202 protein-coding genes, 4 pseudogenes and 2 riboswitches (2 of these 208 only partly in view) are annotated in these 230,686 nt (G+C 33.1%); of the genes and pseudogenes, 60 read left to right on the forward strand and 146 right to left on the reverse strand.

The genetic code is table 11. The annotated features are described in order from the left end of the window. The 5 genes in view from BK821_RS01670 to pgsB are tightly spaced (at most 14 nt apart) and all read right to left on the reverse strand, a layout consistent with a single transcriptional unit that may run on beyond the window. Nucleotides 1-1,142 carry the 5' portion of a gamma-glutamyltransferase gene (locus BK821_RS01670; RefSeq protein WP_046835936.1) on the reverse strand. Its footprint begins 451 nt before the window's first position, so the window shows 1,142 of its 1,593 coding nt (coding positions 1-1,142); it begins with the start codon at nt 1,140-1,142; its stop codon lies beyond the left edge, outside the window. 2 nt (nt 1,143-1,144) lie between these two features. After that, a complete protein-coding gene (locus BK821_RS13405) occupies nt 1,145-1,303 on the reverse strand; it encodes a hypothetical protein (RefSeq protein WP_167693335.1) in 159 nt (52 codons plus the stop codon). Continuing rightward, nucleotides 1,293-2,363, reverse strand: coding sequence for a CapA family protein (locus BK821_RS01675; protein WP_071331041.1), 1,071 nt, complete (start codon nt 2,361-2,363; stop codon nt 1,293-1,295). The genes BK821_RS13405 and BK821_RS01675 overlap by 11 nt, the downstream gene beginning before the upstream one ends. Nucleotides 2,364-2,377: 14 nt before the next feature. After that, nucleotides 2,378-2,830 carry a poly-gamma-glutamate biosynthesis protein PgsC gene (gene pgsC / locus BK821_RS13540; RefSeq protein ID WP_046835938.1) on the reverse strand — a complete coding sequence of 151 codons (453 nt, stop codon included), beginning with the start codon at nt 2,828-2,830 and terminating at the stop codon, nt 2,378-2,380. Between the two features lies 1 nt (nt 2,831). Further along, entirely contained in the window at nt 2,832-3,989 is a 1,158-nt protein-coding gene (gene pgsB, locus BK821_RS01680) for a poly-gamma-glutamate synthase PgsB (RefSeq protein ID WP_046835939.1), read from the reverse strand. Nucleotides 3,990-4,430: 441 nt separating this feature from the next. Here pgsB and BK821_RS01685 point away from each other — a divergent pair, with 441 nt between their 5' ends. After that, complete coding sequence (locus tag BK821_RS01685; protein WP_046835940.1) at nt 4,431-4,745, forward strand: hypothetical protein; 315 nt, start codon at nt 4,431-4,433, stop codon at nt 4,743-4,745. A 228-nt stretch (nt 4,746-4,973) separates the two neighbouring features. On the opposite strand, the gene BK821_RS01690 is transcribed toward BK821_RS01685, so the two are convergent. The 13 genes and pseudogenes from BK821_RS01690 to nhaC form a co-directional block, all read right to left on the reverse strand. Beyond that, on the reverse strand, nt 4,974-5,951 hold the full coding sequence (locus BK821_RS01690) for an alpha/beta hydrolase fold domain-containing protein (RefSeq protein ID WP_071331042.1): 978 nt from the start codon (nt 5,949-5,951) through the stop codon (nt 4,974-4,976). Between the two features lie 87 nt (nt 5,952-6,038). Further along, on the reverse strand, nt 6,039-6,557 hold the full coding sequence (locus tag BK821_RS01695; RefSeq protein WP_071331043.1) for a GNAT family N-acetyltransferase: 519 nt from the start codon (nt 6,555-6,557) through the stop codon (nt 6,039-6,041). 250 nt (nt 6,558-6,807) lie between these two features. Then, nucleotides 6,808-7,142 (reverse strand): annotated as a pseudogene (locus BK821_RS01700) (thioredoxin family protein). Nucleotides 7,143-7,365: 223 nt separating this feature from the next. Then, on the reverse strand, nt 7,366-8,349 hold the full coding sequence (locus tag BK821_RS01705) for a D-cysteine desulfhydrase family protein (protein ID WP_046835944.1): 984 nt from the start codon (nt 8,347-8,349) through the stop codon (nt 7,366-7,368). Between the two features lie 14 nt (nt 8,350-8,363). After that, nucleotides 8,364-8,885: a VOC family protein gene (locus BK821_RS01710; RefSeq protein ID WP_046835945.1), complete on the reverse strand. Its 522-nt coding sequence runs from the start codon at nt 8,883-8,885 to the stop codon at nt 8,364-8,366. A gap of 69 nt (nt 8,886-8,954) precedes the next feature. Beyond that, nucleotides 8,955-9,503, reverse strand: a complete 549-nt coding sequence (locus BK821_RS01715; RefSeq protein ID WP_046835946.1) for a GNAT family N-acetyltransferase — start codon at nt 9,501-9,503, stop codon at nt 8,955-8,957. A gap of 310 nt (nt 9,504-9,813) precedes the next feature. After that, nucleotides 9,814-11,868 (reverse strand): glucose-specific PTS transporter subunit IIBC, encoded by a 2,055-nt coding sequence (gene ptsG, locus BK821_RS01720; protein WP_046835947.1) that lies wholly within the window; start codon nt 11,866-11,868, stop codon nt 9,814-9,816. A 237-nt stretch (nt 11,869-12,105) separates the two neighbouring features. Continuing rightward, a complete protein-coding gene (locus BK821_RS01725) occupies nt 12,106-13,500 on the reverse strand; it encodes a YfcC family protein (protein WP_046835948.1) in 1,395 nt (464 codons plus the stop codon). Nucleotides 13,501-13,733: 233 nt separating this feature from the next. Next, complete coding sequence (locus BK821_RS01730) at nt 13,734-15,476, reverse strand: pyruvate oxidase (RefSeq protein ID WP_046835949.1); 1,743 nt, start codon at nt 15,474-15,476, stop codon at nt 13,734-13,736. 79 nt (nt 15,477-15,555) lie between these two features. Continuing rightward, entirely contained in the window at nt 15,556-16,242 is a 687-nt protein-coding gene (locus BK821_RS01735; protein WP_046835950.1) for an LrgB family protein, read from the reverse strand. Continuing rightward, nucleotides 16,243-16,629 (reverse strand): CidA/LrgA family protein, encoded by a 387-nt coding sequence (locus BK821_RS01740; protein WP_071331044.1) that lies wholly within the window; start codon nt 16,627-16,629, stop codon nt 16,243-16,245. 259 nt (nt 16,630-16,888) lie between these two features. Next, complete coding sequence (gene cidR, locus BK821_RS01745) at nt 16,889-17,764, reverse strand: cidABC operon transcriptional activator CidR (protein WP_046835952.1); 876 nt, start codon at nt 17,762-17,764, stop codon at nt 16,889-16,891. 169 nt (nt 17,765-17,933) lie between these two features. Next, the gene (gene nhaC / locus BK821_RS01750; RefSeq protein WP_141768353.1) at nt 17,934-19,397 is read right to left on the reverse strand and encodes a Na+/H+ antiporter NhaC; all 1,464 of its coding nucleotides are present in this window, start codon (nt 19,395-19,397) and stop codon (nt 17,934-17,936) included. Nucleotides 19,398-19,682: 285 nt separating this feature from the next. On the opposite strand from nhaC, the gene BK821_RS01755 reads away from it, so the two are divergent. Beyond that, complete coding sequence (locus BK821_RS01755; RefSeq protein WP_071331045.1) at nt 19,683-20,114, forward strand: CHAP domain-containing protein; 432 nt, start codon at nt 19,683-19,685, stop codon at nt 20,112-20,114. An 85-nt stretch (nt 20,115-20,199) separates the two neighbouring features. Here BK821_RS01755 and BK821_RS01760 read toward each other — a convergent pair whose 3' ends face one another. The 3 genes from BK821_RS01760 to BK821_RS01770 form a co-directional block, all read right to left on the reverse strand. Continuing rightward, a complete protein-coding gene (locus BK821_RS01760) occupies nt 20,200-21,177 on the reverse strand; it encodes an SMP-30/gluconolactonase/LRE family protein (protein ID WP_071331046.1) in 978 nt (325 codons plus the stop codon). 245 nt (nt 21,178-21,422) lie between these two features. After that, a complete protein-coding gene (locus BK821_RS01765) occupies nt 21,423-22,703 on the reverse strand; it encodes a hydroxymethylglutaryl-CoA reductase, degradative (RefSeq protein WP_071331047.1) in 1,281 nt (426 codons plus the stop codon). Beyond that, nucleotides 22,703-23,857 (reverse strand): thiolase family protein, encoded by a 1,155-nt coding sequence (locus BK821_RS01770; protein ID WP_046835956.1) that lies wholly within the window; start codon nt 23,855-23,857, stop codon nt 22,703-22,705. The genes BK821_RS01765 and BK821_RS01770 overlap by 1 nt, the downstream gene beginning before the upstream one ends. A gap of 103 nt (nt 23,858-23,960) precedes the next feature. On the opposite strand from BK821_RS01770, the gene BK821_RS01775 reads away from it, so the two are divergent. Then, on the forward strand, nt 23,961-25,130 hold the full coding sequence (locus BK821_RS01775) for a hydroxymethylglutaryl-CoA synthase (RefSeq protein ID WP_046835957.1): 1,170 nt from the start codon (nt 23,961-23,963) through the stop codon (nt 25,128-25,130). A gap of 206 nt (nt 25,131-25,336) precedes the next feature. Here the strand turns inward: BK821_RS01775 and BK821_RS01780 are convergent, their stop codons facing one another. From BK821_RS01780 to BK821_RS01815, 8 genes and pseudogenes are all read right to left on the reverse strand, one after another. Further along, entirely contained in the window at nt 25,337-25,870 is a 534-nt protein-coding gene (locus tag BK821_RS01780) for a methylated-DNA--[protein]-cysteine S-methyltransferase (RefSeq protein ID WP_071331048.1), read from the reverse strand. Between the two features lie 183 nt (nt 25,871-26,053). Next, on the reverse strand, nt 26,054-27,439 hold the full coding sequence (locus BK821_RS01785) for an MFS transporter (RefSeq protein WP_046835959.1): 1,386 nt from the start codon (nt 27,437-27,439) through the stop codon (nt 26,054-26,056). A gap of 247 nt (nt 27,440-27,686) precedes the next feature. Continuing rightward, a complete protein-coding gene (locus BK821_RS01790; RefSeq protein ID WP_071331049.1) occupies nt 27,687-28,379 on the reverse strand; it encodes an alpha/beta hydrolase in 693 nt (230 codons plus the stop codon). A 43-nt stretch (nt 28,380-28,422) separates the two neighbouring features. Next, nucleotides 28,423-28,887, reverse strand: a complete 465-nt coding sequence (locus BK821_RS01795) for a hypothetical protein (RefSeq protein ID WP_046835961.1) — start codon at nt 28,885-28,887, stop codon at nt 28,423-28,425. 165 nt (nt 28,888-29,052) lie between these two features. Then, nucleotides 29,053-29,511 (reverse strand): annotated as a pseudogene (locus BK821_RS13415) (M20/M25/M40 family metallo-hydrolase); the annotation flags it as partial. Continuing rightward, nucleotides 29,507-30,460 (reverse strand): annotated as a pseudogene (locus BK821_RS13420) (MFS transporter); the annotation flags it as partial. The pseudogenes BK821_RS13415 and BK821_RS13420, both read right to left, overlap by 5 nt. A 310-nt stretch (nt 30,461-30,770) precedes the next feature. Next, a complete protein-coding gene (gene aryK / locus BK821_RS01810; RefSeq protein ID WP_071331051.1) occupies nt 30,771-33,056 on the reverse strand; it encodes a transcriptional regulator AryK in 2,286 nt (761 codons plus the stop codon). 136 nt (nt 33,057-33,192) lie between these two features. Next, nucleotides 33,193-35,379, reverse strand: coding sequence for an MMPL family transporter (locus BK821_RS01815; RefSeq protein WP_071331052.1), 2,187 nt, complete (start codon nt 35,377-35,379; stop codon nt 33,193-33,195). A 148-nt stretch (nt 35,380-35,527) separates the two neighbouring features. Between BK821_RS01815 and BK821_RS01820 the strand changes: the two genes are divergently transcribed. Beyond that, nucleotides 35,528-36,082 (forward strand): TetR/AcrR family transcriptional regulator, encoded by a 555-nt coding sequence (locus BK821_RS01820; RefSeq protein ID WP_071331053.1) that lies wholly within the window; start codon nt 35,528-35,530, stop codon nt 36,080-36,082. Nucleotides 36,083-36,170: 88 nt separating this feature from the next. Here BK821_RS01820 and pruA read toward each other — a convergent pair whose 3' ends face one another. Beyond that, complete coding sequence (pruA, locus tag BK821_RS01825; protein WP_071331054.1) at nt 36,171-37,715, reverse strand: L-glutamate gamma-semialdehyde dehydrogenase; 1,545 nt, start codon at nt 37,713-37,715, stop codon at nt 36,171-36,173. Nucleotides 37,716-38,042: 327 nt separating this feature from the next. Here pruA and BK821_RS01830 point away from each other — a divergent pair, with 327 nt between their 5' ends. Next, nucleotides 38,043-39,113, forward strand: a complete 1,071-nt coding sequence (locus tag BK821_RS01830) for an acyltransferase family protein (protein ID WP_046835968.1) — start codon at nt 38,043-38,045, stop codon at nt 39,111-39,113. 57 nt (nt 39,114-39,170) lie between these two features. Here BK821_RS01830 and BK821_RS01835 read toward each other — a convergent pair whose 3' ends face one another. Further along, on the reverse strand, nt 39,171-39,812 hold the full coding sequence (locus tag BK821_RS01835; RefSeq protein ID WP_071331055.1) for a DUF4064 domain-containing protein: 642 nt from the start codon (nt 39,810-39,812) through the stop codon (nt 39,171-39,173). Nucleotides 39,813-40,084: 272 nt separating this feature from the next. On the opposite strand from BK821_RS01835, the gene BK821_RS01840 reads away from it, so the two are divergent. Next, entirely contained in the window at nt 40,085-40,870 is a 786-nt protein-coding gene (locus BK821_RS01840) for a putative hydro-lyase (RefSeq protein WP_071331056.1), read from the forward strand. A gap of 45 nt (nt 40,871-40,915) precedes the next feature. Here the strand turns inward: BK821_RS01840 and BK821_RS01845 are convergent, their stop codons facing one another. From BK821_RS01845 to BK821_RS01855, 3 genes are all read right to left on the reverse strand, one after another. Further along, on the reverse strand, nt 40,916-41,932 hold the full coding sequence (locus BK821_RS01845; RefSeq protein ID WP_071331057.1) for a PTS sugar transporter subunit IIC: 1,017 nt from the start codon (nt 41,930-41,932) through the stop codon (nt 40,916-40,918). 392 nt (nt 41,933-42,324) lie between these two features. Next, entirely contained in the window at nt 42,325-42,888 is a 564-nt protein-coding gene (locus BK821_RS01850) for a sugar O-acetyltransferase (protein ID WP_071331058.1), read from the reverse strand. An 86-nt stretch (nt 42,889-42,974) separates the two neighbouring features. After that, nucleotides 42,975-44,171, reverse strand: coding sequence for a DUF819 family protein (locus BK821_RS01855; protein ID WP_071331059.1), 1,197 nt, complete (start codon nt 44,169-44,171; stop codon nt 42,975-42,977). 156 nt (nt 44,172-44,327) lie between these two features. Between BK821_RS01855 and BK821_RS01860 the strand changes: the two genes are divergently transcribed. Beyond that, nucleotides 44,328-45,749, forward strand: coding sequence for an SLC13 family permease (locus tag BK821_RS01860; protein WP_046836397.1), 1,422 nt, complete (start codon nt 44,328-44,330; stop codon nt 45,747-45,749). 135 nt (nt 45,750-45,884) lie between these two features. Further along, on the forward strand, nt 45,885-46,091 hold the full coding sequence (locus tag BK821_RS01865) for a hypothetical protein (protein WP_046836398.1): 207 nt from the start codon (nt 45,885-45,887) through the stop codon (nt 46,089-46,091). 106 nt (nt 46,092-46,197) lie between these two features. Here BK821_RS01865 and BK821_RS01870 read toward each other — a convergent pair whose 3' ends face one another. The 3 genes from BK821_RS01870 to BK821_RS01880 form a co-directional block, all read right to left on the reverse strand. Further along, nucleotides 46,198-47,067, reverse strand: a complete 870-nt coding sequence (locus tag BK821_RS01870; protein WP_046836399.1) for an SDR family oxidoreductase — start codon at nt 47,065-47,067, stop codon at nt 46,198-46,200. 214 nt (nt 47,068-47,281) lie between these two features. Then, on the reverse strand, nt 47,282-49,171 hold the full coding sequence (locus BK821_RS01875; protein WP_046836400.1) for an ABC transporter permease: 1,890 nt from the start codon (nt 49,169-49,171) through the stop codon (nt 47,282-47,284). Further along, complete coding sequence (locus BK821_RS01880) at nt 49,161-49,922, reverse strand: ABC transporter ATP-binding protein (RefSeq protein ID WP_046836401.1); 762 nt, start codon at nt 49,920-49,922, stop codon at nt 49,161-49,163. Before BK821_RS01880 ends, BK821_RS01875 begins: the two co-directional genes overlap by 11 nt. 234 nt (nt 49,923-50,156) lie before the next feature. Here BK821_RS01880 and BK821_RS01885 point away from each other — a divergent pair, with 234 nt between their 5' ends. The 3 genes from BK821_RS01885 to copZ all read left to right on the forward strand — a co-directional run bounded on the left by BK821_RS01885 (nt 50,157) and on the right by copZ (nt 54,415). Continuing rightward, on the forward strand, nt 50,157-51,608 hold the full coding sequence (locus BK821_RS01885) for a SulP family inorganic anion transporter (protein ID WP_046836402.1): 1,452 nt from the start codon (nt 50,157-50,159) through the stop codon (nt 51,606-51,608). A gap of 166 nt (nt 51,609-51,774) precedes the next feature. Beyond that, the gene (locus BK821_RS01890) at nt 51,775-54,159 is read left to right on the forward strand and encodes a heavy metal translocating P-type ATPase (RefSeq protein WP_046836403.1); all 2,385 of its coding nucleotides are present in this window, start codon (nt 51,775-51,777) and stop codon (nt 54,157-54,159) included. A gap of 49 nt (nt 54,160-54,208) precedes the next feature. Beyond that, the gene (gene copZ, locus BK821_RS01895) at nt 54,209-54,415 is read left to right on the forward strand and encodes a copper chaperone CopZ (protein WP_071331060.1); all 207 of its coding nucleotides are present in this window, start codon (nt 54,209-54,211) and stop codon (nt 54,413-54,415) included. 120 nt (nt 54,416-54,535) lie between these two features. Here the strand turns inward: copZ and BK821_RS01900 are convergent, their stop codons facing one another. From BK821_RS01900 to BK821_RS01920, 5 genes are all read right to left on the reverse strand, one after another. Then, nucleotides 54,536-55,534, reverse strand: a complete 999-nt coding sequence (locus BK821_RS01900; RefSeq protein ID WP_046836405.1) for a D-lactate dehydrogenase — start codon at nt 55,532-55,534, stop codon at nt 54,536-54,538. A 21-nt stretch (nt 55,535-55,555) separates the two neighbouring features. Continuing rightward, on the reverse strand, nt 55,556-56,713 hold the full coding sequence (locus tag BK821_RS01905; protein ID WP_071331061.1) for an aminotransferase class I/II-fold pyridoxal phosphate-dependent enzyme: 1,158 nt from the start codon (nt 56,711-56,713) through the stop codon (nt 55,556-55,558). A 66-nt stretch (nt 56,714-56,779) separates the two neighbouring features. Continuing rightward, nucleotides 56,780-56,888: riboswitch (SAM riboswitch) on the reverse strand. 137 nt (nt 56,889-57,025) lie between these two features. Beyond that, on the reverse strand, nt 57,026-57,775 hold the full coding sequence (locus tag BK821_RS01910) for an aggregation-promoting factor C-terminal-like domain-containing protein (protein ID WP_046836407.1): 750 nt from the start codon (nt 57,773-57,775) through the stop codon (nt 57,026-57,028). A 523-nt stretch (nt 57,776-58,298) separates the two neighbouring features. Beyond that, the gene (locus BK821_RS01915) at nt 58,299-59,342 is read right to left on the reverse strand and encodes a PTS sugar transporter subunit IIC (RefSeq protein ID WP_046836408.1); all 1,044 of its coding nucleotides are present in this window, start codon (nt 59,340-59,342) and stop codon (nt 58,299-58,301) included. 209 nt (nt 59,343-59,551) lie between these two features. Then, nucleotides 59,552-59,980, reverse strand: a complete 429-nt coding sequence (locus tag BK821_RS01920; protein WP_046836409.1) for a 6-pyruvoyl trahydropterin synthase family protein — start codon at nt 59,978-59,980, stop codon at nt 59,552-59,554. Between the two features lie 139 nt (nt 59,981-60,119). Here BK821_RS01920 and BK821_RS01925 point away from each other — a divergent pair, with 139 nt between their 5' ends. Beyond that, the gene (locus BK821_RS01925; protein WP_046836410.1) at nt 60,120-60,473 is read left to right on the forward strand and encodes a DUF488 domain-containing protein; all 354 of its coding nucleotides are present in this window, start codon (nt 60,120-60,122) and stop codon (nt 60,471-60,473) included. A gap of 131 nt (nt 60,474-60,604) precedes the next feature. Here BK821_RS01925 and BK821_RS01930 read toward each other — a convergent pair whose 3' ends face one another. The 3 genes from BK821_RS01930 to BK821_RS01940 form a co-directional block, all read right to left on the reverse strand. After that, nucleotides 60,605-61,183 (reverse strand): M23 family metallopeptidase, encoded by a 579-nt coding sequence (locus tag BK821_RS01930; RefSeq protein ID WP_082104702.1) that lies wholly within the window; start codon nt 61,181-61,183, stop codon nt 60,605-60,607. A gap of 214 nt (nt 61,184-61,397) precedes the next feature. Next, a complete protein-coding gene (locus BK821_RS01935; RefSeq protein ID WP_071331062.1) occupies nt 61,398-62,336 on the reverse strand; it encodes a nucleoside hydrolase in 939 nt (312 codons plus the stop codon). Between the two features lie 41 nt (nt 62,337-62,377). After that, complete coding sequence (locus BK821_RS01940; RefSeq protein WP_046836413.1) at nt 62,378-63,733, reverse strand: amino acid permease; 1,356 nt, start codon at nt 63,731-63,733, stop codon at nt 62,378-62,380. A gap of 202 nt (nt 63,734-63,935) precedes the next feature. On the opposite strand from BK821_RS01940, the gene BK821_RS01945 reads away from it, so the two are divergent. Both BK821_RS01945 and BK821_RS01950 read left to right on the forward strand, forming a co-directional pair. Continuing rightward, a complete protein-coding gene (locus tag BK821_RS01945; protein WP_071331063.1) occupies nt 63,936-64,895 on the forward strand; it encodes a DMT family transporter in 960 nt (319 codons plus the stop codon). 183 nt (nt 64,896-65,078) lie between these two features. Beyond that, complete coding sequence (locus BK821_RS01950; RefSeq protein WP_046836415.1) at nt 65,079-65,642, forward strand: TetR/AcrR family transcriptional regulator; 564 nt, start codon at nt 65,079-65,081, stop codon at nt 65,640-65,642. A gap of 77 nt (nt 65,643-65,719) precedes the next feature. Here the strand turns inward: BK821_RS01950 and BK821_RS01955 are convergent, their stop codons facing one another. Then, complete coding sequence (locus tag BK821_RS01955) at nt 65,720-66,520, reverse strand: trypsin-like serine peptidase (RefSeq protein ID WP_071331064.1); 801 nt, start codon at nt 66,518-66,520, stop codon at nt 65,720-65,722. 313 nt (nt 66,521-66,833) lie between these two features. Between BK821_RS01955 and BK821_RS01960 the strand changes: the two genes are divergently transcribed. Both BK821_RS01960 and BK821_RS01965 read left to right on the forward strand, forming a co-directional pair. Beyond that, nucleotides 66,834-67,775, forward strand: coding sequence for an LLM class oxidoreductase (locus BK821_RS01960; RefSeq protein ID WP_071331065.1), 942 nt, complete (start codon nt 66,834-66,836; stop codon nt 67,773-67,775). A gap of 14 nt (nt 67,776-67,789) precedes the next feature. Beyond that, on the forward strand, nt 67,790-68,023 hold the full coding sequence (locus tag BK821_RS01965; RefSeq protein ID WP_046836418.1) for a DUF896 domain-containing protein: 234 nt from the start codon (nt 67,790-67,792) through the stop codon (nt 68,021-68,023). A gap of 199 nt (nt 68,024-68,222) precedes the next feature. On the opposite strand, the gene BK821_RS01970 is transcribed toward BK821_RS01965, so the two are convergent. Both BK821_RS01970 and BK821_RS01975 read right to left on the reverse strand, forming a co-directional pair. After that, nucleotides 68,223-68,531, reverse strand: coding sequence for an ArsR/SmtB family transcription factor (locus tag BK821_RS01970; protein WP_046836458.1), 309 nt, complete (start codon nt 68,529-68,531; stop codon nt 68,223-68,225). A 394-nt stretch (nt 68,532-68,925) separates the two neighbouring features. Further along, entirely contained in the window at nt 68,926-69,939 is a 1,014-nt protein-coding gene (locus tag BK821_RS01975) for a zinc-dependent alcohol dehydrogenase family protein (RefSeq protein ID WP_071331066.1), read from the reverse strand. A 411-nt stretch (nt 69,940-70,350) separates the two neighbouring features. On the opposite strand from BK821_RS01975, the gene BK821_RS13425 reads away from it, so the two are divergent. Beyond that, entirely contained in the window at nt 70,351-70,506 is a 156-nt protein-coding gene (locus tag BK821_RS13425) for a hypothetical protein (RefSeq protein ID WP_158258890.1), read from the forward strand. A 153-nt stretch (nt 70,507-70,659) separates the two neighbouring features. Here BK821_RS13425 and BK821_RS01980 read toward each other — a convergent pair whose 3' ends face one another. From BK821_RS01980 to BK821_RS01995, 4 genes are all read right to left on the reverse strand, one after another. Continuing rightward, nucleotides 70,660-70,986, reverse strand: a complete 327-nt coding sequence (locus BK821_RS01980) for a thioredoxin family protein (protein ID WP_071331067.1) — start codon at nt 70,984-70,986, stop codon at nt 70,660-70,662. Between the two features lie 230 nt (nt 70,987-71,216). Continuing rightward, a complete protein-coding gene (locus tag BK821_RS01985; RefSeq protein WP_046836421.1) occupies nt 71,217-71,870 on the reverse strand; it encodes an HXXEE domain-containing protein in 654 nt (217 codons plus the stop codon). 59 nt (nt 71,871-71,929) lie between these two features. Beyond that, on the reverse strand, nt 71,930-73,144 hold the full coding sequence (locus BK821_RS01990) for an MFS transporter (protein WP_103356911.1): 1,215 nt from the start codon (nt 73,142-73,144) through the stop codon (nt 71,930-71,932). Between the two features lie 401 nt (nt 73,145-73,545). Beyond that, a complete protein-coding gene (locus BK821_RS01995) occupies nt 73,546-74,409 on the reverse strand; it encodes a fructosamine kinase family protein (RefSeq protein WP_071331068.1) in 864 nt (287 codons plus the stop codon). A 274-nt stretch (nt 74,410-74,683) separates the two neighbouring features. On the opposite strand from BK821_RS01995, the gene BK821_RS02000 reads away from it, so the two are divergent. Beyond that, complete coding sequence (locus BK821_RS02000) at nt 74,684-75,751, forward strand: quinone-dependent dihydroorotate dehydrogenase (RefSeq protein ID WP_046836423.1); 1,068 nt, start codon at nt 74,684-74,686, stop codon at nt 75,749-75,751. An 84-nt stretch (nt 75,752-75,835) separates the two neighbouring features. Next, nucleotides 75,836-76,258 (forward strand): universal stress protein, encoded by a 423-nt coding sequence (locus BK821_RS02005; RefSeq protein WP_046836424.1) that lies wholly within the window; start codon nt 75,836-75,838, stop codon nt 76,256-76,258. Nucleotides 76,259-76,373: 115 nt separating this feature from the next. Here the strand turns inward: BK821_RS02005 and BK821_RS02010 are convergent, their stop codons facing one another. Together BK821_RS02010 and BK821_RS02015 are read right to left on the reverse strand one after the other, a co-directional pair. Continuing rightward, nucleotides 76,374-77,177, reverse strand: a complete 804-nt coding sequence (locus BK821_RS02010) for a Cof-type HAD-IIB family hydrolase (protein ID WP_071331069.1) — start codon at nt 77,175-77,177, stop codon at nt 76,374-76,376. 59 nt (nt 77,178-77,236) lie between these two features. Then, nucleotides 77,237-77,617: a VOC family protein gene (locus BK821_RS02015; RefSeq protein ID WP_046836426.1), complete on the reverse strand. Its 381-nt coding sequence runs from the start codon at nt 77,615-77,617 to the stop codon at nt 77,237-77,239. A 389-nt stretch (nt 77,618-78,006) separates the two neighbouring features. On the opposite strand from BK821_RS02015, the gene BK821_RS02020 reads away from it, so the two are divergent. Next, the gene (locus tag BK821_RS02020; RefSeq protein ID WP_046836427.1) at nt 78,007-78,834 is read left to right on the forward strand and encodes an N-acyl homoserine lactonase family protein; all 828 of its coding nucleotides are present in this window, start codon (nt 78,007-78,009) and stop codon (nt 78,832-78,834) included. A 258-nt stretch (nt 78,835-79,092) separates the two neighbouring features. On the opposite strand, the gene BK821_RS02025 is transcribed toward BK821_RS02020, so the two are convergent. The 7 genes from BK821_RS02025 to yut form a co-directional block, all read right to left on the reverse strand. Next, nucleotides 79,093-79,506 (reverse strand): transcriptional regulator, SarA/Rot family, encoded by a 414-nt coding sequence (locus BK821_RS02025; protein WP_046836428.1) that lies wholly within the window; start codon nt 79,504-79,506, stop codon nt 79,093-79,095. Nucleotides 79,507-79,706: 200 nt separating this feature from the next. Then, the gene (locus BK821_RS02030; protein WP_071331070.1) at nt 79,707-80,396 is read right to left on the reverse strand and encodes an ATP-binding cassette domain-containing protein; all 690 of its coding nucleotides are present in this window, start codon (nt 80,394-80,396) and stop codon (nt 79,707-79,709) included. Next, nucleotides 80,389-81,168, reverse strand: a complete 780-nt coding sequence (locus BK821_RS02035) for an ATP-binding cassette domain-containing protein (protein WP_046836430.1) — start codon at nt 81,166-81,168, stop codon at nt 80,389-80,391. Before BK821_RS02035 ends, BK821_RS02030 begins: the two co-directional genes overlap by 8 nt. Continuing rightward, a complete protein-coding gene (gene nikC, locus BK821_RS02040; RefSeq protein WP_046836431.1) occupies nt 81,161-81,982 on the reverse strand; it encodes a nickel transporter permease in 822 nt (273 codons plus the stop codon). The genes BK821_RS02035 and nikC overlap by 8 nt, the downstream gene beginning before the upstream one ends. Further along, nucleotides 81,979-82,956, reverse strand: a complete 978-nt coding sequence (gene nikB, locus BK821_RS02045) for a nickel ABC transporter permease (RefSeq protein ID WP_177165120.1) — start codon at nt 82,954-82,956, stop codon at nt 81,979-81,981. Before nikB ends, nikC begins: the two co-directional genes overlap by 4 nt. Then, complete coding sequence (nikA, locus tag BK821_RS02050; RefSeq protein ID WP_071331071.1) at nt 82,956-84,434, reverse strand: nickel ABC transporter substrate-binding protein; 1,479 nt, start codon at nt 84,432-84,434, stop codon at nt 82,956-82,958. The genes nikB and nikA overlap by 1 nt, the downstream gene beginning before the upstream one ends. Before the next feature lie 92 nt (nt 84,435-84,526). Further along, a complete protein-coding gene (gene yut / locus BK821_RS02055; RefSeq protein ID WP_071331072.1) occupies nt 84,527-85,432 on the reverse strand; it encodes an urea transporter in 906 nt (301 codons plus the stop codon). Nucleotides 85,433-85,649: 217 nt separating this feature from the next. Here yut and BK821_RS02060 point away from each other — a divergent pair, with 217 nt between their 5' ends. The 7 genes from BK821_RS02060 to BK821_RS02090 are packed head-to-tail and all read left to right on the forward strand — an operon-like array spanning nt 85,650 to nt 90,706. After that, nucleotides 85,650-85,952: an urease subunit gamma gene (locus BK821_RS02060; protein WP_046836435.1), complete on the forward strand. Its 303-nt coding sequence runs from the start codon at nt 85,650-85,652 to the stop codon at nt 85,950-85,952. A 15-nt stretch (nt 85,953-85,967) separates the two neighbouring features. Next, nucleotides 85,968-86,387, forward strand: a complete 420-nt coding sequence (locus tag BK821_RS02065; RefSeq protein WP_046836436.1) for an urease subunit beta — start codon at nt 85,968-85,970, stop codon at nt 86,385-86,387. Next, complete coding sequence (gene ureC, locus BK821_RS02070; RefSeq protein WP_071331073.1) at nt 86,377-88,092, forward strand: urease subunit alpha; 1,716 nt, start codon at nt 86,377-86,379, stop codon at nt 88,090-88,092. The genes BK821_RS02065 and ureC overlap by 11 nt, the downstream gene beginning before the upstream one ends. Before the next feature lie 10 nt (nt 88,093-88,102). Further along, entirely contained in the window at nt 88,103-88,555 is a 453-nt protein-coding gene (gene ureE, locus BK821_RS02075) for an urease accessory protein UreE (protein ID WP_046836438.1), read from the forward strand. Then, nucleotides 88,548-89,237, forward strand: a complete 690-nt coding sequence (locus BK821_RS02080; RefSeq protein WP_046836439.1) for an urease accessory protein UreF — start codon at nt 88,548-88,550, stop codon at nt 89,235-89,237. Before ureE ends, BK821_RS02080 begins: the two co-directional genes overlap by 8 nt. 12 nt (nt 89,238-89,249) lie before the next feature. After that, on the forward strand, nt 89,250-89,864 hold the full coding sequence (gene ureG / locus BK821_RS02085) for an urease accessory protein UreG (RefSeq protein WP_046836440.1): 615 nt from the start codon (nt 89,250-89,252) through the stop codon (nt 89,862-89,864). Beyond that, nucleotides 89,864-90,706, forward strand: coding sequence for an urease accessory protein UreD (locus BK821_RS02090; RefSeq protein ID WP_046836441.1), 843 nt, complete (start codon nt 89,864-89,866; stop codon nt 90,704-90,706). Before ureG ends, BK821_RS02090 begins: the two co-directional genes overlap by 1 nt. A gap of 102 nt (nt 90,707-90,808) precedes the next feature. Here the strand turns inward: BK821_RS02090 and BK821_RS02095 are convergent, their stop codons facing one another. Further along, entirely contained in the window at nt 90,809-91,015 is a 207-nt protein-coding gene (locus tag BK821_RS02095; protein ID WP_046836442.1) for a hypothetical protein, read from the reverse strand. A 241-nt stretch (nt 91,016-91,256) separates the two neighbouring features. Between BK821_RS02095 and BK821_RS02100 the strand changes: the two genes are divergently transcribed. After that, the gene (locus BK821_RS02100; RefSeq protein ID WP_046836443.1) at nt 91,257-91,739 is read left to right on the forward strand and encodes a thioesterase family protein; all 483 of its coding nucleotides are present in this window, start codon (nt 91,257-91,259) and stop codon (nt 91,737-91,739) included. Between the two features lie 93 nt (nt 91,740-91,832). On the opposite strand, the gene BK821_RS02105 is transcribed toward BK821_RS02100, so the two are convergent. The 4 genes from BK821_RS02105 to BK821_RS02120 form a co-directional block, all read right to left on the reverse strand. After that, nucleotides 91,833-92,963: an ABC transporter permease gene (locus tag BK821_RS02105; protein ID WP_071331074.1), complete on the reverse strand. Its 1,131-nt coding sequence runs from the start codon at nt 92,961-92,963 to the stop codon at nt 91,833-91,835. A 2-nt stretch (nt 92,964-92,965) separates the two neighbouring features. Then, a complete protein-coding gene (locus BK821_RS02110) occupies nt 92,966-93,670 on the reverse strand; it encodes an ABC transporter ATP-binding protein (protein ID WP_046836445.1) in 705 nt (234 codons plus the stop codon). A 261-nt stretch (nt 93,671-93,931) separates the two neighbouring features. Beyond that, complete coding sequence (locus BK821_RS02115; RefSeq protein ID WP_071331075.1) at nt 93,932-95,080, reverse strand: bifunctional cystathionine gamma-lyase/homocysteine desulfhydrase; 1,149 nt, start codon at nt 95,078-95,080, stop codon at nt 93,932-93,934. Beyond that, nucleotides 95,080-95,979, reverse strand: coding sequence for a PLP-dependent cysteine synthase family protein (locus BK821_RS02120; protein WP_071331076.1), 900 nt, complete (start codon nt 95,977-95,979; stop codon nt 95,080-95,082). The genes BK821_RS02115 and BK821_RS02120 overlap by 1 nt, the downstream gene beginning before the upstream one ends. A 218-nt stretch (nt 95,980-96,197) precedes the next feature. Between BK821_RS02120 and BK821_RS02125 the strand changes: the two genes are divergently transcribed. Further along, the gene (locus BK821_RS02125; RefSeq protein WP_046836447.1) at nt 96,198-97,490 is read left to right on the forward strand and encodes a homocysteine synthase; all 1,293 of its coding nucleotides are present in this window, start codon (nt 96,198-96,200) and stop codon (nt 97,488-97,490) included. Nucleotides 97,491-97,593: 103 nt separating this feature from the next. On the opposite strand, the gene BK821_RS02130 is transcribed toward BK821_RS02125, so the two are convergent. Then, complete coding sequence (locus tag BK821_RS02130; protein WP_071331077.1) at nt 97,594-98,502, reverse strand: CobW family GTP-binding protein; 909 nt, start codon at nt 98,500-98,502, stop codon at nt 97,594-97,596. Between the two features lie 277 nt (nt 98,503-98,779). Here BK821_RS02130 and BK821_RS02135 point away from each other — a divergent pair, with 277 nt between their 5' ends. After that, nucleotides 98,780-99,973 (forward strand): GTP-binding protein, encoded by a 1,194-nt coding sequence (locus tag BK821_RS02135; RefSeq protein WP_071331078.1) that lies wholly within the window; start codon nt 98,780-98,782, stop codon nt 99,971-99,973. 259 nt (nt 99,974-100,232) lie between these two features. Here the strand turns inward: BK821_RS02135 and BK821_RS02140 are convergent, their stop codons facing one another. The 4 genes from BK821_RS02140 to BK821_RS02155 all read right to left on the reverse strand — a co-directional run bounded on the left by BK821_RS02140 (nt 100,233) and on the right by BK821_RS02155 (nt 104,180). Then, on the reverse strand, nt 100,233-101,126 hold the full coding sequence (locus tag BK821_RS02140; RefSeq protein WP_071331079.1) for an ROK family protein: 894 nt from the start codon (nt 101,124-101,126) through the stop codon (nt 100,233-100,235). Nucleotides 101,127-101,215: 89 nt separating this feature from the next. Next, nucleotides 101,216-102,151 (reverse strand): mannose-6-phosphate isomerase, class I, encoded by a 936-nt coding sequence (gene manA / locus BK821_RS02145; protein WP_071331080.1) that lies wholly within the window; start codon nt 102,149-102,151, stop codon nt 101,216-101,218. Between the two features lie 183 nt (nt 102,152-102,334). Next, entirely contained in the window at nt 102,335-103,276 is a 942-nt protein-coding gene (locus tag BK821_RS02150) for a lactate/malate family dehydrogenase (RefSeq protein WP_071331081.1), read from the reverse strand. 85 nt (nt 103,277-103,361) lie between these two features. Beyond that, nucleotides 103,362-104,180, reverse strand: coding sequence for a MetQ/NlpA family ABC transporter substrate-binding protein (locus BK821_RS02155; protein ID WP_046836453.1), 819 nt, complete (start codon nt 104,178-104,180; stop codon nt 103,362-103,364). Nucleotides 104,181-104,255: 75 nt separating this feature from the next. Continuing rightward, a riboswitch (SAM riboswitch) is annotated at nt 104,256-104,362 on the reverse strand. A 248-nt stretch (nt 104,363-104,610) separates the two neighbouring features. Here BK821_RS02155 and panE point away from each other — a divergent pair. Then, nucleotides 104,611-105,528: a 2-dehydropantoate 2-reductase gene (panE, locus tag BK821_RS02160; RefSeq protein WP_071331082.1), complete on the forward strand. Its 918-nt coding sequence runs from the start codon at nt 104,611-104,613 to the stop codon at nt 105,526-105,528. Between the two features lie 206 nt (nt 105,529-105,734). Here panE and BK821_RS02165 read toward each other — a convergent pair whose 3' ends face one another. From BK821_RS02165 to BK821_RS02230, 14 genes are all read right to left on the reverse strand, one after another. After that, complete coding sequence (locus BK821_RS02165; RefSeq protein WP_046836455.1) at nt 105,735-107,093, reverse strand: PTS ascorbate transporter subunit IIC; 1,359 nt, start codon at nt 107,091-107,093, stop codon at nt 105,735-105,737. Between the two features lie 23 nt (nt 107,094-107,116). After that, complete coding sequence (locus tag BK821_RS02170) at nt 107,117-107,401, reverse strand: PTS sugar transporter subunit IIB (protein ID WP_046836456.1); 285 nt, start codon at nt 107,399-107,401, stop codon at nt 107,117-107,119. Nucleotides 107,402-107,406: 5 nt separating this feature from the next. Next, complete coding sequence (locus BK821_RS02175) at nt 107,407-107,847, reverse strand: PTS sugar transporter subunit IIA (protein WP_071331083.1); 441 nt, start codon at nt 107,845-107,847, stop codon at nt 107,407-107,409. Nucleotides 107,848-107,860: 13 nt separating this feature from the next. Continuing rightward, nucleotides 107,861-109,804: a BglG family transcription antiterminator gene (locus BK821_RS02180; protein WP_063410250.1), complete on the reverse strand. Its 1,944-nt coding sequence runs from the start codon at nt 109,802-109,804 to the stop codon at nt 107,861-107,863. 170 nt (nt 109,805-109,974) lie between these two features. Continuing rightward, entirely contained in the window at nt 109,975-110,877 is a 903-nt protein-coding gene (coaA, locus tag BK821_RS02185) for a type I pantothenate kinase (RefSeq protein ID WP_046837547.1), read from the reverse strand. 186 nt (nt 110,878-111,063) lie between these two features. Beyond that, nucleotides 111,064-111,795: an amino acid ABC transporter ATP-binding protein gene (locus tag BK821_RS02190; RefSeq protein WP_046837546.1), complete on the reverse strand. Its 732-nt coding sequence runs from the start codon at nt 111,793-111,795 to the stop codon at nt 111,064-111,066. After that, nucleotides 111,792-112,511: an amino acid ABC transporter permease gene (locus BK821_RS02195; protein ID WP_046837545.1), complete on the reverse strand. Its 720-nt coding sequence runs from the start codon at nt 112,509-112,511 to the stop codon at nt 111,792-111,794. Before BK821_RS02195 ends, BK821_RS02190 begins: the two co-directional genes overlap by 4 nt. Continuing rightward, on the reverse strand, nt 112,495-113,295 hold the full coding sequence (locus BK821_RS02200) for an amino acid ABC transporter substrate-binding protein (protein WP_071331084.1): 801 nt from the start codon (nt 113,293-113,295) through the stop codon (nt 112,495-112,497). Before BK821_RS02200 ends, BK821_RS02195 begins: the two co-directional genes overlap by 17 nt. Nucleotides 113,296-113,519: 224 nt before the next feature. Beyond that, nucleotides 113,520-114,413 (reverse strand): DNA/RNA non-specific endonuclease, encoded by an 894-nt coding sequence (locus tag BK821_RS02205; RefSeq protein ID WP_071331085.1) that lies wholly within the window; start codon nt 114,411-114,413, stop codon nt 113,520-113,522. 250 nt (nt 114,414-114,663) lie between these two features. Further along, nucleotides 114,664-115,644, reverse strand: a complete 981-nt coding sequence (gene bioB, locus BK821_RS02210) for a biotin synthase BioB (protein WP_046837542.1) — start codon at nt 115,642-115,644, stop codon at nt 114,664-114,666. Nucleotides 115,645-115,859: 215 nt separating this feature from the next. Continuing rightward, on the reverse strand, nt 115,860-116,591 hold the full coding sequence (gene nagB, locus BK821_RS02215) for a glucosamine-6-phosphate deaminase (RefSeq protein ID WP_071331086.1): 732 nt from the start codon (nt 116,589-116,591) through the stop codon (nt 115,860-115,862). 64 nt (nt 116,592-116,655) lie between these two features. Beyond that, the gene (locus BK821_RS02220) at nt 116,656-118,194 is read right to left on the reverse strand and encodes a PTS transporter subunit EIIC (RefSeq protein ID WP_046837540.1); all 1,539 of its coding nucleotides are present in this window, start codon (nt 118,192-118,194) and stop codon (nt 116,656-116,658) included. A 238-nt stretch (nt 118,195-118,432) separates the two neighbouring features. Continuing rightward, nucleotides 118,433-119,464 carry an ornithine carbamoyltransferase gene (gene argF / locus BK821_RS02225; protein ID WP_082104721.1) on the reverse strand — a complete coding sequence of 344 codons (1,032 nt, stop codon included), beginning with the start codon at nt 119,462-119,464 and terminating at the stop codon, nt 118,433-118,435. Nucleotides 119,465-120,085: 621 nt separating this feature from the next. Then, entirely contained in the window at nt 120,086-121,339 is a 1,254-nt protein-coding gene (locus tag BK821_RS02230) for an MFS transporter (protein WP_046837538.1), read from the reverse strand. 365 nt (nt 121,340-121,704) lie between these two features. On the opposite strand from BK821_RS02230, the gene BK821_RS02235 reads away from it, so the two are divergent. Next, on the forward strand, nt 121,705-122,364 hold the full coding sequence (locus BK821_RS02235) for a hypothetical protein (RefSeq protein WP_046837537.1): 660 nt from the start codon (nt 121,705-121,707) through the stop codon (nt 122,362-122,364). Nucleotides 122,365-122,396: 32 nt separating this feature from the next. Here BK821_RS02235 and ssuE read toward each other — a convergent pair whose 3' ends face one another. Further along, complete coding sequence (gene ssuE / locus BK821_RS02240) at nt 122,397-122,936, reverse strand: NADPH-dependent FMN reductase (protein WP_046837536.1); 540 nt, start codon at nt 122,934-122,936, stop codon at nt 122,397-122,399. A 332-nt stretch (nt 122,937-123,268) separates the two neighbouring features. Between ssuE and BK821_RS02245 the strand changes: the two genes are divergently transcribed. Continuing rightward, entirely contained in the window at nt 123,269-124,507 is a 1,239-nt protein-coding gene (locus tag BK821_RS02245) for an ArgE/DapE family deacylase (protein WP_046837535.1), read from the forward strand. Nucleotides 124,508-124,635: 128 nt separating this feature from the next. Here BK821_RS02245 and argB read toward each other — a convergent pair whose 3' ends face one another. From argB to BK821_RS02275, 6 genes are all read right to left on the reverse strand, one after another. Further along, nucleotides 124,636-125,397, reverse strand: coding sequence for an acetylglutamate kinase (gene argB, locus BK821_RS02250; RefSeq protein ID WP_046837534.1), 762 nt, complete (start codon nt 125,395-125,397; stop codon nt 124,636-124,638). Between the two features lie 12 nt (nt 125,398-125,409). After that, nucleotides 125,410-126,648, reverse strand: coding sequence for a bifunctional glutamate N-acetyltransferase/amino-acid acetyltransferase ArgJ (gene argJ / locus BK821_RS02255; protein WP_071331087.1), 1,239 nt, complete (start codon nt 126,646-126,648; stop codon nt 125,410-125,412). A gap of 18 nt (nt 126,649-126,666) precedes the next feature. Then, nucleotides 126,667-127,698, reverse strand: a complete 1,032-nt coding sequence (argC, locus tag BK821_RS02260; protein WP_071331088.1) for an N-acetyl-gamma-glutamyl-phosphate reductase — start codon at nt 127,696-127,698, stop codon at nt 126,667-126,669. A 40-nt stretch (nt 127,699-127,738) separates the two neighbouring features. After that, nucleotides 127,739-128,932: an ornithine--oxo-acid transaminase gene (gene rocD, locus BK821_RS02265; RefSeq protein ID WP_071331089.1), complete on the reverse strand. Its 1,194-nt coding sequence runs from the start codon at nt 128,930-128,932 to the stop codon at nt 127,739-127,741. Nucleotides 128,933-129,275: 343 nt separating this feature from the next. Next, on the reverse strand, nt 129,276-130,907 hold the full coding sequence (locus BK821_RS02270; RefSeq protein WP_071331090.1) for an APC family permease: 1,632 nt from the start codon (nt 130,905-130,907) through the stop codon (nt 129,276-129,278). A 583-nt stretch (nt 130,908-131,490) separates the two neighbouring features. After that, nucleotides 131,491-132,888 (reverse strand): MFS transporter, encoded by a 1,398-nt coding sequence (locus BK821_RS02275; protein ID WP_071331091.1) that lies wholly within the window; start codon nt 132,886-132,888, stop codon nt 131,491-131,493. Nucleotides 132,889-133,104: 216 nt separating this feature from the next. Here BK821_RS02275 and BK821_RS02280 point away from each other — a divergent pair, with 216 nt between their 5' ends. Then, nucleotides 133,105-134,046: a nucleoside hydrolase gene (locus tag BK821_RS02280; RefSeq protein ID WP_046837528.1), complete on the forward strand. Its 942-nt coding sequence runs from the start codon at nt 133,105-133,107 to the stop codon at nt 134,044-134,046. Nucleotides 134,047-134,173: 127 nt separating this feature from the next. Here the strand turns inward: BK821_RS02280 and BK821_RS02285 are convergent, their stop codons facing one another. Together BK821_RS02285 and BK821_RS02290 are read right to left on the reverse strand one after the other, a co-directional pair. Next, nucleotides 134,174-134,800, reverse strand: a complete 627-nt coding sequence (locus BK821_RS02285; RefSeq protein ID WP_046837527.1) for a nitroreductase family protein — start codon at nt 134,798-134,800, stop codon at nt 134,174-134,176. A 383-nt stretch (nt 134,801-135,183) separates the two neighbouring features. After that, nucleotides 135,184-135,639, reverse strand: coding sequence for a GNAT family N-acetyltransferase (locus tag BK821_RS02290; RefSeq protein WP_046837526.1), 456 nt, complete (start codon nt 135,637-135,639; stop codon nt 135,184-135,186). A 581-nt stretch (nt 135,640-136,220) separates the two neighbouring features. Between BK821_RS02290 and BK821_RS13160 the strand changes: the two genes are divergently transcribed. From BK821_RS13160 to BK821_RS02310, 4 genes are all read left to right on the forward strand, one after another. Further along, nucleotides 136,221-138,380, forward strand: coding sequence for a bifunctional glycosyltransferase/CDP-glycerol:glycerophosphate glycerophosphotransferase (locus BK821_RS13160; protein ID WP_083390146.1), 2,160 nt, complete (start codon nt 136,221-136,223; stop codon nt 138,378-138,380). 153 nt (nt 138,381-138,533) lie between these two features. Then, nucleotides 138,534-139,292 carry an SDR family oxidoreductase gene (locus BK821_RS02300; protein ID WP_046837524.1) on the forward strand — a complete coding sequence of 253 codons (759 nt, stop codon included), beginning with the start codon at nt 138,534-138,536 and terminating at the stop codon, nt 139,290-139,292. A gap of 14 nt (nt 139,293-139,306) precedes the next feature. Next, nucleotides 139,307-139,636 carry a hypothetical protein gene (locus BK821_RS02305; protein ID WP_046837523.1) on the forward strand — a complete coding sequence of 110 codons (330 nt, stop codon included), beginning with the start codon at nt 139,307-139,309 and terminating at the stop codon, nt 139,634-139,636. Between the two features lie 70 nt (nt 139,637-139,706). Next, entirely contained in the window at nt 139,707-140,054 is a 348-nt protein-coding gene (locus tag BK821_RS02310) for a MerR family transcriptional regulator (protein ID WP_046837522.1), read from the forward strand. Between the two features lie 68 nt (nt 140,055-140,122). Here BK821_RS02310 and betA read toward each other — a convergent pair whose 3' ends face one another. Both betA and betB read right to left on the reverse strand, forming a co-directional pair. Further along, nucleotides 140,123-141,805, reverse strand: coding sequence for a choline dehydrogenase (gene betA, locus BK821_RS02315; protein WP_046837521.1), 1,683 nt, complete (start codon nt 141,803-141,805; stop codon nt 140,123-140,125). Nucleotides 141,806-141,874: 69 nt separating this feature from the next. Beyond that, a complete protein-coding gene (gene betB, locus BK821_RS02320; protein WP_046837520.1) occupies nt 141,875-143,368 on the reverse strand; it encodes a betaine-aldehyde dehydrogenase in 1,494 nt (497 codons plus the stop codon). 188 nt (nt 143,369-143,556) lie between these two features. On the opposite strand from betB, the gene cudC reads away from it, so the two are divergent. Beyond that, complete coding sequence (cudC, locus tag BK821_RS02325) at nt 143,557-144,111, forward strand: choline uptake/conversion transcriptional regulator CudC (RefSeq protein WP_046837519.1); 555 nt, start codon at nt 143,557-143,559, stop codon at nt 144,109-144,111. Nucleotides 144,112-144,218: 107 nt separating this feature from the next. Here the strand turns inward: cudC and BK821_RS02330 are convergent, their stop codons facing one another. After that, complete coding sequence (locus tag BK821_RS02330; protein ID WP_071331092.1) at nt 144,219-145,841, reverse strand: BCCT family transporter; 1,623 nt, start codon at nt 145,839-145,841, stop codon at nt 144,219-144,221. Between the two features lie 563 nt (nt 145,842-146,404). Between BK821_RS02330 and BK821_RS02335 the strand changes: the two genes are divergently transcribed. Both BK821_RS02335 and BK821_RS02340 read left to right on the forward strand, forming a co-directional pair. After that, nucleotides 146,405-147,130, forward strand: coding sequence for a class I SAM-dependent methyltransferase (locus BK821_RS02335; protein ID WP_071331093.1), 726 nt, complete (start codon nt 146,405-146,407; stop codon nt 147,128-147,130). Nucleotides 147,131-147,263: 133 nt separating this feature from the next. Beyond that, entirely contained in the window at nt 147,264-148,157 is an 894-nt protein-coding gene (locus BK821_RS02340; RefSeq protein WP_071331094.1) for a fructose bisphosphate aldolase, read from the forward strand. 212 nt (nt 148,158-148,369) lie between these two features. On the opposite strand, the gene BK821_RS02345 is transcribed toward BK821_RS02340, so the two are convergent. The 7 genes from BK821_RS02345 to BK821_RS02375 all read right to left on the reverse strand — a co-directional run bounded on the left by BK821_RS02345 (nt 148,370) and on the right by BK821_RS02375 (nt 158,026). Next, a complete protein-coding gene (locus BK821_RS02345; protein WP_071331095.1) occupies nt 148,370-148,978 on the reverse strand; it encodes a flavin reductase family protein in 609 nt (202 codons plus the stop codon). A gap of 197 nt (nt 148,979-149,175) precedes the next feature. Next, nucleotides 149,176-150,567 carry an APC family permease gene (locus BK821_RS02350; protein WP_071331096.1) on the reverse strand — a complete coding sequence of 464 codons (1,392 nt, stop codon included), beginning with the start codon at nt 150,565-150,567 and terminating at the stop codon, nt 149,176-149,178. Nucleotides 150,568-150,725: 158 nt separating this feature from the next. Beyond that, on the reverse strand, nt 150,726-152,105 hold the full coding sequence (locus BK821_RS02355; protein WP_046837514.1) for an NAD-dependent succinate-semialdehyde dehydrogenase: 1,380 nt from the start codon (nt 152,103-152,105) through the stop codon (nt 150,726-150,728). 87 nt (nt 152,106-152,192) lie between these two features. Next, nucleotides 152,193-153,509, reverse strand: a complete 1,317-nt coding sequence (gabT, locus tag BK821_RS02360) for a 4-aminobutyrate--2-oxoglutarate transaminase (RefSeq protein ID WP_046837513.1) — start codon at nt 153,507-153,509, stop codon at nt 152,193-152,195. A 108-nt stretch (nt 153,510-153,617) separates the two neighbouring features. Next, nucleotides 153,618-155,003 carry a MocR-like transcriptional regulator GabR gene (gabR, locus tag BK821_RS02365; protein ID WP_071331097.1) on the reverse strand — a complete coding sequence of 462 codons (1,386 nt, stop codon included), beginning with the start codon at nt 155,001-155,003 and terminating at the stop codon, nt 153,618-153,620. Nucleotides 155,004-155,178: 175 nt separating this feature from the next. Beyond that, a complete protein-coding gene (gene cls, locus BK821_RS02370) occupies nt 155,179-156,663 on the reverse strand; it encodes a cardiolipin synthase (protein ID WP_071331098.1) in 1,485 nt (494 codons plus the stop codon). A 178-nt stretch (nt 156,664-156,841) separates the two neighbouring features. Further along, nucleotides 156,842-158,026 carry a CynX/NimT family MFS transporter gene (locus BK821_RS02375; RefSeq protein ID WP_071331099.1) on the reverse strand — a complete coding sequence of 395 codons (1,185 nt, stop codon included), beginning with the start codon at nt 158,024-158,026 and terminating at the stop codon, nt 156,842-156,844. Between the two features lie 87 nt (nt 158,027-158,113). Between BK821_RS02375 and BK821_RS02380 the strand changes: the two genes are divergently transcribed. Next, complete coding sequence (locus BK821_RS02380) at nt 158,114-158,659, forward strand: helix-turn-helix domain-containing protein (RefSeq protein ID WP_046837509.1); 546 nt, start codon at nt 158,114-158,116, stop codon at nt 158,657-158,659. Nucleotides 158,660-158,873: 214 nt separating this feature from the next. On the opposite strand, the gene BK821_RS02385 is transcribed toward BK821_RS02380, so the two are convergent. Genes BK821_RS02385 through BK821_RS02400 form a run of 4 tightly spaced genes read right to left on the reverse strand, consistent with a single transcriptional unit; the run spans nt 158,874 to nt 161,614 of the window. Further along, entirely contained in the window at nt 158,874-159,329 is a 456-nt protein-coding gene (locus BK821_RS02385; RefSeq protein ID WP_046837508.1) for a pyridoxamine 5'-phosphate oxidase family protein, read from the reverse strand. A gap of 14 nt (nt 159,330-159,343) precedes the next feature. After that, entirely contained in the window at nt 159,344-159,571 is a 228-nt protein-coding gene (locus tag BK821_RS02390; RefSeq protein ID WP_046837507.1) for a non-oxidative hydroxyarylic acid decarboxylases subunit D, read from the reverse strand. A 1-nt stretch (nt 159,572) separates the two neighbouring features. After that, nucleotides 159,573-161,003, reverse strand: a complete 1,431-nt coding sequence (locus BK821_RS02395) for a non-oxidative hydroxyarylic acid decarboxylases subunit C (RefSeq protein WP_046837506.1) — start codon at nt 161,001-161,003, stop codon at nt 159,573-159,575. 26 nt (nt 161,004-161,029) lie between these two features. Next, nucleotides 161,030-161,614 (reverse strand): non-oxidative hydroxyarylic acid decarboxylases subunit B, encoded by a 585-nt coding sequence (locus tag BK821_RS02400; protein ID WP_046837505.1) that lies wholly within the window; start codon nt 161,612-161,614, stop codon nt 161,030-161,032. A gap of 110 nt (nt 161,615-161,724) precedes the next feature. On the opposite strand from BK821_RS02400, the gene BK821_RS02405 reads away from it, so the two are divergent. Then, a complete protein-coding gene (locus BK821_RS02405) occupies nt 161,725-162,618 on the forward strand; it encodes a LysR family transcriptional regulator (RefSeq protein WP_046837504.1) in 894 nt (297 codons plus the stop codon). A gap of 146 nt (nt 162,619-162,764) precedes the next feature. Here the strand turns inward: BK821_RS02405 and BK821_RS02410 are convergent, their stop codons facing one another. The 3 genes from BK821_RS02410 to ppdK form a co-directional block, all read right to left on the reverse strand. After that, nucleotides 162,765-163,181 (reverse strand): VOC family protein, encoded by a 417-nt coding sequence (locus BK821_RS02410; RefSeq protein ID WP_046837503.1) that lies wholly within the window; start codon nt 163,179-163,181, stop codon nt 162,765-162,767. Between the two features lie 170 nt (nt 163,182-163,351). Continuing rightward, the gene (locus BK821_RS02415; protein ID WP_071331100.1) at nt 163,352-164,167 is read right to left on the reverse strand and encodes a pyruvate, water dikinase regulatory protein; all 816 of its coding nucleotides are present in this window, start codon (nt 164,165-164,167) and stop codon (nt 163,352-163,354) included. After that, a complete protein-coding gene (gene ppdK, locus BK821_RS02420; RefSeq protein WP_071331101.1) occupies nt 164,160-166,793 on the reverse strand; it encodes a pyruvate, phosphate dikinase in 2,634 nt (877 codons plus the stop codon). The genes BK821_RS02415 and ppdK overlap by 8 nt, the downstream gene beginning before the upstream one ends. Nucleotides 166,794-167,984: 1,191 nt before the next feature. On the opposite strand from ppdK, the gene BK821_RS02425 reads away from it, so the two are divergent. Then, on the forward strand, nt 167,985-169,385 hold the full coding sequence (locus BK821_RS02425) for an amino acid permease (protein ID WP_071331102.1): 1,401 nt from the start codon (nt 167,985-167,987) through the stop codon (nt 169,383-169,385). Between the two features lie 162 nt (nt 169,386-169,547). Here BK821_RS02425 and BK821_RS02430 read toward each other — a convergent pair whose 3' ends face one another. Then, entirely contained in the window at nt 169,548-170,627 is a 1,080-nt protein-coding gene (locus BK821_RS02430) for a CdaR family transcriptional regulator (protein ID WP_071331103.1), read from the reverse strand. Nucleotides 170,628-170,761: 134 nt separating this feature from the next. Here BK821_RS02430 and BK821_RS02435 point away from each other — a divergent pair, with 134 nt between their 5' ends. Genes BK821_RS02435 through larC form a run of 6 tightly spaced genes read left to right on the forward strand, consistent with a single transcriptional unit; the run spans nt 170,762 to nt 177,166 of the window. Further along, a complete protein-coding gene (locus BK821_RS02435) occupies nt 170,762-171,892 on the forward strand; it encodes a glycerate kinase (RefSeq protein WP_071331104.1) in 1,131 nt (376 codons plus the stop codon). A 25-nt stretch (nt 171,893-171,917) separates the two neighbouring features. Further along, nucleotides 171,918-173,063: a 2-keto-3-deoxygluconate permease gene (locus BK821_RS02440; RefSeq protein ID WP_071331105.1), complete on the forward strand. Its 1,146-nt coding sequence runs from the start codon at nt 171,918-171,920 to the stop codon at nt 173,061-173,063. Between the two features lie 24 nt (nt 173,064-173,087). Next, entirely contained in the window at nt 173,088-174,350 is a 1,263-nt protein-coding gene (gene larA, locus BK821_RS02445; RefSeq protein ID WP_046837496.1) for a nickel-dependent lactate racemase, read from the forward strand. A 17-nt stretch (nt 174,351-174,367) separates the two neighbouring features. After that, on the forward strand, nt 174,368-175,198 hold the full coding sequence (gene larE / locus BK821_RS02450) for an ATP-dependent sacrificial sulfur transferase LarE (protein WP_071331106.1): 831 nt from the start codon (nt 174,368-174,370) through the stop codon (nt 175,196-175,198). A 16-nt stretch (nt 175,199-175,214) separates the two neighbouring features. Then, nucleotides 175,215-175,973 (forward strand): nickel pincer cofactor biosynthesis protein LarB, encoded by a 759-nt coding sequence (gene larB / locus BK821_RS02455; protein ID WP_046837494.1) that lies wholly within the window; start codon nt 175,215-175,217, stop codon nt 175,971-175,973. 17 nt (nt 175,974-175,990) lie between these two features. Beyond that, nucleotides 175,991-177,166 carry a nickel pincer cofactor biosynthesis protein LarC gene (larC, locus tag BK821_RS02460; protein WP_071331107.1) on the forward strand — a complete coding sequence of 392 codons (1,176 nt, stop codon included), beginning with the start codon at nt 175,991-175,993 and terminating at the stop codon, nt 177,164-177,166. Between the two features lie 340 nt (nt 177,167-177,506). On the opposite strand, the gene BK821_RS02465 is transcribed toward larC, so the two are convergent. From BK821_RS02465 to BK821_RS02545, 17 genes are all read right to left on the reverse strand, one after another. Continuing rightward, the gene (locus BK821_RS02465; RefSeq protein ID WP_071331108.1) at nt 177,507-178,496 is read right to left on the reverse strand and encodes a Gfo/Idh/MocA family protein; all 990 of its coding nucleotides are present in this window, start codon (nt 178,494-178,496) and stop codon (nt 177,507-177,509) included. A 226-nt stretch (nt 178,497-178,722) separates the two neighbouring features. Further along, nucleotides 178,723-180,114: a D-xylose transporter XylE gene (xylE, locus tag BK821_RS02470; protein ID WP_071331109.1), complete on the reverse strand. Its 1,392-nt coding sequence runs from the start codon at nt 180,112-180,114 to the stop codon at nt 178,723-178,725. 19 nt (nt 180,115-180,133) lie between these two features. Beyond that, on the reverse strand, nt 180,134-181,627 hold the full coding sequence (gene xylB, locus BK821_RS02475) for a xylulokinase (protein ID WP_046837491.1): 1,494 nt from the start codon (nt 181,625-181,627) through the stop codon (nt 180,134-180,136). Between the two features lie 2 nt (nt 181,628-181,629). After that, entirely contained in the window at nt 181,630-182,952 is a 1,323-nt protein-coding gene (xylA, locus tag BK821_RS02480) for a xylose isomerase (protein WP_046837490.1), read from the reverse strand. Between the two features lie 153 nt (nt 182,953-183,105). Next, entirely contained in the window at nt 183,106-184,254 is a 1,149-nt protein-coding gene (locus tag BK821_RS02485; RefSeq protein WP_073505399.1) for an ROK family transcriptional regulator, read from the reverse strand. 130 nt (nt 184,255-184,384) lie between these two features. Next, complete coding sequence (locus BK821_RS02490; RefSeq protein ID WP_046837489.1) at nt 184,385-185,785, reverse strand: sugar porter family MFS transporter; 1,401 nt, start codon at nt 185,783-185,785, stop codon at nt 184,385-184,387. Between the two features lie 42 nt (nt 185,786-185,827). Further along, nucleotides 185,828-187,249, reverse strand: a complete 1,422-nt coding sequence (gene araA / locus BK821_RS02495) for an L-arabinose isomerase (RefSeq protein ID WP_046837488.1) — start codon at nt 187,247-187,249, stop codon at nt 185,828-185,830. Nucleotides 187,250-187,261: 12 nt separating this feature from the next. After that, the gene (locus BK821_RS02500) at nt 187,262-187,957 is read right to left on the reverse strand and encodes an L-ribulose-5-phosphate 4-epimerase (protein ID WP_046837487.1); all 696 of its coding nucleotides are present in this window, start codon (nt 187,955-187,957) and stop codon (nt 187,262-187,264) included. 1 nt (nt 187,958) lies between these two features. Beyond that, a complete protein-coding gene (locus BK821_RS02505) occupies nt 187,959-189,557 on the reverse strand; it encodes a xylulokinase (protein WP_071331110.1) in 1,599 nt (532 codons plus the stop codon). Between the two features lie 135 nt (nt 189,558-189,692). Next, the gene (locus BK821_RS02510; protein ID WP_046837485.1) at nt 189,693-190,766 is read right to left on the reverse strand and encodes a GntR family transcriptional regulator; all 1,074 of its coding nucleotides are present in this window, start codon (nt 190,764-190,766) and stop codon (nt 189,693-189,695) included. A gap of 369 nt (nt 190,767-191,135) precedes the next feature. Next, nucleotides 191,136-192,779, reverse strand: a complete 1,644-nt coding sequence (locus tag BK821_RS02515; protein ID WP_071331111.1) for an alpha-keto acid decarboxylase family protein — start codon at nt 192,777-192,779, stop codon at nt 191,136-191,138. A gap of 91 nt (nt 192,780-192,870) precedes the next feature. Next, nucleotides 192,871-193,806 carry a ketopantoate reductase family protein gene (locus BK821_RS02520; protein WP_046837483.1) on the reverse strand — a complete coding sequence of 312 codons (936 nt, stop codon included), beginning with the start codon at nt 193,804-193,806 and terminating at the stop codon, nt 192,871-192,873. A gap of 119 nt (nt 193,807-193,925) precedes the next feature. Next, entirely contained in the window at nt 193,926-194,378 is a 453-nt protein-coding gene (locus BK821_RS02525) for a MarR family winged helix-turn-helix transcriptional regulator (protein ID WP_046837482.1), read from the reverse strand. 209 nt (nt 194,379-194,587) lie between these two features. Further along, nucleotides 194,588-195,532, reverse strand: a complete 945-nt coding sequence (locus BK821_RS02530) for a mechanosensitive ion channel (protein WP_046837481.1) — start codon at nt 195,530-195,532, stop codon at nt 194,588-194,590. 182 nt (nt 195,533-195,714) lie between these two features. Beyond that, nucleotides 195,715-196,143, reverse strand: coding sequence for an NAD(+)--rifampin ADP-ribosyltransferase (gene arr, locus BK821_RS02535; protein WP_071331112.1), 429 nt, complete (start codon nt 196,141-196,143; stop codon nt 195,715-195,717). A gap of 241 nt (nt 196,144-196,384) precedes the next feature. Beyond that, nucleotides 196,385-197,131: a glycerophosphoryl diester phosphodiesterase gene (locus BK821_RS02540; RefSeq protein WP_046837479.1), complete on the reverse strand. Its 747-nt coding sequence runs from the start codon at nt 197,129-197,131 to the stop codon at nt 196,385-196,387. 95 nt (nt 197,132-197,226) lie between these two features. Continuing rightward, on the reverse strand, nt 197,227-198,135 hold the full coding sequence (locus BK821_RS02545) for a LysR family transcriptional regulator (RefSeq protein ID WP_046837478.1): 909 nt from the start codon (nt 198,133-198,135) through the stop codon (nt 197,227-197,229). Nucleotides 198,136-198,247: 112 nt separating this feature from the next. Here BK821_RS02545 and BK821_RS02550 point away from each other — a divergent pair, with 112 nt between their 5' ends. Further along, nucleotides 198,248-199,438, forward strand: coding sequence for an MFS transporter (locus tag BK821_RS02550; protein WP_046837477.1), 1,191 nt, complete (start codon nt 198,248-198,250; stop codon nt 199,436-199,438). An 83-nt stretch (nt 199,439-199,521) separates the two neighbouring features. On the opposite strand, the gene BK821_RS02555 is transcribed toward BK821_RS02550, so the two are convergent. Beyond that, on the reverse strand, nt 199,522-200,688 hold the full coding sequence (locus BK821_RS02555; protein ID WP_071331113.1) for a YbfB/YjiJ family MFS transporter: 1,167 nt from the start codon (nt 200,686-200,688) through the stop codon (nt 199,522-199,524). Between the two features lie 193 nt (nt 200,689-200,881). Here BK821_RS02555 and BK821_RS02560 point away from each other — a divergent pair, with 193 nt between their 5' ends. Both BK821_RS02560 and BK821_RS02565 read left to right on the forward strand, forming a co-directional pair. Next, nucleotides 200,882-201,685, forward strand: coding sequence for a DUF3100 domain-containing protein (locus BK821_RS02560; protein WP_071331114.1), 804 nt, complete (start codon nt 200,882-200,884; stop codon nt 201,683-201,685). Nucleotides 201,686-201,690: 5 nt separating this feature from the next. Continuing rightward, nucleotides 201,691-202,143: a hypothetical protein gene (locus BK821_RS02565; protein ID WP_119596864.1), complete on the forward strand. Its 453-nt coding sequence runs from the start codon at nt 201,691-201,693 to the stop codon at nt 202,141-202,143. Between the two features lie 111 nt (nt 202,144-202,254). Here BK821_RS02565 and BK821_RS02570 read toward each other — a convergent pair whose 3' ends face one another. The 6 genes from BK821_RS02570 to panB all read right to left on the reverse strand — a co-directional run bounded on the left by BK821_RS02570 (nt 202,255) and on the right by panB (nt 211,657). Then, the gene (locus tag BK821_RS02570) at nt 202,255-205,668 is read right to left on the reverse strand and encodes an Ig-like domain-containing protein (protein WP_071331115.1); all 3,414 of its coding nucleotides are present in this window, start codon (nt 205,666-205,668) and stop codon (nt 202,255-202,257) included. Nucleotides 205,669-206,027: 359 nt separating this feature from the next. Next, a complete protein-coding gene (exaC, locus tag BK821_RS02575) occupies nt 206,028-207,548 on the reverse strand; it encodes an acetaldehyde dehydrogenase ExaC (protein ID WP_046838034.1) in 1,521 nt (506 codons plus the stop codon). 139 nt (nt 207,549-207,687) lie between these two features. After that, nucleotides 207,688-208,044, reverse strand: coding sequence for a hypothetical protein (locus BK821_RS02580; RefSeq protein WP_046838035.1), 357 nt, complete (start codon nt 208,042-208,044; stop codon nt 207,688-207,690). Nucleotides 208,045-208,240: 196 nt separating this feature from the next. After that, nucleotides 208,241-209,749 (reverse strand): malate dehydrogenase (quinone), encoded by a 1,509-nt coding sequence (gene mqo, locus BK821_RS02585; protein WP_256201618.1) that lies wholly within the window; start codon nt 209,747-209,749, stop codon nt 208,241-208,243. A 244-nt stretch (nt 209,750-209,993) separates the two neighbouring features. Beyond that, on the reverse strand, nt 209,994-210,842 hold the full coding sequence (gene panC, locus BK821_RS02590; protein ID WP_046838037.1) for a pantoate--beta-alanine ligase: 849 nt from the start codon (nt 210,840-210,842) through the stop codon (nt 209,994-209,996). Beyond that, nucleotides 210,839-211,657 carry a 3-methyl-2-oxobutanoate hydroxymethyltransferase gene (panB, locus tag BK821_RS02595; protein WP_071331116.1) on the reverse strand — a complete coding sequence of 273 codons (819 nt, stop codon included), beginning with the start codon at nt 211,655-211,657 and terminating at the stop codon, nt 210,839-210,841. Before panB ends, panC begins: the two co-directional genes overlap by 4 nt. 80 nt (nt 211,658-211,737) lie before the next feature. Between panB and BK821_RS02600 the strand changes: the two genes are divergently transcribed. From BK821_RS02600 to BK821_RS02610, 3 genes are all read left to right on the forward strand, one after another. After that, nucleotides 211,738-212,598, forward strand: coding sequence for an oxidoreductase (locus BK821_RS02600; RefSeq protein WP_071331117.1), 861 nt, complete (start codon nt 211,738-211,740; stop codon nt 212,596-212,598). Between the two features lie 253 nt (nt 212,599-212,851). Then, nucleotides 212,852-213,268, forward strand: coding sequence for a DUF2871 domain-containing protein (locus BK821_RS02605; RefSeq protein ID WP_046838040.1), 417 nt, complete (start codon nt 212,852-212,854; stop codon nt 213,266-213,268). A gap of 244 nt (nt 213,269-213,512) precedes the next feature. After that, nucleotides 213,513-215,081 (forward strand): alanine/glycine:cation symporter family protein, encoded by a 1,569-nt coding sequence (locus tag BK821_RS02610; protein WP_071331118.1) that lies wholly within the window; start codon nt 213,513-213,515, stop codon nt 215,079-215,081. 501 nt (nt 215,082-215,582) lie between these two features. Here BK821_RS02610 and BK821_RS02615 read toward each other — a convergent pair. After that, nucleotides 215,583-216,131, reverse strand: coding sequence for a helix-turn-helix domain-containing protein (locus tag BK821_RS02615; RefSeq protein ID WP_046838042.1), 549 nt, complete (start codon nt 216,129-216,131; stop codon nt 215,583-215,585). 130 nt (nt 216,132-216,261) lie between these two features. On the opposite strand from BK821_RS02615, the gene BK821_RS02620 reads away from it, so the two are divergent. The 3 genes from BK821_RS02620 (at nt 216,262) to BK821_RS02630 (ending at nt 218,900) form a co-directional block, all read left to right on the forward strand. Then, the gene (locus BK821_RS02620; RefSeq protein ID WP_046838043.1) at nt 216,262-216,837 is read left to right on the forward strand and encodes a LysE family transporter; all 576 of its coding nucleotides are present in this window, start codon (nt 216,262-216,264) and stop codon (nt 216,835-216,837) included. Nucleotides 216,838-217,098: 261 nt separating this feature from the next. Continuing rightward, complete coding sequence (locus tag BK821_RS02625) at nt 217,099-217,521, forward strand: MarR family winged helix-turn-helix transcriptional regulator (RefSeq protein ID WP_046838053.1); 423 nt, start codon at nt 217,099-217,101, stop codon at nt 217,519-217,521. Nucleotides 217,522-217,544: 23 nt separating this feature from the next. Next, the gene (locus tag BK821_RS02630) at nt 217,545-218,900 is read left to right on the forward strand and encodes a dihydrolipoyl dehydrogenase family protein (RefSeq protein ID WP_046838044.1); all 1,356 of its coding nucleotides are present in this window, start codon (nt 217,545-217,547) and stop codon (nt 218,898-218,900) included. Nucleotides 218,901-218,968: 68 nt separating this feature from the next. Here BK821_RS02630 and BK821_RS02635 read toward each other — a convergent pair whose 3' ends face one another. Then, nucleotides 218,969-220,396, reverse strand: a complete 1,428-nt coding sequence (locus BK821_RS02635) for an aldehyde dehydrogenase family protein (RefSeq protein ID WP_046838045.1) — start codon at nt 220,394-220,396, stop codon at nt 218,969-218,971. Nucleotides 220,397-220,681: 285 nt separating this feature from the next. On the opposite strand from BK821_RS02635, the gene BK821_RS02640 reads away from it, so the two are divergent. Continuing rightward, entirely contained in the window at nt 220,682-221,071 is a 390-nt protein-coding gene (locus BK821_RS02640; protein ID WP_071331119.1) for a tautomerase family protein, read from the forward strand. 67 nt (nt 221,072-221,138) lie between these two features. On the opposite strand, the gene gtfB is transcribed toward BK821_RS02640, so the two are convergent. The 8 genes and pseudogenes from gtfB to BK821_RS02680 all read right to left on the reverse strand — a co-directional run. Further along, nucleotides 221,139-222,470, reverse strand: a complete 1,332-nt coding sequence (gtfB, locus tag BK821_RS02645; protein ID WP_071331120.1) for an accessory Sec system glycosylation chaperone GtfB — start codon at nt 222,468-222,470, stop codon at nt 221,139-221,141. Continuing rightward, nucleotides 222,463-223,971, reverse strand: a complete 1,509-nt coding sequence (gtfA, locus tag BK821_RS02650) for an accessory Sec system glycosyltransferase GtfA (protein WP_071331121.1) — start codon at nt 223,969-223,971, stop codon at nt 222,463-222,465. Before gtfA ends, gtfB begins: the two co-directional genes overlap by 8 nt. Before the next feature lie 18 nt (nt 223,972-223,989). Continuing rightward, nucleotides 223,990-224,349 carry a preprotein translocase subunit SecA gene (locus BK821_RS02655; RefSeq protein WP_103356889.1) on the reverse strand — a complete coding sequence of 120 codons (360 nt, stop codon included), beginning with the start codon at nt 224,347-224,349 and terminating at the stop codon, nt 223,990-223,992. Between the two features lie 171 nt (nt 224,350-224,520). Next, a complete protein-coding gene (locus BK821_RS02660) occupies nt 224,521-224,871 on the reverse strand; it encodes a transporter substrate-binding domain-containing protein (RefSeq protein ID WP_071331122.1) in 351 nt (116 codons plus the stop codon). Between the two features lie 714 nt (nt 224,872-225,585). Beyond that, nucleotides 225,586-227,598 carry a gamma-glutamyltransferase gene (gene ggt, locus BK821_RS02665; RefSeq protein ID WP_071331123.1) on the reverse strand — a complete coding sequence of 671 codons (2,013 nt, stop codon included), beginning with the start codon at nt 227,596-227,598 and terminating at the stop codon, nt 225,586-225,588. A gap of 62 nt (nt 227,599-227,660) precedes the next feature. Then, nucleotides 227,661-229,448 (reverse strand): ABC transporter substrate-binding protein, encoded by a 1,788-nt coding sequence (locus BK821_RS02670; RefSeq protein WP_071331124.1) that lies wholly within the window; start codon nt 229,446-229,448, stop codon nt 227,661-227,663. A 17-nt stretch (nt 229,449-229,465) separates the two neighbouring features. Continuing rightward, on the reverse strand, nt 229,466-230,629 hold the full coding sequence (locus BK821_RS02675; RefSeq protein WP_071331125.1) for an ABC transporter permease: 1,164 nt from the start codon (nt 230,627-230,629) through the stop codon (nt 229,466-229,468). 4 nt (nt 230,630-230,633) lie between these two features. Then, nucleotides 230,634-230,686 (reverse strand): annotated as a pseudogene (locus tag BK821_RS02680) (ABC transporter permease); its annotated part runs 943 nt beyond the window's last position; the annotation flags it as partial.

A 230,686-nucleotide genomic window follows, 5' to 3' on the forward strand; every position in this document is an offset into this window, starting at 1 on the left:
AAGAAGCTAGATAACGTATTTGTAGTGCTTGTTAACTTACCGTCTTTATCAATAACAACGAAATGTGTCGTACTCGTATTATCAACATTTGTCGTATTAAAATTACTATTAAAGTTAATTTCATTCAACTTGCCTAATAAATAGTCTTGCGATAAGTATTCATCATAATCTTCATCCTGACCATTTACGATATCTCTATTTCTGTACATCAGTGCTCTTGATTTCAATATGCCAGTTATGTAATCTAAGCGATTATCTGGGGCAGCTTGATTATCAGTTGCTTCATCAATTTTTAATCCTTGTAGCATTAATGTGCCACCTAATGGATTAGACGCAGAATATACTTTATTATTTAAGTAATCTGTACTCACAGGTTCTTTTTTCTCTGATTTATAACTCTTAAAATCTTTTTCTGTCAATTTATCATCAAGTTGTTTAGAAATACTCTTACCAACTTTGTCATAAAAATAATCAGGACCTTTATCTCTAATCCCTCTTAATGTTTCAGCTAATTCTGGTTGTTTTATAACATCTCCCTCTCTTTTGGTTTGTTTACCATCAAAGAAAGGAGAATCTCTATCAACATCAGAACCATAAAGCTTCAAACTACGTTCTAATTCAGAATCGACTTCAAATCCATCTTCAGCAAGAGGGATAACGTAATTCATAATTTTCTTTTCATCCATCTTTCCTGCTTCTTTATGGGCATCATGCAGACCACGCACAAATCCTGGGGTACCTGTTTGATCTTTATTTTTAAAATTAAAAGAAGATATATCTTTATATTGCCATTGCTTCGGCGCAACATTAGGTTGACCGTCGTAAGATAACATGGCACCACCACCACCTAAACCAGATGAGTGTGGTTCTGTTATAGCAAGCGCATAGGACACACCCATGGAGGCATCAACTGCATTACCACCGTCTTTCAATATTTTTTCGCCCACACGTGTTGCTATGGGGTTATTTGAAGCAACACCGTAATTTTTGTCTGATGTATCTTGATCATGATCAGCAATTTTATTCTCATATAAATCATCTTTATCATAGTTATCTTTTTTGGTTGCCATAAAAAACAGGATAGAAATGATTATAGTTAGGAGTAATATTACGATGAGCGTTTTTCGATTATAAATACTCATAACTAAGCTCCTTTAGACAAATATTGATGATGAGATGATTTAAGTTCATTTAGCTCATATGGATCAAGTCCTTCATTCGCTTTAGCGAATATAATTAATAGAAAAATGACTAATACTACTGCAATGACTGTAATACTTACCCAATGTTCTTTAATGTTCATATATGTACCCTCCATTCTCTTTTTTAAGCTTCACGCTTTTACTTTGAATATTATTTAGCATTTTAATTTCTTCTACTTTATTAGGGCGTGCTTCAGTAATTTTTCCTGCTTGTGATTTAATTGGTGTAACCATAAATTGCGATTGCTTTCCATTCCAATTTTGTTGCACTGCCAATCCTTGTTTATTCTTAGATAGAAATCCTTCTGATGTAACATTACCCAAACTATAAAAGATGCTTGTTCCTTTATATTTCTCTATTTTTTGAACTACTGTGTTATGTCCAATAATTACATCAGCACCAGCATCTGAAAGTGCATGTGCATATTGTCTTTGCCTCGTTGTAACTGCTCGTTCATCGGTAATACCCCAGTCTACGTTGACGACGACATAATCATTATTTTCTTTAAGTTTTTTTATTAAAGGAATAAAAATATTGGGTTCTAAACTTACTGAGGTTGTATTTTTTATTGGATCTGTATAATCGGATTCAACATCAGTAAATGAAACATTAGCGATTTTTTTCCCTTTAACAGTTTGTTGCACTGTTTTACTATTTATCGGGTTAGAACCATTTCCAGTTAAATAATTATAGCCCGCTTGTGCTTCCACAGCTTTGCTAAAATCTCTAGCTGTTATATTATCTGTAACTTGGTTAACAATATTCAAACTTTTAACGTTTAATTCCTTTAAAAACATTACATTCTCTAAGTTATTGTTAATATTCGTTTTTTTATCATTTGAAAAATCGGAAAGTTTTAAACTTGCTGTTGAATAATCACTTCCTTTTAAAATATCTTTAATAGCACCAAATGATTCATTGATATTATTTTTTCGGATATGGTTATTTAACTCCACATTGCCTAAATAAGTCATCCTTATGTCACCTTGACTTTTACTCATAGCTTTAACGGGGACTATCTTTTCTGAGTTCATAGCAAATACTATAAGTACAATAGCTATTATTAGAATGATACTGGTGTATATGGAGTTGCGCTTTTTATGGCGTTTCGTCCATTTTAATACACGCTCATCTATAGAAAATCGTTTAGAATTCTTCATATTTATGCTCCTTACTAATTGATAAAGCTATATAAGAATAAGATGACGTAAGTGATACATGTTAGCAGCATACATGTAGATAAAGTGATAATGACACCTTGTTTTTGTATCGTATTAGCTATGATTCCTGGAATAACAACACCTATACCAGACATTTCAACCATTTCAAACGGGGTTATAGGATAGAGCAAATCGAATACAAATTTTAATACCATACCCGTTAGTATCATTGCTGCAAATTTCCTGCGCCCGTATAAAATTACGAAACGACTGATGCCATGATTTACTATAAAATATGTAATACAACTAATAATTAGCACGGATAATAACATTATTGGTTGGTCAAATATAAGTGCTAAATATCCTGGTACAACTAAACCTGCTGGGCTGATACCAAATTTTTCGGCAAAGATTAAACTGAGCACAATGCCTACAAATAATGAAAAATATAACTCTGAACCTATCATATTATTTGATCCCTTCTATATATTGCGCTATTTGTTTACCTGGACCGTGTATATTACCTACACAGAAAATCAGGGCATTTTCAGATTCCTTGTACAACGCATCTTCAACTTGTTTCATATCTTTACCTTCAAAGTTTAGATATTTTTTGTGTTTCTGACCCTTCATTGCGTCAGTGACCATTTGGGTACTTTTACCAGTACAAATTAAAGTGTCAAATTCAACTTCTGTTATAAAGTTCTCAACAAATTGTCTCGTTCGATCCACTCTGTCATCACGACAATTTAATACGATAACAACTTTTCGATATGGATAGTTGTAACTTTCCACTTTATTTAATATCGCTTTTGTTGACTGAGGTTCATTCGCTGCAAATGCATTTACATAAACGTTTGTAGTTTGATTTGCATTAAAGTATTTAACTTCAACGGCACCTACATCTGGTGGCGCATTGAGCATGCCTCTTAAAGCAGTATCTCGATCAATACCTAATGCTTCTGCTACACCCATAGCAATTGCTACGTTATCTGGGAACACAATGTAACCAAACTTTCTTAAATAAGATTCAGGCACCTCTTCTTTATCTACTACTATAAGTTTTGTTTTACGTCTTTTAGCTACTTTGGCAAAAAAGTCTGTGTAATCATCTTTCATAACTACAAGATGTCCTTTATAAGGAATTGTAGCTGTAAAGGCTTCTGCAACTTCTTTCAATGTAGGACCTAAGACATCCATATGATCTTCCATTACGTTAACAATAACGCCAATGTTTGCTTTAACTAAATCTCTTTGGAAGGTAATTTGATAATCTGGATTAACTGCCATACATTCGTTCACAAGCGCATTACCCTTTTGCTTCACAACCTTGCGAATAATGTCACGTTGTTCTCCGATATTAGCACCTTGTGGTTTCCTATAAACTGGATATTCTCTAGGTGTAAACCAATACAGTAAACGTGCATCAGTACCTGTTGTTTTACCTATTACTCGGTATTTATCTTCACGCAAAATACTATAAATTAATCTCGTTATAGTAGATTTACCTCTAATACCATTAATATTGATGCGTATTGGGATTTTTTCTAATCTGTTAGAATGCCTTTGTTTCTCAACAATGCCCAACCAAAGAATTAACCCTACACATATTATGATCAGTAGCAAATTTTGTCCCTCTTTTCATCAGCGTAGTTAAAGTTTTATGAAATTTTAAGATAGGTCAATCATATGGGGTCATACAATACGTAAAGCTTATGTATTGTTCTCATACTGCTTAATCATTTCCTACCATTCATTACAGATATGCTATCATGCTGTTATTGATTTAGTTTTAACTGTTTAAAGGGGTTGTTAATAATTTGTAAATAAAGATTTACATTTAGTGTAATATTAAACTTAAGACTTTTGAAAACACTTATATGACGGCGTTTTATGGAAATTAAAAAATATCTTTATTTTAATAAAAAAATAAAAATAATAGTTACTACTCTAGCAATAAATTGTAATAAACAAATATGCAAAATTTACTACATCTTTACATGATATTAAAATTTAAATGTTAAGTTATATGTGAAAGTACTAATAGAGCTATTTAGGAGGCAGTTTATGAGTAGACCTGTAAAACTAACCGTTTCAATTTACCTTGTCATTGTATCCGTATTAACTTGTAGCTATTTAATCTTGATTTTAATCGGTAGCATGCAAGGAAATGACATGAAAAATTCGGTTTTAGATACTGATAATTCTAAACGTGTTGAAAACGTGGATCATATCAATAACACTTCTAAACAAACTACAACAGAAACGAATAGCGTGCCTAATGATTCACAATCAAGTTTGATAAAACAAATATCATCTTTTAACTCAATTCAATCTCATACAAGAGCTTTAGATAATCCATCTTCTGAAAACCTTGTATGATTTTTTATTTTTAAGTATCTATAATTACTTTTACATCTAAGTTCTATTCACCTTAATCTTGCTAATGATTTTTATTGTAAACAACGGCTATCTCATTTCAAAAATAAAAGCAACAATAACAAAATAAGCACATCTCAACAAAGGTAGTTGAAATGTGCTTATTTTTTATTTATATACACTTTATAATAGTGTAACCATTTAGAAAACGATATGACTCATCCTATATTATTAGTCTACTTTAATAATCTGCTTTAATTTCAATAGTACTTGTTGACGTTCTGGAATCGGAAACACTTGATAAATGTGAAATAAATTATATCCTGGCAAAAATTCATGCACAATATTTTGTTTATTAAGCAAATCAGATAATTTCACTGCATCTGGATATAATGTTTCTTTTGTGCCTACAGAAATGGTTATATGCCCTAAATCTGTTAAATCACCATTGATGGGTGATATTTTCCAATTATCTAATGGTAGATCTCCTGCCCATAATTTCAAGAAATATTTACTTCCTTCAATACCTAGCATAGGATCAATACGCTCATATTCTTGTGCTTCTGGATTACTAAAAGTTGCATCTAATACGGGGGATAATAGGACAATATGTTGCGGTTGGCTTAATCCTTTGTATTTTAATAACTGTGCAAAGGACAAAGCAATTTGTCCACCTGCTGAATCTCCCATAATGGTTAATTGCTTCCCAGGTTGTATCGTTTCACTTAACTCATCATATATTTCTACTAGCAAATCAAATGTATCTTGATATGTAGCATGAGGTACTTTGGGATAAATAGGCATGATGACTTTAGCACCAAAATGATTCGCCAGCATATCAATATATGCAAAATGGTGGTCTAATGGATTTTGAAACCATGCACCTCCATGTAAATACAAAATAACAGCTTGTTGATTTTGAGATTTATCATTCACAACATATGTAGTTACATTTTGATAAAAAGTCTTTTCTACATTATTTTGAAATTGATACTGTGTTCCTTGATATAAACCTTTTGTATCTTGTTCAACTTCATTTAATGCACGTTGTGCACCTTCTACAGTTAAAAATGCACGTTTCACTCTATTCACTCTTAGCATCATTTCACATAAAAAACTTTTGTAACTACGTTTTTCTTTTATCTTGATGTATAAATATGATGTTGTTAGTAACGCACTTGTTAATGCTATCATTTTCTTTACAACCATAATCTACCTCCTCATGTTATATTCATTTTATATGAGATAGAATAATGATTTCAGCAAAAAACACTTATCTCTAACAATAAACGTAAATTACCATAAATTATCAGATTTTGTTATATTCATTTCATTTAACATCATTGCCATATATAATTCATCATAGAAATGCTCATTCATATAAATAGACTCACGTTTAATACCTTCAATTTTAAATCCTAACTTTTCATAGAATTTTATAGCTGGTGTATTGTAAGTAATCACCGTTAACTCTAAACGTCTTAACCCCTTACGTTGCGCCCATTTAATCGTTTCTTCAAACATTTTAGTCGCCAATCCTTGCTGTTGAAGTTCTTCCACTAATCCTATGCTAATGTAACCAATGTGTTTCAATTTATATAAAGTACTCATATGTACAGACAAATAACCCATGATTTTATTATCTTCTGTTTTGACACTTATATAAAACTGATATCTAAGATGCTCAACTAATTTATCTTTATTGAATGTGCGTTCTTCTGGAAGATAGAGCATATACTGTGCTTCTTGATCTATCTGCTTCATACAGTCATAAAGTGCTTCCGCTTCATTAGGACATATTCTTTCTACGCGCATGATCATCACCTTCATCCAATTGATTAATACCATCATACATTATTATATATAAATAAGATACTTATTATTCAATTTTGCACACTTTTATTTCTAACTACATAAATTGGGTGCGTAAATATCATGTTTATAGCGCAAATTAAAAACGTCTTCTCAAGTTTTCACTCTCAAAGACGTTTATCGTATTATCTCCATATCAATTTCATTTCAAATAAGATTTATTTATCTTTCACATTTATAACTTATGTCTCATTCATGAATAGTCACCATTATAAGTCAACAACTCCAATTGATGCTCAAATTGTTGCATATAAATAAAACGACCTTGTCTATGCATTTCTTTTCCTTTTAAATAGATCAAGTCTACTGGCGCCGTATATATATAGATAACTCACTTGCAATTGCTTCTAAATGACTCTGGTTAATCACACCTAATGCCACTTGCGGGAAATCGTTCACAAGACCTTCGATTTGTGGTAATACTGCCCGACATACACTACACCTATCTCTCATCACATGTATTACAGCAAGATCATGACTTACTATAAAATCATGAAAATCTTCAATCGTAACCAAATCTTGTTTCATTGGTGAACACCACCCTTACTGCGTAAATTGTATTCTATTATGAAACATTGTTCCGTGAAGAATCAAAGGATTCACGCTCAATATCAAACAATATAACGTCAAATACACCTATTATTAACTATACTGTAATGGAGTAATGCTATATAAAACTGACTATTTAATATAAAATAAGCATACATGTAAATCGGTAATATCGCGAATATATTCAATTCTTACTTAGTTATTATACTGCATCTGAAATATCAGGTAATAGTTGTTTTATACGCTCTCTCATTTCTTGAGTATAACCATAAATTCCACCTGTATGAATAAATAAGATTGCTTGTTGGTCATCATAGTTCCCTTGTTTTATTTCTTGAACTAATCCACTAAACGCTTTGCCGGTATATATAGGATCCAAAATAATCCCTTCCGTTTTAGCAATATTAATATAGAATTGTAGTTCTTCATCTGTCGCTTGACCATATCCAAGTCCTACATAGTTATCATTGATATGTAATGTATTAAAAGATAGTATATTTTGATCTAACTGTTTCACAATCTCTTTTACTTTTTGTTCAAAGTCCTCTGTGCTTTGATCTACAGCATACCCTATAATCTTAGTTGCCAAGTTGTTACTTGCATTACCGTACCAAAGTCCTGCATATGTGCCACCAGAACCTACAGCTAAATTAATAGAATCGAATTTAATGCCTAATTCAGCTTCTTGCTCAATAATTTCTTCATAAGCATTAACATAGCCATGCGTGCCAATCCAATCTGATGCGCCTACTGGAATAAGAAATGGTGTCTTTCCTTCTTGCTCAAGCTTGCTATATAATATATTCATCGCTTCTTCTCTAGATTCACTCGGTTTAATGATATGGATATGAGCACCTAACATCGCCTCTAAAAATAAATTACCTTCATATTCCGTATTTGTTCCTCTCAATACAAGATGACATTCTATATTAAATTGCGCGCAAAGTGCAGCGGTTGCTCGTGCATGATTCGAAGTGATTGCCCCAGTAGTAATCACAGTGTCATAACCATGATCTAAGACATATTGTATTGTATACTCTAATTTCCGTACTTTATTTCCAGATATTTCTGTCCCAGTGAAATCATCCCTTTTGATATATATATCTTTACCAAGCGTTTGGCTTAAATGCTCTAACTTATGTATAGGTGTGTTTAAATTGGCAATATTTAATTTACGTTGTAACATCTTTAATTGCTCCTTTATTTTTCAGGTATGAATACTTCAGCTTCACTATCTTCTGGATAATAATAGCCATTCGGTATGGTTTGTAATTCTATCAAACTTCCCCATGGTGCACGTACATATACAGTTTTATTGTCTTTAGTATCTTCATATTTTGTATTTGCATGCGGTTCAGAAATAGGGACACCTCCTGCTAATTTTATACGTTTAAACGCATAATCAAAATTATCTACATAAAATGACAAATGTGTGTAGCCTATATCTTGTAATGATTCTGGATTTCTTTGGTTCGCTTCTTTAAATTCAAACAACTCTATATTAGGCCCATGGTTAAATACCAACATACGCTTTTTTATAATTTTCGCTCCTTTTTCTATTCCTAATACCTGTTCTACAAATCTACCTTCACGTGGAGGATTAGCTGTTGTTTGACTATCATACGCAATTCTCCCACCTAAAGCTTCTTTAAAAAATAAAGTTGCTGCTTCAATATTGGGAACAGTTAAACCAATATGGTTAATTCCTCTAGTCGTGTTCATGAGTTACCACCCTTCTCATATGTTCACTAAATATATGCTTTTTTAATCCTATATAACTTGTGGATGATGTTAAAAATAATCTTTTCTCAATAATATATATCGATTCATATCACGATAGGTCTCGCCATCAAACACGTCCTCAAAATCAGTAGATACAAACGTGAAACCAACTTTTTCTGCAACTTTCTTACTCGCTTTGTTCCTTAAGTCTGCCATAATAATAAGTTTATTTAAGCCCATTACTTCAAAGGAGAAATCACAAATATATTTCACACATGTCGTGATAATAGATTTTCCTGTATATCCTTTGGCAATCCAATAGCCAATCTCAGCTTTTTTATTTTTATTGTCAATTTTATGTAAGTCCACTGTCCCTATTAATTTATCATTATGATAGATTAGAAATAATCTCCCTTTATTCTCAACTTGTTGTTGCATCATCATCTTCAAATATGCACTTTCATCCGCAATTGTCATATCTTCTTTCAAAAAGTCTAAAAACTGTGCTAAATGTGAAAAGTTTTCTTTAATCGTATGGTACAATTCTTCAGCCATATATAACTCTGGTTGTACGAGTTTAACTTGAGGCATAACTTCTATTGATAAATGATATTTCATCGTTTCACCTTCATTTTCTATTCGTCATTGTTAGTCATTATAACCCATCCTATTTATTTTTTCAGAATTTTTCAACAGTTAACCAACAAGATAAGTATATATTTACAAAATAAATTTTCGTTTTTGTTAATTAATACTTCGTTTTTATAAATAAAAGGTATGCATATTCAAGCATTCATAGTTTTATTTTGTTTTCGTTTTTAATCAAAAAAAGTGCACTCTCATATAAATGAAAGTGCACTTTTATTTTTGAATATTGTTATTTATACCTATAAATTCATGACGCTATTGGATATGCTGATTTAAGAATCTACTTAATTGTCATCAACAGTTGTTGTGGTTCTATCATATCTTTACTTTCAATTTTAAGTGTACGATTTTCAATATTTGTAATCACTATAGGTGTTATAATACTTGGCGCATGTGCTTGTACATAGTCTAAGTCAACCTTCATTAATAGTTGTCCTTTTTTAATCGTGTCCCCTGTAGCAACCATACGCTCAAAACCTTTACCTTCTAGCTTAACCGTATCAATTCCAATATGAATTAGTAATTCAAGACCATCTTTAGATTCTAATCCAATTGCATGCTTCGTTGGAAAAATTGTTTTCACTGTACCATCAAATGGTGCAACAATTTCACCATCTTCAGGTATCAGCGCAACGCCATCACCCATCATTTTTTGAGCAAAAACTTCATCAGGTACTTCAGAGAGTGGGACCAACTTGCCTCTACCTGGAGAGCATACTTCTATTTCTGATTGTGATACTACGCCATTGTTGTCTTCAGACTCAGATAATTTCACTACTTTACTATCATCTTCTTCTGTTAATGTTGTCTCACTTGGTCTTGTAATTTCACCATTTATGATCCTCGCCATGTCATGCTTGATTTGATCAGATTTAGGGCCGAAAATTGCTTGCATATTATTTCCAACTTCAAGTACTCCCGAAGCACCGAGCTGTTTCAAAACATCAACTTTCACTTTTGCTTTATCATTAACTTCAACTCTTAATCGTGTTATACAAGCATCAAGGTGTTTAATATTTTCTTTACCACCCATTGCGTGTAATACTTCAAACGGCAATTCGTTCTTTGCGACAGAACTATTTTGCATTTCTTCATCTTCTCTACCAGGCGTTTTGTAATTTAATTTTTTAATTACAAATCTAAAAACAAAGTAATAAATGACAGCATAGACCAGTCCAACTGGTATAACTAGCCACCACGCTGTTCTATTAGGCATGATATTGAGTAATAAGAAATCAATAAATCCACCTGAGAACGTATAGCCTAAATGCACATTGAGTAAATACATAACTAAGAAACCTAAACCGTCTAATACTGCGTGAATAAAGAATAATAATGGAGCAACAAATAAGAATGAGAACTCTAAAGGTTCTGTAATACCTGTAAGGAATGATGTTAAAGCACCGGATAACATCAACCCGCCTACGACTTTTCTATTTGCCTTCTTAGCTGAATGATAAATCGCTAAAGCTGCAGCTGGAAGACCAAACATCATAACTGGGAATTCTCCACCCATAAACTTACCAGCAGTTAATGGTACATTATCACGAATTTGTTCAATAAAGATACGTTGATCACCATGGATGATTTGACCCGCAGCATTTTTAAAGCTACCAAATTCAAACCAAAATGGCGCATGGAAAATATGATGTAATCCAAATGGAATTAATAAACGTTTAATAAATCCAAATAAGAATACTGCTATTCCAGTATTTGAATCGAGTAACCCTTCACTAAATGTATTAAGCCCATCTTGAATGACTGGCCATACCCACGCCATTGGAAAAGCAAGTATAAATGAGCATGTAGCCATCATAATTGGCACAAATCGTTTACCCGCAAAAAAGCCTAAATAACTTGGTAAGGTAATATTATAAAATTTATTATAACACCATGCAGCAAGTGCACCGACGATAATACCACCGAACACACCTGTTTGTAGTGTGGGAATCCCTAAGACATTGGCATAACCACTTGCTGCATCATCAACATTGTCAGGCGTAATTTCTAAAAATGCGCCCATTGTTTTATTCATAACAATAAATCCTACAAATGCAGCAATAGCAGCAACACCATCTCCACTGGCTAACCCTATAGCAACACCTAATGCAAAGATGATTGGTAAATTATCAAAGATAATTCCCCCCGCACCTTCCATCATTTTAGCTACATTTTGAAATCCCTCTACTTTTATAAACGGTAAATAAGATTGCAACGCTTCCCCTTGAAACGCTGTGCCTAAAGCTAGTAACAATCCAGCAGCTGGCAAAATAGCGACTGGTAACATCAATGCTTTACCAATACGTTGAAGCTGTCCAAAAAGTTTTTTAAACATTTAAAAACATCCCTTCTTTAATTTATATCATCAAACTGCATACAAAAAAGGCATGAGCAAACAGACTATTCCCAATAGTCATTATGTTTGCTCATGCCTGCTTTACCAGTAACACGCAATATGATGATTTGTTTTTTTATATTATATACTATTATTTAAAAATAAACAACAACTTATATCGTTCAACACAGTGAAGTATTACTCAAAATATTAGATTTATCTATTGATATGATATCACTAATATCCAACCACTAATGCAATAGACATGGCAATACTACAAATCAATACCCATACTATAATTAATTTCCACGCAAATTTTAACCATTGTGTGTAAGTAATTTTCCCCACTGCCAGTGCCCCCATGAGTATCGCCGACGTGGGAAATAAAATATTACTAATTGCATCACCATATTGAAAGGCCAATACTGTAAGTTGTCGATTAATATTTAATAAGTCTGAAATAGGTACCATTAAAGGCATTGTTGTTAATGCTTGTCCTGAACCAGATGGTATAAAGAAATTCAATAAAAATTGTAAGACAAACATCGACAAGATAACGATAGATGACGGCACATCACCTAACAAAGTTGACATACCATGTACGATTGTATCAATAACCTTGCCATTTTCTAGTATCACAATAATCCCTTTAGCAAATCCAACGATCATCGCACCGAAGAGTATATCTTTCATGCCTTCAATCATTGCATCAAATGTGCCATTTAAACCTAGTCCACCTATTAAACCTGCTAACAATCCAGCCAACAGGAAGTTTGCACTCATTTCATTAAAAGACCATCCATATCTAAATATGCCAAACACGTTTAAAATAATAGCTGCAATGATGAGCGCTAAACCTGTAGCCTGACTTTTCGTAAAACGTGGCATGTCCATCTTCGTTTCTTTCTTTTCTTCGACTTGTTCTAGTTCGTATACTAAACTCTTTGTCATGTCACCTTTAACTTTGTGTGCATAAATCATTACTGTAATAATAGCTGCAGTTAAAATAAACAGATAAATGATTGTTCTTAAACCCCATCCTGAAAACATCGGCAACTCTGCTACAGACTGTGCAACACCAACTGTAAAAGGATTGAGCATACCACCTATAAAACCACTAGCTGCACCTAAAATAATCATTGCAGCACCTGTAAGTGCATCGTAGCCTAATGTCCGTGCAATAATAATACCAATAGGCACAAATATAATGGTTTCTTCTGCTAAGCCAATAGAAAATCCTAATATAGAAAAAATAACCATAGTCAATGGAATCATGAGAAACTTAAATGAACCCAACACTTGCATAGCTTTGTTAACACCATTTTCAAAAGCGCCTGTCTTATGTACAATTCCAAAAGCACCACCAACCAAAAAGATATAAAAGACTATCTCACCACCACTAATTAAGCCTTCAGGTATGGCCCTAAATATGTCGAAAAAGGACACACCTTGTTGTTGAACTTCTTGATATGAACCTGAAACTACAAGTGTTTGTCCTCCTTTTTCCTCACGCGCATACTCCCCTGCTGGAATTATATATGTCAGTAAACTTGCAAATATAATTATAAGTAACAATAATGCATAAGTATGTGGTGTCTTCAAATGAATATTTTTGAACATTGATTTAAACATTAGCAATCTTCCTTTCTTGATAACAGACAACATATTTCCACAATAGCGTTTGATTTATATATAACCTATTTCTATATAAATATGCTTTGATTGCCTGTTCAATAAGGTGCATGCAACGATGACGTGAACAGCTATTTACTATGATTAACGTACTTAAGTTAGATATTCCATAATAAAAAAGCTATCAAACCCTTTATGGTTTGATAGCTTTGTTCATTTCACTTCATCTCATCTTAGAAGAAACGTTTAACCGCTGTTGACATTGGTGGAATCTCATCAAAGTCTAATTTTTTATCTTCAGTAATGGATCTATATGCCCATTTACCGTAGTTAATTGCTTCATCTTTTACAATTTTACCTGGAAGCGGAGCCGCAGTTGGATCAACGTACACATTCACTATTGTTGGTTTATCTTGTGACATAGCTTCTTCTACTACATCATCGATTCTATTAGGATCTTTCAACGTATATCCTATACCACCACAACTTTCAGCAAATTTTGCTAAATCGATATCAGTGAAATCAATGGCATACTCTAATTCACCAGCTGCTTGCTGTTCATATTTAATGAATGATAATTGTTGATTATTTAATACAAATATCGTCATCGGTAAATCATATTGTACAGCTGTCGCAAAATCTTGCATGACCATTTCAAAAGCACCATCTCCAGCAATACCTACGACTTGACGATTTGGATACGCACGTTTTGCAGCGATTGCACCTGGTAAAGCACAACCCATCGTACCTAACCAACTTGATATAATAAATTTGTTGTTCACTGTTAAGTCTAAATAACGTGTTGACCAAACTGTTGATGTCCCTACATCGATAGAAAAGATTGCGTCATCAGTTCTGACTTGATTGATACTATCCATAAGACGTTCTGGACGAATTGGTGAACTTTCGTCAGCTTTATCTTTAGCCATCCATGAATCCCAAGTTGCTTTTCTTTCTAATGTTTTATTCAAGAACTCTCTATTAGATACATGTTTTACAGAGTCTGTTAATTGTTGTAATGCAATTTTACTATCTCCAATAATACCTACATTGACATCGAAACGATGTCCAATGTTTTCTGGGTTTGTATCTATCTGGATTGCTTTAATATTTTTTTTAGGTAAATAATCAACGTATGGATAATTTGTACCTACCATAATTAATAAGTCCGCATCTTGAATTGTTTGATAAGATGTTTTTGTACCGATTTTACCTAAATTACCAATATTATATGGATGTGCATCAGGTAAAATACCTTTAGCCGGCAACGTGATAATTGAAGGAATCTTAGCTGCTTCTATAAATTCACGTACTTCATCTTTAGCTTTTTTGGCACCTGTGCCAATTAAAATAACCGGACGTTTACTTTTATCTATAAGTTTTGTCGCTTTTTTAATACTACGTGGTTTTGGCGCAATTCGAGCTGGAGGCGCAGTATCAACTTTCGTATTTGTTGTATCTTTCACTTTGTTTGTCAATAAGTTGTTAGGCAATATTAAAACTGCTACGCCTTTTTTCTCATAAGCTGTGCGAATCGCTTCATTTACAATACCAAAGATATCTTTATCATTTTCTGAAATTTGGCGATTATAAACCGCAACATCTTCAACCATTTTACTAATATCAGTTTCTTGGAATGCTTTTGTTCCTAATGCTGTACTATCAGTTTGACCAGCTAATATTAACTGTGGCACATTGTCCATTTTTGCATCATACATACCGTTTAATAAATGAACGATACCAGGGCCGCCGATACTCAAAGCTACACCAATTTTCCCAGTTAATTTTGTGTAGCTTGCTGCTGCTAAACTTGCTACTTCTTCATGACGCACATGAACAAATTCAATATTATTTCTTTCTGTTCTCAAACTATCCACGACTGCATCTATAGAATCTCCTGGAATACCATATAAATGATCTATGTCCCAAACTTTTAACGCTCTTACTAATGCATGATTTGCTTTAATTTTTGCCATTATATAAATAGCTCCTTTCAAATTCCCTGTGTTTAAATATATATTTTATTATTAAAAATAATCTTTAACACTGCTACATTTAATATAAAAAGAGGATGAGTATTGGTAGTAGTATTGAACTGAGTACCGCCGTTAAAATCATACCAATTGAACTAAAAGCACCTGATTCTAAATCTATTTCTAGTGCCCGCGCTGTGCCAAACGCGTGTGATGCATTACCATAAGTTAAACCTCTAGCAATCGAAGTCTTAAATCTGCCCAATTTTAACAGGTAAGAACCGACAATACTGCCAATTAAGCCTGTTGCCACGATAAACATAACTGTAATCGTATCTACACCACCAAGCTGATGGGATACTTCAATCCCTACCGCTGCGGTCATAGATCTTGGTAACATTGTTGCAATGACTTCTTTTGAATAACCGAAAGCCTTCAATATGGTATATACGAAGATGAAATTTAACATTACTGCCGCAAATACACTACTAAAAATAATAGCGGAGTGTTCTAATATTTTATGTCGATTTTGATATAAAGGGAATGCTAAACATACAACTGTACAATTTAATAAATAATTAATCCATTTACCACCTATCATATACCCGTTATAATCTACATTAAATAATAGTAATACAACAACAATACCGATAGATGATATTAAGGCTGGATTTAAAAATGGGCTATTATACTTTTTCTGTAATTTCTTTGCTCCTATAAACATGATAAGTGTTAAACCAATCATTAATGCTGCTTGTAAAATCATCATCTAATTTTGTCCATTCCCGTATCGTCGGCCTTTAACCATTTTTTCAGCGATAAATCCTGAAACAAGCGCAACACAGCAAGTTCCTAGAGCAATCATTACGAAGAACAGTATAAAGTTCAAGTTAATTTCAGAAACTACGTCCATGACACCAACAACTGATGGCACAAAGAAAAATACCATAAATGTTAAAAAGAAATTAGAACCTTCACTTACCCATTTAGAAGGAATTATTTTAAATTGAAGTAGCAGGAAAAATAAAATTAATCCAACAATACTTCCTGCGATTGGAATATGCAAAACACTTTGCAAAATATTCCCCACGTATGTGACACCCATTATAATTATTATTTGCAATAAAACTCTAACTACTTTCAGTGATATTTGCAATACTCATCATCCTTTATATTTCAGTACTCTTCGACTGTTTTATTGATTACATACTTCAGTATAAAGCACTAATAATCATAATAAAAATATTGATTTTCAATAGGACACATTACTTTTATCTATGAAAGCGATTTATGTCATTATAATTTATTATGATTACTCAATTAGTGCGTACTAAAAGTCACACGATATACAGTCACCAGTAATAAAAAGAAAGACAACAATCTTAGTATAGCGATTGTTGTCTTTCCTCTTATTATTATAATCTTTTTTTCATAAAATCAATCCACTGCCGCGTTGCATGGCTTAAATATTTATCTTTCTTCCAAATCACGCCAAGTTCCCAACGCATGGCCGGATCATCAAGTTGAATATTTTTAAAACTACTATCTAGCATATTCACAATATTTTCTGGCAATATACTAACCCCAAGGTGGGCATTCAACAGATTTTCTATAAAATTCCACTGAGAAATTTTTGAAATAGTGTTTGGTATAAAGCCAGCATTTTTAGCCGCTTCTATGATTTTATCATTTAAATAAAAATCTTCATTAAATAAAATAAAGTCCTCATCTTTAAGCATACTCATATCTATTTTTTTATATTCAGCTAAACGATGTTCTCTATTTAAGACCAACTTCAAATCTTCTTGATATAAAGGAATAGAGTGGAAAATAGCTTTATCAACAGGTAGTGTAGTGATGCCTATATCTATTTCATCGTTGATTAATTGCGTTTCTATCATTTTCCCACCATTCTCCACTAAATTATAGGTTACATTTGGATATTTTTGATGAAATTCTCCTAGTATATGAATGAATTTATTCATATTCATAACCGCTGATAAACCAATACTAATGTGCCCAGTTTCTAGCCCTAACAAACTGTTTATTTCTTTTGGTAAATCATTATAAAGCGTGAGTATCTCTTTGCATTTTTGAAAGAATACTTTTCCCGCATCGGTCAGTACAAGTTGTCGTTTACTACGATCGAAAAGTGTCATGTTTAACTCTTTTTCTAAATCTTTTATTGCTTTACTAATTGTGGGTTGCGCAATATATAAAGATTTGGAAGCATTTGTCATACCATTTTGGTTTACAACTTCAACAAAGTACTTCATTTGTTTAATATCCATGCACTTTCTCCTTTACTTAAAATATAATTAATATATTACAGTATACGGTTAATATATAATTTTTCAATATGCAATGATTATAAAAAGTGAAGAGAGAACTGTTTTCTCTCTTCATTCTTAACTATACTTGTGTAGTAAAATTCCTGACCTATTCACACTAACACTTATATTATGCCAAAGTCGTTTCTTTAGCTTGTTTCTTGTCATTCTCTTCTATTTCCTCATCGGTAAGTTTTATAATTTTAAAACCTATATATCCAAATATAATAGAAATTATCGGTACTGTATAATTTAATATTGCGTAGGGTGCATATTCAAATACAGACACGCCAAGCGTAGATGCTATAAATACACCACATGTGTTCCAAGGTACAAATACAGATGTTAATGTACCACCGTCTTCTAATGCTCTTGATAAATTCTTAGCATGGAGCTTTTTTTCTTTAAAGGTACTTGCATACATTCTAGAAGGAACGATAATGGATATGTATTGCTCTGAGCAAGTGAAGTTTGTACCAATACAAGATACTATAACAGAAGCAATTAAACTGCCCGTAGACTTGGCAAACTTCAAAATAACTGATATCAATGCTGAAAGCATACCAGAATATTCTAATACACCACCAAAGGTCATTGCTACAAGTGTTAGTGAAATCGTATAGAACATAGATTCTAGACCACCTCGGTTGAATAATTCATCTACGAGTTTATTTCCAGAATCGATGCTATATCCAGTTTGTAAAGCAGTCATCGCTTCAATCAGCGAACCGCCCTGTATAAATATTTGAGCAAAAAAACCTAGTATAATCCCTACACAAATGGCGGGAACTGCTGGTATTTTAACAACCACTAAAGCAATAACAACTAATGGTATCAGCATTAACCATGGCGTAATTACAAAATCATCTTGCATTGTTTTTAAAATTGTATCTATGTTTTTCGTATCAAAATGACTTGCACCAAAACGCTGACCTATAAAGAAAAAGAACACTAGCGTAATAACCAATGCAGGAACCGTCGTATAAAACATATGTTTGATATGCTCAAACAAATCTACACCTGATAAACCTGACGCTAAGTTAGTAGTATCAGATAACGGACTCATCTTATCACCAAAGTACGATCCACATATAACTGCGCCTGCAACCATTCCTGGTGAGATGCCCATACTTATTCCAATTCCCATAGACGCTACACCTACTGTCGCCATCGTAGACCAACTACTGCCTATCGCTAAAGCTACTATGCCACACAATAATACGACTACCATTAAAAAATAGTTTGGATCAATTAATTGTAAACCATAATAAATCATTGTAGCGACAACACCGCTACCGATCCATGATCCAATAATTAAACCTACTAGAATTATGATTACTATGGCAGGTAAAGCATGACGGATACCCTTATACATCATTTCTTCTACTTCGCTAAATGCATAACCATGTAACATCGTAACCATGATTGCTATAGCAGTACCTATCATTAACGGGATATGTGGTTCCTTTTCTAATACTGCAACTGTAAATAACATCGCCACTATCATTACTGACAAAGTAATTAATGCTGATGTTAAGCCAAGATTTCTTTTTACATTCTTTTTACTACCTGTTTTATAATTTTTTCTTTTCAAGATAATGAGCACCCCCTAAGTTATTTACATCATACCTAAAAATGTATGCGCTTTCAATATCGGTTTTTTATCACGCCTATGTTCCTGAAAACTACAATGATGCATATAAAGAAAGTGGTTAGTATATTTGCTCACATAAATTTTTTTAAAATTACCTGTAATGAATTACAAAAATACTACTTATATTTCATTAGTATTAAAATTAGTTGTATTAATTATGTCCAATATTGTATTGAACGTAATTTCAAATTATACTTATATTATTAAAAATGTCTGGAGAAAAGTATGAATTTTAAAAGTCAAATTGGTCGTATCTTCATCGCTACTACGCTTTTATTTACTGGTTCTATCTCGTACCAATCGCTAAACGAGAATAATATTACCAAAGCAGCAGTAAATTACTATGCAAAATATAACTGTACATGGTATGTATTTAAAAAAAGAGCTTCAGTTGGGAAGCCGGTACCAAATGGTTGGGGCAATGCTAAATATTGGTATAGCAATGCTAAAAAAAGTGGTTACCATGTAGGACGAAAGCCTGCCAAAAAAGCTATTATGCAATCAACTGCTGGTACATATGGTCACGTCGCATATGTCAGTTATGTTTATAAAAACGGGAGTATTAAAGTCTCTGAATATAATTACAATCATCCATATGCCTTTGGTACTCGTATACTAAGTAAATCTGCCGCTTCAAATTACCATTATATCTATTGATTATCGTATTTTATTAAACAAAGAGGTTGAGACACGCTTATTCAAGCTATTTATGTCTCACCCTCTTTTTCTAATGCTTAATCAGCTAAACCTGAAATTGATAACTTTTATGCCCTTTAGCAAAGCCTTTCACTGTAAATAACCAAGATCCGCCGCCCATTTCTATATCATTTGCACATATAATAAGTTGATCCGTCCCTGGAATAAATGCAGGGTGGGTTGATCGCAACATATGGCCACTTTCACGCCCAGGAATCAGAATTTGTCCTATTGGATAGCCTTTCTTATTAAATACTAATACTCTTCCTTGGCCATACATGGCCACATATAAATTATCATCACTATCGATACAACAAGAATCTGGACCTTCATGACCTGTAAAATGATATGGAACAGAAGCGCCAAACGGAGCAATCGTCACGCCATCTTCTAATAAGTCAATTCGATGTAATCGATTCGCATTGGTTTCTGTAACCCATAATGTTTTTTCATCAGTACTTAAAGCCACACCATTTGCAACAGCAAGGTTTTGGATGATAGGCGTAATCGTTTGAAAATCTGGAGATACATAGTACACGCCACCTTTAGGATTTGTAGAATAACCTCTAAAGTCAGTAAAATAAAAACCACCTTTACTGTCGAATACTAAATCATCAATACAATAGGCTGTATCTATATCAGATATAATATCCTCTTGCTTTTCCCCATTTGAATCTACCGCAAAAATTCCCCCTGTGTGGTTAAAATCACCTAAATAACAAACAAACAGCCTACCATCTTTATGAATCTTTACTGCGGCTGGATTTTGCTTATTAGATTGAAACAATTTAGTTACCTTTTTCTCTGGTAATGCAACATGAAAAACCGTGCCCCCAAACACTTCGCATAGCTTTAAATGTCCTTCTCTATCAAAGCATAATCCTTCAAGTTGTAAACCTTCATCAGAAATCTTTAACCACTGTTCTGCCATCACTGTTTGGAGATGTGCCTCATGTGATAATATAGGCACAATATTATTTGTATTTTCTTTATATACTAATGCTGGTATCGTGTTATTTTCCATCAATCCTAACCTCCACATATTTAATACACTCATTATATGACACTGGTTTCTCCATTAAAAATAATAGCTTTATTTCCCAGAAAATAAATGAGTTATCATTTCAAAAAAATCTGTATTTTTTACTAACAATTACAAAGAGACCAATCAGATAACACTGATTGGTCTCTAATTAATATATATGTTTTACATAGTCAAAACTAATGTCGTTTTGGCATCACCATAAATAATAAAAACTATTATATCGCTTATTTATTGCTTCTTAACATTTCTAATATTTGTTGTGCTACCGCCGTATTTGCTCTTGGTTGTTGCTTTAGCATATCCGCTACTTGAACGATTTCTTCGCCTTCAGCACCTACCACTATGGCTAATGATTTATACTGTAAACTCATATGTCCTTTTTGAATACCTTCCGATACAAGTGCACGACAAGCTGCAAAATTCTGGGCAAGTCCTACCGCAGCTACAACATGTCCAAGTTCTTGTGCTGATGACACGTTCATTAAATCTAATGAAGCTTTAGCAATCGGTAAGACCTTCGTGCCTCCACCCACCGTAGCTAAAGTCATAGGCACTTCAATGGTTCCAACCAGTGTTTGACGTGTTTGATCATAATGCCATGTAGCTAGTCCACGATATTGACCATCTTTACTTGCATATGCGTGCGCACTAGCTTCTGCGCCACGTGTATCATTCCCAGTGGCTAACACAACTGCATGTATACCATTCATGACACCTTTGTTATGTGTAGCTGCACGATGAATATCAACTTGGGCTAATACAGATGCGCGTTCCATTCGTTTAGCAACTGTCTCTCCATCGTGTCCCCCTTTAGATAATGCCGCAACTGCTACTTCACCTTGAACTTTTACTACAGACGCTGTTGCATGATTAGATAAAATACTCATCAGTATATCGATACCTTCTAATTCATTTTTTAAATAAGACGTAATACCTTCTAATATTGTATTAAGCATATTTGCGCCCATAGCATCTTTAGTATCTACAAAAACTTTTAATGATAACATCCCTTCATTTGGGAATTTATCAATTTCTATACGACGATATCCACCGCCTCTTTCAATAATTGAGGGATAAACTTCATCAGCAATTTTTTTTATTTTAGGTTCAAGATTGTTTATTGTTATCTCTAAAGCTTCAGTATCCTCTACAGCATCGAATACAATTTGACCAATCATTAAACGTTCACTTGTGACTATTTTAAAGCCTCCTGTTTGATTGACAAGCTTTGCGCCATAACTTGCTGCAGCTACAACTGATGGCTCTTCTACCATCATTGGTACCACATATGCTTTTTCATCAACAATCATCTCCGGCACTAATCCAACCGGTAGCGTGCCCTGTCCTATTACATTTTCAATCAAACTATTCGCAACTTCTTCAGAAATCAAAGGATTATTAAGTAATATTTCTTTATTTTCCTTACTCAGCCATCCTTTTTGTTCTAATTGTTGTAATTTTTCAAAACGTGATAAATGACGAAATGACTTATCTAATACTTCCATCATTTATCACCCTTTTCAACATATAGCGCGATACCTAAACCGCCACCTATACAAGCAGTAGCAATACCTGTTTGTTTATCTTCTTGCGATAATGCATGAATTAATGTAGAAACTATTCGTGTGCCACTAGCGCCAATTGGATGACCCAATGCAATAGCACCACCATATATATTTAACTTTTCATCTGGAATGGCTAAATTATTTTTAACTGGAATGCTTTGTGAAGCAAAGGCTTCAGTCATTTCAACAACATCTATATCTGTCATTGTTTTATTAGTTTTATCTAACAACTGTGTAACTGCTTGGTATGGGGCATAACCCATATATTCAGGGTCACAACCAATTTCAGCGTGATCACCTAAATATGCTAAAATTTCATAGCCTTCTTGTTTGGCATACGTAGCATCCATCAAAATAACTGTTGAAGCTCCATCATTAATACTAGACGCGTTCCCACCTGTAACAGTGCCATCTTCTTTAAAAATTGTTTTCAATGTTGCTAACTTATCTACACTACTTGTACCACGAATACCTTCATCTGTTGTCATCAATTCTCCATTTACATCTTCTAGGGGAACAATTTCGTCATTAAACTTACCTGCTTCAGTAGCTTCGTGTGCTTTAAGGTGTGAGTCGTTCGCAAATTGGTCTTGTTGTTCACGTGTCACATTATATGTCTCTGCTATTGTTTCTGCAGTAATCCCCATTGGTACATTTAAAAAAGCATCTGTTAATCCATCGTGCATGAAACTTTGAACAGGTGACGCATCTTCATTTAGAATTAATTTGGGTGCATTTGTCATGCTTTCAACGCCACCAACTGCAACCACCTTAGCTTCCCCTAATTGAATCAACTGTTTACCAAGAATAATAGATTTCAATCCAGAACCACATACTTCATTGATTGTCATTGCAGGTGCTGTATTTGGTATACCAGCATTAATACCTATTTGACGTGCAGGATTTTGTCCGCTTCCACTTTGTAGTACATTCCCATAAATGACTTGGTCTACTACTTGTGGATCAAGATGGATTGCTTTCATAGCTGCTTCTAAAGTCTTTGTACCAAGTTCTACTGCAGAATAATTACTTAATTTCCCTTTATATCTTCCTATCGGTGTGCGCTTAGCACTTACTATCGCTATATTATTCATTATGCATTCTCCTTTATCACTCTTTTAAATTATTGTATTTTATAAGCTCGTTTTGGTATGATACAATTGCTTATTTATAAACAGAAAGGTGTCGATACGCTTTATGACAGTTGGTATTGATCAAATTAATTTTTATGTTCCAAGATTTTATGTAGATATGGCTAAACTTGCGGAAGCACGCCAAGTTGATCCAAATAAATTTTTACTCGGGATTGGGCAAACAGAAATGTCTGTAAGTCCAATGAGTCAAGACATCGTATCAATGGGTGCTAATGCGGCCAAAGAAATTGTTACTGATGAAGATAAGAAACAAATCACTATGGTTATCGTAGCAACAGAATCAGCAATAGATTCTGCTAAAGCTTCAGCAGTCCAAATACATAACTTGCTAGGTATTCAACCCTTCGCTCGTTGTATTGAAATGAAAGAAGCATGTTATGCTGCTACACCTGCAATTCAGTTAGCTAAAGATTATTTAGCTCAACGCCCAGATGAAAAAGTATTAGTTATCGCTAGTGATACTGCACGTTATGGCATAAACTCTGGTGGCGAACCTACACAAGGCGCAGGCGCTGTTGCTATGATAATATCACAAAACCCACGTATACTTGAACTAAATGATGATGCTGTTGCTTTCACTGAAGATGTTTATGATTTCTGGCGTCCTAGTGGTCAACCTTATCCTTTAGTAGATGGTGCCTTATCAAAAGATGCTTATATTCACTCATTCCAAGAAAGTTGGCAGGAATATGCTCGACGTCATAACAAATCATTAAATGATTTTGCGTCATTATGCTTCCATGTACCATTTACTAAAATGGGTAAAAAAGCACTTGATTCAATTTTAACAAATGATGTAGATGAACAAACAAAAGAACGTTTAACAACTGGATATGACGCTGCTACGTACTATAACCGTTATGTGGGTAATATCTATACAGGTTCGCTTTATTTAAGTTTAATTTCTTTATTAGAAACACATAAACTTTCAGCTGGTGATAACATTGGATTATTTAGTTATGGTTCTGGTTCTGTCGGTGAATTCTTTAGCGGTAAACTTGTTGAAGGTTACCAAGAAGCACTTGATATTCAAGGCCATAAAGATTTACTAAATAATCGTACTGAAATTTCAGTTGAAGCATATGAATCATTCTTCAATCGTTTTGATGCATTAGAATTCGATCACGAAACTGAGTTAGATAATGAACAAAATACAATCTTCTATCTTGAAAGTATTAATGATCATATCCGTAATTATAATACCTTAAATTAATTCTTAAATCACTTAATCGTATCTCGTTTAATTGCAAGTTTTTAAATTTTATTGTTATTTAATTATACTATTCTATTAAATATATAACCCCTAGTAATATGCACATCTTTCAAAGTGCTTTACTAGGGGTATTTTTATATTTAAATCATATATTGCGATATTATTTTTAAATCATATTTATGAACAGTTAAAATACTAGTATTTCCTTAAGGTTTGGTGCTATGTTTCGGTTTATAATAAGCATTCATATCCATTTGTTCTAATTTAAGAAGTTCAATTTTAGTATCAATACCACCGCCATAACCTGTTAAATTACCATCTTTTCCGACAACTCTATGACAAGGAATCATTATTGATATTGGATTATTTCCTACTGCCCCGCCAACTGCTTGCGCTGACATTGTTTTTTTCCCTCTTATTTGTGCCATTTGCTTGGCAATTTCACCATAAGTAATCGTTTCGCCATAAGGTATATCTAACAGAATCTCCCAAACTTGTTTACGAAATTCTGTACCTTCAGCTTTTAAAGGAAAATCAATAACTGGATTATTTCCTAAGAAATAATCATCTAACCAGGCTACTGCTTTATTAAAAATGATTAAATCTGCCTCAAACAATTTTTCATTAAACTTTAATTCAAAATCTTCATGATTAGGTAACCACAATCCTGTAATATTTTTACCATCGGATGTCATAGCAAGTTGACCTATTGGAGATTCATAGTATTTCTTATAATGCATCATAACTCCCCCTTTTATATCGATATTCATTATTTTTATCATAATTCTTTCCCACTTTTAAGTAAAGCCACAGAACGATACAAAGGTCTAAATTACGATACACAACATATAATAGAATCTCTCATAGTATTGCAACATGATAAAAACCCTTGCAAACTTCTCACACGCAAGGGCACACTGTTTTTAACTATTTATTTTTCGGGTCGGAAGCACAAATACACTTGTACATATTGCACCGATAATAAGACATGCACCAACTACAAAGCTAATCCCTGCAGCAGTATTTAAATGGTATCCATTTTGAATCATACCTGTATAGATTGAAGTCATAATAGCAATACCAAATGCACCACCTAATGTAGATCCCATTTTAAAAATGCCCGACGCGACACCAACTTTCTCAGAGGGCGTCGTGGATACTGCTGTACTTAGTGCAGGAGTGGCAAATAATCCTGTACCTCCTCCAAAGAAAATTGCAGCAATCAACGCTACAATTATATATACTGAATCATTCAAGAACGTAAAACTGAATAATAAAACTCCCAAAGCTGTAAATATTGGTCCAATTATCATGGCGCGTTTGGCTCCAAATCTTTTTATACTCTTTTCACCAAGTCGTATAATAAGCAATAAAGCAATTAAATAAGGTAACGTCAGTAACCCAGCTTGAAAAGAACTAAGCTTTAATCCACCTTGTAAATATATATTAAATAACGCAATAACGCCTACGCCAGTATTCAATAAAAAATTGGCACATACCGCCCCAATATAAGGTTTGTTCTTAAAAAGTTTCAAATCAATAAATGGTAACGCCTTATCACGCTCGACCTTAAAGAATAAATATATACAAATTAAAAAGACCACTAATAAAGTAACTATTGGAACACTTAACCATCCAATTTTATATCCTTGAGTAATGACAAAACTAATACTTGCAATCATCATTACAAATATGATTAGCCCCATATAATCAAAATCACTTCGCTTAGCCTTAACTTGTTTAGCCTCAGGTAATTTTTTCAACAATAACAATGCAACAATCGTTACAAGTATAGAAAGGATAAATATGGCTTGCCAAGATATAAATGTTGCCATAGCACCAGCAAAGAATGAAGCTAATCCTGTACCTCCAAATGCGCCGATAGACCAAAAACTCAAAGCGCTTTGTCTTTTATCTCCTTCGAAAAATGTGTTCACAATTGAAATCGTAGCTGGCATAATAATAGCAGCAGAAAGCCCCTGAAGCACCCTTCCTAACAAAAGTAATACTACATTGCCTGAAATAATAAGCATAAGTGAACCAATCATACTTAAGACTAGAGCAATACGCGTCATTCTAACTTTACCAAATTTATCCGAAAGATTGCCCGCTACGACCATAAATACACCTGTAACAAACGATGTTAAACTCACAGAAATATTTACTATATCGGGCGTAGTACCATATGTAGATTGTACTTTAGGACCAATATTTAAAAACGTTTGTGCAAATAACCAATAAGTCAAAATTGCTAACACAATTCCCAACAACAGTTTACTACCAGAAAATTGATTATCATCTTTTGTCATATAAGCATCCCCTATATTATTCCAAAATATAAGTAGCATTTAATACAGAAAGACCATTTCAGTCTGTTGAATCAATTAATTAAATCATACATATAAATAAAACATAAATAACATTAAACACATAATTGATCCTTATATTCATGCTACTTGTATTAAGTATTATCACGCTTTGGACATAGGTGATACGAATCCCTTGATATTTTTTAGAATTTTCAGATAATATTTTCTGCTAGCTCCTTTTTATATACTAAAATAACTTTTGAACCGCACGCTTAAAATGTTTTTTAAATATAGGTTTTCGGTGTAGTCCTTTTCTATTAATTATAAATTGGAACGTAGTTTTTTCTGAATATAACAATTCATCTAATATATCGACACCATGTTCTGTATCTGTGAACATATTTCGGGTTAGCTCGGTACTATGTGTCCCTTCAAGCGCCCCTACATACCAATATATATGCTTTTCTGTATCAATACTTTCTTGTTTTCTCATAAAATTTATAAAATTGGGGTACCAAACTGAAGGTGAAATTAATATATAAGTACCAAATACATTTGTTTTTTTAAATATTGTATATAGCGAAACTAATCCACCAAACGAAGCTCCAGCGATTGCAATATCAGAATGATGTTGTGATATGTTGAAACATTTTTTTAAATACGGTAATAATTCATCAGTCATCCAAGTCACATAGCTCTCGGCTTCTCCCTCGTACTTTATATTATGAACTACCGCTTCCCAAGGCGTGTATTCTCTTATTCTTTCGTTTGGTACAATCCCAACAAATATGACCTCTTTTTCAATATCTTTAAATAAGAAATCTCCATCTTGAACTACAATGAGTGGATAGGACTTTGAATTTTGCTTAAAATAACTTTTGGGCAATTTTACTCTGATATCATGATCTTGATATCGAAAGTTAAGCGTTCTAATACGCATAGCATTCACCTCTTTTTCACTTCAAACTAAAAACCAATCGGTATTACATAAAATTATATAACTCGATTTCATTTTCTTTGGCATATTCTAAAGCTAAAATTTCTAAAATGTTAATCATTGCTGGATTTTCTTTAATTTTAATATATTGAAATTTCAAATTTTGTTCTTCAGCATTAATATTTTTCAATTCTGATTCATCAAGATTGTGTTGTTCAACATAAACTTTTCTAAATCTGGCAGTCCCCGCATCCGAACGTAAATTAAATTGCGACAGTTTACTTTCCAAATCTTTTTGAGTTAGTTTGTATCCTGTCATAAATCCCCCAGCTTGCCCAACAAATATTGGTTTTTTATTTTTGAAAATTACAAATATTCCCTTTTGTTCTTGAACTTGACTTCTGCTTGCTTTATCAAATGTTAAAGCACTTGATTTATCATACTTAAAAAGTTTTTTTAAAGGTTTCTTATACTCTTCTAAGAGTCCCGTTAATTGCTTATCTCCATTCATAATTCATCATCCTTTTTCAATTTTTGAATTATATAGTATATACACTATATGGCACGATAATAAACTATAAACTTCAAATTTCAATTACATCATACTTTATTTTATAACAAATAAAGGTTTCGACCATCTGATTGAGGTCAAAACCTTTAACTTTAATTATGCTCACTATTTCAAATAATTTAAAACACTAATCCCTACTGCCTCAGCTGCAACGCGTAGTGATTTTTCACTAATATTAAATTTTGGATGATGATGAGGATGGATGTCACCATTCTCTGGTGCAGCTCCAGCATATATAAATGAGCTTGGTATCGCTTTGGCATAATAGGCAAAGTCTTCAGATGGTGGTTGAGCTTCACACATTTCAACACTTTGAAGGGCATCTGTATTCGCATTTTTTAGTGACTCAACTACAAATTGAGTGAATTGTGGATCATTATACAATGCCGGATAATCATCTTGATAATCTAACTCGCAAGTCACACCAAACATGGCTTCTAATCCTTTTGATAGACGTTGCACCTCTTTTTTAATTGTATGCTTCGTTTCATCTGTCAGAGCACGTACGTCTCCTTCTATTTCAATGCTATCTTTAATAATATTAAATTGTCCTTTACCATAGTAATACAGTGACCAAATATGTAATAGATAATAATCCAGTTTGAAATGCATTAAATCCTAAGCCTTGTTGCACAAATGTATTAGCTACTAAAAGTGCACCAGCAACACCATTTAATAGAAAATTAGACAGCGTTGCCCCCGTATATGCTTTATTACTAAATAATTTAAAGTCTATCAAAGGGTTTTTTATACTATTTTCAATTTTAATAAAGATAACTGTTGAAATAATGAATACTACGATTAATCCTAAAATTAGTGGTGACATTAGACCAAATGCTGCACTTTTTGTAATGATGACATTAATACTTAACATCATCACAACAAATAATATTAAACCTATAAAATCAAAGCTTGCTTTTATATTACTTTGTGATTTAGTCTCGGGTGTTCCCTTTATCAACATCATTGCTACAAGTGCAACGATTATAGATAATATAAAAATCCAACGCCAACCAATAAAGGTTGAAACCATACCCCCAAATAATGATGCTAATCCTGAACCACCCCACGAACCAATGGACCAATAACTTAAAGCACGTTGCCGCTCTTTGCCTTCATAATAAGTCTTCATAATTGCTAAAGTAGAGGGCATTATAGCTGCTGCAGACAATCCTTGTATAACTCTTCCTAATATTAATAAAACAGGTAAATTCGTGATTATAATTAATAATGAACCAATAATACTTAACCATAATCCTATATACGTAATTTTGACGCGCCCTACTTTATCTGCCAAACTTCCGGCGCCTACTACAAACATCTCTGAGAATAACGCTGTTATACTTACAGCAATACTCACTGTACCAATATCACTACTAAATGATTGTTGTAACGTTGGAACGACATTTAATAATGATTGCGCAAATAACCAAAATGTAACTACGCCTAGTACAATACCTAAAATAAGCTTGTTATCACCTTGATATTTCTGTACATTTCTCACTTGAGTCATTCACTCGTCCTCCTAAATAATTTTGAAAATGACATATTGAAAGTTCAAAAACGTATGATTAACAGCCCATGATTTTTATTAACTTTAATAAAATAGAGTTTTTGATACCTTTCTAGAAGTGATTTTAACGTGCAGTCTTTTTTTTAGATATATAATGTTTGCTGTTTTAGTAGTTTATTTGTAGCTATTTATTTTCATTTAATACTTATGACAAATTTAGATATATTATTTTTGTCTTATTGTCATATTAAAAAATAGACTAATTGAAAAATAGCAGCTCCGTGTATTTTTCGATTAGTCTTTAAGATTATTATGATTTAATATATCTTCTGAATTCTATCATTTGAATTGCATTAGTCAGCAATTTCAAATGATAAGTCAATACGCCTTTAACTTCTACCTCACTAATGTCTAGTTTAGGATAGGATATTCTATTTACATAATCTACAGTCTCCTCATCCATACCGTATTGCGTATTATATTGTTGCCATACCTTATATAAAGCACCATGATTTTTATCTAAGGTTAAGTGTTTCACTTTGTATGTACCTTGTTTGGCGTGTGTAATATTAATTTGGTACTCTTTATGATTTAAGCTTCCTGTATAATCATTAAGTGTGAAATGAGGATTATAGTGTTCTGCATCCCATACAACTATTTGAAAATGATGATAATCACCTAATACCATACAATTATCATTCATATATAAAATACATCTAAATAATTTTTTGAAAAACATACTTGTAAAAAATGCTGGTCTTTTACCATCAAATTGGTGATATAAGTCTATACCACTTAATTGCGTCGAAGTGTTTTTATGATTAAATCTCTGATGTATTTCATAGTTTAACCAATAACCGACTGTATCTATACGATTATTTATTTCAATAAGTTGTTCAAAAATGATGCCTGCTCTGAAATATTCACCATTGGTTAAATTTGTATCACCTGTTAATGTATTCCAGTTTAGCAATATACAAGGTATATCTTGTGTATCAACCTCTAATAACTTCATCATTTTATTTACTTGCAATGTAATATGATTCTTAGCAATATCATATTGTTTACTTTCTAAAGAGTTAAAATTAATCATATCATTTTGATTTGCACAAAATGCGACACGATCTATGTGATATACGTTTGAATTTAAAATAGCTTTCGCTTTTGAAGATTCCATTGGATCATCTATATTAACATTTAATACGATGGTTACCTTTTCAAAATAGTGTTTAAATAATGTACACATTTTTTGAAATAGATGGGAATCCGCAACTTTCATATAAATAATAATGTGTAACACATTATTATTTATTACTGTATTATGCATATGCTCTAACAAATATGATAATTCTTTATAATAGTTATTAAATTGCTTGTTGCTTTTCGGTGGTTCAATTTCTATTCCCAAACCAATTTGATGTGCCAATAAAAAGTTTAAGCATTCATCTATTTTCATGTATGGATGAGTATTAGGTATCAATTCATCACTTTCAACCCTGTCATTGATAATCTTCCCAACTCTGATCGGATCTTTAATTAAAATATGATTCAATCCTAAACATGCTTTCACTTCTAGTAATTGTGTCCTAAACCTTTGGACAAGCAACGCTTCTAAATCACCTATTTGTATCACATGATTATAATGCTTTAAATATTTATTGTCGTTTCTTAATGAGACATCCCATACTTTTTGTGCTTCTGGAGACTGTACTATTTTTTTAATATTTTGATTTACAAACATTGATAAGTAATACAAATAATGTTGATATGTCGTTTCTTTTTTTCCATTTTCTAACAGTTCAATCTTTTTCAACTTTCGATATTTTTCCCTAAATACCGTAGGAGTCATGTGCATATCTTCTTTAAAATATTTGATTAACATATTTGAATTCGTAAAACCATTTTTAAAAGCAATTTGCGTTATGGTGTCATTGGTATGAATTAAATCTCTTTTACAGTGCTCTATCCTCACTTGATTAACATAATGATTAATGCCAACACCCATATGACGAGTGAAGTATCTGGATAAATACGCATTGCTCAGACCAACCATTTTAGCTATTTCACTTAACGTAATTGATTCTGTATAGTGATTATCTATATAGTCACAAATCGATTCTAACCTATGATCTTTTGTACTATTATCCACACCTTCATTTTGTCTTGTAGGTAAGTATTTCACAATTATAAATAGTAAGTCTATTAACTGTTGTTCAATATACAATCTGTAAAATCGTCCTTTTCTAATATAAACAACACCCATCATTGCTAAAGAATTAATGATTTGCTGATATATGACATCTTGTAATATATGCTTCTTCAAAATAAATTTTTTATCAGTAAAGTCATTTATGTACTGTTTCAAATAATCCCTAGATAAGTGCAGAGACATATAAAGTGTGTCTTTATTCTCAATCATACGAAACTGTTCTCTGTGATTAATTATAAAAACGTCTCCTTTTTGATACACTTTAATACTCTTATGCCCCCATACTTTCAGGGTGCTGTTTAATACAAGTACAATACGAAGACCTTCATTCATCCTTGTGTCATTTCCAAACTGTTCATTAAATTCTATCTCATAAAATTTTTTCATAGTCCACCTCTTTTCAATTTCTAATTTAAATTCAAACGCATTATTATTCCATATTTTTTTGATTTTGTTGATTTTTAGACAAAAAAAGTCTGCCAAAATAATTTGGCAGACTGCTAACATTTAATTGAACTTTTTCTTATTTTTTCTTATTTGTGTTTTGAGATTTTGACATCATATCTTTTTGTAAAGCATGCCCTTCAATATCAATATGTGGCACAATTTTACTTAACCAAGCTGGCATATACCATGACGCTTTCCCAAATAATTTAGTAAGCGATGGTATTAGCAATAAGCGCACGACAAATGCATCAAATAATACACCAAAACCTAATGCGATACCCATTGATTTAATCATAACATCTTCTTGGAAAACGAATGCAATAAACACACTGAACATAATCAATGCAGCTGCAACAACTACAGGACCACTTTCTTTAATACCTACTTTAATAGAGTAGTCATTATCACGTGTTTTACTATATTCTTCATGAATACGAGACATTAAGAATACTTCGTAATCCATAGCAAGACCAAATAATAAACCGATTGTAATTACTGGTAAGAATGCAAGCAATGGACCAGTTGTATCAATACCAAACAATCCAGACATAAATCCTTCTTGCATGATTAATGTTGTAAAACCAAGTGTGGCTGCAAGTGATAGCACAAATCCGAGTACAGCTTTTAACGGAATAATGATAGAACGGAATACTACCATTAATAGAATAAATGCTAAAGCAACAATTACACCAGCAAATAATGGAATAGCTTCATTTAGTTTTTGAGACATATCTATATTAATTACGCTCTGACCTGATACTTCTGTTTTGAAGTCATAATCATCTTGAGCTTTATTATTGTAGTCTCTCAAATCATGAACGAGATTTTCAGTAGATTTAGCATTTGGTCCGTGTTCAGGAATAACCACCACTAATGCATAATCTTTATCCTTACTAAGTTGTGGAGGGGTAACCATATCTACATGTTCTTTATTGTTAATATCTTTACTCATATCTTGTAAATCTTTTTGTAATTCTTGAGGATTATCCTTTTTATCTTTTACATTTACAAGCATTGCGATTTGACCATTGTAACCTTCGCCAAATTTATCAGAAATAATATCATATGCTTTTTTCTGAGTAGAATCTGCTGTTTTCATACCGTCATCCGGTATACCTAAACGCATATCTTTAACTGGAATAGCAACTAGAACTAAGATGATTAAACCGATGAGCACAGCTGCTAACGGCTTACCTACTACAAATTTAGACCAAGCTGTATCAACATCACCTTTGAATTCTGATTTCGTACGTTTGGGCTTAATTTGTTTATGGAAAATACTAATCAATGAAGGTAGTAAAGTGAGTGCACTAATAACTGCTACAAGCACGCTGATTGCAGAAGCAAATCCCATGACTGCTAAGAAATCTATACCTACAAGGGAAAGACCACAAACAGCAATAATGACCGTGACACCAGCAAATATAACTGCGCTACCTGCTGTACCTACAGCTAAACCTACTGCTTTAACATGATCCGGTTCGGTCTTCACAATTTTTCTATATCTAAATAATATAAATAGTGCATAATCTATACCTACTGCCAATCCAATCATCACAGACAGGGTTAGTGTCACATTTGGAATATCAAATATATACGTCAGTAATGAAATAATACCTACGCCAGTGCCTAAACCAAGTAATGCACTTATAATTGGCATACCCGCGGCAATTACTGATCCGAATGTAAGTAAAAGTACGACAAACGCTACAATAATACCTATGAGTTCAGATGAACCACCTATCTCTGTAGATTCCATGCCTGTTCCCATCAATTCAACTTGTACATTGTGATCTTTTTCTAATTGTTTAACTGTGTCTTTAACATTATCTTTAGATTTATCTGTTAAAGAAGTCGCTGATACGTCATAGTTTACATCAGCAAATGCTGTAGTTTTATCTTTACTAATTTGCTTATTATCATAAGGATCTGAAACGTCTTTAATATCTTTATCATCATCTTTGATATCTTTTAACGTATCTTTAATATCCTTCATCATATCTTGTTTAACGATGCCATTATCAGCATCACTTTTCATTACTATTCTAATTTGGGCCTTTTCACTATCTTGACCAAATTCATCTTCGATTTTTTTATTAGTATCTAGTGATTCTAAACCATTCATTTTAATATCATTATCGAATTTAGGTGCGTTCATCGTTAACGGTGTAATGATTGCTGCCAATAATACAACCCAAACAATAATACTCCACCATTTATGTTTTGCAACAAGCGATCCCAATTTATATAAAAACTTTGCCAAACTATTGCCTCCTTATTTAATCAACGTTATAGTTTAAATGTAATGTGTAGATTATCTATAATATCATAATAAACATGCTCCCCCTAATATATAAAGAATTAATTATACTAAAATGTATATTTAAACTACAAATAAGGAGAAATGTAGAATGAATGAAAATGATTTACGCGTCATTAAAACAAAACGTGCACTTTCTCAAAGTTTTTATAAGCTACTCGAAAATAAACTCTTTTCAACAATAACAGTCAATCAAATTTGTGATGATGCCTTGATCCATCGAACAACTTTTTATAAACACTTCTATGATAAATATGATTTATTGATTTATCTTATTACTGATTTAACAAAAGACTTCTTCTCTAGTAATTTCAAAGAACGTATTAACAATCCTTTTACTACTATAGAAAATACAATGAATAATCTCGATGAATTGAAACGTATTGCAGATAAGCAAAAAGAAGACCAAGCATTCGAACGTACCATTGCTAATCATTTTATACGTATTTTACAAACAGATATCAAAGAAAATGAACATAGAATTACAATAGACTCAAGTGTGCCAACGGAACTTATACTTTATGTGTATGGTGCAAGCCTTTTTGGCTTTATGGAATGGATCAGAGACCATTGTATAAAGCTTCCGGCAAAGGACATTGATGAACTATTTCATAAAATGATTAATATTCATGTCAAAGACGAATAAATAATTTTTCTAATTAATCTCGAAAAACTAAAAAGAGACGAGTGAAAATATATTATCTTCACTCGTCTCTTATTATTCTATATAAAGATTAGAACATTTCTGAAACTACTTTTTGCTCTAAGAAGTTTAATAAGTAGTCTGGACTACCTGTTTTAGCATCCGTACCTGACATTTTAAAACCACCGAATGGGTGATAACCAACAACTGCCGCAGTACAACCACGATTAAGATATAAATTACCTACATCGTATTCTTCTACAGCTTGAATCCAATTTTCACGATTATTAGTAATAACAGCACCTGTTAAACCATAATCTGTATCGTTAGCAATGTCTAATAATTCTTCGAAATCCTTACCTTTGACAAATCCAACAACTGGTCCGAAAATTTCTTCTTGCATGATTCGGTCACTTGATTTAAGGCCTGAAATAATCGTAGGTTCTATAAAGTAACCTGTTGAATCATCGGCACCGCCACCTTGCTCTAAGTTGCCTTCTTTACTACCAATTTCGATATAATTTTTGATTTTATCGAATTGCTTTTGATTAATAACTGGTCCCATATTCGTATTACTCTCAGTATTACCTAAAGTGAGCTCCTTAGTTAGTTTAACTGATTTTTCTAGCACTTCATCGTACACATCTTGGTGTACAATCGCACGTGAACATGCAGAACATTTTTGCCCTGAAAATCCAAATGCTGAAGTAACAATAGCTTCTGCTGCTAAGTCAGTATCAATTTCTTTATCGACGATGATTGCATCTTTACCGCCCATTTCAGCTATTACACGTTTCAAGAATTGTTGTCCTTCTTGAACTTTTGCAGATCTTTCAAAAATGCGTGTACCAGTTGCACGTGAACCTGTGAAAGTTACAAAATGCGTGTGAACACTATCTACAAGGTAGTCACCAATTTCTTTGGGATCACCAGGTACAAAGTTAACAACACCTTTTGGTAAGCCAGCTTCTTCTAAGATTTCCATTAATACATAAGCAGTTAACGGGGTATCTTCAGCTGGTTTTAATAACACTGTATTTCCTGCAACAACTGGTGCTAAAGTTGTACCAGCCATTATTGCGAATGGGAAATTCCATGGTGGAATAGTTACACCAGTACCAATTGGTTTATAGAAGTATTTATTATGTTCGCCTTCTCTATCTAAAACTGGTTTACCATCTGCTAATTCCATCATTGATCTTGCATAGTATTCTATAAAATCAATACCTTCAGCAGCATCGCCTACAGCTTCATTCCATGGTTTACCCGCTTCATATACCATGATTGCTGAGATTTCTTCTTTACGACGTCTAATAATTGCTGAAACTCTTAATAAGAATTCCGCACGATCTTTATGAGACCATTTCTTCCATGATTTATAAGCTTCATCAGCAGCTTTAAATGCATCATCCACATCTTTTTGAGTTGCTTTTGAAACTTCTGCAATAACTTCAGTAGTATTAGCAGGATTGATAGACTGATAAGTGTCTTGTGTGAATTTTTCTTCTCCATTAATAACTAAAGGAATTTTTCTATTCAATTCACCTTTAACTTTTTTTAATACCTCGTTGAATGATTCGACATTTTGACTATTTGAAAAGTCTATGCCTGGTTCGTTGTGATAATTAACTACCATTTTTCTACCCCCATGTAAGTTTGTAAATAGAAAACTGAAATGGATACAATCCATTCTTTTTTCATTGTATATGTATAGCACAATAAATGCAATCGCTTTCAGTTAATTTTCTGAAAACAGATATTTTTCTGTCTAATTAGCAATATAAATTAATTGCTGATATTATATAAAAATATATTCATATGTATTATACCCATTTTTCATTATAATAATTTAATTATTTGTAACCTTATTTTTACATTTAATTTAACTTTTATATGTTAAATTGAAAGTTAACTATAAATATCATTTCTATAATTTATATATAGATGAAAGGAAAAGTTATTCATGAAGACCTACACATCTGTTATATTTTGGATGCGTACAATCGCTTGTTTAAGTATTGTACTTATTCACTCAATAACGACAACCTTTTCTAAAATGGATTATGTTGGCCATGGGACAATAATTCGAATCATTCAGTTATTACTAATGTTCAGTACCCCACTATTTGTATTTATTTCGGAATTTTTACTAGCTAAAAGTTACCATGTTAAAACCAAGCCCGGTTTTTTTAAAAACAAATTGCTTTATTTAGGTATTCCCTATATATTGATTAACTTGGGGATATCATTCTTTTATTTTAAACCTAAAAACTTTAATGAGTTTGTTCAATATGTTGGGGATACAATGTTTCATGGTGGTGCAATCACTTATTTTATTGTTATTATTTTCCAATTTTACATATTACACTTTTTCTTTGCTAAATATATTGTTAAATGGAAACCCGTGCCAGTTATTGTTGGCTCAATCTTATTCACCACTTTGTACTGGGCTTTTAGGGAGTTTGTACCCCAATCACATCATCCAATATTAGGGCTTTTTTGGGAAAGAGAAGGCTGGATGCTTTGCTTTGGATGGATTAGCTATTTCTTACTTGGATTTTATACTGGGGTTTACTATGAGACATTTATGCGCAATATCCAAAAATATACTTGGTACATTATATTAGGTACTTTAGTGTCTATGGCGATACTAATTTGTAACTTTGTATTTGGTATTAGTACATGGGTCGAATCAAAACGCTTCGACATTCCATTTTATGTAACAATGGTTATTTTACTATTTTTCTTATTCTCTTCATATGTAAAATATGTACCGAAATTTATTCTTTTTATTAGTAACTATTCATTCTGTATCTATTTAATACACTACTTCTTTGTTCATAACTTAGGTTTACTAAGAGCCGACAGTTCACTTAGAAATATTGCTTTCAATTTTATTATCACCATAACGATATCGATTTGCTTAGCCTATTTATTTAATTTATTTAAATTCGGTAAGTTCATTGTTGGTGGTATTGGGCATGTAAAGTATGAAACAGTATATGAAAGCTATAAAAACGGTAAAATGGATTAGCCTATAAATAAACCAGCCGATAAGTTGCTTAAGCTTATCGGCTGGTTTATTTTTTTATTATTTATGATGACGATCTTGTCTACGATAATGTCTATGTTCATCGGATTCGACCTTGTCTGCAATATCATTACCTTGCGCATTTTGTTCGTTGTTTTTATGAGGTTGCTCATTAATATCATTGCTAGCGTTAGAGTCATCTTTATTTTCTGTAACATCAGTCTCCTTTTGATGTGAAGACGCTGGATACATTCTATCATCGTCATTAATGTTATAGTGTCCATTTTCATATATAGGCTGTTGTGGCTTTCTTACCAATAACATAATACCTGCGATTAACCATAACAATGCTGTGATTAAGTTAAACGTAAATACTGTTACGATAGCTATCAAGATCAATACTACTCCAACTACTTTAGGCAATCTATTAATAAGCAATGCACATATTAATGCTATAATCGTACACACAATCACTGCACCTAAAGCCATAAGGAATAAGCTACTAGCAATGTCAATGTAGCGTGATGGATCAACTTGAGTTACATTTTGATTGAATTCCCCGCTATTATTAATAGCTTGTATCAATGAATCTTTTGCACTTTCATCATTTAAAAATGGAACAATCAGCGCCATTACAAATATTAATAAAAACTGTAAGAGAATCCCAACCCATGTTAATATTTTTTCAATAGTCCTTTTCATAATAATTCCCCCTGTGCGTATACTACTCAATTTATTTATACTATACCCCTCCAACATGAGATCAACGCAAATGATAGGAGTACATAAGCCTATGTAACGTTAATATACCAATCTGACATAAAAGCTAATATATATTATGCCCATATGGAATGATGTATAGAGCGAACATCTAATTTTATCACGTTTTTTTCTTTATCCAAATGCTTATTCCCTTATAAAAGTTCTTTTTTTGCTAAAATAGATTTAAGAATTAAACTCAAGGGGATGATGATATGAACTTGCAAGATCAACAACCACATACACTTAGAAAAATGATAAGTGATGGACAACTTACTGACCATACTAGTGGCATGGCTAAAGGTTTTATACAAGCAAATATTGTGATATTACCCTCTAAGTATGCTTATGACTTTTTAAAGTTTTGTTTTAAAAATCCAAAGACTTGCCCACTTTTAGATGTTTCAGAAACAGGCGAAACATCTTTTCCTATATATGGCAAAGAAGCAAATATATGTACTGAGGTAGCCGCTTATCGTATATATCGTAACGGAGAACTCATTGAAACTACGTCCAATATTTCACATTTATTCACCAAAGATATGGTTAGCTTTTTAATTGGCTGTAGTTTTACTTTTGAACATGCATTATTAGCAGCGGGCATTCCAATACGTCACCTAGAAGAAAAACACAATGTCCCTATGTATATGACAAATATACCCGCAAATACAAGCGGTCAATTCAAAGGTAATATCACTGTGAGTATGCGTCCGATGACAATGCAACAAGCAATTAAAGCAACTGAAATCACCACACATTTTAATAATGTTCACGGAGCGCCCTTACACATTGGAAATCCTGAAGAAATTGGTATAAACAATATCACACAACCTGATTTTGGAGAACCTGTGACAATTAAAGACAATGAGGTTCCCGTTTTTTGGGGATGCGGCGTTACCCCACAATCCGTAGCTTTAGATGCGAAACCTGAACTCATGATAACCCATGCGCCAGGTCATATGTTTATAACCGATATACATGAAAGTCAGTTGAGTAATTAATAAAAAAAGACTTTGGCATATATAAAACTGCCAAAGTCTTTTTTATTATCGTGCTTCTATATCTTCTTTAGATACGATTGGATAATTTTTAAATAATTTCGAACAAATATAACCTACAATGAGTCCTATGATACCTACGATAGCACCATAAATAAATATCTCTAATGGATTGTTAAAGCCAAACATAACTAAAAATCCTGCTAATGGTGTCGCCGTTCCAGTAGCATCATTGACCATACCTGATGATGCAATAACTGCTCCTGCTAAAGCTCCACCAATAAAATTTGCTGTGTAAATCGGCACTGGATTAGCAGATACAACATCTGCTTGTGATAACGGTTCAATACACACTGCAATTCTAGATTTACGATCGCCTAGTTTCAATTTATTAAACATTGTGCCATTAATAAATGAGGAAGAAAATGAAACCATTGCCGCTATAGCCATTGGCATGCCTGTAAGACCTAATAAGGCAGTTAATGCCATAGAACTTAAAGGTGCTGTCCCGACAACTGTAATCACTCCACCAAGTATAAGCCCCATAATAATTGGACTTACTTCTGTTGAACTTTGAATTATATCACCTATCTTCAACAATGAATTATTAACTATAGGCGTAACACCTGTTGCAACTAATCTTGCTAAAGGTGCAATAATAATAATTCCTACAATTAAGTCAATACCATCTGGTACTTTACGCTCAGCATATTTCATTAAAAAACCAATAGCATAACCTGCTACGAAACCAGGAATTAAATCTAAACCACCACATGAAGCGGCAATAGCTAATGCATAAACAGGAGAAACACCTATCGCAAGTGCCACTAATCCTGCAGCAGCAACCCCGCCAAGACTTCCAGCAGCATCTCCTAAATCACCTAAGAATTTAATACCTAATAAATCTCCACCTACATATTTATGAAATGCTTCTACTAAAAAAGTTGCAATAGCTGCATTTGCTAAAGCGCCCATTGCACGCATACCTTGAGGTGCTCTATATGTAAAAAGGGTAAATAAAGCTAATACAACAACTAAAAACAACGTTCCTATCAATATATCCATTTTCGATATTCCTCTTTCCTATTCTTAAAGTCATTATGATTCACATAAGGATTATGTAATTTTTTACTATAAGTCAAATATTCAATATCTACCCTTACATTAGAAATAATCACACTAGTCATACTACTTATAACTTATTACCCCTATCTAACTGCTCACATTTTTTTATTTTATCATATTTCTTAATTATATTCCGAACAATTTTATTATTTTCAATTTAAGCTCCGCGGAATATTTTCCTAAATTATTTTAATTATAATTTCAATATTACACAATTTATTCATAAAACAAGTATCATATTATACCATTAGTAATGAATGTGCTGTTTAAAACAACAAAAAAGCATCCACGTATATCAAAGACAACGAGAATGCTTTTCTTAATGCTCAATTTCATTCATTATTAATATTTTTTACTACTTGTGCTGGTATCCCCATAGCTAAAGTATTTTCTGGAATATCTTTAGTAACGACACTACCTGCACTTATAACAGAACCATCACCAATGGTCACTCCAGGTAAAATAATTACATTCGCACCTAACCAAACATGATTTCCTATATGAATGGGTAACGCCTGTTCTAATCCTTTATCTCTTTCTTTATAAGGAAGCGGATGGTTCGCAGTATAAAGACCACAATTCGGTCCGAAAAACACGTGGTCTCCAATTGTAATTTTAGCACCATCCATAAAATAACAATCATGGTTAATAAACACACGCTCTCCTATGTCAATGTTATAACCATAATCAACTTGAAATGGGCTCAATAATTCTAAGTGCTTTGGTTCATAGCGAAACAATTCTTTTTGAATCGCCAGCCTCCTATTTTTATTACTTAATTTGGTTTGATTCAGTTCTAAACACAAATCCTTTGCTCTTATTCTTTCGCTTGCTAAAACTTCATCGAAGTTAGCATCATACCACTCTCCAGCTAACATTTTTTCTTTTTCATTCATAATAATCCCTCCTATAAAATTATGTACTATAGCATGACATTTCATATATTACTCTCATACGATTAAATAAATTAGCAAAGTTCATCCTATACTATATAGGTTAGTATTTGATACATAAATGTGCCAGCATAATTCCCAATAACATATCCTAATGTACCAATAATTAGTATAGGACCTACTAAACCTGACCATCCTTTGCCAATCGCCAAAGCTGCTGCAGTCGTAGGACCACCTGCCGTTGCATTACTTGCTAATAGTATTTCTTCAATTTTAAAATTAAATAATTTTCCCACTACAAGACTCAATCCCAAATTAAATATAAGTATAATAATGACAAAAATAAATAATAACGGCGCAGTCGTAATAATTGTCACAAATGACGCTGGTGTTCCTATAACTACAAAAAATATATAAATAAGAAACGTCCCAATTTCTGTTGCACCCGCTAATTTTTCAAAAAAGTCACCCCATATCGCTACAACAATTAAAGTCAGTGTGGTGAGCAGCAAGTATGAATCTCCAAAAAAAGAAACAATCAACGTTAATATTAAATTACTTTTAGGGACCCATTGTTGAATCAATTCAGCAGCCTTAAAACTAATTGCCACGAGTGCAATTGCACTCGCTACTGAAAATGCAATATCTAGTAATTGTATTTTTTTAGGCTGCCAATAAGACTGCCGAGACTCTCGTGAAACATCTTTCTTATAATCTGTTAAAAAATAATTTTTAATCCAAGGTAATGAAGGCATGGCAATTAATAACATAAAATACAGTGCCATTACACTATTATCAGCAACGACAGCAGAAGAAATCATATCACTCGGCGTTTCAAATTTAGAGCTTAATGCAGCAAAATTCACACCGCCTCCTATGTAACTTCCCGTCATCATAGCTCCTATCTTCGAAAGAAAAGGTATCCACTGATGTAGCGTTAAAAAAGCAACGGTCGTGCCAATCATTGTTCCTATAGAAGCGATTAAGAAAATAATTAATAACCGCCTACTCTCCCTCCAAATCTTCATTATATTAGAACTAAACAATAATAACGGAATAGATAATGGTACAATATAATCCCACACTGTATCATACACTGGAGAGCTTGTAGGAATAACTTTAAAGTTCGATAATAACATCGCACCTACAAGCGCTATGATTGCTCCAGAAATTGTACTTGCCCATTGATAACGTTGTTCTAAAAACAAACTCATCGTTGCCCATACGATAATTATTGCCCATAACATCCATGTATCATCTTTAGCTATAAATGCACCTATAACCATATAAATCTCTCCTCTATTTAAAATTTCCAACTATAATAACTTAATTTTAACAGTATCCGGCTTTAATTTTTATAATTTTCAGAAAATAAATTGTCTTCGTGTTGTGAAATTGCTATTCTTAAAATAATAAACTTATAAACACAGGGGGATTTACATATGAAGAAAAAGATTGGTTTGATTCTTGGACCTTTGTTTTTTATCATCATTTATTTTATACCTGGTATTACAGGTCTTGATGATGCGCCAAGAGCAGTACTTGCTGTTACAGTGTTTGTTGCCACATGGTGGATTACAGAAGCTATTCCAATTCCTGCCACCTCACTTATACCACTTGTTTTATTACCATTAACTGGAGGGACGGATGAAAAAGTTGCATCAAGTGCCTATGCAGATCCTATCGTCTTTATGTATATGGGAGGATTTATCATAGCTTTAGCAATTGAAAAATGGTCCTTACATAAACGTATCGCTATGACAATTATTTCCATGATGGGTTCTAACAGTAACCGCATTATTCTAGGTACAATGATTGCAACATCGTTTATTTCTATGTGGATTTCCAATGCAGCAACTGCGCTTATGATGCTACCAATTGCATTAGCTTTAATTCAAGAAATCAAAGAAGCACAATTTTTAAAACCTGAATCCGCACATAAATTTGGTAAAGCATTACTATTAACCGTCGCCTACTCAGCATCAATTGGTGGATTAGCTACACTGATTGGTTCTGTACCAAACGCTGTTTTCGCAGCTATTGCCGCTTCTAGCTTAGATCGAAAAGTTTCATTTTTACAATGGATGATATTTGCGTTACCAGTGACAATTATTCTATTAGTTGTTCTCTATTTTATGATGACAAAGTGGTTATTTAAAATTGAAGATGCTGATAAAATATCTTCTGACTTTGCCAAAAAAGCTTTACATGATTTGGGGCCAATGAGCAACGAAGAAAAGCTAACTGGTATGGTCTTTCTGTTCGTCAGTCTTTTATGGATTGGTGGTAATTTATTACCAGAAGCTTTACATTTATCTGATACAGTCATTGCTATACTCGGCGCTGTATTATTATTTCTTATACCTGCTAAATCTAAAAAAGGTGGATTACTCATTTGGGATGATATGAGTAAATTGCCATGGGGAATTCTTCTGTTGTTTGGTGGCGGTCTATCATTAGCAGCCGCATTTGAAGATTCTGGTCTTACAAAATGGTTTGGTGGCATGTTAGGTGTTGTGAAACCATTACCTATGATTTTAATCGTAATCGTTTTAACGACGGCAATTTTATTCTTAACAGAAGTCATGTCGAATACTGCTGTATCCAATATGTTAATGCCAATCAGTATTGGTTTTGCAGCTGCGATTAGTAGAGATCCGTTTATTATTATGGGGATTGTCGCATTATCATCAACTTGTGCATTTATGTTACCTATTTCTACACCTCCTAACGCTGCTGTGTTCAGTTCAGACGAATTAGAAATGAAAGACATGGTAAGAGCTGGGTTTATCTTAAATATATTCGCAATTATAATCATCTCTCTCTTTGCATATTTCTGGTTGCCTATAGCCTTTGGTATATAATATTATTAAAGTTGTATACTAAAATATCGCCTTATACTACTAAGGTATGATGAGGCTTCTATACTATGGACGCATGTCATATCGTACAAAATAGTTTAATATTATAGTATAAACTTACAAAAGGAGCCATTTAATATGAAGACACTCTTTAAAGGCGCTATTGCTATAGTACTTATTCTAGGTGTTGTCAAAACTTTCCAAGAACATGATGTAGCGACGGAAGCGACAACGTATTATAATCAAATCAAAAGTGGTGAAATACTACAAAATGTAGAAAACCTAAATTTTGATTCACTTAAAAATATGAATTTTGATAATCTTAAACCTTCAGATTTCTTTTAATTATTAACTAATATGACTTACTTCGTATATTCTAATTACTTGATTCCATAAGAAAAGCAGTATAATACACACAAATTAAGTGTATTATACTGCTTTATTTTTTGTATTAAGAAGTAATATAATCTCCGCCATTTACATGAATAACCTGTCCGGTAATATAAGAACTATCAGCATACGAAGCTAAAAATACATACGAAGGTGCTAATTCTGCTGGTTGTCCTCGACGTTGCATTGGTGTATCGCTGCCTTGATTTTCAACTTTATCTGCTGAAAATGTAGCTGGAATTAAAGGGGTATATATCGGGCCAGGTGCCACAGCATTCACACGTACACCTTTTTCAACCAAAGATGATGCTAAAGAACGTGTAAAAGCAACAATCGCACCTTTAGTTGCGGAATAATCTATCAAATGCGCAGATCCTCTATATGCTGTGACACTTGTTGTGTTAACAATTGCATCTCCTTCTTTCAAATGAGGCATGGCAGCTTGTGACAAGAACATCATACCAAAAATATTGGTTTCAAATGTTTCTTTTACTTGCTCTGGTGTTACCTCTTCAAAATGATCTCTTGGAAATTGTACACCACCATTGTTAACCAATATATTCAGTCCGCCAAAATCATCGATGACGTGGTTAATCAAATCTTGAGATGACGTTACATCTTTTAAATCATGCGCATATGCCTTTGCTTGTACCCCAATTTCCTTCAAACGAGTCACAACTGTCTGTGCATCATCGTGCTCATTGTAATAACCAATCGCGACATTAGCGCCTTCTTTCGCATAAAGTATAGCTACGGCTCGCCCAATTCCTGAATCGCCACCTGTTATTAAAGCTACTTTCCCTTTTAATTTACCACCACTTTTATAATTTTCCATTTCAGACAGTGGTTGTGGATTCATATCTTTTTCGATACCTGGCTGTTGATCTTGCGTGTAACCTTGGATTTGTTTATGAAATTCAGTTAGATTCATATAATTACCTCCATTTTACGTCTTTGTATTGCAAGATACCACTTTTCTCCTAAAGCAAACATGTAACATTTTTCTTAAATTGTAATCAATTTATAATGATTACATGACGCTATTACGAAATATCACTGTATATAATAAGTGTCCAATCAGATTTCGAAATCTGATTGGACACTATACGAAATATAAAATTTTCACTCTGAACTTTTAGCTCATTTTAAATAGAATGTTTTACAATACGACTCGAATGTATGAATGACATAATTGCAAATATAAAGTAAATCACTGAATAAATCACCATGACAATATAAACTGGAAGCATATTTGTAGCACCCATCAATACCATAAAGGCTTTCGCTGCAAAATAAGCATGTAATAGTGAGATAATAAGTGGTAAACCAAAATTAAACAAAATCTTCAAAGCTAATCCTTTCAACATATCCTGATGTGTATACCCTATTTTACGTAGAATTCGGAAATTAGGCATCTCATCTTCTGTTTCGTCCATCTGTTTAATATAAATAATACACCCAGCTGCAACTAAGAAAGCTAAACCTAAAAATGAAGTTACAAATAATAAGATACCCATGCTATCATTAAAATCTTGACGCACTACTTTTTGGGACTGAATATTGGGATCGACTGATTTTGCTAGTTTATTTACTTTGGACCAATCTGCCGAGTTCATTAAATTGTATCCATATTGTTTGTGTATTTCTGTACTATATTTTTTAAGTTGATCATATTTATCAGCACTAACTAATAACACAGGTGCGCTGTAACTCACTTCGTTTTTAAAGTCGACTTCTTTATTCACATCTATAACTTTAAACGATTCTTTTGTTTCACCTTTAATTTCTATATCTTTATTTAAATTATATTTGAGTAAACTAGACGAAGTAGCGAAATTCACCATTTTCGCATGGTTCCCAACAATATCTTTATCATTAAAATATTTATTGCTAGTAATAAATATTCTATCTGTAGCATTATAATTCATTGATTTTTTAAAGAAATCATCTTTCAAAACTTTAACTTCTGATAATTCTTTATATACAGGCGTGTAACGAATATGCGCTTGTTCTAATTTATCTTCAAATTGTTCAGCTTGTTTTGCTTTTATAAAATTAAAATCTTGTGGTGATGATTGATTAACAGTATCATCAATCATCGATCGACTAACAGCTCCAAAACACAAGACTGTAACTGTAACAGCAGAAATGATAGCAATAATTGTTAAAGATAGCGCATTCTTTTTCATTTTATGCATGATTGAAGAAGTGAAGACTACATCAGTAACACTCACATTACCATGTTTAGAACGTTTTAATGTTTTAAATATCAGCGACACCGAACTTCTAAAAAATAAATATGCGCCTATAACTGTTAAAGCTAAGATAATAAACGGGACAAACATAACAATACGAGCGAATTCACCAAACATTTCTGTCGACATATAATAACCAAAGCCAATCATAATAATGCCTAAAACACCTAAAATCACTTCTATAATTGTAATTTTAGGTTTGGTCGCTTCACTTTTCGAATTATCATTTATCATATCTAAGATACTACGTTTTCGTAAAAACAAATATCCTTGTATGAGTATGAGTATAAATGAAACCATTAACAAAATGAATGTTTGTAAGATTGCTGGAAACTGAAATGACAGCGATACACTTGTATTTATATCTAGCACTTTGAGCACAATCATCAAAAGGATTTTCGACCCAAATACGCCTATCACCATACCAATAATTCCTGTAATAAAGAACATGATGAACTGTTCTATAAATAACATTCGTATGATATTTTTTCTAGTTAGTCCAATCAATTGGTACAACGCAAATTCACGTGTACGACGTTTTATAAATAAATGACTCGCATACAATAGAAAAACCACAATAATAAAGAACAGAAAATTAGCTCCTATTTCTGAACCTTTTTGGATAACTTTCATTGAATTTTCGTTGTTAATACTATTTGTATATTTTAATGTAACGAAACTAAAAAATAATACAATACTGACAATTAACGAAAAAATGAACATCGCATAATGTCGTATATTTTTAGTGAAATTCTTTAATACAATTTGATTAAAGTTCATTCGTTACACCACCTAAGGCTGTTTGCATATGAATGATATTTTTATAAAATACTTGATTAGAATCATCGCCTTGGTATATTTCTGAATGGATATTGCCATCTTTCAACATGATAACCCGATTGGAATAACTTGCTGCTACAGGATCATGTGTCACCATAACAATCGTTGCATTCATATTTTTATTCATATCTTCAAGCCTATTTAATAAATCTTGTGCACTCTTAGAGTCTAAAGCACCTGTAGGTTCGTCAGCAAAAATAATTGCTGGTTTATGTACAGATGCGCGGGCAGCAGCTGTACGTTGTTGTTGACCACCTGAAATTTCATTTGGATATTTATCACCTAGATCTTTAATTCCTAGTGCTTCTGTTACTTCATTATAGTTTTCTTCTTTCACTTTTTTAGACATCTTTTGTATCGACAATGGTAGCATAATATTTTCTTTTACCGTCAGTGTATGAAGCACGCTATAATTTTGAAAAATAAAGCCTACTTCCTTTTTTCGAAAATCTGCTAAAGCTTTATTACTCATTTTATTTATCTTGTGCCCATTAATTTCCACTGTACCACTAGTAATATAATCAATTGAACTTAACACATTCAATAATGTCGTCTTGCCTGATCCTGAAGGCCCCATAATCGTAACAAATTCGCCTTGTTCAATAGAAAAATCAATACCTTTTAGCACTTCTTGTTGTCGGTGTCTATTGCCATACTTTTTAGTTAGTCCTTCAACTTTTAATATAGACATATTTTCACTCCTTCGTTTGTTTTTATATGTATTTATCATAGCTTAATTTTGGGTTAGATTCGTTCGTTACAACTAACAAAAACAAAGATTCAAATGACAAAGTTGTCACATGCATCATTCATAAAAGTTCATTTTAGGATATTTTATCATCAAAATATTTATTGTATTATTTCAATCACTACTTTTTTCATATGATATAATAGCCTAGTTCAAATTAAAAAAGGAGTATTAGATATGTTAAATAAAATAAAAAAAGAATGGTTCACTGCGCCAGGTACCAATATATTAGCTGGTATTGTAGTCGCACTCGCATTGATTCCTGAGGCCCTTTCTTTCTCAATTATTGCTGGCGTAGACCCTATGGTAGGTTTATATTCTTCATTTATTATTGCCGTAGTCATTTCATTTGTCGGTGGTAGGCCCGCTATGATTTCTGCAGCGACAGGTTCTGTCGCGCTCGTCATCGTACCGTTAGTGAAAGATCATGGTGTTCAATATTTACTTGCCGCCACCATATTAATGGGAATTATCCAAATTATATTTGGTATATTAAAAGTAGGACGATTAATGAAATTCATTCCAAACTCTGTCATGATTGGTTTTGTAAATGCCTTAGCAATTCTAATATTTATGACACAGCTTAAGCATATCTTTGGTATTTCTATCCCTACATATCTTTTCGTTATCTTTACCCTACTTATTGTTTATTTATTACCACGTGTATTCAATAGAATACCTGCACCTCTTGTTGCTATTGTGTTATTGACGACAATTGCAATCGTCAGTGGTGCTAATGTTAAGACAGTTGGTGATTTAGGTGAAATTAAACGTTCATTACCACACTTCTTTGTACCTGATGTGCCATTCAATTTTGAAACATTACAAATTATTTTCCCCTATGCATTATCTATGGCAATTGTAGGACTTGTAGAAAGTTTACTTACAGCTCGTATCGTAGATCAAGCAACAGATACTTATAGTAATAAGAACCAAGAATCACGTGGTCAAGGTATAGCCAATATGATCACCGGTTTCTTCGGCGCCATGGGTGGTTGCGCGATGATTGGTCAGTCTGTAATAAACGTCCGTTCTGGTGCAACTACACGTTTATCTACGTTTACAGCAGGCATATTTTTAATTATTTTAATTATGGTTTTTGGAGAGTGGGTTGTACAAATACCTATGCCAATTCTTGCAGGCATCATGATTATGGTTTCTGTTGGAACATTTGATTGGCGCTCATTTAAATTTATAAAGAAGGCCCCACGTACGGATGCTTTTGTAATGATTTTAACCGTTGCTATCGTATTAATTTCTAATAACCTTGCTTTAGGCGTTATCGTCGGTGTCATCGTTAGCGCGCTATGCTTTGCTACAAAGATTTCTAACGTTGTGGTCCAATATAAAGAAATAGATGGAGCTATCCATTATCAAATCAAAGGACAAATTTTCTTTGTCTCTATAGATGCTTTGATGAACCAATTAGACTTGGAATTAAGAAATCAAATCATCTATTTAGATTTTAGCAATGCACATTTATGGGACGATTCCGCAGTCAATGCGATTGATACTTTAATTGAAAATTATAACAAAAAGAATAATACCATTTATGTACAACATTTAAACAAAGACAGTAGAAAGATTGTTTCTGAACTAAGCAAAGTAAATCAACAACATCTACTTTAAAATAACGACTGAGATTAAGCTATGCAAAATTTTTAAAAAATTTGCGTAGCTTAATCTCTTTTTTTAAACATGTCAATTGACTTTTATACCCTTAGGGGGTATATTAAGCATTAAGATAACACATAACCATAAAATTAATGCAATTTAATATAAAGGAGGTATATATATGGAAGATAGAAAAAAAACAACCTTAGATATTACAGGAATGACATGCGCTGCTTGTGCGAATCGCGTCGAAAAGAATTTAAACAAAATGAGTGATGTTAACGCAAATGTTAATGTTACAACTGAAAAAGCGACTATTGAATATAATCCGCATACTTTAAGCACATCAGATATCACTAAAAACATTGAAAAAACAGGATACGGCGTGCATATGGAAAAAACCGAACTAGATGTGATAGGTATGACATGTGCAGCATGTTCAAATAGAATAGAAAAGGTGCTCAATCGAACGGATGGGGTTACTTCAGCTAATGTCAACTTAACAACTGAAAATGCTGTGGTATTCTATAATCCTAATGAAGTATCTGTAGAAGATTTAATTCAAAAAGTTCAAAAAATTGGTTATGATGCACAACCGAAACGTGAAGCAACAGAAAAAGATTCTCGTAAAAAACAGGAATTAAGCCATAAACGTATTAAACTTATTATTTCAGCTATATTAACTGCGCCTTTATTATTAACAATGCTTGTGCACCTTTTCGGTCTGCCCATACCACATATTTTCATGAACCCTTGGTTTCAAATCACACTTGCTACACCAGTACAATTTATAATTGGTTGGCAATTCTATGTTGGTGCTTATAAAAACTTACGCAATGGTTCTGCAAATATGGATGTACTTGTCGCTTTAGGAACAAGTGCTGCATATTTCTATAGTATTTATGAGATGATAAAATGGCTTACCTTCCAAAATTATGCACCGCATTTATATTTTGAAACAAGTGCTGTATTAATTACTCTGATTCTATTCGGGAAATATTTAGAAACACGTGCTAAGACACAAACAACTAATGCTTTAAGTGAATTACTCAACCTTCAAGCGAAAGAAGCACGTGTATTGCGAAGTAATGAAGAACAAATGATTCCTTTGAATGAAGTCGTCAAAGGTGACATTCTAATCATTAAACCTGGTGAGAAAGTCCCTGTAGATGGGAAAGTCATCAAAGGTAATACTTCAATTGACGAGTCTATGTTAACGGGGGAATCTATCCCTATTGAAAAATCAACAAATGATACAGTCATTGGTTCAACAATGAACAAGAATGGTTCAATTTCTATTGAAGCTACTAAAGTTGGTAAAGATACTGCACTTGCTTCTATCATTAAAGTCGTAGAAGACGCCCAAGGTTCAAAAGCCCCAATCCAACGTTTAGCAGATATTATTTCTAGTTATTTCGTTCCTATCGTAGTTGGTATATCACTAATTACTTTCATTGTATGGATTACACTGATTCAATACGGTGAATTTGAACCCGCACTTGTAGCTTCTATTGCAGTACTTGTCATTGCCTGTCCTTGTGCACTAGGCTTAGCAACGCCTACTTCAATCATGGTAGGAACAGGAAAAGCTGCTGAAAATGGTATTTTATTTAAAGGTGGCGAACATATCGAACGCACACACAACATTGATACCATTGTCCTAGACAAGACTGGTACTATCACAAATGGTAAACCAATCGTCACTGATTTCGAAGGTGATACCGAAACATTGCAATTGTTAGCTAGTGCAGAAAAAGGATCTGAACACCCACTTGCAGAAGCAATTGTTCAATATGCACATACTAACCAGATCACATTATTAGATGTCGATTACTTTGAAGCTATACCTGGTCACGGTATATCAGCTACATTTGACGGTAAATCACTGTATGTTGGTACCCGTAAATTTATGCTTGAGCAATCTATATCTATTGATAAAATGGAGTCACAAATGACTAAATATGAAGAAGCAGGTAAAACTGCAATGCTTATTGCTATAGATGATGAATTAAGAGGGATCATCGCTGTTGCTGACACTGTTAAAGATTCAGCTAATAAAGCAATTCAACAACTTCATAACTTAGGTATAAACGTCGCAATGTTGACTGGAGATAACGAACGTACTGCACAAGCCATCGCAAAACAAGTAAATATTGATACTGTTATTGCCCAAGTATTACCAGAAGAAAAAGCTTCAAAGATTAATGAATTACAGAACACTGGTGAAACTGTCGCTATGGTTGGTGATGGTGTAAATGATGCACCTGCACTCGTTCAAGCTGATATTGGTATTGCAATAGGTACAGGTGCTGAAGTAGCAATTGAAGCAGCTGATGTAACTATTCTAGGTGGCGATTTATTATTATTACCCAAAGCAATTTTTGCTAGTAAATCTACAATACGTAACATTCGTCAAAATTTATTTTGGGCACTCGCTTATAATATAGCTGGTATTCCTATCGCTGCAATTGGATTACTAGCACCATGGGTTGCCGGCGCTGCAATGGCTTTAAGTTCAGTGAGTGTTGTCACTAACGCATTGCGCTTAAAACGCATGAAGTTATAGTTAAAATAATATTAGCTATGCGTCAATTGAATTTAAGGAGGTGATTAATATGAAAACAGAAACAATTAATGTTGAAGGTATGAGTTGTGATCACTGTAAACAAGCCGTGGAATCTGCCCTAACAAATTTAGATGGCGTATCAACTGCTACGGTCAATCTTTCAGAAGGGCATGTTGATGTCGATTACGATGACAATAAAGTAACATTTTCTCATATGAAAGATGCAATCGAGGATCAAGGGTACGACGTAAAATAGCTTTACTCAATGTAAAGTAAAATGGTGATTACATATCGACGATGTAATCACCATTTTTTATTTATAACTACTTTTCATAAGTTAATTATACGTACACTTCACGTTGGTACTTTAGCTATTCTAATTCACACGTAGTTGCGTATCCCCTGTTTGCAATACTTCTATCGTTGCATCCAATGCATCAACGATTAAGTTTTCCACAGCCGCATCTGTATAAAATGCGATATGTGGTGATACAATAACATCTCGACGCGTGATTAAATGTTTTAACAACTCATCTTCAAATGTGCCCTCGCGTTGATCACTTGGAAACAAACCTTTTTCACCTTCATAGGTATCAAGTGCAGCGCCTTTAATTGTCCCATTATCAAGCGCATTTAATAATGCTTTCGTATCAACAATCGTACCCCGGGCACAGTTAATAAATACTGCACCTTTTTTAAATTGATTAAATAACGCTTCATTGAATAAGTAGTCATTTTCTTTACTTGCCGGGATATGTACTGTAACAATATCAGCATCTTTAATAGCCTCACTAATACTTGATTCATATGTTAAAAATGATTTTAACGATTCATTTTGAAAAATATCATAAGCAACGACTTTCGTTTCGAAGCCTTTAGCGAAAATTTTAGCAACAATACTCCCAATACGACCTGTACCAATAACAGCTACTTTTAAATCTTTAATAGAACGTGATAATATTTCAGGTTGCCATCTAAAATCAAACTCTGCTGTTTTTTGTTGAATATCATTATAATTACGAATTAAGTTCAACGCTTGAGATACCGTATATTCAGCTATAGAATGTGGTGAATAGGACGGCACATTAGAGATGATTAAATCATATTTCTTAGCTAACTCAAAATCATAGCAATCAAACCCTGCGCTTCGTTGGGCAATCTGCTTAATACCAAATTCATGTAATTTTTTATACACTTCTTCATCTAATGGAATTTGTTGAGACAAAGATACACCATCAAAACCTTTAACACGATGAACTGTATCTATAGTAAGCAAATCTGTGTCTAAATCAACTTCTACCGCCCGCTGTGTAGACCACGCTTCAATATAGGGTATATCCTCTGGTCTCACTCCAAACAGTTTAATCGTTGTCATAATCATTTCACTCCTAATGTTTTATTGGTATAGATATCTTAATGACTGGATTCTTTTCGCTGCTTCTACTAGCTCTGAATCACTAAGTGCTAATGAAATTCGTACATAATTTTTCCCATGTTCACCAAATGGGATGCCTGGGGCCACTAGAATAGACTGTTCTTGTAATAAATACGTTACAAATGCTTCTCCATCGTATCCTTTAGGTGTTTGTAACCATAAGAATATGCCACCTCTCATTGGTTCAAAAGGAATATGAGCTTCTATTAATTTCTTCTCAAATTCATCTCTTCTTCGTTTAAAAGTTTCATTTTGAGCTTCTAAAAATGAATCATAATGATTTAACGCATATGTGGCAGCATCTTGAAGTGCACCAAACATCCCAGCTTGTGTATGTGTTTGAAATTTTTTCAAGGCTTGTATCATTTCTTTATTTCCAACCGCAAACCCTACTCTAAAACCAGACATATTATATCCCTTAGATAAAGAAAATACCTCAACAGCTAAATCTTTAGCACCTTCAGATTGGAGTATGCTTGGATTTTTGTTATCAAAACCAAAAGCACTATACGCAAAGTCATGTACAATTTTAGTTTTTGTGTTTTTAAATTGAGCTACAGCTTCATCAAATACAGATTGTGTAGCAACTGAACCAGTTGGGTTATTAGGATAAGTCAAATAAACTAGACGTGTCTTTGATAAAACCTCTTTATCTACTTTATTCCATTCTGGTAAGTAGTAAGGTGCTTTGAGTACCAGAGCATGTGGCTTAGCATCAGCCAATAATACACCAGCTAAATAATCTGTATAACCTGGATCAGGGAGCAAAACATATTCCCCAGGATTAACAATACATTGTGGTAAATTTACTAAGCCGTTTTTTGTGCCATACAATATACAAACTTCGTCTTCCTTATCTAACTCAACTTGATACTGTCGTTTATAAAAGTCGACAATCGCTTGTTTAAAGCTATCTTTACCATGAAATGCTCCATATTTTTGATTCTCTGGAATCCGTATCGATTCACTAAAGCAGTCAATAATACCTTGGGGTGTCTCACCGTCTGGGATGCCCACTGCCATATTAATGAGTGTTTTACTACCATGTTCTACCTTACGTCCCATTGTTTTCCCAAAATAACTATCAGGAATTTGAGATAATTTATCAGAAATCACCATTTTATGTCCTCCTATAAAAATAAAAAAGCTATATACCTTTTAAAGTGGCATATAGCTTTCACATGTCACCTATCTTTCAAGTCATATTACTTGTTGGACGAAGCACAGTACTCGACATGCAAGTCTGTTGCTGAAGTATCAATGGGCCAAATCCCTCAACTTCTCTGGATAAGTTTGTCATTATTAAATTAATTATAATTTTATCAGAATATTCATACTTGTCAATCATCTATTAATAAAAAAAGAGAGTGACTCATAAGAGTCACTCTCTGATATATAGGACTAAATGTTTATCATTTAGTTACTTAAATCTTACCACCAGTTGTTTTGAGCACGGAAAGCAAGTGCTGCGTCAACTGAACCATAACGCTCTTTAGCGTAGTTAAGCATACCTTTAGTTTGAGTAGCTACTGAACCAGTTCCCCATGATTCTTTAGTTTGTCCTAAACCTTGGTAACCTAATTCGTTAACAGCATTTGGATTACCGCTTGATTCAGGCATTACAATTGTATTCCACATAGCTTCTGTACCACCAGCAGCTAAGAATTGAGATTTAACTGATCCACCAGTTGAAGCAGCTGTAGTTTTTGCAGCTTCATAAGTTTTAGTTGCAGTACTTGTTTGAGCTGTTTGAACGTTAGATTTTGATGAAGCTTTAGGTGCTTCAACTGCTTCTACGTTTGTTGTTTTTGTAGTTGCTTGTGAACGAACTTCACTAGCAGCTGTTTCATTAGTATTTGATGAAGCTTGTGAACTTACATCTTGTGAAGCTGTGCTTTGAGAAGTTGTACTTTGAGCACCTGCTACATCATATTTCCATGACCATGAACTACCGTCTGAAGTGAAAGTATATTCGTAACCATTTAATACGAAGTCATAGTTGTACGCACCAGCGTGTAATGGTTTTTCGTTTAATTGAGCAGCTCCACTTTGAGCTAATTCAGCTAAATGACCTTGGTCAATGTTTGATTCTGAAGCGTGTGCTTCATTGTGATCTGTTGATGCATAACCTGTTACACCTAATGCTACTGCTAATGATGATGCTAAAATTGTCTTCTTCATAATAAAAAAATCCTCCATTTAAATCTTTTGTAAGTAAAATTATATTTTTAGTTAAATTATTTATCGTATCTGCTAGTTAACATATCTACCAAAATTGTTTAATTTTTTTATGCGCTATTTTTTCGCCACAAATAATATACCATAAATTTCGCCGATTTATATTACACTTGTATAACAAAACTTTACAAAAGTAATTTCTCTTTGTAATATTGGAAACCTTTTCGTTTTGTTTTATAACGCTTAAATTCTCTTCTTTCAATCTATTTTTATTTATAAACCCTTTCATATAAGTGTTTAATTACATTTTTAAAAACAATAAATTATTTTCTGAATTATTACAGAAACCGTTTTTGTTACATAATTGTAAAATAAAAATTCGACAGAAAAATTATATTTTAGTGCAATGCTTGTAATTATATTATTAAGAAAATATAAAAAGACTACTGTTACGTAGCCTTTTTGAGTAATTTTACTTTTTTTGTGGTGAAGCATAAAACTTTATTTCCTTAACAAAATTTACGTTTTAAACTAAGAATTTGAATATTTCTCTATCATATAATTTTAATACTTTCATATAGAATGTGTTCACCAAATAACCACTAACAAATGGAACTACAAAGAACGCAATAAATACGAGCAGTAAACTTAATAATGGTGAATGATCCATAAATCTAAATCCACTTATCGGACCAACAAGTCCTATAATGCCAAAGCCTGCTGATTCTTTTGTTCCTCCAATGCCTATCAGCGCCCCTACAAAACCCGTAATTAGTGCAGTAGTAAATATAGGTAATAAGATAATGGGATGCCTCACCATGTTGGGAATCATCATCTTAACCCCGCCTAAGAAAATTGTTATTGGCACGCCAGATCTATTTATCTTAACTGTACCTGCAACAAGTACACCTTCACATGCAACGATACCAAGAGACGCAGAGCCTGCAGCAAGCCCACTAATTCCTATAGCCAATGCCGTTGCCACCGTAGATATCGGACTAATAATAATAAAACTGAACACCAATGCAATGAGCATCGACATTAATATAGGTTGTAATTCAGTAAATGAATTGACAAGATTTCCTATGCCTGTCGTAATTAATTTTATGTATGGAAGTATAAGAACACCTATAAGGCTGGCTAACACGCCAACTATCGTAGGTAAAATAATTAAAGTCAAACTACCAAATCGTTCTCCTATCACTAATATAAAGAATACTGCAATTGCAGCTGTAATCATTGTGTTAATTAAATCTCCAACTCCTACAAGCATCCATATACCATCTTTAAATTGTGCTGCACCGCTACCAACAAACGCAGAACTAGCAACGACTGCTGTCGCTAAAGGTGTAAGTTTAAAACGCATCGCAATCAATGCGCCAACTAAAAGGGGCACAGTAAATTGAATACTTTCTACTATTTGTAGTAATGTTTGGAATATAGCATATTTCGGGGCAAATAATTTAAACAGCTCTCCTAAAATCGCATTAGGAATAAGACCTGCAACAATTGCTATTGCTACACCGGATAATACATTATTGATAAATTGTTTCGGGCTCATCTTAATCATAGAAGTTCCTCCTAAGCTGTAGTAAAATATACTATATCATATTTTCTTAATTTTCAGAATATTTATTTTGTAACTTTTTCTTTTGCACATCGACTCGTCATAACATACTAAAACACATCTTTCCAAACTTCCTCAAGAAAGTAAACTACTTTCTTAACTTTAGAAAAATGTGCTTTAGTCAGTTGCTTCAATATTTATTTTTAATACGCTTAGTTATCCATGAGTTTTCCAGTAAGTACGAGACCTTGTGTGTCATTTTCAAAAAATTCTAGTTTTTGCAACTTATTGTTTTGAGGTAAAAATTTTTCAAATTGTTCCCATATCCAAAAAGCAATATTTTCAGCAGTTGTATTCATTTCTGGCAATGTCTCATTAACTAATTGATGTTCTAAGTAGGGCGCAATGTGTGCCTTATAGAGCTTGTCAACTTCATTAAAATCCATAGCCAAGCCATAACGATCTATTTCAGATAAAATCTCTACATTAAATTTATATTGTTGATTTTCCAAGTCTTTGTGCAATTTTTCTGTAAAATAAATTCTATTGTCACATTTAAATTCATAAAAAGTCTTTATTAATACTGCATTATTTCTATATTTAAATGTTTTAGGCGGTAAAATATCATCAAATTGAGTCATCATAGTTCACTCCTTTTCCTTTTATAAACCTATACCCTTTTCTCTTTCTTCTATATAAAACTACAGGAACTTGATGTTTTTAAATATGAATGCGTGGCAAAATGATATATAAATAGTTATATATGAGAGGTTGTGACATATGACTATCTATATCCAAAGAATATATGATGATACACAAATTGAAGGTATACGTATACTGGTTGACCGCGTGTGGCCAAGAGGTATATCGAAAGATAAGGCCAATTTAGATTATTGGTTAAAAGATATTGCCCCTACGTCACATCTAAGAAAATGGTTTAATCACGATCCCCAATTATACGCTGCATTTACAGAAAAATATAAAAAAGAATTACGTGAAAATGAACAACAACGCCAAGCTTTCGACGAATTAAAATCTATCATAAAACAGTCTAATCAAGATATCGTTTTATTATTTGGCTCTAAGGATAAAGATCATAATCAAGCTGTTGTTTTGCAAAATTCATTTTACTAAAATCCTATATTTTTAATCCCAAGTGAAATAACAGATAAGCACCGATCCTATTTCATCATCAATGATATTAACGCACGAATAAAGCCTTAGCATATAATCCAAGGCTTTATTCGTGCGTTAACTATTGTAAGCTAATGATCAAATAAACTTTCTTCTCCTTCAGGCAAACTTTCCACAAAGGATTTAGGGTTTACTGCATAATCATTTCCTATGCCATCTTTCATACGTTGAAAGTGCAAATGTGAGCCTGTTGTTTGTTCTCCTGTATTACCTGAAAGTGCAATCACCTCTCCAGCTTTAACCTCATCTCCCACATTCACTTTAAAATCATTCAAGTGCATATACCATTGGTGATAGCGGCCATTTGATTCTGCGATTTGTACTACTTTTCCTCCTAATTCATTATTAAATGTTCTTGTAACTTTGCCATCTGAAGCTGCCTTTACTGGTGTGTCTTCTGGTAAATCATAATCAATGCCGAAGTGTTTGCCATCAAAATCACTATATTTATATTCACCAAATGTTTCTGTTTCTCTACTACGATCAAAAAAATCACTATAAGATGAGGAATGATTACTACGATCATCTCTTCGTTGCTCAGTTAAATTTTTATTTATACTCTCTTGTATGGATTCTAAATTCGTTATTAATAGCACAATAGGTACAATAATAATAACTAAAAGAATAAATGTTCTAAGTATATTTGCCACTATTTGAGTCACCTTCATATTTTTTGCTTATTATAATATTAGTATAATTTTTATATTATAACTTTGCTAATCATATAACTCAAAAACTGCTCATACTTTAGTTGTATAAAACTCAAAATAAAGGCAAGCCACTATTAATTCATTACAAATAATATGGCTTGCCTTTATTTTTATATCTCTCAATTATATTTCATCATTATAAGAATCTTTCCTCTTATGAGTTATAGCTTTTTAACATACTTTCCATCAAGCTCCAAACACGCTCTACATCAACCGCTATTGCAAAGCAGGCATTTTTTTCACCTTGCGTAATATTATTCAAATCTACAACCATTGTTCCATATGTTAATGCACTCTGGTGCTCTATATCAATATGAGTATGTTGCATTGTAAATAACGTTGGGTCTAATAAATAAAGTATGGTACATGCATCATGAATAGGGCCACCGTCCATATCAAAGTGTGTTTTATATGTAGATTTAAAGAATTCTAATAATTCTACAACAAACCGAGCAATTTGATTGTCTATACATTTAAAACGGTCAATAATTTGAGTTGTCGCAAGCACTTGATGTGTGACATCCAAACCAAAAACGTTTATATGGATGCCGCTATCAAATACACGTTTAGCCGCTTCGGCATCTACCCATATATTAAATTCAGCAGTAGGTGTCCAATTTCCGAACGTACCACCACCCATAATAGTAATTGACTCAATATATTGCGTGATACTAGGATCTTTGATTAATGCTGTCGCTATGTTCGTTAATGGGCCAGTTGCGACAATCGTTACCGGTTCTATACTATTTTTGAGCTGTTCAATAATTACATCGACAGCATGACTTTGAGTAGGTTTAAGCGATGGTACTTCTGGTAATTTCGGTCCATCCAAGCCAGTATCACCATGAATTTCAGAAGCAAAGGAAGCTGATTTAATCAGCGGACGTGTCGCGCCAATAGAAACATCAATATCAGGTCTCCCCATAACCTCTAACACATTTAATGCATTTTTAGTATTTTTTTCAACTGCTTGATTACCAGCAACAGTTGTCACAGCTAAAATATCTAATGTACTTAACTTTGCCCCAGCTAGTATGAGTGCAATTGCATCATCATGACCAGGATCACAATCCATTATAATTTTTTTACGCATATTCATCACTCCTATCTATAGTTCTATATTATTTTATCTTATTATAGTGCCGCATGTTTCTTATACTGACGATACATGAGAGCAAGTACAATCAACCATAATGGCGCAAAAATCACACCAATACGTGTCTCAGGATTTACGAGTAATACCCCAAAAATAAAGATAAAGAATATTATGATACAAACAGCCATATGCTTTCCACCTGGCATCTTATATTTACTTCGTTTATGTAAATCAGGTCGTTGTTTTGTGTATCTATAATAAGCTATTGTAATAAGCGTCCAGATAAAAATATTCAATACTGTCGATACTGTACTAATATATACAAACACTGTAGTTGCATTAGGTATGAAATAATTAAGCAATACGGCAAACATTAAAAATGAACATGTTACGAGTATCGCTGTAAGTGGTATACCTCTACGATTTGTAACTTGAAACTTAGGTGGTGCTTGTTGCCTATCTGCCAAACCAAACAACGTTCTACTATTTGCAAAAATACCACTATTACATGCAGATGCTGCAGCAGTTAGTACAACAAAGTTAATAATTCCTGCTGCAAAAGGTATACCAACTAATGCAAATAATTTAACAAATGGGCTACTTTCGGGATCTAACTCATTCCACGGAATAATAGAAATAATGACAGCAATTGCACCGATATAAAATATTAAAATTCTAAATGGTACATTGTTAATTGCCTTAGGAATAGTCTTTTCCGGATTTTTTGTTTCACCGGCTGTAATACCTATCATTTCAATCCCTAAGAATGAAAATATTGCCATTTGGAAAGACATAAAGAATCCCGATAGTCCATTGGGGAAAATTCCCCCATGACTATAAATATTAGAAACACTTGCTTCTCCATACGGCGTTTGGTAAGCCATGACAATCATCACAACACCTACAGCAATTAATGCCAGTATTGTCGCAACTTTAATAATCGCAAACCAAAATTCTAGCTCACCAAATAATCTAGTACTTAATAAATTGAAACACATCAATAACAATACACATGCTAATGCAGATAGCCAATTAGGTATTTGTGGCCACCAAAACGAAACATATTTCGCAACAGCCGTTACTTCAGCCATTCCAGATATAATCCAAGTTAGCCAATAAGTCCAACCAGTAATAAAACCTGCTAAAGATCCTACATATTCATGTGTAATATCTGCAAATGAATTAAATTTCGTATTAGATAGCAACATTTCTCCCATTGCTCTCATAAACATAAACAATACAAATCCAACTATAATATAAGTTAACAATATCGATGGACCCGCTAAATGTATTGATTGCCCAGCGCCTAGAAATAGTCCTGTACCGATTGCACCCCCAATTGCGATCAATTGGATGTGTCTATTGCTGAGTTCTCTCTTTAATTGCTCTCCCATATATTCTACCCCTTAGATGTAAAGTGCGCACATTATAATAAGTCTTTTTGTAACAAAGTGTGCAACATTATTTAATATTACTTGAAATTACAAAGTCCCCCATCGTTTGTAATATGTATATTTATATATAGTGTACCCTTGATAATATTTAAAAAACTGATAAATTAAAACTATTAATATTTTTTAAGTGAGGTGTAATTCAATGAGAGCAATTTTAATAGGCATTTTGGGGGCTATGTTTTTTTCTGTTACGTTTATTTTGAATCATGCTATGTCCGATGATGGTGGAAGTTGGATGTTTAGTTCATCACTTCGATTTATCTTTATGTTCCCTTTTCTTTTCATTTTTGTATGGTTTCAACAGCGTCATCATATTATTTTATTACATATTAGAAAAAATTTTATGTTGTGGCTCTTATGGAGCACTTTAGGTTTTGTATGCTTCTATGTGCCCATTACATTTGTTTCCAGCTTTAGCCCTGGTTGGCTTATTGCCGCTACTTGGCAACTGACAATTATTTGTGGATTATTACTAGCGCCGTTATTCTATGAATATGTCCAATATGAGCAACAAACCGTTAAAATAAGAGAACGTATTTCGTGGCGTTCAGTCGGGACTTCTACTCTCATGATTATTGGTGTTGTCCTCGTTCAGATTCCACAAATTTCTAATATTGAACTTCACACTTTCATTATCTCTATTGTGCCCTTGATTATTGCTGCTTTTTGTTATCCATTAGGCAACCGTAAGATGATGGTCTTAGTAGATAATAAACTTACTACTATTGAGCGTATGTATGGTATGACACTGGTTACACTGCCAATATGGTTTATCATTTTTGGCGTAGGCGTAGCTAAAAATGGCTTACCTTCCTCTAATCAAGTATTACAAACCTTTTCAGTTGCCATTTTTTCTGGAATCATAGCAACTGCACTCTTTTTCTATGCTACAAACTTAGTCAAACACAACCAAGGTAAGCTTGCTGCGGTCGAAGCAACACAGGCAACAGAAATTATATTCACACTTATTGGTGAAATGATTTTCCTCGGTCTACCGTTACCTGATGCTGTGAGTTTAATTGGTATCTCCTTAATTACACTAGGCATATTTATATATTGCTATCTAAATAGTTTGATTCAAGAAAATAAAGCTGAGCTTTAAAGTTGGAGTCAAATTGTTTCATAAAATAGAGTTCTATTTTATAAAACAATCACACGCATCACTTAAATTTATAATCTAACAAGTACTTTCTTCCAATCAACCACGTTGACATTCACTAAAGAAAACAAGATAATTTGTATAAATTCTATAAATGATGGCTTGTTTGAAGGAGGTATGAAAGTAATGACGACAACACATGTTGATCCGCGAATTACAAGAACTAAAAAATTATTAATGGACGCTTTTCGCGAAATTGCTAAAGAGAAAAAAATCCATACAATTACTGTGAAAGATATTACAGATCGCGCTACTGTCAATCGTGCAACCTTTTACGCTCATTTTTATGATAAATACGATATTATGGACTATACATTATCGCAAACTATTCTTAAAAACTTAAATGATACTTTAGACATTGTATCTGAGCTTAACGCACAAACGCTATGTACTATCTTCATTAAAATCACTCGCTATATTAATGAAACCCATAATGAATGTCAGTTAAATAGCGACGCCTATGGTGAAGTAGTAGAAAAAAGAATAAAAGAAGAATTAGAAGATATCTTCCTAACATTACTCGTACAAGAACATCCAAATGAAGACAGAGAAGCACTTGCTACTAGCGCAAGATTTTTATCGTGGGGACTATATGGTATCGCCAAGCATTGGTTCCATACGAGTGACTTGCCTGCACGCGTTTATATTGATAAAGCATTACCCTTATTAACGACTCAAATATTAAAATAGTATTTAAAAACCCCCTAAAGTACTGTTAATACTTCAGGGGATTTTTATATGTTGTTTATCATTAATTTCGTTATGCTCTATTCTTTATTATTATTAATAAAGTCTAACACATCACCTGTAATTGCAACGGCATTATTACTTTCACCCTCTATACCGCCATGATGTAATCCAATGACTTGATTATTTTCATCAAATACTGGCGAACCAGAGTTACCACCATATGTACTTGCATCATAAGTGAGTTCTGTTCCTTGGTTATCTATGATTTTCCCTGCACTTTCCCACATTGTTGCTAATGGTTTATCACCAGGGTAACCCGTAATCGTTACTGCATCATCTTTCGAAACAGTAGATGCGTCTTTAAGTGTCGCTGGCTGTACTACATCACCTACAGACTGTCCTTCACTATTTTCTTTAAAATGTACAAGCACTAAATCTGCTGAACCAGGATACGGTTGAACATCTTTTTCTGCAAACGTACCATAAGGAAAATCATCTTTTTCTTTAGCAGCTGGTGCAAATGTCATATTACCGTCTGAAAGATTGGCAACATGTTTATTGGTTAGCACCGTATTTTTATCAATCACTACACCTGTTGCAATATTTTGTCCGAGATTAATAAATCCTACGGACTGGTAATGACCTGTTTCTGTATTTTCAATTTGATGTCTATCCTCGTTTGGTAATATAACCTTTTGAGAGACGTTAGATGGTTGATTCGTTTTACTATCATCTTGTTGTACTTCTGTAGATTGCGCTGGCTGCTTGCTTACTTCATTATTTTCTACATCTGCGTTGGCAAAGTGACTACCTGATGCAAGTGTTAATAATAAAGCTAGAGATAATGTAACACTGCTAATCAATTTTCTTAAAAACATAAATAACCTCCAATTAAAAATAATTTGACTCTTTAAACTTATAGAATTTTCCGACAATAATCAAATGATAATAATATTTATCATTATAAATCCACTTATTACAAAAGTATTTAAACACTAATATATAAAATTAATATCAAAGTATTTCTATCTATTTTACTTTAAACAACATAAATGACTATATGTTGTTTATGCAATATATAGCTAAGCATGTCGTTTGCGTTGTATGACAACTCAGTATACAATACATCTATACAACACATGTTAGTTAGTTAATGCGTGTTGTTTAATATTAATGTTAGGAGGGATAGACGTGACAACAATTCAAAAACACAATGGTTTCAAACGGACTTTTCAATATGGTCATTTAACCTTAGGGTTAATGCTCCCTTTTGATAATTCTGAACATGTCGCATTGTCGTTTGAAGATCAAAGTGATTTAGCACAATATGCTGAAGAACTTGGATTTACGAGCCTTTTTGTGCGGGATAACCCACTATATAGTCCACATTTAGGTAATGTAACGACAAACTACGATCCGTTTGTATTTTTAACTTATTTAAGCGCTAAAACTTCAAAAATCGCTCTCGGAACATCTAGTATTGTTGCTACATTACGTCATCCAATTCACATAGCCAAAGCTGCTGCTTCTCTTGACTTAATTTCAAACGAGCGATTTTTGTTAGGAATAGCAACTGGAGATCGACCATTTGAATTTCCAGCATTTAAAGTTAAAACAAACCAATTAAAGCAGTCATTTCAAAGTACCATAACTGCTTTAAATGACTTATGGCAAGACCATTCTCCCCAAATCTCAAATGACTTATTTGAATTGCATGAGGATTCAGGTTTACAAGTGCTACCTAAACATAAACATGTGCCTATGTTTGCGACTGGTTATTCAAAACAAGACATATCCTGGTTAAAAAAACATGTTGATGGATGGATGTTCTACCCACAACCATTTCAACAGCAAAAGGCACTTTTACAAGATTGGCATAATAATGATTCATTCAAACCATTTATGCATCCCCTAGTCATTGACTTATCAAGTCATCCAAATGAACTGGTAAAACCAATTAAAGGTGGATATCGTTTAGGCAGAAATACCTTATTAAAAATACTACAATCCTATGAACGCATAGGAACTAACCATATTATGTTGCAATTTATTACAACAGAAAGATCATATCAAGATTTATTAACAGAGGTAGGAAATTATATTATTCCGCATTTTCCACCTCATCAATTATAGGAGGAAACCATATTATGACATTATTAGATAGAATTAATACACTTGCAAATAAAGAAAAAATTCAACCGTTGAGCACTGAAGAAAAACAAGAACAACAAGCATTAAGACAAGAATATTTAAAAATGATTCGTGGACAGGTAATTAACACTTTCTCAACATTAAAAGTTGTAGATCCATTAGGTGAAGATGTAACACCAGACAAAGTGTATCAATTGCGTGAAGATATGGGTACACTAGAACTCAATTAAAATATTGGTGTTACTGTAATTTAAGAATATATAATAAAAGGTAGACCCCAAATAGGGGTCTACCTTTTGTTATAAGCCTACATTAAGCGTTCTTTTTAAAATACTAATAATATTTCTTAGATTGATCAAATACCATATACTCTGATTGTCAAAATAAGACTAAATCTCTTTCTAACAGTTTAAGTATCAATCTCCTATATTATATCTCATGTCCTACTATCTCTTTTGCTTGTTGGAATGCTTCTTCATTTCTTTTATAGTAAGTATACTTACCAAATCGTCGTGATGTTAATAATCCAGCACGTAATAATATAGATAAATGCTGAGATGCTGTTGATTGTGTAACCCCAAGCTTTTCATGAAATTGGGTTACACAGACCCCTACTTCTTGAAAATCGCTAACTTCTGCTGGTTGTGGCGTAAAATGCTTTTCAGGTTCTTTCAACCATTGCAATATTTGTAATCTTGTCTCATTACCCAAAGCTTTAAAAATGTCTACTGGCTCCACTTTATTCATTAATATCCTCCATCTTTAAGATGCTATATTTAATTTTTACGATAACCTTCTCAAAATATTATCTATAAAAATATTCATACATTAAACATACTTTATCCTATTCTATAATATTAATAAAAACAATATAGCTCAATATAAGATTTATTCCTTTATTTAGCATTATACATAAATATATCTGAAAGAAGTGCGTTATTGCTTCTATAAAAAATATCCTTATTTCCCTAACAATCAAAAAAAACTATATATCTTGTTAAAACACACATACTATTTATATGATGATTTTCTTCATTAATAAAATAAAAATGAGGCTATTGCCTCATTTTTTACTTGTGAGACAATAGCCTATCATAAAATGTTTATTTATTTTATAAAATTCGCTTTTTTATTACTCTGAAACCTTAATAACTATTTTTCCAAAGGCGCCACGACCTAAATGTTCATATGCTTCTATTGCTTGATTAAATGAGTACACTGTATCTATGATAGGGTGTATGTTTAATTCATTAAAGGCTTTATTCATATCTGCAAATGCTCTACTATGCCCTACATATATACCTTGAATATGTGCTTGTTTTGCTAATAAATCAAATAAGTTCACTTCTGCAAACATACTTTTTAGAAATCCAACAACGTATATATGACCTTGTAAAGCAACAGCTTTGATTGAACGATTAATACTTTCTCCACCTACGACTTCAATAATGTGTTGTGCACCTTCACCATCTGTTAATTTCAATACTTCTTCTTCCCAATTAGGCGTGTCTACATAATTGATAATTTCACTTGCACCTAATTCTTTTGCTTTTTCTCCTTTGCTATTGCTACTTGTTGTGACAATAACCCTAGCACCTAAAGCTGAAGCAATTTGGATTGCATAAACTGATACACCGCCTGTCCCTAGTACAAGCACAGTATCTCCAGCTTTGATGTTTCCATACTCTACTAAAGAAAACCACACAGTCAATGCTGCGATAGGTAATGTGGATGCTTCTTCATCAGATAAGTTTGAAGGTGCCATGACAGCTGCATATTCTTCTAATATCATATATTCAGCTAACCCACCATCATTTGGCCCACCAATTGCTGTTGGTGCATAATCTTGACTTGGTGCACCATCAATCCATTTAGTGTATAAATGAGATACCACTCGATCACCTTTTTTAAATTTAGTTACTTCGTTGCCAACTTTCACAATTTCTCCTACCGCATCAGAAACTGGAATAAATGGTTTGTTCATTAAATCTGGTAAATAATCGCCATCAATAATTGACTTATCTCTGAAATTCAAAGATACTGATTTTACTTTTACCAATATTTGTCTAGGACCTGGTTCTGGTGTCTCAGTTTCTACTAATTTTAAATTTTCTAATCCGATACCTTCTTTTCTCCATGCTTTCATAATACATTCACTCCTTCTTTTTGTTTACATTTAAACATTAAACGAAATAACGATATATAATTTTATATGGTGTTTATTCTGTAAAAGCTTTAGTCCTTTTCATAAATCAATTCATAAATTACGAAACACAGCTAATTACATTTAAACCACAAATCATTAAATCATTTTTGTTATATACGCATGATACATCGTCATTTAACGATTTGTCAATTTGAATGTTTTATATCTTTCAAAATTTCGTATTTTTATCAATGGTAATCAAATAGTAGATTAAAATAAGTTTTAATTCTTCTCTTAAATTTACTCTATACTACCCAAAAAATATTACGATAATATTTTTTTATAATTTTAAAATTTTTTTGTTTTTTTAAGATTATTACGGGTATATGCATAATGTTAGCGGATTACGCTATGCGCACAGTCTTATCTTCAATAAATGTGGTTACAGCATTTTTGAATGTACTGATACTGCGTATTTACTACTTTAAGGAGGTAATACATATGACTGATACAGCTATGCCACTATTATTAAAAATCTTAGAACTGCTTGAAAAAGGATTTTTATAATTAAATCTTTATTTCATAAATAAATTCTAAAGCATTGTCTTGACCTTTAATTAACTTTTGGCAAAGTTAATTAAAGGTCTAATTTATTTTGAGATTTATTTAACTCTAATTAAAAAAAACCCAATCTTAGTTTATTAAGATCGGGGTGAGACGCTATAATGAGTCTTCAATTTCAGTTAATTGTTTAATACGATACTCTAAATCTTCAAAGTCTATGATTCTCGCCTGTCTATGCATTTCTTTATTCTTATAATATAAAATGACCACTGGGGATGTAAATAGTGATAATTGACCAGCTGCTTCTGGTATTTCATTAATCATAATGTTTACACTGTCTACATTATAAGTTTCAGCTAATGCATTTACTTTAGGAAAATCAGCATGGCAAACGCTACAATTTTCAGACATTACATATAATATAAGTCTATCTTTTGTGTTTATTTCATTCAATAAATCATTATAACTCATTACTTTTTTCAATCTCATACAACTCCTTTTAACACATTTTTATAGTATTAATTCCCAAAAATTTCAAATCAATTATAAATATTCACTTCAATCATCAATTCATTTTGTAATATTATCTACTGAAAGTAAAATATATTGCACCACTTTTAATTTACATATTTCTATCAAAAAAAACCTGGCAACCATTTAAAGTGATTGCCAGGTTTTTATACTTATGGTTCATAGCATTCAAATCATAAGTATTACTTTTTCAGACTACAAAATTTTTCAACTTTATCATATTGTTTTATTTGCCAATTTGAAAAGGGATATTTAGAATTTCTATTTTTTAAACTCTGCATAGGTATATTGATTGTTAAATAAACAACTATAAAATAAACTACAATAGCTATAACCCATGTGAAAATACTAATTAAACCATGTTGATAAATATAAAATATATAATAGATGCTAATTGGTGCAAAAAGAATAACACTAGTAACTAAGCCAGGATTATACCAAGTGCCCATAGCCTTGTTTATTGAGTATCCATGCCCTACAAGTTGCATTAAGTTAAAGATCATTGTAGCCAAACCTAACCAAATAAGTTGAGGAAAGATTAGAGCTAAAATATAAAAAATATATACGCTTAAATTAATAATGCATGTCGATAAAGCATTTGCTGGAAACCGCGAAAAATCACTTTCTTCTTTAAAACTTGCTTTATTAATAGCAATAGGTCCGCCACCAGGTAAAATATATTCCTCAAATTGATGTATCGCCAACGCGATTAGACTATACATTAATATCACTTGGAGATCATTAAGTTGTTGGTGCCCCCATAGAATCATATAAATTAAAAGTATTACGAACACGACAATAGTAAGATATTGCCATTTATTACTCAAAAATTTCATCTAAATACCTCCAAGTTATTTATCCATTTTATTGAAAACTACCTTCTTAATTAAAGGTATCAATCTGTGTGTCTGTATGTTTTTGAATTAAATAAAATAAACACCCATACCACTAGACTGACTGAGGCAGATATTGCTAATACTGAGAAAATAGAGATATTCATTGTATTTAGTCCTGAAATAAGCACATATGATATTGGATCGAATCCAGTCATCGCTAAAAATATCAAACTCATCACACGACCTGTCACTTTTTCATCAGAGAATTCTTGTGCCATTGTGATAAATGGAATATACACAATCGTATACGTTAGACCTATTAAGAATAGTAAGAGCACTTGCCATATTACTGCATTTACCTGTGTGAATACTAGGAACAGTACAAGCATAAATAATAAAGTGAAGAGTGTTATCTTCCCGCGTCCCTTTTTAAAAGTAATAACGCTTAACAGTGCTGTTCCAGTCAACATCCCCACGCCTAAACTTGATTGAAGATAAGTTAAATTAATCGGCGTTCCTCCAGATGCTTCTACTAATATAGGAATACCTACACTTAATGCACCTAGTCCAAAAAAGTTAGCAGTTATCAGTATAATAATACCCGTTATTAAAAAACGTGAAGATTTTACATATCTAAATCCTTCAATAATATCTCTAACCGGCGTGTTATTAGAATGCTCAACCGCACTTGTTTCTTTAATTAATGGAGGGAATACAAAAATTGCTGACAAGAATACGAAAATCAAAGCCAAATAAAAACTCGTTGCTATAGAGTAATGTTCCATGACGATTCCAGCGATAATTGGACCAAAAATAAATGATATTTGTGTACCGCCCTGAAACAATGAATTCGCTCTTTGGAGTTGGAACTGCTCGACTACTTTAGGTATCAGTGATGTACTCGCAGGCCCAAAGAAAGCATCTAGCATGCCAAAAAATGCAGCTAAAATCATCAAGGGTACAAGTGATAATTGATCATTAATAATTAAAAAGTAAAGAATGACTAATACTAAAGCTTCCGCAATATTTGAATAATACATTATTGTCGTTTTCTTAAATTTATCAGCTACCATGCCACTAAATGTCATCATTATCAACCTTGGAACTGTTGCAGCCACCAAAATGTACCCTAATGCCATAGAAGACTTTAATTCTTTTACGGCATACCATGTAATTGTCGTTAAAATTGTACTAAATCCAATCATCGCAAAAATACCTGCCAACAACATCAGCATGAACGTACGATTGAATATAAGTTTGTTAGATGTTTTCAATTTTTATCCTCCTATATGCTATTTAGACACCCCTTTATTTTGCGTCTAAAGTGTTTCATTTAATTATGTATAATTTTACGTTAGATTCTAAATATATAACCATTTCAACTTAATTTAGAGAAATTGATGAAATTATATTCATCACCTATGCCTAGATTGTATTTACGCTATCTTTACATGACACTCCATATTTCCTATATTCAACCTTTAAAGAGCCTATTTATTACACTATTATTAAATTTATTTAATTAACATGTTACAAGTATAACAAATATATTTTTAAAATTAAGAAAATTCTAATTAAATATGAAAATTTCTTTAATATAACTTCAACTATTTTTACTTCTATACTTACACATAAAAATAGTAGCCTAACAAGCTACTATTCTTCATAAATATATTTAATATGCTTCTGTTAAAATTTTTTCCATTGAACGATTAACGCTATGGTCGTACATGCTTCCAAATTTTAGTAAGTGCACCATTAATAAATACAATCTATAAAATTCTATACGCGTTTCCGCCCCATGCGCTAAAGGATAATGCTGATTATATTCATCATAAAATGCTTGTGTAAATCCTCCAAAAACAGTAGTTATTCCAATATCAAACTCTCTATCCCCATATAACGGAGCCGGATCAAATAATGCTGGCGTTCCATCTTCTAAAAACATAAAATTACCAGCCCATAAATCACCATGTAAAAGCGAAGCTTTACTATTATGCTGTTCTAATTTATCTACAATAACAGCTCTCACCTGGTTATACCGTCTAACATCTTCATCTGTCCAAAGTCCTTGGTAGTATAATTCATCTTTTAGATGATCTAAACGACGTTCTACAAATAAAGTAACCCACTCGTTTGTCCAACTATTATCAAATGAAATGTTTCCACCTTCATACGGTAAATCAAATCCAAACTTTTGATCTTGTTGTTGCTGACTATGCATCTTTGCCACAAGTTGCCCAAGTTCACGCTGGCTTCCTGTCGCTCCTTCTTGTAAAAATGTTAATAATAAATACGCATCACCATGAATTTCTCCACTGTCAATGACTCGAGGCGCGTTGATATGATATGCTTCAAATAAATCTAGTCCTGCTATTTCTGCTTTAAAAAATGATTTGTCTCTGTTCCGTTGCACAAGTAAAAAATAAGTATCTTCTGATGTTTTTACTTGAAAGGCCTCATTTACATCACCGCCACCAACTGGAGATATGGATTTAATATTGTCCAATGGAAGTTGTTCCTGCCATTGTTGCTTCATTTTTTATGCCTCCATTAACTTATGTCATTAAATTTATCACCTTATTGTTATTACCTTTTTATTACCATGTTAATCAACAATGTATGCTTCCATTTAATTAATGTGACACTTCTATAAATTATATAAGTTTACTCTAGGCATACATTGTGTAAAATGCTAGTCTATTAAAGACATCCATTTCACAAACTTGTGACAGTTCATTGTGTAATGTGATTTATATACATATTTTCGAAAGTAATAAATACTAAAATTTGATAAATGGAGCGGTAATATCATGTATAAACTTATTAAACCTATTTTATTTCAATTTGATCCTGAAAAAGCACACGGTATGACTATCGATGCATTAAAATTTGTTCAAAGACACTCAAAGTTATTACCTGTAGTTCGTCAGCTATTCCATTATGAAAATCCAATATTAAAACAAAATATTAAAGGGGTTTCTTTCCCCAATCCAATAGCACTTGCAGCAGGCTTTGACAAATCTTGTGAAGTGCCAAAAGCTTTAGAAAACGCTGGGTTCGGCGCACTTGAATTAGGCGGCATCACACCTAAGCCCCAACCAGGAAACCCTAAACCACGTATGTATAGATTGGTCGAAGATGATGCTATAATTAACCGTATGGGCTTTAATAATATCGGCATGAATAAAGCATTGAGCAATTTGCGTAAATATAGTTATAAGATTCCAGTTGGGTTAAATATAGGTGTTAATAAACTTACGCCTTACGAAGAACGTTACCAAGATTATATTAGAGTCATTGATACTTTTAAAAATGATGTCACGTTTTTCACTGTAAATATTAGCTCGCCTAATACTGAAAATCTGCAAAGTTTCCATGATAAAGATGAATTTTCTCAACTTTGTTCAGCTATTCAATCTTATAAAATAAAGCATGATATATCTGTTCCTATTTTTATTAAATTAACTTCTGACTTGGACTTACCTGGATTGGGACGCATGCTAGATCCTATTGTAGAGACATTTGATGGGATTATCTTAGCAAACACAACGCAACAACGTGATAATTTACATTCAACTAATCGTTCAGAAGCTGGTGGATTAAGTGGCAGACCTTTATTTGAACGCAATTTAGAAATGATTAACTATACTTATAAAAAAACAAACGGGCAATTTTTAATCATTGGTACTGGTGGTATATTCGATACTGATGATGTGATAATGATGTTACGTCACGGTGCCTCACTTGTTCAAATTTACAGTTCTTTGGTATTTGAAGGGCCCGGATTAACTAAAAAACTAAACAAATCGCTCACACAATATCTTGAGTCCCATGGTTATAATCATGTAAGTGAAATTATTGGCTTAGATGTAAAATAGTTTATAATGTTATTAAAGAATAAGTAGCGGTATATTATTACTTTGATTTTAAAAGGGTATTTATATCATAAAGGAGGCACTATTATGTATAAAAATATATTATTGGCCTATGACTTTAACAATACGTTCAACAACGTACCTGAGCAATTACTAAAATTGACAGAACACGCAGATGATGCAGAAATTACTATATTCAATGTAATTCCGGAAGGTGAACTGCAAACTTCTGTACGTTATGATGATAAACACTTTGAAGAAATCGCACAGGAAAAGAGCGAAAAACTTAAACCTTTTGTAAAACAATTAGAAGATAAGGGTTTAAATGTTACAGTTAAATTTGCTACTGGTTATATTAAGCAGATGATTTTAGAAGAAATCGAAGAAAACAATTATGAAATGATTGTGATGAGTAATAAACGTTCAAAACCTGAACTCAAAAATGTACTAGGAAATGTCACTCATAAAATTGCAAACAACGCTAATATTCCCGTTCTAATCATCAAATAGTCTATAAATACAAAAACTCAAAATCTTTCAATCTTGGTCGCTAACGACTTTTATTGAAATAGCTTTTGAGTTTTTTTATAAATACTTTTTAGTTAGCCTACATCCCGCTACTGGTTTACGGTTTCAAGTAAGTCTCAATAACTTGTAAAACACCTGATTCATCATTAGAAGGTGCCCTGTATTTTGCAACTTTCGCAAGTTCTGAACTACAATGCTCCATTGCATAACTATGTTCAGTCAACGCTAACATCTCTAAATCATTATTTGCATCACCAAACGCCAGCAGTTCATTATTTTTCAGCCCCCACTGTGTTAGAAGCGTTTGGATTGCTACCCCTTTATTCACTTCAGGCAAAATTAAATCAACACTGTCATTTCCACTTGTAACAGCTCTCACTTCACCTGCAAAAGTTTCTTCTAAACTTGCGATAACTTTTTTTACTTTAAATTCATCCTTAATTCTAAGTGCTATTTTAACAAAGTAATCATTTTCAACTTGCTTTAAATCTGCAACTTTTTCAATATCGTAATAATAATGTTTTATAAACTCAATAAATTCTTCACTACTATCTTGGCTAATATATGCAGATTTAATACCACTTAAAACGATATCCTTTACTTTATAATCGTGAATAATTGTGTGCAGTAAATCTAAAATAAGTTCACTATCAAAATAATGTGATGCTATAATTTCATCATTAAAATAAGTAACTGCGCCATTTTCTGCAACATACGTAATTGCTTCTTCTTTTCCAGAAAATATTGATCGCAACTGTGCATATTGATTACCACTTGCCACGATAAATTTTAAATTTTTAGCCATAAGTTCATTAAATATCTTTTCAAAATGTGCCTCATCAAATGTGTGATCAGATCTTAAAAACGTACCATCTTTATCTACTGCAATTGCTTTAATCATACATACACGCCTTTCAAATTTTATTTTATAATATAAAATACCATAAGACCGCTGTTGGCTTACATCGCAATGACGTTAAATAAGTGACCATCTATATCACTAAATAAACCACCATAATAGCCTTCATGTCTGGTACCACTTTGCAAAACCTCACCAGCCGCTTCTTTTACTAATTTTAATAATTCGTCAACTTCTTGTTCTGATGATACGGATATAGAAACAAGTGATTCATGCGCACCTATTTCTGACAGTTGCACTACTTTTTCAAACTGGCTATATTCAATTAACATAATAATTTTATTATCTTTTGTTTCAATCCCTATCATTTTATCTATTACGCTTTCTTGTTGCTTAATACCAAAGCCAATTGATTCGAAAAATTTTTCACTTGCTTTAAGATTTTTTACAGGTAAATTGAGCCATGCTGATTGTATATCCATTTCACCACTCCTCTACTTTTCATCAAATTTATATACTTCAATTACAGTAAAACATAAAATTACACATAAGTAATGTTTCTACCATTTATTTGACACATTATCTCTATTAAGTTAAAGTGTTCAACATCTTATTTACTTACCTAAAGTATCTTTGACTGACTTAAGTTAAAACAGACAGTAATCAATGCAACAACTTATATCATGTCACGTCGTAGTTCCTGTATGATGCATCAATTGCTGTAATCTTAACTAAAAAATGAAATAGTATCATTTTAAAATTAACTTAAATGAAGCATTGAACGTGCTTTATTAGACATAAAAACACATATCATTATAGCTCTCGTGTTCACTGCATTCATTGTGGTTCCATTAAGGAGGTAATTAAATTAATGTCTAGTTCAATTCAAGTCCATGTTCTACATACTGGCTCAGTTATTGTAGATGAAGCTTTACCGTTCAACTACAAATCTAATCCACCTTTTGCTTGGACAGGTCTATTTAGATCCAAAAAGAAACAAATGCGTTTACCTGTATCTATTTATCTTATTGAACACCCTAAAGGACTTGTCTTAATTGATACAGGTTGGCACGCAATTAATCGGACAAAGCCATTTAAAAATCTATCTTTAGCCTATCCAATTTACAAAGCTGATCTACCTGAAGGTGAAGCTGTCCATGAACATATTGAGCAACTTGGCTACCAAGTTTCAGATTTAGATTATGTTGTCTTAAGCCATCTACATTGTGATCATGCAGATGGTCTAAGACATGTTTCAACTGCAAATCACATTTTAGTTAGCCAAGAAGAGCTAGATGCGGCTAATCATAATACAATCGGGTATGAACCTCATCAATGGGAGAATATCAATATTGATACCTTTGCATTCACTCATAACGGTATAGGACCCACAGGTAAGTCATTTGACTTATTCGATGATGGTACGATTGAGTTTGTACATACACCAGGTCATAGCATAGGCCAATGCGCGGCACGTATCAAAGCACATAAAGACGATGATGCTTTTTTACTGTTAGCTTCAGATGCAGCATATGCTTCAAAATCATGGAATTATGGTATTTTGCCAGGTCTCGTTAACAATAAGGAAGAAACTATCAACTCTTTAAATTGGATCAAATCTCAAGCGACACATCCTCAATGTATTCAAGTCCTTGCTAACCATGACCCCGATATTAAACCTCAAATATTTAATTTATAAAGTAATGTTCGTTCTGATCTAGATCAGAATGAACATTACTTTTATTTTGATGAGCATATATCATTTCCCCGGTTATATTAATCTACTCCTTATTCATGTTTCAGTTTAGATTAATATAAATCGAAAATCGTAATGTGTGGTTACAATCACATAAAAAAACTGTCGACAAAGTTATAAAACTTTATCGACAGCAACAACCTAAACAAGATTCAACTCTCACTATTCATATTTATTGCGGTAATATAATATTTCATAATATTACTTCACTTCCTCATTGGCTATAAGTGCTCTTACTGCGTTAAGATTCACTTTATTAATTAACTGATTATAAGTTTCTAATGCTAAGTCAATAACTCGTTTTCCTTCATCTGTTAAATAAATATACATTGCACGTTGGTCTGCAGTACATTCTTGTCTAACAACTAATGGTTTCTCTACTTTTTCTATCCTCACAATAAGTCGTGACATTGCACTTTGACTTAAATCTATTATTTTAATTAGATCATTAATTTTATATTTTTTACCTTTTGCTTTAAAAATTTCATAAAGTACATAAAATTCTTTCAAACTTAAATTATATTTTTCTTTCAACGTTTTTTCTATCATCATATCGATATAATGGACGTATTTGGTCACTTCTATCCAATTATCAATTTTTTGTTGTCTTTCCATCGCTTCTCCCTCCAATCACTACTGAAGTTCAGTGTGTTCAAACGACTTTTTACTTTCCCAAATCATAACATGTGCTACCCGTAATTACCTTATTTATTGTTTATATTTAAGTTACACCCTCGGGCACATCTTTATTATTATATTTAAATTTCAATGTTATTTAACCTTATAGTTAACAATTCAAATAAACAGCTATTTCATTAGTATATCGAAAGTAACTGCTTTGTATAATGATGACGTTGTTCATCAAATAATGCTTCTCGTTTAAAATCATCTACAACTGCGGCATCATTCATTACGATAATCCGCTCTACAAATTGATTAAGAAAAGCGATATCATGAGAAATTACAATCATCCCTTTATTTGTTTTAGTATGATAGTCTTTCAATAATTCTATCATTCTCTGCTCTGCAATCACATCTAAACTTGCTGTAATTTCATCACAAATAAGCACATCGGGTTGCAACATGAGCGTGCGTATCATATTGAACCTTTGTAATTGACCTCCGCTTAATTCATCTGGATATCGCTCTAACAACTTAACCTCCAAATGCATATGCTGCATTAATGATTTCGCTCTATCTCTAACGACTGCCAACTTCCCATATTGATAATATTGCATAGGTTCTTCTAGTGATTTTTGAATAGTATATTTAGGGTTAAAACTATCATATGCATGTTGAAAAATAGGTAATAACTGCAAGCCATTTGTATAAATTTTACCATGTTTGGGGTGAAGTAATCCCAACATCATACGTACTAATGTTGTCTTTCCTGAACCACTTTCACCTACAATACCAATAATTTCATTTGAATCTATTGTTAGATTTATATCTCTTAAAATAGTTGTGTGTTTATAATTAAAGTGTATTTCTTTCAATTCAATCATATGCACCCTCGTTTCTCAACTGACTTCGGGCGTTAAATAATTTCAAACTATATGGTTTTATATTACCTTCTGTAAAAGCTGTTACATGATTTGAATCTATGATGTGCCCATGTCTTATAACATGAATCCAATCGCTAAAATGTAAGACATGAGATAAATTATGAGTGATAAGTAATAGTGTCACTCCGTGTACCTCTGTCAAATGTTTAATCAAATGCATCACGTGAAATCCTGTAATCGCATCTAAAGACGCTGTCGGTTCATCTGCAATGAGCAGTTTAGGTTTCAACATGAGCACACTTGCAATTTGAACTCTAGCAAGTTGTCCACCTGATATACTAAAACGATAGCGTTTCATAACCTCATCAGGATTTAAATCTACAGATTCCAATGACTGCCTCACGATTTGTTTGGCAGTTGATTTTTCAACCTTATAATGGCCTCGATAAATCGCAATCAATTGTTTGCCTAATTTTGTATGATCATTAAAACTGTGTGTATAATCCTGAGATATAAAACCAATATCTTTTCCGAGTAACGCTTGCACATTAGTCACATTATGGTTGTTATAACAAAATCGCTCATAATACATGTTTAACATGTCAGGGACTTGTTGAACCATAGCTTTAGCTGTCAGACTTTTTCCTGAACCACTTTCTCCGACTAACACATTGACTTTACCTTCTTTTAGTGCAAGATCAACATTACGTATTAACTCAACACCTTTATTATCCTTAATCGTTAAATGTGTTATTTCAAGAATGTTAGACATCTCTATGTCGGTCCCCTTTCAATAGTTTATCTCGCAACGCATCACCTGCTAAGTTAAATAAGAGGATGGTCACAGTAATTAAGCAAGCAGGCGCTAGTAATAACAGTGGATATGAACTGATGTAATCCCGTCCAGCGTTTAACATTGCTCCCCATTCCGGTAAAGGTGGTTGTGCACCTAAACCTAGAAATGATAATGATGAAATATATAAAATGATTTTCCCAAAATCTACAGTCATTAAAACAATGATAGATGGCATCACCTGTGGCAAGAAGTGTTTGATGATAATTTTCCATGATGGCACATTAAATAATTTAGCCATTTGTATATACGGTTTAGTCGTCTCACTACTGACAATTGCACGCGTCATTCTAGTGTAGGTCATCCATTTAATTACTGTAATAGCTAAAACCAAGTTCCAAATACTAGGTTTAAAAAAACTTGCCATCGCAATCATTAATATAAATTCTGGAATACTTAAGCCTATATCAATCACCCGCATAATTATTGTATCGATGATTCCCTTTTTATATCCTGCCATCAGTCCAAGTGGTACACCAATACATACAGTAATCAACAAAGTAATCAAACTAATAATCAGCGTATACCTTGCGCCCATAATTATCCGAGACATTAAATCTCTACCATAATCATCTGTACCTAGCCAATGCGACAGACTTGGCATCTCTAACGTTTGATTTAGATTTACCTCTAACGCATTATGTGATGACACAAAGCATTGAGCAATAAAAAGTGCAACGATATAACAAGCAAAGACATAGAAAATAATATTCTGTTTGTTTAGACGTCTCATAATGGGGCACCACCTTGACCATCGCCATTATTTTTATGTTTCAAATTCATGTAACGTCTTTTAGGATCTATCCACAATAATAATAAGTCACCTAATGTATTAGCGAGCACTACAAAGCAACCAATCATAATGACTGCACCTTGTACGACAGGATAATCTCTCGCTCTAATACTGTCTACAAGGAATCGACCAACACCTGGAATTCCAAAGAGGTTTTCAATCACAACAGTGCCGCCGATAAGACTTCCTATAGACATTCCAAGTACAGTAATTATAGGTATAATGGCAGGTTTAAATAAATCTTCCCATAATATATAACGTTCTGACATACCTCTCAACCTTGAAGCTTTCACTTCTTTAGACTGGTATAGTTCAACTAAGCTCGAACGCATGAGTCTTACATAATAAGCACTCATACCGATACTAAGCGAAGTTATCGGAAGGATGTAACCTGCAATAGAGTCAACTCCAGAAGAAGGTAATAAACCAAATTTTTGTGAAAAAATATATATTAGCATCGTTCCTAAGAAAAATGATGGCATACTCACCGTGAAAGAGGTCACCGTTCGTATAATTGTGTCTATCCATGTATGGTAATATTTAGCTGCGATTATTCCTAAAGGGACAGCTACTATGAATACCAAGATGATTGTACATAAAGCAATTATTAATGTTGTAGGTGTATAATATATCAGTTCGTTAATCACTGGCTCGCCTGTTTGGTAGCTCTTACCAAAATTCAATCTTATAATTTGTCCCAACCATTGGATATATTGTATTAATATAGGTTGGTTTAACCCTAATTTTTCTTTTGTTGCTTTGATTTGATCATTAGATACATTTGCTACATCTAGATGCAATATTTTATTAACAGGGTCTCCAGGCGTAAGTTTCATTAAAATAAATGTGATTGTAGAAAGGACAAATAATACAATGATCATTTGTCCAATTCTAGATAATATATTTTTTAATATCATTGTTTTTTATTAACCTTATAATCGATAAGATAAATACCCTCTGGTGCAGCTTTTAAATTTTCTACGTTTTTACTTAAACCAACGATATTATCATTGTAGGTAATGTAACTATTTGCTAAATCTTTATTTGTAATATCTATGATTTCATTTGTTAGTCGGTTGCGTTCATCTTTATTCACTGTAGTATTAAAGCGATTAATTAGTGCAGTTACTCTTTTATTACTATAACTGCCAGCATTAATAGCCCCTTCACTTTTATAAGCTTGATTAAAGAAGTATCCTGTATCCCCTCTTGGAATTGTGCCGAAGCTATAAAGTGAAGCGTCCCATTGTTTTTTATCTTTTAAATAACCGTCAATGTCATCTACATTTCTTAAAGTGATATCTATATTAGCTTTTTTAGCATCCGATTGAATTACCTGTGCCATTTTAGGTAGCTCTGGACGTCCATTATATGTAGAAACTGTTAGTTTCAATGGATGTGACTTTGTATATCCTTCTGCTTTCATTAACGCTTTCGCTTTAGCTATATCTTGTGTTTGTATATCTTGATTGTTTATAAAATCTAATTTCGTATTAAACGGCCCAGTTGCTGGTGTGGCATAGCCTTTAGCCACATTTCGGGCGATACTATCACGATTTATAACTTTATCAAGTGCTTCTCGAACAGGTTTCGTCATTTTATCACTTTTATGATTATACATAAGTAGGCCAGTCCTAAATCCAGAAACAGTTGAAACTTTTGAATTCTCACTGTTTTTTAATGTTGTCACTTTTTCAACTGGTACATCAGTAATGACATCTGCTTTACCTGAATCTAAATCACTTGTACGTGCATTACCATCTTCTTGATAAGTTACTTTAATATGATCTAACTTAGGCTTGCCTTGCCAATAATCATCATTACGATCTAATTTAATACTCTGAGACTGTTGATAATCCTTTATTTTATATGGTCCAGTTCCAACCGGTTTCTTGTTGATATTCCCATCGGCTTTCGTATCATAAATTGCAGAAAAAGGACTCGCTAACTCTGACACCAATTCTGGATATGGTGCTTTGGTTGTTATCGTCACCTGTTGCCCCTTTGTTGTAATCGCTTTAATCGGGAGTGACCCTTTAACCAAATCGCTTTTTTTAATACTCTCTTCTATGCTTGATTTCACTGCTTTACCAGTAACTTTTTTACCATTTTGGAATTTAATATCATCCCTTAACGTTAATTCTAATTGCGTTGGTGAAGTTTGATGATAAGACTTAACTAATAACTTTTGAACTTTACCTTCAGCTGTAGCTTTAAATAAAGATTCTGCAGCGCCAACTTTCACTGGCACATCTGTATTATATGGAGCAATTGATGTTGTTTTCAAAGGCAATTCAACATTCAATGTTTTTCCTTTAGATGAATCCCCTGAGCTACTACATCCTGCTAAAACAACTGCAGAAGTCGCTAAAAGTGCAAGCATTTTTTTCATTTATTCTCCTTCTTTCCAAAGTAATCATTGTTAAATGTTTAGATTCAGATAACTTTTGGTTTGACCGAAAACACATTTTTAAATCTCATGAGCTAGCGTTGCCATTTCTCTTCTCTTTGGTTACCTGCAAAAAGCATAATCCAAGTCGCTATAATAAATGGGAGCGTAAATACTGGCAACCCAAAAGGTGTTAATAGCGTCGTCATACTAGCATGTAAAATAACCGTTAGTAAAATACCTAAAATGATACTTATATAACGCGAAATTTTCGTATTAAAGTTTATACCCAATGCTAGCACAGTAAGTATGACATTATAACCAAACAATCCATCATTTATTTGATCGTGATTAGCACCTAATACTATTACCGCTGCAAAATCAATGACATTAGCAATCATGGCAAATACTCCCGCTTTTCTAGAAGCAATGAATATACCTATTAGAATTGATATACCTGCTAGTATACTTTTCAATAAAAATATTTCACTAAAGCCTGATAAAAAAGCATTTATAAAATGTATACTATGGCTCGAAAATTTAATCTCTTGTACAGTGTCAGGTAAAATATTGACATCTGCATTTACAAATTTAAATTGAAATGACATTAATAAAATCATCCAACTTACAAATACATATGGCATCGTTAGCATGGGCACACCAAACGGCTTTAAAAAAACTCTAAACGCTGCCCCAATTGGCATTGTTATAACTATGGCTACTAATATAATGATGATGCTATACCATTTAGGAACTAAAAAAAGTGTTAAAGCAATTGCAGTTAATACAGGATTAAATCCTGCCAATCCCATATTGATTTCTTGTTCTGAATAATTTGTTCTTTTAGCTAGCAATAATGAAATGACACTGGCAATTAAAGCCATGAGTCCTACTTTCCAATTACCTATAAACAAACCAACTAATATAAACAATCCCGTCCATGCATGATTTAACAGCAAAACCTGTGCAATATTCTTCAATACAATCTGCATTGCATTCACTTTGTCACCTGATTTCTAAATATGCTCTAACTTAATTTATAATATATTAATCTATATTGAATTTAAAGCAATACATATTTTTTGTCGCAAAATTACTTTTTATCTGTGAAATGAATTCCAATGTGTAATTCTTGTAGTTCAATCCTATTCGTCTTATTATTAAAGTGCACGTATATATTATGTACAAATTATATAAAATGGGAAGGTAGTGAGGTTCGTGCATTTCACACAACGTGAACAAGATAAATTGATGTTAGTCGTAGCTGCTGATTTAGCGCGCAGACGGCAACAAAGAGGGCTAAAATTAAATTATCCTGAAGCCGTAGCAATTATTAGTTTTGAATTGCTAGAAGGCGCAAGAGACGGAAAAACTGTTGCAGAGCTTATGAGTTATGGCAGACAAATATTAGGTGAAGATGATGTAATGGAAGGTGTTGCTGATATGTTAACCGACTTAGAGATTGAAGCCACTTTCCCTGATGGGACGAAATTAATTACAGTTCATCACCCTATTGTATAAGGAGGAATAGTTTATATGAAACCTGGTGAAATTATTGTAAAACGTACTGAAATTGAAGTGAATAAAGGGCTTGATGCAACGATTATAGACGTTAAAAATACTGGTGATCGACCTATTCAAGTTGGTTCACATTATCACTTTTTCGAAGTTAACCCTGCGCTTCATTTCAATCGTGAAAAAGCTTATGGCAAACGTCTAGACATTCCTGCAGGTGCAGCTGTTCGTTTCGAACCAGGAGACGAAAAAGAAATTCAGCTTGTGGAATATACTGGGAAACGTAAAATTTTTGGATTCCATGGTGCCGTTGACGGACCCATAGATGATACACGTGTCTACAAACCAAATAAAGACGACACAAATATTATAGTGAACCAAAAAGCTAAGCGATCTAGTACTAATGTCAATAAAGAAAGTGGGAATAACGATGAGTTTTAAAATGACGCAATCACAATATACGAGTCTTTATGGTCCAACTGTTGGTGATTCCGTTAGACTTGGTGATACAAATTTATTTGCTAGAGTTGAAAAAGATTATGCTACGTACGGAGACGAAGCAGCATTTGGTGGCGGCAAATCTATTCGAGACGGGATGGCCCAAAACCCTAACGTGACACGTGATGACAAGAAAGTTGCAGATTTAGTCATTACAAATGCAATGATTATTGACTATAACAAAGTCATCAAAGCGGATATTGGCGTAAAAAATGGATATATCATGAAAATTGGTAAAGCTGGCAACCCAGATATTATGGATAATGTCGATATCATTATTGGTGCTACAACAGATGTTATTTCTGCTGAAGAGAAAATCATCACTGCTGGTGGTATTGATACACATGTCCATTTTATAAATCCAGAACAATCCCAAGTAGCTCTTGAAAGTGGCGTTACAACGCATATCGGTGGCGGTACAGGTGCTTCAGAAGGTTCAAAAGCAACAACTGTAACGCCTGGTCCATGGCATCTCCATCGTATGCTAGAAGCAGCCGAATCCTTACCTTTAAATATTGGATTTACCGCCAAGGGACAAGCTGTAAACCATACTGCTTTAGTAGAGCAAATCCATGCAGGTGCTATAGGGTTAAAAGTACATGAGGATTGGGGCGCAACGCCTTCTGCTTTAAATCATGCATTAAGTGTAGCGGATGAATATGATATTCAAATCGCATTACATGCCGATACATTGAATGAAGCTGGTTTTATGGAAGAAACTATGGCTGCTGTGAAAGACCGCGTACTACACATGTATCATACTGAAGGTGCTGGTGGAGGTCATGCTCCTGATTTAATAAAATCAGCTGCTTACAGTAATATTCTCCCTTCATCTACTAATCCAACACTCCCTTATACGATTAATACAGTGGATGAACATCTAGATATGGTAATGATTACACATCATTTAAATGCTGCAATTCCTGAAGATATCGCCTTTGCTGATTCTCGTATTCGCAAAGAAACGATTGCTGCAGAAGATGTCCTACAAGATATGGGCGTATTCAGCATGGTAAGTTCCGATTCCCAAGCTATGGGACGCGTCGGGGAAGTAATTACGCGTACTTGGCAAGTTGCTCATCGTATGAAAGAACAGCGTGGACCGTTAGATGGTGATGGTGAATATAATGATAATACACGTATCAAGCGTTATATCGCTAAATATACAATTAATCCTGCAATTACACATGGCATTTCAGAATATGTTGGTTCCATAGATGAAGGCAAACTTGCAGATATTATCATGTGGGATTCAGCATTTTTTGGAGTAAAACCAGATGTCATCATTAAAGGTGGCTTAATAAATACCGCTATAAATGGTGATGCTAACGGCTCTATTCCTACTTCTGAACCACTTAAGTACCGTAAAATGTATGGTCAATTAGGTGGTAATATGCAAAGTACGTCTATGACTTTTGTATCTACAACTGCCTATGATAATGATATTGGTCAATTACTAGGACTCAAACGTAAACTAAGACCTGTGCATAATATACGTAAACTGAGCAAAGCCGATATGAAAAATAATAATGCAACACCTAAAATAGAAGTTGATCCACAAACATATGAAGTGTTCGTAGATGGTAAAAAAATCACGAGTGAACCAGCTACAGAACTTCCACTAACACAACGTTATTTCTTATTCTAGGAGGATAAATATGATCATCGAAGAAATTGTAGGCAACGTCGCGAATCTATCCGATAGCGAAAAAGGCAAACATATTGAGAAAGTCTATCTTGAAAATTCAGATTTGGTTAAACGTATTCAACGTGTAACTACAGATCATGGAAATGAAATCGGTATACGTTTAAAACAACCTATCGATCTTCAATATGGCGATATTTTATATAAAGATGAGACCAATATGATTATCGTTGACGTTAATACCGAAGATTTACTTGTCATTCAACCACGCACCCTAAAAGAAATGGGTGATATCGCACATCAACTTGGCAATCGACACTTGCCAGCACAATTCACTGAAAATGAAATGCTTGTTCAATATGATTATTTAGTAGAAACTTTACTTAAAGATTTAGGCATCCCTTACAGTCATGAAGACCGTAAAGTGAATCAAGCATTTAGACATATAGGACATTCACATGATTAATCATGCACACTTTCGCCTGTTCCAATTTTGTGATTCACAAGTTCCGACAGGTGCATTCAGTCATTCGTTCGGCCTTGAAACCTATATTCAACGCCGCACTGTTCACGATGAAGCAAGCTTCCAACAATGGCTTACACTGTTTCTAAATGAGCAATTAACATATGCAGATGGCTTAACAATGCGTCTAGTCTATGATGCACTGAATCATCAGGATGAAGCAGCTATTTTACGATTAGATCAACTCCTCTTTGTACAAAGTTTACCTAAAGAAACAAGACAAGGTTCTAAACAAATGGGAAATCGTATGGTTAAACTCGCTCAAGAACTTTATGACAGTGAATGGTTGATGTGGTATTACACACAAATGAAAGAGAAAAAGGCACATTTGCATCCTGCGATTTGTTTTACGATGCTTGGTCATTTTCTGGAATTAGATATAGAAACGATTATTGATTATTATCTTTATCAGAATATTTCTAGCCTCACTCAAAATGCTGTACGGGCAATTCCTTTAGGCCAGACTGCTGGACAACGTATCGTCCATCAAATGATTCCTAAAATGAAAGAAACGAGAGCACATATACTCACTTTAGATGAATCACAACTTGGTATTACTGCACCAGGCCTCGAAATAAATCAAATGGAACATGAAAACGTAAATGTAAGAATATTTATATCTTAGGAGGACTAAATTATGTCAGAAGCCATTAAAATTGGTATTGGTGGCCCAGTTGGTGCTGGAAAAACCCAACTTATTGAAAAAATTGTTAAACGATTATCGAAAGATATGAGCATTGGTGTTATCACTAATGATATCTATACAAAAGAAGACGAAAAAATATTGGTTAACTCAGGCGTATTACCAGAAGATAGAATTATTGGTGTAGAAACTGGAGGTTGTCCTCATACAGCTATCCGTGAAGACGCATCAATGAACTTTGCTGCAATCGATGAATTAATAGAGCGTAATGACGATATAGAACTTATTTTTATTGAATCTGGTGGAGATAACCTCGCTGCTACATTTAGTCCAGAGCTTGTTGACTTTTCAATTTATATTATTGATGTTGCTCAAGGGGAGAAAATACCTCGTAAAGGCGGACAAGGGATGATTAAATCTGACTACTTCATCATCAATAAGACAGATTTAGCCCCGTATGTTGGCGCTTCTTTAGAACGCATGGCGGAAGATACACAAATATTCCGTGCGCATCGTCCATTTACTTTTACCAATCTGAAAACAGATGAAGGTTTAGATGACGTTCTACAATGGATTGATCAAGATGTATTGCTTAAAGGATTAGCTTAATGGCTCAATCCAAGAAAATATGGACTGGCCAATTAGATTTATCTGTTTTTAATAACGGAAAAAAATCTGTGGCAAGAGATATCTTTTTTGAAAAAGCATTAAAAGTGATGCGCCCTGTTTATTTAAATGGTTCTAATATTCCAACATTTTATATCGTCAATGTCGGAGGTGGCTACTTAGATGGTGATCGTTATAAAATGAATTTTAATATAGATTCAAATGCTAAAGTTATTTTAACATCACAAGGGGCTACTAAGATTTATAAAACACTAAAAGATCACGTGGAACAATATCAAACATTTAATATTAAAGATAACGGCTATGCAGAATATGTCGGAGATCCGATTATCGCTTTTGAAAACGCAAAATTCTATCAACACAATACTTTCAACTTAAGTCAAAATGCTGCACTATTTTATACTGATATCTTAACCCCAGGTTATTCTAAAGAGGATAAAACATTTAGCTATACGTATATGCATTTACTAAATGAAGTTTATGTTGATGATACCCTTGTTGTTTTTGATAATATGCTACTCGATCCAAAAAAGAACAATGTTAATGATATTGGCTATATGGAAAACTATACACACCTTGGATCTTGTTATTTCATACATCCTCAAGTGAATCAGAAATTCATCGATAATGTTTATGACCAAATCAAGCATTTTCAGCAAGAATATGATTGCAGATTTGGTATTACACAATTACCTACTCACGGTTTCACGATTCGTATCTTGTCTAATAAGACACAAGTTATCGAGAAAATTTTAACAACTTTACAAAGTTATGTTTTAAAACAAATTTTTGATCGAGACTTAGACTTTTTAAGAAAATATTAAATCTTCTGGGATAGAATTCCAAAAGTAAGAGGGTCATCAGACTGAACTGATGACCCTCTTATCTATATGCCTCGTTTCTTACGCTTCATTAAATACCAAATATTATAATGTACTAAGTAGCCCTATCACACTAATTAATAATAATACAATTGTTGCAATATAAATTAATAATTTCTGTCCTTTGCTTAATGCATTTTCTTTTTTCGTAAATAAACTAAATAATGATCCATCTTTCCCCATTAATAAGGCAATTGAATAAATAAGTAAGACTAAAGATATAAAAAACACTATCAATGATATCAAAAACATCACACAGAACCCCTTCCTATGTATTATAGTACAGTTCTATCGTAACACTATCTCTTTAATTATATTTTCATTTACATACATAAAGCACTACTTTACTTATATATAACAGAATTGGTACACCACCCACTTTTAAATTGCGCTATTTTTTATTTATAATAAAACAAATTGCTAACTTCTTATTTTTATTATTGGTACAATAAATAATAGATATTAACAGTAAAATTTTTATAGGAGTGATCTTATGACTGAACTATATATTTATAAGAACACTGTGCAACAATCTTGGATAGATCATAACAATCATATGCATGACGCACAATATTATTCAGTTTTCAGTGATGCAGTCGTTGGCTTTTTCGATTCAATAGATTTCACAGTATCATATAGACAAAATCAAGCCGTCACTATTTTTAGTGTCGAAGCACATATATCTTTTTTGAAAGAGTTATTACTCGATGAAGCATTTTATATCAAACCATATATTTATGATTATGATCAAAAGAGAGTCCATCTATTCCTTACAATGTATAACTTACAAAATGAACGCATTGCGACTTATGAAGTCATTATGATGTGTGTGGATAACCAAACTCGTCGCAGTACAACATTTCCAAAAGCAATATATGAAAAAATTAAAAGCTACTTTGACAAACAACAACCGTTTGAAATTCCAAAACAACTTGGGCATGTCATAGGTATTCCAAAAATTAAAAGTAACATATAAAATATAGAGGCCTAATCAAAATCTCATAATTTGATTAGGCCTCTTATATTAATATGATAAAAATTTTTATTACAATGACTTGAATTAAACTTTCTATACTTTTCTATATCGTTTCATCCCAAAAATATTTAAAATTAATAGGACAACAAATATGCCGAATAATATCGCTAAGTTCATATAAACATCTTCTATACCATAACCTTTAATCATGACATCTTGCATTGCTTGTCCAGTATAGAATAATGGCATAAGGTGCGCAAAATATTGTAATCCCACATTCATAGATGCGATTGGTATCAGTCCAGCAAATAACACTTGAGGGACAATGACAAGTGGAATAAATTGAATCATTTGAAACTCTGATGATGCAAAGGTAGATAATAAAATACCGAACGTTAATGCTACGAGTGCAGTTAAAATTGTAGTCACTAACACCAACCAAATCGGCCCTTGAACAGCAATATTCAATACATAAATAGCAAACATTACTACCACAAAAGTTTGAATAATACTAAACAGACCATAACCCATGATGTAGCCAAAAATAATTTGACTACGCTTAATGGGTGAGACCAGTAACCTTTCTAAAGTACCAGATGTTCTTTCTTTTAATAACCCGATTCCTGATATTAAAAACGTAAAGAAAAATACAAAGAAACCAATTAGTATCGGATTGATCATATCGAAGTATGTCGAATCTTTATCACCATATAAATAATGCGTCTTTATATTCATAGGCTCTTTACTCATATCATTATTACCTGCATCTGTTTGAATAACTTCGGGAGTGTTAGCTTGTCTTAAGGCCTTTTGTAGTTGATTTGTATTAGCTTTCATTTGTCCCATATTATGACTAATGACCCATTTTTGATTTGTAGAAGCTAATGTTCCTGACTCTGTTGGATTATCATTAGCTAAAGTAACATGCAAGTTACCACCTTTTTGATAGATAAATCCTGTAAGCTCCCCTTTTTTAATTTTATCAGCTATATTTTTATGGCTCGTATAGTTTTGTGTGGAAATATCTTGTTTATGTAATTCAGCTACAAGCGTTTGTGGCACATTTTGAACGCCTACTTTCACGCCATTTGTATTATCTGAAACGGAAAATATATAATATAGTAATGATAAAATAAGTATTGGAGCAACTAATAACAGCATTAGCGTTCTGATATCTCTAATCGTTTGTTTAAATATACGTTTCGCAATGTGTAATGACTTCATAATTAATCCTCCATCTTCAAGAATACTTCTTCAATTGTCTTTGCATTATATTGCTGCTTTAATTCGTCAGGCGAACCTGAAGCAATAATTTTTCCGTGATTCATTAGTAATAATTTATCACAGCGAGAAGCTTCATCTAGCACATGCGTCGTTACCAATATACTCTTATTTCTTTGTTTCGCCTCCTCTAAATCTTGCCATACAGCTTGTCTCAATTTGGGATCTATACCGACCGTAGGCTCATCTAAAATTAAAATATTAGGGTCCTGTAAAAAGCTAATCGCTAAAGACAGTCGTCTTTTCATGCCTCCAGAATATGTAGATACCTTTTGATTTAACGCATCTTGAAGTTGTACCATTTCACTACAACTTTTAATACGTTCTTTAATATATTTACGTTTCTTAATATAGATTCCAGCGAAGAATTTCAAATTTTCCTTACCTGTTAAATCTTCATATAAAGCATCACTTTGTGCCATATAGCCAATATCTTTCAATACTTTCCTATTTGGAATTTCTCTATCATTTACTGTTACCCAACCTGTATCTGTTTTTTCCATACCCAATATACATTGTATGAGTGTCGTTTTTCCTGTGCCAGAGGGTCCAATGAGTCCGACAATTTTCCCCTTTTCAAAAGTAACATTTATATCTTTAAGTATATGTTTTTTGTCAAATGACTTATTAATATTATGAACTTCTATCATCTCTTTAACCCCTTACTTCGCAATAATTTTCATACCTTCCAAATGTAACACTACACTAAAGTGTGTTAACAAATTATATATACGTATTAATTACCCTATAAGTCATATGCTTAATGACCTTATTTTTATTTCATAGTACTCTCAAAAACAGACTATTTTATATATAGTCCTTTCATATATTCAATCATTAAAAATTACTAAAATATAAAATAACCTAGGAATAATTTCCTAGGTTATTTTATATTAACATCTAACTTTGTGTTATTTATTTAATTTATCTAAAGATTGTTTTAAATCTTCAACTAAGTCTTCAGTATCTTCAATACCTACCGATAAACGAATAAGACCATCTGCAATACCTTCTTTTTCACGAACGTCTTTGGGAATAGAAGCATGTGTCATTAAGGCTGGGACAGAGACTAAGCTTTCTACTGCTCCTAAACTTTCAGCTAACGTAAAATATTGTAATTCACGGATAACTGCCTTAGCACTAGCTATATTAGAAACCTCAAAAGCAATAACACCTGTATGTCCCTCCGCTTGTGCTTGATGAATATCATGATTTAAGTGTGTTTCAATACTTGGATGGAATACTTGTTCTACCGCTTGATGCTGTTGTAACATTTCAATGATTGCAAGCGCATTACGTTGTATTTGCTCCATACGCAGACCAAGTGTTTTAATACCGCGTATCAATAAGTAACTATCTTGGGGTCCTAAGACACCACCCGTTGAATTTTGAATGAAGCCGATGCGCTCTGCTAAATTATTGTCGCTTGTAGCAACTAATCCTGAGACAACATCACTATGCCCTCCTAAATATTTCGTAGCTGAATGTAATACAATATCAATGCCTAGTACTAATGGATTTTGAAAATAAGGCGTCATAAATGTATTATCCACTACAGAAATCAACTCATATTTCTTAGCAATTTCCGCTGTTTGTTGAATGTCTGTAACACGTAATAAAGGGTTAGAAGGTGTTTCAATATATAACATTTTTGTTTCTGGTTTAATATATTGCTCTACTTGGTCAATGTGTGTAGTATCAATAAAATCTACCTCTATACCGTAACGCGTAAAGACCTTTGTTAATGCTCTATAAGTCCCACCGTAGACATCAGAATTTAACAATAAATGGTCGCCTTCATCTAATAACATGATTACTGCAGTGATTGCGGCCATCCCAGAACCAAAAGCAAAACCATACTGAGCTTGCTCTAAATCAGCAATAACACCCTCTAAAGCACTGCGTGTCGGATTTGCTGACCGTGAATATTCGTAGCCTTGTCTTAAATCACCAATCTCATCTTGGATATACGTACTTGTTTGATAAATCGGTGTTGTTACCGCGCCTGTGTAAGGATCTGTCGTTAATCCGCCGTGAATTAATTGTGTTTTTTTATTCATTATAAATTCTCCTTATAATCAAATATTTGTTTAGACATGTAACGATCACTACCATCTGGGAATATTGTTACGATGACACCTTTATTGATGTGTTTCTTTACTTCTAGCGCCCCTTGTAACGCAGCCCCTGAAGAACTACCAACAAATAAGCCTTCTTTTTTAGCCAATTGCTTTACATTATTGAAAGCTTCTTTGTCACTTACTTTCACAATATCACTTACCAATGAACGAGGTAAAAACCGTGGCCATTGTTCCGATCCGATACCTTCAATATCATGTGGATGCTGTTTACCTCCGCTTAATATTGAACCTTCAGGTTCTACAATGACACTCTCGACATCAAATGATGCCAAATATTGAGCAACCCCAGAAAATGTACCTCCTGAGCCGACACCAGCAACAAAGTAATCTATTTCAGGTAACTCTAATGTAATTTCTTGTGCTAAAGTATGCGCATAAGTTCTAGGGTTATCTTCATTTTCAAATTGATTTATATATAGTGCTCCAGTATCTGCTTCATATTGTTTGGCTGCATTTTGAGCCCCTTTCATGCCCAATGCTTTATCAGTTCTTTTAATTTCAGCACCTAAGGCTTGCATAATAGATATCTTTTCTTCTGAGAAACCTCCAGGCACAAAAATAACTGTATGGATGCCAAAATGATTACCTGAAATCGCTAATCCAATACCCGTATTACCTGCTGAAGCTTCTACAATAGTATCACCTTTGTTTATTAACTTCTTCTCCAATGCGCGCTCTATTACAAACTTACCCAATCTATCTTTAACACTCCCGCCAGGATTAAATTGTTCTAATTTAGCATAGATTTGTACATCCTCATTACTAAAAGATGTTAATAATACAAGCGGTGTATTGCCTATTAAATCATACCCAATCATCATAGTCCTCCATACATGCAGTTATTCCTTTTTCTATTCCCTACTATACTGATAAGAATTATAATTAATTATTCCATGTTTTGCAAATATTATTTTTAAAATATTGTAAAATGCCTTTTACAATTCCTAGCTTTTTAGTAAGAAAACTTGAAATAGCATTTAAGCTCTTGTATAGTTGTAATTATCAGAAAATTCAATCTTATAGGAGGGTTTGTTTTATGACTCAAAAATCTTGGCATTTAGATACGTTATCTATTCACGGAGGACAAGAGGTAGATGACTTTTCAAAAGCACGTGCAGTCCCTATTTATCAAACTTCCAGTTACGTGTTCGATAGTACAGACCATGCACAAAAATTATTTTCGCTTGCAGAAGAAGGCAATATTTATACTAGAATTATGAATCCTACTCAAAACGTTTTTGAGGAACGTATTGCGGCTTTAGAAGGTGGTGTTGGCGCTTTAGCCACTTCATCAGGTCAAGCAGCTATCCATCTTGCACTTTTAAATATTGTAGAATCTGGTGATGAAATTGTCGCTTCTTCTAATTTATATGGAGGTACATACAATTTACTAAATGTAACGTTTAAAAAACTAGGTATCAAAGTTACATTCGTAGATCCTAGTAACCCTGAAAATTTTGCACATGCAATTACTGATAAGACAAAAGTTGTCTATGCAGAGACAATTGGTAATCCACGTATTGATGTGTTAGATATTGAAGCTGTAGCAAAAGTTGCACATGACCATGATATCCCCCTTATTGTAGACAACACCTTCCCTACGCCTTATTTATTACGTCCTTTTGAATATGGAGCAGATATTATTATTCATTCCGCAACTAAATTTATTGGAGGGCATGGCACGTCGATTGGGGGCGTAATTGTTGATAGCGGTAAATTCAATTGGGATAACGGTAAATTCCCAGGATTAGTAGAACCAGACTCAAGTTATCATGGGGTATCTTATGTTAATGATGTTGGTGATGCCGCTTATATTACAAAAGCTCGTGTTCAATTATTACGTGACTTAGGTTCAGCCGTATCCCCATTTAATGTTCATGAATTTTTAATTGGTTTAGAAACATTACATCTTCGTTTAGAACGTCATTCAGAAAATGCACTACGTGTAGCGCAATTTTTAGAACAACATCCTAAAGTGACATGGGTGAACTATCCAGGGTTAGAAAGTAACGCATATTATGAATTGGGTCAAAAGTATTTACCAGATGGTCAAGGCGCAATACTTACATTTGGTGTTGATGGCAGCGTAGAAGATATTGGTAAATTTGTAGAAAACTTAAAGTTGTTTTCACATTTAGCAAATGTTGGAGATTCAAAATCATTAGTTATACATCCAGCCAGTACGACACATTTACAATTATCACCTGAAGAACAACAGGCTTCAGGTGTCGTCCCAGAACTTGTTAGATTATCAGTTGGTACAGAAAAAATTGACGATATTATTTCTGACATTGACCAAAGTTTTAAAGCATCACTAGGAAACGCTTAAGAAAAATAAATATAAATGTAAACAAACCAAGTGCTGTAATAGCATTTGGTTTGTTTTATTGCTTAAGTTCTATTTATAAATAGTAACAGTATAGAAGTTATACTTATATATCTTTTTTAGATTGCTTAATTGATCTAATAATTTCGTCATTATTTATATTGTGGCCTATAATGACAATATAATTATCCACATTCAAATCTGTCGTTTGTATATTTAACTGATTATTTGCATACTGAATCTGACTTTTCAAGCCGTTCTCACCAAAATCTATAAATCCTTTAACTCTATACACGTATGATGGTAAATTTTGTATCCAATGTATAAAATCATTTTTATGCCAATTCGATGAAAATTGATATAAACAGTGACCTATACTCCCATGAAAAATTTGATCATCACTTTTTTTAATCCATTTTTCTTCTTCAGCTATTGTTATATTTTGTATCTTAATGTCACCATATTTTGTTATAAAGCATTTAATTTTGGGATGTTTACGCTTTAGTACATTCAATATTTCCAATATTTTCTCTGAATTTAATAAATCAACTTTATTTAGAAGTATATTTGAACAATGTTGTAACTGGACATCTACTAACTTTTGTATCCTTTTCGGTAATTTCTCTAAGTTATAATATAAATGGGCATCTAATACGCCAAGGATACTTATGACCTTTGAGAATGGCGCAAGTACAGGCGTTAAGCATGCGTCTAATACCTCACTTGGATGCGCTATACCACTACATTCTATAAAGACAATATCAGGTTTAAAAGTCATATAAATTTCATGTAATTGTTTTGTGACATCCGTCTTTAATTCGCAGCATATACATCCATTTACGATTTCATTAACCTGTATATTACGATTTATCAAATAACTATCTACACTTTTTTCACCGAATTCATTCATAAGTACTGCTGGTTTCTTACCGTTATTCAGTGCTTCTTGAATTAAATGGTTCAAAACTGAGGTTTTTCCCCCGCCTAAAAATCCACCGATAATAACAATTTCCATATTATCACACACTTCCATTATTTAAATCTTTATAACTCATACTTCCTGTAGTTGTTGATTGTCCTTGATATTTACCTTTATATGATGCTTCACATCTCGTTGTTGTTTCAGCTAATACCATTTAATTTGTTGAAAATATTTCCAAGGAAATGATTAACTGGATAATTCAAGTATATTTTTATAAATAGGAATGATTCCTATTTACATTTTATAAGTATACGTTTAAAGTTTATATTAGTCAATATGACGAATAATATTAAAATGAGGGGAATTTTCAATGAATAACATACCAGTTACCGTATTAAGTGGTTATCTAGGATCAGGTAAAACGACAATAATGAATAATGTATTAAATAATCGCCAAAATTTAAAAATCGCTGTAATTGTTAATGATATGAGTGAAATTAATATTGATAAAGATTTAATTGCAGATGGTGGAGGGATTTCTCGTACAGATGAGAAATTAATTGAATTATCTAATGGTTGTATTTGTTGTACACTACGTGAAGATTTACTTAAAGAAGTTGAGTACCTATGTAAAAAGGGAGGGATAGATCAAATCATTATCGAGTCAACAGGTATTTCAGAAACTGTCCCAGTTGCGCAAACATTTTCGTATATGGACGAAGATATGGGTATCGACTTATCAAAATTATGTCGTCTAGATACCATGGTTACAGTAGTTGATGCCAATCGTTTTATAAATGATATTCGTTCAGAGGATTTACTTATAGATAGACAACAAGGCGTGAGCGCTGAGGATGAACGGACAATTGCTGATTTATTAATTGACCAAATTGAATTTTGTAATGTCTTAATATTAAACAAAACAGATTTAGTTAGCTCAAAGGAATTAGAAAAACTTATAACTGTGTTGCGAAAACTACAGCCTGAAGCAAAGTTCATTAGTACAACTTTTGGTCAAGTAGATATAAAAGATGTGTTAAATACTAAACGCTTTGATTATGAAACATCCAGTAACTCGGCAGGTTGGCTACGAGAACTGACAAATGGCGGTCACACGCACCACGCACCAGAAACTGAAGAATACGGTATTTCTTCAATGGTTTATAGTAGGACTTTACCTTTTCATGCCGCCCGCTTCAATCACTGGTTGGAACATCTTGATAAAAATATCGTCCGTACTAAAGGTATTGTCTGGCTAGCTCAATACAATCAAGTTGCTTGCCTACTTTCACAAGCGGGCTCAGCAATCGACTTAAAGCCCGTGACATACTGGGTAGCAGCTATGGAAGCTTCTAAACAACGTTTGATCCTAAAAGAACGAGACGATGTAAGAGAAAATTGGGACATTCAATATGGAGACAGACATACTCAGTTTGTCATTATCGGAACCGATTTAGATGAAGAAAAAATAACAAAGGGGCTTGATAATTGTTTACTAAATTCAACTGAAATTGAGCAGAATTGGGGTACGCTTAAAGACCCTTATCATTGGAGCATACAATAAATACTCCCTATGCTCTAAAGAACTTCACAGTAAAGGCGTTTTTAGACATCCCTCTATAAAACGCGCACACAAACCGAAGACTAACCTTTATTAATCAAACCATATAGATTTTAAAACATTCCAATGATTTATACGCTTAGCTTATACTTATTTAGAAAAACAAATATATTCAAAAAACTTCACAATTCACGACGCTTCCCTCAATTTTAATCAGAACTTACAGAGGAAGATTTCGTTGAAATTGTGAAGTTTCTTATGTTTATTTACCTACAAAATATAAACCTGTAAGTACATTAGCCTCTAAGTGACTCACTTCAACATTGAAAGTGCTATTACGAATCAAGTGATGGGCTGTTGCATATGATTTAATGCTTTCTTTATATGGAAGTGAACTTTGTGTGACACCTCCACCAAGAACTATATAATAAATGTTAAACACGCTAAATAAATTGATACAAAGCTGCTGCGTTAACTTAATTACTTCTTCTATCATATCTTTGACTGCTTTATTGTCACCGTCTATATACATTTGTATCGCTTCTCTTGTGCTGACTACTCTATTTAATATTTCACTTGCTTTTCTACTAATGGCTGATCCAGAAATTTCATTTTCCACACAACCATATTGCTGACAAACCGGACACTTATAATCACTGTTACTTTTAATGACAGTGTGACCTATCTCTCCGAAATTACCATCCACACCCGATACAATTTTCCCTTTTCGAACATATGCCATACCTACGCCAGTACTAATCGTTAAATATATAAAATCTTCCACTCCATCTTCAATATATTGATACTCTGCTAGAATTGCAGCATCTGTATCATTAACAAATTGAGGTTTAAAATCACTATGTTCTGTGATATATGATTCAGCATTAAAACCATTGTAAGCTTGTAAATTAGGAGGATTTAAAAATAAGCCTTTCGTGTAATCACACGGACCAGGCATAGCGATATTTAATACTGTATCATCTATACTTTTAAAATCAGTCACATACTGTTTCGCAATTTTCAAAATTTCATTAAACTGCGCTGTAGGGTCAACTTTATTTGTTTCAAATTTTTTACTGTCTATAATTTTCAAATCTTCATTAATTAGACCTACGATGGTTTTTGTTCCACCAATATCAACACAAATTTTCAACATTTGCTACCAACTCCATTATTTTTTCTCAATATAGTGATGATATACTCCCTCTACTGAAAGTACTTCATTATTTAGTTATAATGCGCCATTTATACATGACTAACTATCATTGTCATGTCACCGTTAAATGCTATATCCTTATCCTCAGTCGTTAATATAAAATGTATCCCCTTTTCTAATTGGTATACTTCCTCTTCAATAGTAACAACACCCTGCCCTTCCACAATGGAGATGAGACAATAATGATAGGGCTTTGTATATGTTAAACTACCTGAAATAATCCAACGTTCAACTGTAAAAAATGTATTCGAAACAAACTGCGTATATGATTGACCTTGAATCATTTCATATTTAGGGATGGTGTTGGGTGTTTGCGTATTGAGATTAATGACAGCTTTACTTTGTTCTAAATGTAAGTCTCTTGTATTACCATCTTTATCTGTACGATTATAATCATAAATTCTATATGTGGTATCTGAGGACTGTTGGGTTTCTAATATTAAAATGCCCTCCCCAATAGCATGAACAGTTCCCGCTGGTACATAAAAAAAGTCTCCAGGCTTCACTTTTACTGTGTGAAATAAGTCCTCAAATTGTGCATTATCTATCATTTGTGCTAATTCATCTTGATCCTTTGCATTCACACCATAAATAATTTCTGCATCTTCTTTAGCATCTAATATATACCAACATTCTGTTTTACCATACTCTCCCTCATTAATTTGTGCATATGTATCATTTGGATGGACTTGGACAGATAACTTATCATTGGCATCTAAGATTTTAGTAAGCAATGGGAATTTTGCTTCACTGGTTTCACCAAACAAACTCTTGTCTTCATTCCAAACTTCTTCTAGTGTTTTATCCTTATGTTTGCCGTTTTCAATTTTATTTGGGCCGTTAGGATGTGCCGATATCGCCCAACATTCTCCTATATGATTATTTGGTAGATCGTAATTAAATGATTTGAGCGCTGTGCCACCCCAGATACGTTCTTGAAACACAGGTTTTAAAAATAATGGCATTGCTTTGTACCTCCATTCTTTATTTTATTTAGTATATCGTATATTAATTTCTCCCATCTCGTCTCAGTAATACATTATAACATTTTATTAAAGCGTTTCCATTTTCACCTGTAAAAAAACTGATTTCATATATTAATTATGAAACCAGCTATAGCTTATATTGTTCAAACAATAATATAATTATCACTTATCTGTTTTTAATACTTGGTTAATTGTTTGCTTGATATATTGATGCGCTGCTTTAAGTTGAATCCATTCACTTTGATTTAATTTTATTTCAAATCGTTGAATGACACCTTCTCTATCAATTAGTGTAGGTAAGCTAAATGCACTATCTGTTAAACCAAATTCATAATTAATAGTTGTTAATGGGATAATTGATCGTTGGTTGAGTGCAATGGCCTGTATAATATTTACTGTCACTTTAGAAATTGCAGCATTCGTCCAACCTTTTTGATAAAAAACATCCATAGAAACTTGATCTACTTTCGCACTAATATTTGCTTTATCAATCTCTGGAACATCAGTTAATGCTTCAAATTCATCTAACGACATTCCATGAATACGTACTTTACTCCAAACTGGCAAAGCATGTTGTCCATGCTCTCCTATTACAAAGGCTTCAACATTTTTAGGGTCTATTTTATAGTGATTTGCGATTAATGTTTTAAATCTTGATGTTTCTAGAGAAGTACCCGTTCCTATTAATTTATGCGCCGGATAATCAAATCGATTTGCTATATAAGTAATCGTATCTACTGGGTTTGATATTAAGATTACAATCGCTTCTTGTGTAACTTGTTGAATTTGTGACATAACCGCTTCAATCATTTGACGATTATCTTGTGCGAGTAACACACGATCCCCCTCATTCGGGTCTGTCGGTGCGCTTGACGCTATAATAATAAAAGAGGCATCTGCTAATTCTTGATAATCTCCTACATGAATATCTATATTTGTAGAATTTGACAAACCTTGTATATGAGAATGATCTAAAGCTTCACCACTCGCCACTTCTTTATTTGTATCTATCAATATGATTTCGGAAAATAAATTCAAATTTTGAACATCAGTTAATATTTGGCTTCCTACTCTTCCAAGACCTACAATACCTAATTTAGACATTTTATCCCTTCCCTACTTCATCCATTTTAAGTTCTATATGTTTATTGATTTTAACTATATAAAGATTGTAATTTGATTATCTACATTATTTTTGATAAGGTATGACATCTTCTCCATATTTTTGCTCTATAAATGACTTCATGTCTTTAGATTGGAGCACTTTTATTAACGTTTGATATTTCTTATCATCTTTATGTCCTTTTTGTACAGCTAAAATATTAGCAAATGGGGAAGATTTTCCTTCCACTGCTATCGCATCTTTATGTGGAGTTAACCCATTATCAATAGCATAGTTAGAGTTCATTATGACTGCCGCGCCTTCTTTACTATTATATGTTTTAGGTAAAAATTCAGCACCCTGCTGATTATTAAATTTTAAGTTTTTCTTGTTTTCTACAATATCTTCAAATTTAGCATCTTCAATATTTACACCTTTTTTAATTTTAATTAAGCCTTTATTCACAAAGAAAGATAAGAAACGCCCTTCTTCTGCTGGATTATTCGATACATAAATTTTCGATCCATTTGGTATGTCTTTGATATCTTTATATTTCTTACTATACACACCCATGGGCGTTGTAAACACTTTTCCTACTTCTTCAATATTGTAATTATGATCTGCTTTTTCAGCTTTTAAATATGGTACATGTTGGAAAAAGTTTGCATCCACATCCCCTTTATCTAATAATTTATTCGGCACTTTATAGTCATTAACTGTTTTTATTTTCAAATCATAACCTTTTTTCTTCATTTCTTCTTTAGCATGTTCAAGCACCTCACCATGCGGCGCTGGTGATGCTGCTATTGTAATTTTTTTATCATTATTTTTACCATTTGTATTACCACATGCTGTAAGCAATAATACAAAAATTACTAATGTAACTGAACTGATTATTTTTTTCATATTTTAGTACTCCTTTATTTTTAATAGTCTAAAAAAATAAGCTTTCTCATGATTTTTAGAGAAAGCTTACACCTTCTCTCATCTCCGAAAGTAACACTACTTTCTGTGAATTAGCACCATTTCGTTAAACGACGGTTGCTGGGTTTCATTGGGCACAATCCCTCCACCACTCTGGATAAGAGTAAAACCTATGTAATTGAATTGTTTTAATCCTAGCATTGTGCTCATGATTAGTCAATAAGTTTTTAGAAAATTCCAAATTATTTAAGCGTATTATTTATGAATTCTATTAGATATTGTTCCATGTGAAACACTAGCTTCACAAATTAAAATACTAGAATATACATTTTATATAAAATGCGTATTTAACTTGAATAAGTGGTATATGTATATTATTAAATAATTAATACATAACTAAGGAGTTGTTTATATGCGTATACTAGTCTTGGGCGCCGGCGGTATTGGTGGCTATTATGGAGGACGTTTGGCTGAAAGTGGACAAAACGTAACATTTCTTGTACGTCCAAAGCGTAAATCATTTTTAGATAAATACGACTTAACCATACACAGTGAAAAAGGGGATTATAGTTTCAAACCACAATTAATCACTAAAGAGGATCGCGTTGAACCTTTCGATGTAGTCATTTTATCATCCAAATCTTATCATTTAGATCATGCAATTGAAGATTTAAAGCCTTTCGTAAATAGTACGACATCTATCATTCCAGTACTTAACGGTGTTGCGCATATACCAAAACTTCAATCAGCTTTTGGTAAAGATAAAATTTTAGGGGGTTACTGTGTCATTGAAACCACTTTAGACACAGCAGGCGAAATCATTCATACAAGCCCTTTTGACAAACTATATTTTGGTGAAATTGATGGTAATAATAGTAAGCGTTCAAAACATATTGCACAAGCTTTCTCTAATACTAAAGCAGAATTCGTCTTAACCCCCAATATCAAACAAGGTATGTGGCATAAATATTTAATGATTACTGTACTCTCAAGTGTAACGACATTGATGCATGCACCAATCGGTCCAATCCGTGATAGTGAAGGCGGTGGTGACTTTATTGAATCCTTATATAATGAGGCATCATCTATCATGCGTGCTCATGGTGCTCCACTTTCACATAACATCGTAGATCAATATATGAAATCACTTCAACAATTGTCTTATCATTTTAAAACATCTATGCAACGAGATATGGAAAAAGGATTTAACATTGAAGCAGATCATTTACAAGGATACTTACTTCAGTTAGCTAAATATTATAAAATTAATGCCCCTTTATTAACTTGTGTCTATCAAAGTCACAAAGTTTACAAAGAAATGCTACATTAAATAGTAAGCAAAGCTATTAAATATCTATACAGTTTGATTACTCCTATCACGGCAGCAGACAATAAATTCTAAATTTTATTATCCGTGATAGGTTTATAATTCAAAGTACAGCTCATATTAGTGAAAAAGAGGCATAGTAAGCATATTATATATGCTTACTATGCCTCTTTTTAAATCATATAGATTAAAATTTATATCACGTTAACCTATTGTTCTTTTATTTCTTTTTGGTTTGTACGTTTTTGTAACCACATTGCTAGTGCCGCAATAATAACAATTAACACGATAATACCGATGAGTCCAAGATATTTAGCAATATTGCCTACTACAACACCTACTACTAGGAAATCAGTATCAGAGAAAGTCGTTGCTGCACCACCAAGATCTCCTAAGAATGGTAAAAATACTAGAGGTAAAAATGTAATAAGTATACCATTTAACGCTGATCCTGCGATAGCGCCTTTAATACCACCACGCGCATTTCCAAACACACCGGAAGTTGCACCTAAGAAGAAGTGCGCTACCACACCAGGTAAGATGACTACTCCACCAAACAAGAAGAGTAAAAACATTCCCAATACACCAACGATAAAGCTGACAAAGAAGCCAATTAACACTGCATTTTGTGCATAAGGGAAAACAATCGGACAATCTAAAGCTGGCTTTGTATTAGGTACAAGTTTTTCAGAAATCCCTTTAAATGCAGGTACAATTTCTGCTAATATCAAACGAACACCAGTTAAAATAATAAATACACCTGCTGCAAAAGTAACACCTTGAATTAATGAAAAGACTATAAAGTTTTGACCATCACTAATTTCTGTATGTACATATTGAGGACCAGCACATAACGATGCAACGAAATATAATAAAATCATTGTCAATGATATACTAATTGTACTTTCTCTAAGAAAACTTAAGCCTTTAGGAAAGTTAATTTCTTCAGTAGATTTAGACTTTCCTTTGAATAATTTTCCAACTTGACCAGCAGCCCAGTAACTCACTGTGCCAAAATGTCCTAAAGCTACTTGATTATTTCCAGTTATCTTATGCATTGTTGGCTGCGCTAAGGCTGGCAATATTGCCATAATCAAACCTAAAATAACAGATCCAATAATCACAGTTAGCGTACCAGTGATATGTCCTACTGACAATAATATGGCTAAGAAAGCCGCCATATAGAAAGTATGATGACCCGTTAAAAATATATATTTTAAATTTGTGATACGCGCAATAATTATATTCACTATCATTCCAAACACCATAATTAAAGCCGCTGTTGTGCCGTACTGTTCTAAAGCGATAGATATAATCGCTTCATTATTAGGAACAACGCCTTGCACACCAAAAGCATGTTGGAATATTTTTCCAAATGGCTCTAATGATTGTGTGACAACATTGGCGCCTGCACTCAGTACTAAAAATCCAAGAATTGTTTTAATCGTGCCTGATGTAATATCAGCTGCTGATTTTTTCTGTACAATTAATCCTATCAATGCAATTAAGGCAACTAATATCGCTGGTTGACTTAATACATCTACAATAAAATCTAGTATAGGTTTCATAACGCTACCCCCTTACTTACAATTTATAAAATATTCAATTCACTTAATTTTTCATTTAATTTGTTTTGTAACTCATCTTTATCTAAAATGTTATCTAACACAATGACATCACCTAAATTTTTAGTGTTCTCTTCTAAATCCCTACCACATATAAATAAATCTGCCATTTCTGGACTTGCACTCATAACATCACTATGTTCAACTTTGATATCTGACGGTGCATTTAATTGTTTCAGTGCTTCTTGTGCATTCATCTCTACCATAAAGCTACTTCCTAAACCGTGACCACATACAACTAAAATTTTCATATTAATCATTCTCCTTTAAATATCTTTATAATTTCATTTTTTTCTTTAGAAGCTAATAGTTTTTCTACAATATCTTGGTTCCCTAGTGTTGTTGCTAAGCTTCTCAATATTTCAAGATGACCTTGATTATCCACAGCACTCAATACAAATATTAGAGAGGCGTAATGGCCATCTTTAGAAAATCCCACATGTTGATTAAGCTTTAATAAACTTAATCCAACTTGATGCACATCATCATTGGGCCTTGCATGAGCAATAGCTATCTCAGGAGCTATAACAATATAAGGGCCTAATTTTTCTACACTTTTAATCATCGCATCTATATAACTTTGCTCAAAATAACCTTGATCTAATAAAGGCATTGCTGCAACTGTAATAGCCTCATCCCAACTAGAAACTTGATCTTGTATCTGAACCTTGTCCGCTGACAAAATTTCCAAACTCACCTATATCCCCTCCTTAATGTTGACTTACTTTATAAATACATGACATTATATCTGGCAAGTGTCCTGAAAATAATGTTTGTCTTGCTTTATCATCCATCACTAATTCACTAAATTGTCTTAGCGCATTTAAATGAATTTGCGGTTGCTCCGTTGCTAACGTAATAATAATATGCACTGGATCATATTGTTGATGATTAAAATTCACGCCTTTTTCAAAATGAATCAAGCTAAAGCCAACTGATTTATTGACATGATTATGTTTAGCATGAATCAGTGCAATGTGTTTACTAATGACCATATATGGTCCAAAAGCATCTAGTTGCTCAATGATTTCATCAGCATAGGCATCATTTACAACACCATCTTTGACTAGCAACGATACACTTTGCTTAATTGCATCATCTCTTGCCAATGTGGGTTGATGTGTTAAAACTCTTGATTGTGGCAATACTTCTTGTAAGGTGGGACCTAGACCTCTTACTTCATTGACATATTTTTCTCTAGCGTGATTGATGATTTCATTGAGCTGCTTTCTATCATCTTTATTTAAAAATGGCGTCACTCGAATGACTGGTACTGTACTTTCTTCAAAGGGAACTGTGGAAATAATATAATCTATACCTTCGTGTCTCAGTAATGTTTCATCAATTTCATATATAGAATAAGCATCTACAATTTCTAATTCTGGATAAATATGATCTATTCGACTTTTCAACAATTGAGATGTTCCTATCCCTGAACCACAAAGTAAAATAACTTTTATCGCATTTGTTGTTATAGCTGAAATACGCTCAATCGCTGATGCAAAATGTAAGGTAATATATGATATTTCATCATCTGTAAATTCAATTTGAAAATTTTCTTCAATTCCCCACATATGTCTTTGAATACCTTCTACAATATGTCGATACTGATTATGAATTTCTTCATTCAATGGGTTCTGATGTGTCATGTCAAATAACATTCTGTGAATTGCAGGTCTAAGATGTACGATTAAACCATTTAATAATTTACGGTCTGACATTAAATCTAAACCTAGTTCCCCACTCATGCGTTCGATTAATTGTTCTGTCAGAATTTCTAAATCATCAATTTCATGATTCAGTTCACCTATTTCTGCTGTTTTAGCACCTAATAAATGCAATGTAATAAATGCTGCTTCACTCTGTGGAAAATGAATTTGAAAAATATCTTCTAGTTTTCGTTGAATTTGTAATGCGATTCGAAATTGTTCAGTATTCTTAAGTTTTTCATATTCTTTGTCTGGAATTTCAAATACAAATTTTTCATTGGCACGATGAATTGCAATTAAAATATGATAAATTAAACCATCAATTGCACTTTGTACCAGTTGATAATTTGCAGCTAACAAAATTGATGTTACCGATAAACGAATTTGTTCTAATTCTTTATTTGAAAAAAGTTGATGCCCTATCTGATGAGTATGCGTTTGAAAATAATCATGTACGCGTATCGCATAAGCTTTACGAAAGGCGCTTTCTTCACCCTGAATTACAAAACCTTTGTTTTTCTTATACGCCAGTTTCAATCCTTGTTGCTCGAGCCATAACTGCACTCGCTTTAAATCTTCAACGATTGTACGTCTTGTTACTGACACTATCGTCGCCAACTCTTGAGATGACGTCGGTTCAATAGATTCAAATAATTTCAAAGTAATATATAATAATCGCTCGTCTTTGGAATAATGTAATGTACCTGCCGTAAATCGTGGTTCTATAGCTTCCACTCGCTTGTTAATTGTACTGATTTTAATACCTTTATATTTATTACGTTGAATGTTTAAATCTAATTGTTGTTCCATACTTTCAATGTACTCTAAATCATATTGAATCGTTCGTTCCGATACATTGAATTGCATTGCTAAATTATGAATTTGAACAAAGGCCTTTCGCTCAAGTAAGAACGTTAGTATCTGATGTTGTCTCTTGCTTAACACATTAGCAACCTCCTTACAGTTACATTGTAAACGCTTTCTATAGATAGTAGATGTGTAATCTATTTCGTAATAAAATACGAAAAGTTGCGCATCAAAAAAAGCATCCTATTTTCAATTATAGAATGCTTTTTTCATATTTGATATGTCTTTTAATTTATCTCCTATACATGCTAAAATCTTTGGAAATTTATATTATCAATTTCATGATTAGCATCTTTGTGCAGTACTAAATCTGCCCTTTTTTTAGTAGGAAGAATATTTTTATTAATATTAACTTCATTTATATTTTCCCATAATTCAATAGCTAGATTCTCTGTTTCTTGTTTATTTAAATCTTTATATTGGTAGAAATGGGATTCTGGATTTTGAAATGCCTCTTGTTGTAATTTAAAGAACCTTTCTATATACCATTTTTTCATTTGTGGTATTTCACTATCTAAATATATTTTATAATCTAAATAATCACTCACTAATTCCTCTGAATAATTATTCGTTTGAAATATATTCACGCCTTCTATAATAAGTATGTCTGGTCGATTTACGTAATAATAATTGTCTTTCAACCTGTCGTATGTCAAATGTGAATATGTATAGGTAGGCACATTTTCATGACCATATTTAATTTTTTTCAAGTCTTTGATTAGTTTTTCTGTTTCATAACTTTCTGGAAAGCCTTTTTTAGTCATTATTCCTTTTTCAAATAGCTTTTGTTTAGGATAAATATAACCATCAGTCGTAATTAAATCAATTTTCCAATTAGGGTTGTATAAACGTAATAGTTCTAAAAATAATCTCGACAATGTACTTTTACCTACTGATACGCCACCAGAAACACCTAAAATAAATGGAATTTCTTTTTTGTTATTTAAAATATTGTCTTGAACATAAGTTAAAAAGGCCTTCTCTTTTTTTACTTTTTCACTTAAATATTCCACTAGTGGTATATAGATATCACAAATCTCTTTTTGTGTTAATTTGTCATTTAAACTTACGATTTTCTGTAAATCTAAATTTTGGATATCAATTGTTTTTGAAAATTCATTTTTGAGCCACTCACTTTTAGTAAAATACATATCTTACTTTAACTCCTTTTGAGTAAATAATTTTTAATTATATTTTCTAATACTGAAATAAATCTTAAAATTACTTTACCACAATATACAAAAATACCCCTAATCATGGATTCGAAATCCATAATATAGGGATATTTGTAATTTATGTCGTTTTATTGATTATTAACAACATTATTCAATTCAAATTTAGACTTCACGAATCATATTCAAGAACCTTTGTAGTTCTGTTGTCTTAGGATGATTAAATAATTGTTCTGGTGGACCTTCTTCGGCAATGATACCATCATGAATGAATACAATTTTGTTGGACACTTCTTTAGCAAAACGCATTTCATGAGTCACGATAATCATTGTCATGCCATCATTTGCCAAGTCTTTGATTACACGTAGCACATCATTTACTAACTCTGGATCTAACGCAGAAGTTGGCTCATCAAAAAGCATTACTTTCGGCTTCATCGCCAATGCTCGTGCAATAGCCACACGCTGTTGTTGTCCACCAGATAAAGCATTCGGACGTTGGTCTTTCACTGCAGTTAAACCAACTTTTTCAAGTAAGACGAGTGCTTGTTGTTCTGCTTCAGCTTTTTTCGTCTTTTTAACGGTTATTAATCCTTCCATTACATTTTCTAATGCTGTCTTATGAGGAAATAAGTTATAACTTTGAAAGACCATGCCCGATTGTTTACGTACTTTAATTTGTGATTTTTTATCTTTATTATTATAAGATTCACCATTTACATAAACCATACCTTCAGTTGGTAATTCTAATGCATTTATCATGCGTAATAAAGTTGTTTTACCAGAACCTGAACGCCCTATAAATGTGACAACTTCACCTTTATCGACACTTAAATCTATGCCTTTAATGACTGATTTATCGTCAAATGACTTTTTAATATTTTTTAATTCAATCATGAACGATACCCTCTTTCAAGATAAGATTCGTAAAAGTTCTGGACGATTGAAATGATAAAACATACAACCCAATACATTAAAGCAACTAGGATATATATCGTTAAATACTCATAAGTCGTCGAAGCAACTTCTTGTGATTTCCTAAACATCTCACCAACTAATATAAATCCTAACAGCGAAGTATCTTTAATTAAACTTAAAAAAGTATTACCCAACGCTGGCACAGATACTCTAATCGCTTGAGGTAAAATAATACGTTGAATGGTTTGTCGATAATTCATACCTATAGAAAAGGCCGCTTCTGTTTGCCCTTTAGGGATAGACATGATACCACCACGTATAATTTCTGAGGCATATGCACCTACATTTAAAGATAAACCTATAATCGCTGCAATCACCGGTGCTAAAGTCCATTGGTTTTCGGAATCGTTTGTGATCAACCTACCGAGTTCTGGAATACCGTAAAAGATAATGAATAATTGAACAATCATTGGTGTACCTCTAATGACTGAAATATAAAAACGTGCTATTCCTCTTAAAACTCGGCTTGTTGAAATACGCATTAAGGCTGTAAGTAATGCAATAATCAAACCAAATACAAATGTCACTAACGTAATTGGTATAGAATATTTTACTAACCCTTCAAGCATCGGTATGAACGCTTGACCTGCTGCATCTATTGCATGTTGTTGTTCATCATTAAGATTTAGAAACATCTTCGCCAAACCATTTCTTACTTATTTTTTCTAATTCACCATTATCTTTTAATTTTTTCATTGCTTTGTTTACTTTTTCGATTGTTTTATCATCTTCTTTTTTACTGAATGTTAAAGCTGATTGGCTCTTCTCAGCATTCCCTTCGATGACTTTAACTTTAGCGTTTGGTTTTTGCTTTTTATAATCTAAATATGAAATATTGTCGTTAAATGTACCTTCTACTCTGTTGGATTGTAATAAATCCATTGATTGGTTAAAGCCATCAACTTTTGTAATTTCTGCGCCTTTAGATTTAGCAAGTTTTCCATAATTTGATGTAAACGTTTGTGCTAATTTTTTGCCTTTAACATCATCGAATGACTTAATATTTTTATTGTTTTTATTTACAACTAATACAGCTTCTGAGTACGTATATGGCTCTGAAAATTTATACTTCTCTTTGCGCTCTTTATTAATACCAACTTGGTTTGCAATGACATTAAAACGTCCAGAATCTAATCCGGCAAACATTGAGTCCCATTGTGTTTCTTTGAACTTCACTTTATATCCCATTTCTTTTGCTACAGCTTTCATAACCTCTACATCATAACCTGTTAATTTATCTTTTTTGTCATGGTATGAGAATGGTGCATATGTGCCTTCCGTACCTACTATAAATGTTTTGTCTTCGCTCGCTGTTTTATGTTTACTATCGCTATCTTTTTTATTCGAATTATCGTTTCCACATGCAGCAAGTGCCAAAACTAATATTAATGTTATTATACTGTATAATAATTTTTTCATAATTCGCCCCTCTATTCTTATTATTCTAATCGGAATAAAAGTATTCTATTCCTATCCTTCCCTTTAGTCAATAACTTTTTTATCAAAATTGCAAGTTATTTGTTATTTGGAATCTATTATATGCCCCACAATCTAATTGAGCACTTTATTTTACAGTGTCACAATTTCAACTATACAAAAAGCTACATTTCTATGATTATTGAAATGTAGCTTTTTGTTATCATTTAATTTTTCGTATATGTACCATTATCGTAGTTAATGTTAACACCTTTTTGTGTATTTGATACCCAAACATTTAAATTAATCGTCTGGCCATCATCATTTATAGAATATGCTCTTACATGAGAACCTCTAGGAATTAATTCCTTCCCCTTATACACTGGGGTGATTTGATAGTACACTTTAGTTTGTGGCTGGTCATGTATTGCATTTCTAATCTGTGTTTCTGAATAACCCATACCGCCGCCCTCACTATCTCTATTTGTACCAACGTTTTGTGCGCGTGTGCCTAGTGTTAAATTATGCGTTTCCATATCCCCACCTAACGACCAAGCCAATGAGTGTGACTTATTATAAATATATCCACGATAACCATCTAATTGCAGTATTTTATTGTTTGAATGTTCGCCCTTCCAAGTTTGTTTCATTGGATCATAGATACCATCTTCATATTCCCCAGCAACATGTACGCCATAAGCAAAAGACGGACGTTGTATCACTTGCGATGAATGACTATGTACAGCATCACTCGTAACTAATGCAGTCACCTGTCCTGCTCTCCCTTGACCATCTAAATCAGGATATTCTACCCAAAATTTATGATTGCCTTTTTCTTTTAATTTCTTTTGATCTGTAGTGTTTAGCTCAGTTTTATTATTGTTTATATACGCATAGTTTTCATTATTTGTCTGTGAACCAATTAAATCTTGATCTTCTTTCGTATTCTTTAAGTCTGGTGTACTACTAGACACAAGTTGTTCTACACTATGCGTAACATTTTCAATATCTTTTTCCCATTTTTTTAAATCTGTAAGTGACACATCATGTCCATTGTTATCACAACCACTGAGTATAACTGCAGATAAGATGAGTATAAAAAAAACTTTGATAAATTTCATTCTACGTTGACTCCTAATTATGTATTATTTCAGTATATTTCTTAAAAACCTTATAATGTACTTCTATATATTATTTATACAGACCTTATTTAAGTTAACTATATTATATCAGTAATCCAATATAAATTTATGAGTTTTTAAATATTTTACCATTATTCAAAATAAATAAAACTATGCACTTTAGAGCGCATAGTTTTATTTATTTACTATTAACAACCTAATCTATAACAACACTCAATCATCTCGTTCTTTATATTTCTGAGACCAAATTTCCGTAATCTATTTCAAAGCCCATATCTGAAATCATATCAAAATCCATTTTATTTGGCTGCCCGCCTGTAATTAAATAATCTCCAACAAAAATTGAATTCGCAATCATTAATGAAGTTGATTGTAATGCTTTTAAATTCACCTCACGACCTCCTGCAATTCTAATTTCTTTTGTAGGATTAACTATTCTAAATAATGCTAAAATACGTAAACATTTCATTGGAGTTAATTCATCCATATCTCCAAATTTAGTTCCTTTAATAGGATGTAAAAAATTAATGGGGATACTATCAGCATCTATTTCCTTTAAAGCGAATGCCATATCTATACGATCTTGGCTCGTTTCTCCCATACCACATATCACACCAGAACATGGTGAAATTTGATGCTTCTTCATCGTTTCTACAGTTTCCACACGTTGTTCATATGTATGTGTAGACACTACAGTACTATGATAATTTTCACTTGTATTTAAATTATGGTTATATCTATCTACACCAGCATTTTTTAGTTTTTCAGCTTGATCATCATTGGCGATGCCTAGACAGGCACAAATTTTAAGTTGTGGATGCATTTGTTTGATATCTTTCACAGTGTCAGCTATGTAATCTACTTCTCTATTGCTCGGACCTCTACCGCTCATGACTATACAATACGTACCAATATTATTTTCATGCGCAACACTAGCCCCCTCTGTAATCTTCTCTTGAGAAACAAGGCCATAGCGTGTTTTAACTTTCATATCACGCGATTGTCCACAATACCCGCAATCCTCAGGACAAATACCACTTTTAGCATTCAAAATCATATTCAACTTAACTTTATGTCCATAATAATGTTTTCGTAGTTGATAGGCTTCATGAACCAAATCCAAAGTATCTATTGTTTCGTTTGTATATAATGCCAACGCTTCTTCTTTCGTTAAGGACTCACCTTCTAAAATACGACTCGCTATCTTCATTATTTTTCCCCCTTATCTAATGTATAAAGATTATACCACTATTGTAAACTTTTTTCATTCATAAGTTTACAATAAAAATAGAAGTGTATACATTACTTTGTATAAATAGAGGATTATTGATTTTTTTCTATAAATTACTACCATTAACAACAATTCATTATTACCTTTACAACTCATTAAAAAGAGCGCGATAGAAATTATCGCGCTCTTTTTATTTAATTATTTGCTCCATATGCCTCATCATCAACAATAATTTCAACATTATCATGGCGATGTAATATTGAAGCAGGTAACTTTTCTGATATTTGACCTTCTATCAGCTGTTTGACAATATCTTTCTTACGGCTACCTAAAGCTAATAAAATGATTCGTTTAGCACTCATAATGGAATCTAACCCCATTGATATTGCTTGTTTAGGCACATCTTCAATATGGCTAAAATGATAACTGTTAGCATTGATTGTAGAGGCTGTTAAATCTATGACCCTCGTTTGACTATCGAATGGAGAATATGGTTCATTAAATCCTATATGACCATTTTCACCAATACCTAAAATTTGTATATCTGCCGGCCCTTGATTTCGTAGTGCTTGTTCATAATCAGAACAAGCACGTTGTAAATCTTTAGCAATACCATTAGGTACGTAAATATTACTTTTATTCCAATCTTTATGATGATTAAATAAATGCTGATGCATGTACGTATAATAACTTTGTTTGTGATCTGGAGCCAAACCAATATACTCATCTAAGTTAAAAGTCACGATACTATTTAATTCCATATCATTAGCGTTAATCAATGTGACTAAATATCGATAAACATCCGTCATCGTACTTCCCGTTGCCAACCCTAATACTGCATTCGGCCTTGCTTTCATTACCTTTATGAGTTCCGTAGCAACATACTGGCTTGCAATTGTACAATTTTTTAAATTTAAAATATTCATCTTCTCACCATTCACTTTCTTTTTTCATATGTTTTTCTTATATTAGTGTTGTTATATAAATATCTTATGAACGTTGATACTCTATGAAAGCTTCGACTTCATTTTTGATAGTTGTTACATGGGGACCATAGATAATCTGAACACCATTTCCCTTTTGAATCACACCACGCGCCTCTGTCGATTCTAACAACTTCTTATCAACTGCTTCATTTGATTTTAAAGAAACCCTTAATCTTGTTGCACAACAGTCAACAAGCTCTATATTATCTATACCACCGAGCCCTTTAATAATTGTTTCTGCTCGTTCATTTTTGTCTACGGTTTGTAGCACTTCTTCAGATTCACGTCCTGGTGTTTTAAAGTTGAATTTCGTTATTAAATATCTAAAAATGCCATAGTACACTATGAACCAAACCACACCTATAGGAAGGATCCAAATAAAGTTCGTTTTCGCATTCCCTTGAAGTAAGCCAAATAGTAAGAAATCAATAAAACCACCACTAAATGTTTGGCCAATTGTAATGTTAAAAATATCAGCCATCATAAAAGCTAAACCATCTAGAAACGCATGAATAATATACAGAATTGGTGCTACAAATAAAAAGCTAAACTCCAACGGTTCTGTAATACCGGTTAAAAATGATGTTAATGCTGCGGATAGCATTAGCCCACCAACGACTTTTTTATGTTCTGGTTTAGCAGTATGATAAATTGCTAATGCCGCACCACACAGGCCAAACATCATAGTAATAAATCTACCTGACATATATCTAGAAACACCTTCGTAGTATTTTGTAACATCTGGATCTCCCAATTGTGCAAAAAAGATATTCTGTGTCCCTTGAACAATATGTCCTTTCACCTCTATTGAGCCGCCGAGTGCAGTCTGCCAAAATGGCAAATAGAAAATATGGTGTAATCCAAAAGGTCCTAATAATCTTAAAATAAAACCAAAGAAAAAAGTACCAATGATTCCTGTTTTCTCAACTAAACCACCTACACCAAATATCCATCCTTGTATTGTCGGCCATATAAAAAACATACATACACCTAATAATATTGAAGCTAAAGCTGTAATAATAGGTACGAATCGAGAACCCCCAAAAAACCCTAAATAAGTAGGTAGCGTGATCTTATGAAATTTATTGTGCAAGCTTGCGGTCATTACTCCTGTAATAATCCCACCAAACACACCTGTTTCAACAGTTTGTATACCTAAAACCATGCTTTGTCCTTCTTCTGCTAAATTATTTTTAGCTATCGTGTCGGTAATAGTCAATAAGCCGTTCATTGAAGCATTCATGATTAGAAAACCTAGCATCGCTGCCAATCCCGCTGTCCCTTTATCTTGTTTCGCTAATCCTATTGCCACACCAACAGCAAATATAATCGGTAAATTTTGGAAGACAATATTACCAGCAGATGACATTAAAATAAATATATTTTGCAATAATGCTATATCTAACATCGGATATGCTTTAATTGTATTGGGATTACTTAATGCTCCTCCGATGCCTAATAATAGACCTGCTGCCGGTAAAATTGCTATAGGTAACATAAAAGATTTACCAAATTGTTGCGCTTTATCAAACAATTTACTCATAACGTTAACCTCCTAATCCCCCTAAATATACAGTTAGAGAAAATAATAATCAACAATATTTCTATTTATGAAAAACATTTTCATTTTATAGTTAATTAGCCTTCCCTTATTAATTTTTATTCATAATTATTGAATACTTTTTCAAAAATACAAAAAACCAACAAAGTAAAAATACTTTGTTGGTTTAATTAAAATAATATTATAGAACTTGCTTAAAATCGCAAAACCTGTTCATTTTTTAAAATATATCGCCTAATGTTACAGACATGATTGCTTTTATAGAATGTAATCTATTTTCAGCTTGATCAAATACTACTGAGTGATTTCCTTTGAACACATCATCTGTAATTTCCATTTCTGATAAACCATATGTTTCATATATTTGTTGTCCTACTTCTGTATTCACATCATGAAAAGCTGGCAGACAATGCAATACAATCACATCAGAATTCATTGTATTCAATAACATAGATTCATTAACTTGATAGGGCAATAATTGATTAATACGTGGTTCCAACACAGATTGGTCTTCACCCATTGAAAACCACACATCTGTATAAATGGCATCTGTTTGATACGTCGCTTGTTGAACATCATCAGTGATTAATATCTCACTTTCGGACTGTTCGGCATACTGCTTTGCTAATGCTTGAATAGCTTCATCAGGCTGTAAAGACTTAGGCGCAGCTATATGCACATTAACACCCAGTATAGCACCAGTAACTAATAAGTCATGTGCTACATTATTTCTAGCATCTCCGACATAAGTTAACGTTTTTCCTTTTAATGTTCCCCAATTTTCTTTCAATGTATAGAAATCCGCAATCATTTGCGTTGGATGCCATTCATTGGTTAAGCCATTCCATACTGGGACATTTGCATTTTCTGCCAAAGATTCTACATCTTTTTGATGAAAACCTCTAAATTCAATTCCATCATACATACTGCCTAACACTTTGGCAGTATCTGCAGTCGATTCTTTTACACCTAAATGGATATCACCTTGACCAAAATATTCTGGATAAGCACCTAAGTCATATGCAGCTACACTAAATGCTGAGCGTGTTCTTGTAGATGGCTTTTCAAATAGCAGTGCTAAGTTTTTCCCTTTTAAATATGGATGTGGAATACCACGCTTTTTCTTCTCTTTTAATTCACCAGTAAAGTCAATTAATGTATTTAATTCGTCTGTTGAAAAATCACATGTTTTCAAAAAATGCTTACCTTTAAAACTCTGTAACTTGTTTAATGCTGTTGTGTACGCCCCAATTCCATCACTCCAATGTATTTATAAGATTAATATACATATTAAAGGTAAATAACATAAAAATCAAGTATAAATATACTTTTTTATGTATAAAATTAAATAATCTTATAAATATTAGCTTAATAATACACTCATGCTTTTGTTCATATAATCCAAACAAACGTTTACCACATTTTTCAATGCATTTTTGTATCGAAGATGCTTAAGGAGGTACAATTATGAATTATTTCTTCCGAATTGCGCACTATTTGTATGTACACAATAAATATAAAGTACAATATACATATAAATATTTCCTTATGGAGGTGTAATGATATGTTCAGTGAAATCTTGGCTTTAATCAAACAGATTGTTGCTCAATTTATTTCAGGTGGCTTCCAAGAAAAATAATGCATCATAACTATTTTGTTAATTTTTATTTAAACTCAAAGTAAGTCATGGATCTCTCTTTGGCTGTCGATAAAGTTTATTGCTTTATTGACAGTCTTTATTATGTGCAGTTATCGCTATGATTATCTAAGCACGTTCACTATATGTATTTACTATGAAACGGTTCACCTATTTCGTAAAAATTTTAAGAAAAAGAAAAACCAAACGCGCTGCTCACGTTTGGTTACTTTATAGCTATATCGCTTCTTGCTTTTTGACCCTTGCACGTTCTTCAGGTGTTTTTAAAAATCGAGTCATAATTGCACTCGCTACATACAGTCCAAAAATTAAATACATCATGCCTTGAACGCCAATACTATCATAAAATAATGCAACGAGACCTGGCCCAGCGAACACACATAAACCAGCCCCTAAATTTAATATAGCCATCGCTGGCCCTTTGTCGCCATCTTTAACAAGTGATGGTACAAGTGCAGAAATCGGCACAAATCCTGCTAAACACATTCCCCATAAAAATCCGACCGTTCCTACTACAAATACATTACCTGTAAAAAGTTCTGGGACAAAATACAAACCTAATGTAAACACTGCACATCCAATTCCACCAATATATGATATCGTATTTTTCCAACCAATTTTATCACTCAATGCTCCAAATATTAAATTAAATATGATATTTGCTATAAAAATTGTTCCCCATATATTTAACCATGTGGTAGTAGCAATACCCTTTGATGCCAAATATATCGGTAAAAATAATGGAAAAGCATATTGGGCAGCCTGATTGATGATTCGTACAATACATGCCACTGCTACGCGTGGTTCTCTTCTTAAAATTGTAATACCTGCACTCATTTCTTTTAAATGTTCTTTGAAACCATGTCCTTTATCTTCAATTTCAAATTGATCTCTATTTACAAATACTGCCAAGAATGTTCCTATAAGAACCCATACAATCGCAGTCCACAGTGTAAAGAAATGACCGAACAATTGTATAGCCATTGATGAATAGAAAGAACCTAACACACTCAATCCTCCGGTGAATACAAACCAGAACCAACCAACAGCCGCCCCCAACCTTTTTTGTGGAGAGCGATATGCAACCCATACTAAAAATGAATATGCAAATAATGGATAACCAAAACCTCGTATTGCATATGAAGGAATCATCAAGCCATAATTCATTGAAGGAATTGCAAACCCAACAAATATTATGTGACCAATAATATATAATCCTGTCCCTATTAACATCACTTTTCGCGGTCCAATAATTTCAACAAGTACACCCGAAAGCCATGAACCTATTGCAATTGTCACACCATAACAAGTAGTTAAAATTGCTGTTTGTTGCACTGATAAACCGTGATCATGTAAGTATGGGCTGATCCAAGCAAGCTCTAAACCATCGCCCATCATAAATATAAGTACGCCAATATACCCCCATAATAAAGTTGGTGGCATCCCCATCTTAGCCAATTTTCCATTCATACTTAACACACCCCTATGAAATAAATTAGAACTCTCTATATGCTTAATACATTTTAGAAAACGCTTTCATTTATTGATATAATATTATTTCATTTTTTCTAATAATGCAAATTTATTTTCGTTTTGTTTCACTTTTTTTCGTTATATAATTTTCCAGCACGTTTTCATTTCATCTTTCTATCTAAAAGTTTTATATATGACAACGCTACTTAAACAACATATTTTTAGAAATTTGAAATTTATTAAGTATATTTTCACTTTATAAATTCTTAATATTATCATTTTTCTTATTAATTTGATAAAGTACAGTTAAATTACTTAATTATAGTTATGTGCTAAACCTTGGGATGGGATGGGATGAATATATGAAATTTGAAAGTATTACATTATTAACTTCAAACTTTGATGAAACATTACAATTTTATGATGAAACATTGGAATGCCCTGTTCAAGTCATTAATCAAGATACATTTATTGTTCATATTGGGGAAACAGAATTAAAATTTATGAAATCAACAGATTTATCTCAACCATATTATCATTTTGCTATCGATATTCCTTATAATCATTTTTATGATATGAAGCAACACTATCAAAATATATTATTTTTACTTATGGAGGAAGGTAGACATACGGCTTACTTTGAATCATTCGTTGCACACTCAATGTATTTCAATGATCCTTCTGGTAATGTTGTAGAATTGATTGCTAGGGTATCCAACATCACAGATGACCCTGAATTCAGTAGAATAAGTGAGATAGGTTTCGTCTGTAATGATAGCTATGAAGTGTACTGTGCTTTATCACAATATCAGCTAGACACATATGAGCATCGTCCATTTTCTCCTAATGAATTAAATTTCATTGGTGATACACAAGATGAAAGTTATATTTTGCTCACTCCAGAAAATAGAAAATGGTTATTTTCAGAAAAGGTTTCTATCGCTTATCCTATTAAAATTAAAACGCCAGCCTTTAACTTAACTTATGATATAAACGACCAATGGCACTTAACTTCATCCTGAATATATACATAAACGTTCCTTTGTATAATTGCTTAACCTTGTACTTGTGATTTATCACTGACAAATTTCTTTAATGTCTTATCTAATCCATTTCTCGCTTCATCATCATATTCGTATGTGCCATCCTTGTTGGTAAAGATATGTTGATCTAATATAAATCTACCTTTATGAATCGTATCTGCACCTAATTCTTTAATAACTGGATCTAAACTATATTGAATTGCTAATACATGTGCAAATGTTCCACCTAACGCTAAAGGTAACACTGTCTTCCCTCTAAATGCATCACGTGGTAACAAATCTAAATACGTTTTTACAATACCTGAATACGCTGCTTTAAATACAGGTGAAACAATAATGATACCATCTGATTCTGCAATAATTTCATGCGCTTTATTAATTGTTGAATCACTAAAATCAGCTGTAATTAAAGCTTGCGCATTCAATTGGTGCACATGTATCACATTTGTTTCGATATCTACATAATCCAAATAATTTTTAGCATATTCTACCACACCGGTTAAACGAGATTGAATTTTATTTCCCCCTGCAATAATTGCTACTTTTGCCATGACTATACACTCCTCTCTATTTATAAAGCTTACTTAACTTTAGTATTTCCTCTTTTCCGTTAATTAATGATTTATGACTCATCATTTATTCCTTAGTCATAAAATGAAAAGCACACGATTACCTATCTATGGCTATTTCATAAATTGATTTGAAGTTAAATTTTCGTATCGTTACCATTCCAAAATATATTTTGTGTAATTATTCTTTTTTAACAACTATTATACATTATAATAATAAAATTTTTATAATCTTTTTATTCGCAAGCATTTTACTTATCAAAATATTTATTGAGATGTATACTTTATATAGTTTGTTAAAGGAGTGGTATATTATGAGCACATTTTCAAATGAGGAAAAAGTGCAAATCTTATCAGATATTGTAGAAATGAATACAGTAAATGATAATGAAATTGAAGTTTGCGAATACTTCCAAAAATTATTTGCACAACACGGTATCGAGTCAACAATAGATAAAGTAGATGACCGTCGCGCTAACTTAATTGCAGAAATCGGTGAAGGTAGCCCAGTTATAGGTATTTCTGGACATATGGATGTTGTATCAGAAGGTAATCGTGATCAATGGACTTATGATCCATTTAAACTTACTGAAGATAACGGCTACCTATATGGTCGAGGTGCAGCTGATATGAAATCAGGTCTTGCAGCATTTGCAATTGCTTTAATCGAGATTAAAAATTCTAATGCCCTTAAAAAAGGACGCATTAAGTTTTTAGCTACAACTGGTGAAGAAATGGAGCAATTAGGTTCTCAAAGTCTATATGAAAAAGGTTATATGGATGATGTAGACGCACTTGTAATTGCTGAACCATGCCAAGATATGCTTGTCTATGCACACAAAGGTTCTATGGATTATCGCATCAAGTCAACTGGTAGATCTGCACATAGTTCAATGCCTATTCTTGGCGTTAATGCGATCAAACCACTTATTGAGTTTATCCAAGATATTGACGAATCTTATGCCAAAATTTCTAAAGAAGTTAAAGGTGAATCTTTAGATTTCACGAACTTATTACAAAAATTCAGCAGTGCTTTACCATCTTCAATGGATCAAAATGAAATTGAAGACGTACTAAAAGGTTTAGTTATCAGTAACACTTTAATTAAAGGTGGCGTACAGGTGAATTCTGTTCCTGAAGAAGCAGATGCAGACTTCAATATTCGTACAATTCCTGAATACGATAATGATAAAGTGAAAGCTTTATTTGACGAAATGATTGAAAAACACAATAACCAAGGTGCAGACTTAGAAAGTGACTTATACTTAGATTTAGAACCTGTACTTACAACTGGTAAGAACAGCTTAATTGACACAGCCAAAGTCATTGGTGACCGCACATTTAACAAAGATTTACTTGCTGCTCCAATCGGAGGCGTAACAGATGCTTCTAACTTACTTCGCGGTAAAGATGAATCTTTCCCATTCCTAGTATTTGGCCCTGGTAGTGAGCCACACCAAGTGAATGAACGTGTAGAAAAAGACATGTATTTAAAATTCATTGATTTTTACATCGAATTATTAACAACTTATTCTGAAAATCATTCAGTATAGTTATATTTTTAGCTAGATACCAAACTAAAGCAATCTTAAATATCCATGTAATTGATAACATCGAACAGGGTCTCACTTAATCTAAGTGAGACCCTGTTTGATGTTATCATATAGTCGCTATATTTATACTATTGTTGAATCGTTGTACCAACATTTTGACCGCTTTGGAGTTTCTGAATAATATGTGGTTCATTGCCCGCAGCGATTACTACTTTTTGGCATCCTAGCTCAATGGCTTGAATGGCATCTTGTACTTTAGGAATCATTCCACCATAAATCAATTCTTGATCAATGTATTGGTTAATGCGCTCTGCATTTAGTATTGATTGTACTTTATTATCAATCAACACGCCCGGGATATCACTAAGTAGATAAATGGGTGCATTCAAGGCTTGCGCTATTTTATAAGCCAATGTGTCAGCATTGATATTATACAACTGACCACTATCTTGTTTAATGCCTATCGAAGCAATGACAGGTACAAAACTTTCACCCAATACAGAGATGACGTTTGTATCTATATCTACAGGTTCTCCCACGTAACCATATTTTTTATCCAAAGGTTGGATATCAAAAATTTTCGCATCTAAACCATTGATACCGATACTTTGTAATGTTGTTCGGTTTAGTTTACTCACAAGTTCAGGATTCACTTTACCTATTAAAGTCTGACTAGTTACATCGAGTACCTCACTTGTAGTTACTCTTAAGCCATCTTGAAACATTGGATCCACATTTCGTTGTGCCAATGCTTCATTAATAAAAGGACCTCCGCCGTGTACAATAATAGGGTGATAACCTTGTTGTTTTAATGCTGCGATATCTTCAATGGTAGAATCATGCAAATGTGTCAATGTGCTACCACCTATTTTAATTACAATATAACTCATGTCTTACACCCCTTATGTTCTATATGAAGCATTGATACTTACATAATCATATGATAAATCACAGCCATACGCTGCTGCTTCACCATTACCTTGACCGACTGTTGCTTCTATAACGATATTATCTTCTTGCAATTTTGCTTTTAAATCGGCTTCATCAAATGCAACAGACATACCTTCATCAACAACTGATATTTTAGCTAATGTAACAAAGGTCTCGCTTGGTACTATCGAGTCTGAGGCATAACCCATTGCTGCAACGATTCTCCCAAAATTTGCATCTTCTCCATGGATTGCTGTCTTGACCAAACTTGAAGATACGATGCTCTTAGCAATTTTTCTTGCTTCTTCTGTAGTAATCGCGCCTTTAACTTTTGCTGTAACCAATTTAGTAGCACCTTCTCCATCTTTTGCTATAGATTTAGCAAGGTACTGACTTACAAAGTTAAATGCGTGTTCAAATTTATGCCACTCAGGATGTGATGCATCCAATGTAGTATGATTAGCTTGTCCATTAGCCATGCATAAAACCATATCATTCGTACTTGTATCGCCATCTACTGTAATCATATTAAATGACTCATCCACGGATTCTCTCAAACAATCATCAAGTGTGTCGCTTTCAATATTAGCATCTGTCGTAATAAAGCCAAGCATTGTTGCCATATTTGGGTGTATCATTCCTGATCCTTTAGCTGTACCACCAATAGTCACTGTCTTACCTTCAATTTCAACTTGTACTGATAAATGTTTCGTAGCTGTATCAGTAGTAAGAATAGCTTGATTGAAATACTCTCCGTGATTATATTGTTCTTCCATTACATGTTCTGTACCATGCTGAATTTTATCCATCGGCAAGAATGATCCAATCACGCCTGTCGATGCAATACCTACATGTTGTTGCGTTATGTTCAATTGCTTCGCTACCCATGCTTGTGTATCTTTTGCGTCTTGCAAGCCTTTTTCGCCTGTACAAGCATTGGCATTTGCTGAGTTAACTACAATAGCTTGTAACACTTGATTATTTTTAATACAAGCTTCTGTCACTATTAAAGGCGCTGCTTTAAAGCGATTCAATGTATAGACCCCTGCTGCATTTGCCTCAGTCGTAGAATAAATCCAACCAAAGTCTTTTCTTGTTCTTCTTAAACCTGCATGTAAGCCGCCTGCGATGAATCCCAACGGAGAACTTACATCACCTTGTAAATCTATATTTAATTGATCTAATGTATCTATCGTTTCAATGTCTTTCATCCCATCGCTCCTTTGTTTTTATGGATAAACTGGCAACTGTTGTAAACCTGTCGCTTCATTCAATCCATACATTAAGTTTAAATTTTGTATTGCTTGACCACTTGCACCTTTAACTAAATTATCTATGACTGACACAATAATCGCTGTTTGACTTTCTTCATCAACATAGATTCCAATATCACAGTTATTACTGCCATAGACTTCTTTAGTTTTTGGATATTCACCTAAATCTCTGATGCGCACAAACGTTTTATTATCATAGTATTGTTGATATACATCATGTAAGTGTTCAGCCGTCATTTGTTTATTAAGTTTCACATATATTGTTGATAATATACCACGTGTCATTGGTACAAGATGTGGGGTAAACACTACCTTTATCTCTTCATTTGCAAGTCGTGAAATATATTGTTCTATTTCAGGTTTATGTTTATGCTTACCTATTGCATAAGCACTAAAATTTTCATTCATTTCTGCATAATGCACATGCTGAGCAAGTGACCTTCCTGCACCTGAAACCCCAGTTTTTGCATCAATAATAATTGAGTCGTTCTGTATCACTTTATTATCAACGAGTGGGTGTAGGGCAAGCAATGTTGCAGTAGGAAAACACCCTGGATTTGCAATAAGTTGTAAATCCTTTTGATTTGTTGTGCCCCATTCAGCAATACTATAAAATGCTTGGTCTAGATGTTGTTGTGTAGCTGCTGTTTCTCCATAAAACTGTTTATACACATCTCTGTTTGTTAATCTAAAGTCTCCTGACAAGTCGATGACTTTTATATTTTTTTCAATTAACTTAGGGGCGATATGTTTACTAACGTTAGATGGTGTTGCAAAAAATATCACATCGCAAGTAACATCTTCAGTATTTAAATCTTCGTAATGATGTGTTAAATGATTTAAGTGAGGAAAGGTCTTATTGATGGGTTCATCTACCTTTGAATGTGAAAATATATGTTTAATCCTAACTTGAGGATGATGCTCTAATAAACGAATCAATTCGACAGCACCATAACCACTTCCTCCGACGATCCCAACTTCTATCATAACGTTCATTCCTTTCTGAATATTCGGACATTTTTTATTGTTATTTATTACCTTTTTCAAGTACTTCAGTAATGACATTTATGACTTTATTTATTTCTTCTTCACTAATAACAAGTGGCGGTGCAAGTCTTATAATATTTCCTTGTGTTTCTTTACAAAGCACACCTTTTTCAATCATTTCTAAACAATATGGTTGCGCTGATTCGCTAAGTTCGATACCGATAAATAATCCCCTACCTCTCACATCTGTAATGATGTTGCTATCTATGAGTTGTAATTGATTAAGCAACTTTTGTCCCAAATCTGCAGAACGTTCAATCAGATTTTCATCAATGAGTACATCTAATGCTGCAATAGATATTGCACACGCAAGTGGATTGCCTCCAAATGTAGAGCCATGTGTACCAGGTGTTAATACATCCATCACATCATGATTCGCTATAACAGCTGACATCGGATAAAGACCACCGCCCAGCGATTTTCCTAATAAGTATATATCCGGTTCTACGCCTTCCCATTCCATAGCAAACATTTTGCCAGTTCTACCAAGTCCTACTTGAATTTCATCAGCGATAAATAAAATATTATGTTCGTCGCATAGATGACGTACTTCTTCAATAAAGTAATCTGGGGGGATGTTAACGCCACCCTCACCTTGTATAGGTTCAAGAACTACCGCGGCGGTATTATTGTTAATCAATGATTTTAAGTGAGCGACATCACCAAAGTCAATATAGTGAACATTATCTAAAAGCGGCCCAAATCCTTTTTTATAACTCTTTTGCGAAGATAAAGATAAAGCACCTAAAGTACGCCCATGGAAATTACCGTTCATTGCGATAATTTCACTTTTATCATCCGCAATACCTTTAACATCCGAACCCCATTTACGTGCAATTTTAATTGCAGTTTCTATGGCTTCCGTCCCAGTATTCATGGGTAGCACTTTTTCTTTATTAGCTAGTGTGCAAATTTTCTCTTCCCATTTACCTAGATTATCACTATACAATGCTCGTGATACCATGGTGATTTTTTCACTTTGCTCTTGAAACGCTTTTATAATTTTAGGATGACAATGCCCTTGATTGACAACCGAAAAACCTGAAATACAATCAATGTAGCTATTATCTTCAACGTCCCAAACTTTAGCGCCACGTCCTTTTGTCAAAGCCAATTTGAGTGGGCTGTAATTATTCGAACTGTACTGATCTGTTAGTGAAAATAAGTCGTTCATCAAAACCCTCGTTTCTTTATATTTATTCTTAAATTTGAATTAATATTCAAAATAATACACTTTTTTTTACAATTAGTCAAAGGTTAACAATAAAATAAATACTTTGTTTTTATATTAAAAATTGCAAACCTACTGATTTTTTGTTTTAACAAAACGATGTTCATGCCTTTATAGGCTTGGGATAACCTCACTTTTAAAAAATGCATTTATTTTGCATATATTGTATATCATTTTTTGATAATAATTTACAATCTTATTAAATGTAAAAACGAGATATCTACTTTTTAATAAAAAAAGCAAACTGAATCCAACTCAAGTAAGTCCAGTTTGCTTTTATAATTATTTATACTTCACGTCTTTCTTGTGCTTCTAATTTGTCGTTCATATCTTTATTAATTTTCTTCGCACGTTTAAAATAGATGCTTTCAAAGTAACTTGTAGTACCAAGTTTATAAAATATTAATGCTACGATAGCAATCACTATGAAATCGTATGGGTAATGGATCCAGTTCATACCATTAAATTCTTTACTACCAATGAATGATAAAAAGGCCAAAAGAATAAGGTAGAAAATAATCCATAAACTACCACCAATTTGTTTCTTAGTGTTTTTCCAATTCGTTTTATATTCATAGAAGAAATATATTGGCAAACCTAAAATAATAATTAATATGACTTCTGCAGTTGTCGGCCACATCGCCCAATAAATTGCTAATGAAGCTAAAACAAATGAGAACGGCGCCATAAATCTCAGCATATTTGCACGGAATGGTCTATGCATTTTCGGTGCCATTTTACGTAATGATATAACCGTCGTTGGTCCTGTAAGATACGCTACTAAAGTCGCTGTAGAAATTACACTTGCCAATGTAGCCCAATCACGGAACAGTGACACCATTAACATACTTATAATTGCATTAAATATGATAGCTACTCGTGGAATATTATATTTATCATTCATTTTACCTAAGAATTTAGGAATATGACCATTTTTTTCCATTGCACGCAATACACGACCTGTCACTGCTACAAATGATACGCCCGTACCAAACGGCGATACAACTGCTTCTATATAAAGTAAAATTGCCAACCAATTTAAACCTAATAATATTGCCATATCTGCGAATGGTGAATTGAAGTTAATACCGCTCCACCCTTCACCATGAATCATGTCGCTTGGCATAGAAGTAATAAAAGTACTTTGCAACACAATATAGAGTACCGCACTCAAAGTAAGTGAAATCGCTATACCACGTGCAATATTTTTTTCAGGCTTTTGAATTTCTGATCCCATATTAATAATTGTTTGGAAAGCATTAAATGAAAAGATAATGCCTGAAGCTGTTGTCGCAGCAAATATCGGCGCAGAACCATAAGGCATAAATTCGCCTGCTGAGTGTCCGTAATTACCTGTATCAAAACCTGAAATCATTAACATAATAATTGTTAATAAGGGCACACCTAATTTAAAGAATGAAATTAAACTTGTAAATGAAGTCAATAATTTCACTGACCAATAATTTAATAATGAAAATATGATAATGATGACGAATACAGCCAATAACCCTGCATTACTAATTGAACCATCCTTCATTAATCCCGAAGTAAATTTCGCCCAATCCCAAGGCCATGAGCTCATGTATTGTACTGCAGAAACTGCTTCAATTGGAATAATTGTTACCAGCGATACCCAGTTTGCCCAAGCCGCTATAAAACCTAATAAAGAACCGTGTGTATATTGAGCATAATTACTCATACCACCTGATTGTGGAAACATTGTACCTATTTCAACGTAGTTATATGCAATGGAACCAATAACTACAAAACCTATAATCCATGAAATAATTGCAGCTGGTCCAGCAATAGAAGACGCTTCCCAAGCTCCGAATAACCAACCAGAGCCAATAAGCGAACCTAAGCCCAATAATACAAGCTGTGCTAAATTAATTTTTTTACTTTCTTCCTGTTTCCCCATAAAAACTCCTACTGTTCATCTTTTATATTCATATCAAGTTATATGTAAAACTTATACACGCTCTTGTATATGTTGCTATTATACTCGTATTAGAATTCAAGTCAAATCAACATTTATCAGCCGGAACATTGTATAATATCGTATATTTATAACTATTAGAGACGGATACTGCATATAGGTTTTGTGCAATCCATTACCTTTCGCCCCCTTATACAAAGTAGATGAAGCATTTTTTATCAATGTTACTCAATTATTCATAAAAGGTATATTAACTCTAAAGTGGTCTTTTTGATTAAAATACGCACAAACGCTTTTATACCAGTACTTGAAGCGCTATATCACCATTAAAAAAAACGAATTTGTACATCTTTACTATTTAATTGTACTTTTACAATATATGTTATTTTCCAACGTTTTTTTATTATAAAATGCTTAAAAATCATCTCGTTTTAATGTTACTCAAATATTAAAATTTAAATGTTTGCACATTTGTTCAATAGGATTTCACGCTTTTTATCGATTAACTTTGAAAAAATTAAGAAACGTAGTATAAATTTATTTCTCTATACTACGTTTCTTAATATTAATTTTTCTCTATTTCTTTTTCCCACCACAGTGCATCTTCAGGATTTTTTATGACGTCTTCATACTCTTCTTCTGTTTCTACATTTGGGTAGGACCCTCTTAACGATTTGTTTGAAGTAGATTTAAACATTGTAAGGAAAATGATTAGCCCTATAACATTAATAAACATGAGGTAATAAGAAGGTGCAATTTCTTGCCCTGTAGTTTCTACTAAAGTAGAAAGAATAAATGGTGTTAAACCACCAAATATCGCAGCACCAATATTATATACCAGTGATAATGTACGTAATCTGACTTTGGTATGGAACATGCTCGGTAATAACGATGGCATAACCCCTTCAAAAGTAGACATAAACAACGCAATAATAAATAATCCTACTATAACAAGTGGCAAGATTGGTATACTCATTAACCAAAATGCTAATACTGAAAATAAACTGAATCCTGCTAAACCAAAAATAATTGTACGTTTATTGCCGACTTTATCGCTATACCAACCAAAAAAGAACACAGCTGGTATCATTGCAATCATTGTGACAGTACTTAATATTGAACCCATCGTTCCACCTAAGTTTATTGTCTTATTTAAGAAGGATGGCATGAAAGATAGGACCATATAATTAGCGACATTCAAGAAAGCGACACCCGTGAAGCAGACAACCACGTCTTTCCAATAATATTTAAATATATCCAAATATGAATATTCTAACTCTTCTTTTTCTTCTAATGTCGATTCATATGCAGGGCTCTCATCCAGATTTGTACGTAGCAATATACCTACAATACCTAATGGTGCAGCAATGATAAATGGAATTCTCCAACCCCAATCCATCATTTGTTGATCGCTTAATAACGCATACATTAACCCTGCCATAATCGCAGCCATAATATTACCTACAAGGGTTCCTATTTCAAGACCACTACCTAACTTCCCACGTGTCTTATCGGGCGCAGTTTCAGCAATATATGTCATTGCTCCAGCATACTCTCCACCAGTTGAAAAAGACTGAATCATACGGACAACAAGTAATAGAATAGGCGCCCATATACCAATTTGATCTTGTGTCGGCAATAATCCCAACATTAAAGTTGAAGCAGCCATTAATAAAATCGTCGTTGATAATACAATTTTCCGTCCATATCTATCCCCTAAGTGACTGAAAAATATTCCACCAACAGGCCTAACAATAAATGCAAATGCAAACACCGCAAAAGTTGAGACAATTTGCATTTCTTTAGGCAAATTACCAAAGAAATTCGCACTTAAAATTACAGCTAATTGCGCATATAGCCCGAAATCAAACCATTCAATGGCATTACCAATCCCTGTAGCGACTATGCTCTTTTTCGATTGATCTGGATCAACTCGATTCACTTTCTCTTTTTTAAATTTCACAAACAAAAACACCCCTTAATTTTTTCTTATTCATATAACATAGCCTCTGTAATTTTTTATAAACAATTTCAAAAATATATAAACCACTAATATACTTACGTTATATTGGGGGAAATTGTTTTTAACGGCGTGTTATAGAGAGTTAGACAACTTGTAATATTCAGACTTATCTATTTGATATAATAGATATGAAATCTAATATGGAGGTTTTTAATTATGGAACAAATTTACTTTAATCATGACGGCGGTGTAGATGATCTCGTGTCATTATTTCTGTTATTACATATGGAAAATGTAAATCTAATTGGCGTAAGCGCTATTGGGGCAGACAGTTATGTTGAACCAGCAGTAAGCGCTTCTCAAAAAATTATCAACCGTTTTACACAAACACCTGTTCACGTTGCTACTTCTAAGGAACGAGGTAAAAACCCATTTCCTAAAGATTGGAGAATGCACGCCTTTTTTATGGATGCACTACCTATATTAAATGAACCTACTTCTAAGCAATCTAAGTTACTTAAACACCAAGCTTATGAGGATATTATTGAAAAATTACATAATGCTCAAGAACCTGTCACATTACTTTTTACCGGCCCTCTTACAGACTTAGCAAAAGCGATAACAGTTGCGCCTAAAATTGTTTCAAATATCAAACGACTTGTATGGATGGGGGGCACTTTTCTAGAAAGAGGGAATGTAGAGGAACCAGAGCACGATGGTTCAGCAGAATGGAATGCATTTTGGGACCCAGAAGCCGTTCAAGTGATTTTTGATACAAACATAAAAATTGATATGGTGGCTTTAGAAAGTACAAACCAAGTACCTATGACATGGGAGGTAAGACAAGCGTGGGCCAATGAACGTCACTATCCCGGCGTTGATTTTTTAGGCGTCAGTTATGCAGCCGTACCGCCGTTGACACATTTCCAGACCAACTCCACTTATTTTATGTGGGATGTCTTAACAACGGCTTATATTGGTAAACCAGAACTCGTTCAACAACACATGGTCAATGTATCAGTACATACAGATGGCCCAAGTCAAGGTCAAACTTATATTGATCAAATAAATGGTAGACCTGTTTCAGTCGTAGATAATGTGAATCGCGATGATTTCTTTAATTATATAACTAGCTTAGCTAAAAAAATTACATTGTAAATTTGCAAAAATCATCTTATACAATAAAGGTTGGCACTTACCACTAAGCGCCAACCTTTTTACTATATACCCACAAAAAAAGCACCGTATATTATACGGCACTTTTCATTTAATCTTATTATATATTTTATACGTATTTTGTTACCTTTTCAGTAGGTAATCTATATGAATCGTGACCAGGGTTTTTCTCTTTACCGATTGCGATAATCATTACTGGTTCGTAACGTTCTGAATCATAACCAAATGTTTCTGCGATTTGATCGCGTTCAAAACCACCAATTGGATTTGTATCATAACCGTATGCTCTAGCAACAAGCATAAATTGCATTGCTGCTAAACTGCTATCTATTTTAATAATATCGTTCATTTCTGGTTTAGATAAACTTTTATAGTATGGTAATACTTTACCTAGTAATTCATCTTTTACATCTGCTGGCATCATGCCTTGCTCAACAGCGCTATTATATATTTCTTCTCCGTGCTCATAGTTGTGCATATCTCCAAAGATAACTACCATAGCTGATGAACTGTCATTTTGACGTGTATTAAAACGAATTAACGGACGTAATTTATCTTTACCTTCATCACTTTCTACTACTAAGAATCTCCACGGTTGCATATTCACTGATGATGGTGCTTTTGTTGCTTTACGGATCATTTCATCCATTTCTTCTTGTGGTATTTTTACCTGTTCATCAAAAACTTTAACTGATTTTCTATTCATTACTACATCTTCAAAATTATTATTAATCATTATTCAAGTCTCCTTAATCATTTTATACAAAATCAAATTATACTCAATTTATTATAATTTACAAATCATCTGTTTAGGATTGAAATATTTCTACTATTCTGTGAATCATACTTCTATGCGATGATTAAATACACGCTTTTATATCACTACATATAATCTATAATTTTAATACGTCATAAAATTATAGGTTTTTATTTTAGAAATACTTGCTTCATTTATAAAATATGCTTATTCCCATAATATTCATTCAAACTATTATGTACAGCGTATTTCCAAATTTCATCTCATAACTGGTCTGAGGAAGCATATCGCAATTATATGTATAAACACTACAATCATTGCGGAAATGAATATCAAATTATCAATCATGTCTCCTATTAAAGTCATTGGCTTTCTTTATTTATAATCACCTTAGACATTGTTATATTTCTCTCTTGATAACCTAATTTTTGATATAGCAATTTAGCAAAGTTATTCGCATAAACGTTTAATCTAATTTCACTCATATCATGATCTTGAAAAATTTTTTCAACAAAATTCAATAAACTTTCTCCAATTCTTTGGTTTCTATATATATCTATAACATATAATTCATATATAAAACCGTAATCATGTTGAGCGATGTCATCTTTTTTAAAATCTATAAGAATAAATCCTTTCACTTTTCCATCTTCTACAAATATATAATACACCGCGCCTTGATGTACCAACGCTCTAGACATTGATTGCATTGTTTCATCAGTTAAGTTTATTTTAGTGTCCATAGATTCTTTAAATACTTTTGGTATCATACGGTCAATCATAGCTAAATCACTCTGTGTCGCTTTTCTAATTACCATCTATATCACCGCTCACTTTTAGTTATATCTATGAATGACTTTTTATTAAAGTGTTACTTTTAAAGTCACTCATAGAACTTGTTACTATTATGCTTGACCTTGTGCATTTTACTTTTCATAAGATTATATTTTTTACACAAGCCTATAACATTAAGCTTAACAAAGAATTTAACATTGTAAAAAAACAAATTCTATTGAAATTATTATAACTTTTTTATTATTAGATAAATAGTTATAGTATATACTTTTGTTAATTTACTGGATATATTATATATTTATAGTAAAATAAAAGAGTTCAATGATTATTTCACAAAGTGTTGCCAGTTATTTTCTTTGTATTATAATAAACATTATCATCCCCATTAAAGGGTTTATGTTTTATTTAATTCTACTGAAAATGCTACAATGTGGTCTTTAGTATCATATAAAGCTATAAAAACAGAATTTTTACTTTAAATTCGTAACATTTCACACACCACAAATCAATTACTATCACTTTATATTTGATAATGATAGTGAAAATTTGCTACATTCTATTTTATATGTAAATATAAGAAAAATTTAAAAAAAGAGGGAAAACGATGAAGTCTATATCCGTTATAGTTACTTATTACAATTCGGAAGATTATATAGAAAGATGTTTAAGTAGTCTTAAACAACAAAGATTTCAAGATTTTGAGTTAATTTTAGTTAATGATGGGTCAACTGATCAATCTAAAACAATTGCTTCTCACTGTCTACAAGATTGGGATATAACAGTCAAAGAAATCGATTTAGAACAAAATACAGGACACGCACATGCAAGAAACGTCGCTTTAAAAGAAATTGATGCACCTTATTTCATTTTCATTGATTCAGATGATTATTTAGCATCATATGCACTTTCATTCTATATGAAGAAGATCCGTCACTATGATGCACTTATCGCACCAATCCATTCGTTCACTTTAGACATCCCACAATACGTGGATCAAAATTTAGTGAAAGTTGAATTTTTAAAAACAGAAAATAAATCTAATCAATTTTTACGAAAACACTCAGTATGTAATATTGTCTTTAAAACAGCAATTGCACGCGGACATAACTTACAGTTTAGTGAAGATTTAAATGTGTTTATCGATTGGTCATTCGTTTTAGAATTTATCAAATATGCTGATAACTTTGTACGTATCAGTCGATTCCCATTTTATATCAAAGGTGAAATCTATGATCCTTTCTTGAAACCAACGTTATCACAACAAGAATTCAGTATCGTTTTTAGTGATTATGTTTCCAGTTTTGCCGACTCTATTAAACGTGCACCTAATAAAGAAAATAAACGTTTCATAAAAAATAAAATGAGACATTTATATAAATATTCTTTCGAACCTTCTTTAAGAAAAACTGACGAAAGATATGAAAATCATAGTGAATTACTACCAAAAGTTACAAGATCTTTAATATTTAATATTTTCAAAAATGAAAAGCCCTTATTTATTTTAGAATCATTAATGTTGATGTTAAACAAACGTGACACCGCTCATAAAATCAACAAGTTAAGAAAAAATACGAGACTACTAAAAAGTGTCGCACTAGGTAGAAAAAATAAAAATCGTGCGCATTATCAACTTACAGATAGTGAAGATAAAGTAAGTCCTAACACAATAGTATTTGAAGCTTTCGGCGGTAAAAACTACAGTGATAGCCCTAAATATGTTTATGAGTATATGATGAAACATCACCCTAATTATGAGTTTATTTGGGTATTTAAAAAGCCAGGTAATGTTTACCTTCCAGGTCCAGCTAAAAAAGTTAAAAAAGGCTCAGCCGCCTACTATGAAGCTTATTCTAAAGCAAAATACTGGATTGCTAATGCTAGATTACCACTTTATTTAAATAAAAAGCCTAACCAAGTTTATATCCAAACATGGCATGGGACACCTTTAAAACGTTTAGCAAATGATATGAAAGTTATTCGTATGCCAGGAACTACAACAGATAACTACAAACGTAATTTCAGAGAAGAAACGAGTCGTTGGGACTATTTAGTTTCTCCTAATGCTTATTCAACTAAAATATTTGAAACAGCATTTTGGATGCCACCTGAAAAAATACTTGAAGTTGGTTATCCAAGAAATGATTTATTAGTTAATCGTGCCAATGACGAAGCTTATATCCAAGAACTTAAAGAGAGTTTAAACTTGCCACAAGATAAAAAAGTCATCATGTACGCTCCAACGTGGAGAGATGATGAGTTTGTTAAAAAAGGTAAATATTTATTCGATTTAAAAATTGATTTAGACAACTTACAACAAAAATTAGGCGATGAGTATGTTATTTTATTAAGAATGCACTACTTAATCTCTAATGCACTTGATTTAAGAGGATATGAAGACTTTGCTATCGATGTTTCAAACTATAGTGACATCTCTGAATTATATTTAGTCTCAGATTGCTTAATTACCGATTATTCATCTGTCTTCTTTGATTATGGTGTATTAAAACGTCCACAAATATTCTTTGCCTATGATTTAGATAAATATGGCCAAGATTTAAGAGGTTTCTATCTTGATTACAACAACGATTTACCAGGTCCTATTTATCAAGATGCATATAAACTAGCCGAAGATCTTAAAAACTTAGATCAAATCGAAGCTGAATATAAAGATAAAATCGAGCGCTTCTATAATGACTTTTGTGCATTAGAGGACGGAGCATCATCCCGTGCCATTGCTGATATAATTACGCGCAAACAATCTTAATCTCTGTTAAATAACAATTCCAAATGAATTTTTTAAGGGTAGAAAACATAATGTTTTCTACCCTTTTTTAAGTCCCAACTATATGCCCTTATATTTGCTTGATAGTGCGCTCTAAGGTGTACAGTCTCTGTATATTCCAAAGGAGGTTTTTATATGGGAAAATTCAATAGTTTACAAGATAAGGTCGTCGTTATTGCTGGTGGTGCTAAAAATCTAGGGGGATTGCTAAGTCAGTCTTATGCACAAAGCGGTGCGAATATTATTATTCACCATCATGATGAACACAGTCTTGAAGAAGCACAATATACACTTCAACAAGTGAAATCTTTAGGGGGACAAGGCGCCCTTTTTTCAGGTGATTTAACAATTGTAAGCAATATAGAAGCTCTGTTCCAATTTGCAGTAAAAACATTTGGTAAAGTCGATATTGCTATTAATACAGTCGGAAAAGTATTAAAGCAATCTATTTCAGATACAACAGAATCTGATTATAATACGATGCAAGACGTTAATGCTAAACAAGCCTATTTTTTTATAAAGTATGCCGAACAATATATGAATAATCATGGAAAAATAATATCAATTGCTACTTCCTTATTATCAGCATATACTGGGTATTATTCCACCTACGCAGGCGAAAAGGCACCTTTAGAACATTATACACGCGCTGCTTCAAAAGAGTTTATGTCACGTGGTATATCTGTCAATAACGTGGCGCCTGGCCCTATGGATACACCTTTCTTTTATCCACAAGAATCTGATGATGCAGTGACGTTCCATAAATCTCAAGCATTACACAATCAACTCACACAAATAGAAGACATAGTGCCAATTATTAAATTCTTAACTTTAGAAGGTTGGTGGATTAACGGTCAAACATTATTTGCAAATGGCGGCTATACTACAAGATAAATGGAGGTTTTATGATGCAATATTTCGTTGCAAACTTTTCAAATCTAGAAACTCAACTAAGTATTATTGACGATAACAACAAGACTATCGATCAGCAAACCGTACAAATCGCAACAGAAAATTACGTAAAAGATTTAGCACATTATCTTATCGAACTATCACACCAAAACAATTTATATCATGATGATATTAAAGGGATTGGTTTATGCATAACTGATGTTAAATTAATTCATTATGATAATAAAGCAAGGCTCATTGAAGCGCTAGAAAATACTTTCGGCTTTAAAGCCATCATTAATACACATCACGAAACACTCATTAATCAATTAACCAAGTTAAACTAAATTAAAATATGTAGACATTATATAAAACTTCTAGTCTGTCACATATTCATTAAATTAGGAGATTTTCTATATGAATGTTAAAACTGCAGCACAACAAATTGGTATAAGCGCACATACAATCAGATATTATGATAAATCTGGGTTATTTCCTTTCGTAGAACGCGACAGCAATGGTTATAGAGACTTCAAATCTGAAGACTTATACTGGATTGAGTTTATCAAATGTATGCGGCAAACGCATATGCCCATTGCTCAAATTAAAGTAATTGCTGAACTTTATCACCAAGGACCATCTACAATTGAAAAAAGAAAAGCAATTTTTACAGAACATCAAAACAATTTATTAGAGCAAAAAGCGCTCATTGATGAAGGATTAAAAACATTAGAAAATAAATTCAAATTATTGGAACAAGAATAAAGCATTTGTAAACAAAAAAGTAACCGTTAGCCTTGTGATAAGGCCAGCGGTTACTTTTTGTTTACATTTTATTTAATTGTACCTGCATTTTTATCATGTACACCATGACGATAATAATCAACATACTCAGGTTCTAAAGGTTTCTTACCTCTAATGATGTCTGCTGCTCTTTCAGCCATCATTAAGACTGGAGAGTGAATATTACCATTTGTAGTACGAGGCATTACAGAAGCATCTACAACACGTAGATTTTCCATACCGTGTACTTTGAATGTATCTGGATCTACAACTGACATTTCATCAGATTTAGGTCCCATTTTACAGCTACATGATGGATGTAATGCTGTTTCACCGTCACGTTTAACCCATTCAATAATCTCATCATCTGTTTGTACTTCAGGTCCTGGTGAAATTTCCCCACCATTGAATGGATCTAAAGATTTTTGGTTCAAGATATTTCTTGCTACTTTTATAGCTTCTACCCATTCACGTTTATCTTCTTCTGTTGATAAATAGTTAAATACGAAGTCTGGTTTAACAAACGGATCTTTAGATTTAATTTTTAGGTGTCCGCGAGAATTAGAATACATTGGCCCTACATGCACTTGATAACCATGTGCAGTTGGTGCTTTTGTACCATCATATCTTACAGCAATTGGTAAGAAGTGGAACATTAAGTTTGGATAATCTACTTCATCATTTGAACGAACGAACCCGCCACCCTCAAAGTGGTTTGAGGCAGCTGCGCCCTTACGTCCTAAAATCCATTGCAAACCAATGAATGGCATTTTAAGTTTATTTAAACTCGGTTGTAACGAAACTGGTTCTTTACATGCATGTTGCACATAAACTTCTAAATGGTCTTCAAAGTTTTCACCAACACCTGGTAAGTGTAAACGAGGTTCAATACCTAATGAACGTAAATGTTCTGAATCACCGATACCTGATAATTGTAATAATTGAGGTGAGTTAATTGCTCCACCTGATAAAATAACTTCTTTTGCACTTACAGTATGCTCTTTGCCATTTTTCTTAAATGTAACACCTGTTACTTTATTACCTTCGAAGTTTAATTTAGTTACAAATGCACGCGTTTGTACTTCCAAATTTTTTCGTTTCATAGCTGGGTGTAAATAAGCTCTAGAAGCTGAAACACGACGTCCATTATGTACTTGGCTATCGAATGGTCCAAATCCTTCTTGACGGAAACCATTTACATCTGGCGTTTTATTATATCCAGCGTCCACTCCTGCATTGAAGAATGCTTGGAATAATGGGTTTGTAGCAGGACCACGTCTTAATTTAATTGGACCATGGTGCCCACGATATTCATCATCTTTATTAGAACCAAATGTTGTCTCTAAACGTTTGAAATATGGTAAACAATGTGCAAAGTCCCAATGCTCCATACCTTTTGGTTTAGCCCATTTTTCATAGTCCATAGGATTACCTCTTTGATAAATCATACCGTTGATTGAACTTGAACCACCTAATACTTTACCACGTGCATGGCCTACTTTACGTCCATCCATATGTGGTTCTGCATTTGTTTCATAAATCCAATCGTATAGTTTGTTACCTGCTGGATACATTAACGCTGCTGGCATTTGAATTAATAAATCCCACGGATAGTCACTTCGTCCTGCTTCCAATACAAGCACATTATTTGAAGCATCTTCACTTATTCTGCCACCTAATACTGAACCAGCGCTACCCCCACCAATGATAATATAATCATAAGATTGTCTCATTTATATATTGCCTCCTGAATTTTAATTGTGTTGTTTATATGAATAAAGCTTAATTTAAATAATTGTCGCTTACTTACTGCCGAACCAGTTCACTGGTTCTGGATTCGTATTACGTAGAATATGTTTTTCTACTTGATATTCTGCTAAACCTTCTCTACCAAGTTCTCTACCAATACCTGATTGTTTATAACCACCCCATGGTGCTTGTGCAAAGTATGGGTGGAAGTCATTAATCCAAACTGTCCCCATTCTCAATTTATTAACAACACGCTCTGCTTTGTTAATATCATTAGTAAATAGTCCGCCAGCTAAGCCATAAATTGAGTCATTTGCAAGTTCAATTGCCTCTTCTTCTGTTGAGAAGCCTTCAATTGTAACAACAGGCCCGAATACTTCTTCTTGTACAATACGCATTGAAGTATCACAATCTGTAATAACTGTTGGTTCAAAGAAGAAACCATCTTGTAAATCTTCACGTTCAGGACGTTTACCACCTATAGCGATAGTCGCATTTTCAGATTTAGCAACTTCCATATATTTTTCTATTTTTTCTCTATGTTCTGCTGAGATGACTGGTCCCATTTCAGTTTCAGGATCAAAACCATCACCTAATTTAATACGTTTAATTCTTTCTATTAAAGCAGCTTCAAATTTATCTTTAATATCGTTATGGACGATAATTCTTGCGCCTGCAGAACAAACTTGACCTGCATGGAAGAAACCGCCATTTAATGCTTGATCAACTGCAAGTTCAAAATCTGCATCATCAAAAATAATGTTAGGGTTTTTACCACCTAATTCTAATGCAACATTTGTAACGTGATTAGCTGCTTGTTTCATGATGTGTTTACCTGTTTCAATACCACCTGTAAACGAAACTAAGTCAACATCTTTATGTGACGATAATGGTTCACCAACTTCAGAACCTTTACCTAATACTAAGTTAATTACACCTTGAGGAAATCCAACTTCTTCCATCAATTCAAATACACGAATTGTTGTTAATGGTGTGATTTCACTTGGTTTCATAACCAATGAACACCCTGTAACTAAAGCTGGAGCGATTTTCCATGATGCTTGTAGTAAAGGATAATTCCACGGTGTAATTTGTGTTGCCACGCCTACCGGTTCTTTCACAATTTTACTGTCCGTATTTGGAATCGGTGAATCTATAATTTCTCCACCATCTTTATCGGCTAAACCAGCAAAGTAGTTAAATACATTCGCAATGTCGTCCATATCGGCATATGATTCTTCTAATGTTTTACCAGTATCTAAAGTTTCAAGTCTAGCAAGCTCTTCACGATGCGTTACGATTAAATCAGCGATTGCTTTGACTTTTTTACCTCTATTTTCGCTCGTTTCTTGTGCCCATTCACCTTTATTAAAAGCTTTTTTAGCTGCAACAATTGCACGTTCGCTATCTTCTGAAGTACCTTCAGCTACTTCAAAAATAACTTCTTGATTATATGGATTAATAATTTTTCTTGTTTCTTTATTAGAGCTATCTACCCACTCACCATCAATATATTGACGACGAGATAAATTTTTTACAAGTTCCATTAAAATTACCTCCGTTAAGTTTGTTAAATTTTTATTTAACGAATTTTATAGATTTTATGTTAGCATAGTAAACGAAAGGGTGTCAAACGAGTTTAAATAGAAAATGGTTAGTTTCCTCGCTATTAAGGCAAATTAGCCTAATATTTTAAATTTGTATTTTTTAAAATAATATGTCGGAGGTGTACATTTTGGTACATTCAAACAACCCTGATCACCAATTAAATGAAGCAAAAGACATCGTTATTAACGCAATTGGAGAAACGATGGATCTCTATGGAATTAACCGTAGTGTAGGAAATTTATACGGCACAATGCTCTTTGAAGGTAGTATGACGTTAGATGAAATGCGCGAACAACTTCAAATGAGTAAGCCAAGTATGAGCGCTGGCGTTAAAAGGCTTCAAGAATTTGATATTGTTAAACAGCAATTTACACGTGGTAGTCGAAAACAACATTTTACCGCCGAAAAAAACTTTTTCAATTTCTTCAGTAATTTCTTCACACGTAAATGGCATAGAGAGATTGTTATCAATTCTGAAGCCGTACATGATTCCGTTGCATTACTTGATGACCTTATCAACGATAAAAATGTCGATGAGCCTACAAAACAAGAAGCTCATGAAATCAAACAGCAGTTAATCGATACTTTACCGTATTACGAATGGCTAGAAAATTTGAGTCATGCAATCGAAAGTGGAGAAATATTCGAATACTTTCCAATACCCGAAAAGAAAGTTAAATAATAATTGCTAAAGCACTAAGAAAGTTTAATTTCTTAGTGCTTTTTTTATTTATCTCTAAAAAAATAAAAGAAACTGCCAACTTAAGCTGGCAGTTTCTTTACTTACATCTATAAATTATCGTCTTCTTTTTTCTCTCTTACTTGTATCATTCTAAGTGAACGTCTTTCCACTTCTTTAAATTTATCTGCACGTCTCTCAAGTTTCAGACGATCACCCTCTAATGTTCGTATAAACGATATCATCATGATAACAAATACCACAATTAAAGGAACACTCGCTAAAAGTGATGCTGTCTTCAAGACGTCTAATGCATTTTGTCCTCCAACTAACATCAATGAATAAGGTAATAAACTTAATGCAAATGCCCAGAATAATCTATTAGCACGTACCGGTTCACCTATTACTTGTTTTTGAGTTGCTGCCGCTAAAATATAAGAAGCAGAATCAAAAGTAGTAACTAGGAATAAGAAAGCTGCTATAACAAATAATACAACAATCAGATTTGGAAATGGTAGTTGATGCATAACTTCAATAATTGTTGATTCTGCACTATGTGAATTCAAGAAATTAATAACATTAAATTGTCCTGAAATTTGCAAATACACTGCATAGTTTCCAAAAATACCAAAGAACATCAAGCAACCTAATGTCCCATAACCAATTGTCCCTAAAATAACTTCTTTTAGAGTACGTCCCTTTGAAATACGGGCAATAAACAAACCAATAAATGGCGCATAAACAATCCACCAAGACCAATAAAATATAGTCCATTGTTGAGGGAAATTCGTATCTTTTCGTCCACCAATGCCCCCAAAAGGTTCAAGCCATGTTGCCATTTGGAAGAAATTCTTCAACATATCACCGAATGCAGTAACTGTTGTTTCCATAATAAATACTGTTGGTCCCACTATAAATACAAATGCTAACAACAGTAACGAAATCCATACATTGACGTCACTTAAGACTTGTATACCCTTTTTAAGCCCTGTATAAGAACTTATGGCAAAGACTAATGTGATTAATAATAGAATAATTGTGCGCATCCACATATTATGCCCATCAATACCTGTTAAACGCTCAATAGCTGCTGAAATCAAAGGTACACCTAGTCCCAATGAAGTTGCTGCCCCACATAATAAGGCCAAAATAAACACGATATCTACAACTTTACCTAAAAACTTATCTGTTTGTCCTTTTAAAATTGGTCGACAAGCTTGGCTAATTTTAAATATCGGTTTCTTTTTAACAAATACTAAATAACCGATTGGCAATGCAGGTAACACGTATATTGCCCATGCAATTGGTCCCCAATGGAACATGCCATACATTGTTGCATACTCTAATGCATGATCTGTCATGCCTTTGCCACCATGTGGTGGTGTTTGATAATAATATGCCCATTCGATAACACCCCAGTATAAAATATCTGAGCCAATACCCGCACAGAACAACATTGAAGCCCAACTAAAATCATTAAATTCAGGCTTATCTGTAGCTTTACCTAATGTGACATTTCCGTACTTACCAAATGCTATGTAAAGTACAAATCCAAAAATTACTAATCCAAGTAATAAATATACTGAGCCAAGAGAATTTGACACGGCTTTATTCAACCCGGTAATTACTTCTTGACTTGCTTTAGGAAACACGAGCATTGGCACAACAGCAAATAATAATACAATTACTGTGCCTATAAACGTCGGCCAATCCATAACTTTATTGTTTTTCACTTTTGAGCACTCCTCATAAATTGAATATTATGTAAAAATTTGTCTTATAATCTTCGTTCCTATAAACAAATCATTTAGTTATTCACAAACATGAGCCTAACGAACTTTAAATAATAATGCAACTTGCATTCAAATTTATCATCTTAAAAAGATGAATAATTATATAATCATATTAATTTATCATCTTAAGAAAATTGCCACAATCACAGTATTAAGTTTAAATTTAACGAATTGAACAAATCTTACAAAGTTTACATTATGTATTTTTATGCAATAAAAATGTATAAATATTTCTTTGTATTTTTTTAGCTTACATGTAAAAATAACAGAATTTTTTAATAAATTGTTGAATTTATATTCTCTTGTTTTTTGATGAAATGAAGTTGTTTTTCATCAAAAATTAAGCCTCCTTTTTCAATATTAATATAGCAATATAGCGTCATATTTTTTAAAATCAATTTTTTCTTATAAAATATTACTATCATCTTTTCTTACTTTCGAGTGAATTTATTCTATAATATGTAGTAGATATTTATAAGAATTTTAACAAAGAGGTCATTAAAATGAATAAAAATAAAATCATTAACTATTGGGACAAGCGTGCACTATCTTTTAGCAAAGATAAACAAGCGGAATTAGAAAGTGCCCATGCTCAAGCATGGATAAAGGAAATTAATAATGTTACATCGATTCAAGAAGGCATGAAAATTTTGGATATAGGTACTGGAGCAGGATTCCTAGCTATTTTATGTGCACAACAAGGTGGCGATGTTACAGGTATTGATATATCTTCGGACATGATTAAATCGGCACAACAAAATGCACAACATTTTCAACAACAAATACAATTTCAAATTATGGATGCTGAGCAATTAGATTTTGAAGATGCAACATTTGACGTCGTTATTGCTCGAAATGTCACTTGGTTATTGTCAAATACACAAGGAGTATATAGTGAATGGCTCAGAGTATTAAAAGCCAATGGCACACTCATTAATATTGATGGAGACTATGGTAAAGATTCATTTGAAGACTATAGTAATATCCCTGATGATCATGCCCACCTCGCATTAGGCGATACTATGTTGCAAGAAAGCGAAGCCATTAAGCAAAGTATTTCAATTAATCAACAACAACGCCCACAATACGACATTGAAATTCTGCAGCGTTTAGGTTTTAAGCATATTCATGTCGATGTTGACGTTTATCAACGTGTGTATAGAAAAAAAGATGCTTTTTATAACCCAACACCTATTTTTTTAATTGCCATTACTAAGCCTTTCACCTAAGTATCCCTATTATTTATTAAAGTTAGTATTCTATTTATTATATTTCTAAATCTAAGATGCTCAGAACTTGCGTTATAGTGTAATTTTTATCATACTATAGTTGAAGTTGAACAAAGTATAAGGAGTGGTAAGAATGAATAAAGAACAATTGGATAAAGTAAAAAATGGTAAAGGCTTCATCGCTGCGTTAGACCAAAGTGGTGGGAGTACACCTAAAGCCTTAAAAGATTACGGCGTTACTGAAGATCAATATAGTAGTGAAGACGAAATGTTCAAACTCGTTCATGATATGCGCACGCGTATTGTATCATCACCTGCATTCAGCTCAGAAAAAATTATTGGTGCTATCCTTTTCGAACAAACAATGGACCGCGAAGTCGATGGCAAACATACTGGCGATTTCTTAGCAGATAAAGGCGTTGTCCCATTCTTAAAAGTCGATAAAGGCTTAGCCGAAGAAAAAGATGGCGTTCAATTAATGAAACCAATGCCAGATTTAGACGATTTATTACGTCGTGCAAATGAACATAAAATTTTTGGTACGAAAATGCGCTCTAACATTCTAGAGCTTAATAAAGCAGGCATTGATTCAGTTGTAAAACAACAATTTGAAGTTGCTAAACAAATCATTGCTGCTGGATTAGTACCTATCATCGAACCCGAAGTTAATATAAATGCTGAAGAAAAAGCAGAAATAGAATCCTATTTAACTGACGCTATTTTAAAAGAATTAAATAAATTAGACGAAGATCAACTTGTCATGTTGAAATTGTCTATACCTACTAACGTTAACCAATTCCAATCATTAATTAATCACCCAAATGTTGTTAGAGTTGTTGCGTTGTCTGGCGGTTATAGTAGAGAACATGCGAACGAAGTACTAAAACAAAATGAAGGTCTTATTGCTAGTTTCTCACGTGCCTTAATTAATGATTTAAATGTAAATCAATCTGAAGAAGAATTTGACAAAATTTTAGCTGAAACAGTAGATTCTATCTACGACGCTTCTGTTAACAAAAATTTATAATTTTGTAAGCTTACTTTTTCTTTAAATAGTATTTCCTAGAAAATCTTAAGCATTACAAATACTTTAGATAACTTAAAAAAGGAAGGTTTCTATTTTAATATAGAAATCTTCCTTTTTATGTTATTCGAGTTTATTTCTTTTCACTTTCAATATTTCATAACATACTTTGTCCCTAACTCGTTCATCCGTAATACTTATATTAATAAAATTCACTATTCAGGTCGTTCAATTGTAAATGTGTCTCCTAGTTTTGCGTAATCATTTCCTGCTAAACGTGCGACAGGTTCAAGTTTCAATGCGTCTATCTTGCTATCCCCAAAATAAATATCTTCATCGATATGATATTTCACCACTTCACCTATAATAAGGTCTGCACCGTCATCTTTTGAACCGATCTCTACAATTCGCTCCAATTTACATTCTAATCGAATCTTCGCCTCTTTTATACCTGGCACCGTAATGTTTTCAGAGTCAACAAGTGTAAACTTAGTGTGGTCCAGTTCATTTTCTTCTGGTTTCAATTGTGCTGCTGTTATATTCACATTTTCCACATTGTTTTCATCAGTAATGTGAACGACAAATTCGCCCACTTCTTCTATATTTAAAGCTGTATCCTTACGTTTACCACCTGCGCGTTGTGCTGAAATTGATATCATAGGTGGTGCGTTATTTACAATATTAAAAAAGCTAAACGGTGCCGCATTCAAGACACCATTATTATTTTGTGATGTTACGAAAGCGATAGGTCTGGGAATAATACTCCCCGATAATAATTTATAATTTTGCACATCTGATAATTGATTTGCTAATAATTTTTTCATTTTTGTATTCTCCTTTAAACAATAACGCTATATATTGTTTTAAAATAAGCAACATGTCTTTAAGCTATGTGTAATTATACTTAATACTTAAAATAATAACAATTGCTATGTTTCAAACATCTATATCATTTATTTTATTCAAGTATTGTTAATAAAAAAGCACATCTTCATTATTTTAGAAGACATGCTTTTTTTATTTATTCTTTTTCTATATGTGCTGGTATATTATAATGATTAGTCGTTTTTCTTTTTTGTGTAAAATAAAGCACAAATGCTATCAAATACCATACAATAACAATTAACCACTCAGATGGCCAAGCTAAAGAAGAAGGCATTCCTGGCAAATAAATTACAATAAATAAAATACTTAAAATAATAGCAATAATTCCCACCGCTCTGCCATTCTTAATACGATAAGGTCGTTCCAATCCTGGTTGGCTCTTACGTAACTTCAGAAATGAAAAAGCAACAAGCAAGTAGCCTAACACCACACCAATTCCTCCCGCATTAACAATCCATAAAAGGGCCGGTCGTCCTAATAAAGGCGCTACAAAAGCTAGAATACCTAAGAATAAAATACCATGTGTTGGTGTTTTGAATTTCGGATGTATATAGGCGAACCACTTAGGAATCATTCCGTTGTTTGCCATTGCATACAATATGCGACTGCCTCCTATAATAAAGGCGTTCCAACTTGTAATAATACCTGCTACACCACCAAGTACAAGTAAGACACCAAACCCATTACTGCCAAACAGATTAACCATAGCGTCAGCAGTCGCTAAATTACTGGTCGATAAGGCCTTTGGAGAAAGTCCTGTTGCTACACCAAATACGATAAGTAAGTAAAATATTACCGAAGCAACAATAGAGAATATTAAAATACCACCAATTTTTTTCGAAGGTGCTTTTACTTCTTCAGCAATTTGAGGTATAACATCAAATCCAACAAATAGGAATGGTATCATCATTAACACAGACATGGTACCACCCACACCATTTTCAAAAGGTTTTAAATTACTAAAGTCACCGTTAAATCCAGCGCCGAATACTAACAATAAGCCTACTGCAACAATAAAAATAGTAAATACCGTTTGCATAATAGCTGCTGGTTTCACACCAAAATAATTCAACGATGTCAGTAAAATACTACCTACAGAACCAATTAATACCCAAGTAATATAAACATCCCATCCAGCAATATTCCACATTAAACCTTGGTGTTCAAAGGGTACTACATAATCAATTACAGTTGGCAATGCCACAGCTTCAAACGTTATAACTGAAACGTATCCAAATAATACAGACCAACCAGAGATAAATGCGATCCCTGGAGAAAAAGCTTTCTTCACAAAGATGAAGCCTCCACCCGTTTCTGGTATAGCAGAAGCAAGTTCCGCATAAGTTAATCCAATTACAATAACTAAAAATCCACCTAGTAAAAATGCGATAATACTACCTACAAAACCTGCTGTAGACACCCATTCCCCCGAAAGGACAACCCAACCCCATCCTAGCATGGCACCAATAGCAAGGAACAAGACGTCAACAACATTCATCGTTTTATTAAATTGCGATTTCGATTTCATTGAACATACCCCATAACATTCATTAAATTTTAAAAAGTGATAGGTTAAGATTGAAATTACTGTCTTTTTCATCCTTAACCTACCATCAGTTAATTGCTATATTTCATTTATGACTGCCTTTGTTTATATATATTGTTAACTTTCATGTATTTCTATTTTTAGACTTCTACAGAGAGATATTTTGTTTCTAAGTATGGTTCAATACCTTCTGTACCGCCTTCTCTGCCATATCCACTTTCTTTCAATCCGCCAAACGGTGCATGTGCTGCAGATGGTCCACCATCATTCCAACCAATTACACCATAATCTAACTCGTTAAATAATTTTAATCCTGTACGATAATCATTAGTAAAGAAGTATGATGCTAAGCCAAATTCTGTATCATTAGCAATACGAATGACTTCATCTAAGTCACTATATGTCATGACTGGCGCTACGGGACCGAAAGTCTCCTCATACATTGCCTTCATATTTGTATTTGCATTAGATATCACAACTGGTTTCAAGAAATTACCACCTAGTGATTGGATATCATCAACACTTCTAGATAATTTACCACCTTTATCTTGAGCATCTGTAATGTGTGACAGGACTTTTTCCACTGCATTAGCATCGATGACTGGACCAACCTTCACACCTTCATCTAATCCATTACCAATTTTTAAGTCATGGACTTTTTCTGTAAGGCTTTCAATATATTGGTCAGCAATATCTTCATGTACATATATACGGTTTGCACAAATACACGTTTGTCCTGCATTTCTAAATTTAGAAGCTATTGTTCCATCCACCGCAGCCTCTAAGTCCGCATCCTTATGGACAATAAACGGTGCCAAACCACCGAGTTCCATCGTTACATTTTTAACTGTCTGCGCGGATTGTTCAATAAGTGTTTTCCCCACACCTGTCGATCCAGTAAAGGTCACTTTATTGATAAGCTCATGACTTGTAAATATATCGCCAGCATCTTTGCCGGAAGCAATAATATAAGACACAGCATCTTTTGGTATCCCCGCTTCATGCGCAAGTTCTACTAGTCTAATCGTTGTTAAAGGCGTCTTAACTGCTGGTTTACATATAATTGTACACCCTGCTGCCAAAGCTGGTGCGATTTTGCGTGTTATCATAGCTGCTGGGAAATTCCATGGTGTTATTGCACCAACAACGCCTACAGGAAACTTATCTACAACAATCTTCTTAGACGGTGTGTTAGCTGGTATTGTACGTCCATATACACGCTTAGCTTCTTCGGCATACCATTTTACATATGAATTCGCGTAAATAACTTCGCCTTTTGCTTCTGCTAATGGCTTACCGCCCTCTAATGTAATAAGACGTGCAAGTTCATCCTGATGTTCATCAATAAGTGTTGCCCACTGTAATAACTTAGCTGAACGTTCATGAGCATCTTTATATTTCCACTTTTCAAAAGCTTGATGTGTACGTTCAATTTGTGTATGAATATCCTCATGGCTTGTATATTCTAGACGTTCAATGACTTCATTTGTCGCTGGATTAGTAACTTCCAATTGTGTCATATGTTCGACTCCCCTTTTTAACTTTAGTTATACTAAATCATTACCTTTAAAAACGTATGCTTTAAACTGGCTCTATTTTATGTCAATTTATGATATACGGTGTGTCGTTGCAACTTGATCAAATACTTCTTTTAAGATTGTCAATCCTTGGTTAAGTTCTTCATCAGTAATAACTAATGGCGCTAAGAAACGAATCACATTTCCTTTTATACCAGCAGATAATAATAATAAACCGTTTTGGTTTGCTGCCTGTACAATTTTTCCAGTGCGTACTTTATCTGGTTGCCCCGTTTTAGGATCTATAATCTCTAATGCAACCATTGCCCCCAAACGACGAATATTTGCTATACTGTCATGTTTTTCACTTAACGTGTATAAATAATTTTCTAAATTATATCCTAATGTTTCTGCTTTCTCATTTAACTGCTCTTCTTCTATAATATCAATAACTTTTAATGCCGCTTCACAAGCTAATGGATTACCAGCATATGTCCCACCTAATTCACCTGGGGATGCACTATCAACAATTTCCGCTTTACCTACAACTGCACTTAACGGAAAACCTGCAGCCAATGATTTTGAAACTGTGATTAAATCGGGCGCAATATCAAAGTGTTCTATTGCAAATGTTTTCCCAGTACGTGCAAATCCTGTCTGAATTTCATCTACAACAAAAACAATACCATTATCTTCACAAATTTGTTTAACTGCTGCCACAAATTTTGAATCTGGAATAATAAATCCACCTTCACCTTGTACTGGCTCCATAACAATACATGCTACTTCACTTGGATCTACTGTTTCGATAAAGAAATCATGTAATTTATTAATGACTTGATCAATGTATTCAGCTTCTGATAATGATTCGGCTTTTTCAGAGACATTTGGATATGGGGCTTGATAGACTTCTGGAGCAAATGGTCCAAATCCATACTTATAAGGTCTTACTTTACTTGTCATAGACATCGTTAAATTTGTACGCCCATGGAAACCTCTGACAAATGAAACAACTGCCTGTCTTCCTGTATATTTACGTGCAATTTTCACAGCGTTTTCAACTGCTTCAGCACCAGAATTAAGTAAAATTGCTTTTTTATCAAAATGACCAGGTGTAATTTCAGTTAGTTTTTGGGCTAAATTCAAATAACTTTCATACATAATGACATTAAAACCGGGATGTATGAATTTATCTAACTGTTCTTTTAAATGTTTTGTTATTTTAGGATGTGTGTGTCCTACATTCAATGTACCAATTGCACCTGCAAAATCAATGAATGTATTGCCATCTATATCGGTAATCGTAGAACCTTGTGCTTTATCTGCAACATGTAAATTACCGTTACCAACACCGCGTGCTACATATTGTTCTCTTTTTGCTTTATAATATTCAAATTGCTCTGACATAAAGAAACCCCCTACACTTTTATATTCAAAATTTTAATGTTATCTAAAAATTTAGAATATTATTGGTATTGTGTAAAGCACCAGTTTCCCTTAATAGATGGTACCAACTCATCCTAACAATACTTTTTTTAAACGTTGAACAGCTTCTGGTACTTGCTGTTGCTGAATTTTAGAGAAACCTATGATTAGTAATTTAGATTCAGAATTATTTTGAAGCGCTTTCACAGAAAACCTGTTTATTGTATAAAGTTCTAATTTTTGAGCTCTTGCACGTGTTTCAATTTCTTTGTATGTGTATCGAGACTTTGCTTCTACTATAAAATGTAATCCTGCTTGCGTATCTTTAATCGTGATATCAGATTTTAATACTTTATTGAGCTCTGCTATTAAATACGCTCTTTTTTTGCCATAGAGTTGATGCATTTTCTTAAGATATTTTTCATAGTGTCCTTCTTTAATCATTAAATTTAATGTCAATGCATTTAACATAGAAAAATCAGGAATCATATTATGATTCTGTGATTCAAACTTTTTAATTAATGTACTTGGTAAAATCATATAACTTATACGAAGTCCAGGCATAAGTGTTTTCGAAAATGTACCTAAATAGATGACACTTTCATTTTTATCGAAACTGAATAATGAGGGGATATTATCAGTTTCATATTTAAATTCACTGTCGTAATCATCTTCTATAATATAGCTATGGTTTTGACTCGCCCAATTTAATAAATCGATTCGTCTTGAAACAGGCATAATTGTTCCCATTGGAAATTGATGTGAAGGCGTCACAATTACAGCTTGTGGCTGCAGCTGTTTAATTTGATTTATAGATATGCCTTTATGATCTAATTCTATAGGTAAGATGTGTGTCTCTGTTTGCTTTAACAACGCTCGAAACCTCGAATAGCCAGGATTTTCCACTGCAATCTTAACGTCATCTTCCATTAGCTGGATTAACTTCATTAATAATGTATTCGTCCCAGACCCTATAACAATTTGCTCTGGATGGCACTGTATCCCTCTTTGATATGATACTAACTTAGCTATAGACTGTCTCAGTTCTACTGGCCCTTTGATATGTGGTATCGCGGATAAATAATAATCGTAATTTTGAAATACTCTTTTCATTAATTTCGTCCACGTATCTACTGGAAATTCTGAGATGTCGGTACTCATATGAGAAAAAGAAAAATCATAAGCCTCTTCAAGATTACTTTCATGTGCTTCTAATGTAATATGCGCATGTGGATCAATAATTAATTTATCTAAGGGTTCAATAAAATATCCTTTCCGTTCTTTAGTGTAAATATATCCCTCTGCTAATAATTGTTCATAAGCTGATTTCACACTATTGACACTCACACTAAGATGTTCTGCCATTCCCCTTTTAGACGGTAACTTTTCATGGCTATCGTATTTAAATGCAAGTATGTCTTCTTTTAAACGATTATATATTTCTCGATAAATATACTGCTCTGTGTCTCGTTGCATGATTACACCCCTTTAATTCTTTCTATAATTTATATATTATACACATTGTTTAGATAGAGTTGTTAATGAATTTATAAATCGCTCTACATTTTTAATTTCTAATCAAAAACAGCGATTATCCTCTCGATAACCACTGTTTTAAAATACTCATTCATTAATAACATTCAATTTCATTCTATAAAATAGGTGATGCTAACTTTGCTATAGCTTGCTTAAACTTGATCCAATTAGAACGTTGTTCATAACGTTCTATAGTAAGCTCCTTCGATACTTTTAAATCCTCAAAGAAAGCAGCTTTTAGTTTTTTAGCAATTTGTTCATCATACATAAAAGCATTAATTTCAAAATTCAATTCGAAACTACGGATATCCATGTTTGATGACCCTACACTTGAAACTTCATCATCTATAATCATCATTTTCGAATGAATAAATCCATTCTCATATGTGTACACTTTAACCCCATCTTTTATCAATTGCGCCACACTAGTGATGGTAGCCCAATAAACAAAAATATGGTCCGGTTTACATGGAATAATTAATTGGACATCGACACCGGATTTAGCTGCAATGCGTAATGCATTGATATAACCTTTATCAGGTATAAAATATGGACTGTGCATGTATATAGATTCTTTAGCATTCATAATCATTTTCATATAACCAAATTCTATTTGGTGCCAATTGTCACTTGGTGCACTGACCGCCATTTGCATAGATACATCCCCGCCCTGTTGTGCGTTATCTGGGAAATATTTCGCATTATAATCCAATTGCTCTCGTTTTGCTTGTGAATTCCAATCGTGAATAAAACTTAATTGTAATGCATCAACGCCGTCACCTTTAACTCTGAGATGCGTGTCTCTCCAATAGCCAAATTTTTCATTTAAACCTAGGTACTCATCACCGATATTAAAACCGCCTACATATCCCGTCATACCATCAATGACAACTATTTTTCGATGATTTCGGTTATTCACTCTAAAATTCACAAACGGAATTTTAGCTTTGAAAAAGGCTTCAACTTGTCCACCTAAAGATTGAAATTTTTTAAATTTTGATTTATGTACCGTTTTAGATCCTACTGCGTCATAAAGTAATTTAACTTCTAATCCTTCACTAGCCTTTTGTTCTAAAATATTTATGATTTCGGTACCTAAACCATCTAATTCTAAAACATAATATTCCATATGAATATAGCTTTTGGCATTACGTAAATCTGCTTTCATTTGATCATATAAATCATGACCATCTGTATAGATGTCTACTTTATTATCATTACTTAAAAATGATGATTCTTTAGACATTAACGTTTGGGCAATATCTGCATGCTTTCTAACAATCGGGTTTTCCGAATTAAAGATATGATTCGTTGAATCTTGGAGTTGTGCTTTCACCCTATTCATTCCATCTTCAATTTGATTATGTTGAAATCCCTTTTCACGTTTTTTACGAATGCCTCGTCCAAAGAATATATAGGCGATGAAACCTAGGATTGGCATAACAAAAAGCAAGAACAACCAAGCCCATGTTGCAGTTGCATCCCTTCTATCTCTGTCTAAAAATACAATTAATAAAGCTAAAACAATATTAATTATAAAGAAAAAAGCTAATACACCTCGATATATCGGGCTTACACTTGCGTCAAATATTAGTTGCATCAAATCACCTCATACTTTCTCTTTTCATCTCCACTATAAATTTTCTATAATAATTTCTGTAAGCAATGCATTTTTTATACACCTGTTACCTACTATGAATGGTTTCCATTATATTCTAAAGTGCATACAGTTGCTATTTATTATGTTTTATCTAGATTTATTTATAAATATAATAAAACTATTTTTTCAATGTTTGTTCTATTGTGCGATTACGCCCTGCTTGCGAACCAAATAAAGTTATACCAACCGCTGTAATCAATAATATACTTAATGAAGCAAGCCATTGTCCTGTTAAGTCATGTAATATACCAAATAATAACGGGCCTAATGCTGCAAAAAGATAGCCAACCGATTGGGCCATACCTGATAGTTTCGCTGATGTTTGTATGTGCTCTGTTCTTAAACTAAAGAACGTATTCACCAATCCAAATGCCAATCCTCCTGCAATACCTATTAATATAGTAGAAATAATTGCAAGTGTTGGCATAAATAGCATAATAGCAACCCCTGCAACAAAGAGTAGTCCGGTAATAAACGTCAACAGAAATTGTGATTTCATTTTTGTTGCGAATATTGGTGTAATAAAAGTAAAAGGGATAATAGCTATTTGCATTATAGATAGATACGCACCCGCTTCGCTAATAGAGAGTCCATTTTGTGATAAATAAGCTGGCATCCAATTAATCAAAGAATAAAATATAAGAGATTGCCCACCCATGAGTATCGTAATTTGCCACGATAGTGGGGATTTCCATACATTGACACTTTCATACGATAGTGCCGTAGCAGTTTCTTGCTTGCCTTTTATTTGAAATGACCAAACGACTAGTGTTAGTAGCGTAATCACACCAATTGCACTTATAGCAATATTATAATTAAACGCTTTAACTAAAGGAGCTGTACCATAAGATGATAGGCCACCAAATACATTCATCACGACTGTATAATAACCTGTCATTACCCCAATATGTAATGGGAATTTTGATTTGATTACTGCTGGTGCAAGCACGTTGCCAAAACCTATCCCAACACCAATCAACACGGTACCTATATAAAGCCATGAAATGCCAGTGATTGACCTTACAATTATGCCGATAAGTATAAGACACAATGCAACAAAAATGGTTTTCTCTAATCCAAACTTATTACTCGTTCTCGCCGCAAATAGAGAAATCACTGCAAATGCTAATAATGGAACAACCGTTATCACACTAACGGCACTATTAGACATCGCTAAATCCGTTTTTATATCAGGTAACGCAACACCAATAGATGTAATAGGTGCTCTAAGGTTTGCTGCAACTAATAATATGCCTATAAATAATAACCAATTAACTGGTTTATTTTTCTTATATGAGTCCATTTTTTGACCGCCTTAAAACTTATTTTTTAAAAACAACACATTATATGGTACAATATGTACGTTATAATGTAAATAGGGAGCGATTATTTGTATAATATCCAAAACATAGTAGCTAAAAATATTTTAAATTATCGTAAAAAGCATCAACTCAGTTTAGATAAATTAGCAACAATGACTGGCGTCAGCAAAAATATGTTAAGTCAAATTGAAAAAGGCGCTTCTAATCCGACCATTACTACTTTATGGAAAATTGCCAACGGCTTGCATTTATCATTGTCACAATTAACTGCTGTAAATGATGAAAGTATAGACTTTATCGATGAATCCGACATTATCCCAATTATCGAAGACCAAGTCGCTATCTATCCTTACTTTCCGTATGATGATCAAAAAAAATTCGAAATGTTTAAAATGCAAATTGAACCTGGTGGAAAAATGATTTCCGAGCCTCATCATCCAGAATCTGAAGAATACATTATTGTAAGTGCTGGTCAGTTGGAAATTGCGATTAATTCTGAAAAATATACAATAAATAGTAATCAAGCGTTTCGTTTTAAAAGTGATGTCACACACACATACTTTAACCCGTTAGATAAAACAGTCGTATTTACTGCTACAATTTACTATCAATAATTCTTATACTTATATATTACAAGTGTTAATAGTATATATATATTTCTTGAAAAATAAAGTGCGCATATGTACTGTTTATTTTCACCAAGTCAATTCCATCCAATAATAGGCCAGTCCACTTTTTGACAAGTGAACTGGCCTATTTTAAATTATAATTATGACTCAACAAACTATTCTATACAAACTATTGTCCATTACAATTTCTGTAATTATTTTAAGCATCAAGCAACTCTTTCACAGTTACTTTCCAGCGTTCAACGACATTTTCAGCGTCATATAATTGTATTGATATACCTGAAATAATCTCTGCATATTTTGCATTATCTTCTTTTACTGTTTTGACCGATGCTTCAAATCGTAACCTACAATAAATTTCATTGTTCAAGCTAGGTAATACGCTTAAATCCAATTCAATATAATATATTTTTTTAGCGTAAACAATAACAAGACTGCCTTTTCCTGTTTCAACTAAACGTTGTGCTGTTTGGGTATCTGGCCATAAAGCTATTCTTATATTATCAGAATCTATAGCAACAATTTCCCCTACGCTCACCATAGCTGTATGTGGGTATCCTTCAGCTGTAATAGACTGTAACATCATAACTAAATGTTTTTTGTCTTCTAAGTCCTGCCCGTTTAATAATTCAATAATTTCTTTAGGTAAATTCATAATCTATACCTCGCTTATTTATTAATCAAATCAGGAATAGGTGGAATTTGATCTAAATGCTCAAATTCTTCTGGTTTTAATTTGAATTTAGAGCTATATTGTTCAGGATTAGTAATGTTTTCACCTTCTGTATTTCTCCAAGAAAATGTGCAAGTCTCACATATATAGACTTCCCAGGCATTATCTTTAGGTGCTGTCGTTAACAATTCTACTTTTTCTGAATCACATCTTGGACATATCATATTAATCTTCCTTTCCTCTATTTAAATGACTAAGTCTTTCTTTCCATTCATTCGCATCTTTAGGTGTACCAAGTAATTCAGTATCTCGCCCAATATCTGCACCTACTGGTGTTGTAGCATCAATAACTAATTTCGTGTGCAGTCCAGCCGGTTCAGAAGACGGATCTAATGGCATTCCTGGTGCATAAGGCACTTTAAAAACATCTTTATCTGGTCGAACTCGTGTTGTTAGCGCCCACATCACTTGCTCAAGATTAAATGGATCCACAAACTCATCTACTATAATGGCTATTTTGGTATATGGCATTCCATGTGGTGTTGATAGTAAACGCATGGCCACCGCTTTACCATAACCGCCTAATCTAGATTTAGTAGACACGATTGCTCCAATACCATGTGTATACATAGCATTTACTGCTTCTACCTCTGGAAAATCTCTTTTTAATTGTTTATATAGCGGTAAACTTGTGTTCAAAGCAATAAGATAATCAATTTCAGTCCATGGCATACCGAGATACAAGTTTTCAAATATTGGATTATCTCTATGCGTAATCTTCGTGATTTTTACAATAGGTTGCTTTCTTGCACCTGAGTAACTACCAGGAAATTCACCAAATGGTCCTTCTATCTCACGTTCACGTGGCTCTATATATCCTTCTAACACAATTTCACTACGTGCGGGAATATCTAAATTGCCGTACTCACTTTTCGTTAGTTCTATCGGTTCCCCTTTTAGAGCACCTGCAAAGTCATATTCTGATTGAACATATTCAATTGGTGTACTTGCCATAAAACTCAATACCGGATCATTACCAAGACAAATCGCTATAGGTAAACGCTCATTTTTTTCCTCTGCATGTTGTAAATGTACAGCAATATCATGGAATGGTAACGGTTGAATCCCCACTTTATCCTTGCCTTTAACTTGAACACGGTATGTTCCAGCATTTTGTTCTTCATAATTATCAGGTTTATTAGGATCTTTACTAACAATTAGAGCTTTAGATAAATAAAATCCTGCATCAAATTCATTTATTCTAAATAGTGGTAATACATCAAATAAATTTATTCCATCTTCTTCAGTTATAATATTTTCCTTTACTGGTGCATCTTTCGCATCCACCCATTTAGGCTTAATCGGATATCTATCCCATTTTTCTTTTAAAGCAAAGAATTGATCTTTGGTAGGTGTATTTTTAGGTAAGTTAAGCATTAATGCATGATTTTGCCAGCTGCCATGTACATTTAAAACCACAGGCGTATGATAGCCTCTTATATTTTCTACTAGTACTGCAGGTGCACTTTCCATATCTGGTGCGCTTCTTCCAATCGCACTCAAATCAGGTTCTGGCATAACTTCATCTTTTACTCTAATCAATTGCTGTTCCGCTTCTAACAAATCTAAAAATCCTCTTAAATCTTTGTAAGCCATTATTGTATCTCCCTTTCTGAATATATTTAAATATGTTGTGCTTTATTCGAAAACCCCGTCCAAACTTTTTCTTGAGGTAATTGATCAATACCAAATTGTGCAATCAACCGATATATAATGTGATCAATCATATCTGCTAAATCTTTAGGATGATTATAAAAAGCTGGCATTGGTGGGAAAATAGTTACTCCCATTTGTGATAATTTCAACATGTTTTCTAAATGTATTTGGTTTAATGGCGTTTCTCGCGTCATTAAGACTATTTTTTTGCTTTCCTTGAGCATCACGTCTGCAGCACGCGTAATTAAATTATCTGCTAACCCTATGCTTATTGACGCAAGAGATTTCATACTACACGGCGCTACAATCATGCCATCAATGTGGAAAGATCCACTAGAAATAGCAGCCCCTAAATCTTTTGGTGAATATTGATAATCAGCCAATGATTGGACTTCTGCTACACTATAATTTGTTTCTTCAATGATTGTAGTCTTTGCCCAGTTGGACATTACTAAATGTGTTTCAACATCTTCAACATCTCGCAATATTTCTAATAAGCGAACGCCAAAAATTGCTCCTGTGGCCCCCGAAATACCAATAATTAATTTCATTACTTTAACGCTCCTCTCAACAATTAGTATAAAAGTAATAGATATAATACAATAAATATATATTAAATATGCTTTATATACTTTTAAGGTATTAAGGAGGTTATTTGTAAATGGAATTACGACATTTACGTTATTTTTTAGCGATTGCTGAAGCTGGGAGTATCACGAAAGCAGCAGAGAATTTGCATATTGCCCAACCACCATTGAGTAGACAGCTTAAAGATTTAGAAAGTGAACTAGGTTTTGATTTATTTGAAAGAAATAAAAAGAAAAAAGTAACACTAACATTACAGGGTCAATTTTTCTTAAATAAGTCCAAAAATCTATTAAATATATTGGAAGATTCTCTTGTAGAATCTCGAGAATATCATGAACAAATTAACCAAACACTCGCCATAGGTACTACTATCTACAGCTCTCAAATCATGTTTAATCAAATTGAAGCGTTTAAGCAAGATAAACCACATGTAAGATTTAACATATGGGAATCAGATAGTGTTCGCTTACTTCAGTTATTAAAAGAAAGAAAAATAGATGTGGCTTATATAACCGAAGATGTTCAAGCAGATGGTATAATTACTGAAACAGTTATGAATGATTATTGCGTTTGCGTAGTCCCTCAAAACATTAATGTCTGTATATCTAAAGAAGAAATTTCTGTTGAAGAATTAGCTAATTTACCTTTAGTGCTATTAGTAGCAAATACTGATTCTGGTTTGCACAAACAAATTTTAAATAGTTTTACTCAGCGTAAGTTAAAAGCTAATATTCTATGTGAATGTCATGATTCTTCTATGCTAATACAACTTTTATCTAAAGGCGTTGGCGTAACCATACTCCCCTCCGCTACGATAACGTCAGATATTTTAAATAACTACACAATCAAGCGTATTAAATCTAATCCATGGATTACAAAAACTAAAATTGCTTGGCGAAAAGACAGCTACACACCTAAAATTGCCCAAACCTATTTAAATGAAAATAGAGACTATGACATCTTTTAAATGTTTTATTTCTTCTTACTACCGTTTTTATTTTGACACCTAAAAAAACACTTTCATTGATATCCATATACTGGATTCAATGAAAGTGTCTTTAGTTTTAATAATGTAATACTATTTGTCACCATTCTAAAATCACACAGTAATTATTATGACTTTGGATATGTGTAACTTAAATCCCAACCAATATCATATTTATCTACAAGTTTGGCATACTTTGCTCCCCAAAACATATCAGCTAATTCCATTTGTACTTCTCCGCCATCCTTAAGCCTTTCGTACGCTTCTGTTACTGCTGATTCACTATCAAATTCTAAAACAATATAAACATTTCGGTCTTCTAACATCGTTGAGTCATCTTTAGGAATATCTGATAACATAAACATTTGACCATCAATTTCAAGTTGTCCATGAATAATTCGATCGAAATCATCTGTAACTTGTTGATTAGCCTCTCCGTAAGTCATTATTTCTTTGATACTACCCCCTAATGCCTCACTGTAAAAATCGAGCGCTACTTTACATGTACCATTAAAAAATAAATATGGCGTCACACTTTTGAGCATAATATTCACTCCTTATATAGTGTTTAAAAACACACTTATATGACAATACCCAAATAATAACAGGACAGTCATTTGTAATTAATAAACACAATCCAACCGCTTAAATAACATATTTTAAAATAGTTCTATATAAAATAATCAAAGCGTTCAATGCTTAAATAATGATACGCTCATAAAAATTTTTCAATATAAAATGCCGATTCTTCAATAGATTTATATTCAGTATTAATAATAGTTGCATTTAATTTTTCAAAAACTTCTTCTGCATATGTTAACTCTGTTTTAATTCGTTCTATACTATTATAATTTGTTGGACCATGAAGCCCCAATACTTTAACCCGCTCATTACGTATATTTAAAATATAATGTGGACTAGCAGTTAAACCAAATACCTTTAAATTCTTATATTTAAATACTTCATCTGGTATATCAATTTCTGGAACTAATGGAATATTAGCTACTTTATATCCTTTATTAGCTAAATACATACTCAATGGTGTCTTAGAAGTTCTTGATACACCTACGATTAAAGCATCCGCTTCCCCTATATCTGTAAAATGTTTGCCATCATCATATTTTACAGAATACTCTATTGCTTCTATACGTTTAAAGTAACTTTCATCTAGCTTACGTAATGCACCGCTTTCCATGATAGGTGAACAATGGGTCTGTTGCTGAATAATACCTATTAAATTTGACATATAGTCTACATATGGAATATTGTGTTCACGCGCATAATCTTGCCCAACTTTATTGAAAGCAGGATTCACTAACGTCGTAACCACTACTGCTGACTGTATTTGTGCCCGATTTAACACCTGTAATAGTTCTTCTTCATTTTTAATAAATGGATACTTTTTTATTTCAATTTGTGCTAAATCAGGAAATTGTGTCAATGTAGCATGTATCATACGTTGTGCTGTTTCACCAATTGAATCAGATACAACAAATAACCTTAGTTGTGGATTGGAGGTTTTACTATACACGTAATCGACCGCCTTTAACTTCACTTTGTGCGGTAGAAAGCAAGGCTCCTGATACCCTGAATGGTGAGCATGATACATAATCAATGTCTAATGTATTAAAATATTGTATTGATTTATGGTCTCCACCTAATTCTCCACAAACGCCTATTTTAATTGTAGGATTAATCGCTTTTGCTTGTTCTGTCGCAGTTTTCACAAGTTGGCCTACCCCGTGTTGGTCTAAAGTCTGGAAAGGGTCTGTATCCAAAATACCTTGTTCAGCATATGCTCCAATAAATTTACCGGCATCGTCACGTGAGAAACCAAACGTTAATTGAGTTAAATCATTTGTCCCAAAACTAAAGAAATCACACTCTCTTGCTAAATCACCTGCAATAAGACATGCACGTGGCGTTTCTATCATCGTACCAATGAGGTAATGGAGTGACTCACCGTGCTCTTCAAATAGCGTTTCAATACGTTCATTAATTTGATTTTTTAATATCGTGAATTCTGATACTGTTGAAACAAGTGGTATCATAATTTCTGGCTGACAATGAATGGCTTGAGATTTTAGGTATAGTGCACTCTTAATTATTGCTTCCGTCTGCATAATATAAAGTTCAGGATACGTAATTGCTAAACGACAACCTCGATGTCCTAACATCGGATTAACCTCTTCTAAACTTTCTATATATTGTGTCAAAGTTCGACCTGAAACGTTTAATTGCTTTGCAACTACTGCCTTTTCTTCCTCTGACTTCGGTAAAAACTCATGTAATGGTGGATCCAATAACCTAATAATTGTAGGGCGTGATCCAGATAACCTTAATATCTCTTCGAAATCTTCAGTTTGGTATTCTCTAATTTGATTTAATGCTTCAATACGTTTTTCTCGTGTATCTGACAAAATAAAACGTCGCATTTCAACTAATCGTTCCGGCCCAAAGAACATATGCTCTGTACGAACCAACCCAATACCTGTAGCGCAAAACTGATACCCAGCTTGGATATCTTGAGGCGTTTCAGCGTTCATACGTACATCTAACCGTGCTATATCTTTGGACCATTTCATGAATTGTTCAAATGCATGACTACGTTCTGCCTTCATCGTTGCCACTTCTCCAAAGTAAATATCACCTTTAGCACCATCGACAGAAATCATATCCCCTTCTTTTAAGGTACCTGTACCATATTTAACAACTTTATCCACGACATTTATTTCTAAATCAGAACATCCTGTCACACAACATTTCCCCATACCTCTTGCGACTACTGCAGCATGAGAGGTCATACCTCCATGTGTCGTTACAATTGCTTCACTAGCAATCATCCCTTCAATATCTTCTGGTGATGTTTCAGGACGCATTAATATCACTCGTTCACCTTGTTCGTGTTGTATTTTAGCCTCTTCAGCTGAAAATACGATTTTACCACTCGCTGCCCCAGGGCTAGCAGGCAAGCCAAGTTTAGATATTATAGTTGCCTGTTGTAAAGCCTGTGCATCAAAGCTTGGATGTAACAATTGATCTATAGATTTAACTTCAACATTCATAACAGCCTCTGATTGAGTCAATATCCCTTCTTCAACTAGATCGACTGCAATGTGTATTGCTGCATGAGCCGTACGTTTCCCACTACGCGTCTGTAAAATATAGAGTTGCTCGTTTTCGATTGTAAACTCAATATCTTGCATATCTTTATAGTGCGTCTCTAATCTTTGAGAAACTTCTAAAAATTGTTGATGTACATGTGGCATTTGGTTTTTTAATGTCTCAATATCTTTAGGTGTACGAATGCCGGCTACTACATCTTCGCCTTGTGCATTTAACAAATATTCTCCGAATAATTTTGCATCACCTGTTACTGGATTTCGAGTAAATGCAACACCTGTACCACTTCGCTCTCCACTATTGCCAAACACCATTTCTTGAATATTAACTGCAGTACCAATATCGTGCGGTATTTCGTTTAATTGACGATAGACACGTGCCCGATCATTATCCCACGATTTAAATACAGCTTCGATTGCTTCTGTTAATTGTTCTAATGGTTTTTGAGGAAATGGTTTGTAAACTTCATTTAAATATACTTCTTTGAAATAATTACAAATTTCTTGTAATCCTTCAGCAGGAATATCTGCATCATTTTGATAACTATGCTGTTGTTTATATTCCTCAAAGTATGTATCAAAAGATGCCATAGGAATGTTATATACAACTTGGCCAAACATTTGTAACAATCTGCGGTAACAGTCATACGCAAAGCGGCAATCGTTCGTTTTCTCAGATAATTTTTCTACGTTCTCATCATTCAATCCTAAATTTAAAATTGTGTCCATCATACCAGGCATAGATATCTTTGCACCGCTACGTACAGATACGAGTAATAATTGTTCGTTTGAAGAAAATGACTTTCCTGTACGTTGTGAAAATGCTTCTAGTTGTGTCTCCAATTGATCCATTAAAGCTTCTGGAAGTTTTAAATCATGCTTCAAGTATTCTATGCAGGCTTCTGTTGTAAGCGTGAACCCATCTGGTACTGGTAAACCCAATCGTTTCATTTCAGCTAAATTTGCACCTTTACCTCCAAGTAAATCTTTCATTGATTTCTGACCTTCATCAAATGCATAAATGTATTTTGTCATACTAAACACCTCTACTCCTAAATATGTTATACTAATTGTTATAGAGTATGTCATAATATTATGAAAATGACAACTCATATATTGAAATTTAACAAAATATATTTCTTTTGTTACTCATAATCCTTCATAAAAAAAGTCCCGAGCAACTTGTATCGTTACTCGGGACTTCTCATTCCACCAGCTTATTGTCAGTATTGAATGATCCATATCGCATTAAATACGCTTCAATTATGATTTCACAAATATTGGGGGCTTAATCATACGCATTTTCTATAATATTCCATTATGTCACCTTCATATCATCTTATTCGCTTTCAATATAAGTATTGTCCTATTTTAATTTGTTATTCTGGTTATAAACTGGTCGATATATTTAAAAAGAAATTGTAAAGTGGGATAAATAGATAACTTAAACTAATATTATTTGATATGTGGAGACGATAATGGTGGTTTAATTCATTCAATTCGACGGTTCAACTATCAATCAACAGTCTGAAATGGGTAAGTTTTTAATATATAATCATTGCTTTCGTAGTATTAAGAGGAAATATGTTTGAATTATACTATTTATGACATACTAATATTATAATTCAATGTTTTCTATGCTAAATGTAGTGTAATATATTTTTTAACTTGCGTCTTAAGTAATGGATACATTTCATAATATAAAATTCTTATCAATTCATGTTACTCACACTCCTTATGATATAAACTAAATCAATGACATGCCATTGATCTACGTTACTACTCAATAATTCACTGTGGGCGCCCTACTTTACCAAGTTAATCATCTTGATATTTTACCTATAAAATATTTTTTGTAAAAATTATAGAATTATTTAGCAATAACTTATTTTTATTATATTGTCGTTCATGAAGTTTGTAAAATTATTTTTTTCATTTTTTATTTAATTTTTATCCATACTTATTATAATTAGAAATATCGCAATCAATTCTTCCAAATTCCCTCCTTTTAGAGGTTGTTTTGATTCTATTTGAAAAGGCAAAACTAATTTAAATTTAAATATAAATACACTTCTAATGAGGCTCCATTCATTCAGTTTATAAATAAAGCGTTAACAAAATGTTTATATATATATATTTATTATACAAATGATATAATAGGAAGAATAACTTTAAGTAAATAATGTAAAGTTAGTGATTTTATTATTTAAAAGTAGGAGAATCTTTATGAAGACCGAATTAAAAAGAGAATTAACTTCTAGACAAATACAGATGATTGCACTTGGAGGAACTATTGGCGTTGGATTATTTATGGGGGCATCTAGTACGATTAAATGGACAGGCCCTTCAGTCATACTTTCCTATTTGATTGCAGGTGTATTTGTTTTTCTAATTATGAGAGCATTAGGCGAAATGGTATATACATATCCCGATACTGGTTCATTTGCTAAGTTTGCCAGCGATTATATTCACCCTTCTATTGGTTACATAACAGCAAGTAGTAGTATATTTAATTGGATTGTCGTAGGCATGAGTGAGGTCATAGCTGTTGGCTCTTACATGAAGTTTTGGTGGCCAGATTTACCTGGCTGGGTCCCAGGACTGATTGTTGTCCTTTTACTATTAACTGCCAATTTGGTTTCAGTAAAATGGTTTGGTGAATTTGAATTTTGGTTTGCATTAATCAAAGTGATAACTATTATTTTAATGATTATTGCTGGATTGGGTATTGTATTCTTTGGAATTGGCAATGGTTTCCATCCAATAGGTCTATCCAATTTATGGAGTCATGGCGGATTCTTTACAAACGGATTTACTGGCTTTTTCTTTTCACTATCTATTATATTTGGATCTTATATCGGTATTGAGTTAATAGGAACGACTGCCGGAGAGGCTAAAAACCCACAAAAAACAGTCGTCAAATCTATCAATGGTGTAATATGGAGAATTCTTATATTTTATATTGGATCTATATTTATTATCGTAACTGTTTATCCATGGAATGCTATTAGTGAACTGGGTTCACCTTTTGTAGCTACTTTTACAAAAGTTGGTATTACTTCAGCTGCTACGATTATAAACTTTGTGGTCATCACTGCAGCTATGTCTGGTTGTAACTCAGGTATATTTAGTACGAGTAGAATGTTATATACTTTATCTAAACAAAATCACGCACCTAAAATATTTCAAAAAACAAATGCTAACGGCGTTCCTTATTATTCAGTCATCGCAGTTTGTGTTGGTATTTTGGGTGGCGTATTACTCAACATTCTTTTACCGCTTATTTTAGGTAAAGGTACTAATATATTTGTCTATGTCTTTAGTGCTGGTGTGTTCCCTGGTATGGTGCCTTGGTTTGCTATATTAATTAGTCATTTATATTTCAGAAAGAAAGAAAAAATTAAGAATCATCCATTTAAAATGCCTTTTGCACCTTATTCAAATATCATCACCTTTATTATGCTCATTGCAGTTGTTATAGGTATGATTTTTAACAGTGAAACGCGGATCTCCGTTATCATTGGTATCGCATTTGTAGCATTCAATACGCTTTATATTTTAATAAGCACAAAAATGTCATCAAAAAATAAAAATGATGCTGAACTCTTTACTGAAAACCTAGAGTAACATTGTAATCTAATCACGTTTAACGCTCTAGTTAAACGTAATCATACACAATACGTAAGACACTTTAAAAAGCCCTCACTGTTTAAATAGTGGGGGCTTTTGATTAACTAAATTTTATAGAGTAAATCTTTACCACCATTCCGGTTATATCATATTTTAATCTTAGCACCACAGCGCTATTTGTAATTTTAAAGCATCTGCATATTTTTTAGGATTTAATCCTGTTATTGCTTCACATTTTTCTAAGCGATAAAGTAATGTATTACGATGAATATATAAATACTTAGCGGTTTTGGCAATGTTTAAATCATTTTTAAAAAAGTGTTTTAGTGTTTCAATACTTTGTAAATCTAGTGAACCAAGTACTCGCTTCTTATAGCGCTCTCTAATTTCTTTATCAATTTGGTAAAGTAGTGTTTTTTCTTCAACATCTTCAAATGACATTAATGGTTGATTGTGCTCGTTTAACATAAAGACAAGTTCACATTCTTCATATGCATTTTTAAAATCCTTTAAATGCTTAAATACAAGACTTGATGCCATTTGAATATCTAACTTTAATCTCTTAAAGATTTGATATATATTTTTAACTTTAAAGTCGAGTTCATTTTGTACCTCGCCTGTAATTAAAATGACAATTCTATTGGAATTTGTAAATGCAATAATAAAAGATTGCGTCTCCAATTGACTTGCTAACGTACGAACAATACTATTTTTAGAAAATATTTGCTTCTCTATATTAACAATAATGCATTTTCTAAAAGTATATAACTGTGTATTTAATTGTTGGGTTAAATACTGAATGAAAGATTTTGAGGGTTCACTTTTCAATAATTCTTCAACTAATAATTCCTGACTACGTATGTTACCTTCCAATTCATATGTAAAATAATTTTGATACAGTAATAGTTCTGTGGACATTTTCACGAGATCTGCTATTTGCTCCAATGCTTTAGGATCCCCTGTAATTCCTATAACACCAACGATATTATCTTGAAAAATAATCGGTAAATTCACACCTGCTTGTGTACCTTGCATACCTTCACTCTCAGTATCTGAAAATACCATTGTTCGCCCTTCTTCGATAACCATACATGCCCCTTCATGACGTGTGCCAATTCTTGATTTATCATAAGAAGCAAGAATTTCTCCATTAAAATTCATTATATTGATATTGTGTTGTGTTCTTTTTACAGTTTCATCAACGATTAATGCTGCTATATCTGCTGTTAAGACATCCATACGATTATCCCCTATCCTTTTTATACAAATTCAGTGCACTATATTTGTACATTTTAACCCTATTCTGACCAAAATTAAATCGATACAATAAAATAACAACGCAAAAAGAAATCGCTTACAAAGAGGTGTTTAAATTGAAAATTATTCTAGCTCCAGATTCATTCAAAGGAAGTATGTCAGCTACAGAAGTGACACAATTTATGACTGAGAGTATCAGAGAAGTCTATCCATTAGCAGAGATACACGCCTTACCTGTCGGAGATGGTGGCGAAGGAACTATGGAAGCTTTAGTTAATGCTACTACTGGCCAATTTATCCCCGTTAATGTAACCGGTCCGCTAGGTAATAAAGTGCGTGCACAGTACGGAATATTAGGCGATAACGAAACATGTGTCATTGAAATGGCAGAAGCATCTGGCTTAAAGCATGTTCCAGAGCATCGCTTAAATGCTATGCTGACTACAACTTTTGGTACTGGTGAAATAATTAAACATGCTTTAGACAATGGATATACTAAATTTATTTTAGCTATCGGTGGTTCTGCAACGAATGATGGTGGCGCTGGTATGTTACAAGCGTTAGGTGCACAGTTAATAGATGATTTTGGTAATCAGATCAATTTTGGTGGCGGTAACTTACAACATATTAAGCAAATTGATTTATCTTCTTTCGATGCTCGTATTGCACACAGTGAATTTACAATCGCTACAGATGTACAAAATCCATTCATTGGTCCGGATGGTGCTTCTCATGTATTTGCCAAACAAAAAGGTGCTTCCGAAATTGAGCGCCAACAACTAGATAAATATATGGCACATTGGGCAAATATCATAGAAAGTTACTCAGGTATTCGTCTACATACCCTACCAGGGGCTGGTGCTGCTGGAGGACTTGGTGGTGCCTTCAAAGCATTTTTTCCAAGTCATTTTGAAGATGGAATCCAAGTCGTTATTGCCCACGCTCATTTAGAAAGCTATTTACCGAATGCAGATTTACTAATTACCGGTGAAGGCAAAATAGATTTTCAAACATTTTTTGGGAAAACACCTATAGGGATTGCGAAATGTGCCAAACGCTATAATGTTCCAGTTATTTTTATCGGAGGTACTGTGGATATAGACATTGAACAATATAAAGATTTCGGTGTAGTTAGTGCTTTTAGTTTATCGGATGGTCCAAGGTCACTTGCAGAGACAATAGCAAATTCGGAAAAATTAATAAAAAAAGCAACTAAGAATATTGTAAGAACATTTTTCCATAACTAATCACATATTTAAGGGGATGTTTGTTATGAGAATCAAAGATACAATAGAAAAAATACCTGGGGGATTAATGGTTGTTCCATTACTATTAGGAGCTACTATCAATACAATTGATCAATTACATTTACCTATTATTATGAATACATTAAAATTTTTAGGCGCACCTGAAACAGAAAATGGCAATTATGAAATGTTGCAAATTGGTGGATTTTCCCAAGAACTATTTAAAGATAGTTCTTTAGTACTCATTGCGCTCTTTATCTTCTGCGTAGGGAGCCAAATGAACTTAAAAATCGGTGGTAAAGCTTTAAAAAAGGGTATATTACTTACATCTACGAAATATTTTTCTGGATTAGGTGTCGGTCTATTGCTCGGTAGTATATTTGATCCATGGTCAGGCTTGTTTGGATTATCTACTATAGCTATCATCGCTGCAATGACTAATAGTAATAGCGGTATGTATGCAGCTTTGACTAGTTCATATGGAAACCGTTCGGATATAGGTGGATTATCTATACTAGCAATAAATGACGGCCCATTACTGACGTTAATATCTTTAGGCTTTATAGGTACAAGTTTCCCGATAATTTCATTTATTTCAGTCCTACTTCCACTGAGTATAGGTATGATTTTAGGTAATTTAGATTCTAAGATTTCGGATTTTTTAAGACCTGGGGAATCTATACTCATACCTTTTTTTGCTTTTTCACTAGGAGCAGGCATGAATTTAGCTGAATTCTTTAATTTTTCTGTGCTATCTGGTGGTTTAACTTTAGCAGTTTTAACATTTATTGGTACTGCAATTACAGGTATTTTAGCATTCAAATTATTTAAAGAAAAAAGCGTCATCGCTCCGATTTCAGAAGCATCTACGGCAGGTAATGCAGTCTCTACACCTGCAGCTGTTGTAGCTGCAGCTTCAACAGCTTTAGCTAATGGTAATTTAAGTCATAGTGAATTTCAAATGATAGAAAAAGTAGCCCCCATCGCTACAGCACAAATTTCAATTTCTTCTATTACAACAGCGATACTATGTCCAATTGGCGTCATTTTAATAGATAAATATCAAAAAAACAAAGGAATTATTGGTACAGAAGAACATTTTAAAAAAACTAAACCAAAATTTTATAAATTAAAACAGGTAACTGCATCTCGATATCAGTACCGAAATTAAGTTCAAAAGTTAAGGAGGCCCATTTTGAAAACAAATATATTATATGGTCAATCTGAAATTGAATTAGATTTACCTGAACACAGCATACTAATTGAACCCCAAAATATAGCAGCACTTGACGATGATATTGGAGCAATTAAATCATCTTTACAACACCCTATTGGCACTAAACCTTTACAAGAAATGGTTCGATCTGATCAAACTGTATCAATTGTGATAAGCGATATTACTCGTCCTACACCTAATCACATTTTAGTACCTTTACTCATAGAAACACTGAGCCATGTACCTATAGAAAATTTTGTCATTATTAATGGAACTGGTACACATCGTGATCAAACACGAGATGAACTCATTCAAATGCTTGGCGAAGATATCGTTAATAAAGTTAAGATTGTCCATAACCACTGTAATGATAAAGCTGCTTTGAAAAAAGTCGGTCATAGTCGATATGGTTGTGACGTTTATTTAAATAAAGAATATGTAGAATCTGATTTTAAGATTGTCACTGGTTTTATTGAGCCTCATTTCTTTGCTGGATTTTCAGGTGGCCCTAAAGGCATCATGCCAGGAATTGCTGGTATCGAAACAATTATGACTTTTCATAATGCTAAGATGATTGGTGATATACGTTCTACTTGGGGCAATATGTATGACAATCCCGTACAAAATATGACCCGGGAAATAAATGCTATGTGTAAACCGGACTTTATGCTTAACGTTACATTAAATAAGGAAAAGAATATTACTGCAGTATTTTCTGGAGAGTTATATCAAGCACATGATAAAGGCTGTGAATATGCTAAAGCACATGCAATGTTCAAGTGTGAAAAACGCTTTGATGTTGTTATAGCTTCTAATTCAGGTTATCCATTAGACCAAAATTTATATCAAACCGTTAAAGGCATGAGTGCGGCACATAAAGTTGTTAAAAAAGGCGGTAGCATTATTATGTTTTCAGAGTGTATTGATGGATATCCTGACCATGGTAATTTTGCTGAAATCTTGAAAATGGCAGATTCGCCACAGAAATTACTCGATATGATTAATGACCCTAAATTTGGGATGCTTGATCAATGGCAAGTTCAAAAGCAAGCCTCTATTCAAAATTTTGCAGACGTTTATTTATATTCAACGCTTAGCGACCAACAAGCACGAGATGCGATGATACATCCTATTCATAATATCGCTGACACACTCGAAGATCTTGAACATAAATATGGGCAAGATATGTCTATTGGCGTGATGCCTTTGGGTCCACTTACGATTCCATATGTAGAATCATAATTATAGGAGGAAAAACTATGTTAACTAAAATAATGAATAAAGAACAACAATTGGAAACTATCTTAAGTGACATGGAACGTGTCATTGTTGCTTTTTCTGGCGGTGTCGATAGTAGCCTTGTACTAAAAAAAGCCATCGACGTTTTAGGCACTGATAATGTTAAAGCGGTTATAGTAAAATCTGAACTTTTTAGAAATGAAGAATTTGAACAAGCCTATCGCTTAGCGGAAAATTTAAATGCGCATGTTACTGAAACTGAAATAGAAGAGTTAAAAAACCCTTATATTATTGAAAACACTCCGGAAAGTTGGTATTACAGCAAACGCTTATTGTATACACAACTTGAAAATATCAGAGTAGCTAATCACTTTAATTATGTGTTAGACGGTATGATTATGGATGACTTAGATGATTTCAGACCTGGTTTAAAAGCTAGAACTGAATTCAACGTTAGAAGTGTATTACAAGAATCTAACTTATATAAATCAGAAGTAAGAGCAATCAGCAAATCTAATGGCCTCCCAGTATGGAATAAACCGGCCTTATGTAGTTTAGCTTCCCGTATCCCATATGGAGAAACTTTAACTTTTGCTAAAGTAAATAAAGTGAATGAAGCCGAGAAATTCATTTTAAATTTACGCGTAGATAATGTAAGAGTGCGTTATCATCATAATATTGCCAGAATCGAAGTGCCTGAAAATGATATTTCTACAATTATCCAACTTCGAACACAAATCACACAACGTTTAAAAGCGCTTGGTTTTGATTATGTGACGATAGACATGGAAGGCTATCGCACAGGTAGTATGAACGAAGTTATTCAAACGCACAATGAAATTATAACATAGTGAAGGTGGCACAGTTATGACTGAAAAACATGATCCAATTGAATCCTTGCTTAAAGCAGTCAAACATAATACGCTTTCGATTGACGAAGCAAAACAGCAGTTAAGTCACTACGACGAACTTGGTTTTGCTAAAATCGATTTGCATAGAAAGAAACGTCAAGGATTTCCAGAAGTCATTTTTGGAGAAGGTAAAACTAAAGCTCAATTAATTAAAATTATTGAGAGTTTATTGAAGCACAATGAAATTATATTGATTACGCGTATCGATAAGTCAAAAGCAAATGCTATTATCGCACATTATCCACAACTCGAATATCATACTATTGCCAATATTGTATGCACACCTATAGACTCTATCGAAAAAACCAAACACTATGCTTCAATTATTTGTGCCGGTACGTCTGATTTGCCGATAGCCGAAGAAGCTGCGATTACTGCTGAAGTTATGGGTGTCTCTGTGCAACGCTTTTACGATGTTGGTGTATCAGGAATTCATCGCCTATTCGCACATATTGAGGCAATTCGTAAAGGAAAAGTATCCGTTGTAATTGCTGGAATGGAAGGCGCTTTATCTAGTGTAGTCTCAGGTTTGGTTGATCATCCCTTATACTCAGTACCAACGAGTATCGGATATGGCGCGAATCTAGAAGGTGTTACTACCCTTTTAGCTATGATTAATAGTTGTGCGCCTGGTACAAGTGTGTTGAATATCGATAATGGCTTTGGAGGCGGATATAACGCTGCCATGATTGTTAAAATGATTGAAAGTCATTAGAAGCGGAGTGAATTGCAATGACAAAAACTATTTATCTTGATTGTCACGCGGGTATCGCCGGTGACATGCTATTATCTGCTTTAGTTGATTTAGGTGCAGATACAAATTATATTGAACAACAATTGCAACAATTACCTTTGAGTAATTTTAAACTTAATTTTTCAATTCAAAATAAACAAGGTATACAAGCAACAACTTTATCCATTGATTTTGAGGATGGACATCACCATCGTAAAGCTTCAGATATCTTTAAAATCATTAAACAAAGCACCTTACCTAAACGTGTTAAACAAAGAAGTTTAGATATCTTTGAAATCATCGCACAAGCAGAGGCTAAGATTCACGGTATGCCTATAGAAGATGTGCACTTTCATGAAGTTGGTGCCATGGATTCGATTATCGATATTATCGGGGGGTGCCTTGCACTTGAATCTTTAGAGATCGATAAAATATATGCATCCCCAATACCCACTGGTAACGGAAAAATCAATATCGCCCATGGTATATATCCTGTCCCTGCACCAGCTACTGCTGAAATACTTAAAGGTATTCCACTTGCTTCATTTGATGTTAATAGCGAACTTACAACACCAACTGGGGCGGGGTTTATTAAAGCTTTGGTTTCCGATGTTTGCGCTTTACCTGCTATCACTATGGAACATATTGGCTATGGAGGGGGGACAAAGGACTTTGATTTTCCCAATGTCTTACGTGTAATACAATATACTGAAACTAAAAGTACTCCCACACAAGTTCAAGTACTTGAGTGCCAAATCGATGACATGACACCAGAAATGCTAGGTTTTTTTATTGAACAAGTCATAGATGACGGTGCATTAGATGCTTACTACACACCCGTTACTATGAAAAAAAGTAGACCTGCTATACAACTTACCGTCTTATGTAGTGTTGAAAATGCGCAACACTTCGAAAACTATATACTGAGACACACTACTTCTTTAGGCTTGAGAAGTTTCGCAGTTCATCGCAAAATTCTGCAGCGTCAATTCCAAAAGATACATACTAAGTATGGTGAAATTTCAGTGAAATTAGGCATATTTCAAGATCAAATCATTAAAGCAAAACCTGAATTTGAAGATGTAAAAAATGCAGCGCTCCAGTCTGACGAATCATTTTCAAATGTATACAATCATATACAAAATGAAATTAAAAATCATATTATGACTAATTAATGTCTATAAACAAAAGCAAGGTTTATAATATATCGCGCTATGCGTAAGATGTTAGCGCCCTTTCTGTACGATGAATAAGATACATTTTGTGTTAGTTAGTATTCTTTTGCTTGGTTTATTCTATTTGATTTTCGTTAAGAAATATAAATCAAAATAATAAAAAAAGAAGCGGGCGCTCTCCTATGCTCCGCTCCCTTCATACTTACATTTATGTATATTACTTTATTTCTTCTGCTCGTCACTTTCTCTTCTTTATTTTAAATATAAAAAGGGCTAATCCATTCTCATATGGATTAGTCTTTTATTTTGAGGATGAAATTTATACCCCATCCTCTTTTAATTATTTGTAAGAAGGTCCTACCTTGATATTCGCGCTATCTAAGGCTAATTCTAATACCTCTATCACATGAATACTATGTTCCAACTGTTGACGCACAAAGTCGTAATTTTTATTTTGAATAATTTCAGTGATTTTTACAAATTCTTCATACATTCGGTGTTCATGTTGATTCACTTTAAATACTTGTGTACCACCGGTATGATATTTTAATTCAAACTCATTGAGTTCATTCGTTGGGCCCTTTATCTGGATCGTTGCTACTTCACCTTGAATATAAGATTGATTATCAGAACTTGAGTCTTTTGCCCCGATACAAACCACTTTCATTCCATCATAATCAAGTTGTAAAATGCCAGACGTATCTATATGGTTTTCTACATTTGCAAAATACGCCACACCTTTAGGCATACCGAAAAGCCCAATGGCCAGATGGATATTATAAACGTTAATGTCCATCAATGCGCCACCACCTTTTTGAGGATCGAAAGCAGGTTGTATAATACCTTGTTTAAAGTTGTCATATCTTGAAGAATACTGTGAATAGTTAAATTGCGCAATTTTACATGTTCCTATTTCTTTTAGTGATTGCTTCAAGACATCAAAGTTACTTAAATAAAGATTCGTAATCGCTTCAATAATGATTACACTATGTGTTTCAGCTAGAGATTTCAACGTTTCCAGTTCTTCTTTTGTTAAAGTAAATGGTTTTTCACAAATCACATTTTTCTGCTGTTCAATTGCTTTTCGAGCATATGTAAAATGTAAGTGATTTGGTACTGCTAAATATATAGTATCTATATTTTCATCTGCTAAAAATTTATCGTAATCTTCATATACTGTTTTAATGTTAAATTGCTTTTGTAAGGCTTCAACGTTTTGAGGATTTCGCCCTGACGAAACAATACTTTGAAAGACGATATCTGGAATTTGTTCCATAATCGGCAATGCCTCTTTAACAATTTTACCTGCGCCTACTATACCAATATTCATATTCTATACCCCTTTTAACTAGAAAATTTATATTACACTTACTAGTAAGCATAATCGTTATCATATTTTTGTCAATTTTAATAAGTTTCTTTACTCTAAATATGATTTAATTAATTCATTTTTTCATACTCATATAAAAAAAGCTGGGACATTAATAGTTTACGCACTGATATCCGTTGAACGGTATACCAATACAAACCATTGACCCAACCTCTTCTTTAAATGATTAAGCAGATTTCCAGATATCTTCAATTTCTTCTAATGTTCTACCTTTTGTTTCAGGGATAAATTTCCAAATAAATATGCCTGATAAAATACTCATCAATGCATAAAAACCATAAGTCATCGTCCCACTGATATCCATCATAAAAGGATATGTAGATGTTATTGTGAAATTCGCAAGCCATTGAACAGCTACAGCTAAAGCCATTGCTGCACTTCTAATTCTATTCGGGAATATCTCTGACAATAATACCCAGATAATTGGTCCCCAACTCATCATAAATGAAGCTGTATAAATAACCATAAAGACTAATGTTATAACACCAAACGTACCATTAGCAGTTAAAATACTCATACCAAGCATGCCTATTGCCATACCTGTTGATCCAATAATCAATAAAGGTTTACGTCCAAACTTATCTACATAAATGATAGCAATGATTGTGAATATTACATTTACAAACCCCATTACTACAGTTTGGATCATCGATGCATGTCCTCCTGCACCTAAGTTTTCAAAAATTCTAGGTGCATAATACAGCGCAACATTGATACCTATAAATTGTTGGAAAATCGATAAAACAATGCCGATAATAATCACTGTTTTACCGAAACTAAATAGTGGTGCTTTTACATCTGTTTTTTTATTTTTAGTTGATAAAATATCATTCAACACTTTTTGTGAATGTTCTTTTGAAAGATATATTTTATTAAGTACTGAAAGCGCATCTTCATTCTTATTCACCAAAGTGAGATATCTTGGTGTCTCTGGCACAAAGAATAGTAATACGAAAAATAGCACTGCTGGTAAAGCGGCTGTCATAAACATATAACGCCAGCCTGTTGAATCAATCCACTGTTGTGTTTCTCCAAATGTTATACCATAGTTTACAAAATATACAACTAACATTCCAAATATAATCGCAAACTGATTCCATGACACAAGTGTCCCTCTTATCGAGGAAGGAGATATTTCACTGATATACATTGGCGAAATTGCAGAAGCTAATCCAACGCCAATGCCCCCTAAAATCCTATAGCAATTAAACATTAACAATAACCCTAAAGTTGATTGTCCAGGTTCAAAAAATATAAACTCTGGGTACCCAGACAATAATGCAGAAATAATAAACAACACTGAAGCTACTTGTAATGAACGCTTTCGACCTAATCGGCTGGAAAAACTTGAAGATAATAATCCACCAATGACACACCCTATTAAAGCACTTGAGACAGTCATACCATGGATAAAACTTCCATAATCAGCTGTTAGATATTTCTGTAATGATTGCTCAGCCCCTGAAATCACCGCAGTGTCATAACCAAATAACAATCCACCTAATGTCGCTATTAATGCAATAGTAAAGATAAACTTCTTATTATTATAAGATGACATGTTCCCATCCCCTTAGTCACTACTTAAATTGAACTAATTCTTTCGATATTTGCTTAGTATTAAAGTACACAGTCTTATAAATTTTATATAAATCTTTATATAGATTAACGTCGTCGTTATGATATGAAACAAAGTCATTATATTTTATCCACGCTCGGCTAATCTCATCAAAATCTTTAAACCATTGTGCTCCCATTGCAGCTAACATCGCAGCACCATAGGCAGGACCTTGTTCCTCTGTTCTCGTAGTGACTTGTGCTTCAAATATATCAGATTGCATTTGCAACCAGTTTTTATTTTTAGCACCTCCGCCGATAGAAACAATTTCAGAGATACATTTACCTTCTTTTTTTATAATTTCTATACTATCTTTAAGTGAAAATGTTATACCTTCTAATACAGCGCGTTTGATATCAGTTAAATTCGTTTTGGCATCTAATCCTACTATACTTCCTCTAATATCAGCATCATTATGTGGCGTACGTTCCCCTAATAAATAGGGTGTATAGATTAATCCGCACGCGCCAATTTTCGTTTGATTAATATCTTTTAAGAATTCATCGAAACTTTCTTCAGCTGCCATTAATTGTTTTAACCATTCTAAACTATATCCTGCCGATAGTGTCACGCCCATAATATATTTTTGATTAGGTACACAGTGATTAAAATAATGTACTTTCCCATCATTTTTATATTCTTTATCATTTTGTATAGATAACGTCACACCAGATGTACCAATACTTACTAGCTGCATACTATCATCAGTGATACCTGCACCTAATGCACCACAAGCATTATCAGCGCCACCTTGATAAACATGAATAGAATTTTCAATACCAATACTTTCCATAATTTCTTTTGTTAATTCTCCACTTTTCCCATGTGATGCTATTACTTCAGGGCAAATAGATGGCTCAATATCTAATTTTTCTAGAATAGCGTTAGACCAGCTTTCTTCTTTCACATTAAACATAATCGTACCAGCTGCATCAGATGGATCAGTAGATATATGCCCGGTCAATTTATATATAACGTAATCTTTAGGCAGCATAAATTTATATATATTTTCAAAGTGGCTTGGCTCATGATTTTTCAACCATATAAGTTTCGGTAATGTAAAACCTTCTAACACAGTATTTTGCGTGTGTTCTAATAAAAATTCTAAACCGAGTTGTGTTTTAATATTTTCTACTTCATCAGACGTGCGCGTGTCATTCCATAATATAGCTGGTCTAATCACGTCACCTTTACGGTTCACTACAACTAGACCATGCATTTGACCAGAAAAACTTATACCGGATATCAAATTTGAATCGTATTTAGCCATTAAATGTTTCAAACTATCTAACGTCGCTTCGTACCAAATATTAGGATCTATTTCGCTATATCCTGTATGAGGATGTTGTGTTTGATAAGAGATGCTGTAACTATCTACTACCTGACCTGTTTGATTAACAACGATACTCTTGAGTCCACTCGTCCCAATATCCATTCCAATCACATATTTTTCCATATTTAATCCCCATTATTTATATTTAAAATATATTGATTTATTTGTGCCTTAATAACTTCTAAATGGTCTGATTCATTGGTGATTTCAGACAAATTCAAAGCATATTTTTCTAATTCGGCAAATGAAGTTTGGTCATCTACAATTTTCTGACCGATACCTGTCGTATATGATTGATATTTATCTTTAACAATATTTTCAAAGAATTGATCGTCTATCATTTTATAAGCAATTCTTAAACCTAACGCAAAAGCATCCATACCAGCAATATGTGTCAATACTAAATCTTCTTGTTTAAATGAGGTACGTCTTGGTTTAGCATCAAAATTAAGACCACCAGATGACAATCCTCCATTTTTCAATATTTCGTACATGGCTAATGTTGTATCATAAATATCCGTAGGAAACTCATCTGTATCCCACCCTAATTGTGGATGTCCTTGGTTAGCATCTACAGAACCAAGCATTTGATTATCTCTGGCATATCTCAATTCATGTTGGAATGAATGACCAGCTAGTGTTGCATGATTTGCCTCAATATTAAATTTAAAATCTTTGTCTAAACCATACTTTTGAAGAAATGCATGTGCTGTTGCAACATCTGTATCATATTGATGTGTTGTGGGTTCTTTCGGTTTAGGTTCAATTAAGAACTGGCCATTAAATCCTATTTCTTTAGCATATGCTATTGCTAATTTAAAGAATTTTGCTAAATTATCTAATTCTAACTTCATGTCTGTATTTAATAAACTTTCATAACCTTCTCTTCCACCCCAAAAGACAAAATTCTCTGCACCTAAAGTTTTAGCTATTTCAAGAGATTTCTTTACCTTAGCTGCAGCGTATGCGAACACGTCTGCATTAGAAGATGTTGCTGCACCATGTACAAATCTTTGATGTGTAAAATTATTAGTAGTATTCCAAAGCAGCTTTTTACCTGTTTCATCCATTTTTTGTTTAATTAAAGAAACAATTTCATCTAAATTCTCATTAGATTCTTTTAAGTTTTCACCTTCTGGCGCAATATCAATGTCATGGAAACAAAAATATTCAATGCCCGTTTTTTCCATAAATTCAAAAATAGCTTCTACCCTTGCTTTTGCTTTATCCATGTCATTTAACTCATCCCAATCACGTTCTGCTGCTCCCACTCCAAAAGGATCTGATAAGTCAGCTGTGAATGTGTGCCAATAAGCTACACTAAATCTTAAATGTTCTGACATCGTTTTATTTCCAAATTTCTCCTCTGGATTATAATACTTAAAACTAAACGGATTGTTCGATTTAGGACCTTCGTACTTAACTTTTTCAATATCAAAATATGTCATTTGAATTCCTCCTGAAGAATTTTTGGTTAGTTTGTTTATTAAACTAACTAACTTTTTATTTAATATAACACCTCCCTCACTTTTTGTAAACGCTTTCGTTAATTCTAATTAAAAAAAGTCTCTCAACAAGTGTTGAAAGACTTTAATGCTTTTTTAAAAATTAAGTTTGATATGTTCAATATCTAATAATTTTTGCGTTATAGCTAACGCCGCGCCTAGTAATGTTGCATATTGTACATTAGACGTTAATTTTATATGTACTTTTTTACTTGTATATATAATAAATTCATTTTTGATGTCTTCTAATATTTCAGGAATTTCATTAATAAGTGGACAATTGATATATATTGCTTCAGGGCTAATTTGTGTATTCAGATTATGTATTAAGATAGCAATTCTAGTTGAAAATTGTTTAATTTCTTCTGTAATGATTGGATTGTGGTCATAGTATAAATCTTTAATCTTATCAATAGATACTTCGCTTTGCATCCTACTATTGATGGTTTGAATCAATGCTTCCTGTGAGCATAGATCTTCGATTTTGTAATAAACCTTTTCCCCATTTTCATAAGTGGATACCAAAGTTTTACCTATTTCTCCAGCTTCACCATTTGTACCTCTATACAATTTTTTATCAATAATTAACCCTGCACCAATACCTTTATGTATACTCAATGTGATTAAATTATTAATATTTTTATGACTACCATAATCTCTTTCGTAAATAGCTGATAAGTTAGCTTCATTTTCAACAATCACAGGAACATCGGCAATTGTTTTTAATTTTTCAGTTATAGAAATATTTTCAATATCGTGAAATGGTAAATGAGTAATCTCTTGGTTATCATTTACGATACCATGAATAGAAATAGACATCCCCAATAAGCCATAATTTGTTTGATATTTCTCTTCTGAATCAATATGGTTTGCTAACACTTCTAAAATACTACTCATTTTATTATTAGTTAGTGGTATCGATTCATGCTTTAATATCTTTCCATCAAAATAATTATACATTAATTCAATGGAATGGTATGCAATATCCATAGATATGACATATCCAAAATGAGGGTTAATCTCTAAAAGAATTGGTTTACGTCCTCCACTTTTAGTACTTTTACCTTGTCCGACTTCATTAACAAAACCTTTATCCTTTAATTTATTTAAAATATTAGAAATAGTTGCCTTGTTAATTCCCAAGTTTTTTGATATTTGAATTCTAGAAATCAATTTATTTTTAAATATTTGCTGTATCACTCGCTTTTGGTTTTCATCTAATTTAAGCACGTTTAATTCATCCAAATTGCTTCACCTCTCAAAAATAGCAATAAATACAACATTTTCACTTACTATAAACTATAGCATAACGTAAAATAGATTGATAAATAAAAAAAGGCTAACTCATCTATATAGTTAGCCTCATTTTATATTATTATACAAAAACTTTGTCTTTGTCTTTGTCACATTGTTTATTATCACCAATGCTTTCAATTTCTTCTAATGTTTTACCTCTAGATTCTGGAACACATTTTTTAACAAACACTACACCTAACATACAAATTATCCCGAAAATGGCAAACACAATTTCTTGAGAAAAATAAGCTGTCATAATTGGGAACAATAATCCCACCATAAATGATCCTATCCAGTTTAACGAAGAAGCGAAACCAGACGCAAATCCTCTTATTGTTAATGGGAATATCTCTCCAACGATTACCCAAGTAAGTGGTGCCCAAGTGAACGAATAAAAGGCAACATAGATACTTAAAAATACTACAATAATAATTGGGTTTACATTGGGAATAATCATTTTGATAAATACTGGTAATATAAAGGATAATCCCATTACCGTTCCACCTAATATTAACAAAGTTCTTCTGTTGAATTTATCTGCAATACATATAAATAACAATGATCCAAGTACTAAAATAATACCTTGAATAATTGGCCATAACAATGCTGAACTTGCCGAACTGCCTGTTGCTTGTTCAACAATTAAAGGTATATAGTAAAAAATTGCATTCGCACCTTGGAATTGTTGAAATGCTGCTACACCTAAACCTGCAACAACTAAGTATTTATATTTACTATTAAACAGTGTGCTCAAGGTATGATTTGTCGTCAATTTACTTTCTTTTTGAATGGTTGTTTGAATTTCTTCCAATTCATTTTTAATATCACCTTGTTTTCTTAAATTTAACAGTACATGTTTAGCTTCTTCGAACTTTTGATTTTTTATTAAAAATCTTGGAGATTCTGGTAATCTTAATACACCTAAAAATAATATTAATGCTGGTACCGCTGCTACACCTAGCATTAATCTCCATCCTAATTCTACAGGTAAATCTCTTAATAAATAATCGACAATATATGACAAGAGCATTCCAGAAACAATCATAGTTTGATTTAACCCTGAAAGTTGCCCTCTATACTTTGCTGGTGCCATTTCAGACATATATGCAGGTACTAAAGCTGATGCTGCACCAACCGCTAATCCTAAAATTATTCTTGAGAAAATCAAAAAGTAACTACCTTCATGTGGTGCTATACCAGATAATATAGACCCTACGATGAAAATTAATGCAGAGATTAATATCATTTTTCGACGTCCGAGTCTATCTGATAATCTTCCAGCTAATATTCCCCCAAATATAGCTCCTAACATTACAGAAGAAGTAATTAAACCTATAATAAATCCACTTTCTATACCCCAATCTTCTCTCAAAAATGGTAAAGCTCCAGTCATCACACCAATGTCATAACCAAATAGTATACCCCCAAATGCACCAAAGAAATATATAAAACTATTGGACACCTTACTATTCGTTTTCATCCCATTCACCCTCTTTTTGTAATTCGCAAAACAAGTCGCTTGTTATCGTATTAATGCATACTCTGCATCAAACATTTTCATAAGTGTTACTAATTGATTGGTATTGAGTTCAAGTGATAATACCGTATGGTGGCCACCGCCTTCTTCAATCCAGCTTTTCACGCCCTCTTCTAATGATGGTTTGACTTTCCATAATACTCTCGCAACTGGCAAGTTCGGTGCTGGCGCTGTTAATGTTTCCGCAGTGATTTCATTTACGATAAATTTAAAGTGTGTCCCCAAATCTAGCATCGTAACTACTACGCCATCTCCTGCTTTACCATCAAAAACAAGACGGGCAGGGTCATTTTTATCTCCTATACCTAATGGATTTACTACGATTTTTGGTCTTTCTCCTGCTAACGTTGGATCAACTTCTAACATGTGAGAACCTAAAATACGTTGTTGATTACTTCTCAGATCATAAGTGTAATCTTCCATAAATCCTGTTGATTTATTTTGAGTTGCAATTTTCAATAATCTGTCTAACGCTGCCGTTTTCCAGTCGCCTTCACCTGCAAAGCCATACCCTTGTTCATTCAATCTTTGTACCGCTAATCCAGGTAATTGCTTCATCCCATGTAAGTCTTCAAAGTTTGTAGTGAAGGCTGTATATGCGCCATCATCTAAGAATTTTTTAATCGCAACTTCATATTTAATTTGTTCAATGACTGATTCATTGAATTTTTCAACTGAATAATCTCTGTAATCAAAATCATACAGCTGTTGATACGTTTCAAATTGTTCATTAATTTCACTATCTGAAACCTCGTTAACATAAGCTACTAAATCTCCAATTCCGTAGTAGTCTACAGTCCAACCAAATTTGATTTGGGCTTCTATTTTATCTCCATCTGTAACTGCAACATTTCGCATATTATCACCAAATCTTGCTACTTTTAAGTTGAAACTTTCATTATATGCATTTGCAATAAGCATCCATTCTCTGACCTTAATCTGAGTACCTTCATCTTTCCAATGCCCAAATACAATCTCATTATTTTTATTTAATCGTTTGTTTATATAACCATATTCTCTGTCACCATGAGCTGATTGGTGTAAGTTCATATAATCCATATCAATGTTTTCCCAGGAAATATCATTGTAGAATTGCGTCGCTAAGTGTAATAATGGCTTTTGTAATAACTGTGTTCCTTGAATCCACATTTTGGCTGGAGAAAATGTATGCATCCATGTCACTACACCTGCTATTTCTTCTCTGTAATTTACTTCTTTCATAATGTCTGTAATTACATCTGCAGAAGTTGCCAATTGTTCATGCAATTCTAATTTAAAAGGTAAATTGGCATTTTCATTTAAATAGTCAGCAATTACTTGTGCATCTTCTCTTACTTGTTCTAAAGCTTCTTTCCCATACAGTTCTTGTGATCCTATAACAAACCAAAACTTTTTATTGTTAGTCATAAAATTTCCTCCTTAATTTTGTCCATAATATGCGTTTTTTCCATGTTTACGTTCATAATGTTTATCTAATATTTCTTGTGGCAATGCTGGAGCTTCTTGGTTAAGTTGTTTAGAAAATAAATTCATTTTACATACTTCTTCAAGTACTACTGCATTCATCACAGCGTGCGCACAATCTTTTGCCCAAACAAAAGGTGCATGCCCTTGTAATAAAACGGCAGGTACTTCATTTGGTTTAATATTCTTATCTTCAAATGTTTCAACTATGAGTTTTCCTGTTTCATACTCATAATTACTATTTACTTCTTCGGCAGTTAAAAATCGCGCACAAGGTACTGCACCATAAAATGTATCTGCATGTGTTGTACCCATTGCTGGAACATCCATTCCAGCTTGTGCCCATACCGTCGCCCAAGGAGAATGTGTATGTACTACACTTCCAATGCCCTCAAATGATTTATAAAGTACCGCGTGTGTAGGCATATCCGACGATGGATTTAAATTACCTTCTACTACTTCACAGTTCAAATTACAAACAACCATGTCGTCAGCACTCATTTCATCGTAATCAACACCGCTAGGTTTGATGACAAATAGTTGCGTTGCTTCATCAAATCCACTGACATTTCCCCACGTATATTTAATTAATCCTCTTTGAGGAAGTTCTAAATTTGCTTGATAAACTTCTTGTTTTAATTTTTCTAGCATTTTATTCACCCTCTAGATATTTATTCATCGATTGTTCTATAGGCAAGGCTTTTATTGTCTTTTCAATATAATGATTAAAGTTATCCACATCTTTCTTTTGAGGTGTTAGCGTTGTCTCATCTGCAGTAGCAAACACCCTTTCGCTTAAGAATGCTTCTAATGTTGTCTTGTGCTTTAATGTAGCGAACTGTGCTAAGACACTTATCCCCCATGCTCCACCTTCACTGGCATGCTTCATCACTGTGATTGGAGCATCCATAGCAGCAGCTAAAACTGACTGTGCAATACCTTCTGTTTTAAAAATGCCACCATGTGCAATCAGCTTATTTATTGTTATATTTTCATTATTTTTTAATAAATCCATACCTATTTTCAACGTACTGAATGCACTAAATAATTGCATTTTCATAAAGTTTGCTATCGTAAAGTTATGGTTCGGTTCTCTTATAAATAATGGGTAACCAACTTCAACATTGGTAATATTTTCTCCTGATACATATCCATAAGATAATAAGCCTCCTAAGTCATCATCACTCTTTTCAGATGTCTTTAAAATTTGTCCGTACAAATCATCTTGTGAAAAGTTCACGCCCATTGTTTTAAAAAGCTCTTCAAATAAATTCATCCAAGCATTGATTTCTGATGTACAGTTATTTGAATGAATCATCGCTACTTCACTGCTTGACGGTGTAGCAACAATATCAACTTCTGGGTATACCTTTTGAAGTGAATGATCTAGGACAATCATTGCAAAAGCACTCGTACCCGCTGATATATTACCTGATTGTGGCGTAATGGCATTCGTGGCTACCATTCCAGTGCCTGCATCCCCTTCTGGTGGACACATAATACATCCAGGCTCTAAGTTGCCCTCTGGATCAAGTAGTTGTGCACCTTCTTTAGTAAGATATCCCGCTACTTCACCAGCTGATTTAATTGAAGGTAACATGTCACACATTGATTTATTAAATCCATGTGCTTGTAATAACTGGTCAGCTTTGGCTAATAAATCTTTTCTATAACTTTGGTTTTGGACATCTACAGGGAACATCCCCGATGCATCCCCAATACCTAATACTTTTTCACCTGTTAAATACCAATGAATATAACCCGATAGCGTAGTTATATAATTCACGCTTGAAACGTGTGTTTCCTTGTTTAATATTGCTTGATATAAGTGTGCAACACTCCATCTTTCAGGTATATTATATTTAAATACTTCTCGAAGTTTCTGTGCCGCTTCTGTCGTATAGCTATTTCTCCATGTTCTAAAAGGTACCAATAAGTCTTCATATTCATTAAATGCTAAGTAACCATGCATCATACCACTTATGCCAATACTATTTATCGTTTTCAACGTTAAACCATATTGTGTTTGGAATGTTGTTGCCATATCTTTATAACTTTTTTGTATTCCAATCCAGATATCATTTACAGAATATGTCCAATAACCGTTTGTAAATTGATTCTCCCATTCATAATAGCCAGATGCTAAAGTATTGAATTGTTCATCAATCGCAACCGTCTTAATTCTTGTGGATCCAAACTCTATGCCTATTGAAATACCTGAGCTATCCTTCAATTGTGTAGCCCTTTGCATTATTAACACCTTCTCTTGTAATCGTTTTCATTAACATCATAGAATATTTGTCCGTACATGTCAACACAAATTATTTTTTGTCCGTATAAGTAATACATTAAAAAAGCCTAATACTATTAGGCTTGGGTTTAACTACTATTTAACTGAATTTCTTTCAATAATGTATGTATCAATCAATTCTGAAGGCTGCATTTTTCCGGTTTCAATCGTTTTTAACATCCAATTCGCTGCCTTTTCACCTAGCAACTCTTGAGGATGGGATGTTGTCGTTAATTTTATATCATCTAACTTACTAAGTACTGAATTATCTTCACCTACGATAGATATATCCTCTGGGACAGAAACCCCTATTTTTTCTAGGTTTTTCATAATATAATATGCGATTTGATCGTTATAACAAACTACAGCAGAGATATTAATTTGTTTGTCTTTAACATGTTGAATAAATTGGTTTAACACAGAATCTTTACTTTCTGTATCATAGGTATAGATATATTCACCTTTAAATACTTTATGATTGCTCTCAAAAGCATTGAAATATCCTTTCATTCGTAACTTACCCTGATTGTCATCAATTTTAGTAATTAATGCGATATTATCATGACCTTTATCTATTAAATATTTTGTAGCTAAATGCCCTGATTTAATATCATCAATAGCAATATAGGGTAAATTCAACTCTTCATACTTTGCATTTATAGATAATATTGGGATATGACGTTGTTTAAATAATGAATAGTAAGATAAATTAGGATTATATATATTACTCTTAGTAGGCTCAACGATTAGCCCTTTAATACCTTGATTCAACATCATTTCTAGACATTGTCTTTCATCAATATGATTATTATTAGTGCTGGCTAATATTAATGAATAACCATTTTCTCTTAATACTGTTTCTATACCACGAATGATACTTGGAAATATATAATCAGATAGATATGTGACAATAAGTCCGATTTTCTTTGAATTGTTTTTTTGATCTAAATTCAAATACTCATAACTTACGTACGATCCGGAACCTTTTCTTTTCTTTATGTATCCTTCAGTCACAAGTAATTCCATCGCTTGCCTAATCGTGTATCGACTGACACTGTACATGGTTTGAAAGTCTTTTTCCGTAGGTAATAAAGTACCTACTTGGTAGTCTTTACTAATTATTTTGCTTTTAATTTCATCCGCTATCACTTGATATTTGGGCTTATTCATAAATACAATCTCCTAGTTCTACCGTTATATTATTAATAATTTCAAGTATAGCATACAAAATAAATTCACTTCTTCTCTCTTGTTATAGTATTGTTCTACTATATGTAAAATGATTATGGTTTGTGTGAAATGCTATACTACGATTCCCTTTTCACTTTGCATCATACATGGTTTAATGACACTAATAAAGAAAATTTGATTATAGATTGGTAATTCTATTAATTGAAATATCAACTTTCCAATCATTTAACTGATTTCAAATGACCTTATGACAAATGCACTTTTATTTTACAATATTTCATGTATAAAAAAGCACCAGTAACATCTATCATGTTACCGGTGCTTTTAGTTAACATTATATTTATTTGATTAACCGTTCTGTTTTGCAAATGCTTGTCCAATAGCATTGAGTTTTATTGGGGCATCATGTACGCCCATCTTCACTTCGATTAAATGCATCATATGAGGTTGTTCATTAATTTGGTCAAAGGCTTGTTGCAATGATTCGCTAGTAGAAACATCATGAACACTCACTTCATCAGCACCGCCAAACACTGTAGGTAATAATTTATAGTCCCACATTTTAATGTCATTATACACAGCATGTTCACCATGAATCTTACGCTCTACTGTGTAGCCATCATTATTAATTATAAAGATAACTGGCTTAACTTTTTCTCTAATCATTGTCGACATTTCTTGTACTGTGAGTTGCAATGACCCATCACCAATTAGTAGCACATTTCTTCGATTAGGATCCGCTATTTGTGTGCCTAGTGTCGAAGGTAGTGTATAACCTATAGAACCCCATAGTGGTTGTCCAATAAATTTATTAGTACTGTATAATGCTAAATCATATGCCCCAAAGAAAGAAGTTCCCTGCTCAGCGATAATGACGTCATCGTCTTTAATAAAATCTTGCATCATTTTAAAGTAGGTCGCTTGAGTCAAAGGATCACGATTCAATTCATAGTCTTGTGATTTTGGACGTTGATATTTTGGAAAATCTGAATGATTCACATAATCTATTGAGATTAAAGCATCTAGTAATTCTGAAAGTGTAATATGCTCATTTTCCGTTTCATTCATTTTAAAATTACGATGGTTCATCATTACTACATCATCTATATCAAATTGGTAAGAATAACCGGCTGTTGCCGAATCAGTCAATTTAGCTCCAATATTTAAAATTGCATCGCTTTGATCTACATAATCTCTAATTCCTTCTTCTGCTAAAATACCGTCATAAACCCCCATATAGTATGGGTGTTCTTCATTAAATGCACCTTTACCTAATGATAATTGTGCAACTGGAATATGTGTTTTTTCTACAAATTCCACAAATTTTTTGTGTAAATTAAAACTGTTAATTTCATGACCTACAATAATTACAGGGTGATCTGCGCTTTGCAATTTTTCTTTAACCATATTGATATATTTTTCAGTATCTTTAAACTGATTATCGTCAAATTGAAATGCTTCAGTTACTTCTATTTCAATCGCTGCTACATCAATAGGTAGATGTATGTGCACTGGTCTTTTTTCATTAATAGCCGCTTTAATTACTCTTGGAATTTCAATTTGTGCGTTTTCAGGTGTGATATACGCTTGTGCTGTTGTAATTGGTTCGTACATTTTTCTATAGTCATCAAAATTCCCTTCTCCTAAAGAATGATGGACATATTTACCTGCACTTTCTACCTTACGTGTTGGCGCGCCAGTAATTTGTATAACTGGGACACGCTCAGCAAAGGCCCCTGCAATTCCGTTGACTGCACTTAATTCACCGACGCCAAACGTTGTAACCATGGCTCCAATACCTTTAATGCGTGCATAACCGTCTGCAGCATAACTTGCATTTAATTCATTTGTATTACCAATCCATTCCATGTCATCTCTACTTATAATATCGTCTAAAAATGTAAGATTAAAATCTCCAGGAACTCCGAAAACTTTGTCCACGCCTACAGCACTAATACAGTCCATTAAATATTGCCCTATACGTTTTTTCATACATCATTTCCCCTTTTTATCTTTCTTTACTACACTACAAACGTAACTCAAACAATAAAAAAGGTCAACTATATTGACTTAAATAAATAGTTTAACTTTCTGCTTTTAATTCTAATTGGTGAATCATATGCATCAACATTTCATTGTTAGGCGTTGGTATGCCAACTTTTTTTCCATATTTTACGATTTGACCATTTAAATAGTCTATTTCTGTTAATCTTCCTTTGTATAGATCTTGATGCATAGATGGATAATGTAACCCTTGAGCCTCTATAGGGTATGCTGCCTCAATCTTATTAACTAAAGTTTCAAAATCAAGTTCCAAACCCCTTGCTTTAGCGACTGCAACGATTTCTTCAATAACAGGTTCAATCATTTGTCGTGTATTAGGATATTGTGAGAATTGATTAATTGTCTTATCTAAAATTGTACATAATGGATTGAGTACACTATTTAACGTTGCTTTCGACCAAATGGATTGAAAGACATCGTCACTAATCTTTGAATTTAATTTAGCTTCATTAAAAACGTTGTTAATCTCAATCGTACGTTGATCTTCGTGGCCATCTGAGCGTTGCAATTCAATCGTACCTGTACCTTCTAAGAGTAATTGGCCCGGCCCTTTAAGACCAGCCGTCCACATCGTTACCGCTAAAAATATTTGGGATTTCGGAACAATATTTGCGAACCGTTCATCATGCCCAAGACCATTCATCATGGTCAGAATTGCAGTATCTTCTTTAATTGCATGTGCTATATTGAGTTTTTTAATCATCGTTTCTGAATCCATAGCTTTAGTCAAAACAATAATTAAATCATAAGTGTCAGTGACTTGTTCTGGGTATCGTGCTTTAATGTCATATTGATATGTACTTGTTTCCGTTTGGACGCTCATACCCTCTTTATTGATACATTCAATATGTTCAGCCCATTCATCCACTAGCGTAACATCATACCCAGCTTGTGCCATTTGTATACCTACACGTCCACCCATTGCACCAGTTCCTGCTATTGCTATTTTATACATCTAAATCCCCCTTTGTTTATCTATCTTTATCGTAGAATGAATTGATTTACCACGCAACCCATCCACAACAATGAAAAAAGCACAGCTCGTGAGCTGTGCTTAACAATATGCTATATGCTTTATTCTATTTCATCTTTTAAGTATTTAACTTCTTGAAAACCTGTGCGGTATGAAGCAAATTCTTCCATAATAGCATACCAATCGTTACCCACTTTTTTTTGAATTTCTTGGAATAAGTCATTTTGTGCTTTATTAAGTTCCTTAACCAACTTTGTACCTTTTTCTGTAGGGTATAACGCTTTAATTCGCTTGTCCGCTTCAGTTTGCTTTTCTATAATATATGCTTCATCTTTTAATTTTTTAAGGGCTGCATGACTACCTTGTTTTGAAATTTCCATACTTTTCAATAAATCTTTGATAGTAATTCCAGGGACTTTTTCTATAAAAAATAAAAATCTATGATGTTGTCTATTTAAACCATACGCTTCAATAATTTCATCCGCTGTATTTATAAATGTTTTATATGCAAAATAAAACAGCAAATTTTCATAATCATTATTATTTCCTTCCATTACTCACATTCCTTTACAACCGATATATACTATTTTAAACATTTTCATCACAATGATACGAACATCTTTATCTTATCACTATTAACCTATTTTTAAAGTATAACTTTCCATTGTTCAATAGAATAAAGTGATAAAAATAGGCTATTGTACCTAGTAATTAGGTACAATAGCCTAAATAATATCAGTAAGATGATAAAATCTTATCTTACTTAGCGCTTATCTTTTTCTGAATCAATTTTATCCGAGAACTTACTTAATTGTTTCTCTGCAAATGCTTTACCACCAATACCAAATGCAATCGCAAATGCTACCGCAACGGCACCTAGAATTAACAAGAATGCTACGTTAACAATGCTTTGAGCGAAGTTCAGTTGATCCAATGTCATAAATACCGAAACAATAATCACTAAATATTTCACAATTTCAGCTAACATAGCGTTACCTGTAGATTTATTGATTAATTTTGATACTAAATTACCACCAATTAATCCTAATGCTAAGATAATAGCCGCTGAAATTACTAATGGTAAATAACCAATAATGGCTTCACCGATTTTATTTAATACTGATAAATTAACAGTATTTAACGCTTGTACTGTGAAAAACAGACCAATTAATGTAGTTATAACCCATCCCGCTGCTGTTGGTATATCAATACTATCTTTGTTCTCACCAAAATTCACATAACGATTAAAACGACTTACATTTAAACTTGCGAGTAAGTTTTTCACTAACGTACCTAAAACTTTTGCGATAAACAATCCTAAGACTAGAATAATTACAGCAACAATAATTTTAGGTGCAAAGTTAAGTATGCTACTTGTCATACCTTTAATCGGTTTTGATACTGATTGCATATTTAAAGTATCAAATACTGATGGTAAGAATAATAGGAATACTAAGAAATAAGCAAGTTTACCAAATGTTTGTATAATACCTGAAGATTCGGACTTGCCACTGTCAGCATCTACTAATCCTTTCTTTTGTAACCAAGATTCAAATCCTAATGCTCCAAGACCCTTGACTATAATTTTCTTAACTATTACTGCGATTATCCATGCAATAAGTAAGAATATAAGCGCTCCAATAATGTTTGGAACAAAGCTAATAATTTTATCTAATACACTCATTAAAGAATCTAATATTTTATTCATAATGATTGCCCCCTTTTTATGATAAGATACCCTAGTAAAAATTGAGTAATCATTTTTATATAAATTTTTGGCGTATATTTTTCATAAAAAGTTATATTTAGATTAAATCAAAATTTTAAATATAAAAAATAGCTTAAAGCAAGGTTACACTATGCTTTAAGCCATAAATACTTTAATACGTATTAATTTTCGATAATATCTAACCCTTTTTCTCTTAGTTCCTTCAAGCCCTCTAGCATTTGATTAATTGTGTCTTCTGAATGACTTTCCCATGTAGCTAATTCGCCAATAATTCTTAATGGTTCAGTTGAACGATATGAACGTGTAGGGTTGCCAGGAAGTTTTTTATCGGTAACGTTAGGGTCATTTTCAAAATCTCCTGTAGGTTCAACGATATAAATATGTTCTTTAGCTGGTCCATCACTTAACGCCGCAGCAAGTTCCGCTCCCCATTTAGCAGTATCTAATGATCCAGTAAAGTAAATATGATTCATGATTCTATCTTGATAATTTGACTTACGTTGTGCATGAAGTAATGTTCCTAACTCTAACGCAGCTTTCGTACCATGAAAGAATGGCCCTTGGTCTAATACATCATTTTGTTCAATCATCACTCAACACTCCGTTTCTCCTTAAGCTATTCATCAGTATAAACCTCTGCAGTCTCAAGAAGTAGTCTATAATAATATTTTTATTTATAGTATAATAAAGACAAAGGACGTTATTTATCTTTATATTTTTCCGTAAAAAAGACCTATTTGTTCGTGTATATCACTTAGCAAATAGGCTTTCATTGATTAAACCATATTTATAAGATACATCACACCATTCACAGCATCTTATAATATTATATTAAGATTTTTCTAAATGAACCATATCATCAGCTTTATCTGTAAAAATGCCGTCTACACCCCAATTTGCTAATTGGTTTGCTCTTAATTTTTTATTAACTGTCCAAACATTAAGTTCATATCCAGCATTTTTTATCATTTTAACACGTGCTTGTGTTAGTTTCGCATCTTCGATATTCACTGTTTTCGACCCACAAAATTCTAATACAGTTCTCCAATCACTCTCAAAGGCCGCTGCTTTAAAAAGCACTGCTCTTTTATATTTTGGCATAATACGCTCAGATAATTTTACTAATGGAATATTAAAGCTCGATATCATTACCTCTAAATGTGCATCTAATACTTTTAATTTTTCTGCAACTTGTGTGACCATACTTTTAGACAACTTTGTACCTTGGTCTCCAGTGACACCTTTTAATTCTACATTTAAATTCACTTGTGCTGAATTCGCAAATTTTATGACATCATCAAATGTAGGTAACTTTTCCTCTTTGAAATTAGGACCAAACCAACTACCTGCTGATGCATTCTGTAATTCGTTATAATTGAGCTGTGTAACCTCTCCTACCATATCTGTGGTACGATCTAAATAATCATCATGGATAATGACTAACTGCTCATCTTTGGTAATTGCTACGTCGAATTCAACCCATTTTAATCCCGATACTTTCGAAGCAGCTTTATACGAAGCCAATGTATTTTCTGGTGCTTTGCTCGGTAACCCTCTATGACCATATACTGTAAACATCTACTCTTCTCCTTAAAAATGTAATTTAAAGTAATTATGAATATGATAAACAGTATATTACAAATAATCAAAAATATGTGTTTATAGTATTTTTATCATTCGACTTCTAGAGACGATTTACTTTTTAGATTTTCAAAATATTCCACAATACTTTCTCTTGTTTTATTAATAATGGGAACCATATTACTTTTACTTTTATAACAAATACCTATCGTTCTATTTGCTACATAGTTTTTAATTGGAATTTGCTTTAAATTTGCAATTTCTATATTTCTTAGATGCGGTAATATGGATATACCCAATCCAGAGCTAATAAAAGCGGCAATAGTAATCGTCTCATCACCTTCAAAATTAATTTCTGGACTAAATTCATATGCTTTGAATATTTCATCTACTTGTTCTCTTAAAACGTAGTCTTGTTTAAGTAAAATAAACTTTTCATCAATGAGTTCCTTTATGGATATCTCTGTTCGCTGCGCTAATGGATGCGTTTCATTCAGTGTTACGTATAACGCTTCCTTTAATAATGGCTCAAATTGGGTGTTTTGTGTAATTTCAGACACAGTGGTAATTACAATATCTGCCTCTCCGTCATCTACCATTTTCAACAGATTTTTAGCATTGTTCTGTACAAGTTTTAATTGAATATCTGGAAATTTAAGCTTAAATGATTTAAGAAATTCTGAAATATAAGTCACACCCACAGAATGTAAAAATCCAATCGTCAGTTTACCATGATAGGCATGCGTAGAATTTATAATATTACTTCTATATATTTCCATCTCACTCATAATATTATTTGTCGTTTGAAGAAATTCTGTCCCATATTTATTTAACTTTATCGTCCTACCTATTCGATTAAACAAAGGGACACCTAATTCTTTTTCCAAATTTTTAATTGACCTACTCAATGCAGATTGGCTTACATTTAAAGTCTTTGCAGTCTCAGACATATTTTCTGATTTCGCTAATTGTTTAAAGTATTCAAAATGATGCCATTCCATTACTTTCACCTCTTATGCACTAAACACATTGATTATATGATAATTATGCATTTTTTATCTTATCTATTCCATGCTAACATAAAATCATCAACCATAAGTGAGGTAAGTGCAATTGGATAATCTAAGTAACAACTATGTTGAAAAGGGTTCAAAATCATACATAAAAATCATTGTTGCCCTCTTCATCTCAGGCTTCACTATATTCTCAATACTGTATAGTGTACAACCGTTAATACCTCATTTCACCAAAACATTTCACGTCAGTGAAACAATGGCAAGTTTAGCTTTATCTTCAACTACTTTAACGTTAGCCATAGCTATGTTGTTTTTTGGTGCTATATCAGAAGTCATTGGTCGTAAACCAATCATGGTATTCTCAGTTATTTCTGTATCTATATTAGCTTTAGTACAATCCTTCATTACAGATTTTAATACTTTTTTAATTATTCGGTTCATTCAGGGTATTTGTCTAGCAGGATTACCTTCTATAGCGATGGCCTATATTGGGGAAGAAATCTCCATCAAAAATTTGCCCGAAGCTATGGGTATCTATATTAGTGGAAATGCTTTTGGGGGTGCGTTTGGAAGAATTTTTACAGGTTTTATTTCAAGTATCTACGGCTACCAAGTAGGCTTACTGTCCATCGGAATTATAAGCGTTATAGCTGCATTACTATTCACAATTCTACTACCACCGTCTAATCATTTTGAAAAGCAACGTTTTTCAATTAAGGATTTATTTTCTAGCTATGCCCAACATTTAAAAAACATTCGGTTATTAAAACCCTTTATGCTAGGTTTTTTACTCTTAGGATGTAATATTGCTGCTTTTAACTATATTAGCTTTGTTTTAGCATCTAGACCTTATCAATTACATGATAGTATCATTAGCTTTATTTACTTATTATTTCTCATTGGCATGTTGTCTTCTATTTTAAACGCAAAATTACGTGCAAAGTTAGGGACGTTAAATGCTTTGAAATTCAGTATACTCATGTTAATTTTTGGAATTTGGATCACCCTCTTACCGCCATTAGGTTTTAAAATAATCGGCTTAGCTTTTAGTGTTTACGCATTTTTCAGCGGCCACGCTATATCAAGTGCAGTAGTCGCTGGACGTGCTGAACACCATAGAGCACAAGCTTCAAGTTTATACTTATTATTTTATTACATGGGGTCTTCTGTCGGAGGAACTTTAGCAGGTTATTTCTATGGTTTATTCCAATGGTCAGGTGTGGTTATGATGATCACATTATTTATGATTATTGCATTCATTATTTCAGCAACAATCAAACAACGCTGAACTTTATTAGGTTAGACCATTATAAAAAAGGGGTTGAAATTATCAGCCCCTTTTTTTATCGTTTGAACTTCGTTAGCTTATACTTATACTGTCTTATAACTATACATACTCGCTAATAAACCCAGAATTAAAATAACTGAAGCAAAAATCAATGCTGCATTATAATTTCCGCTGTTTCCAATCAGTACACCTGATACGGTAGGCGCAATCATCTGACCCAAACTGTATATTACAGTTAAAGTGGCTACTAAATTGATTTTACTTTCACTTTTGAACATTAAATTTTGTCCTTCAGACATAAATAATGTTGTTAACCCCAGAAACGTACCTCCAAATAATAGTGAACTAATGATGAGACTGACCATGCTTTCAGAGAATACTGGTAATACCACAACTATGATTTGTAAAATAAATGCTAAATAAATTGCCTTACCCCGTCCTATTTTATCAGCCAATACAGACCACAAAATGGTAGAAGGGATAGCACCTAATCCTACAAACATCCAGCTCAATGCAGCATACTCGGACAACGCTGGAATCGATTTAACAATTGCTACTAAGAAGGTCCCTGTAATAATATAACCTGCACCTTCACAAAAATAAGATACAGAAAACCAAAACATAAATCTTTTATTCAGCTTAACCCGAGACGCAGAAACTTTTTCATGTGCGACTGACTTCCTATTATCAAAGGTAGGATTTTGTCTCATTCCCATAATAACGAAACTTCCTATAACCAAAGAACATAGACCAAGTATTACCCATGTCATTGACCATGATTGAGAAGTAGTAAATATAAATATAAATATACTACTTGCAAAAATACCTAGACCTACTGCACTATACAACATACCTGACATACGTTCTTTGTTAGCTAACCTCAAAGCTTCTAGCGTTATATTCGATGCTAAAACAAACACGGTACCACTTGTTATGCCAGAAATAAGCCTAAACATTATCCATAATATGAAATTCTCAGAAATCCCCATTAATAAAGTAGTAATAATATTTATTAATAAATATATTTTTAAGTCTGTCACTTTATTAAATATTATAATCCAAATAGGGATTATTGCCCCAATCAAATAACCTAAATAGTTAATGGTTGCTAGAATACCTGCATTTTGGTCATTCATTCCTTCTATATGTTGCATAAATGGCATAATTGGCGTATATGCAAAACGTCCAATAGCCATAACGATGAACAAACAAACCATTCCTAATATCAACTGTTTATATGCATGCTGCATCTTCTACGCCCCTTTATATATCATAATGCCATTATACGCTTAACTTTAAATATTACATACATGCGATACTACTTTTTAACAATTTAAATACTTAAAATATACTATATGCTCTTTCATTTTTAAAAACAGAAGTATAGAATAGATAACATTAATGTCAGAATATTCTTTAAATTAAAATTGAGGAGGCTTTGAAATGGAACATTCAAATACACTATGGAAAGACTGGAGGTTACACGGTATTGTGTTGTTGATAATGATTATTTCGGAAGTTATTGGCGCACACAAGATTCCTTTAGGTATGACTTCAATCCTCTTGTTACCGGTAGTCTACGCTGTATTACTAGGGTTAGCTGTTTACTTCACGCCAATTATTAAGCAAAAGCAAGCTAAAAATTCTGAATCTATGGTTTTCATATCAGTTGCTTTACTCATTGCAAAATTTGGTGTTGAAGCCGGTCCTGCATTACCCAAAATTATTGCTGCTGGCCCCGCTCTTATATTACAAGAGTTAGGTAATTTAGGAACCATTATTCTCTCATTACCTTTAGCGATACTACTTGGTCTTCGACGAGAATCCATTGGTATGACTCATTCTATTGGCCGTGAGCCAAACTTAGCACTGATTACTGAAAAATTTGGGATCGCTTCCCCCGAATGGCGCGGTGTAATGTCTATGTATATTTTCGGCACCATATTTGGCGCTATATTTTTTAGTATTTTTTCTGGACTTATCATATCTATTTTACCGTTAAGTCCTATTGCTTATGCGATGGCTACTGGAGTTGGGAGTGGTGTAATGACAGCAGCAGCATTGGGTCCACTAGTTGAAATGTATCCCAATCAGACGAGTACTATAACCGCATTTTCAGGCGTTAGTAATTTGTTAACTTCCGTAACAGGACTTTACATAGGTATGTTGATAGCACTACCACTAACACGTAAATACTACAGTTTCATTATGAAAGTTAAAAATAAATTCAGCAAAAGCAAGGAGTGATTAAAGTGTCGGCTAAAATTTCAAATTGGATTCTCACATTAATCGTTGTAGGTTTTATTTCACTTATGAGTAATTGGATTGGCTATGGCACGCTACCTTTCAACGCACTTCCAGGCATAATCGTGCTTATGGTAATAGCTTTAATTGGTTTAATACTTTGCAATATTATACCGTTCAATATTCCTAGCATTGCGTATATCGGTATTCTTGGTTTAATATTAACCATTCCAGGCGTCCCCGGTTCAATGCATATCATTGAATGGACTGAAAAAGTTGACTTACTTTCATTAGCTACCCCTGTAGTAGCCTATGCTGGTGTATCTATCGGGAATTCTTGGACAGATTTCGCAAAATTAGGGTGGAAAACAGTAGTAGTAGGAATCGTTATACTTATTAGCACCTACGTAGGTTCTGCTGTAGTCTCAGAAATTGTATTACGCCTTCAAGGCATAGTATAAATCTTATTTTATTGGCTAGACATCATTTTCTTAAACCCAAAATGCCCCTACTTCTTAGTAGGGGCATTTTTTGATACTTACTTTACTAATTTAAAATATAAATGATACATATTATTGATCTGAGGATGTTTTTTTACGACGTTTTCCAAGTAACAATAGCGTTCCTATTGTAACGAACAAACTACTCAATAACATACTGTGTGTCTCATAATTAATACCAGTTTTAGGCAATTGCTTATTTCGTTGTATTGATTCTTTTCTATTACTTGAATTAAGCGCGGCATTGTCTTGATTCATCCGCTCTAAATTTTGCTTGCTCAGTGACATTATATTATTTTTTATTGCATCTTTATCTTTCACTTTAACCAATTGGTCTGGCACATCAATAGTATTATTTTTCGTTTCATCTATTAAATGGTTTATTTGTTTAGTCTTATGCGGCTCGTCTGCTTGATTTGAAATAGCTGTTTGTGCCGTTTTTACAATTATATTCACATGTTCAGAAGCATTACCATTTTTGTCTATAGCTTGTATCATTATAATATCACCAGCATGAAGATGGCCATCTTTAGGTAAAGTAATCACAAAGTGACCATTATTATCAACTACGTGTTTTATTTCTTTTTCATTTGGTAATACGATTATTACTGTGGATCCTGGCTCTGCTGTTCCATGAATTTCAGGATCTTCACTTGTCACTTGATTCACCGTTGGTGCTGTCGGTGCTGTCTTATCTTCTATCACAACTTCTACCACTTCGGATTCGTTTCCTGATGCGTCAACCGCTGTTACTTGTAATACTTCTCCGCCTTCATATTTCTCATTCTCCGGTAAATCGACAATATAATTTCCTTCGTCGTCTGCTTCTGTTATCAGCTCTACTCCACTTGGCAGTATTACTTTGACCGTGGATCCTGCTTCCACTGTCCCACGAATTTCAGTATCTTCACTTGTCACTTGATTCACCGTTGGTGCTGTCGGAGGGGTTCCATCTGAAACTATAATTAAATCTGATGGGTAACTTTCTGTTCCATCTTTTTCTGCTAGAGCTGTTACGATTGTTCCAGCAGCTAGTGGTTTTATCAATTTTATTGAGACATCATTTTTTCCTTTCTCAATTTTAGCACTACCTATAATATTTCCATTATCATCTTGTAAAGTAACCGTTGCCCCTTCTATACCATGAATTGTTATCTCTTTATCTGCATCCGTAATAGGATCCAGTGTCGGTTTTAATATTTCATGCATATCAATAATATTAAATTCACTGATTTCATCATTGTCATAATGAGGTGATTCAATAGCAATAGTATATTTCCCAGCCGATGCATTAGCTATATCTATCGTAAAATCTCCATTAGGTTCCACGTTATTTCTACCTATTTCTTCACCTTTTTCATTCAATACTTTTGCTATTTGTCCTACTGCATTTGGTGCAAGGTATACATTTCCTGAGACAACTGTTTCATCTGTAGTTATGTCTGAAACAATAGGTCTTCCTACTAATGGTGATGTTTTATGGATTAAATATTCTTCCCCATCTTTTTTACCATCATTATCCGTATCTTGATTCATAGGATCTGAAAGTGATTGATGTATTTCAAAATTATCTGTAAGCCCATCTTGATCAATATCTTGAATATAGTAAGATGATGTTCCAAAAGTATTGTCAATCATACCACCATCTCTATCAGTCAAATATCCGTAAAAAGTAAAATCTTCTTTGATTTTGGATGTTTGCCCTATTAAATTTCCATCTTGGTCATCAAAACCTGACTCTCTAGTTAATATGTTATTTGGACTTTGATTAAATTTAGCCACTATTCTTATACCAACTGTTTCTGGTAATGCATTATTAAATTCTATAAGTGTATTTAAATTTTCAGCAGATATAGATCCATGACCTTGTGAATCTACTGTAAGGTTAGCAACTTTGTTATTTTCATAATATTTTTTATCAAATCCTGATACACCTTCAAAATCATATCTATGTAACTCTAATGATTCAATAAATGGTAAAAGTTCTGGATCAATTTTATAATTATATGTCCATTGCTTATTTAAACCTAAATCTAGTAAAGGACCGCCATAATTAAATATCCCATTTTTCATTATTTGCTGATCTGCCACAAGACCACCAAATCCACCAATTGATGGATCGTATTGTACCGAACCACTGCTTGCTTTAAATGCACTATTAGCAGCAACAGATTTCGAATGTTTTAAATTATTATAAGTTGTTTCAGACAACGTTAAAAAATAACCACTACTCTCAGAAGTTCTGATTTTTTTATTTTCCAATGAATCTTTCACGTAAATTAAATAATTCATTTTATCGTTATCTAAATTTTCAACTTTCGCTAAAACATTTTCTACTGTGTCATCTAATTCTATTCTTCCTCCTTCAGCAGTGTATTGGCTGAGAATTTCTGCTCCACCAAATAATCCTCCATTTGCTCTAATATAATTTATTTGCCAAATATTAGTCTTCTTACCTACATTATTGATGACACGATTAAATGCAACAATATTTTCCCTATTTGCTGGTTTAATTGTAATACTTTTGACGTGGTCAGCTATAAAAGGATCTAGTTGTAAATTAATTTTATACCTATCCCCTGAATTAGCTCCTGTTAAGTAGCTATGTATTTTAAAAGGAATGACTTTACTTTTCAAAACTTTTTTTTCTGTTAAATTTTCTGGATCAAAAATAAGTGACTGAAACGTATAGTTATCTGAGTAAGGCAATGTTTCCAATGAATTATCCTCAGTAGCCTCTCTTGTCGAAATGTTAGGTGATGTTTTGAAGTTGCGCCTAGCCTTTGGCATGGCAGTTAGTTGCGTGGATCGCGTTTGTCGGAGTGTCTTTCTATTTTCCTTCTTACCTATTGGTTCCTTAGAACTTTGCAAATATGCTTTTGTCATTGATGGTGCGTTTTGAGATGTTTGTACATCTATTATTTTATCCTTAGCATTTTCACTCTCAACATTATGTTTATATTCAGATGATTTTGTATGTACAGTGCTTTGTTTATTAAAGTCATCTTTTGAGGTTTTAGATGTATTGGGTTTATCTAGTTCATCTCTTATATCTTCTTTTACGCCTTCTGTTGTATCATCGGTATTTGAAATAATATCTTTCTCTTTAGAAGGGAGTTGAACATTATCAACCTCCTCCTCTGCATTTATATTCTCTGTATTTTGGCTTTCTGAAGTTATTTGCGATAAGTTAGCCTTTTTCATTTCTACATTGTTAGTTGGTTGATTCTCTGAAGTTGCGTCGCTATCAATGTGTTCTTCATTAACTGTTGAAGCTTCATCATTTTCTTTAAGCGTTTCAGAATTTTCATTTGAATATTCAGAGCTTTGAGCAAATTGATTTTTTTCTATTTCATCTGCTTTTGCCTCTTTATTTAATCCAAATACTAATGTTGCACCTATAAGTAGTGATGCTGTACCAACTGTAAGCTTTCTTATCGAATACTTATTCAAATGACTCGACATAAAATTACAATTATTATTCATTAGTTTCCTCCACATTGTATAATTTGAAAATAATTACATTTTATATGATAGAACAATACGATAATTTTTTTAAGTAATTTCGAAAAGTTTTTAACTTTTAATTATATGATACTCTTGTATAATACTTAGGATTTTTTATATAGCTAAAAACATTAAAAACCCATTGTTTTTCAACAGTGGGCTTTATCGTGCTTAATAATATTTTTAATTGTACGGATTTAATTTCAATACTAATAGAACAAATTAATTTTGATATGAAATTGTTAGTACTCTAATATTCAAAGGCGTTTCGCTTAAAAAATCCCTTCCAAAGGTAAACTTTTGGAAGGGATTTTATTATTATTGGATTATTTTATTTATTAAAATAATCCCGTTGGTTTCGTATCATAACTGACAAGCAAGTTTTTTGTTTGTTGATAATGATCTAGCATCATTAAATGGTTTTCTCGACCAATACCACTCATTTTATAACCACCGAATGCTGCATGCGCCGGATAAGTATGGTAATTATTAACCCACACTCGTCCAGCTTGAATACCTCTACCCGCACGATATGCTGTATTTTGATTTCGTGTCCAAATACCTGCGCCTAATCCATACATTGTGTCATTGGCCATTTTTACTGCTTCATCATCATCTTTAAATGTTGCGACTGAAAGCACAGGTCCAAATATTTCTTCTTGGAATATTCTCATATCTTGAGTTCCTTTAAATATGGTTGGCTCAATATAAAATCCGTTTTCTAAATCATTACTTTCTTTTCTAGTGTTTCCACCGACGAGTAGTTCTGCGCCTTCTGATTTTCCGATATTTAAGTATCTCTCTATCTTTTCTTGTTGCTCATTTGAAGTTTGTGCGCCTACCATCGTAGTATCATCTAAAGGATTTCCAAGTTTAATTTTTTTAACTTTATCTATACATAAATCAATAAATGATTCATATATATCCTCATGTATGAGTGCTCTTGAAGGACAAGTACACACTTCACCTTGGTTCAATGCAAACATCACTAAGCCTTCAACCGCTTTGTCTAAAAATTCATCTTTTTCATCCATAATATCTTTAAAAAAGACGTTTGGTGATTTGCCACCAAGTTCTAACGTCACCGGAATAACACGATCACTAGCATTTTTCATAATAATTTTTCCGGTTGTAGTTTCTCCTGTGAACGCTACTTTATTAATATCATTATGCGTCGCAAGTGCTTCTCCCGTTTCTGCACCAAATCCATTTACTACATTTAATACACCTGCTGGTAATAAATCTTCTATCAACTCAATAAAATGCAAAATAGATACTGGTGTTTGTTCTGCTGGCTTAAGTACAACTGTATTACCTGTAACTAACGCTGGAGCTATCTTCCACGTTGCCATAAGTAGCGGGAAATTCCACGGTATAATTTGTCCTACAACGCCGAGTGGCTCTTTATAATGATAAGCGACTGTATCGTTATCGATTTGGGAAATACCACCTTCTTCTGCACGTATCACCCCTGCAAAATATCTAAAATGATCCACGACTAATGGTAAATCTGCGGTAAGCGTTTCTCTAACAGGCTTTCCATTATCAAATGTTTCTATCACTGCTAAATATTCTAAATTTTCTTCTACTCTATCAGCAATATTAAGTAGTAATTGTGATCTTTCGGCTGGAGATTTTTTCCCCCAGTCTTCTTGTGCTTTACGTGCTGCTACAACTGCTAAATCTACATCCTTTTTTGTAGACCTTGGAATCTTGGCATATGCTTCTCCTGTAATTGGCGAAATATTATCAAAATAATTGCCCTCTTGAGGTTCTGTCCATTGACCTCCAATAAAATTGGCATATTGTGATTTAACTTTATACTTTGCATCTTTTTCATTTGGATTAGTAAATATCATAGTATAGCCCCCTTTATTCACTTCTATACCCTTGACGCCCTTATAGTAAGCGCTTACCTTAAAATCTACAAAAAAGACTATCATGTCCCTCATATAAATTGAGACATAATAGCCTAATAAAGCTATGTATAAAAGTAAATCAACGTGTGGTCATTGAGACGATAGAACTGATAACCAATATGATTCCAGTCAAAAATAGCATGAATAACAATAGAATAATTGGTGATATAAAAGTAAGTACTAATCCACCCATTATAAAAATGAAGGCGAAACATAATTGCCATATACCAGATAATATACCTGTTGCTGTATATTTAAATACGCCTAATATTAAGGCTGGCAAAAATAATAATAACGTAAATGCAATATTTATCATTAATTCATAAGGCTCATTAAAGCTAATAGCATTCGGTCCAATAGAATAATGTGCTGTTAATAATAAAGTTAAGGTGATTAAAATAGCTGAAGCGAATAATAAACTAATACGATATTTCAATTTGTAACAACCCCTGAGTACTTTTTGTCTACTTTAGTTTATTATTACTCATAACATGTACATTTGTCAAAATATTTTGTGAATTATATTTTTATTTCACATCTTATCTTATGTATAAATTAATACTTATTTATTCTATTTAATCATTCCCATACAAAAAACCCCTTGAAACCAATGAGGCTCAAGGAGTTTTTGATTATATATTATTTAGTTGTAACTCGTTATCACTTGCTTGACGTACTTCTTTTAGCAATGCATAATCCTCAATTAACGATTTGCCATAAGATGGAATCATTTCTTGGATTTTAGGTTCCCATTCATTAATATATTCTGAGAAGTTTTTCTCTATGACTTCTAATGCTACGGAAACTGATGTAGAAGCTCCTGGAGACTCACCTAACAATGCAATAACTGAGTGGTCTTTTGAATTAACTACTTCTGTACCAAATTGGATAAAGCCTCTGCCATGTTCTTTCGTATCTTTAATAACTTGAACGCGTTTACCAGCTTGCATAATATCCCAATCTTCATCTTTTGCATCAGGTACAAATCGACGTAACTCTTTCATTCTATCTGCTTTCTTAGCCAAAACTTCTTGAATAGAATATTTAATTAACGGGAAGTTCTTAACTGCTGATGATAACATAGTAACCACGTTACTCGTATTAATAGACTTAAATAAATCTAAGTTAGAACCATTTTTTAAGAATTTAGGTCCAATTGCTGCAAATGGTCCGAATAACAGTGAGTTTTCATCTTGAATATAACGTCTATCTAAATGCGGTACAGTCATTGGCGGTGTACCTTCTGGTTCTTTTCCATAAGCTTTAACTTCATGTTTGGCTACGACTTCAGGGTTATTACATACTAAGAATTCTCCTGTTATCGGGAAGCCACCTAAATGTTTGCTCTCTGGGATACCAGTTTTTTGTAATAATGGTATTGCTGCGCCACCTGCGCCAATAAATAAATAATCCGTAATGTGATGTTCTACTTTATTCGTGTTAAGATCTTTAACCTTAACTTCCCATTTACCATCTTTACGACGGTTAAAATCCTGTACTTCATGTTTATAGAAGAGCTCTGCATTATCATGTTCATTTAGATTTTTAGCCATTTTTCTAGTAAGCTCTCCAAAGTTAACATCTGTACCTTCATCAATTTTACTAGCAGCAACTTTTTCATTTGGATCTCGGCCTTCCATTACTAATGGCATCCATTCTTTTAACTTATTATGATCTTCAGTATATTCTATACCTTTGAACATTGATAATGGAGACAGTGCTTCAAAACGTCTTTTCAAGAAATTTACATTTTTTTCCCCTTGCACAAAACTAATATGCGGTAAAGGTCTAATAAATTCTTGTGGATTTTGGATTTGTTTACTTTTTACTAAGTATGACCAAAATTGTTTAGAAATTTCGAATTGTTCGTTAATCTCTTTTGCTTTTTCAATATCGATAGAACCATCTTTTTGCTCAACTGTATAGTTCAATTCACATAATGCAGCATGTCCAGTACCGGCATTGTGACGCTCATTTGAACTTTCAATTGCAGGCTTTTCAAGTCTTTCAAAAAGTTTAATATTCCAATCTGGTGCAAGATCTTTTAAAAATGAGCCGAATGTTGTACTTAAAACACCCGCGCCAATTAAAATGACGTCTTTTGAGTTTGATTCACTCATTTTTTTACCACCTTTCATAATCACTTTTTTGAATAAATCATATAAAATACTGAATAGTTTTTCTAAGATACAACAAAAAACAAATCACTTTAATGATTTATTTTAGGCACACCTTTGTACTATTCGAATTATTCTATACTAGTTTTATCGATAAATATCTCTCATAACCTATAATAAATCAACACTCATAAAATGTAAAATGTATATTAAGATAACGCTTACTTTTTATGATTATATGCCTATTAGTATAAAAGTTTTAAGTGTATCATGATTCAATAATAATATTGTCAATCAAACGTGCTTGGCTAAATTTGACGGCTAAAGAAATAAAAATACTTCCGCTGATTTTGGATTGTTCTACTAGTTCTGGATAACTATATACAGCTACAGTTTCTACGACACCACTTGTATGTTGTTCAATATAGTTTTGTGCTTCCGCTATTAATGTCGCACTATTACGTTCGCCTTGATTATATAGTCTTTGGGCTAATTTTAGGCTTTGGTAAAGATGCGGTGCTTCGATTCTCTCTGCTTCAGATAAATAGACATTACGTGAACTTTTCGCTAAACCATCAGATTCACGAACAGTATCAATACCTACAATTTTTATAGGATGATTAAAATCTTCTACCAACTTCTCTACTATTGCTAATTGTTGCGCATCTTTCTTACCAAAATATGCTTGTTGTGGTTTGACGATATTAAATAATTTATTAACTACAGTTACTACTCCATCAAAATGTCCGGGACGTTGTTCACCTTCTAAGACTGATGCCAGACGTCCTGCTTTAATTTCAATAGTAGGCCGTTGTGGGTACATTTCTTGTTCATTCGGATAAAAAATATAATCTACTCCAACTGTTTCGGCTTTAGCCATATCGGTTTGAATGTCACGAGGATATGCTGCTAAATCTTCATTAGGACCAAACTGTAACGGATTAACAAACACACTAATGACTGTCACATCATTTTCTCCAACTGACTGTTTCATCATTTTTAAATGTCCTTCGTGTAAAGCCCCCATTGTTGGTACAAAACCAATGCGTTTTTTGTCTTCAGCGCATTGTCGTGAAATCTGATTCATTTCTTCTATAGTGGTAACTAAACTTGTCATTCTGACTCTTCACCTGCTTCTAACACTTGCTTCTTATATGTATGTGCCGCATCTGGAAATTGTTGTGCTTTGACTTCTTCATTATATTTCGCTAATGCTTCTGTTCCAACGGAAAAGTCGCCATATTGTTTTACAAATTTCGCTTGATGTTCTACCCCATAGTTTAGTACATCATGATATACCAATACTTGACCATCTGTGCTATTCCCAGCACCAATACCTATAACTGGGACATCCAGTTTAAGTGTGATGTCCTGCGCTAAATCACTAGGTACTGCCTCTAGAACAATCATAGATGCACCTGCTTGTTGAACAGCCAATGCGTCATTAACAAGTTGCTGTGCCGCTGCTTTCGTACTTGCTTGCATTTTATATCCAGTGATACCCACACTTTGTGGTGTCAGTCCAAGATGTGACACAATTGGAATGCCCATATTTCTACAGTTTTTAATGTATTGCGTTAAATGTGCACCTTCTGCCTTAAGCGCGTTTGCCTGCGTATCTCGGTATAATTTCACTGCTAGTTCTAAATCATACTGCTCATTTAGACCCACAGCACCAAAAGGAACGTCTACAATCACATATGTATTTGGCGCACCACGTCTTACAGCCTTAGCATGGTGAATCATATCTTCAATCGTCACTTGAACAGTGCTTTCATAACCTAGCACTGTCATTCCTAAAGAATCTCCAACTAATATCGTGTCTATTTGCGCTGCTTCTGCTTGCTTTGCACTCGGAAAATCATAGGCAGTAATCATAGAAATCTTTTCATTATTTTGTTTCATTGTCATTAATTGGTTTAACGTTTTCAATTAAAATCTACCTCACAATTTGTTATATTTATAATATTATCAATATCTTAACGAATCTATATAGAAAAGGAAATAAAAATATGAATAATATTGCAATCATTGGACCTGGAGCAGTTGGTAGCACAATCGCTTTCGACCTTTACCCTAAATACAAATCCTTACTATTACTTGGACGACAAGATTATGACCTGACATACTATGCCAATGGTAATACAAAACATCCATACACATTAACAGTATCATCTTTAAAAGCAAGCTACTGCAAGATTGACGTATTAATCATTGCAGTTAAAATACCCCAACTTGAATCGATACTACCAAAAATAGATGATCTCATCCATGATCAAACGATAATTATTTTAGCACAAAATGGCTATGGCCAATTATCCCGTCTTCAATATTCCAATGTCTTTCAAGCCGTTGTCTATATTAGTGGTCAAAAAAATGGGGCTACTGTAACACATTATCGAGACCACAAGCTCGTTTTACAAGACGCGCCTCAAACACGGTTAATAAAAAAAATGGCCACAAATACTGATTTAAACATTGAACTTACAAGTGATATCAATCAAGCGATATGGTACAAACTGTTAGTTAATTTAGCTATAAATACCGTCACTGCACTTACGAGACAAACTGCAATCGTACTCCAAACACCTGGCATAAAAACGTTATGTCAGCAATTATTGACAGAAGGTGTTAGCATCGCCCAGGCGGAAAATGTAAATTTCAATAAAGATGTCATACAAGATATTATGTCTATATATAACGGCTATCCTAATGAAATGGGTACGAGTATGTATTATGATATTATCTCGAACAAACCATTAGAAATTGAAGGTATTCAAGGCTTTTTATTTAATAAAGCTAGAACTCATAAATTATTTACACCTGTGTTAGATACCGTTTATCCATTATTGTTAGCACAACAAAAATATTAAGTTGTCAGTCATGATATGTTAAGACGTTAACAACTCATTATGACACACTATTTACAGCATTTCTAAATTGCTTTTCAATCATTTGAATACTCATATCCACTTTTATTTAATAATCAAAAATTATTTTCAGTCGTACAGTTGGCCTTCGATATTACTGGTATATAGTGAAGCTTTATGTACTTTTAAACAGTTCATAAACAGTTCACAAAAGTAATGTATATTTCCAGTATTAAGAAATTGGAGGTCGAATAAAATGAAAAAATTAATGTACAGCTCTGCATTTTATACGTTATTAGGATTACTCAGCGGCTTATTTTATCGTGAAATGGCGAAAGGAGAAAATTTTAGTGGTTATTCACAATTAAACATAACACACACGCACCTATTGGTATTAGGTACAATAATGTTCTTGATATTTATGATGATTGAGTACCAACTTAAATTAACTAAACATAGTAAACTATTTAATAGTTTTTTCTATATTTTTCACTTAGGTGTTCTAGTAACAGTAGCTATGCAATTCGTAAATGGTATAGCTACAATTAAAGATTTCAGCGTCAGTCCTGCAATTGCTGGAATCGCTGGTTTAGGCCATATTTTTCTAACAGTGGCTTTCGTATTGTTCTTTATTCTATTGAATAAACGTATCAATATACACACAACAAAGTAACATAATATAAAAGTTACAAAATAATTAGAACGAAGTGGGCGATTAAGGTTTTAACACCAAACTCACTTTGTTCTTTTTTTATAAATAAAAATACTAAACATATTAACTATTCATTCAATAATTTAATTCATTAAACTGTTAACGAATTAATTGACACTCTTGCTAACAATTTTCAAAAGTGTAAAATGGCTAGCAAGCGCTTACATTTTGTGATGTTCATTCATCTTAAGTTAGGAGAGTTATTTTGCTTACAGAAATTATTGATACGTTAGATAAGATTGTATGGAGCCCACCATTAGTATTTGGGTTATTAATTACTGGACTATTATTTTCAATTGTTACACGTTTTGCACAAGTTAGACAGTTCAAAGAAATGATTCGTCTTTTATTTAAAGGCGAGAAATCTCCTCAAGGTATTTCTAGTTTTCAAGCTATTTCATTATCTTTAGCTGGAAGAGTAGGAACCGGTAATATCGTGGGCGTTTCAGCTGCAATATTTATTGGTGGCCCTGGCGCAGTATTCTGGATGTGGGTTACTGCTTTATTAGGCGCGAGTACAGCTTTTGTAGAATCAACTTTAGGTCAAATATACAAACAAAAAGAAAATGGCGAGTATAGAGGTGGACCAGCTTATTATATCGAAAATGGTATAGGCGGAAAATTTGGTAAAATATTCGCTCTAATTTTTGCAGTCATTACAATTATCTCAATAGGTTTATTAATGCCTGGCGTACAATCCAACGCTATTGCTACTTCTTTACATAGTGCTTTTAACATTCCTAAATGGATAGTTACTATATTTCTTGTAGTATTACTGTCACTTATTATATTTGGTGGTATTAAACGAATTGCGAGTATGGCAACTGCTATCGTTCCTTTTATGGCTATTGTTTATATACTTTTAGCCGCTATTGTAATTTGTTTAAATATTAGCCAAGTGCCTGAACTCCTAACACTTATCTTTAAATCGGCATTTGGTTTACACTCTACTTTCGGTGGAATTATTGGCGCCATGATAGAAATTGGGGTAAAGCGAGGACTTTATTCTAATGAAGCGGGTCAAGGTACTGGTCCACATGCTGCTTCAGCTGCCGAAGTATCTCATCCTGCTAAACAAGGACTGGTACAAGCATTTTCTGCTTATATAGATACACTTTTTGTCTGTACAGCAACTGCATTAATCATCTTGATTTCAGGAACTTTCAATACAACAGATGGCACGGAAAATGCAAATGGAAAACCGAATTTAGTTGAAGATAATGGGGTTTATGTATTAAATGCAGATGGTTCTAAAGACCCTTCTGGCACAGCAATGTATGTCCAATCTGGTATCGATAAAGCATTTCAAGGAGGCGATTATCATTTCGATCCTAATTTCGCTGGTTTTGGTTCTTACTTTATCGCTATTGCACTATTTTTCTTTGCATTTACAACTATTTTGGCATATTCCTATATTACAGAAACGAATACTGCTTATCTCACACGAAAGATGAGTGCCAAAAAATCCAATATTTTTATCACTATAACACGATTAATATTAATTTTTGCCACTGCATATGGAACACTTAAGACTGCTGATGCTGCTTGGGCAATGGGTGATTTAGGTGTCGGTATGATGGCATGGTTAAATATCGTCGCCATTTGGATACTTTGTAAACCTGCATTCCATGCTTTAAAAGATTTTGAACAACAAAAGAAAGCAAAAGGTTCTGGGAAGCTTGCTGTTTTCAGACCGACACAACAAGAAGCACCTAATGCACATTTTTGGTTTGATCGAGCCAAAAATGATGACGCCATGGATAAACATGATTAATTATACTCATTTTATTTTGCATTGATTATAAGATATATGAATTAAAGCAGTCATAATTTTATGACTGCTTATGCTTATATACATCTCTTTAAATTTAGGAGTTAAACTTTGCCATGTGAAAATATCAATATCAGTGTATTAATTTATTCGTTCCAACTACAATAATATTGTAATTTTTAGACATCTTTCCTTCTTGAGTCAGACAAACCGCACACACCTTCGTTGTAATATTGTTCAAAAACAAACAAATAACCTTTTCATTCTTTGAAATATGTCCATAACAAAAGCATCAGTAGCTAATGAAAAGTACGCCTTCTATTAAAAGTATAATGTACTTTTTCAAGATAAAATCCTAACTATATGTCACAAACGTAGATATCTAAAAGTAGATTTAAATCTATAGTCTAGCAATCATATGATTTCTCCTTTGTATCAACTACATTTCAAATACACTACCATATACACCTATTCATGAATTAATACTTTAATTTATATATCATTTTATTGATAGTCTATGACCATAGAAATGACTGTAACATCATCGCCATTATTAATATAGCTATGCTTTACATCTGACTTAAATCTTAAAGCGTCTCTTTTATTTAAATTCAGTACATTACTTTCTAAGTGCATTTCCAATTGTCCTTTGATTACTATAATAGATTCTTCTGAACCGGATAAATGTGGTTCAGAATCTAACTTTGCACCTGGATCAAGTTCTACATAAAAGAATTCAAAAGACTTGCTCTTTTCAAATGGAAAATATGGATATACACGATATTTCCCTTCGTCTTCTGTTACAGGTACAATATCTTCTTTATTTACTTGAGTATAATCTGACTCTGCTTCATTCATTAAACTACTAAATGACAACTTCAAACCGTTACTAATTTTCCATACTGTATTAATTGATGGAATTGTATTGCCTTTTTCAATCTCGTTTAATGACGAAGTGCTCACACCCGTGAGTTTAGATAATTGTTCCAAACTAATTTTATTTTTCTTTCTGTATAAATAAATATTTTTAGCTACTATTTTATGGAACTCCACAATTATGACTCCTTTTTTTATTGACTTTCCAGTATAGCGGATATAAAATCCTTTTAAAGGGAATTTCCTATATACTGGAAATCAATCTAATATATATCCATGATACAGGATGTGATAAGGAGAATGCAATTTGTTCATTTCATTTATAATCTATACACTTTTCATGAGTTATACACCCGGTCCTAATAATTTATTAGCATTAGACGGTGCTCTACGTTTAGGTATCAGAGGTACACTAAGGTTTTTAATCGGTATCGGTTTAGGTTTCTTATCACTATCATTAATTTGTCTACTATTTAGCACATATGTTGCTTCATACTTTGACAAGTTCATTACCATTATTAAAATCATCGGTTTTATTTACTTATTATATCTCGCATATTCTGTGTTTACGCACAAACAAAGTGATACTCACAATCATAATTGTTATCGTTTAAGAGATGGCTTATATCTTCAGTATATGAACCCTAAAACGATTGTTTACGTTATCACTGCAATCATCACATATATTACATCACAAACTACCGGAATTTTTATAAGTATTTCTTATACACTTATTATTGCTTTAATAGGTGTATCTGGAGCAATTACGTGGGCATTGATGGGGCTTTGTTTCAAAAAGTGGATTCTCAAATATAACTTGTTCTATAAAATATCCATGGCTTCGTGTTTAGTTATATTAGCATGTATGATGATTTTCGAATAAAGCATCATGATTTCTACATTTCAGCTATAAAACCATACTTATATCTATCAAGTTTATTTTCTCCTTGCATGATAGCCTTTCTTAGCACCTAGTATTTTTATTTTATAATTGATAGTCTTACATGCTTTAAAGAAAGCATCCTACTTCTCTAAATAATAAATCTCCAAACTAATTGCTTGCAATTCATTTGAGCTGGCGTTAACATGTAATCAATCGCGCACGATTAATATATATCAGGAGGTGCTTTATTTGGATGAAACAATGAAACTAACCAATCAACTGTGTTTCTCAGTCTATAATGTCAGTCGCTTATTCACTAAATTTTATGAGCAAGTGCTTTCAGATTTTGGTTTAACTTATTCACAATATTTAGTACTTGTTTCATTGTGGGAACAAGATAATCAAACACTATATAACATTGGTCAATCACTGAATCTCAAAAGCAATACACTCACACCATTACTAAAACGATTAGAGACAGCTGGTTGGATTGAACGAAAAAAAATTGCATCCGATAAAAGACAACTACTCATTAAGCTCACTGACAAAGGCAAATCTCAGCAACATGATATTTATCAGGCTATATCTCAATGTGTCTCAGAACAAATGAATTTACAAGAATATCAAGAAGCTAAAGATATTATGGATAAATTAGAGCTTTCATTAAAAAACATTGTGTCTTAACACAAAAACAGGAGGAATTATACATGTCAGAAACATACAATTATGACGTCGTATTTATCGGAAGTGGTCATGCAGCTTGGCATGCTGCCATCACACTGAAACAAGCTAATAAAAAAGTAGCAATTATTGAAAAAGACAAAATCGCTGGCACTTGTACAAACTATGGATGTAATGCAAAAATTTTACTTGAAGGCCCATATGAAATTTTAGAAGCTGCCCAAAGTTACCCTAATATCATTAATCAAGACCAATTATCTATAAACTGGTCTAATTTGATGAACTATAAACACCAAGTGATATCACCATTATCAAATACTTTAGAACATATGTTCACACAATATGGCATTGATGTATTCCATGGTGCCGGCACTTTAGTCGACCCACATACTGTATCTGTTAATAAAACCCATATCACTTCAAATCATATTGTACTTGCTACCGGACAACACAGTAATAAATTAGATATCGTGGGATCTTCATTCACTAATGACAGTCGTGATTTCTTATCATTAGAGCAATTTCCTAAACGTATGACTATTGTTGGCGCAGGTATTATTGGTATTGAATTTGCATCTATTGCTGTAAAAAATGGTTCAGAAGTTAAAGTCATACATCATTCAAACGAACCGCTAAGAGGATTTAATCGCAATCATGTGACTAAATTAATAAATAAATTATCACAAGAAGGAGTTCAATTTTATCTAAGTACTTCTCCTAAAGAAATTAATAAAACAGATAACGGTTTGGTTATTCAAACCAATAATGGCGATGTGATCAATACAGACTATATTCTTGATGCAACTGGACGTCTTCCAAATGTGGAAGGCATTGGTTTAGAGCATGTTGGTATTGAATATAGTCACAGTGGAATTCAAGTTGATGAATATTTAAGAACAAATATCCCAAATGTTTATGCAAGTGGCGACGTATTAGATAAAACCATTCCTAAGTTAACACCTACAGCCACATTTGAGTCTAATTATATTGCTAGTCACATTTTAGGTACAGAAGTTAACCCTATCACATATCCTGCTATCCCTTCTGTATTATATTCTTTACCACGCCTTGCACAAATTGGTGTGACTGTTGAAGAAGCACAAGATAAAGAATCATCTTATACGATTAAGACGATTCCCTTTGGCCAACAACTTTTATTTGAATATAAAAATGAAGTAACCGCTGAAATGGATATTATACTCGACCAACAAAAACGACTCGTTGGTGTTGAAATTTACGCCAATGATGCGCCAGACTTAATTAATTTAATGACTTTTATTATTAATAAACAAATAACTGCTCAAGAGTTAAATCAAATGATTTTTGCTTTCCCTGGCAGTTCAAGTGGCGTACTAGATTTATTGAAGTTACAAATGATGTAATCAATTAACCCTATCAACAAATAAAAAAATCCGCAGACAACTTATTGTCTACGGATTTTTGCTTATGATTATTGGAAGAAACCAGAAATTGTTTTAACTTCTAAGAATTCTTCAATACCATAGTCTCCCCATTCTCTGCCAATACCAGATTGTTTATAACCACCAAATGGCATATCAGCACTTCTTGGATATTCATTAATTTCAATCACACCAGCTTCAAGTGAAGTAGCTACTTTTTGTAATACTTCCATATCTGTACCATATACATAACCAGCTAGGCCATATTTTGTATCATTTGCGATTCGAATTGCTTCATCAACATCACTGTAAGTAATAATAGACATCACTGGGCCAAATATTTCTTCTTGTGCTATTGTCATGCTATTTTCGACGTTAGTGAAAATTGTAGGTTTTACAAAGTATCCCGTTTCAAGACCTTCAGGTTTACCTTCGCCACCGAATTCAATTGTAGCACCTTCTTGTGCACCAATTTTAATAAATTCTTGAATTTGATTAAATTGTTTGCTGTTTATAACTGGACCCATATCAACTGTAGCATCTTGTGGATCTCCGACTTTAATGTCGCTCATTTTTTCTTTAACTTTTTCTATGAACGCATCTTTGATAGATTCAGGAACAATCGTTCTTGAACCAGCGATACATACTTGTCCAGAATTATCGACAACTTTATGCACAGCTGCATCAGCCGCTTTATCCAAATCAGCATCTTCTAAAATTATATAAGGTGATTTCCCACCTAATTCTAGCGAAACTTTTTTGAAGTCTTTACTTGCTTTTTCCATAATTTTACTACCCGTATTACCTGATCCTGTAAATGAAACCATTCTAATTTTTTCATTTTCAGAAATTGGATTTCCTACACCTAATCCATCACCATTTACTAAGTTGAATACACCTTTAGGCATGCCAACTTTATCAAAAATTTCAGCTAGAATAATCGCTGCAAACGGCGTTTCTTCAGAAGGTTTTAAGACAACAGTACTACCTGCAGCAAATGCCCCAGCTAGTTTTAATGCCGTTTGATTGGTAGGGAAGTTCCAAGGTGTAATTAATCCTGCCACACCAATCGCTTCTTTAATTACGATATTGTTGCCTCGACGTTCTCTGAAGTTGAAGTTATCTAATGCATCTCTAGCTGCTTTAAAATGCGCTAATCCCATTTCATAATGTACGTTTTCAGAAGCAGTAACAGGCGTACCAAGTTCTAAAGTCATCGCCTCAACTAGATCTGCTTTACGATTTTCATATTCTTTTACAATATCGTTAAGCAAATTTTTACGATATTCAATTGATGAATGTCTGAATTCTAAGTAAACACTATCAGCTGCATTGACTGCATCTTCCACGTCTTGTGCATTACCTTTAGCTATTTTACCAAAAGCCTCTTCTGTCGCTGGATTAATGACATCCATTGTTTCATTACTGTGACTTTCGACCCATTGGCCATTAATATATTGTTTTGTTTGATCGAACATATTACCACTCCTCTTAACCTTTTATATTCATATTCAGCTTAAATTACATTCTGATATAAATTAAGACCAATCGAATATTACGCTGATATTAATATCAATTCAAATAATCGGCTTAAGATTAAATGTATTTTTTAATTAAAGCCTTTTAATGCTTTTTATGTATATTTCCTGGGCAATTAAATTGTTATAAGTGGGGTATAGCATATACTATAACTCGTATATGATTGTGCATATTTAAAAATAATATAATACACAAAATTTTTATAGAAGAAGAGGAGCCTAAAAATGCCATTAATTAAAATTGATATGATCAAAGGTAGAGAAAAAGCAGAAATCAAAGAGATATTAAATATATCTTATCGTGTAATGCTTGAAACGTTTGGTGCACCTGAGGGAGATAGATACCAAATTGTAAATCAACATGAGGATTACGAAATGCAAATATTAGATACCGGTTTAGGTGTTGAACGCACAGAAAATGTGCTTGTGTTTACGATTGTTACGAGACCAAGAACTCAAAGCGAGAAAACAAACTTCTATCAAAAGCTTGCAGATACGTTGCATGAACATACTGACATACGTAAAGAGGACATCATGATTAGTTTAGTAGAAAATACTGATGAAGATTGGAGCTTTTTTAACGGCAAAGCACAATTCTTAACCGGTGATTTATAATACCAATATGGTTAACTGCTAAGTTTTTTTATAACTTTTTCACTTGTTTAAAATTCCATAAAGCGAATTACACCTTTAATTTATGATTAAATAATTGAACACTTACTTCGTTAATATGCTCCTTCTGAAATTGTAAACGTTGGTTGAACACTTTTCTTCTTTTATAAATTTTGTGCAATGCTTGAATTAACGCCTGTGCCTCATCTTCTTTAGTGAATAAGTTTTCAATGGCAGTAACAGTTCTATTATGTACAATATCTTCGTAGCCCATAATCAACATGTCATAATCAAGCGCTTTTCTTAACGCGTCCACTATTTCTTTACCTTCATTAATATCTAAATAGACATCACACTTTTCATATAATGCCTGAATTGTATCTTCATCTACTGTTGGAAATAGTTTTACATTATTATACTGACTTAAATTCAATAACTTTGAAGACATATCAGTTAACGCAGCGATATGGAATGACACGTATGGTACCGCCGCCACAATAGATTCAATATGTTCTAATTGATCTGAATTTGTCATAATTAATGCATTTTTTGTATATTCATTTCTTTTAACATAGTCATAGAGATACCCAGATTTAAATACACATGTTTTTTCAAATGCTTGCATAGAATTCGTCAAAGTTTGATGTTCTGCATGTTCAGGCACAATGATTTTAAATTGGCGCACCATATCTGCATTAAAAATCAATTTCATATTTCCAGGAATGCTTCCGCCACTTTGTTCTTGCCAAAACAATACATCATTTCCTGATATATTCATATTATATAATACAGCAAATGGAGTTGATAAAGAATTAATCACAAATTGGTTCATTTCGATATTTAAAGCTTGTAAATAGAATAATATGAAAGCAACTTCAGAATCAAAGAAATATGTCTTATCTTGCCATTCTAAAACAATATCTTTTGTTATATAGTTTTCATAAATGACTTCCTTGCCTTCTCGATTCATATATTTTTTTAATATCGCTTTCCCATTTTCATCCAATACAGTTTGAGAAAATTTGATGCCATTTTTAGTATAATGATCTATAAAATGAACTTTCCCATTTTTATCAAGCCATTCTACTCGATTTACAATCCTAGATTTATATTGTTTTTGATAAACAATTTTGCCGCGTATTTCTCCCATATCTTTTATCCATGCTTCATCATTATTACCTTCGATTTCCCAGTATTTTGGAATTTCAATACCATTAAAAAACATCGACTTATCATTAGCTGAAGTTGGATTATCGGCAAAAAACTGATACGGGGAAGTTATATTATCTGGTAAAAATCCATCATCATGAATGACAATTGTATAATTTTGATGCCCTGCTAACTGCAAGGATTTATATAACACTTGTGTTTTAGAATCAAAGCGTTCAAATAAATTAATCATGCAGCACCTCTTCTATTAGTTTATTCCATTTTTGCTCTATTTGGGCAGTCATAAATGGTTTAGCAATTTCATAAGAAATTTCATGAGGCTGTTGAAGTCCTTTATTAAAATATTTAATCATATATTCAGCTAAGCGATTCACTATAACTTCCATGCCATCATCATTTAGTGAATTTGGAACCAAAAATCCATTCTTATTATTACGTATAAACGTTGGATTTCCATAATTCACATCAAAACCTAACATACTCAATCCGGAACCAACCGCTTCCATCAGTGTGAGTCCGAATCCCTCACTCGTCGATGCGGAGACAAACAATTCATATTTTGCGTAAATATCATCCAATTTAACATGTCCTAACATGTTGATATAACTTTGCGCATTATAATCATCAATTATATGCGTAATGTGTGCTTTTTCTGCACCTTCCCCATATATATCTAATGTTAATTCTGGGACCTCTGCTTTGGCTTTTATTGCAGCCCGAACCAACCAGTCAATATGTTTCTCAGTTGCTAGTCGTGAAGCTGTAACCATAGCATACGGTTTGCGTGGTTGTGTAGGATATTTTAATTGATCCAAGCTTCCCACTGGTATCGTTCGAATTCTTGGTATAATCCCATAATATTTTTTGAATTGCTCTCGTAAAATTTTGTTTTGTAGATCTGTAGCTGTAATAAAGAAATCAATATCCTTCGCCTGTGAAAATTGATACTCATAGTAGTTATTCCATAAGATATGATTATCGTCTTTAATACTTTTACTAAAATGTTCGGCATGTACAACTACGCCAATCCTACTTGAGCCTTTATGTTGTAATACAGCTTGACCAATTTTAGAAGACCTATCTAAAATAATAATGTCTTGCTTTGTTAATTGTAATTGCTGGATAAAATAACCAACAAATTCTTCTTTACTATATAATTTAGCATCTTCAAACGCATAGATATTTGAATCACCATCAATATATTCATTATATACAATAGACCCATCTTCATTATAAAATTGCCTCATATAAAGTTTGGATTTATTATCATGTGGTGCGTAATATTCTGAGAAAATTCTTACATAACTATAAAAATCTTTCCTGATGAGCATGCCATTTACTACAAATTCAGCACGATCAACCAAATCTTTATCTACTTCTTTTAAATAACATGTTACAAAGGTTTGTGCGTTGTTTAGATAAAGTCTTTTGATTTTCCCCTTATGCTCAACATGTGTGACCTCTGTTCCAAGCTTACTTTTAATATCTTCAATTGTATAAGACGTTGGCGCTATCTTTATATCTGTAAAATATTGATACAACCATATTACTTCAGTATCATGAAAACCCATATTACTTGTTAGTGTTTGAATATTTTCAGACTGAATAAAGTCTAAAAATATAAACTTCATCGAATGTTGCGTATTTCTTAGCAATTTTGCACGATATGCCTGTGCATATTCAACACCACTACTCGCCCATCCTATGCCAAAATTCATATTATAAATCGTCATTTCAATACACCTCAATAATTATGGGAAATGAATGACTAAATCACCATCTTCGTCATAGGTAATCATACTCTGACAGAGATTTCTAATTATATTTCCCTTGATTTTATAATTCATACTTTCAAAAGAATCTAGCGCGCTTTTGTGATATTCAAAAATCGCATTGCGCTGTCCACTTTGTCTATTATTTACACTACCCTTTAATTGCTGTAAATTATCAACTTGATTAATCCAACCACTATTAATCGCTTTCAAAATAGATTTTTGTGCAAATCTAAGATAGAAATATTCGTTTTTTAAAGCTACTTCCTTCTCCTTTAACTGCTTATTGAATTGACTCATTAAAAATTGGAGAACATTTTCTTTACTCGTTAAATCTATTTAACTTATATCTTCATCAAACTTAAAACTTATATTTTTATAGATACAATCTTCAATTCGCATTAACTAAAAAGACGAAAAAACTGTTTTCAAAAATTTGTGAAAACAGTTTTTCGTCTTTTTAGGTGAATTTAATCATACCTTTCTTCTTAATCAAATTAATATGTCACATTATTTTTGGGTAGTATCTTCCCCCAAATATTTCTCTGACGATTTTTTTAATTCTCCATCATCTTTTAATGCTTTTATACCTTTATCTATAGCTTTTTTCTTATCTGCATTATCTTTTTTGAATGGGAAACTGGTAGGTTCAACATTGATTGCTTTTTCTATGAATTTAATATCTTTCCCTTTTTTGTTTTTCTCTGCAGATAATACCGAACTGGAATTAATGTAGCCATCTATAGGTTTATTATCTAAATCTAACATAGCACTTTCTCTATTTTCATAGGTCTTAGTTTTAATATCATACTGTTTGTCTTTATTAAACTGCTCTAAAGCCTCTGTATGATTTGATCCCATGACTCCGGCAACTTTTTTGCCTTTTAAATTTTGATATTCATTAATGTTTTTAATAAAAATCCAGACCTAAAACAGACTTTTTATCTTTTCTAGTAGATGTTTAGATTTTATATACTAAATCTAAAAAAGCCCTCACTCCCGTATAGTGAGGGCTTTTTTTAGATAGGATTAGGATTAGCATCGCCAATTTTCGCTCAATGATTCAAAGAAGATATGTTTGCGTTACTGAAGTCAGCAATCATGGTGTGAACAAGATAACTTACTGTAAGCTTCAGATTTTTTCTATATAAATATACTGGATTTATTTATCTTATGCACTGTTTTTCCTCGTCTTATAACATTACAATCCTAATGCAGCTACTAAATCAACAATTGGTTTTAATAATCCTGATAACATGTTTATCACTCCATTTCTATATAAATATACTAGCTATTTCATATCTTATACACTATTACTCATGCCTTAAAAATTACAATCCTAATGCAGCTACTAAGTCAACAATTGGTTTCAATACGCCTGATAACATATGTATCACTCCATTTCTAATAGGTATACACATATATTATCTGAATATTCTATTTTTTAAAAATTTGTGTAAAAAAACATAACTTCAAAAGTCATGTTTTCTCACATAAAAGCCTATTCGATGCGCTCTATTTCAGGTTTGAAATACTGTACCTACAACTATAAACACCTATTTCACACCACTAATATTATCTTGTGATACTTTCTTTGTCATAGCGATAATATGCCGCTTCTTCTTCATCAACACGTTGCTCATAATCTTTAAATAGTGAAATATGATTATTTTTTATCTCTACTTGATATCCGAGTGCTTCAGCAAACACAACAATATCAATATAGCTTTGGTTGTCGAATTTTTGACAAGCATGATTTTCTATATGAGAAATATCGTTTGAAAACACATCAATTGCTACGTCTTGGCGCAACCAATAGCGTTGTTCTGAAATAAGTGTTTGATCATGATAAAGTGGTAATGCTACACGATTTAACGTCACATTATAATCAGCTCCATCCTTAAATTTAATCACTGATGGTTTGTCTCGAACAATATGAACGTCGCCTCCGATAATGACACCTTCTCGCGTATCATCAGCGCCACCTGAGGCTGCATTTGTTTTTTCATCTATCTGTAAACCATGTACATCTCCAATATAAATTTCAGGTTTACGTTCAAATGCATGTCCTTTAGCAATCAGTTTTAAAATTGTACTTTGCGTAAACTGAGGTTCCCATTCAATACGTGATGGGTTACTACTATAAATTCTCGGTTCATCAATCGCTTGTTGAATGGTCATATCAAAGTCAATCACATTGATTAGTGTTTGAACAACACTTGCGATAATACTAATCGCTCCCGGCGCTCCAACTTCAAGTATAGGTTTACCATTTTTAGTAACAATAGTCGGTGCCATGTTGCTCAATGAACGTTTCCGTGGCTCAATTTCATTTATGCCACCTGTCACAACATCAAAGCCATCAATCGTTGTATTTAATAGGACTCCATAGCCCGGAACTGTCATACCCGAACCATAGATCATACCTATAGAAGTTGTGAATGATGCCACATTGCCATATTGATCTGTTACTGAAAAATGCGTTGTTTCAGTATGTTTTTCATCAACATCAGTATGTGCTATAGATGAAGGGATGCTAGTGCCGTGCTCGATATCAAAATTCGCCCTGTTACCTTGTATTAAATTGCTACGTTCTTTTAAATAACCTTCATCAATTAAAGCATCTACAGGAATATCATAAAAGTCATCGTCTGCTAAATAATGTGCACGATCACTGTATGCAATATGCATTGCTTGAATTAAATGATTCAAATAATCGGTCGAGCGTGGACCCATTGATTGAATATCAAATTGCTCTAATAATTTTAAAATCTGAATTGTAGTGATGCCACCAGAACTAGAAGGTCCCATTGCATGAATATCATAACCTCTGTAATTAGCTGAAATCGGTTGCTTAATACGTATATCATATGCTGCTAAATCCTTTTCAGTCATTGTTCCACCATTTTCTCGAACGATATTCACGAGTTGATTAGCGATGTCACCTTTATAAAAAGCACTAAATCCCTCATCTCTTAAAATACGAAATGTTTTCGCAAGATCGGGCAGCGTTATCCAATCTCCTTCATGGAAATAGTCATCGTGTGTATTAGTATATACTTTACGTGTTTCAGCAAATTTGTGGATGCGCTCAATTTGATGCCAAGAATATTTTTCAGTAGCCCAGTTCGCTCGATGTCCTTTTTCGGCTTGTTCAATTGCTGGGTTAATTAAATCCTCCAATGATAAATTACTATACTTTGCATGAATGTATTCAAATAATTTAGGAATAGCTGGAACTGCTACTGTTTTACCGTGCGTACTTAATTCAAAAAATGTCTTATGTTGCCCTTTGTCATCGAGATAAAATTGACGGTCTATATCTGCTGGCGCTGTTTCTCGTGCATCAAAAGCCGTTATTTCTTTTGTTGCGTTATCAAAATAGAGTAAGTACCCCCCGCCTCCAATTCCTGAAGTAAAAGGTTCAACTACATTCAAATAAAGCTGTATAGCGATGACGGCATCCATTGCATTACCGCCTTGCTCTAATACTTTTTTCCCCACTTCGGCTGCTAGAGGATGGGATACAGAGATAAGCCCTTCTGTAGATTGCGTCTCGTTATGTACTTTGTGATTATTTGCTGACATCTAATGCCTCCTTAATCATAATGAAAAGTTAGGACCGTTATAAGACCTAACTTTTCTATGAGTTATTTGCTTGTTTGATTCATTTCTTTTTCAACTTGTTCTAAATTTTGTCGTTGCTTATTTCCCGTGTCTAATAACGGCGTAACAGGTGATGCAATTCTAAACTTATCGCCTCTATAGAATTTAATAAACTGATCTTGATCTACTGCATTAACAACTGCTCGTCTTAAGACTGGTTGATCTTTAAATATACCTCTTTTACTATTCAACATTAAAAATACTGATTTGCGACCGTTTTTACGTGCAATACTTAAATCGCTATCAGATTTAATTAGATCAAAGTTCTTTTGATCCACATCCGCTAACATATCAATCGAATGGTTTCTTACTTCAGAAACTGTATTGTCTGGATCATCATTAAATTTCATCGTTATGTTTTTAATTTTCCCGGGTCCATAGGCATCATTTTCTTTTTCATTAAAACCAGGATTACGTTGTAACGTCGCTTGATATGAATTTTTCTTAGTCATAATGTAAGCACCACTTGCATAGAGTTGGTTTTTCCCACTATCTTTGGATGGTACAGTGCTACTATCACCATAATCTTTTGATTGTTTGTCATCATTCATTTCTGTAACATATTTTTTAGACAAAATACCTGCCGATGAATGTGTGAGGTAATTCACTTCTTTAGGCATGGGTTGATCTGTAGTAATTTTAACCATTTGATATTTTCCATCTTTATTACTTACTTGTGAGTCATCCGTAGTTAAAGATTTGACTTGATGTTGCTTTATTAATTTATCATATACAGATTGGTTACCTTTACTTTTGATATTCTTTAGGTTCTCTATATCGGAATCCGATAACTCACTTATGTTTTTAATATGTTGATGCATATTGTAGGTGTTATTATCAGGAACTGAGTGTTGATCTTTGGCACGATTTAGTGAGAATGTCACGTCGTCGGCAGTTACGCTTTCATTTGTACGCTTAGCTTGACCATTCTCAACTTTCGCAAAGTAATCATCATCACGTAATAAGAAATAAAATTCATTATTCTCTTTATTTGTAGCATAATCACGACTTAAAGAACCTTTAGTTGTAATCTGGTCATTTTCATCTAATGTTAATAACCGCGTATACATATTCATATCTATACCATAAACAGATGGCGCTATTGAACGAATTGGATCCAATGTAGAAATCTCACCATCAGGTTGCGTCATTACAAGCGGTCTCGTATCACGCTCTTTTTTATTTTTATAATCAAATTGTTGCCATATTAATGCGCGAGAGTTTGGTAATCCTACGCTATTTTTATCCAATACTTGATTGTCATAAACTAAATTTTTCTTCGCGCCATATAAAGGTGCCATATAAGCTTTATTAAAGATAACTTCATCTTCTAATGCTTTATATGCTTGTTTGGCTTCTGATTTTTCTTCCGTAGATGCAGTATTAATCATTTGATCTATTTTCTTATTTTTTAACAAACTGTTTGACCCTTCGGAACTAAATAAAGCGCTCATTGAATAGTTAGGATCACCGAATACAGTCGTCCAATCATCGATTTGAATATCATAATTTCCTGCTTCTCGTTGTGTTCGATAGCTTCCATAGTCAGGTTGGATGTTCATTTTCACATTAAATCCTGCCTGTTCTAACTGTTCTTTAACAATATTCATATCATTTTCATAACTTGCTTGTCCTAAAAAACGAATTGTAGGTTTTTTACCTTTAACATCTACTTTTTGGGCTTTATCCGGCAATTCAGATTTGGTAGGAACACTACAACCGCTTAAAATTAATGCCAAACTTAACGTGGCGATACTTATGATTTTCTTCAACTTCGTTCCCTACCCTTCTATTGAATTTTTGGATCGAGTGCATCACGCACTGCATCTCCAATAAAGTTAAATGATAAGACAAGCAACATAATACATAATCCAGGAAATACTGCGAGGTTACTATGTGTTTCAAGATAATTACTACCTGTACGTAAGATATTTCCCCACTCAGGTACTTCTGGCGATACGCCTAAACCTAAAAAGCTTAGACTACTTGTTGTTAATACCACTACACCTATGTTAAGTGAAAAACGTACAATCATTGGTGACAAGGCATTTGGCAGAACATAACTCCATAAAATGCGTAAAGTACTTTCCCCTGTGATACGTGCTGCATCCACGTACTCTGTACGTTTGACTTCTAATACATTGGCGCGCATAGTCCTTGCGAAAGAAGGAATATTTCCAATACTCAATGCAATGATTAGATTCATCGTACTTGCTCCAAATGAAGCTATAATCGCAACAGCTAATAATAAGGATGGAATAGCAAAAATGACATCTAGGAAACGCATAATAGTGTTATCTACCTTCACAAAATAACCAGCAATCATGCCTAAGATCATACCTAATATTACAGATATCACCACAGAAATAATTGAAATAAAGAACGTTAATTTAGTGCCCACCACAATGCGCGTAAATAAATCACGACCAAAATCATCTGTCCCAAATGGATGTACCAAACTAGGGCGTTTCAATAAATCATTAAATTGATTTTGTGTGGCCAAAGTGGTATCAAACACAAAGTTAGACGCAGTAGATAAGGTCAACATAAACACTAGAATAATCATACCAATCATAGCAATACGATTTGACTTCATTTTCTTCACAAAAGATTCCCAGCCATTGTAAATACCTTTCATAGAAGTTTGGTAATATCGCAGAACGCTCACAAACATAAGTAATGTAAATACATTTCCAGTAAACGTTGCCGCAATAAGTATCACATAGACTACGTAGCGTAAAGTTTGATTATAACGCCAATACCTTTCACACATTGCAATCACAGTGATTAAAATTGTAAGAATGACAAGTGCCAATTGCGCTATATAAAATGTATCTGCTACATACCCTTTAAATAAATTAATACATCCTGTCAATATAGTAACTATATATGTGAAAACTGCACATATTGTGAAGAAATGTAAGGAAGCTATTTTTGATTTTCTTTGTGACATATAATTACTCCCTTTCCTTAATTTCACTACGAAGTTTTGGATCGACGATTGCATAGA

It is taken from the genome of Staphylococcus sp. LCT-H4 (assembly GCF_001866145.1).
Classification (GTDB): domain Bacteria; phylum Bacillota; class Bacilli; order Staphylococcales; family Staphylococcaceae; genus Staphylococcus; species Staphylococcus succinus.

Excerpts from the sequence above, each read along its gene's own strand:
- BK821_RS01860 (WP_046836397.1), top strand. The coding sequence starts at position 44,328 with ATGAAGAAAAAGATTGGTTTGATTCTTGGACCTTTGTTTTTTATCATC.
- betA (WP_046837521.1), bottom strand. The coding sequence starts at position 141,805 with ATGAGACAATCTTATGATTATATTATCATTGGTGGGGGTAGCGCTGGT.
- BK821_RS01705 (WP_046835944.1), bottom strand. The coding sequence starts at position 8,349 with ATGTTACAACGTAAATTAAATATTGCCAATTTAAACACACCTATACAT.
- BK821_RS02500 (WP_046837487.1), bottom strand. The coding sequence starts at position 187,957 with ATGCTAGAAAAATTAAAACAAGAAGTTTATCAAGCAAATTTAGAACTT.
- BK821_RS02135 (WP_071331078.1), top strand. The coding sequence starts at position 98,780 with ATGAATAACATACCAGTTACCGTATTAAGTGGTTATCTAGGATCAGGT.
- nagB (WP_071331086.1), bottom strand. The coding sequence starts at position 116,591 with ATGAATATTTTAAATTTAAAAAATTGTACAATTGCAAGCCAGTATGTT.
- BK821_RS02425 (WP_071331102.1), top strand. The coding sequence starts at position 167,985 with ATGAAGACCGAATTAAAAAGAGAATTAACTTCTAGACAAATACAGATG.
- BK821_RS02400 (WP_046837505.1), bottom strand. The coding sequence starts at position 161,614 with ATGAAATTAATTATTGGTATTTCGGGGGCCACAGGAGCAATTTTTGGC.
- BK821_RS02120 (WP_071331076.1), bottom strand. The coding sequence starts at position 95,979 with ATGATTGGGTATGATTTAATAGGCAATACACCGCTTGTATTATTAACA.
- BK821_RS02140 (WP_071331079.1), bottom strand. The coding sequence starts at position 101,126 with ATGTTGAAAATTTGTGTTGATATTGGTGGAACAAAAACCATCGTAGGT.
- BK821_RS02600 (WP_071331117.1), top strand. The coding sequence starts at position 211,738 with ATGAATAATATTGCAATCATTGGACCTGGAGCAGTTGGTAGCACAATC.
- BK821_RS02110 (WP_046836445.1), bottom strand. The coding sequence starts at position 93,670 with ATGATAGAAGTTCATAATATTAATAAGTCATTTGACAAAAAACATATA.
- BK821_RS02005 (WP_046836424.1), top strand. The coding sequence starts at position 75,836 with ATGTATAAAAATATATTATTGGCCTATGACTTTAACAATACGTTCAAC.
- BK821_RS02490 (WP_046837489.1), bottom strand. The coding sequence starts at position 185,785 with ATGAAAACGAATAGTAAGGTGTCCAATAGTTTTATATATTTCTTTGGT.
- BK821_RS02170 (WP_046836456.1), bottom strand. The coding sequence starts at position 107,401 with ATGAAAATTTTAGTTGTATGTGGTCACGGTTTAGGAAGTAGCTTTATG.
- BK821_RS02355 (WP_046837514.1), bottom strand. The coding sequence starts at position 152,105 with ATGACACAATTGGAAGTTACTAATCCAGCGACAAATGAAGTCATTGAA.
- BK821_RS02340 (WP_071331094.1), top strand. The coding sequence starts at position 147,264 with ATGAATAAAGAACAATTGGATAAAGTAAAAAATGGTAAAGGCTTCATC.
- BK821_RS01920 (WP_046836409.1), bottom strand. The coding sequence starts at position 59,980 with ATGACTCAATTTGATGATATTTTACCGCCTAAAACATTTAAATATAGA.
- BK821_RS01840 (WP_071331056.1), top strand. The coding sequence starts at position 40,085 with ATGAACTTGCAAGATCAACAACCACATACACTTAGAAAAATGATAAGT.
- gabR (WP_071331097.1), bottom strand. The coding sequence starts at position 155,003 with ATGCAACGAGACACAGAGCAGTATATTTATCGAGAAATATATAATCGT.
- BK821_RS02385 (WP_046837508.1), bottom strand. The coding sequence starts at position 159,329 with ATGAATTTACCTAAAGAAATTATTGAATTATTAAACGGGCAGGACTTA.
- manA (WP_071331080.1), bottom strand. The coding sequence starts at position 102,151 with ATGCCATTATTTTTAAAACCTGTGTTTCAAGAACGTATCTGGGGTGGC.
- ureE (WP_046836438.1), top strand. The coding sequence starts at position 88,103 with ATGATCATCGAAGAAATTGTAGGCAACGTCGCGAATCTATCCGATAGC.
- BK821_RS02150 (WP_071331081.1), bottom strand. The coding sequence starts at position 103,276 with ATGTCTAAATTAGGTATTGTAGGTCTTGGAAGAGTAGGAAGCCAAATA.
- BK821_RS01885 (WP_046836402.1), top strand. The coding sequence starts at position 50,157 with ATGTTAAATAAAATAAAAAAAGAATGGTTCACTGCGCCAGGTACCAAT.
- aryK (WP_071331051.1), bottom strand. The coding sequence starts at position 33,056 with ATGAAAAAATTTTATGAGATAGAATTTAATGAACAGTTTGGAAATGAC.
- BK821_RS02285 (WP_046837527.1), bottom strand. The coding sequence starts at position 134,800 with ATGATTAATAATAATTTTGAAGATGTAGTAATGAATAGAAAATCAGTT.
- BK821_RS02130 (WP_071331077.1), bottom strand. The coding sequence starts at position 98,502 with ATGGAAATTGTTATTATCGGTGGATTTTTAGGCGGGGGAAAAACCTCA.
- BK821_RS02105 (WP_071331074.1), bottom strand. The coding sequence starts at position 92,963 with ATGAAGTCATTACACATTGCGAAACGTATATTTAAACAAACGATTAGA.
- ggt (WP_071331123.1), bottom strand. The coding sequence starts at position 227,598 with ATGTCAGCAAATAATCACAAAGTACATAACGAGACGCAATCTACAGAA.
- BK821_RS02035 (WP_046836430.1), bottom strand. The coding sequence starts at position 81,168 with ATGTCTAACATTCTTGAAATAACACATTTAACGATTAAGGATAATAAA.
- betB (WP_046837520.1), bottom strand. The coding sequence starts at position 143,368 with ATGGAACTTGTAAAAAATTTATCTCGTCGTCAATATATTGATGGTGAG.
- BK821_RS02195 (WP_046837545.1), bottom strand. The coding sequence starts at position 112,511 with ATGTTTCTAAATCTTAATGATGAACAACAACATGCAATAGATGCAGCA.
- BK821_RS02390 (WP_046837507.1), bottom strand. The coding sequence starts at position 159,571 with ATGATATGTCCAAGATGTGATTCAGAAAAAGTAGAATTGTTAACGACA.
- BK821_RS02010 (WP_071331069.1), bottom strand. The coding sequence starts at position 77,177 with ATGATTAAAGCAATTGCAGTAGATAAAGATGGTACGTTTTTAAGATCT.
- BK821_RS01780 (WP_071331048.1), bottom strand. The coding sequence starts at position 25,870 with ATGCATTATAAGAAATACTATGAATCTCCAATAGGTCAACTTGCTATG.
- BK821_RS02505 (WP_071331110.1), bottom strand. The coding sequence starts at position 189,557 with ATGCAAAGGGCTACACAATTGAAGGATAGCTCAGGTATTTCAATAGGC.
- BK821_RS01925 (WP_046836410.1), top strand. The coding sequence starts at position 60,120 with ATGACTATCTATATCCAAAGAATATATGATGATACACAAATTGAAGGT.
- panE (WP_071331082.1), top strand. The coding sequence starts at position 104,611 with ATGCGTATACTAGTCTTGGGCGCCGGCGGTATTGGTGGCTATTATGGA.
- BK821_RS02515 (WP_071331111.1), bottom strand. The coding sequence starts at position 192,779 with ATGAAAAAACGTATAGGGCAATATTTAATGGACTGTATTAGTGCTGTA.
- BK821_RS02405 (WP_046837504.1), top strand. The coding sequence starts at position 161,725 with ATGGAATTACGACATTTACGTTATTTTTTAGCGATTGCTGAAGCTGGG.
- pgsC (WP_046835938.1), bottom strand. The coding sequence starts at position 2,830 with ATGATAGGTTCAGAGTTATATTTTTCATTATTTGTAGGCATTGTGCTC.
- BK821_RS01955 (WP_071331064.1), bottom strand. The coding sequence starts at position 66,520 with ATGTTTTTAAGAAAATTGATTAGCAGTGTTACATTATCTCTAGCTTTA.
- BK821_RS02200 (WP_071331084.1), bottom strand. The coding sequence starts at position 113,295 with ATGAAAAAATTATTATACAGTATAATAACATTAATATTAGTTTTGGCA.
- BK821_RS02440 (WP_071331105.1), top strand. The coding sequence starts at position 171,918 with ATGAGAATCAAAGATACAATAGAAAAAATACCTGGGGGATTAATGGTT.
- BK821_RS02305 (WP_046837523.1), top strand. The coding sequence starts at position 139,307 with ATGCAATATTTCGTTGCAAACTTTTCAAATCTAGAAACTCAACTAAGT.
- BK821_RS02630 (WP_046838044.1), top strand. The coding sequence starts at position 217,545 with ATGTCAGAAACATACAATTATGACGTCGTATTTATCGGAAGTGGTCAT.
- BK821_RS02245 (WP_046837535.1), top strand. The coding sequence starts at position 123,269 with ATGAGCACATTTTCAAATGAGGAAAAAGTGCAAATCTTATCAGATATT.
- BK821_RS02545 (WP_046837478.1), bottom strand. The coding sequence starts at position 198,135 with ATGGAATGGCATCATTTTGAATACTTTAAACAATTAGCGAAATCAGAA.
- BK821_RS01690 (WP_071331042.1), bottom strand. The coding sequence starts at position 5,951 with ATGGTTGTAAAGAAAATGATAGCATTAACAAGTGCGTTACTAACAACA.
- BK821_RS13405 (WP_167693335.1), bottom strand. The coding sequence starts at position 1,303 with ATGAACATTAAAGAACATTGGGTAAGTATTACAGTCATTGCAGTAGTA.
- BK821_RS02555 (WP_071331113.1), bottom strand. The coding sequence starts at position 200,688 with ATGCAGCATGCATATAAACAGTTGATATTAGGAATGGTTTGTTTGTTC.
- xylA (WP_046837490.1), bottom strand. The coding sequence starts at position 182,952 with ATGACATATTTTGATATTGAAAAAGTTAAGTACGAAGGTCCTAAATCG.
- BK821_RS02165 (WP_046836455.1), bottom strand. The coding sequence starts at position 107,093 with ATGAAACCTATACTAGATTTTATTGTAGATGTATTAAGTCAACCAGCG.
- BK821_RS02350 (WP_071331096.1), bottom strand. The coding sequence starts at position 150,567 with ATGAAATCGAAATCGCAATTTAATAAAACGATGAATGTTGTTGACGTC.
- ssuE (WP_046837536.1), bottom strand. The coding sequence starts at position 122,936 with ATGGCAAAAGTAGCAATTATTGCAGGGGGAAATAAAATTCAATCTCGT.
- BK821_RS01870 (WP_046836399.1), bottom strand. The coding sequence starts at position 47,067 with ATGAATCTAACTGAATTTCATAAACAAATCCAAGGTTACACGCAAGAT.
- BK821_RS01820 (WP_071331053.1), top strand. The coding sequence starts at position 35,528 with ATGAATGAAAATGATTTACGCGTCATTAAAACAAAACGTGCACTTTCT.
- BK821_RS01765 (WP_071331047.1), bottom strand. The coding sequence starts at position 22,703 with ATGGAAGTATTAGATAAGTCATTTCGTCATTTATCACGTTTTGAAAAA.
- larB (WP_046837494.1), top strand. The coding sequence starts at position 175,215 with ATGACTGAAAAACATGATCCAATTGAATCCTTGCTTAAAGCAGTCAAA.
- BK821_RS02020 (WP_046836427.1), top strand. The coding sequence starts at position 78,007 with ATGTCTAGTTCAATTCAAGTCCATGTTCTACATACTGGCTCAGTTATT.
- BK821_RS02000 (WP_046836423.1), top strand. The coding sequence starts at position 74,684 with ATGTATAAACTTATTAAACCTATTTTATTTCAATTTGATCCTGAAAAA.
- BK821_RS02220 (WP_046837540.1), bottom strand. The coding sequence starts at position 118,194 with ATGAGTAAATTGTTTGATAAAGCGCAACAATTTGGTAAATCTTTTATG.
- gtfA (WP_071331121.1), bottom strand. The coding sequence starts at position 223,971 with ATGACGATTTATAATATGAATTTTGGCATAGGATGGGCGAGTAGTGGT.
- BK821_RS02190 (WP_046837546.1), bottom strand. The coding sequence starts at position 111,795 with ATGATTGAATTAAAAAATATTAAAAAGTCATTTGACGATAAATCAGTC.
- BK821_RS02410 (WP_046837503.1), bottom strand. The coding sequence starts at position 163,181 with ATGCTCAAAAGTGTGACGCCATATTTATTTTTTAATGGTACATGTAAA.
- BK821_RS02560 (WP_071331114.1), top strand. The coding sequence starts at position 200,882 with ATGGAACATTCAAATACACTATGGAAAGACTGGAGGTTACACGGTATT.
- argC (WP_071331088.1), bottom strand. The coding sequence starts at position 127,698 with ATGATAGAAGTTGGGATCGTCGGAGGAAGTGGTTATGGTGCTGTCGAA.
- BK821_RS02395 (WP_046837506.1), bottom strand. The coding sequence starts at position 161,003 with ATGGCTTACAAAGATTTAAGAGGATTTTTAGATTTGTTAGAAGCGGAA.
- BK821_RS01865 (WP_046836398.1), top strand. The coding sequence starts at position 45,885 with ATGAAGACACTCTTTAAAGGCGCTATTGCTATAGTACTTATTCTAGGT.
- BK821_RS02090 (WP_046836441.1), top strand. The coding sequence starts at position 89,864 with ATGGCTCAATCCAAGAAAATATGGACTGGCCAATTAGATTTATCTGTT.
- BK821_RS02525 (WP_046837482.1), bottom strand. The coding sequence starts at position 194,378 with ATGGAAGGAAATAATAATGATTATGAAAATTTGCTGTTTTATTTTGCA.
- larC (WP_071331107.1), top strand. The coding sequence starts at position 175,991 with ATGACAAAAACTATTTATCTTGATTGTCACGCGGGTATCGCCGGTGAC.
- BK821_RS02625 (WP_046838053.1), top strand. The coding sequence starts at position 217,099 with ATGAAACTAACCAATCAACTGTGTTTCTCAGTCTATAATGTCAGTCGC.
- BK821_RS01855 (WP_071331059.1), bottom strand. The coding sequence starts at position 44,171 with ATGGTTATAGGTGCATTTATAGCTAAAGATGATACATGGATGTTATGG.
- BK821_RS01695 (WP_071331043.1), bottom strand. The coding sequence starts at position 6,557 with ATGCGCGTAGAAAGAATATGTCCTAATGAAGCGGAAGCACTTTATGAC.
- BK821_RS01755 (WP_071331045.1), top strand. The coding sequence starts at position 19,683 with ATGAATTTTAAAAGTCAAATTGGTCGTATCTTCATCGCTACTACGCTT.
- BK821_RS01770 (WP_046835956.1), bottom strand. The coding sequence starts at position 23,857 with ATGAATAATATAGCGATAGTAAGTGCTAAGCGCACACCGATAGGAAGA.
- BK821_RS01945 (WP_071331063.1), top strand. The coding sequence starts at position 63,936 with ATGAGAGCAATTTTAATAGGCATTTTGGGGGCTATGTTTTTTTCTGTT.
- BK821_RS02025 (WP_046836428.1), bottom strand. The coding sequence starts at position 79,506 with ATGGAAAGACAACAAAAAATTGATAATTGGATAGAAGTGACCAAATAC.
- BK821_RS01715 (WP_046835946.1), bottom strand. The coding sequence starts at position 9,503 with ATGAAATATCATTTATCAATAGAAGTTATGCCTCAAGTTAAACTCGTA.
- araA (WP_046837488.1), bottom strand. The coding sequence starts at position 187,249 with ATGACTAACAATAAAAAGTTTTGGTTTGTTATAGGATCACAAGAACTG.
- argB (WP_046837534.1), bottom strand. The coding sequence starts at position 125,397 with ATGAGTTATATTGTAATTAAAATAGGTGGTAGCACATTGACACATTTG.
- panC (WP_046838037.1), bottom strand. The coding sequence starts at position 210,842 with ATGACAAGTTTAGTTACCACTATAGAAGAAATGAATCAGATTTCACGA.
- BK821_RS02510 (WP_046837485.1), bottom strand. The coding sequence starts at position 190,766 with ATGAATAAGCCCAAATATCAAGTGATAGCGGATGAAATTAAAAGCAAA.
- BK821_RS01845 (WP_071331057.1), bottom strand. The coding sequence starts at position 41,932 with ATGGATATATTGATAGGAACGTTGTTTTTAGTTGTTGTATTAGCTTTA.
- BK821_RS01795 (WP_046835961.1), bottom strand. The coding sequence starts at position 28,887 with ATGAATGGAGATAAGCAATTAACGGGACTCTTAGAAGAGTATAAGAAA.
- BK821_RS01905 (WP_071331061.1), bottom strand. The coding sequence starts at position 56,713 with ATGGTGATTTCTGATAAATTATCTCAAATTCCTGATAGTTATTTTGGG.
- coaA (WP_046837547.1), bottom strand. The coding sequence starts at position 110,877 with ATGTATTTTACTAAAAGTGAGTGGCTCAAAAATGAATTTTCAAAAACA.
- ureG (WP_046836440.1), top strand. The coding sequence starts at position 89,250 with ATGTCAGAAGCCATTAAAATTGGTATTGGTGGCCCAGTTGGTGCTGGA.
- BK821_RS02015 (WP_046836426.1), bottom strand. The coding sequence starts at position 77,617 with ATGGATATACAATCAGCATGGCTCAATTTACCTGTAAAAAATCTTAAA.
- BK821_RS01775 (WP_046835957.1), top strand. The coding sequence starts at position 23,961 with ATGACAGTTGGTATTGATCAAATTAATTTTTATGTTCCAAGATTTTAT.
- bioB (WP_046837542.1), bottom strand. The coding sequence starts at position 115,644 with ATGAAGATAGCGAGTCGTATTTTAGAAGGTGAGTCCTTAACGAAAGAA.
- BK821_RS01835 (WP_071331055.1), bottom strand. The coding sequence starts at position 39,812 with ATGAAAAGGACTATTGAAAAAATATTAACATGGGTTGGGATTCTCTTA.
- gtfB (WP_071331120.1), bottom strand. The coding sequence starts at position 222,470 with ATGATTAATTTATTTGAACGCTTTGATTCTAAAACACAAGTGTTATAT.
- BK821_RS13425 (WP_158258890.1), top strand. The coding sequence starts at position 70,351 with ATGCGCACAGTCTTATCTTCAATAAATGTGGTTACAGCATTTTTGAAT.
- BK821_RS02310 (WP_046837522.1), top strand. The coding sequence starts at position 139,707 with ATGAATGTTAAAACTGCAGCACAACAAATTGGTATAAGCGCACATACA.
- BK821_RS01675 (WP_071331041.1), bottom strand. The coding sequence starts at position 2,363 with ATGAAGAATTCTAAACGATTTTCTATAGATGAGCGTGTATTAAAATGG.
- BK821_RS02230 (WP_046837538.1), bottom strand. The coding sequence starts at position 121,339 with ATGAATGGAAAATTGGCTAAGATGGGGATGCCACCAACTTTATTATGG.
- exaC (WP_046838034.1), bottom strand. The coding sequence starts at position 207,548 with ATGATATTTACTAATCCAAATGAAAAAGATGCAAAGTATAAAGTTAAA.
- copZ (WP_071331060.1), top strand. The coding sequence starts at position 54,209 with ATGAAAACAGAAACAATTAATGTTGAAGGTATGAGTTGTGATCACTGT.
- BK821_RS02235 (WP_046837537.1), top strand. The coding sequence starts at position 121,705 with ATGAAATTTGAAAGTATTACATTATTAACTTCAAACTTTGATGAAACA.
- BK821_RS01875 (WP_046836400.1), bottom strand. The coding sequence starts at position 49,171 with ATGAACTTTAATCAAATTGTATTAAAGAATTTCACTAAAAATATACGA.
- BK821_RS01935 (WP_071331062.1), bottom strand. The coding sequence starts at position 62,336 with ATGCGTAAAAAAATTATAATGGATTGTGATCCTGGTCATGATGATGCA.
- BK821_RS02205 (WP_071331085.1), bottom strand. The coding sequence starts at position 114,413 with ATGAAATTTATCAAAGTTTTTTTTATACTCATCTTATCTGCAGTTATA.
- BK821_RS02345 (WP_071331095.1), bottom strand. The coding sequence starts at position 148,978 with ATGAAAAAATTATTAGCAAATCAATTATCAGATGTGCAAAATTATAAA.
- BK821_RS02280 (WP_046837528.1), top strand. The coding sequence starts at position 133,105 with ATGGAACAAATTTACTTTAATCATGACGGCGGTGTAGATGATCTCGTG.
- BK821_RS01685 (WP_046835940.1), top strand. The coding sequence starts at position 4,431 with ATGAGTAGACCTGTAAAACTAACCGTTTCAATTTACCTTGTCATTGTA.
- BK821_RS02465 (WP_071331108.1), bottom strand. The coding sequence starts at position 178,496 with ATGAATATTGGTATAGTAGGCGCAGGTAAAATTGTTAAAGAGGCATTG.
- BK821_RS01950 (WP_046836415.1), top strand. The coding sequence starts at position 65,079 with ATGACGACAACACATGTTGATCCGCGAATTACAAGAACTAAAAAATTA.
- larE (WP_071331106.1), top strand. The coding sequence starts at position 174,368 with ATGTTAACTAAAATAATGAATAAAGAACAACAATTGGAAACTATCTTA.
- BK821_RS01730 (WP_046835949.1), bottom strand. The coding sequence starts at position 15,476 with ATGGCAAAAATTAAAGCAAATCATGCATTAGTAAGAGCGTTAAAAGTT.
- BK821_RS01975 (WP_071331066.1), bottom strand. The coding sequence starts at position 69,939 with ATGAAAGCATGGAGAAAAGAAGGTATCGGATTAGAAAATTTAAAATTA.
- BK821_RS01900 (WP_046836405.1), bottom strand. The coding sequence starts at position 55,534 with ATGACAACGATTAAACTGTTTGGAGTGAGACCAGAGGATATACCCTAT.
- pruA (WP_071331054.1), bottom strand. The coding sequence starts at position 37,715 with ATGGTAGTTAATTATCACAACGAACCAGGCATAGACTTTTCAAATAGT.
- BK821_RS01985 (WP_046836421.1), bottom strand. The coding sequence starts at position 71,870 with ATGAAATTTTTGAGTAATAAATGGCAATATCTTACTATTGTCGTGTTC.
- BK821_RS02100 (WP_046836443.1), top strand. The coding sequence starts at position 91,257 with ATGACTGAACTATATATTTATAAGAACACTGTGCAACAATCTTGGATA.
- BK821_RS13160 (WP_083390146.1), top strand. The coding sequence starts at position 136,221 with ATGAAGTCTATATCCGTTATAGTTACTTATTACAATTCGGAAGATTAT.
- BK821_RS02335 (WP_071331093.1), top strand. The coding sequence starts at position 146,405 with ATGAATAAAAATAAAATCATTAACTATTGGGACAAGCGTGCACTATCT.
- BK821_RS01940 (WP_046836413.1), bottom strand. The coding sequence starts at position 63,733 with ATGGGAGAGCAATTAAAGAGAGAACTCAGCAATAGACACATCCAATTG.
- BK821_RS02605 (WP_046838040.1), top strand. The coding sequence starts at position 212,852 with ATGAAAAAATTAATGTACAGCTCTGCATTTTATACGTTATTAGGATTA.
- BK821_RS01735 (WP_046835950.1), bottom strand. The coding sequence starts at position 16,242 with ATGATGATTTTACAAGCAGCATTAATGATTGGTTTAACACTTATCATG.
- BK821_RS02270 (WP_071331090.1), bottom strand. The coding sequence starts at position 130,907 with ATGGGGAAACAGGAAGAAAGTAAAAAAATTAATTTAGCACAGCTTGTA.
- BK821_RS01850 (WP_071331058.1), bottom strand. The coding sequence starts at position 42,888 with ATGAATGAAAAAGAAAAAATGTTAGCTGGAGAGTGGTATGATGCTAAC.
- BK821_RS01910 (WP_046836407.1), bottom strand. The coding sequence starts at position 57,775 with ATGAAGAAGACAATTTTAGCATCATCATTAGCAGTAGCATTAGGTGTA.
- BK821_RS01890 (WP_046836403.1), top strand. The coding sequence starts at position 51,775 with ATGGAAGATAGAAAAAAAACAACCTTAGATATTACAGGAATGACATGC.
- BK821_RS02520 (WP_046837483.1), bottom strand. The coding sequence starts at position 193,806 with ATGTATAAAATAGCAATAGCAGGAACTGGTGCAATGGGTGGACGTGTA.
- ptsG (WP_046835947.1), bottom strand. The coding sequence starts at position 11,868 with ATGTTTAAAAAACTTTTTGGACAGCTTCAACGTATTGGTAAAGCATTG.
- nikA (WP_071331071.1), bottom strand. The coding sequence starts at position 84,434 with ATGAAAAAAATGCTTGCACTTTTAGCGACTTCTGCAGTTGTTTTAGCA.
- gabT (WP_046837513.1), bottom strand. The coding sequence starts at position 153,509 with ATGTCAGAGCAATTTGAATATTATAAAGCAAAAAGAGAACAATATGTA.
- BK821_RS01915 (WP_046836408.1), bottom strand. The coding sequence starts at position 59,342 with ATGATTAAGATGAGCCCGAAACAATTTATCAATAATGTATTATCCGGT.
- BK821_RS01710 (WP_046835945.1), bottom strand. The coding sequence starts at position 8,885 with ATGAACACGACTAGAGGAATTAACCATATTGGTTTAACTGTTCCCAAT.
- BK821_RS01995 (WP_071331068.1), bottom strand. The coding sequence starts at position 74,409 with ATGAAGCAACAATGGCAGGAACAACTTCCATTGGACAATATTAAATCC.
- nikC (WP_046836431.1), bottom strand. The coding sequence starts at position 81,982 with ATGAGACGTCTAAACAAACAGAATATTATTTTCTATGTCTTTGCTTGT.
- xylE (WP_071331109.1), bottom strand. The coding sequence starts at position 180,114 with ATGTCATCTTATAATAATAAGAAGTTTATCTTTACTATTGCATTAATA.
- BK821_RS01965 (WP_046836418.1), top strand. The coding sequence starts at position 67,790 with ATGACATTATTAGATAGAATTAATACACTTGCAAATAAAGAAAAAATT.
- ppdK (WP_071331101.1), bottom strand. The coding sequence starts at position 166,793 with ATGACAAAATACATTTATGCATTTGATGAAGGTCAGAAATCAATGAAA.
- argJ (WP_071331087.1), bottom strand. The coding sequence starts at position 126,648 with ATGAAAGACATTGAAACGATAGATACATTAGATCAATTAAATATAGAT.
- BK821_RS01790 (WP_071331049.1), bottom strand. The coding sequence starts at position 28,379 with ATGCGTATTAGAACGCTTAACTTTCGATATCAAGATCATGATATCAGA.
- BK821_RS02640 (WP_071331119.1), top strand. The coding sequence starts at position 220,682 with ATGCCATTAATTAAAATTGATATGATCAAAGGTAGAGAAAAAGCAGAA.
- BK821_RS02065 (WP_046836436.1), top strand. The coding sequence starts at position 85,968 with ATGAAACCTGGTGAAATTATTGTAAAACGTACTGAAATTGAAGTGAAT.
- BK821_RS02375 (WP_071331099.1), bottom strand. The coding sequence starts at position 158,026 with ATGGACTCATATAAGAAAAATAAACCAGTTAATTGGTTATTATTTATA.
- cls (WP_071331098.1), bottom strand. The coding sequence starts at position 156,663 with ATGCAACTAATATTTGACGCAAGTGTAAGCCCGATATATCGAGGTGTA.
- BK821_RS02660 (WP_071331122.1), bottom strand. The coding sequence starts at position 224,871 with ATGGGATCAAATCATACAGAGGCTTTAGAGCAGTTTAATAAAGACAAA.
- BK821_RS02095 (WP_046836442.1), bottom strand. The coding sequence starts at position 91,015 with ATGTTTTTGATATCATTGATAGTGTTTTTTATATCTTTAGTCTTACTT.
- BK821_RS02155 (WP_046836453.1), bottom strand. The coding sequence starts at position 104,180 with ATGAAAAAAATAATCAGTTCAGTTACATTAGTAATTTTTGTATTATTG.
- BK821_RS01725 (WP_046835948.1), bottom strand. The coding sequence starts at position 13,500 with ATGTTTAAATCAATGTTCAAAAATATTCATTTGAAGACACCACATACT.
- rocD (WP_071331089.1), bottom strand. The coding sequence starts at position 128,932 with ATGAACGACTTATTTTCACTAACAGATCAGTACAGTTCGAATAATTAC.
- BK821_RS02530 (WP_046837481.1), bottom strand. The coding sequence starts at position 195,532 with ATGAATAAAATATTAGATTCTTTAATGAGTGTATTAGATAAAATTATT.
- BK821_RS02030 (WP_071331070.1), bottom strand. The coding sequence starts at position 80,396 with ATGATTGAATTGAAAGAAATACACTTTAATTATAAACACACAACTATT.
- BK821_RS02570 (WP_071331115.1), bottom strand. The coding sequence starts at position 205,668 with ATGAATAATAATTGTAATTTTATGTCGAGTCATTTGAATAAGTATTCG.
- ureC (WP_071331073.1), top strand. The coding sequence starts at position 86,377 with ATGAGTTTTAAAATGACGCAATCACAATATACGAGTCTTTATGGTCCA.
- BK821_RS02675 (WP_071331125.1), bottom strand. The coding sequence starts at position 230,629 with ATGTCACAAAGAAAATCAAAAATAGCTTCCTTACATTTCTTCACAATA.
- xylB (WP_046837491.1), bottom strand. The coding sequence starts at position 181,627 with ATGGAAAAATATGTGATTGGAATGGATATTGGGACGAGTGGACTCAAG.
- BK821_RS02115 (WP_071331075.1), bottom strand. The coding sequence starts at position 95,080 with ATGAATAAAAAAACACAATTAATTCACGGCGGATTAACGACAGATCCT.
- BK821_RS02300 (WP_046837524.1), top strand. The coding sequence starts at position 138,534 with ATGGGAAAATTCAATAGTTTACAAGATAAGGTCGTCGTTATTGCTGGT.
- BK821_RS01880 (WP_046836401.1), bottom strand. The coding sequence starts at position 49,922 with ATGTCTATATTAAAAGTTGAAGGACTAACTAAAAAGTATGGCAATAGA.
- cidR (WP_046835952.1), bottom strand. The coding sequence starts at position 17,764 with ATGGATATTAAACAAATGAAGTACTTTGTTGAAGTTGTAAACCAAAAT.
- BK821_RS02290 (WP_046837526.1), bottom strand. The coding sequence starts at position 135,639 with ATGGTAATTAGAAAAGCGACACAGAGTGATTTAGCTATGATTGACCGT.
- BK821_RS01785 (WP_046835959.1), bottom strand. The coding sequence starts at position 27,439 with ATGACAAAAGATGATAATCAATTTTCTGGTAGTAAACTGTTGTTGGGA.
- BK821_RS02080 (WP_046836439.1), top strand. The coding sequence starts at position 88,548 with ATGATTAATCATGCACACTTTCGCCTGTTCCAATTTTGTGATTCACAA.
- BK821_RS01760 (WP_071331046.1), bottom strand. The coding sequence starts at position 21,177 with ATGGAAAATAACACGATACCAGCATTAGTATATAAAGAAAATACAAAT.
- BK821_RS02430 (WP_071331103.1), bottom strand. The coding sequence starts at position 170,627 with ATGGATGTCTTAACAGCAGATATAGCAGCATTAATCGTTGATGAAACT.
- BK821_RS02540 (WP_046837479.1), bottom strand. The coding sequence starts at position 197,131 with ATGTTTACAGTATATGGTCATAGAGGGTTACCGAGCAAAGCACCAGAA.
- BK821_RS02635 (WP_046838045.1), bottom strand. The coding sequence starts at position 220,396 with ATGTTCGATCAAACAAAACAATATATTAATGGCCAATGGGTCGAAAGT.
- BK821_RS01830 (WP_046835968.1), top strand. The coding sequence starts at position 38,043 with ATGAAGACCTACACATCTGTTATATTTTGGATGCGTACAATCGCTTGT.
- BK821_RS02125 (WP_046836447.1), top strand. The coding sequence starts at position 96,198 with ATGACTCAAAAATCTTGGCATTTAGATACGTTATCTATTCACGGAGGA.
- arr (WP_071331112.1), bottom strand. The coding sequence starts at position 196,143 with ATGATTGAACAAAATGATGTATTAGACCAAGGGCCATTCTTTCATGGT.